Origin of the sequence: Microbacterium sp. SORGH_AS_1204, assembly GCF_030818935.1 — a bacterium.
Taxonomy (GTDB): domain Bacteria; phylum Actinomycetota; class Actinomycetes; order Actinomycetales; family Microbacteriaceae; genus Microbacterium.
In genome coordinates, this window is the sequence record NZ_JAUTBD010000001.1 from 3086348 (window position 1) to 3314820 (window position 228473).

Below are 228473 nucleotides of genomic sequence, written 5' to 3' on the forward strand. Positions count from 1 at the left end.
GAGGGTGGAGGCCAGGTCGAATCGGAAGCCGTCGACGTGCATCTCGAGCACCCAGAACCGCAACGAGTCCATGATCAGCTGCAGCGTGTGGGGGTTGCCCACGTTCATGCTGTTGCCGGTGCCGGTGTAGTCGGTGTAGTACCGCTTGTCGTCGTCTTCGAGGCGGTAGTAGGCCTCGTTGTCGATGCCGCGCATCGACAGGGTGGGCCCCATGTGGTTGCCCTCGGCGGTGTGGTTGTAGACCACGTCGAGGATGACCTCGATGCCGGCGGCGTGCAGCGCCTTGACCATCGCCTTGAACTCCTGCACCTGCTGACCGTGGTCGCCGGTCGAGGAATAGGTGTTCTGCGGGGCGAGGAACGCGATGGTGTTGTAGCCCCAGTAGTTCGACAGGCCCTTCTCGATGAGGGTGGAGTCGTTGACGAACTGGTGCACGGGCATCAGCTCGATGGCGGTAACGCCGAGCTTCTTGAGGTGGTCGATGACGGCCGGGTGCGCAATGCCGGCGTAGGTGCCGCGCAGCTCTTCGGGTACGTCGGGGTGCAGCTGGGTGAGGCCCTTCACGTGGGCTTCGTAGATGAAGGTCTCGGAGTAGGGCGTCTTCGGCTGCCGGTCGCCCGACCAGTCGAAGAACGGGTTCACGACCACGCCCTTCATCATGTGCGGGGCGGAGTCCTCGTCGTTGAACGAGTCGGGGTCGCCGAACTCATAGCTGAAGACGGCCTGGCCCCAATCGACCTGCCCCTCGACCGCTTTCGCGTAAGGGTCGAGCAGGAGCTTGCTCGCGTTGAAGCGCTTGCCGCTCGCGGGGTCGTACTCGCCGTGGACGCGGTACCCGTACCGCTGCCCCGGGAGGATGTTGGGGAGATAGGCGTGCCAGACGAATGCGTCGACGTCGATCAGCTCGTAGCACGTCTCCGTGCCGTCCTCGTCGAAGAGGCAGAGCTCTACCTTTTCCGCTCCTTCACTGAACAGGGCGAAGTTCGTCCCGTTACCGTCGTAAGTGGCCCCGAGGGGATAACTGGATCCTGGCCATACCTGCTGCACGTCGCTCACGATAGACCAGCGTTGTTTCCGTCCCGGGCCGCAGTCATCGCTGTTGACACTCACCACCGCCCCGACTATGCGCGCGGGTCTCTATGCACGCTCCGGGGGGTGGCGCAACAACTCGATGCGCTCGTCGAGGTAGCGCGCGAGGGGCATGTAACCGCCGACCGCGCTCCAGCGCACCAGCGTCTCCCCGGCGCGCACGGCCAACGGGGTCGAGTCCGCACTCAGGGTGTCGACACCGATCGGATGCCACCCGATGTGCACCGTCTCCCCCTCGGGAACGCCGCCGCGCGCGGCCGCCGCCGCGAGTTCGGCGCGACGCCGCTGCGACTCGGCGGCGAAGCCCCGGCGCACCTCGGCCCGGGAGCGCACAATGTCGCCGGTGGCGAGCACCTCGTCGTCGGTGAGCAGCAGCACGCCCAGGTGCCACGCCGTCCCGCGGGGGACGATGCGCGCCGCGCGCGGGATGCCGAGCAGCCGCCGCCCCTCCTGCAGCTCGCCGATCCGCTCGCGCGGTGCCTCCCCGAGGCGCGCGCGAGCGGCTGCCAGCAGCTGCTCCGTGAGGGCACCGTTCATTCGTCGACTCCGTCCCGCTCCGCCTGGGCACGCTCGAGGGCGCGGACGGCCGCGCGCACCGCGTCTGCGGCATCCGTTCGCTCGCCCTCGCGCTGCTGCACCGCCGCGTCGGCCTCGGCGGCGTCGTGCTCGGCCCGGGCGAGGTCGGACCGGAGAGCGTTGACCCGCTCGTGCGCCCGGTCGGCCTTCTCGCGCGCCGCATCGAGCTTCCTCTCGATCGACGCCTGCTCACGCTCGGCGTCGGCGCGCGCCCGCTCGGCCTCGCGAACCGCGCGTTCGGCGGCCTTGCGGGCACGGCGGGCTGCGAGGTCGTCACGCGGCGGGGGCGCGGGGAGCGCGTCGGGAAGCGAACCCGCGACGGCCTGCCCGAGGGTGTCGCCGTCCAGGGCCGCCAGATCGACCGCCGCGACCAGGCGCCCGGTCAGGATGGCCACCGCCGCGGTCTCGTCGACGATCGCGGCGTTGACGCCCTTCTCGACGGCGTCCGCCATCGCCGGGCTCAACGGCGTCCCCGCGTCGGCCGCGAGCTCCGCCGCACGACGGGCGAGCGCCGCGACCAGCTGCCGCCGTTGGCGGCCCAGTCGCGCGAGCTCGGCGGCATCCCGATCGTCCTGCGCCTCGTGCAGCGCGCGGGAGAGCTCGACGGCCTCGCCGAGCTGCCCGTCGCGAACCAGGAGGTTCAGCGCCCACGCGGCAACGGTGGGCTTGCGCAGCTTCGCGACGCGGCGCCCGACGGCACCGCCGAGATCGGCGGCTCGCTCGTTGCGCGCGGCGGTGAAACGCGCGGGCGGCAGGGCGAGCAGCTCGGCGGCGACCTCGTCGAGGCGGGCGTCGTCGTCGCTCATGCGTCCATTGTCGCCGCACGCGCGCAGGGGGGCCACGTCAGAGCGAGACGACCCCCGGACGCGGACCGCGGATCTCACGGTGCAAACGTTCCATCCGCGCGTCCAGCTCCGACGCGGTATCGGCCGCGTTCTTCAGCTCGGCGAGCAGTTCCGCCGGCACGAGACGGTCGTATTTGTAGTAGATCTTGTGCTCGAGGCTCGCCCAGAAGTCCATCGCGATGGTGCGGAACTGCACCTCGACGGGCACGTCGACCCGCCCCGTCGAGAGGTACACCGGCACCTCCACGATGACGTGCAGGCTCTTGTAGCCGTTCGCCTTCGGCTCGGCGATGTAGTCCTTCACGTCGCGTACGGTGATGTCGTCCTGCCGGGTGAGCAGGTCGGACAACCGGTAGGCGTCATCGACGAAGCTGCAGGTGATGCGGATGCCGGCGATGTCGGTGATGGCCGAGCGGATCGAATCGAAATCCGTCTCGATGCCCTTCCTCCGCACCTTGTCGACGAGGCTGTCGGGCGACTTCACCCGGCTGGAGACGTGCTCGATCGGGTTGTACGCGTGCATCTCCTGGAACTCTTCACGCAGGATCGAGATCTTCGTCTCGACCTCGGCGAGCCCGAAGCGGTACTCCATCAGAAACCGCTGGAACTCGTCGCGAAGCGCGCGAAGAGCAGGTCCGGAGACAGTGATCTGCTGTTCGTCCAGCGGGTCCGACATGCCTCGACGGTAGCGATGGTCACTACGAGGGTGCTGAGAGCCTCAGTCTCGCGGCGCGTCGGACGCGCGGGGAACGAGCTCGCCGTCGACGACGTCGATGCCGATCAGGCCACGGAAGACCTCCGGCAGGTCGTCGGGATCGTTCGCGGGCTCAGAGTTCCAGGGATGCGGGGGATGTACCACGGCGCTCTCCTTCCGTAGATCCGTCCACGATGACAGGCGACGTCCCCACCGACGGGTGGTCTTGACATCGCTGGATCGACCACATCCTCGCGGCCCGCACTGGCGTATCGTTGCCGTATGGGGACCATTCACTACGGCGGAAGCGGCACGACCGTCCACATCGAGGACCGGGCGCTCGCCCACCTCAAGGTGGTGATATCGACGAAGCTCCGTCGCGGCGAGAGCTTCACCCTCTCGTGGCGTCACCGAGACGACGAAGAACGCGGCCGCAGCACGCTCTGGCTGCACCCCGCGATCCCGCTGCGTTTCGTCTTCGACGAGGCCGAACCCGCCACTCTCAGCCGAGACTGGATCGAGCGCCTGGCCGAGTCCGCCAACTCGTCGGGCGGCATCATGCTGGTTCCCGAAGACCTGACCCCGGCGGAGCACTCGAACGCGAGCTGACCCGGGCGTCCGTCACACCAGTCGGCCCGGGCGATCGCACGGGCCGAGAGGGCTCAGCCCTCTTCGACGTGCGCGTCTTCGCTGGGCTCCGGCGTGATGGCGAGACCGTTGGGACCCGATGCGGCCAGCATCAGGTCCTCGACCCAGACGCGATTGATGCGCGGCTGACGGCTGCCGTAGAAGTGGAACTGGATGGGCACCGAGGGGTGCATCCAAAAGCTTCGGCGCCCGCTTCCGTCGCCCACCTCGACGTCGAACATGAACGACTCCGAGCGGCGCAGCTTGTTCATCACGACGATACGCAGGTGCGCCAGCGTGCGGTCATCGATGTCGACCGCATTGGCCACGGTGTCGTAGATGAATCTGCCCATGCCGACGAGCCTAGTCGAGGAACGCACAGCGTCATCCGCTTTCCGGGATGCCACGTCGACTCGTCCGAAGCAACCCCTCGAGCACGTCTCACGAGGCGCGACTAACGTGCCGGTGTGGGAACGCTTTACTACGGCGACGTCGCGACGCCGATCGACATCGAAGACCGAGCACTGGCGCACGTCAAGGTCGTCATCGCCACCAAGCTGCGCCGCGGCGAGAGCTTCACCCTGTCGTGGACGCACGGGCCCGGCCAGGAGGTGGGTCGCAGCACGGTGTGGCTGCACCCGTCCATTCCGCTGCGCTTCGTCTTCGACGAGCCCGAACCCGCCCTGCTCAGCCGGGCGTGGATCGAAGCGCTCGCGAACTCGGCCAACTCGTCGGGTGGTCTGCTCCTCGTCGACGAGCCCGCCCCGACGGGGTCGTGACTCAGTCGCCCGATTGATCCAGGATCTCTCGCGCACCCTCTTCGACGGCGGCCGGCACGACGAGCGGGCGTCCGGCCGAGAACGCCTCCCACTCGCGGAGGACGACCCCCTCGACGTGCGTGGGGTCCTCGCCCGGGTACTCGAAGCGTAGACGTGCGACGACGTCGCGGAAGGATGCCACGGGCACACCGTCGACGGCGACGACGACGTCGCGCGCGTGCGCGGACGAATTCATCTCGACCCCGCGCTCGTCCATGTCCTCATGGTTTCACGCCGCGGGACGCGCACCTAATGCTCTCCCGGAAAGTAGTTCGGCGACTTTCTCAGTCGGTTCGCGAGTCGCGCCGCGATCCGTTCGCCGAGACGGCGTCGACGGGGTGCGGATCGACCTGGTCGACGGCATCCTGCAATCGACCCAGGCAGGCGATGACCGCCGAGCTTTCTTCGGGCGTCATGTCGACGACGGCCGCCATCATGCGCGAGTGCATCGATCCCAGCGTTGCGCGCACCTCAGCGTCGCTCTCGGCCGTGGCGACGATGAAGATGCTGCGGCGATCGGTCGGATGCGGCTCGCGCACCACGTGTCCGGTCTTCTCGAGACGGTCGACGATCGCCGTCGTCGAGGCCGTCGAGACGCCGAGGTACCGCGTCAGCTCGCTGGGCGAGACCCGGCGGTTCTGGCCCGCCGCCTTCAACAGGTACCGGAGGACGAGCAACTCGTTCTCGCCCATCGACATCGATTCGCGGGTACGCCGACGCATGGCCACCTCGGCCGCCCGATAGACGCGGAAGGCCTGGAGCACGTCGACAGCGCGTCGGCGGCGATCCTCTGCGCTCGCGCCGTACCAGTAGCGCGACGTCTCCGACCCGGTTTCCACCAGGGCATCTTATGCCAGGGGGGCTCGTCCAGCCCCCTGCCGACGCGCACGGAGGACGGGTACCATCTATTACAACGGTTGGCTACTTGATCGGAACCCAAGACACTCACCTGACGAGACACCTGAGGAGGTGAGATGAGAGACAGCGCGACAGCGGAAGACGTGGTGAAGGCGCTGAACGACCTCACCGACTCGGGCATTGCCTCCGAGCGCGCCGCCTTGCAGTCGCTCGGCATCGGACCCAACGATGCAAGGGTGCTGCGGTTCCTCCTTCAGCGTGGGCCCGGTGAGGAGCACGTCACCCCGCGGATGCTCGCCACGATGCTCGGCATCTCCTCCGCCGCCACGACGGCGCTCATCGACCGTCTCGCCGATGCCGGATGGGTCGCCCGCGAGCCCTACCCGGGCGATCGGCGCTCGATCGTCGTGCGCGAGACGGTCCCCGAGGCCTCGCCCGCCCGCCGTATTCTGGCGGTTCGTCGCGCGTCCGCCGTCGCCGCGGCCGAACGCCTCGGGCCGGAGGAGCGGCGCATCGTCGCCGACTTCCTCGATGACATCGCACGCAGCGAGACCGAAGACATGGGCGAGATGTGCCCGAACGACGAAGCGCCCCGTACCCCCTGAGGGATGCCGGGGCGCCTGCGCCGTGGTCACTCGCTCGAGCGGCCGGTCTCCGATTGCAGACGTTCGATCTGCTCGGATGCCTCGGCCTTCGTCAGATCGGCGGGGATTTCCTCGCCGGCCTGTCGTGCGAGGGTGTCGAGGTAGCTGCGCTGGGGGGCGGTCATGGGCTCGTCGCCGGTGACCCAGTCGGAGGGGTCCTTCTCGGCGGGGTTGTCGCCCTCTCGGACAGCGCCCAGGGTTTCTTCATCACGGGAGGAATCGCTCATGGCCCGAGGCTAGGCGCCACCTGCGACACCGGCCCCGGGATTGACAGGGCGTCCAGGCGCGTACGGCATTCTGGTCGGATGCGCCCAGAGTCCCGCCCGGTCGACGTGCAGGTCGACACCTACCGCCGCGGGTCGGCGCGCACCCGCGTGACGCGTGTGACGACGGGCGCGGACACGGGCCGCTCGTTCGTCCTCGTCGCCGGCATCGGCGTCGCCTCGACGTACTTCGAGTTCCTCGCTCCCCTGCTGGCCGAGGAGGGCGAGGTCTACGCCCTCGACCTGCCCGGCTTCGGCGGCGTCCCGGCATCCGGAGAGCATCCGACGGCCGAGTTCTTCGCCGATCAGGTGGAGGGCATCCTCGACCATTACGGCCTCACCGACCCTGTGCTGATCGGCCACTCGATGGGCACGCAGGTCGTCACCGAAGTGCTGGCCCGCCGCCATGGTCTTTCGCACGCCGTGCTGGTGAGTCCGGTGGTCGACGAGTCCGAGGCGAACGCGCCGCTGCAGGCCGTGCGCTTCGTGCAGTCCACCGTGCGCGAGTCCGTACACATCGCCCTCCTCGCGGTGTCGGCGTACCTCCTGTGCGGCTTCCTCTACTTCTTCGAGACCCTGCCGCACATGCTGCGGTACCGCATCTCCGAGCGCATCGCCCTGGGGCGCGCCACCGTGCTGCTCGTGCGCGGGGAGTTCGATCGCCCCTCACCCCGCCGACTGCACTCGCGCCTCGTCGCCCGCGCGCACGCTGCCCGTCGCTGGGAGATCGAGGGTGCGGCGCACTGCGTCGTGAACAGTCACGCCGTGGGCGTCGCGCGTCTGACGATGCGGCACGTCCGCGACGAGCTCGCACCGAAGGGGCGGATGCAGGCGGACGACGCCGTCGTTCCGCCCGCCGCTCACGCCGACGTGCGCATGGTGCTCGGGGCGATGGCGAGCCGGGCGGCCGAGTGGATCAGCGCCGCAAGGAAGGACGAGTACGGCGTCGAACGAGCGAAGGCACGCCACGCACGGGTGCTGTGGGACGCCTACCGCCCCTCGCGGTGAGGAGTACCCCGGCGGCGCGAGGTGGGCAACCCCCGAGACGGTGGCGCCGCCGTCGCTCACCATGAGAGGGTGCCGACTCGTTCCCGCACTCCTCGCCCATGAAACTGTCCCCGTCACTCGATCCCCGGCGGTGGTGGTCCGACGCGGTGACCGCCGATCGTCTGGTGCTCGCCGCCAAGACCGCCGCGGCCGCCGCCCTCGCCTGGTACCTCGCTCCGCTCGTGCCCTTCGCCCAGAGCGAGTACTCGTACTACGCACCCCTCGGTGTGCTGGTGAGCATGTACCCCACGGTCGCCCGCTCCGCCTCCAGCGGCGCGCAGGCGGTGATCGGGCTCGCGCTCGGCATCGGTCTGGGGCTTGCGAGTCTGGCGGTGGTCGGGCTCGGGATGCCGCGCATCGTCGCGGTGGCCCTCGCCATCCTTCTGGGCGTGCTCCTGGCGGGCGTCCGCGCCCTCGGCGTCGGACGGGACTGGGTCGCGATCGCGGCGCTCTTCGTCCTCCTGCTCGGTGGGGCGGACCCCGACGGCTACTCGTCGTCGTACCTCATCACGATGGCTTTCGGCGTGCTCATGGGCGTCGTCGTCAATCTCGTCGTGGTGCCGCCCCTGCGGGTGCAGCGCGCCGAGAACCGTCTCTCCCGGCTGCGCGACGACCTGGGCGAAGCACTGCACCGCATCGCCGACGCCCTCGCCGGTCGCGCTTTCGACGCGGACGCCGCCGACGCGGCCACGGCGAACCTGATGGGTACGCTGGCCGACGTGCGGGAGGAGGTCGAACTGGCCGAGGAGAGCCGTCGCTACAACCCGCGCGGACGCCGCGTGCACGCCCCCCGTGACCTGAACCGCCGTCGCCTCGACTCCCTCACCGGCACCGCCGACGCGACGCGCGAACTGTCGGCCGCCCTCGCCCGCCTCACCGCCGGACCTGAGGTCGACGCGCGTCTGCCCGACGAGGCGCGACGGGCACTGGCGGAGGCCGTCGAAGCGGTCTCGCATCTCGTGACCACGCCGCCAGAGCCCGACGCGACCGCCGCCCCGCTCCGCGGCGCTGAGCGCGCTCTCGCCCGCTACACCGACCGCCTGCGCGCGCTCGAAGCGCACGAGGAACCGCTCGACGCTTGGGAGGCTGCGGTGAGTCTGCGCCGCGTCATCGCCGCCTGCGGACCGTTCTCTGATCCGGATGCCGGCACCGCGACGCGGTGACCCCGACTCGGCCTCCGGACGCACGTGGGCACGCACGTCCCCCGCGGGTGCGTCCGCGATGCCGTTCACCACGACGCCATTCGCGGTGGCGGAGGGAGGGGAAGGGGGGAGGGGAGGACGCATCGAGCCGTTCGGTCCTCCCCCGCGCCCTCCTCCTCCGCTCAGCACGCCGATGCGCGCCGCTGCCCCACGAGGGAGGATCAGCCCGCCGACACGACCCCGTCGAGTGCTCGCTCCAACGCCGCCGCGGTCGCCGCACGCGACGCGGACGGCACCGCCGCCAGGAATCCGCCCACGAAGGTGTCGCCCAGGCCGATCGTCGTGGGATGGGCGGTGTCGACGACGAATGCGGGCACCCCGGTCGCCCCGAGCCCGCTCTCCGCAGCACGGACGACCGCCTCTCCGCCCGCGTGGCGCGGGAGCCGCGCGGTGTCGTCGACATCGGCGGCGCTGCACGCGTCGCCGAGGCGATAACGGGTTGCGGCCGTCCGGACCGCGCTCTTGAGGGCCTCCCGGTGGCGAGCCGCCGCGGGACCGACCGCGATGGCCCAGTACTTCGTGTGCACCACGAGCGCCCGGGCGGGAATGAGCGCGTGCACTTCGGCCAGCGCCGCAGTGACGTCGTGGGGCGACCGGAGATCGACCTGGCGGGCGAGGTACTCCTGCAGCTCGTCCTCGTTCATCCCGTACACGTCTATGCGGTCGAGCAGACGCGCACGAACGAGAGCGGAGAGCTCCCGCTGATAGAACCCGGCGTCTTCGTAGTAGACGAGTGCGTCGACAGGCAGTCGTCGCATCGCAGCGGCGAGATCGTCGAGCCGACGCTCGAGCAGCGCGGCATCCTGCATGGTGTTGAAACCCGAGACGAGGAAGGCCGCCGCATCGGCGAGGGCGTCGCCGAGATCGTGGGCGATGGCCATCTCGCGGTTGGGGGCGTCGTTGGCGAAGATGAGACGGTTGGATGCCGGCGCGGTCACCGCGCCGTCGGCCAGCGCCACGGTCGCGCCCTCGGGATACTGCACGATGAGATGCGGGTCGAGGGTGTCGTGCGTCGCCGACGACACGATGCGCATCGACGCCGGCAGCAGTCGCCGCACGTTGTCGTCGATGCTGACGAGGTGCTGCACGGTCGGAACGCCGATGCGGTCGAGCGCGATGCCCGCGCGAACCCCGGTTCCGCCGAGCGTGATCTCGGTCTCGAAGTGCGCGGCGAAGCGCTCGACGATCTCCGATGAGAGCACGAAGCGCTCGCCTCCCCCACCCGTGGCGAGGAAGGCGAGCACCGTCACGACGAGCGCGCGTTCGTCGATGATCGGCGTCGTGGTGGTCAGCTCGTCGAGACGGATGCCGTGGCTGTGCGCAAGGGCCGTGAGCACGGCGGCATCCCACCGGGTCTCGTAGTCGACGGTGCCGCCGAGTCCGAGGACGAGGTCTTCTGCCATGGCGCCGATCATCCTCCGTCAGTACAGGTCGGCCTTGCCGGCGGCGCCGAACAGGTCGATCTTCTCGGCCGCCGTGACCTTCATCGAGGCGATGCACTCGGGCTGGATCGCGTTGGGTTCGCGCAGGCGCCGGTCGGTACCGAGCACCTCGCGCATGCGGTCGTGGTAGGCCACCTTGATGTCGCTGGAGATGTTGATCTTGTTGATGCCGAGCGATACGGCACGCGAGAGCTCGGCATCCGGGTTGCTGGATCCGCCGTGCAGCACCAGCGGGATGCCGACGGCAGCCTTGATCTGCTCGAGCAGGTCGTGGCGGAGCTCGGGGTTCTTCTCCGCGGGGTAGAGACCGTGCGAGGTGCCGATGGCGATCGCGAGGCTGTCGACGCCCGTCTGCTCCACGAAGCGCACCGCGTCATCGACGTTCGTGTAGATGATCTCGGCCGCGCCCGACTCGCCGTAGCTGTCGTTCGCCCCGATCGTGCCCAGTTCGCCCTCGACCTGCACACCGACGGCGTGGGCGGCCTCGACCACCTTGCGGGTGAGCGCGACATTCTGCTCGAACGGCTCGAGCGAGGCGTCGATCATGACCGAGGTGAAACCCGCCTGGATCGCGGTGACGATCTGCTCGTACGTTCCGCCGTGGTCCCAGTGGATGGCGACGGGAACGCTCGAGCGGTGCGCGCGGGCGTGCATCGCGGGGATCAAGTCGGTCGTGATGTGCGAGACCTCGTCGGGGTGGATGGCGATGATGACCGGAGCGGACTTCTCTTCGCTGATGTCCATGATCCCGGTGAACATCGCCCAATCGCTGATGTTGAAGGCCGGGATGGCGAAGCTGTGGGCGTTCGCCACGTCGAGGATGGACTTGCCGGTGTAGAGCACGGATTTCTCCTTGTTCGGGGTTGGGTGTGCGGAGGTCAGCTCTTCACCGACCCGGCCGTGAGGCCGCTGATGAAGAAGCGCTGGAAGAAGAGGAAGAGCACGAGGACGGGGATCGAGCCGAGGATGCTCATCGCCATGATCTGGTTCCACTCGTAGGAGTGCTGCCCCATGAGCAACTGGATGCCGATGGGCACGGTGCGCATGTCGATGGTGCGCGTGAGCGTCAGCGCGAAGAGGAACTCGTTCCACGCGATCATGAAGGTGTAGATGCCGACGGAGACGATGCCCGGAATCGAGATCGGCACGAGGACGCGCCAGAGGGCCGTGAAGGATCCGGCGCCGTCGACGCGGACCGCCTCGTCGAGCTCCTTGGGCAGGGTGTTGAAGTACCCGGTCATCATGATGATCGCGTAGGGCAGCGTGAACACCATGTAGGTGAAGATGAGGCCGGGGTAGGTGTTGTAGAGCCCGAGCCCGACCATCAGCCCGAAGTACGGGATGAGCAGCGTGATCGGAGGCACAGCCTGGACGCTGACGATGATGACGTTGACGATGCGCTTGCCACGGAACTCGAACCGGCTGAACGCGTAGGCCGCCTGGATCGCCACCAGCAGCGTCAGGAGCGTGACGGCCCCGGCGACGACGTAGCTGTTGATGAAGAAGCGCACGGTCTCGGGGTTGGTGAAGATCGAGACGTACGCGTCGAACGAGAACGTGTCGGTGATGAGGCGCGGAGGGAGCTCGAAGATCTGCGTGTTCGATTTGAACGAACTCGACAGCATCCACAGCACGGGTCCGGCGGCGAAGACGGCGCCGATCAGCAGGCCGATGAGCACCCCGATCTTGGCGACACGGCGACGCGTGGCGGTGCTCGTGACGCGCGGGCGCGCGGCGGTGGTCAGGGCCATGTCAGTCCCTCGCCTTCTGGTGGCGGACGTAGAGCACCGCGATGATCATCGACATCGCCAAAACCAGCACCGCCGAGGTGGAGGCCATCGAGAAGTCGTAGGTCGCGAATGCGAGTTTGTAGGTGAAGGTGCTGAGCATCTCGGTGACGTCTATGGGGCCGCCGCCGGTGGTCAACCAGATGAGGGCGAACTGCTGCGAGGTCCAGATCAGATCGAGCAGCACGAGACTGACGATGATCGGACGCAGCTGCGGGATCGTCACGTTCCAGAAGCGCTGTGCCGGGCTCGCACCGTCGACGGTCGCCGCCTCGTACAGGTCGCTCGGGATTCCCTGCAGACCCGCGAGCAGGCTCACCATGAAGAACGGGTAGCCGGCCCAGATGTTGATGAACGTCACGGTTCCGAGCGCCAGTTGCGGCGAGGCGAGCCACTCGATGTTCGTGCTGAGCAGGAAGTTGACGATGCCGTTGGGTGCGAGCAGCATGCGCCACAGCACCGCGATGACGGCGACGGTGAACAGCCACGGCAGCACGTACAGCCCGCGGAAGATGGCACGCGGCACGGCGCCGATGAGGCTGCTGTTCAACAGCATCGCGAACGACAGGCCCAGGACGAGGTGAGCGGCGACGCTGGTGAGCGTGAAGAAAAGGGTGTTGCCCGTCGCCTTCCAGAAGCCCGGGTCGGTGAGGATCGCGACGTAATTGTCGAGGCCGACGACCTCGGGGCTCTTGTTGAGGATGACGTTGTCTTGGAAGGAGTACCCGATCACCATGACGATCGGGACGATCATCAGGATGAACAGCAGGATCAGCGTCGGCGACAGGAAGACGTAGGCCTCGCCGGCCTTCCGCAGCTGCCGGGTGCGGCGGGAAGCGGGTCGTCCGGTGACGATCACCTCGGTGTCGGGGGGTGTGAGGGTGCGCATTGTCATGGTGTGCGGCTTTCGATGGGCGGGATGCCGCACCCTCCGCGAAGGTGGTGCGGCATCCCGGATCGGGGTCGGATCAGAACTCCGACGTCCATTCGTCCTGCGTCTTGGACAGGGCGTCGCTCATCGACTGCTGACCGTCCAGAGCCGACTGGAACTGCGTTCCGAACTGGCGCATGAGCTCCTCGGCGACGGGGAGGCCCGTGAACTCGTTCGCGGGGTAGCCGTCCTTATAGATCTCGAAGGCCGTCTTGAACAGCTCGTCGTCCTCGACGAAGGTCGGCACGCTCTCGGTGTTGCCGGGGAACGCCTTGGCCATCGTCGACAGCTCGCTGTTGACGTCGGTACTCATCAGGAACTGCACGAGTTTGAAGGCCGCGTCCTTGTGCTCGGAGTTCTCGGCGACGCCGATGCCCCACGAGGCGTACGGGATGCCGCGTTCGCCCGAGAAGCCGTCTTCGGCGGGGATGGCGGAGATCGAGAACTGCAGATCGGGGTTCGACTCGCGAATGAGGTTGATGTGCGCGAGCGAGTCGATCATCATGCCGACCCGACCGTTGGTGAACTCCTCGACCTTGTCCTGCTCCTTCATCGTGAACGAGCCGGGAGCGATGACCCCGTCCTCCCAGAGCTGCTGGATGTAGTCGGTCGCCGACTCCACGTCGGAGTTGGTCAGGTCGGGCTGCCCGTCGTTCAGCATCGATCCGCCCGAGGCCCAGACCCACGACATCACATCGTTCTGCACACCGTTGGGGGCCTCGAGCGAGAGCGGGAGCACCCACCCGGAGACATCGCCGCCGAGGGCCGAGATCTTCTTGGCCGCGTCGGCGAACTCGGTCCGCGTCGACGGGGGCGCGCTGACGCCCGCCTGCGAGAGGATGCCGTCGTTGGTGAACATCGGGTACACGAAGTTGACCACCGGGATCATGTAGGTGCTGCCGTCGACCTGGATCTGGCTGGCGAGCTGGCTGTCGTCGTAGCCGGCGTCGCTCATCAGCTGCGAGAGGTCGGCGATCACGCCCTGGTTGGCGAAGTCGCTGACCCATGCGCCGTCGAGACCGACGACGTCGGGCATGGTGCCCGACGCGGCTCCCGCGAACAGCTGCTCCTTGGTCGAGGCGTAGGGACCGCTGACCAGGTCGACCTTGATACCGGGGTTCTCCTGCTCGAACTGGTCCATGAGTCCGCGGAACTCGCCGTCGCCGAGCTCGGGCTCCCACCATTGGGCGAACTCGATCGTGACGTCTCCGTCGGTCGCGGTTCCCGTGCTGCTGGACGAGCACCCCGCCATCGCCAGAAGAGTGGTGGTCGCTGCCGCGACACCGACGAGCTTGATGGCGTTCCGACGCCGGCGCCCGCTGTTGTCCATCGTTTCTCCTCGTTGAGATCTGCCGTATTTAGCGCCGTTGTGCGCTTTCTTGCTGCTTTCAGCATGAGTATGCGCCTGCTTGCGGGGAAGCGTCAAGCGTTCGATGCACACTCGTGGCTATTGCTGCACGAAGTGGCGCGAGAAGCGGCAGAATCGACGGCTCAGCTGCAGCCTCATGCCGTTTTTCGGCGAAAACGGCGGAATCATCGGGATCACTGTGCTAGAGATGACCGCATGGACGCACCCGCAGTCACGACGAAGCGTCGTCTCCCCGCCGGACGCAAGGCCGAGCTCGCGGCGTACGTCGCCGAATCCGGGCAGGTGACCGTGGTCGACCTCGCCTCGCATTTCGGCGTCTCGATCGACACCGTGCGACGCGACCTCGACCAGCTCGACCGCGAAGGCATCGTCGTGCGCACGCACGGAGGAGCCGTCAGCGCGATGTCGGTCCCCGGTCGCGACCGCGGCCTCGACGTGCGCCTCCAGATGCAGATCACCGAGAAGGAACGCATCGCCGCCCTCGCCGTCGATCTCGTCGAAGACGGCTCCGTGCTGATGCTCAACGCAGGTACGACGACGCTCGCCGTCGCCCGCGCGCTGCGCAATCACCGGAACCTGACGATCGCGACGAACAACCTCCGCATCCCCGCCGAGATCTCGCCGAGCGTGTTCCGCGACCTCTACATCTTCGGCGGCGCCGTCCGCACCATCACCCAGGCGACGACCGGCCCGGTCACCCTGGCCATCAGCTCCCGCACCACCGAGGTCGACATCCGCTGCGATTACGCCCTCATCGCCGTGGGCGCGGTCGACGCTTCCGGGTACTCGACGAGCAACCTCGGTGACGCCACCATGATGGGCGAGATGATCGAGCGCGCCGATCGCACCGTCATCCTCGCCGACTCGAGCAAGCTCGACCGCCGCCTGTTCGCGCAGGTCACCCCGCTCGACAAGGCCGACTACCTCGTCACCGACGCGCCGCCCTCCCCCGACCTCGCAGCCGCGCTCGGCGAGGCAGGGGTCACCGTTCTCACGCCGTGAGCGCAGCAAGACGTCGTCGCTTGAACCTCGCTTGAATCACACGCTTGTGGTTTCAACTAAATTCGAATTCACTTGAACCCGGGAGCAGATGCCCCTAGTGCGCTTGAAGGGACGATTCATGGACCGGGCACGCTTCGCGCAGAGTCCGCTCGGCGCACTTCTTCCCATCGCCGGGACGGATGGAAGGGGCGATCACTATGAGCATGTTGCCTTCGCCGCCCATCCGCTGAGCGCCCCGCCTACCCTCAGCACCGGCACCTGGAACCGCGTTTCCCGAGCCAATCGGGCACTTGGCCGCCTGCAACAGGGATCACTGCTCGTGATAAACCCCGGCCTTCTTCGTCAGCCGACCCTTCGCCGTGAGGCACAGAGCACGTCCGCGCTCGAGGGAACCTATGCTCCCCTCGAGGACGTGCTAGCGGCCGACGTCATGCAGGGGAGCGAGCGGTCGGCGGCCCTGAACGAGGTGCTCAACTACGTGAGCGCCGCCGAGAATGGCTTCGGCTGGGTCCAGCAAGGGCGTGCGGTGACCGTCGGTCTCCTCTGCGATCTCCACCGCACGCTCGTAAGGGGGACATCCGCGGACACCGATGAGGCCGGTCGCGTCAGACGCATTCAGGTAGTGATCGGTAGTCGCGGCGGTCGCATCACCGATGCTCGCTTCATCCCCATGCCCGGGGGTGCTCAGCTCGAGGCTGGAGTCCAGGACCTCATGAACTGGATGCAGAACGTGGGTGATGACGTCGATCCCATCGTCGCTACGGCGATGACGCACTATCAGTTCGAGACGCTGCACCCCTTCAACGACGGCAATGGCCGTATCGGACGCCTCCTGATCGTTCTTCAGCTCGTCGGGCTCGGAGTGCTGTCCGAGGGTCTCCTGAGCGTTTCACCCTGGTTCGAGAGGCGACGCGAGCGATACCAGGATCTGCTCGCTCACGTGAGCGCATCAGGGGAATGGGATGACTGGGTCGCGTTCTTCGCTGAAGGTATCGAGGCATCAGCGGTCGACTCAGCGGAACGCATCCGACAGCTACTCGAACTGCAGACGAGCTACCACGAACGTCTCCGAGAAGCCGGCGCGAGAGGAGGCGTTCGCGACATCGCCGACCTCCTGATCGGTCGTCCGTACGTGAACATTCCGAACCTCCGCGATGCCACTGGACTCACCTACCAAGCGGTGAGCAACGCGGTAAAGAAGCTGACGGAGCTAGGGATCCTCGAGCAGAGGGCGGTTCCCGGAGTGATGGCGTTCCGCGCCCGGGAAGTGGTGGACATCATTTCGGCGCCTAGTGCGGCCTAGCGGGGTTCAACCGCGCGGCCTCACGCAGTCCACCTCTCCTTCGCTCAGCCCTCTGTGAGCGGAACGCGCAGGATCTCGTCGTCGCTGCCTCCGGCGCGGTCGGTGTCGCTCGTGACGAACCACAGATCACCGTCCGGGGCGACCACGGCGTCGCGCAGACGCCCGTACTCGCCGACGTAGTACTCGCGCGCGCTCGACGGGTCGGCGGTGGGGACGACGCGGAGCCGCTGACCACGCAGGTTCGCGATCACCACCGACCCGTCGATCACCGCGAGGCCGCTGGGACTGGCATCCGCCGGCGCCCACTGCTGAACGGGGTCGACGAACCCCTCGCGTTGGCCGACGCCCTCGACCTCGGGCCACCCGTAGTTCGCACCGGGCTCGATGATGTTGAGTTCGTCCCAGGTGTTCTGGCCGAACTCCGAGGCGAACATCGTGCCCCCGGCATCCCACCCGATCCCCTGGGGGTTGCGGTGACCCAGACTCCATATCGGTGAGCCCGGGAACGGGTTGTCGTCGGGAATCCCGCCGTCCGGGCTGACGCGCAGGATCTTGCCGCCGAGCGACCGCGGGTCTTGGGCGGCGTCGGGGTCGGCCGCATCGCCGGCGGTCACGTAGAGCATGCCGTCGGGGCCGAATGCGATGCGCCCGCCGTTGTGGATGTTCGCCGAGGGGATGCCGTCGATCACCGTCTGCGAGGGACCGAGCGAGAAGGAGCCCGGCTCCCCCTCGAGCAGGAAGCGCAGCACGCGATTGCCCTCCGGGGTGGTCACGTAGGCGTAGAGGAAGCCATCGGCATGGGCGATGCCCAGCAGCCCTCCCTCGCCCCGCGCGGCGAGGTCGGGCACCTCCCCCACGACACGTGTCTGCGCGCCCACGATCTCAAGGATCTCGCCGGTGTCGCGCTGACTCACCAGAGCCGTGTCCATCACGAACGTCACCGACCAGGGCGTGGTGAACCCGGATGCCACGACCTCGGGCGTGCCGGAAGGAGCGACGAAGCCGTCCGTCGGTGCAGCAGACGACGGCGCCGGTGTCGACGAGGGCGGCACGGCTCCCGTCTCCCGCTCGGAGGTGCACCCAGCGAGTGCCGCGATGCCCAGGGCGAGCGCTGTGACGAGAGCGAACCGCCGCGGAAAGGAGATGCTCATGGCATCGGCTTACCTTCTGCACCTGAGAGACACCGGAGGGTTGAGGCCGCGGTAGTCGCGGTCACGAAGGCCGGCACCACGCTCTCACGGGCGATCCGAAGGGTGAACCGCCGATGAGCGCTTTCCCGCCAGCTCCTCACCCCGTCAACCGCAGCGCCCTGCTTTTCGCCTCCTCACCCGCCCCCGACAAGACCGCCACGGGCGTGGGGGCTCGTGCGATACCGCTAGACCGAGAGCGCACCGATCGCACACCCTTCCCTTCCCTTCCCAGAGGAGCAGCCTTGCGCCCCCAGACCCCTACCTCGCCTCGCCGCCGCCGACTCGCCCTGCCCGTCGTCCTGGCGGGCAGCGTCGCCTCCCTCATCCTCGCGCTCGGGCTCTCGCCCACCGTCGCCGCCTTCACCGCGCAGATCCAGAACAGCGTCAATACCGCCGGCAGCGGAACGCTGATCATGCAGGAGACCGTCACCACGAGCGGCGGCACGACCATCACGTGCAAGAGCACCGACAGCACCACGATCGATACCAACAGCGCCACCTGCTCCACCATCAACAAGTACGGCGGCACCCTGACCATGACCCCGGGTCAGACCGTTTCGACCACGATCAACATCACGAACATCGGCACGGCCGCGGCGAGCTCCTTCACGCTGACTCCGAGCGCCTGTACGCAGTCGAACAACGGCACACCCAACGGCTCCGCCACCGACCTGTGCACGAAGATGACCATCGTCGTCAGCTCGGGGTCGTCGACGATCTATTCCGGTACGCTCGCCGGCTTCAACGGCTCTGCGATCAACCTCCTGAGCAATCTCGGAACGTCGTCTGTCACGGCTAACACCACCGTTCCGTTCACGTTCGCCGTCACCCTCCCGTCCGGTCTGGGCAACAGCTACGCCGGCCTTCAGGTCTCACAGCCCCTCACCTGGAACTTCGGTGCGGGCTCCTGACCCGACGTCATCGACGTGACCGACGGTAGCTCTTCACCCCGTCGCCCCGCCGCAGCGCGCGGCATGATCGTCACGGCGATCGCTCTCGGCCTGTTGGCCGTCGCGATCGCCGTGACGTCTGCGGTGACGGGCGTCCGCTTGTTCGCCATCCAGACGCCGAGCATGGGAGAAACCGCGCCCGTCGGCTCCCTCGTCGTGACCCATCCGGGTGCCGTCTACGGCGTCGGCGACATCATCACCTTCTCGGTCGACGGCCGAACGGTCACCCATCGGATCGTGGCTGAGACGGCGGACGCACTGACGACGAAGGGCGATCTGAACGGCTCGCCAGACGGATGGTCGCTCAACCCGGACGCCGTCGTCGGACGCGTCGTCGCCATCGTGCCCGGAGGGGGATTTCTCTTGACCGCCGCGCCGTGGGTGCTTCTCGGTGCCGTGATCACCGAGGCGGTGACCTGGCTACGGCGAGCAGGCGCGGCCTGGCGGGGCAGCGTGCGCCTCATCGGATGGGCGGTCACGATCAACCGCCGTGGCCCTGTGGATCCGGCCGTGGTTCAACGTGCGGCTGCTCGATTACCGTCCCTCGTCCGACGGCGACGGGGTCCTCATGCACGTCGTCAATACGGGCTTGCTGCCGATCCTCGCGGGGTCGACGCGGCTCTTGAGCGGCCAAGCCGCGTCTGTGCTGTCCACCGACCGGCTCGAGAACGGGGCGTACACGCTGGCCCCGGTCGCCGACCCCGACTGGCTCGTGCGGCTGCTCCTCGTGGCGATCTGCCTGCTGCCGTTCCTCTGCGGCCTGCTCGCGCGCCCCAGCGACCCACTGCCTTCGCCCATGGGACTCCGGTCGCGGCCCGACCGGCGTGCGGCACGCATCGTCGTCCCCGCCGGGATCCTGACCGTCGTGGCGGTGGTGGTGCTCGTGACGGTGTCGACATCGACGGCGGCGTTCAACGCGACCATCAGAAACAGCACCGACTCCGCCGGAACGAACCCCTTCTTCACGTGTCGGGGCGCCGAGACGTCGGTCGGCAAAGCGGCGACGTGGGCCGCTTTCGCCCTCTCGCAAGGCCCCTCCCACGAACCCGACCTTTCGGGCAATGGTCGCCACGGAACGTGGGCCTCGCCGAACACGACGTCCAACGACGTCGGTTGCGTCCGTGATGCCCCCGCGGCGTCGGCGGTGTTCTCCGGGTCGCAATGCCTCTACGTGCCGACGTGGCAGAACAACCCGAACGTGTTCGGCCTCGAAGCGTGGTTCTCCACGACGACGGCCCCCAGCGGCAAGATCATCGGTTTCGGCGACGGCTTCCTCACGCCGAACGACCCGTACTACTGGGACCGGCACATCTTCCTGGACGATTCCGGCCGCGTGGTCTTCGGCCTCTTCTCCAACGGATTCGTCCGCCTCACGAGCCCGCCGGGCACGTCGTACGCAGATGGCGAATGGCACTCGGTCATCGCCAACCTCTCCGCCGCGGGGGCGCAATTGTTCGTCGACGGCGTTCTCGTGGACCAGAACCCGTCGGTGACCATCGCGCAGAACTACGGCGGCTACTGGCGGATCGGCTGCGGCCGTCTGACGTACTGGAGTTCCGCACCCGATACCTTCACCGGCCTCATCCAGTACGCCGCGATCTACCGACGGCCGCTCACCGCCCTGGAGGCGCAGCAGCACGCCGCCGCCGGCCGTTGACGGCGCCCGTCACATGTGCGCGTAACGCGCACGGGCGAAGCAGAATACGCCGTAGACGACGAGGCCGGCCCCGACCAGCCACAGCACGACCTGGCCGAACGGGAGCCCGGCGAGCGAGCGCAGCGCCGAGTCGATGCCGCCAGCCGTGTTCGGGTCGTGCGTGACGGCCGCCACGACGAAGAGGATGCCGGCCACACCGACGGCCACACCCTTCGCGACGTACCCGACGGTGCCGAAGGTACGGATGCCGCGACCGGCGGTCCCGCTCGGGATCGACATGTGCTTCTCGAAAGCCCGCCTGACGCCCCGGACCACGAAGGCGGCACCGATGGCGGCGACCCCCAGTCCGACGATCACCAGGATGGCCACACCTCCCGGCATCGCGAGCACCTGTGCCGTGAGCGTCTTGGAGGACTCGGCCGACTCCGACCGTCCACCCACGGCGAGCGTGAGAGCGGTGGCGGTGATGGCGATGTAGGCCACGGCAGTTCCGATGAACTTCGCGCGGTGCGCCCATCGCTTCTTGGCGTCCGAATCGTGCTCGACGATCGCCTCGGCGACCTGCCACACCGCCAGCGCGGCCAGACCCACCACGATCACCCAGAGCAGCGGCAGTCCGAGCGGCGTGTCGCGCACCTGCTGCAGCGCCCCGCTCTGGTCGGCGTTCTCGCCGCCCCCGCCGGTGGCGATCCCGATGGCGATCAGGCCGATCAGCAGGTGCAGCAGGCCGAGCACGACGTAGCCGATGCGGGCGGCTGCCTCGAACGCGCGGGAGTCCTGGACCTTGTCGGCGGCGGCGGATGCAGAAGTCATCCGCGAACGATAGCGCTCACTCGGACATGCGAAGAAGGCGTTGCGCGCGACGCACGCGCCACACCTCGATCAACGCCCAGACGAGGGTGGCGACGGCGATCCCCTCGAGGAAGCCGGCCACGACGTCCGACAGCCAGTGCGCGTGCAGGTAGGTGCGACTCCACATCATCAGCACCACCCACGCCGCCCCCACGACCCACACCCAGCGACGACGGAGGAGGAGGGCGAGGGTGACGGCGATGGTGGTCGCCACGGCCGTGTGCCCCGAGGGGAACGATGTCGCCATCGTCTCGGCGAGGGAGCCGGTGGGCCGGCTGCGCGCGATCACCGCGGCCAGGGGGGCACCGATCAACACGACCAGGGCGATGGATGCCGCGACGTTCAGCGCGTCCCAGGGGCGACGCGCGATGAGGAACACGATGGTCGTCGCGACGCCGATGACGATCATGCCGATCGTTCCGCCGACGATCGCGGGAACCCACGCCACGATGACGCCCACGGGATTCGCGAGCGCCGCCATCGCGTCATCCCACGCCCGATCGATCGGCAGCGGGGCGGAACCGCTCAGCTCGACCGCGAACCGCAGGCCCACGAACAGCACCGTCGCGACGACACCCACCACGAGCGCGACCGGGCGGCGGGGGTCGGTGAGCGGCCGGTCGGGGAGCAGGGCGGTGTCGTCGGCGGTGGCATCCATTCGGGAATCGTCCCAGGTGCGGGCACCCGGGTGCCAGCGCTTGCCGTGCGTCGCTCGGGCACTCCCGGCACCCGGCGTCGACCGCGACATCGCAGCCGGGCGGCCGCGCGCCTACCGGCCGATGACCGGGCCGGTGCGGCGCTCGGCCGCCGGTCACAACCGCGGGTCGAGGGGCTCCGATTCGAGTGCGAGCACCGCGAACACCGCTTCGTGCACGCGCCACAGCGGCTCGCCGGCGGTGACGCGGCGCAGCGCCTCGATGCCGAGGGCGTACTCCCGCATCGCCAGCGAACGCTTGCGTGCCACGTCGCGGTCGCGCAGCCGCGCGATGTTGTCGGGGACGGTGTAGTCGGGGCCGTAGACGATGCGGAGGTACTCGCGACCTCGCACCTTGATCCCCGGCTGCGCGAGACCCTTCGCCGTGCGGGTGAGGTTGGCGAAGGGCTTCACCACCATCCCCTCCCCGCCGGCGTCGGTCAGGCGCTCCCACCACGTCGTCGCGGCCTCTCGCGAGGCGACGTCGTTCAGATCCACGCGCACGCGCCCGGTCGCCATCATCAGGTCGGGCGCCGCCTGCGCCAGCCGATCGGCGATCGCGAGGTGCCAGCCGTGGTCGCGTTCCTCGAACGTCTCGCCTCCCGCCGCCAGCACCTGGAACGGGGCGAATCGCACGGCATCCACGGGTCCGACGTATCGCCGGTAGGCCGCGCGGAAGCGATCGACGTCGTCGGCCCTGATGCGGGTGCGCTCGGCGAGCGCGGTGACGTCGATTCCGGATGCCACCGCCGCATCCAGCACGGTCGTCGCCGCCCGGGTGGCCGCGGTTCCCGCTGCGCCCACCGAGGCGAACAGATCGCGGATCAGCGGCCCGGCCTTGGCCGACCAGGGCACGATCTCGCCGTCGAGCAGGATCCACTCCGCTTCCCGCTCGTCCCACACGCCGGCACGCTCAAGCGCGTCGTCCATGCGGGCGAGCATCGCGGACTCCTCATCCGCTCCGAAGAACGCCCGGCCGGTGCGGGTGTGGATGACACCGCGCCAGCCCTCGGGGGCGTCGAAGCGCGCCGGGTTCCGTGATACCAGCACTACGGCGCGCGAGCCCATGTGCTTCTCTTCGCAGATGACGTCGGTCACGCCGTGGTCGCGGAACGCGGCGAACGCCTCGTCGGGGTGTTCGAGGAAGCCCTCCCGCGCCGACGTCGGCGGCGGCGACATGGTCGGCGGCAGGTAGGTGAGCCATCGGGGGTCGATCGCCCAGCGACTCATCGTCTCGAGCCCGCCCGCCGCCTGCTGCTCCTTGATGCTCACGCGTCCGATCGTGCTCGTCTCGACGATCATCTTGCCGTGCACGTCCACCAGCTGCAGGACCCCGGGAGGGCGCTGCGGCGCATCGGCGATGAGCGGGCGCACGGGTTCGTACCAGACCCGCTCGGCGGGGACCGACACCACCTCGCGCTCGGGATAGCGCATCGCGCTCAGCGCCCCACCGAACACGCACCCCGTGTCGAGGCACGCCGTGTTGTTGATCCACTCGACCGACGGGACCGGGGTGTGGCCGTAGAGCACCACGGCGCGGCCGCGGTAGTCCTCCGCCCAGGGGTAGCGCACGGGCAGGCCGAACTCGTCGGTCTCGCCCGTCGTGTCGCCGTACAGCGCGAAGGAACGCACGCGCCCCGACGCCCGTCCGTGATACTGCTCCTTCAAGCCCGCGTGGGCGACCACGAGGCGACCCTCGTCGAGCACGAGGTGCGAGACGAGCCCGTAACAGAACTCCGCCACCCGTTCCCGGAACTCCTCCGGTTCCGCCGCGAGCTGGGCGAGTGTCTCCGCGAGGCCATGGGTGGGCGTCACGCGTGCTCCCCGCAAGGCGCGGACGAGTTTCGCCTCATGGTTGCCGGGAACGGCCAGAGCGCACCCGGATGCCACCATCCCCATCGCCAGACGCAAAACGCCGACGACGTCGGGACCGCGGTCGACGAGGTCGCCGAGGAAGATCACGCGGCGCCCCTCCGGGTGCGTCGCATCGACGGCGCGGCCCTCGCCGTCGCGCACGATGTCGTACCCCAAGCGCCCGAGCAGGCTCTGCAGTTCGGCGAAGCAGCCGTGCACGTCGCCGATCGCATCGAACGGACCGCGCTCATCGGAACGGTCGTTCAAGAGGCGCGTGCGCTGGATTTCCGCAGCCGCCACCTCGTCGGTCGTCCGCAGGACGTGCACCTTTCGGAAGCCCTCCTTGCCGAGGTGCCGCAGCCCCCGCCGAAGCTGGTCCGACTGGCGCTTGACGACTCCCGGCGGGATGAGTCGGTCGGTGCGTTCGGCGTTGCGCGCGAGGCAGGTCGACTCCGGGAGGTCGAAGACGACGGCCACCGGCAGCAGGTCGTGCGCCTTCGCCAGCTCCACCAGGCGCCGGCGCGATTCGGGCTGCACGCTGGTGGCGTCGATCACCGTCAGCAGCCCTGCATCGAGACGCTTGCCCGCGACGTACTGCAGGGCGTCGAAGGCGGCCGACGTCGCGGACTGGTCCGCCTCGTCACCCGCGACGAGACCGCGGAACACATCGCTCGACAGCGTCTCGTAGGGCCCGAAGTGCGTCCGCGCGAAAGTGGACTTCCCCGAACCCGAGGCCCCCACGAGCACGACGAGGGAACGCTCGGGAATGTCGAGCACGCTCATGCCGCGGCCTCCCGTCTCAGCAGCGCCAGCTGGGTCGGCGCACCGTGCACCGGATGTTCTGGCCCCACCGGGCGGTATTCCGCGGTGTATCCGTGCCGCGCGGCCGCCGCGTCCACCCATTCGCGGAACTCGGCGCGCGTCCATTCGAAGCGGTGGTCGTCATGGCGGAAGGCGCCGGTCGCCAGACCCGGATAGAGGGCGTTGTACTCCGCATTCGGGGTCGTCATGACGACCGACGCGGGAGCCGCGCCCGCGAGCACGGCGTCTTCCAGCGCGGACAGGCGCGATGGCTCGACGTGCTCGATGACCTCCATCAGCACCATCGCGTCGACGCCCCGCAGCCGATCGTCGCGGTAGAGCACCGACCCGTGCAGCAATCGCAGGCGCTCCCGCTCGGCATCCGACGCCTGATCGAGGTGCAGCGCCCGCGCCGCCTGCTCCAGCGAACGCGCGGACACATCGACGCCGATGATCCGCGAGAACGAGCGGTCCTTCGCCAGCCGCGCGAGCAGAGCACCCTGCCCGCACCCCATGTCGACGACGGTGCGCGCCCCGACATCGGCGAGCGCCCGGATGACGGCATCCGCCCGCGCGTGCCGGAGCGGTGTCGCCGGGGCCTCGGCATCCGCGTGCAGGGTCTGGGAGACGAGAGAACCGTGGTGCAGCAGATAGCGACGCGTGATGAGCTCGCGCTCGGGGTGCGCGGGCAGCCACCCGTCGCCCGCACGCTCGAGCTTGGCGACCTCGTCGTCGCCGACCCAGTAGTGCTTCGCGTCGTCGAGCACCGGAAGCAGCACGTAGAGCTGCCGCAGGGCGTCGGCCAGGCGCACCCGGCCCGTGAGCGTGACGGAGCGGAATCGCGAGTCGCCCCACTCGGGGAAAGCCGGGTCGAGCGGGATCTGCGCGGATGCCACGTCCCAGCCGCACGGAGCGAACAGGCGCTCGAGCAGGTCGTCGTCGCCGCGGACCGAGACGACCGGGATCTCGATGCGCAGCGGGATCGGTGACGCGGCGAGGTCGGGGTAGGAGTCGCTTCTTCCGATCATCGCGGTGCGGAAGACGGCGCCGATGGCCACCGCGAGCATGCTCGAGGCGACGTACGGGCGGTCATTGACGTAATGGTCCAGCGCTCCGGCATCGCCGCGGAACCGCTTGTTGCGCACGAGGCCGACCGGGTCCACCTCGAGCATCATCGCGAACGTGCACCGCTCGGCGCGCGCCTCGGGCGCGAACACGTGGATGTCACCGACTGGCGCGGTGAAGGTCTGCGCGCGTGCGGGGTGCTTGTGCAGCAGGTATCCGAGAACGGTCGCGTCGGCATCGGAGCCGCCCGGCTCGTATGTCACGGTCAGCAGCATCGACGGGTCCTTCTTGCACGCATGCGCCCACTGTACGAGGCGGCGCGGGGGCGGCGCGTCGGCGGGTGGCCGAGCACACGTGCAGATGCGGGTGGCCCGTCTGGTGGCCACGTGGTCGTTCCGCATCGACGGCACCGAATCGCTCACGCCGGACAGATGCGACGAAGGCCCCGCATCCGTGAGGAGTCGGGGCCTTCGTGGTGGCGGTGACGGTGGGATTTGAACCCACGGTAGGGGTGAACCTACACAACATTTCGAGTGTTGCACCTTCGGCCGCTCGGACACGTCACCGCCGGAAAGCTTACGACACATCGGCGGATGCCGCGAATCCGCGGCCGCAGCGAGCCTGCGGCATCCATTCGTCCACCGTCGAACGACCACACTGGAGGCCGCTCGCGGCCGCTGCCAGGATCGAGCCATGAGCGTGATCGAGAACTCCAAGCTGACGGTCGTGGGAGCGGGAAGCGTGGGGGCGAGCGTCGCGTACGCCGCGCTCATCCGCGGCTCGGCACGACACGTCGCGCTCTACGACATCGCGACCGACAAAGTCGAGGCCGAGGTGCTCGACCTCGCCCACGGCACGCAGTTCACCGGGTCGAGCGACATCCTCGGCGGCAGCGACGTGTCGGTCGCCGAGGGCTCGCACGTCGTCGTCATCACCGCCGGCGCGAAGCAGAACCCCGGCCAGACCCGCACCGAGCTGGCGTCGACCAATGCCCGCATCATCAGCGACATGATGCCGAAACTGCTCGAGGTCGCCCCGAACGCCGTCTACGTCATCGTCACCAACCCGTGCGACGTGCTGACCGTGCTGGCGCAGGAAGCGACCGGGCTGCCCACCCGTCGCATCTTCGCCTCGGGCACCGTGCTCGACACCTCGCGCCTGCGGTGGAAGATCGCGCAGCGGGCCGGCGTCGCCACCTCCAGCGTGCACGCCTGGATCGTCGGCGAACACGGCGACACCGAATTTCCGCTCTGGTCGACCGCCACGATCGGCTCGGTGCCCATCACGGAGTTCGACCTGCCCGACGGCTCGCGCTTCGACCAGGACGAATTGGATGCCATCGCCGTCGACGTCCGCGACGCGGCGTACAAGGTGATCAAGGGCAAGGGCGCGACGAACTACGCCATCGGCCTGTCGAGCGCCCGCATCGTCGAGGCGATCCTGCGCGACGAGCACGCGATCCTGCCCGTCAGCACCGTGCTGCACGGCTTCCACGGCATCGACGGCATGGCTCTGTCGGTGCCGTCGATCGTGAGCGCGACGGGGGCCGTCCCCGTCGCCGGCACCCCGTTCTCCGACGGCGAGATCACGTCGCTCCGCCGCTCCGCCGACGCGCTCACCCGGGTGGCGGACGCCCTGCGCGACTGACCGACCGCGTTCGGCGGGCTGCGCGGCTGAACCGACGGGCGTCCGACGCGCTGCGCGGCCGCACGGCCTCACGCACCCGGCGGGGGCGGAAGGGCCCCTCGCCGCGCGGCGCGAGCGCAGGGAGCGGCGGTCTGTGCGCGACAAACGCGTCTCGCGTTCGCAAACGCTTCGACGCGGCGTTTGCCCGCGCCGCTGCCGTTTCTCGACGCGGATCGTGGATGCCGGCATCCCGGCGCGGGCGATGTCGGAGGCCCCGCGTAGCCTGAACCCATGGCATCCCGACGTCCCGCTGCGGCCCCCGCTCCCTACCGCTGCACCGAGTGCGGGTGGACGACGCTGAAGTGGGTCGGGCGCTGCGGCGAGTGCCAGTCGTGGGGCACCGTGGTCGAGGCGGCAGAGCAGACCGGCATCGTCCGTTCGATCGTGCCCGTGGCACCGGGAGCTGCTCGGGCAGCCCGTCGCATCACCGAGATCGACACGCAAGACGCCCCGCGTCGCACAAGCGGCGTCGGTGAGTTCGACCGAGTCTTGGGCGGCGGCATCGTGCCGGGTGCGGCGATCCTGCTGAGCGGCGAGCCGGGCGTGGGCAAGTCCACGCTGCTGCTCGAGGTCGCGGCCCAGAGTGCCCGCGCCGGCCGCCGTGTGCTCTACGCCAGCGGCGAGGAGTCCGCGGCCCAGGTGCGCCTGCGCGCCGAGCGCACCGGAGCGCTGCACGACGAGCTCTTCCTCGCGGCCGAAACCGACCTCGCGACGATCCTCGGCCACATCGACCAGGTCGAGCCGGGGCTGCTCATCGTCGACTCGGTGCAGACGGTGTCGTCAGCCCACAGCGATGGCGCGGCGGGGCAGCCCGCGCAGGTACGCGAGGTGGCGTCGGCGCTGATCCGCGTGGCGAAAGAACGCGGCCTGCCCGTCATCATCGTCGGTCACGTCACGAAAGACGGCTCGATCGCCGGGCCTCGCATCCTCGAGCACCTCGTCGACGTGGTCTGCCATTTCGAGGGCGATCGGCAGACGTCGCTGCGCTTCGTGCGCGCGCTCAAGAACCGCTTCGGGCCCACTGACGAGGTCGGGTGCTTCGACATGACCGGCACGGGTATCGCCGAGGTCGCCGACCCCAGTGCCCTGTTCCTCGGCCACGGCGAGCCCGAGCCGGGCACGTGCGTCACCATCGCGATGGAGGGCCGTCGTGCGCTGCCGGTCGAGATCCAGGCGCTCGCGGTGCGGCAGACCGCGCCCAACCCCCGGCGCATCGTGAACGGCGTCGACTCTTCACGGGTCGCGATGGTGCTCGCCGTGCTCGAGAGCCGCATGGGGCTGACGCTCTCCGACCGCGACGTCTACGTCTCGACCGTGGGCGGGGTGCGCCTGGTCGAGCCGGCCGCCGACCTGGCGATCGCGATCGCGGTGGCCAATGCGGTGAAGAACCGCAAGGTGTCGAAGCGACTCGCCGCGATCGGCGAGCTCACGCTCACCGGCGAGATCCGCAACGTCACGCAGGCCGCTCAACGCGCGTCAGAAGCAAAGCGCCTCGGCTACCACACGGTGCTCGACGCCTCATCTCGCAAGCTCGCGCAGGCTTTGAACGAACTACAGGTGCGCGGCGTGCCCCGCGACGACAGCGAGCCCGGGTTCTGAAACGCCCGGAAGCTGTGGTCCGACCATCCGCCGGCCCGCACCCGCGCGATCAGCGGCCGGGAGGAGCCGACCGGCGACGGCGGTGGGGGGATGTCATCCCCAGGACAGCGGGGATGACAAGTCCGGCGGCGCACACAGCACCGGCGATCAGGTACTCCATGCACCCGAGTCTTACACGCGGTTCTCACCCGCGCGACTTTCTTTCTTCACCCGCGAAAGACCTGAACCGCGCAGGCGAGGCCGCGGTCATTCATCAGGGCCGCGCGCGACGCGCGACCCTCCCTCGACTCCCGCCGCGCCCACGGGCCTTCTCAGGCGGCCGGTGAGCGCAACGCAGGGCCGCACGTCAGGCGTCGAGCGCGGCGATCAGATCGGCCGGTGCAGCCTGGATCGGGTGCGGGCCCGCGATGTCGATGAACACCGTGGTGATGGCATCCTGATGCGCCCCGAGGAACGCACGCAGCCACTGCGGTGACTGCAGCGCCACGTGTGGGGGGAGCGTCTCGGGCTTGTGCGCCGCGTCGCTGAATAGCAGGAGAGCGACCTGCCCGTTGTTCGGGTCGCGATAGGTCCAGACCTCGCCGACGCTGAGGGGGTCGTCGGCATCGCCCGGTGTCATCAGGGGAACCACGGTGGGCCCGTGACGCAGAGCGAAGGCGATCGCGGCCATGTCCTGGGTCTGCAGCGCGTCGGTCAGGGCGGTGTTCTTGAAGTCCATGTCGAGCTTCTTCCCCTTGCGCTTCTTGCCTGCGGCCATCTTCTGAGCCTAACCGCGGGGGCGGTCCGGCGCCGCGGGGCTGCGGCGGCCGTCCGGCGTCCAGACCCGCGCGCGCGACGGCGCACCACTGCCGACGGGAGGAGATGCGAGCACGGGAGGACGCCAACGCGTGCGAACGCCCTCCGCCCGCCCCAACTCCTCCCCCGGCCACGGCGCCGCGACAACGCGCCGGCGCCGACGGGAGGAGATGCGAGAACGGGAGGACGGACCGCGGTGCAAACACCCTCCGCCCGCCCAAACTCCTCCCCCGGCCACGGCGCCGCGTCAGCGGCGATGCATCACTGCAGCACGAACGACGCAGTCCCCGCCGACGGGATGCCGCCGATCGACACGCTCAGGTGGTACGTGGCACCGCCGCCCGGGGCGTACGGGCGTTCGCCGTCGCACGTGCTCACCGACGACCGCGTCCGATCCCAGGTGAGGGGCGACGAGCTGGTGACGACCTGTCCCGCGGCGAGGGTCACCTCCATGTCGCTCGGCTCCGACTGGCAGTCGGTCGAGCGCCACCACACGTCCGTACCGCTGGTGACCGTGAACGATTGCGCGCTCGTGCCGACGTTCATCGTGCAGGGGTTCGCCGACGTGTTCGTCAGGCGGATGGACAACTGCGGGTTCTCGCCCTGCGCGTACTCCGCCTTGTTGGAGAGCGCCTCGACGGTGATGCTTCCCGCGGTGCACTCGACAGGTCCCGATGGGACGCTCGGCGTCGGTGTCGCCGTCGGCGCGGCCGACGACGTGGGAGAAGCGGCAGTCGCGGTCGACGAAGTCGAGGGAGCGGGCGAGGATGGCGAGGATGTCGGGGCGGCGGTCGGTGCGACACGCCAGGGCGGAGCCGCGACGAGCCACACGACGAGGCCGATCACGAGCAGGGCGAGCAGCCCTGCCGCAAGACGACGTCGACGATAGACCGCCGGGGACTGCCTCCGCCTACGGGGGGCATCGGTCATGCTTCCAGGGTAGGCGTCCCGGCCGTGACGATTCTCCACGGCACGGGTGCCGCCCGCCGGGGCGGCGCCGCGCTGCCCTCAGAGGACTTTGAGCATGCGCGTATTGCCCAGGGTGTTGGGCTTCACGTGCGCGAGGTCGAGGAACTCCGCGACGCCCTCGTCGGGGCTGCGAACGAGCTGCGAATACACATCCGGCGGCACCACCTGCTCGCCGATCTCCGAGAAGCCCCTGCGGGTGAAGAAGTCGACCTCGAAGGTGAGGCAGAACAGCCGCGACACCCCGAGCTCTCGGGCGCGTTCTTCGAGCGTCTCGACGATCGCCTTCCCGACACCGTGGTGCAGCCAATCGTCGTGCACGATGAGGGTGCGGATCTCGCCCAGGTCTTCCCACATGATGTGCAGCGCACCGCATCCGATGACGACGCCGTCGACTTCCGCCACGACGAACTGCTGCACCGAGCCGTAGAGCACGACGAGGTCTTTGCCGAGAAGGATGCGCTTCTGCACGAACGGCTCGAGGAGCTCGTGGATGCGTCGCACGTCGGCGGTGCCGGCGGAGCGGACGACGAACGGCGCGGGAGAAGTCATCGTCCCAGCGTACGCCGCGGGGCCCCTGCGCCCCGCCGAGATCGCTCGCCGTTGCCGAGATCACGGAGTATCGCCGTGAACCGCCGGTCCGCTCGGCACTGGCCGGTCATCCCAGCCCCGAGCGCACAGAAGGGGCCCGGATGCCATGGCATCCGGGCCCCTGTCTGCACACGTCAGTTGCCGGCGAGGGTGTCGGGGGTGGCGGCGATCTCGCCCGCCGTTCCGACCCCGAGCGCGACCTTCTCACCGCGCGGGGCGGTGTCGAAGGTGAAGCGGCCGTTCTCGACGCCGACCTTCACGTGGTCGCCCGACTCGAGCTCACCGTGCAGGATCTTCTCGCTGAGACGGTCCTCGACCTCGCGCTGCATGGCTCGGCGGAGGGGCCGCGCACCGAGCGTCGGGTCGAAGCCGATCTCGATGAGCTTGTCCTTCGCGTCGTCCGACAGCTCGACCGTCATGTCGCGGTCGAGAAGACGGTCGGCGAGACGCTTGACGAAGAGTCCGACGATCTGGCGGAGCTCGTCCTTGTTCAGCTGCGGGAAGACGATGACGTCGTCGACGCGGTTGAGGAACTCGGGCTTGAAGTGACGCTTGAGCTCTTCGTCGACCTTGCCCTTCATCCGCTCGTACGAGGTCTGCGCGCTGCCCTCGACCTGGAATCCGACCGGACCACCGGCGATCGCGGACGAACCGAGGTTCGTCGTCATGATGATCACGGTGTTCTTGAAGTCGATGACGCGGCCCTGACCGTCGGTCAGGCGACCCTCTTCGAGGATCTGCAGCAGCGAGTTGAAGATGTCGGGGTGCGCCTTCTCGATCTCGTCGAAGAGCACGACCGAGAACGGCTTGCGACGCACCTTCTCGGTGAGCTGGCCGCCCTCTTCGAATCCGACGAACCCGGGAGGGGCACCGAACAGACGCGAGACGGTGTGCTTCTCACCGAACTCCGACATGTCGAGCGAGATCAGCGCGCCCTCGTCGTCGAAGAGGAACTCGGCGAGCGCCTTGGCGAGCTCAGTCTTTCCGACGCCCGTGGGCCCGGCGAAGATGAACGAACCGCTCGGACGCTTCGGGTCCTTCAGGCCCGCACGCTGACGACGGATCGTCCGCGACAGGGCCGCGATCGCCTCTTCCTGGCCGATGACGCGCTGGTGCAGCGCCTTCTCCATGAACATGAGGCGGCTGGACTCTTCCTCGGTGAGCTTGAACACCGGGATGCCGGTCGCCTGGGCGAGCACCTCGGCGATCAGGCCCTCGTCGACGACCGCGTGAGAGGCGACGTCGCCCGAGCGCCACTGCTTCTCGAGGCGCAGACGCTCGGCGAGCAGCGACTTCTCCTCGTCGCGCAGGGCGGCGGCCTTCTCGAAGTCCTGCTCCTCGGAGGCGAGTTCCTTCTGCTCGCGGACCTTGGCGATCTTCTCGTCGAATTCGCGCAGCTCCGGCGGCGACGACAGGATCGACAGGCGCAGGCGAGCGCCGGCCTCGTCGATCAAGTCGATGGCCTTGTCGGGAAGGAAGCGGTCGCTGATGTAGCGGTCGGCGAGGTTGGCCGCGGCCACGATCGCACCGTCGGTGATCTGCACCTTGTGGTGCGCCTCGTAGCGGTCGCGCAGGCCCTTCAGGATGTTGATCGCGTGGGGCAGGCTCGGCTCGGCGACCTGGATCGGCTGGAAGCGGCGTTCGAGCGCGGCATCCTTCTCGAAGTGCTTGCGGTACTCATCCAGCGTCGTGGCACCGATGGTCTGGAGCTCGCCACGGGCGAGGAGGGGCTTGAGGATGGATGCCGCGTCGATCGCACCCTCGGCGGCACCGGCGCCCACGAGCGTGTGGATCTCGTCGATGAAGACGATGATGTCGCCGCGGGTGCGGATCTCCTTGGTGACCTTCTTCAGGCGCTCCTCGAAGTCACCGCGGTAGCGGGAGCCGGCGATGAGCGAGCCGAGGTCGAGCGAGTAGACCTGCTTGTCCTTCAGCGTCTCGGGCACGTCGCCCTTGACGATGGCCTGCGCGAGTCCTTCGACGACCGCCGTCTTTCCGACACCGGGCTCACCGATGAGGACGGGGTTGTTCTTCGAACGGCGCGACAGGATCTGCATGACGCGCTCGATCTCTTTCTCGCGCCCGATGACGGGGTCGAGCTTGTTGTCGCGAGCGGCCTGCGTGAGGTTGCGGCCGAACTGGTCGAGCACGGCCGAGCCGCCCTGCGCACCGGAGGTCTGCTGCTCGCCGGCGCCGGTGGCGACTCCCGCGGGCTCCTTGCCCTGGTAGCCCGAGAGCAGCTGGATGACCTGCTGGCGCACCTTGTTGAGGTCGGCGCCGAGCTTCACGAGCACCTGGGCTGCGACACCCTCGCCCTCACGGATGAGGCCGAGCAGGATGTGCTCGGTGCCGATGTAGTTGTGGCCGAGCTGCAGCGCTTCGCGCAGCGACAGCTCGAGCACCTTCTTCGCGCGCGGCGTGAAGGGGATGTGGCCGGTCGGCTGCTGCTGACCCTGGCCGATGATGTCCTGCACCTGCTCACGGACGGCGTCGAGCGAGATGCCGAGCGACTCAAGCGCCTTGGCAGCGACACCCTCGCCCTCGTGGATCAGGCCGAGCAGGATGTGCTCGGTGCCGATGTAGTTGTGGTTGAGCATCTTCGCCTCTTCTTGGGCGAGGACGACCACACGACGGGCACGGTCGGTGAATCTCTCGAACATCTCAGTCCCTCCAGAAATGGGCTGACAGGCACGCCTCCGCGCGCCGTACATCGAGAGTAACCAGCGGCCGGTGGCCGGGGACGCGTGTTCGCCGTGGGCATACCGACACGGCGCCCGGCCTTGCGAAACCTATCGACAGTCGTTAACTTATCGATAATCAATAACAACGATCATCGATAAGGAGCGATCATGGCATCCCCCCAGTCCCCCTCCCGCGTCCTCTCACGCGGAGACAAAGCAGGCTTCGTGATGTTTCTCGTCGGAGGCGTCGGACTGGCCGTCTCGTCGCTCGTGCAGACCATCATCGGACTCGCTGCCGCGCTGCCCAATCGCGACGTCCGACTCCGCGCACTCTTCGTTCAGACAACCGCGCAGGCCCCTATCGGCCCAGCCGGCGCGTCCGTCCCCGTGCAACTGGACTCCGCCTTCATCACCGCACCCACCCTGCAACCGGCCGCTCTGGGCGCACTCGTGATCAGCCAGGTGCTCTTCGCGGCCGCCGTGGTGACGGTCGTCACGCTGCTGCTCGTGCTGTGTTTCGGCATCCTGCGCGGGCGCATCTTCTGTCGACGCCATACCGTTCTCGTCACGGCCGCCGGTATCGCCACCCTCGCCGGTATGTATCTCGTGCCGTTCTTCTACAACATGGCGGTCAACGGGGCCTTGGCGCTGGTGTCCGACGGCAGCTATGACCGCGCCGTCGTCGGCGCTGTGGACATCGTGCCGATCTTCGCCGTCGCCTTCGTCGCCGCCCTCGCCGGTACGGTCTTCGCCGTCGGCGACCGCCTGCAGCGCGACACCGAGGGGCTCGTGTGACCCCGGCGACCACGGATGACGGGCCCTCCGGCATCCACTGCCGCCTAGACGAGCTGCTCGAGGCGCGGGGCATGACCCTCACCCGCCTCAGCGAACTTGTCGGCGTCTCGGTCGTGAACCTGTCGGTGCTGAAGAACGACCGCGCGCGAGCGATCCGCTACTCGACGCTCGCAGCGATCTGCCGGGCACTGGACTGCCAGGTCGGCGACCTGCTCGTCGTCGAGCACTGAAGCCGACGCTCGCCCCCTGCACGCCCCCGGGAGCTTCCCCCGCAGCGAACTGCCGCACCACCACCACCCCGCGACACTTCAGCGCGGGGGAACCGCCGCCTCACCACGCACGCCGCACTCCCCCGCAGCGAACTGCCGCATCGCCGTCACTGCGCGACACTTCGGCGCGGGGGAACCACCGGAGCCAGGGAACGTTGCGTCAAGCGAGGCGGGAAGCCACCGCCGAGCGCACGCGGGAAACCAGCATCGCGGGATGACGGAACAAGTCGTCGGACGTGACCCGGATGACGATCCATCCCATCCGAGTGAGGTCCTCGTAACGCTGGATGTCACGCCGCCACTGGCGCGCATCGGTCAAGTGATGCCGCCCCTCATACTCCACGGCAACGCGCGCCGCGACATAGGCGGCGTCGAGGCGCGCAATCAGCCTTCCGCCCGCGCGCACCTCGACCTGCATCTCGGGTTCCGGCAGCCCGGCGTCGACGAGTGTCAGCCGCAGCCAGGTCTCCGGTCGCGACGCGGAGCCGTCACGAACACGCGGAAGGGCATCACGCAGAGCCGGCCCGCCCACCCGGCGCGCGGCTGCGACGGCGCGTTCGAGGCGGGCGATGGTCGTGAGCGCGGGTGGGTCGTCGTCATGTCGCGGAGTGAGGACTGCGGCGTCGGCGATCGCGACGAGGTCGTATGGATGCCGGACCACCGCGCCCAGCTGCGCCCACGTCGACGCGGGGGACGAGACGGGCAGGTCGAGCTCGGGATGCCGCTCGACGATGACGCCGGCGCCGAGCACCTCGTGTCCACGCACCCCGCGTGCCACGGGATGCCGACGCGGCGTGAGAACGGAGACGTCGATCCGGTCATCGGCAAGGAGCCGAGCGGGCAGCGGCAGACCCCAGATCACCGCGGCACTGATGTGGCTGAAGAATGCGTGCGGCGGCATCCTTCGGGAGTACGCGTGAATCAGCCCGCGATGCGCTGAGGCGGGGTCACCGGCTGGCAGCACCACAGCCCGAACCCCGTGATACGGCCGCGCGAGATCCCCGGCGCGCAGCCGCCGATCCGTGACCCCGCTGTCGCGGGCCTCACGCACGGAGAAAGAAGCGCCGAGTGCGGGTGGGAGGGGACGGGGGCGCATCACCCGAACATGCCCTCTCACCGCCCGCACCGAGTGACACGGGCGGGCGACGGGGACAAACCCCGCCCTGGGGAGGAGGGTCAGCGGTTTCCGAGAACCGGGATCGGATCCGGCGCTTGCACGTTGCCGCCGGACAAGACCAGCGACACATCACCCTGGCCGGCCTCGGCGCCGATGTCGGCCAGGGTCACGCGCGGGGCGTAGTCCATGGTGCAGATCTGGTCGGCCGGGGGCGTGGCGAACTGCACCGCCACACGGTCGCCCTCGGAGGTCACCGACTCGACGACCGGCACGCAGCTGGAACTGCCGTAGGTGACGATCGCGACCAGCGAAGACGTCACCCACCCCGCGCTGGGGACGAGGTCTCCGGATGCCGATGACACGTCATCCAGCGCTGCGAGCACCGTCTCGCCCTCTGCGGCCCCGGTCACGCGCAGGGTCAGAGCGGCGCCCGCGTCGACGCCGGCGGGGAGCGTCACGAGGGTGGCGCGCGGTGCCATATCGCGCGTGCACGGCTCCTGCGCCGGTTCGGCGAGGTCCACCACGAGCGCCCCGTCGACGACCCGCGGCTCACCGTTCATCGACGGCACGCACGACGAGCTACCGGAGGTGACGACCGCGATGGCGCGGCCCGCGTCGACCCAGGCGGCCTCGACCGCGCCCGCGGGCTCAGGTGACACGGCATCCGCAGACGCCGAAGGGGACGACGACGAAGCGGCGCCGGAAGCGCACCCGGCGAGCGCACCCGCGGCGAGCAGGCCCGCACCGAGCAGGCCGATGAGGGTCAGACGATGACGGGACATGCAAACCTCCGGGGGTGGGTTCCGCCCCATGATGGCGGAAATTCCTGGATGCCGGCGGCGAGCGCCGTGCGAAGTCACTGCAGCGCGGAGGTGAGGCGGGCGAGGTTGTCGAGGATCGTCGAGCGCAGGGGCTGACGCCGCCACTCTTCGATCGTGAGCTGGCGGCTGAGACGCCGGTAGCGGTCTTCGACGGCGCGCATATCGCGGACGAACTCCTCGCCGCGCACGAGCATCGAGACCTCGAGGTTCAGACCGAACGAGCGCATGTCCATGTTGCTCGAACCGATGACGGCGACCTCGTCGTCGATCGTGACGCTCTTGCTGTGCAAGATGAACGGTTTGCGGTACATCCAGATGACGACGCCGGCGCGCAGGAGCGCCTCGTAGTAGCTGCGCTGGGCGTGATAGACCATCGCCTGATCGCCCTCCTCCGACACGAACAGCTCCACATGAACGCCGCGCTGGCACGCGGTGGTGATGGCCAGCAGCAGAGCCTCGTCGGGCACGAAGTACGGACTGACGATGATGATGCGCTCCTGAGCCGCGAAGAGCAGTCCGAGGAAGAGCTTCAGATTGTTCTGGAAATCGAACCCCGGCCCCGAGGGGACGACCTGGCAGTCGAGGTCTCCGGGCCCTGAGGTCACGCTGAAGAGATCGATCTCATCACGGAGCGTCTCGTCGGTCTCGCTGTACCAGTCGGAGAGGAACACCGCGTTGATGCTGGCCACGACGGGACCCTCGAACCGCACCATCAGGTCGACCCAGTGCAGCCCACGTCGGATGTTCTTGCGCAGGTTGTACGACGAGTCGGTCACGTTCTGCGAGCCCATGTAGGCCACGTCGCCGTCGATGACGAGGAGCTTGCGGTGGTTGCGCAGGTCGGGCCGCTGATAGCGGCCGCGCAACGGCTGCACCGGCAGCATCAGATGCCAGTGCGCCCCCATCGCGTCGAGACGGCGCAGCGTCTGGCGGTAGAACGGCTTGCCGCGGTTGGCCCAGTGGTCGAGCAGCACCCGCACCACCACCCCCCGTTCCGACGCCTCTTCGAGCGCGCGGAAGAAGTTGTCGGTGGAGTCGTCGGACTGCAGGATGTAGAACTCGACGTGCACGTAGCGGGTGGCGCGCCGGATCGCCTCGGCCATGGCATCCAGGCTCTGCTGATAGTCGGCGATGAGGGTCGCGGCGTTGTCGCCCGCGATGGGCATGGCGCCGAGGTTGCGGTTGAGCCGCACGAGCGCGCGGAACCACTGCGGGGCGTTCGGCCGGAGCGTGCCGAAATCGAGGGACTCGCTGGTGTCGTGGATGTAGTGGTTGATCGCCGTCTGCTTGCGCCGCCGTTTGCGCGGCAGGCGCGGGTTGCCGATCAACAGGAAGAGGAAGACCCCGACGAACGGGATGAAGTAGATCGCCAGCAGCCACGCCATGGCCGCGGTGGGGCGACGGTTGCGCGGGACGATGATGACCGCCGCGATGCGGACCACCAGGTCGACGACGAACAGCGTGATGACGAGCCAGCTCGCGTCGAAGGTGGCGTTGATCACGGGTCCTCCTGGACGGGTTGTGGACCCAGCGTAGCGATGGCCCCCGACAGAGGTGGGGCGACCCGTCAGTTCGCCGAGGCGTCCCCGGCGGGGGCGACCGGTGGGAGGCCGCGCTTGGCCCGCTCCTCCGCCTCGATACGGGAGTACACCTTGCGCTCGGTGCGGTCCAAGCGGATGGCACCGCGCAGGATGTAGAAGAAGACGACCGAGACGACGAGGGTCGGCAGGATCGCCCACAGCATCGCGGTCCAGGTTGCGTCCATGCTCCGAGAATACCCGCGGCGGCTGGGCGAACGCCCATGCAGGCCTTCTCCCCACCGCACCGATGCACGGAATGATCCACGATCGAGCGATTCCGCCCGGCGCCGCATCGCTCCCGCGCGCCACTCTCGACGCATGACAACAACCGTCGTTCGCGCCGCTTCCTCGCCCGCATTCCTCGCCCTCGTCCCGCACCTCCTCGAATGCACGCCACGCGAGAGCCTCGTCGTCGTCCCGTTCGGCCACGGCCGCTCCCTCGGAGCGATGCGCGTCGACCTCCCCCCGGCGGGTGACACCTCGACCGAAGACGGCGTGGCCTCGACCGTGATCGGAATGGCCTGCAAGGTGGCCCGCACCGACGCCGTCGCGATCGCCGTCTACACCGACGACGTCGTGAGCGGCGGGGCCGATGCTCCCCACGCGCGCCTCGTGGATGCGGTGCGCGCCCGAGCCGACATCTGCGGGCTGCGCGTCGTCGACGCGCTCGCCGTCGGCGCCGACGGATGGACGAGCTACCTCGATCCGTCGGTCGAGTCGCACCCCCTGAGCGAGATCCAGGATGCCGCGCGCCCGGAGCTCGCGGGCGACGTCAGCGGCGATCACCTCGCCGCCGCCGGACTGCCCGTGTCCTCCGCCGACGATGCTGAGCGTGTTGCGCAGCTGCTGGGCGACGTGGAGCACTCGCTGAGACGCTCGCGCGACCGTCGTCGACTCTCCCCCGCCCGGCGGGCAGCCGCCGAGGCGGTCGCGGCCGAGATCGCCGACCCCCCGGCCCTGTTCGAGAACGTCGTCACCCTGCCCGACGAGCACGTGGAGCTACCTCAGCTGGCAGCGCTGGCCTTCTGCCTCGAGCGGCCGGCGCTTCGCGATGTCGCCCTCATGCAGTGGACCGGAGACCTGGCGACCGGCGACGCCGTGTTCCGCGCCCAGACCGCGTTTCGAGGCGGCGACCCCGTGCCGGAGGATCTCGCCCGCCCGATGTGGGGCGAGGGCGCGTGCCCCGATCCGGCGCGGCTGCGCACGGGGCTCGAGCTGTGCCGCCGGGTCGCGTCGCTCGTCACCCGCGAACGGCGACCGGGGGCGCTCTCGGCGTGCGCGTGGCTCGCGTGGGCGACGGGGCGCTCGACGCACGCCGCCGCCTACGCCGATGCCGCCTTGGAGATCGACGGACGGCACGGTCTCAGCGAGATCATGCGCGCCATGACCGATGCCGGACGCCTTCCCGAGTGGGTGTTCGAGCGCCCTACTTCACCAGCGGGAACAGGATCGTCTCGCGGATCCCGAGTCCCGTAATGGCCATGAGCAGCCGGTCGATGCCCATGCCCATTCCGCCGGTGGGCGGCATGCCGTGCTCCAGCGCGCGGAGGAACTCCTCATCGATGGGCATGGCCTCCGCGTCGCCGCGGGCGGCGAGCTTCGCCTGCTCGGTGAAGCGGTGACGTTGGATGACCGGGTCGACGAGTTCGGAATAGCCGGTGGCCAGCTCGAAGCCGCGCACGTACAGGTCCCATTTCTCGACGACCCCGGCGATCGAGCGGTGCTCGCGCACGAGCGGGCTCGTGTCGACGGGGAAGTCCATGACGAAGGTCGGACGGGTGAGGCCGGGCTTGACGAAGTGCTCCCACAGCTCTTCGACCCACTTGCCGTGCGTCTCGTGGGGCGGGGCATCGACCTCGTTCTCGGCACCGAGCGCCCGAAGCTCCTCGAGGGGCGTGTCGGGTGTGATGGGTCGACCCGCGGCCTCCGACAGCGAGTCGTACATCGAGATGCGATCCCACTCGCCCCCGAGGTCATACTCGGTGCCGTCGGCCCACGTCACCGTGGTGGAGCCGGCGACGGCGACGGCCGCGTCTTGGATGAGAGTCTGCGTGAGGTCGGCGATGCCGTTGTAGTCGGTGTACGCCTGGTAAGCCTCGAGCATCGCGAACTCGGGGCTGTGCGTGGTGTCGGCGCCCTCGTTGCGGAAGTTGCGGTTGATCTCGTACACGCGGTCGATGCCGCCGACCACGGCGCGCTTCAGGTAGAGCTCCGGCGCGATGCGCAGGTACAACTCCGTGTCGAAAGCATTGGAGTGCGTCGTGAACGGACGGGCGCTCGCGCCGCCGTGCTGCACCTGCAGCATGGGGGTCTCGACCTCGACGAAGTCGCGCTCGGTGAACGTGCGGCGCAGGCTCTGGTTGACCTTCGCCCGGGCGAGCACCGTCTCACGGGCGCGATCGCGCACGATGAGGTCGAGGAAGCGGCTGCGAACCCGGCTCTCTTCGCTCAGCTCGGTGTGGAGGTTGGGAAGGGGCAGCACGGCCTTCGCCGCGATGCGCCACTCGGCGACCATGATCGACAGCTCACCGCGACGGCTGGAGATCACCTCGCCCGAGACGAAGACGTGGTCGCCCAGGTCGACGAGCTCCTTCCACGCCTGCAGCGACTGCTCGCCGACGTTCGCCAGCGAGACCATGGCCTGGATGCGGCTGCCGTCGCCCGCCTGCAACGAGGCGAAGCACAGCTTGCCGGTGTTGCGGCTGAACACCACGCGGCCCGCGACGCCCGCGGTCTCGCCGGTCTCGTCGCCGGCTTCGAGTGCGCCGAAGCGGGCGCGCAGCTCGGGGATGGTCGCGGTGACGGGCACGGCCACGGGGTACGGCCCACCGGCCGCGTCCGCGCGCTCGGCGAGCAGTCGCTCGCGCTTGGCCAGGCGTACCGCCTTCTGCTCGAAGACCTCGTCTTCGGTGGGTTCGGCGGCGTCGTTCGCGGGCGCGTCGGTCATCGTCAAGCTCCTCGGGGTCTTCCCCAGTCTATTGGCCGCGATCGGGCGGCCCGGGGCGGGCCACGATCGAGCGGCCCTGGGCGACGAGCCGTCCGCACATCATCGCCCGCTCACGGACGGGAACCGCTGTCAGCGCAGCGAGATCTCGGCGTTGTCGATGAAACGGTGCCCGCCCACGGTCGCCGCGATGAGCGCGAGCGCACGGCCACGGTGGCCGTCGTCGACGGGCAGGAAAGTGGCGGGGTCGACCACGCTCAGGTACTCCAGCGCGATGCGCGGCTCCCCCATCAGCGCCGACTGCGCGGCCGCGATGCACGCGTCGACGCCGAGGTCGGAATTGGATGCCGCGGCCTCGAGCGCTCGCGGGAGCTTCGCCGCCGCGCGGCGGTCGGCGGGCTCGAGAAGGCCGATGCGACTCGACACGGGCAGCCCGTCGTCGGTGCGCACCGTGGGCACGGTGCGGATGTCGACCGCGAAATCGAGGTCGCGCACCATGCGCTCGACGAGGAAGACGCGCTGCAGATCGCGCTCGCCGTAGACGGCGACGTCAGGGCGCATCAGGTTGAACAGCTTCGCCTCGACGGTCAGAACGCCGTCGAAGTAGAACGGCCGCACCCGCCCCTCGTAGCGCAGTCCCACATCGCCTGCGGACACACGGGTGGTCGCCGTTCCCGCGGGCAGGAACTCGCCGGCGGCGGGCGCGAACACCACGTCGACGCCGAGATCGTCGAGCACGCGCTCGTCCGCCTCCGGCGAGCGCGGGTAGGCGGCCGTCTCGTCGGCGGTGCGGAAGCGCAGCGGATTCACGAAGGTCGACACCACGACGATGTCGGCGTGCTCGCGCGCTTCGTGGACGAGGTCGACGTGGCCGTCGTGCAGCGCACCGAGGGTCGAGACGAGCGCGACACGGGGGCCGCCGGACGAATGGTCTGCGCCTCGGATCTCGCCGAGTCGGGTGCGCAGATCCTCGATGGTGCGGATCATCCGTCGATCGTAGCGTCGCCGTCGGGCGTACGACGCCCGCTGCCTTCCACGAGGGCGTGGTCGACACTCGACCTGACCAGCGCCGACAGATACCCGCCGGGGTTATCGACCCCCACTCGGGCGAGCAGCTCCGAGGATTGCCGCACGATCGAGCGCGAGAACTCCGTCGCCGTCGCGATCGCCTCGGCGTACGTGGCGCGGTCGTCCTCCGCGATCACCACCGGTTCGCAGCCCAGCTCGACGGCCAAAGCCTGCGCGATGGGCAGCACGGGCGCCGGCGCCGTCACGGCGGCGTACGCCTGTGCGAGCTGCCGCAGGTCGATCGACGACGCGCCGGTGAAGGCGATGGCCGGGTGGATCGCGAGCGGGATGGCTCCTGACCGCGCCGCCGGATCGAGCACGCGCGCGCCGTACGCGGGGTCGGTGTGCAGCACGAGTTGCCCGGGCTGCCAGGCACCGAGCTCGGCGAGACCGGTCACGAGCGCCGGCAGCTGGTCGTGCGGGACGGCGATGACGACGAGCTCGCTGCGCCTCACGACCTCATCCGCGGTGAGGACCGGCAGACCGGGGAGGATGGCCTCGACCCGATCGTCGTCCGAGCCCGAGGTGATCCCCGTCAGGGCGTGCCCGGCACCGGCGAGCGCGGCGGCGATCACCGGTCCCACGCGTCCCGCGCCGATGACCCCGACGCCGAGGCGTCCGTCGCGGCCGCTCATCCGGCCCACCGGTGACTGCGGTCGGTGGAGGCCGCCATGACGCTCGCCCGCGCGGTGCGCTCGAAGACGCGGACGACCTCGTCGCGATCGAGCGCGCCGACGGAGGTCTGCACCGTGCCGGCGATCACGTGACCGGTCAGGGTCGCCGCGCCGAACGCGCGGGCCAGCTGACCCTGCTGCACGCCGACCGACTGCAGGCGCGCCAGCGGCAGGATGCTGAGCGAGCGCCACACCCACCCTCGACGCATGAGCAGGGCCTCGTCGGTGAGCAGCACGCCGTTGCGCCGCCACGAGAACGGCCGCAGCCATCGCGCCCGCGGCGGGGTCGTCATGTAGGGGTCGTCGTCCACGGGACCCAGGATGCCGTCACGGAACACGCCCGTCCACTCGCCGCCGGTCAGGGCGGGCGCGAGGATCGCGAGCACGCGTTCGACGTCGTCGCGGGTACCGATCGGAAGGACGGCGGCGAACTGGTCGGTGCTGGTGTCGGTCGACGAACGGCCCGACAGACGGTTGACCGAGACCGTCCACCATCCGAACGGCCGCCACATCAGGGGCTGCCGCACCTCGATCGCGTGCACGCGCCCGGGCGGCACGATCTCGGAGACCGTGGTGAAGAGCCCGAAAGTCACACGCACCCCGTCGATCGTGGGGGTGATCGAATAGCGCAGACCCCGCGCGATCGACCGCAGGTAGTACGCCCCGAAGGCCAGGAACATCGGAACGACGATGAAGAGCAACCACAGCGTCGACAGAGACGCCGCCACGACGATCCCGACGACCAGTGCGATCAGAAAGAGCGTCGACCCGCTCAGGACGCGGGATGCCACCAGCCGGCCCAGCGGGATGCGCACGATGCTCTGGGGCTCGGCGTCGGAGAGGTCCTCCCCGTCGACGAGTCCCTGCAGACCCGAGCCCACGGCCACCGCGGCCTGGCGCGCGAGCGAGGAGCGCTCCGCCGCGGTTGCCGTGCCCGCGGCCAGACGGCGCCCGGAAGCGAGCCGCAGGATGTCACCGCGGATGGCGTCGGCGTCTTTGCCCGACAGGTACTCGAGCTTGACGTTCGCGTCGAGTCCCGCCCCCACGACCTCGAGCTTCGCGAGACCGAGGAGCCGAGCGATCATCGGTCTCGTGAGGTTCACACCCTGCACGCGGTCGAGCGGTGCCCGCCGGTGGGTGCGGAAGAGCACCCCCGAGCGCACCTCCACGTCGTCGTCGCCGATGCGCAGCATGTGGAACCGCCACGACAGCCGGAACAGCACGAGCAGCACGATGAGCACCGCCAGGGCCGCACCGCCCGCGATGAGGATGAGGTTGTTCGCGAAGAGGAAATCGACGGGGTCCGGGGGGATCGCCCCCGGCGGCAGATCGGTGAAGGCGGGGAAGAGGAACTCCACGAGCCTCTCGCGCAGGTTGGCGACGATGAGGCCGATGATGACGAGCAGGGTCAGACCCCCGCGCAACAGCGGGGTGAGGGGATGCAGCCGGTGCCACTCGCCGTCGCTGTAGGGCGAGCGCACGAGTGCCCGCGCAGACGCGGGGGGCGCGCCCTCCGGGTCGCTCACAGTCCCGTCCGACGTGTCTCGGCCACGGCGACGAGCGTGTCGCGCAGATGCTCGGCCGCCTCCTGCGTGAGCCCCGGGATGGTGACGCCCGTCGACGCCGCGGCAGTGACCAGCTTTAGCTGAGCGATGCCGAAGCCGCGGTCGAGCGGACCGTGCGTGATGTCGACGAGCTGCATACGGCCGTAGGGGACCGCCACCACCCGCTGCCAGAGGATCCCCCGGCGGAAGACGAGATCGTCGCGGCGCAGCTGGTAGCCGAACGAGCGCGCCTGGCGCGGCGTGATGATCAACCCGACCAGCGTCACGAGGAGGATCACCCCCGCGGGGATCCACTGCCAGCGCACCCCGGTGATCACCTGGGCCACGATGGCGGCGGCGAGCACGAGGACGATGACCGCGCCCTGCGTGATCAGCTGCACGCGCACGTAGGCACGGGCGAGCTGGTACCAGGTGCCGTCGCCGAGGGGCAGGCGGCGGCGGGAACGCGGCTCGAGGATGCGTTCGTACGTGCGCTCGCCGAGCACGGCGTCGTCGCCCTGGTCGGGTGCGGCGCTCTCCGACGGGCCGTGGTGCGCCGGCGCGTCGAGGCGCTCTGCGGCAGGCGCGTCCGCGTCGGCCTCAGGCCTGGACGGGTCCGGTCGGGGTGTTTCCGGGGGTTTCGTCATCGTCGTCCTTCCGGATGGTGCACAACTGCTCGGCGACGAGCCCCGCGACGACGAGGACGACAGCGCACACGAGCGTCGCGATGATCGTTCCCATCGAGCCTAGCGACGGAGTCACCGGCCGGGTCGTCAGGAAGACGACGAGCCCCAGCGAGAACCCGAGCGACACCGCGCCCAGCAGCGACGACGCCTTGGCGAGCATCGCGATGCGCAGCGCCTGGAAGGGGTTGATCCGCCGGCCGCCGCGGTTCCGCGCCGCACGGTGCACCGGCACGGCCAGCATGACGATCACCACGCCGAGCAGGGCGAGGATCGTGGGCAGACTCGCGGCGGGCGAGAAGGTCGGTCGTCCCATCGCGGTCAACAGCGTGTCGAGGATGAAGCCGACCGCGGCGCCGATGATGACGGCGATGGTCAGGATGCCGGCACCCGTGCGTTTCATCGTCGGAGCCCTTCCAGCAGGTCGGCGATGCGTCCGCGTCCGGGGATCTCGGCATCCGGGTCCAGCTCCACCCAGGGCCCGAGCACGAACTCGCGCTCGTGAGCCCGCGGGTGCGGCACCACGAGGTCGGAGCGGTCGATGACGTCGTCGCCGTACGCGATGAGGTCGAGGTCGAGGGTGCGGTCGCCCCAACGCTCCCGTCGCACGCGACCGTGCCGCGCTTCGATGCGGTGGAGGGATGCCAGCAGTTCCGCCGGGGCCAGTCGGGTCGTGAGCAGTGCGACGGCGTTCAAGTAGCGCGGGGCGTCTTCGTCTTCGCCGTCGAGGGTCACCGCCACGGTCTCGATCGGCTCCGACACGCGGACGTCGCTGGTGAGGGTCAAGCGTCGCAGTTCGTCGACCGCCGCGGCCAGCGTCTCCGCGCGGTGGCCGAGGTTGGCGCCGAGCGCGACGACCGCCGTGACGGGCGTCGTCCGCGGGGCCTCCCCCATGCCGTGCGCCAGTCGCACGCTCACGGGCGGACCCGCGTGATAGTCACCGCGACGTCGCCGAACGGCACCGGGATCGGCGCCTGCGGCTTGTGCACCGTGATGGTCACGGCATCCACGCGCTCGTCGGTCAGCACGTCGTCGGCGAGGCGCTGCGCGAGGGTCTCGAGCAGATCGACCGGTTCACCCGCGACGACGGCGACGAGGCGCTCGGCCAGTTCGCCGTAGTGCACGGTGTCGGCCACGTCGTCGGTCTCGGCGGCGCGCCGCAGCGACAGGGCCAGCACGGCGTCGACCACGAACTCCTGGCCCTCGCGCCTCTCGTCGGCGTAGACGCCGTGGTACCCGTAGGCGCGCACGCCCGTCAGGGTGATGTGGTCGACGGCATCCATCAGGCCTCCCAGGCGCGGGCGACGGCGAGCGCGTCGCGGGTGGTGGGAACATCGTGCACGCGCACCGCCCACGCACCGGCCTGGGCGGCCAGGGCGCTGGTGACGGCGGTGGCGAGGTCGCGGCGGCCGAGGTCGGCATCGCCCTCGAGCACCTCGGCGAGGAACCGTTTGCGGCTGGTCCCCACGAGCACCCGGTAGCCGAGTGCGGCGAGTTCGGGCAGCGCCCGCAGCGTCCGCCAATTCTGAGCGCCGCGCTTGCCGAAGCCGATGCCGGGGTCGACGACGATGCGCGACGGGTCGATCCCCGCGGCGACCGCGGCGGCGATGCGCTCCTCGAGCTCGGTAGCGACGTCGCGGCCCACGTCGGCGTAGTCGGCGCGCGCGTACATCTCGGCCGACGGGCCGCGCCAATGTCCCAGCGCGATGTCGGCGCCGGTCTGGGCCACGGCGTCGAGCATGCCGGGGTCGGCGAGCCCTCCCGAGACGTCGTTGACCAGCCGCGCACCCGCGTCGACCGCGGCGACCGCGGTCGAGGCGTTCATCGTGTCGATGCTGACGAACAAGCCCTCGGATGCCAGGGCCTCGACGACCGGCAGCACCCGCTGCTGCTCGACCCGGGGCGCCACCCGCTCGGCTCCCGGTCGCGTGGATTCGCCGCCCACGTCGAGGATCTCAGCGCCTTGCTCGACGAGAAGGCGCGCGTGCGCGATGGCGGCGTCGGGGTCGAGATAGCGTCCGCCGTCGCTGAAGGAGTCGGGGGTGACGTTGACGATGCCCATGACGAGGGTCACGCGCGTGCCCCGATCAACGCGACGAGCTCGGCCCGCGCCGCGGGCTCGGTGTAGACGCCGCGAGCGGCGATCGTGACCGTCGACGCATCCGGCTGACGCCCGCCCCGCATGGTGACGCATTCGTGCACGGCGTCGAGCACCACGAGCACGCCGCGGGCGTCCAGCGCCGAGGCGATGGCATCCGCGATCTGCTCCCCGAGCCGTTCCTGCACCTGCGGGCGGGCGGCCAGGATGTCGATGACCCGGGGCAGTGCCCCAAGGCCCACGACCTCTTCGCCGGGCAGATACGCCACGTGGGCGCGGCCGCGGAAGGGCAGCAGGTGATGCTCGCACATCGAGCGGAACGCGATGTCGCGCACCATCACCGCGCCGGAGGGCAGCGTGTCGGGCGCCGGTCCCCGCGACACCGAGATGGTGTGCTGCAGCGGGGCACCGGCATCCTGACCCACACCGCCGAAGAACTCGGCCCAGGAGTCGGCCACGCGCGTCGGCGTCTGCCGGAGGCCGGGGCGATCGGGGTCCTCCCCGATCGCCGCCAGCAGCTCACGCACGAGCGCCGCGATGCGTTCTCGATCGACGGCCACGGCGCCTCAGGCCGTGGCCGGGCGCGTCTGTCCGCTCGGACGCGGCTGCTCCTGGACCTGCGTCTGCGCCTCGGCCTCGGTGGATGCCGCGACGCCCGCCGGCTGCTCACGACGCGGCACGTTCACCGGAGGAAGCGTCGAAACGGGGCGATCGCCCGACGACAGCCACTGCGGACGCGGGTTGAGGCGCTTGACGTCTTTGAAGATGTCGGCCAGCTCGTTGTGGTCGAGCGTCTCCTTCTCGAGCAGCGCCAGCGCGAGCTTGTCGAGGACCTCGCGGTTGTCGTTGATGACCTGGTACGCCTCATTGTGCGCCTGCTCGATGAGCGCGCGCACCTGGGCGTCGACGCGCTCGGCGATGCGCTCCGAGAAGTCACGGCCGTGACCCATGTCGCGGCCCATGAACACCTCGCCTGACGACGAGCCCAGCTTCACCGGGCCCACCTCGTTGGTCATGCCGTACTCGGTGACCATCTTGCGGGCGATGCTCGTCGCCTTCTCGATGTCGTTCGACGCGCCGGTGGTGGGATCGTGGAAGACGATCTCTTCCGCGACGCGGCCGCCCATGGCGTAGGTCAGCTGGTCCTGCAGTTCGTTGCGGGTGACGGAGTACTTGTCGTCGAGCGGCAACACCATCGTGTAGCCCAGAGCCTTGCCGCGCGGCAGGATCGTGACCTTCGTGACGGGGTCGGTGTGGTTCATGGCCGCCGCCGCGAGCGCGTGACCGCCCTCGTGGTACGCCGTGATGAGCTTCTCTTTGTCTTTCATCACACGGGTGCGACGCTGCGGACCGGCGATGACACGGTCGATGGCCTCGTCGAGGGCGCGGTTGTCGATGAGCTGCGCATTCGAGCGCGCGGTCAGCAGAGCCGCCTCGTTGAGGACGTTGGCCAGGTCGGCACCGGTGAAGCCGGGGGTCTTGCGCGCGACGACCTCGAGGTCGACCGAGTCCGACAGCGGCTTGCCGCGGCCGTGCACCTCGAGGATGCGCTGGCGCCCCTTCAGATCGGGCGCGTCGACACCGATCTGGCGGTCGAAGCGGCCCGGGCGCAGCAGGGCGGGGTCGAGGATGTCGGGGCGGTTGGTCGCCGCGATGACGATGACGTTGACCTTCGGGTCGAAGCCGTCCATCTCGACGAGCATCTGGTTGAGCGTCTGCTCGCGCTCGTCGTGACCGCCGCCCATGCCGGCGCCGCGGTGGCGGCCGACGGCGTCGATCTCGTCGATGAAGATGATCGCCGGGGAGCTCTCTTTGGCCTGGTTGAACAGGTCGCGCACGCGGCTGGCACCGACGCCGACGAACATCTCGACGAAGTCCGAACCCGAGATCGAGTAGAACGGCACCCCGGCCTCACCGGCGACGGCGCGGGCGAGCAGGGTCTTGCCCGTTCCGGGAGGGCCGTACAGCAGCACGCCCTTCGGGATGCGGGCGCCGACCTCCTCGAACTTCTTCGGGTCCTTCAGGAACTCCTTGATCTCGTCGAGCTCCTCGATCGCCTCGTCGGAACCCGCGACGTCCTGGAAGGTGACCGTCGGAGTCTCTTTGGTCACGAGCTTGGCTCGCGACTTGCCGAACTGCATGACCTTGCTGCCACCGCCCTGGGCGCTGGAGAGCAGCCACCAGAAGAGCAGGCCGAGGAGCACGAGCGGGAGCATCAGGCCGAGGAAGCTGTCGAACCAGCTGGGCTTGGGCACGACGTCGTTGAAGCCGTCGGAGGGGGCGGCGGCATCGATCGCGTTGGCGACCTCGGCCGCGCGGGCCTGACCGTAGTAGAACTGCACGCTCTCGGCGCCCTCGAAGGGCTCCGACAGTGTCAGATCGACGCGCTGATCGGGGTCGTTCGTCACCACCTTGGTCACGGTGCTGCCCTTGAGCAGCTCGAGACCCTCCTTCGTCGACACCTGACGGGCGCCGGTGAGGTTGGAGATGAGGGAGAAACCGACGATCAGAAGCAGAACGACCAGCAGAACGTAGATGATCGGATTGCGCGTGATCTTCTTGAAATTCATGGTGGGCGAGCCCAGCCCTTTCGTGATCCTCCGCAGAAATGCGGTCGCATCAGGCTAACGTGTGTGGACTATGCCGAGCCTGTGCGTTCGTTTTGGGCGTACAGGGTGCCCGGCGGCCGCGCCGCGGACCTTCAGGCCCGGCGGCCGAGCCGCGGACCTTCAGGAGTACACGTGGGGCGCGAGCACCGCGACGTCGCGCAGGTTGCGGTAGCGCTCGGCGTAGTCGAGGCCGTAGCCGATCACGAAGTCGTTGGGGATGTCGAAGCCGACGTACCGGCAGTCGACCTCGACCTTCATGGCATCCGGCTTGCGCAGCAGCGCCAGCACCTCGACCGAGGCCGCGCCGCGAGACGCGAAGTTCTCGAGCAGCCAGCTGAGGGTGAGACCCGAGTCGATGATGTCTTCGACGATCAGCACGTGCTTGCCGGTGATGTCGGTGTCGAGGTCTTTGCGGATCTGCACGACGCCGCTGGAGCGGGTGCTCGCGCCGTACGACGACACCGCCATCCAGTCCATCGACACGTGCACGGGCAGGTGGCGGGCGAAATCGGCCATCACCATGACCGCGCCCTTCAGGACGCCGACGAGCACGACCTCGCGTCCCTCGTAGTCGGCGACGACCTGTGTCGCCAGTTCGGCGAGCTTGTCGTGGATCTGCTCCTCGGTGAGGAGGACTTCGCTGATGTCGTCGGAGATGTCGGCCGCGCGCATCCGGAAAGTCTATGTCGCGTCGTCTGCGAGACCGCTGGTCAGGATGCCGCGCGCGCGGTGATCTCGATGCGCGCCCCGACCCGACGGGCCACGCATCCGGGCAGGTCGATGGGCCCCTGCCCCCGCCAGTCGACCGCGAGCCGCGCGACCTCGAGCGTCTGCGTGCGCGACAGCGCGGCGCCGAACTCGCTCTCGACGACGTACCGCACGATGCGGTTGCGCAGCGCTGCCGGGTTGGCGGCGAGGGCGGCGACCGAGATCGAGATGCCCGCCTCGGCGTGCTCGACGATGTCTTCGATCGTCTCGTCGATCATGTCCTGGAAAGCCTCGGCGTCTTCGCGCAGCTGCTCCGCGGTGCGTGCGAGCGCCTCGGCGACCCCCGGCCCGAGCTCCGCCTCCAGTACCGGCAGCACGCGTTCGCGCACCCGCACCCGCGCGAACGCGGGGTCGAGATTGTGCGGGTCGGCCCACGGTTCGAGCCCCTCCGCGGCGCACGCGGCCAGGGTCGTTCGTCGATGGATGCCGAGGAGCGGACGCGCCCACCGCGGGCCCGTGGCATCGCGTCTTTCCGCCGGCATACCCGCCAGACTCAGTCCACCCGATCCGCGGGCGAGCCCGAGCAGCACCGTCTCGGCCTGGTCGTCGAGCGTGTGTCCGAGCAGCACCGTGTCGGCGCCGATGTCGGCCGCGGCGCGCGCGAGTCCCGCGTAGCGCGCCTCCCGGGCCGCGGCTTCGGGCCCGTCCGTCGTGCCGACGTCGACGGCGACCACCCGGGCGGCGAGCCCCAGGGCTTCGGCCTTCGCCGCGGCCGCGGCCGCCACGGCATCCGATCCCGCCTGCAGACCGTGGTCGACGACGACCGCCTCGGCCCGGATGCCGCGCCGCCCGGCCTCGAAGGCCGTCGCCGCCGCCAGGGCGAGGGAGTCCGCGCCGCCGGACAGGGCGACGACGACGGGCCCGTCGACCGTGTCGAGCATCGCCCGCACGGCGCGGCGCACCTCGGCGACGGAAGGGTCGAGTCCGGGGCGGTGGTCCATGCCCCCACGGTATCGGCGCGCACCGCAGGGCGCGGCCCGGGCCTCTCGCGCAGAACTCCGGCGAACCGGGCGTTCCCGGCGACCCGGCGCCTCGTCAGGCCGGCTCCGCCGGAGTTGTGCGTCGAGCGTCCCTACCGGTCGCTCTGCCCTCGCCCGGCGGCAGCGCGGTGCGGTGCGCGGTGCAACGCGCGCGGTGCGGTGCAGCGCGCGGTGCGCACAACTCCTGCAATCCGGGCCGCGCCGGCGACCTGGCGCCTCGTCAGGCCGGCTGCGCAGGAGTTGTGCGCCCCACCCCGTCAAGCCGACCCTCCGGCGATCCACCGCGGGCGGAATGAGCGGTGGTCGCAGTCGTGCGGGGTCACGGATCGGAGTCCACCCGGCCTCCCGGCTAGGCTGAGCGGCGAAATCCACAGACTTCAAGGAGCATGAGTATGGGCGCATACGACGCCGTCATCGAGATCCCCCGCGGCAGCCGCGTGAAGTACGAGGTCGACCACGGCACCGGCCGCGTCTACCTCGACCGCATCCTCTACACGGTGTTCGGCTACCCGGCCAACTACGGCTTCTTCGAGAACACCCTCGGCGAAGACGGCGACCCGCTCGACGTGCTCGTGCTGCTCGACCGCGAGCTGCACCCCGGCATTCTCGCGAAGGTGCGCCCCGTCGGCGTGCTGAAGATGAGCGACGAGGCCGGCGGTGACGACAAGGTCGTGGCCGTGCTCGCGAAGGACCCGCGCTGGGACCACATTCAGGACGTCGCCGACATCGACGAGTGGACCAAGAAGGAGATCACGCACTTCTTCGAGCACTACAAGGACCTCGAGCCCAACAAGTGGGTCAAGGTCGACGAGTGGGCGGATGCCGCCGAGGCCGAGCGCCTGGTGAGCGAGGCGTTCACGCGCTTCGACGAGCACGACGCGCAGACCAAGACGCAGGGTTCGGGCGAGGCGCCCAACACGCTCTGACGCTCCGCGTACGACGAAACCCCCGGCCGATCGACCGGGGGTTTTCTCGTGCAGCGACTCAGACGTCGACGCCGCGATCGCGCAGCCAGGGCGCGGGATCGGTCGTGCCGCCCCACGGCGGGTAGACCTCGAAGTGCAGGTGGCAGCCGAACGAGTTGCCCGTCTGCCCGGTCGCCGCGATCTGCTGACCGGCCTCGACGCGCTGACCGTACGAGACGTAGATGCCGCCGTCGACGATGTGGCCATACCCCGTGCCGGAGCCGTCGTCGTGGGCGATGCGGATGTAGTTGCCGAAGCCGCCGTTGTAGCCGGCGTAGGTGACCCGGCCGGCGGATGCCGCATAGATCGGCGACCAGCAGCTGGCCCCGAAGTCGAGCCCGAGGTGCCAGGTGCTGGCGCAGTAGCTGGAGTTGCACTGTCCGGAGCGGGGGCCGTAGCCCGATGACGTGTACGCCGACGACGGACGAGCCCAGCCGCCGCCGCTGACGTTCCCGCCGCCGCCTCCGCCTCCGCCGCCTCCACCGCTGCTGCCTCCGCCGCCGCCACCGGAGTTGCCGCCGCCACTGCTCTGCCGCGCGGCGGCCTCGCGCTCGCGGCGCGCGCGCTCCTCGGCGTCGCGGGCGGCGGCCTCTTCGCGGGCCTTGCGCTCGCGCTCCTCACGGGCCTTGCGTTCGGCTTCGACGCCCGCCTGGTACTCGGCGACGGTCTTGGCCGTGGTGTCTTGCAGGGCGGCGAGCTGCGCCTCGAGCACGGCCTGGTTCGCCTGCTGGGCCGCGAGCGCCTCCTGCGCGGCCTGGGCGGCCTGCTGGGCGGCGGCCATCTTCTCTTCGGCGATCGCCTTCAGACGCTCGCGCTCGGCGGTCGCGTCATCGGCCTGACTGCTGAGGTTTCTCGCGTTGTCGCGCGCGGCCACCGCCGAGGCGTAGACCGAGCGATTGCGCTCCAACAGCTTGTCCATCGTGCCGAGCCTGGCGAGCAGGTCGTCGGCCGAGGCGGCGGAGCCCGAGAAGAACAGGTCGAGCGAGGTGTCGTCACCGCCCGAGCGGTAGAGCTGCGCGGCGACCTTGCCTGCCTTGTTCGCGGCTTCCGCCGCGCGGTTCGCCTCGGCGTCGGCTTGCTGCCGCAGCAGCTGCGCGCGATAGTCGGCGTCTTGATAGGCCTGCTGCGCGGCGAAGTACTCGTCGGAACGGGCCTTGACCTCGGCCTGCGTGCGCTCGACCTCGGACTGCAGGCCCTGGATGAGCCCTTGGATCCGGGTGATCTCCGCGGCCTTCGCGGCCTCATTGGCGCGCGCGGCCTCGACGTCGGCCCACGAGGGGTAGTCGGCGGCGAGCGCCGGAGTGGAGAACCCGGATGCCACCGAGCCGAATGCTCCGAAAGCGATGGCGCCGAGTGCGCCGAACTTCAGGGCGCTGCGGCGGTCGAGCGCCGGCCACAGCCGTCGCTGCTCACTCGCGGTGGGCGCGCAACCGCAGTCGTCGGGGGTTTCGGGGCGCTCGGGCGTCACGGGAATACCTCATCTCACCGGGTCGCAACTCGGCCAACAGTAGCAACACGAGTCACAGACACAACAGGGCGAGTTGGCCGGTCGACTACCGATTCTGCCCTCGCGACACGCGCGGACGTCGCATCGCCACGCCCCCGATTGGCAATCTCCGAGATTGTGAAGTAGGCTCGGTCGTCGGCAAGCGAGGTTGAAATCGCAAGGTTTCAGGCTCATCCGGCCCCATCGTTTAGCGGCCTAGGACGCCGCCCTTTCACGGCGGTAGCACGGGTTCGAATCCCGTTGGGGTCACTTTCCGGTAAGACAACTAAATATGCATGGCCCTGTAGCGCAGTTGGTTAGCGTGCCGCCCTGTCACGGCGGGAGGTCGCGGGTTCAAGTCCCGTCAGGGTCGCTCCATAGCGACGGGCCTTCTTTCGGGAAGGCCCTTCGTCTAGGAAGCGGCAGACATGCCGCTCGGCTCTGTAGCTCAGTTGGTAGAGCGCACGACTGAAAATCGTGAGGTCACGGGATCGACGCCCGTCGGAGCCACAAGGATCGTCATTACAACGGTCCCAGAAACCCTCGCCTAGCTTCTACATGGCGGGGGTTTTGCTTTGCCCGCTGAGCCTTCTCATCATGGGCCTTCTTCGTTTCCGAATGCCACTCCCCCCGGCATCCCCGCTCGCACCCGCACCGGGGCCGGCACTGCGCCGAGATGACCGGCGCTGCCCGGAATGACCGGCGTTGATGGGCGATCGCGCGTGATCTCGGCGAACGCGGGTCATCTCACCGGCGCCCGGGCCGCGCGTCACCCAGCGCACCCGCGGCGTACCGCGGCGCCCGGGCCGCGCGCACCGTCCCACGAACCCCGCCCCACCCCACATCGGGGGATGGTTACGCGACGCCGCCGAGCGGCGCTACTATTTGTTTGACTTTCAGCAAATACCTGGCGCCCGACCGAGCCCCTTGAGCCGTCCGCCAGGCTTCTCACGAAGAGGCCCCGATGTCAGACATCACCCGCAGCCGTCGCGCGCACACGGCATCCACCGACACGGTCATGACGCACCGCATGATCATGTTCGTGATCTTCGGCCTCATGGCCGGCATGTTTCTTTCCGCCCTCGACCAGACCGTGGTCGGCACCGCCATCCGCACCATCGGCGACGACCTGCAGGGCCTCAGCCTGCAGGCGTGGGTCACGACCGCGTACCTGATCGTCTCCACGATCGCGACGCCCATCTACGGCAAGCTCTCCGACATCTTCGGTCGGCGCCCCCTCTTCCTGATCGCCATCGTCATCTTCATCATCGGTTCGATCCTGGCGAGCTTCGCGCAGTCGATGATCGAGCTCGCCGCGTTCCGCGCCATCCAGGGCCTCGGCGCCGGCGGTCTCATGTCGATGCCCCTGGCGATCATGGGCGACATCCTCGCCCCGCGTGAGCGCGCGAAGTACCAGGGCTACTTCCTCGCTGTCTTCGGCATCTCCAGCGTCATCGGCCCGCTCGTCGGCGGTCTGTTCTCCGGCGCCAGCGAGATCCTCTTCCTCACCGGCTGGCGCTGGGTCTTCCTCATCAACGTGCCGATCGGCATCGTGGCCCTGGCGATCGTGTGGCGGTTCCTCCACATCCCCAAGCAGCCGCGCCACTCCGTGCGCATCGACTGGTGGGGCGCCACCACCGTGATCGTCGCGCTCGTTCCGCTGCTCCTCGTCGCCGAGCAGGGCCGAGAGTGGGGCTGGGGCTCCCCCATCGCCCTCGCGTGCTACGTCGTCGGTGCTCTCGGCATCCTGGCCTTCGTCATCGCCGAGACGAAGATGAAAGACGACGCGCTCATTCCGCTCAAGCTCTTCCGCTCGCCGACCTTCTCGATGGCGACCGTGATCGGCGTGCTGGTCGGCTTCGGCATGTTCGGCGCGATGCTGACCCTGCCGCTCTATCTGCAGCTCGTGCTCGGCTCGAACCCCACCCAGAGCGGTTTCGAGATGCTGCCGATGATCCTCGGCCTCATGATCGCCTCGATCGCGAGCGGTCAGATCATCGCGCGCACGGGTCGCTACCGCCTGTTCCCGATCCTCGGCACCGCGCTGATGTCGGTCGGCTTCTTCCTGCTGACGTTCCTGCAGTACGACAGCCCCTACGGGCAGGTCGCCATCGCGATGCTCGTGATCGGCCTCGGACTCGGCCAGCTCATGCAGACCCTCACGATCGCGAGCCAGAACTCGGTGGGCGTGCGCGACATGGGCGTGGCCACCAGCGGCTCGACGTTCTTCCGTCAGATCGGCGGAACGCTCGGCACCGCGGTACTGCTGTCGTTGCTGTTCACCCTCATGCCCTCGAACATCGTCGGCTCGTTCGGCGACCGGGCCACGCTCACCGACGCGCTCGATGCCGCCTTCGATCCGGCCACGGCGTCGGCCCCCGCGAACGAGAAGATCATGTCGTCGATCTACGCCCCGATCGTGGCCCAGACGACGGATGCCGTGACCCAGCAGGTGCAGCAGGGTGTGCAGCAGGCGACGGATGCCGCGACCCAGGCCGTGGCGCAGCAGGTGGCAGCGGGCCAGATCCCCGCCGCCGCGCAGACGCAGGCGACGCAGGCCGCCGTGGCACAGGCGATCTCGGCCGCGTCGGCGCAGATCCGCCAGCAGGTGCCCGTCGCCCGCGTCGGTGGCGACGGCTCCGTCAGCCTGGACTTCTCGGATGCCGCCGACCGCGAGGCCTTCGTCGACGGCGTCGCCGACACCCTGACCGACCGGTTCACCTCGGGCGACCAGGACACCTCGATCGGCGGGTCGACGCTGGATGACACGTCGTTCCTCGTGGGTGCCGACGCGCGGCTGACCAAGCCCTTCCTCGTCGGCTTCAACTCATCGGCGACGAGCGTCTACTGGGTGGCGATGAGCGTCGTGCTGCTCGCGTTCGTGCTGTCGCTGTTCTTCCGCACCCCGCCGCTGCGGTCGAAGTCGGCGCTGCAGGAGGCCGCCGACGAGCGCCGCGGCAAGGACGACGAAGAGAAGCGCGCGGCCGAGGCCGCGACGCAGACCGGCGCGCTGCTCACGCCGTAACGGGAACGAAGGGCGGGGGTGTCTCGACGACACCCTCGCCCTTCGGCGTTCTCACGCGGCCTCGCGCGCCCGCAGGTCCTTCCGCAGGATCTTGCCCGACGCCGACTTCGGCACCGCATCGATGAACTCCACTCGGCGCACCTTCTTGTGCGGCGCCACCTGCCCCGCCACGAACGCCATCACGTCGTCGGCCGACAGGCCGGCATCCGGCGCCGCCACCACGAAAGCCTTGGGGATCTCCTCGCCATCGTCGCCGCGCACGCCGATGACGGCGGCATCCTGGATCTTCGGGTGCGACAGCAGCAGCGCCTCGAGCTCGGCCGGGGCGATCTGATAGCCGTGGTACTTGATGAGCTCCTTCAGCCGGTCGACGATCGTGAAGTACCCGTCGACGTGGTGCACGCCGATGTCTCCGGTGTGCAGGAACCCGTCGGCATCGAGCGTCTCGGCCGTGGCGTCGGGACGGTTCAGGTAGCCGAGCATGACGTTGGGGCCGCGCACCCAGATCTCCCCCGGCGCGGTGAGTCCGTCGTCGCCGTGCTCCTCGAGCTCCTCCCCCGTCTCGGGATCGACGAGCTTGGCGTCACAGTTCGGGATGAGCACGCCGACCGAGCTGACCGGCATCCCACCCTCCGCCGGGATCGCGTGCGACACCGGGCTCAGCTCGCTCATGCCGTAGCCCTGGAAGAACCGGGCGCCGATGCGCCGGCCCGCGGTCTCGGCCGTCTCGCCGTCGAGCGGGGCGGCGCCCGAGAACACGCTGTGCACGCTCGAGAGGTCGAACTTCTCGACGGCCGGGTGCTTCGCGAGCGCGACCGCGATGGGCGGGGCGATGAACAGGAACGTGCAGCGGTGATCCTGGATGACGCGGAGGAACTCCATCAGGTCGAACCGCGGCATCGTGACGAGCGTCGCGCGCTGACGCAGGGCGAGGTTCAGCAGCACCGTCATGCCGTAGATGTGGAAGAACGGCAGCACGGCGAGCACGCGGTCGTCGGCGCCGATCTCGATCACCGGACGGCACTGGTGCACGTTCGCGACGAGGTTGCGGTGCGAGAGCATCACGCCCTTCGGCACCCCCGTCGTCCCCGACGAGTAAGGCAGCACGGCGACGTGCGTGGCGGGGTCGATCGTGACCTCGGGCGGCGTCCGCCCTTCGCCGAGCAGGGCGCGCAGATCCGGGTGCCCCTCGACGCCGTCGAGCACGATCACCCGCTCGTCGGGGATGCCGACCGCGCGCGCCGCCTCGAGGGCCTGCGGCAGCAGCGGCGACACGGTCACGAGCCAGGTGGCCGCGGCATCCCGAAGCTGGTTCTCGATCTCGTGCGCGGTGTAGAGCGAGTTGATCGTGGTGATGGTCGCGCCCAGGCGCAGGATGCCGTGGAACACCGTCGCGAAGGCCGGAACGTTCGGGCAGAGCATCGCGACGACCGTGTCGGTGTCGACGCCGCGAACCGCGAGCGCCCCGGCGAACGCGTCGACCTGCGCGCGGAGCGCGCCGTAGGTGGTTTCGGCACCGCTCGCCGGATCGACGAGGGCGACGCGGTCGAGGTCGCCCTCGTCGAGCGAGCCGAACAGGTAGTCGTAGATGCTCTCATCGGGCACCTCGACGGGCGGGTGGGGGCTGTGGAACACGGTTCTCTCCCTCGAAACACCGGCGGCGTCGTCGCCGTGCGCTCATCCTGGCACCGCTGACACCCGGTGTCACGATTCCCGAAGACGAGTCTCAGGATGCCGCTGGCCCCGAGGGCGCGCCGGGCGGCGCCGCACAGAGCACGAAGACCACCGGCACGGCCGTTCACCGCCTCCGGGATCACGGGGTTCAGCGCGCATCGCGCCGCGCTCGTCGCACCAGGCCCACGCGAGCATGGCCCGCAGCACGACGGCCACAGCGGCCATGTCGCCCGTGCCGGTCGCCCCCCATTCCCCACGATGTGCACGGTGCGAAGCCGCGTCGGCTCACACGAGCGCGAGCACGACACCGCCCGCGGCGCCGACGAGCACGACCGCCCATGCGGGCGTCTTGCACACGGTCAGCAGCACGAAACCCACCGCGGCCAGGACGAGCGGCCCCGGGCCCGTGATGGCCGTGGTGAACACCGGCGCGTAGAGCGCGGCGGCCAGGATGCCGACGACGGCGGCGTTCGCCCCGCGCATCGCGGCCCGCACGAGCGGTCGTGCACGCACGGCATCCCAGAACGGGAGCACGCCGACGAGGATGAGGAAGCCGGGGAGGAAGATCGCCCCGAGGGCGAGGGCAGCGCCCGGGATGCCACCGGGCCCGGCGGGCGAGACGGCCCCCAGGTACGCCGAGAAGGTGAACAGCGGTCCCGGCACCGCTTGCGCCGCCCCGTAGCCAGCGAGGAACGACTCCGGCGACACCCAGCCCGCGTCGACGACACCCGCCTGCAGCAGGGGCAGGACGACGTGCCCGCCGCCGAAGACCAGGGCCCCCGCGCGGAAGAAGGCGTCGACGAGCGACACCGCACCCGACCCCGTCGCGGCGGCCAGAAGGGGTAGCGCGATGAGCCCGCCCGCGAACAGGGCGAGGCACACGAACGCCGCCGGGCGTCGCACGCCGAACGACGGCAGCGACGCGACGGAGGAGTCCTCCACGCCGCGCAACAGGAGCAGGCCCGCGATCACGCCGAGGACGAGCGCGCCGAGCTGCCCCGGCGCGGCGGGGAGCAGCAGGGCGAGAGCCAGGGCCGCCACCGCGATCCCCGCGCGCGGTGCGTCAGGGGTGAGCGATCGGGCCATGCCCCACACGGCGTGCGCGACGATGGCGACGGCGACGATCTTGAGCCCGGCCAGGACCCCCTCGCCGACGGAGCCGCCGAGAGCTGCCGCACCGGCCGCGAACGCCACGAGCAGGACGGCGGATGGCAGGGTGAAGGCGGCGAAGGCGGCGAGCGCGCCGAGAAGCCCGGCGCGCTGCAGCCCCATCGCGAAGCCGACCTGGCTCGATGCGGGACCCGGGAGAAACTGGCAGAGCGCCACCAGATCGGCGTAGGCGCGGTCGTCCATCCACTTCCGCCGCACGACGAGATCGTCGCGGAAGTAGCCCAGGTGCGCGACCGGACCGCCGAACGACGTCAGACCCAGCCGGAGGAACGCCAGGAAGACCTCGCCCGCACGTCCCGCTCGTCGCATCCCGGCATCCTGCCTTCGCGGGGGAAACAACGGGTGAACCCTCAGGCCAGCGGGCCGTCGAGCAGTTCGTCGACGAGCCGCAGGGTCGTCGCGGTGACCCGCTGGTCTTCGTCGATGTCGGCACCGGCGACCGCCTCGACGAAGCGGTTCACCTCGCCGACCATCGGGTTGTCGCCGGCGGGCACGGTGATGACGCGCGGGGCGCCGTCGCGCGGGCTGACGACGAGTCGCCGCGGCGCATCGATCGCGTCGATCAGCAGCGACCCCTCCTCACCCTGAATCTCGCTCGGCAGGCCGGTATCGGTGATCTTCGACCAGGCGACATCGGCCACGAAACCGTCGTAGGTGGCCAGCGCACTGCCGAGACCGTCGGTTCCCGAGGCGATCCCCACGCGCACCCCCTGCACCGCCCGCGGCGCGCCGAACAGACGCACGAGCGCATGGAGGGGATAGACGCCGAGATCGCGCAGTGCGCCCCCGCCCATCTCAGGATCGAGGATGTTCGTCTGCCGGCCCGCAAGCACCTCGTCGTACCTGGCCGACCGCTTCTCGTACCGCAGCGAGACCCGCCGCACGGGTCCGAGCTCGGCCAGTGCCGCTCTCACAGCGGCCAGTCCCGGGTCGTACGCCGTGCGCATCGCCTCGAGCAGCACCACGCCGTGGTCGCGAGCGTGCGCGACCGCGGCATCCCACTCCGCCGCCGTCAGCACCGCCGGCTTCTCCACGAGCACCGGGATGCCGGCATCCACCGCCGACGCGATCTGCGCGGCGTGCGCGGAGTTGGGGCTGGCCAGGTACACGGCATCGACGTCGGGGGCGACGAGCAGCTCGTCGAGGCCCACCGCGACACCGGGCGCACCGATGCGGTCGGCGAACGATCGGGCGCGTCGTGCATCGCGCGACGAGACGCGGGTCACGTCCACGCCCGCGACCTGCGCCACCGCCCCCGCGAAGCGCTCGGAAATGGAACTGGTGCCGACGATGCCGAAGCGGATCATCCCCTCATCCTGCCGCGCCCCTCGCGCCGCGGCGCGATCCGTCCCGGTCTTTCGTCATACGTCCCGGTAGGATCGCGCCGACCCGTCCGTCGACCACGAGGCCTCATGACCGTCAGCCGCGCCGAGCACCGCCGCCGTACCTCCCGACGCGTGCGTCTGCGCCGCACGATCGTCGCCACCGCCGCCGTCGTGCTGATCACCGGCGGGGTCGCCGCCTTCGCCCTGACCCGCCCCGCATCGCCCGCCCCGGTCGCCGACCCGGACACCTCGATCGAGCCGGTCGCCAGCCCGACGCCGACCCCCACGCCCTCGAGCCCCGCCGAGAAGCTGCTGGCGACGACGACCGACCCGAAAGCCTGCGCGGTGTCGTTCACGGGCGACGGCATCACCCTCGACCCGCAGCTGCAGACGCAGGACGTGCGGTACGACAAGCTGCCCCTCCCCCGCGCCGACGGTCGCGTCTTCGCCGGGTGGTACCCGACGGCCGCCGATGCCGCCTCCCTCAACGCGGTCGAGCGGATCAACGGGGCCGACCTCGTCACGTGCACCGATCGCGAGCGCACGCTCCACGCCGCGTGGACGACTCCCGACGCGAACGAGGCGGAGGACACCGCTCTGCCGATCCTGATGTACCACCAGTTCACGCGGAACCCCGACGGAGAAGACAACTGGCTGCGCGGCAACTACGCCTACATCGGCGATTTCGACGCGCAGATGGCCCACATCCAGGACGGGAAGTTCTACCTGCCCACCTGGGACGAAGTCAGTGCGTTCATCGACGGTGCACTGTTCCTGCCGAAGCGGTCGGTCGTGATCACCGATGACGACGCCGACAGCACCTGGCTCGAGATGGCCGCCCCGATCGTCGACGGACGGAATCTGCTCACGACCTCGTTCGTCATCACCTCGGCGCGCACCGAACCCACCCCGAACCGCTTCGTGCTGCAGCGCTCGCACACCCACGACATGCACCGCGCGGGCGCCAACGGCAAGGGCCGCATGGTCAACGACGACGCCGACACGATCGCGGCCGACCTCGAGCAGTCGGCGCAGATCCTCGGCGCGAAGGAAGTCGTCGCCTACCCGTTCGGTCACTACAACGACACGACGAAAGAAGGCGTACGGCGGGCGGGCTTCGAGCTCGGCCGCGGAATCGAACCCGGGTACGTCCGGATCGGGACCGATAAGCTGGCACTGCCGGTGGTCCGCATCGACTACGGCATGACCGTCGACGACCTCGAAGCGAAGATCGGCTGACAACCGCCCCCCGGCACCTCGCGCCACAGCCGCGCACACGATGCGGGGGCTGGCAACCGCTAGCTCACAGGTACGTCCGCCACAATCCTGTAGAGGCACGCGTCGGTCTCATTACGCTGTGTCCCCCAGACTTTTCACGAAAACGCGAGTACCCATGGATCTTTCCGTCATCGTTCCGACCTTCAACGAGGGTCCGAACGTCGCCGAACTCGTGCGCCGCACGACGGATGCCATGGCGGGCCGCGTCGTCGAGGTCATCTTCGTCGACGACTCCACCGACGACACCCCCGACGTCATCCGCGCGGTCGCCCAGACGGCGGACATCCCCGTGCGCCTGATCCACCGCGACGACCCGGTCGGCGGTCTCGGCGGTGCCGTGGTCGAAGGCATCAAGGCCGCGGCATCCGACCGATGCGTCGTGATGGACGGCGACCTGCAGCACCCGCCGGAGGTCATCGCCCGGCTGCTCGCCCGCGCCGAGCAGGGCGACGTCGACGTCGTCGTGGCATCCCGCTACATCGCCGGGGGCACCTCCGACGGCCTCGCCAACGCGGTGCGCACCGCCGTGTCGCGCGCATCGACGCTCCTGACCAAAGCGATGTTCCCGAAGAAGCTGCACAATTGCTCCGACCCGATGACCGGCTTCTTCCTGGTGGACCGCCGCGCCCTCGAGGTCGAGACGCTGCAGCCGCGCGGGTTCAAGATCCTGCTCGAGATCCTCGCCCGCAAGCAGATGCGCATCGCCGAGGTGCCGTTCTCGTTCGCCCCCCGCTTCGCCGGCGAGTCGAAGGCGTCGTTCAGCCAGGGCATGCGGTTCCTGCTGCAGCTGACGATGCTGCGGTTCGGTCGTATGTCGGCGTTCGCCCTCGTGGGCGGCCTCGGCGCGCTCGCCAACCTGGCGATCATGTGGGCGCTGCAGATGGTGGGCGTGCAGTACATCGTCGCCGCGGTGATCGCGAGCGTCGTGACGATCGTGGCGAACTTCCTCGCCCTCGAGTACCTCGTCTTCGCCGACATGCGCGCGGAGTCCGGTCTCATGCGACACCGCTTCATCAAGTCGTTCACCTTCAACGGCATCGAGGCGATCGTGCGCATCCCGGTGATCTGGGTGCTGGTGAGCCAGGCGCACATCCAGAGCGTCCTCGCCGCCGCGCTCACGCTCATCGCCGCCTTCGTGGTGCGCTTCGTCTTCCACGCGCTCGTGGTCTACGCGCCCAAGAAGAGCCGGGTCGGCAAGGCCGTGCGCGCCATCGAGCCCCTCGAAGACGAAGTCACCGCCTGACGTCTCAGGCGGCGTTGCGCGCCGTCGCCCGGGCCGGTGTCGGCGCATCCGCGTACGCTGGAGGCATGACCTCTGACGCACCCATCCGTATGTTCGGCGCCGACTGGTGCCGCGATTGCATCCGCACGAAGAAGCAGCTCGACGAACTGGGGATCGACTACGAATACGTCGACCTGGTCGCCGACCCCGCCGCCGCCGACGTGGCGAAAGAGATCTCGGGGCGCACCAGCATCCCCGTCGTGGTCTACCCCGACTCCAGCCACCACGTCGAGCCCTCCAACGCCGACGTCGAGGCCAAGCTGCGCGAGCTGTCGCTGATCTGATCGGGTCGGCATGACCCTGTCCGCCGCCCGGCCCGTCCGGCGCGCACTGACGACGGAGGCCGGCACCGCGCTGCCGGCCTTCGTCGATCACCATGTGCACCTGCACCTGATCGATCCCGCCGCACTCGCTGCCCGCGGAATCGCCGGGGTCGTCGACCTCGGGGGCGATCCCGTCGCCCTCGCCCGCCGACCGGCCGGTCTCCCCCGGGTCGCGTACGCCGGCGCCTTCCTCACCGCACCCGGCGGATATCCGCAGGGTCGCTCCTGGGCGCCGGATGCCATCGTGCGCACGGTCACCGACGCCTCTCGGCATCCCGGAGTCGACGATGGCGCACAGACGGCCGTCGATGCGCAGGCGGATGCCGGAGCGACGGTCATCAAAGTGGCGCTGCATGCCGACGCCGGACCGGTGATGTCCGACGAGGTGCTCGGCGCGATCGTCGCGGCAGCCGGTGATCGCGGGCTGTCCGTCGTCGCCCACGCCCAGGGCTCCGGCCAGGTGGACCGGGCGATCGCCTTCGGTGTCGCGGCGCTCGCGCACACCCCCTTCGACGCACCGGTCTCGCGCCGGACGCTCTCGCGGGCCGTCGCGGCGGGGCAGGTCTGGATCTCCACCCTCGACATCCACCGCGGCGCCGCCCGCGCCCGGGCGATCGCGAACCTGCGCGCGTTCGCGGCGCGCGGCGGACGAGTGCTCTACGGCACCGACCTCGGCAACGGTCCCCTGCCCGTCGGGGTGAACCGCCGCGAACTGATCGCCCTGCACGACGCCGGTGTGCGCGGCGACGCGCTCGTCGCGGCCCTCACCGACCCGTGGCCGCACGTCGCGCCGGACGCCGCGGTCTCGACCTTCGTACCGGGCCCCGCGCCCATCGACCCCGACGAGGTGCCCGGCTGGCTCAGCCGCGGCACCGTCGTCGTCACCGAGGAACTGACGCATGTCGACTGACCCCACCCCCGACTTCGGCTCCGTCGACGCCCTCGAGGTGCCCCCTGCGTCGCTCGAGGCGGAGGCGTCGGCTCTCGACGCCGATGACCCCCTGAAGCATCACCGGGCCGCCTTCGTCGGCGCCGAGACTCCCCTGGTCTACTTCGACGGCAATTCCCTCGGGCGCCCGCCGCGTGCGACGGTCGACCGTCTGTCGCGCTTCGTCACCGACGAGTGGGGCGGTCGCCTCATCCGCGGGTGGGATGAGGCGTGGATGCAGCTGCCCTTCACCATCGGCGACCGCATCGGCGCGCTCGCGCTCGGCGCGGCATCCGGTCAGACCGTCATCGGCGACTCCACGACCGTGCTGCTCTACAAGCTGCTGCGCGCGGCCCTCGACGCGCAGATGACCGTCGATCCGCAGCGCGTGGAGATCGTCGTGGGCCGTGACGACTTCCCGACCGACCGGTACCTCGTCGAGGGGATCGCCGCCGAGCGGGGTGCCCGGGTGGTGTGGGTCGACGTCGACACCTCACGCGGGGTGGATGCCGAACTGCTCGGCGCCGCGGTGACCGACCGCACCGCCGTCGTGTTGCTGAGTCACGTGTCGTACCGCTCCGGATACCTCGCCGACGGCGCCGCTCTCACGCGCATCGCGCACGACGCCGGCGCGCTCGTGCTGTGGGACCTCTGCCACTCGGCCGGTTCCGTACCGGTCGAGCTCGACGCATGGGGTGCCGACCTCGCCGTCGGCTGCACGTACAAGTACCTCAACGGCGGACCGGGTTCACCCGCCTTCGCCTACGTCGCCGAGCGGCACCAGCGCGCGCTGACGCAGCCCGTGCAAGGCTGGATGGGCGCGGCCGACGTCTTCTCCATGGGCCCGGTCTATCGCCCGGCCGACGGGATGCGGCGCTTCCTCTCCGGCACGCCGCCGGTGCTGGCCATGATCGCGATGCAGGACACCCTCGATCTGATCGAGGAGGCGGGTATCGGCGCGGTGCGCGCGAAGTCCGTCGCACTGACCGAGTTCGCGGTGCGGGTGGCAGACGGCATCCTGAGTCCGCTCGGGGTGCGCCTCGCCTCGCCGCGCGACAGCGCCGAGCGCGGCGGCCACGTCACGCTGTCGCACCCCGCGATGCGGGCCGTGACCGCCCACCTGTGGGAAGGCGACGTGATCCCCGACTACCGGGATCCGCACGGCCTGCGGATCGGCCTGTCGCCGCTGTCGACGAGCTTCGCCGAGACGCTCACGGGGCTCCGCGCCGTCGCCGACGCGGTACGCGCGGAGGGCTGAGCCGGGGCCGCGCCTCGACGCGGCCGACGGTGGGCGGTCGCGGCGTGCGTGTGCCGCGGTGTCGTGGGTTTCGTCAGAGGGCATCTCGCCGACTCGTGGGAAGACGGCACCGAAGTGCCCGCGGCCGGCTCGGCGGGGAGGCCTCAGGGATCGCATGAAGACCTGAACGGCGCGACGGCTAGCCTCGGAGCATGATCGATCCCCTCCTCGTCGTCATCGCCGGCGTCGTGGTGGTCGCCCTCGCCACCGTGATCGGGCCGCGCTTCAACGTCGCCGGCCCGCTCGTGCTGCTCGCCGTCGGCGCGGGAGTGAGTCTGCTGCCGTTCGTGCCGCCGGTCGCGGTGAACCCCGAGATCATCCTCGTCGGCGTGCTGCCGCCGCTGCTGTACTCCGCGGCCGTGCAGCTGCCCGCCATCGAGTTCCGACGCGATTTCGCCCCCATCGCGGGTCTGTCGGTCGTGCTGGTCGTCATCAGTTCGGTACTGCTGGGGCTGTTCTTCTGGGCCGTGATCCCCGGGTTGGGCCTGGCGCTCGCGATCGCGCTCGGGGCGATCCTGAGCCCCACGGATGCCGTGGCCACCTCGATCGCGAAACGCCTGGGTATCTCTGCGCGCGTGGTCACGATGCTCGAGGGCGAGAGTCTTCTCAACGACGCCACCGCGCTCGTGCTGCTGCGCACGGCGGTCGCCGCCGTGGCATCCGGATTCGCGTTCGGCGACGCGGTGGCAGATTTCGCCTGGGCGGTCGCCCTCGCCCTCGTGCTCGGCGCCATCGTGGGCTGGGTGAACCTGCGCGTGCGCGAACGCGTGGCGAACCCCGCCGCCAACACCGCCCTCAGCTTCACGATCCCCTTCATCGCCTACCTGCCCACCGAGCACCTCGGCGGGTCGGGGCTGGTGGCTGCCGTCGTCGCCGGGATCGTCACCGGGCAAGGAGCTGCGCGTCGGTTCACGCCCGAGCAACGCATCAGCGATCGCCTCAATTGGCGCACGGTCGAACTCGTGCTCGAAGGCGGGGTGTTCCTCGTCTTCGGGCTCGAGCTCAAAGACATCGTCGGCGCCAACCTGCGCGAGCACGAGGGCCTCTGGCACGGCACGTGGCTCGCCCTCAGCGCGCTCGGCATCGTGCTGATCGTTCGTGGCCTGTGGGTGTCGGGCCTGATCTGGGTGCAGGGGCTCCGCGGTCGTCGACACGTGCGGAGTCAGGGCCGGATCGAGGGCGCCCAAGAACGCCTCGACCGTTTCGAGGAGGCCTATCGCGAGAAGCCCGAGCAGTTCGGGGGCCGGGTCGCGGATCCGGCCCGTACCGAGCGCCGGATCGGCTGGATGCGCACACGCATCCGCCGCACGATGGCCGACCTCGACTACTACCGCGACACGCCCCTGGGCGCGCGGCACGCCACGGTCATCGTGTGGGCGGGAATGCGGGGAGTCGTCACCCTGGCCGCCGCGCAGACACTGCCGCAAGACACCCCGCAGCGTCCCCTGCTGATCTTCGTCGCGTTTCTCGTCGCCCTCTTCAGCCTGGTTCTTCAGGGGCTCACCCTCGGCGCCGTGGTGCGCACGGTCGGCCTCACCGGCGACGGCGGGGAGGGCCCGTCGCGCGACGAGCAGCGCGCCCTCGACGCTGAGATGCGGGAGGCCGCTGGTGCGGCGCTGCGCGCCGGCACCCTTCGGCGGCGCGACGGCGAGCCCTTCCCGGCCGAACTCCTGCAGCGCGCCGGTGCACGCATCGTGCAACCGCCCGACGAAGACGCGTCGACGCGGGTGCGCGACTTTCTCGAGCTACGGCTGGCGTCGATCGAGGCCATGCGCCGCCGGCTTCACGACGCCGGCCGCGACGGTCGCTACAGCACCGCCGCACTCCGCCACGCCCTCGCCGAGCTGGATGCCGATCAGTTGAGCCTCGAATTGCGCATCGACGACGGCGAGGAAGACTGACGGCCGGAGGTCACGGCGGTCGCACGCCCCCGCGGACGCGCCGTTCACGGGGGCGTGAGGCAGAATGGAAGCGGAGGTCTGCATGAGCGATTCGATCCCGACGATGCCGTCATCTTCGGATGCCGCCGGGACCGGCACCGTGCCCCACGCGCACGCTGCGGCCGAGTGCCCCGAATGCTTCACTGAGCTGCAGAGCGACCGGGATTGGTGGCGTGCCCGCCCCGCCGGCTCGCGGCTGGTCGGACTCGTCGTCTCGCGGCCGGACATGCCGACCGTGGTGCAGCAACGCGACGACCTCACCCGGTTCGGCGTGCCGATCGAGGGCTTCCGTCACCCGGCCCCCGAGACGCTCGAGGGCTGGGCGAACCGCCTTGACCGCTTCTTCGGAACGCTGACCCGCGGCGACGTACTGGTCGTCGCGAGCGTGCACGCGCTCGGCGCGACCCGCGAAGACGAGACCCGTGCGATCGCCGGCCTGCGCCGCCGCGGCGTCATGGTGAAGGTGCTGCCGCACGGCGACCGGCACCTTCACGACGCGACGCTGAGCACACACGGCTGACGCGGCCCGGGGGCTCGGCGTCATCGCCGGTGCAGCGCCGCGTTCGCTGTCGCTGCCGGCGCCGCTGCGCGTTCTCCGGCACCGTCGATGCCGCTGCGTTCTCCGACGCCACCCGCGCCGCGTTCTCGGAGACCGCCCGCGCCGCCTTCTCCGACGTCACCCGCGCCGCGTTCTCCAAGACCGCCCGCGCCGCCTTCTCCGACGTCACCCGTGCCGCGCTCTCCGGCACCGCCCGCGCCGCGCCCTCCGTCACTGCCGGCGCCATGCCGTCGCCGTCAGGCGCCTACGTAGCGGGCGAGGTGCTCGGCGGTGAGCGTCGACCGTGCCGCCACGAGATCGGCCGGCATGCCCTCGAACACGACGACACCCCCGTCGTGGCCCGCACCGGGGCCCAGGTCGATGATCCAGTCGGCGTGCGCCATCACGGCCTGGTGGTGCTCGATGACAACGACGGTGTTGCCGGCATCCACCAACTGATCGAGCAGGCGCAGAAGCGTGTCGACATCGGCGAGATGCAGACCCGTCGTCGGCTCGTCGAGCACGTAGACCGCACCCGTCTTGGCCATCGAGATCGCCAGCTTCAGACGTTGGCGTTCACCGCCGGACAGGGTGTTGAGCGACTGCCCGAGGGTCAGGTAACCGAGCCCGACGTCGCGCAGGCGACCGAGCACGGCCACGGCTGGTCCTTTCAGAAGGAACTCCGCCGCCTCGGTCACCGACATCGCCAGCACCTGGGCGATGTTCTTGCCGTCGAGGGTGTACTCGAGCACGTCATCGGAGAAACCGGTGCCCTCGCAGAGCTCGCAGACCGTCTCGACGGTCGACTGGAAGCCCAGCTGGGTGACGATCACGCCGAGTCCCTTGCACGCGGGGCAGGCGCCCTCACTGTTCGCGCTGAACAGGGCGGGCTTCACACCGTTCGCCTTGGCGAACGCTGCGCGCACCGCGTCGAGGATGCCGGTGTAGGTGGCGGGGCTGCTGCGCCGCGAGCCCTTGATCGCCATCTGATCGACGACGACCACGTCGTCGAACGCGGGAAGATTGCCGTGAATCAGCGACGACTTGCCGGAGCCGGCGACGCCCGTCACCACCGTCAGCACGCCCCGCGGCACGTCGACGTCGACGTTACGGAGGTTGTGCTGTGACGCACCACGGATCTGCATGACACCGGTCGCGTGTCTGACCGCCCCCTTGAGCTCGGCCCGATGGTCGAGGAACCGGCCGGTGAGCGTGTCGGAGGCGCGAAGCCCCGCGACATCTCCCTCGTACTGCACGGTGCCGCCGTCTCGCCCGGCGCGGGGTCCGAGGTCGACGACGTGGTCGGCGATCTCGATCACCTCGGGCTTGTGTTCGACGACGAGCACCGTGTTGCCCTTGTCGCGCAGCTGCAGAAGCGTCTCGTTCATGCGCTGGATGTCGTGGGGGTGCAGGCCCGCGGTGGGTTCGTCGAAGACGTAGGTGATGTCGCTGAGACTGGAGCCGAGGTGGCGGATCATCTTCGTGCGCTGCGCTTCGCCCCCCGACAGCGTGCCGCTCGACCGATCGAGGGAGAGGTAACCGAGCCCGATGTGTACGAACGCCTCGAGCGTCTCGCGGAGTCCCTGGGTGAGCGGCGAGACCGTCGGGTCGTCGATCGTGCGCACCCAGGCGGCGAGGTCGGTGATCTGCATGGCCGCAGCGTCGGCGATGTTGACTCCGCCGATGCGCGACGACCGTGCGCCCTCGTTGAGACGCGTGCCGCCGCACGCGGGGCAGGCGACGAACGTCACTGCTCGGTCGACGAACGCGCGGATGTGCGGTTGAAGCGCGTCGCGGTCTTTCTGCAGCATGCTCTTCGTGATCTTCGGCACGAGGCCCTCGTAGGTCATGTTGGTGTTCGCGACGCGAACCTTGGTCTGCTCTTTGTAGAGGAAGTCCTGTCGTTCCTGCGCGGTGAAGTCCTGCACGGGCTTGTCGGGATCGAGGAAGCCCGACTCACCGTAGATGCGCACCAGCCAGCCGTCGGCCGTATAGCCGGGAACGAGGATCGCTCCGGCGTTGAGCGAGAGGGTCTTGTCGACGAGCTGGTCGAGATCGATGTCGCTCACCTGGCCGAGCCCCTCGCAGTCGGGACACATGCCGCCGGTGATCTCGAACGACCGACGTTCTTTCTGGCCCTTCTTCGTCCCGGTCGCGATCGTCACGGCACCGGCTCCCGAGATGGAGGGCACGTTGAACGAGAACGCCTGCGATGACCCGACGTGCGGCTGCCCGATGCGGCTGAAAAGCACCCGCAGCATGGCGTGCACATCGGTGGCGGTGCCGACGGTGGAGCGGGCGTTCGCCGCCATGCGCTCCTGATCGACGCGGATGGTGGCGCTGAGATTCTCGAGCGCGTCGACATCGGGCCGCGACAGCTCGCCCATGAACTGCTGCACGAACGTGGGGTACGTCTCATTGATGAGCCGCTGCGACTCCGCCGCGATCGTGCCGAACACCAGTGACGACTTGCCCGACCCGCTGACGCCGGTGAACACCGTCAATCGCCGCTTCGGCACGTCGAGATCGACGCCCGTGAGGTTGTTCTCACGCGCCCCGCGTACACGGATGACGTCGTGGGCATCGGGATCGGTCACGGGTGCCTCCTCGGGATCGTCCCCAGTGTGGCGGAGACCTCCGACATCCGCGAGACACCGTGGCATCCGTGTGCACAATGGCGGGACTCTCGCCGCAGACGCCGCTGCAGCACCCGCAGGAACGGCGTGTCGGGCACACTTCCCGCCGTTGTGCACGCCCACGGCGAGGGGAATGCGATCGACCACGCCCCTGCACGCGTGCACAACGGCAGGGATCGTCTGCAACACGCCGCGGGGGTCCCCCGCGGCGCGGCGTGTCGGGCACGCGTACCGCCGTTGTGTCCGCCGGGGCGTCCGCCCGCCCTCACCCCCCGCCCGGCGAACGACGAGTGCCCCCGCAGACGCATCTGCGGGGGCACTCGAACGACGTGTTCAGCCCTGGGCGCGGCGGTTCGTGCGGGGATTGCGCGCGCCCACGACCATGCCCGTCGTGGGAGCACCGGATGCCGAGCGGCCCGCGCCCTGGGCCCGGCCGGCGCCGGCACCGGTGCGCTGCGCGCCGCCGCCACCCTGACCGCGACCGGCACCGGAACGCTGGCCCTGCCCCCGGCCGCCCTGGGGTGCGTGACCGGCGGCCGCCTCGGCGCCCTGGCCGTTGCCACCGCGGCCGCGACGACGGCGACCGCCGCCGGCGGCCGGGGCTGCGGCATCCTGACCGCCCTGCGCGCGCTCGGCGCGCTTGCGCTGCGCGTTGGCACCCTGCGAGCGTCCGCCGCCCTGGGGCTGGGCGACGACGGGCTCGGGCTTGACGTACGGCGCGACCTCGCCGACGAGGGCGACGACCTCGGGAGAGGACGGCGTGACCGGCTGCGGCGTCGCCGAGATCTTGGCCTTGCGGAGGATGTCGAGGGTGTCGCGGCGCTGCTCGGGGAGCATGATCGTCACGACGTCACCGGCCGAACCCGCGCGGGCCGTGCGGCCCGAGCGGTGCAGGTACGCCTTGTGCTCGACGGGCGGATCGACGTGCACGACCAGCTCGACGCCGTCGACGTGCACACCGCGGGCGGCGACGTCGGTGGCGACGAGCACCTTCGCGCGGCCGTCGCCGAACGCTGCGAGGTTGCGGTCGCGGGCGGGCTGCGAAAGGTTGCCGTGCAGGTCGACCGCGGGGATGCCCGATGCCGTCAGCTGCTTCGCGAGCTTCTTCGCCTGGTGCTTGGTGCGCATGAACAGGATGCGACGGGCCGTGCCCGAGGCGAGGGTCTGCACGAGGTCCTTCTTGGCGTCGGCGTCGGCGGGAGCGAAGACGTGGTGTGTCATCGCGGCGACGTGCGAGTGCGCCTCGTCGACCGAGTGCAGCACCTCGTTGCGCAGGAACCGCTTCACGAGCTTGTCGACGCCGTTGTCGAGCGTCGCCGAGAACAGCAGGCGCTGGCCGTCGGCCGGCGTCCGGCCGAGCAGGCGGGTGACGCCGGGGAGGAAGCCGAGGTCGGCCATGTGGTCGGCCTCGTCGAGCACGGTGATCTCGATGTCGCTGAGGTTGGCGAAGCCCTGACCGATGAGGTCTTCGAGGCGACCGGGGCACGCCACGAGGATGTCGACGCCGGCGTTCAACGCGTCGACCTGGCGCTTCTGATTCACCCCGCCGTAGACCGTGGTGGTGACCAGACCGTATGCCTGGGCGAGGGGCTTGATGACCTCGTCGATCTGGTTCGCCAGCTCGCGGGTCGGGGCGAGCACCAGCGCGCGGGGCTTGCGTCCGCGGCGGCGGTCGGTCGTGGTCGCGAGGCGCGCGACCAGCGGCAGCGAGAAGGCGAGGGTCTTGCCCGAGCCGGTCTTGCCGCGGCCGAGCACATCGCGCCCGGCGAGCGTGTCGGGCAGGGTGTCGGCCTGGATCGGGAAGGGCTCGTTCTTGCCTTGCGCGGCGAGAACGTCGATGAGGGGGGCGGGCACGCCGAGGTCGGCGAAGGTCTGAGACGTCATGAAGTAACTCCTGCCGCGGCGCGGAAGCACACGGCGGTTCGGGATGCCGCGATGCTGCGGCCGCATGGGCGAAGGCGCCGGGTGGCGCATCCGTTCGCCGTGAAGGTCAAAGGCCCGAGAGGAAGGGGCCGGTGCGTTCGACGACGCTGGGAGCGAGAGCTCCGTGGATCAGTCTACCGGGTGAGACGCCGATCTCCCTCGCGCGGGGGATCCGTCGCCGCGCGGCCCGGCGTAGCGTCGGGATCATGGACACCTCATCGATGATCATGGGCGCCTCCATCGCGTCAGTCGCCTGGATCGCGTTCTACCCCTGGGCGAAGCTGCGCCGCCTTCGCGAGATCGAGGCGCAGAGCGCCTCGGACACCCCCGACGCGTAGCCGACGGCGGCACGGATGTCGTCACGCGGCGGCGCGCCAGCACTCCGCGACGTCGACGAGAGCCGCGCTGGACGGATCGCAGGAGTGCCGTCAGCATGGCTCTCATGTCTCGACCCGACTCGGCGCTGATCTCCGCCATCACTCGGATTGCGCGCACGACTCCCGTCGACGGGGTGCGGATCGTGGGCATCGATGGTCCCGCCGGCTCCGGGAAGAGCACGCTGGCCGAACCTGTGGCGCGAACACTGGATGCCCCGCTCATCCAGGTCGATGACTTCCTTTCCTGGGGCGATTTCGCTGGATGGTGGCCGCGTTTCGATCGAGAAGTCATCATGCCCCTCGTGCAGGGACGCGACGCCACGTATCAGCAACGCGACTGGTCGGACTGGCGCGGCGACAGCCTCGGTCCCTGGCGCACCGTGACCTGGAGCCCGTTCGTCGTGATCGAGGGGGTGACCTGCACACGCGCCGCCGTCGCCGGTGTGCTCGCCTGCCGCGTCTGGGTGAACGCCCCGCCGCAGGAGCGTCTCGCCCGGGGGTTGACGCGGGACGGCGCCGAGCACCGCGGCCTCTGGGAGCAGTGGATGCGCGAGGAAGACGCGTTCTTCGCGGCGGATGCCACGCCATCACGCGCGGACGTGCACGTCTGGACGGGGACACCCGAGGACTGATCGACCTCCTGGGCTCAGGCGGCGGCGCGCCAGCACCCCGCGACGTGGTCGTCGACCATGCCGGACGACTGCATGAGCGCGTACATCGTCGTGGGGCCGACGAAGCGGAAGCCACGGCGACGCAGCTCTTTGCTCAGCGCCGTCGACTCCGGCGTCACAGCCGGCACGTCGGCGAAGGTCGCGGGCGACGTGTGAGACGCGGGGGCGAACGACCACATCAGAGCGTCGAACTCGCCCTCGGCCATCGCGGCGACGATCGAGGCGTTGCCGATCGCGGCCTCGATCTTGCCGCGGTGGCGGATGATGCCGGCATCCTGGAGCAGGCGTTCGACGTCGTCGGGGCCGAATCGCGCGACGACCGCCGGCTCGAAGCCGTGGAAGACCTCGCGGAAGCGGGGTCGCTTGCGCAGGATCGTGATCCAGGCGAGCCCGGCCTGGAAGCCCTCGAGGCTGAGCTTCTCGAACAGCGGACGGTCGCCGCGCAGCGTCGTGCCCCACTCCTCGTCGTGATACCGCCGATACTCGGGATCGGTGCCCGCCCACGCGCAGCGCACGACGCCGTCGGAACCGGTCAGGAGATCACTCATGCCCCCAGGGTAGGGGCGGCCTCCGACATCGGCCGCCGCGCAGACCGGCACGGCGGGCGCGGCGACGAGACCTGGGGCGGCACGAGACGCGTCCCCTGTTCTCGTTAGTGGGATGCCGTCACTTCGCGGGCTTCTTCTCGGGCACCGGCGCGGCACCCGACGCCTTGAGCGCCTCGTAGTACGCCGCGGCCTCGTTCTGCCGGTCGTCTTCGACGCCCGTCGCGATCGACGCGCGGATGTGCTCGGGGCTGTAGCCGAAGGCATCCACCAGATCTTGCGCGTGCGGGCGGAGCCGCGCGCAGAGCCGGTCGATGTAGCTCGACACGGCCGCACCGCGCTGGGCCGAGAGGCGCCCGTTGATGAGGTACCAGGCGAGGTGCTTCTCGATCAGCTGCAGACCGAACAGGTCGCGCAACCAGGTGAGCACCCGCAGGGTGTCGGTGTCGTCGATGCGGTTGATGGCGTCGGTGAACGCCTCCCACTGCAGCAGCTCGCCGTGTGCGCGGGCGGCCTCGATGAGCTCGGACTGGTTCTCGTTGAACAGCGCCGCCGCGTCCTCGCGAGAGAGCTTGGATGCCGGGCGCAGCCGTCCCGCGATGTCGGCGATCATCTGCTGCACGCGGCCGGCCAGCAGTTCGTGCTGCTGTCCGGCCCGGAGCCCCTTCTCCACAGAACGGGCGGTGGAGCCGAAGTCGCTGACGGCCTGGCCGAGTTGGCGCATGCCGGCGCCGTGGAAGAGCTTGCCCGCGGTCTGCCCCACGGCGAAGGCGGCGAGCTGCTTGGCATCCTTGCCCGTGAACTGCCGGGCGTAGTCGGCGAGCAGGCGCTTGCCGACGAGTTGCAGCAGGATGTTGTTGTCGCCCTCGAAGGTGACGTAGATGTCGAGGTCGGCGCGCAGGCCCACCAGGGCGGTTCTCGAAAAGGAAGCCCTGACCGCCGCACGCTTCGCGCGACTCCTGCAGCGTGTCGAGCGCGTGCCAGGTCGAGAGGGGCTTGAGGGCCGCGGCGAGGGTCTCGAGATCTTCACGATCGGCGTCGGTGTCGAGCGCGCCGCTGAAGACGCCGTCGAACTTCTGCAGGAACTCGTCGTGCGCAAAGATCTCGGCGTAGGTGGTCGCCAGGCGCGGCAGCAGGCGGCGCTGGTGCTTGCCGTAGTCGAGCAGGGTGACCTCGGGGGTGCCGCTGCCGGAGTCGAACTGGCGGCGCTGGTTGCCGTAGGTGATCGCGATGATGAGGCCGATGGCCGACGCCCACGCTGCGGCCCCGTCGAGTGAGACCCGCCCCTGTACGAGCGTGCCGAGCATCGTGAAGAACCGGCGGCCGGGGCTGGCGATGTCGCTGGAGTACGTGCCGTCGGCGGCGACGTCGCCGTAACGGTTGAGCAGGTTCGTGCGGGGCACGCGCACGTGGTCGAAATGCAGGCGGCCGTTGTCGATGCCGTTCAGGCCGCCCTTGAGACCGTCGTCCTCGCCGCCGATTCCGGGGAGGAAGGCCCCGTTCTCGTCGCGCAGCGGAACGTAGAAGCAGTGCACACCGTGATTGACGCCGTTCGTGATGAGTTGCGCGAACACCGTCGCCGCCTTGCCGTGCAGGGCGGCGTTGCCGAGGTAGTCCTTCCACGCGCCGCGGAAGGGGGTGTGGATGACGAACTCTTCTGTCTCGGGGTCGTACGTGGCCGTGGTGCCGATCGCCGAGACGTCGGATCCGTGACCGGTCTCGGTCATCGCGAAGGCGCCGGGGACCTCGAGGCTCATGATGCCGGGCAGCCACTTGTCGTGGTGCTCGGCGGTGCCCAGCTGCAGGACGGCCGAGCCGAAGAGCCCCCACTGCACGCCCGATTTGATCTGCAGGCTGGGGTCGGCGGCGACGAGCTCTTCGAATCCGGCGATGTTGGCGCCGTTGTTCTCTTCCCCGCCGAAACGCTTCGGGAAGGCGCGGTGCACGGCCTTGTTCTGCACGAGCAAGTGCAGCTGGCTGAGGGTGCGCTCGCGGTGCGCGTCCATACCGAGGCTGTCGTCGCGCCACAGCGCCGGATCCTTGATCATCTCGCGCGCCTCGCGGCGGGTGTCGGCCCACGTGCCCAGCAGCAGGTCGGTGACCCGCTCGGTGTCGATGCGGGCTTCCGCGGCCTCGGCGGCGGTGTGCGCCGCGGTGGGCGCACCCCCCACGGGTGTACGCGTGCTCGTGGCGGGCGTGGTGGGACGGACGGCGGCGTCGGTCATTCTCGGCACCTCTCGACGGGGCAAAGGGATGCCATTCACGGTAGGTGTCCCACAACAGCCCGGCAATCATTGTGTGAGGTCGGCACAACGGCGGCGGGCGACGTGCGGCCGGGTCGTTGTGGACGGTCAACATTCCCGGCGCGGGTCGCGCGGGTCGCGCGGGTCGCGCGGGTCGCGCGGGAGGCGGGGCGCGCGGTGGCGCGGGTCGCGCGGCGCGCGCGGGTGGGGCGGCGCGCGGTGGCGCGGGTGGGGCGCTGGGGCGGGTGGCGCATTGTGGCGGGGCGGGGCGAGACGCGCCGCTCAGCCGCTAGATCGCGTTTCGCCGAGGGTTCGGTTGCACGCGGCAACCGCCCCGTCATTGAGATGCAGCCTCGAGCGCTGACCGTGGCGCACGGCGGGCCCAAGCGCGCAGGGGCGCCCAGCCCCATCGACGGGGGCGAGCTCAGGACGCCGATCGGCACGTGAGCGACGCCCGAGCGTCGGGTGAGCTGAACGTCGCGTGGGCTGAGCGTCGAGGGGCGATGTCCGATCAGTTCGCGGCGACCACGGTCAGGATGCCGTCGCCGTACGCCTCGCGCTTCTTGGCGCCGATGCCGGTGATGCCGTCGAGATCGCCGACCGACGCGGGGCGGGCGGCCGCGATGGCGCGGAGCGTGGCGTCGCCGAAGACGATGTAGGCCGGCACGCCCTGCTCGCGGGCCTTCTCGGCGCGCCAAGCGCGGAGCGCCTCGAAGAGGTCGCGGTCGCCGGGGGCGACGTCGTCGGCGCTGGACTTGCGCTGACGAGTTCCGCCCCCGCTGCCCCCACCGCCCGTGCGGCCGAGCACGTCGCGGCGGAGCGGCACTGCCGCTTCGCCCCGCAGCACCGGGGCGGATGCCTCACTGAGGGCGAGCGTGCCGTACTCGCCCTGCGCGACGATGATGCCGCGAGCGAGAAGCTGCCGGATGACACTGCGCCAGTCTTGATCGCTCAGGTCGGCGCCGAGACCGTACGTGCTGAGGCGGTCGTGACCCTGCTGCGCGATGCGCTCGGTCTTCGCCCCGCGCAGGATGTCGATCAGGTGGCCGGCGCCGAACGCCTGTCCGCGCTCGCGCTGCAGGCGCACGATCGTCGAGAGGAGCTTCTGCGCCGCGATCAGGCCGTCCCACGTGTCGGGAGGTGTGAGGCATGTATCGCAGTTGCCACACGGTTCGGAGCGCTGCCCGAAATAGTCGAGAAGGTTCTGCCGACGGCATCCGACCGTCTCGCACAGGGCCAGCATGGCGTCGAGATGCTGGCCGAGGCGCAGCTTGTAGGAGCGGTCGCCGGGCGACTGGTCGATCATGCGGCGCTGCTGCACGACATCGCCGAGACCGTACGCCATCCACACCACCGACGGGTCGCCGTCGCGCCCGGCGCGGCCTGTCTCTTGGTAGTAGCCCTCGACCGACTTGGGCAGGTCGATGTGGGCGACGAAGCGCACATCGGGCTTGTCGATGCCCATGCCGAAGGCGATCGTCGCCACCATGATCACACCGTCTTCGCGGAGGAACCGGGACTGATTCGCCGCCCGCACGGACGCGTCGAGACCGGCGTGGTACGGCAGCGCGTCGAGCCCCTGCGTGCAGAGGTAGGCCGCCATCTGCTCGACGCTCTTGCGGCTGAGCGCGTAGACGATGCCGGCCGCGCCCTCGGGCTGGCTCTTGATGAACTGCACGAGCTGGCGCCGCGGGTCGACCTTGGCGTCGATGCGGTACTGAATGTTGGGCCGGTCGAAGCTCGCGACGAAGCCGCGGGCGTCGCGCAGACGCAGGCGCTCCACGATCTCTTGCGCGGTGGCCGGGGTGGCGGTGGCGGTGAGCGCCATGCGCGGCACCCCGGGGAAGCGATCGGCGAGGTCGCCCAGCGCGAGATAGTCGGGGCGGAAGTCGTGGCCCCACTGCGACACGCAGTGCGCCTCGTCGATGGCGATCACGCTCAGTCGCCCGCGGGCGAGGAACGCCAGCGTCTGGGCGCCGTTCAGCCGCTCGGGAGCGACGTACAGCAGATCGAGCTCGCCCGCGAGGTACGCCTGCTCGACGGCCTGACGCTCGCCCGGGGACTGCGTGGAGTTCAGGTAGCCCGCCCGCACACCGTTGGCGATGAGCGCCTCGACCTGGTCGTGCATGAGCGCGATGAGTGGGCTGACGACGAGTCCGGTGCCGGGCCGCACGAGTGCGGGCACCTGATAGGTGACGCTCTTGCCGCCGCCGGTGGGCATGAGCACGACGGCGTCGCCGCCGTCGACGACATGCTGGACGATGTCGGCCTGGTCGCCGCGGAACGCGTCGTAGCCGTAGACCTCGTGCAGCACCTCGCGGGGATCACGGCCCGTGAAATCGCGGACGGCGGGCAGCTTACGCGCGGTCCCGGTCGCGGCGACCGCACGGGCGAAGGGCGACGAGGGGTCGACGGGCGGCGGCGGCGCGTCGAAGTCTTCGGGCGGGGCGAACTGGTCGGGGGCCCAGTCGGCGCCGGCGTACGGGTCGTCGTAGTCGCCGTACGGCTCGGGCGGCGCGTCGGCATACGGCTCGGGGGCGGCGCCGGGATAAGTCACCTCCCCACGGTAACCCGGGCCACCGACACGAACCCCTCCGTCGGAACCACCGGCCGGATCAGCCCACTGGGGAGGAGGGGCGCGCTCCGCCGATCTCGCGCGAAAGGGCGGATGCCGGGGCGATCGCCGGCGGGTCGAGGTCGACGCGTCGCGCGACGCAGGTGACGCAGCGCACGTAGCGGATGCGACCCTCGCTCGTCGCGTGCACCGACTCGGTGACCCACGCGTGTTCGTGGACGGGGGCGGGCGCTGCGGTGGGGAGGAGGCGGGAGACGGTCATGACCCCACAGTGATGTAATGCCGTTATGCATCTCAACCCTTACGGTGAGTACGCGGTCCTCCTCGCCGCATCCCTCGCCAACGACTGGCCCGACGACCGGGCGGGAATCGAGGAACGCACGAGAGAGCACGGCATGACGATGCGCTTCCCCGTGGCATCCGGAGACCACATCGCCACGCGACAGGTCATCGACGAGTGGCTGCGCGTCGTGGATGCCGACGACCCCGACGAACGTGCCGGCCTGCTGAATGCGCAGATGGCGGCGGTGACGGCGTATCCGCGCCTCACCGACCACGACGGTGAAGGGTGGCACCTTCACTACCGCGACAGTGACGACACGCTTCCGCGCGTCCTCGCGGCGGTCATCTCGGTCGGCACATCGCTGCACCTGGTCACCCGCGGGATGAACCGCCTCAGCCGCTGCGCCGCCGACCCCTGCGACAACGTGGTCGTCGACGTCACGCGCAACGGCCGACAGCGCTACTGCTCGGTGCGGTGCGCGAACCGCGCCGCCGTACGCCGGCACCGCGCTCGCGCGTGACGTCCCGGCCTCGGGGCTCGCGCCGCACCGGCGGCGAGAAACGGCATCCGCAACGAAACATGCCACGTCGACGCGTTTATCGCTGTGGATAGCGTTTATCGCGAAGGCACGCAGCGCGAGGCTGCCGCCGACACAGCGCTGCAGCGACACCACGGCCGTGCGCCTGCGCTGCAGGCCCGCGCCGTACCGCACCGCACCGGTGTCGGCGGCAGCGGCGTCGCTGTCGCTGTCGCCGTCGCCGTCGCCGTCGCCGTCGCCGTCGCCGTCGCCGAGAAACGGCATCCACAGGAGGGAAACGCCGCGCCAACGCGTTCCTCCCCGCAGATCGCGTTTATCGGCGAGCACCCCACGCGCTCTGAGCGCGCCCGCCGACGCAGCGCATTCCGCGAGAAACGGCATCCGCAGAAAGAAACGCCGCGCCAACGCGTTCCTCCCCGCAGATCGCGTTTATCAGCGAGCACCCCACGCAACGTGAGCCCGCCGCCGACGCAGCGCTGCGCCAACACCACCGACGCGGCGAGCCCTGCACCGCCCGCACCGCACCGGTGTCGGCGGTGGCGGCGGCGGCGGCGGCGGCGAGAAACGGCATCCACAGGAAGAAACGCCGCGCCAACACGTTCCTCCCCGCAGATCGCGTTTATCAGCGAGCACCCCTCGCGCCGTGAGCCCGCCGCCGACGCGGCACAATCCGCGAGAAACGGCATCCGCAGGAAGAAACGCCCCTACGCCGCGTTCCTCCCCGCAGATCGCGTTTATCGGCGAGCACCCCACGCGCCGTGAGCCCGCCCACCGACGCAGCGCATTCCGCGAGAAACGGCATTCACAGGAAGAAACGCCCCTACGCCGCGTTCCTCCCCGCAGATCGCATTTATCAGCGAGCACCCCACGCAACGTGAGCGCGCCCGCCGACGCAGCGCCGCGCCAACACCACCGACGCGGCGAGCACTGCACCGCCCGCGCCGCACCGCACCGCACCGCACCGCACCGCACCGGCGGCGGTGTCGGCGGCGGCGGCGGCGGCGAGAAACGGCATCCACAGGAAGAAACGCCGCAACGCCGCGTTCCTCCCCGCAGATCGCGTTTATCGCCCGACTACGGCGCGAACGACACGCCCCGCCGCCGACGCGACATCGCCCAGCTCAGGCCCCACGCCACGAGCAGCACGGCGACGATGACGAAGCCGAACACGTCGAGGTCGGTTGCGGCGACCGCCTGCACCGGGGCCCAGCCCACGCCTGCCGTGTCGACGAGCACGCCGCACATGCCGACCACCCCGACGACGAGCGCGACGCTGATCGAGATCGACATGAGCGCGATGTTGTACCGGCGCCGTCGCCCAGGGCTATCGACCGACCAGCGGTAGATCTGCGCCGTGACGATGCTGTTGAGACCGTCGCACGTCGCCATGCCGGCGGCGAACAGCAGCGGTACGACCATCGCCGCCTGCCAGGGCAGCGCCGCCCCGGCGCCGCCCGCGAGCACGAGGATCGCGATGGTCGACGCCGTGTCGAAGCCGAGCCCGAACAGCAGCCCGACGATGAAGAGCTTCCACGGCGCATCAAGCGTCGCCGACAGACGACTGATGAGCAGAGACACCGGCCCGCCTCCGCGCGCGCGATCCCCGTGCGCCCCGCGGCCGCGCACCAGTCCCACCAGGATCCACAGGTTCACGGCGGCCATCGCCAGCAGGAACAAGCTCGATACCGTGGGTCCCCACACGCCCGTGGCGACCGCGAGCGGGGAGTCTTCCGACCCGAGCTGCGCGGTGAGCGCCCCCACGCCCGCCGTGACGAGCCCCACCGCCACCACGACCACCGTCGAGTGCCCGAGCGCGAACCACAGCCCCACGCCGGAGGGGTCTTTTCCGTCGTCGGTGAGCTTGCGACTGGTGTTGTCGATCGCGGCGATGTGGTCGGCGTCGAAGGCGTGGCGCACCCCGAGCAGAAATGCCGTGACGGCCATGCCGACCCCCGTCGCGGCCGTTCCCAGCGATGCCTCGCTCGGCACGAGCACCAGCGCCATCAGGGTCCAGCTGATGACGAGCATCAGCCCGATCGTCAACAGCACGCCGCGCGCGGCCGGGGTCAGCCGGCGCACGCCAGCACCTCCGTCTCGCGGTGCGCGACGACCGCGGCGCGCCACAGCTCCCCCAACGGGCTATGGTGCGCCGCGTCGCCGAGGTGGCGCAGCGTGGTGCCCTCGCCGGCGAGATCGAGCCGCGCGATCCCCGTCTCGTCCACCGGGCCGAGTCGCTCGCCGAGCACCACGATGCTGTCCATCACGCGGGCTCGACCGAGCACGCCGGGCTCCGGCCGATCGCCGCGCACCTCGAGGGTCTCGCGCAGCAGCGGTCCCGTGGCATCCGTCGCATCCAGGTCGGAGCGCAGCCGGCCGCCTGCCTCGCCCGCGCGCCCCAGCACGAGGGTCTCGCGCAGGGCGACGGAGGATCCGGATGCCAGGCGCAGCACCGTTGAGCGCAGGAGCTCCCCGTCGGCGGTGACCACCGTGGGCAGCCCCTCCCAGGTGAGGCGCGCCCCGGGCGCGAGGGTGATGACCGCGTGCCAGCCCGAGGGCTCGTCGCCGAGGTCGGGCCGGCCGTAGACGACGAGTCCGCCGATGTCGACCAGGTCGAGCGTGCACCCTTCCCCCACGCGGATGTCGAGGTGCACGTGATCGCCGGGGAGCAGCATCGCGCGCCCGGCGACGAGGGCGACCTCGACCCGGCGGCCGCGCCGCGCGACCAGGCGCGGGACGATGAGCTCGCCCGCGAGGGAGTACGCCGCGTCCGTACCGCGCGGCGCGACCTCGACGACCGTCGTGCTCACCCGCGCGCCCCGGCGGGCGCGTGATCGTGCGGGTGCGCGTGGTCATCGTGAGCGTGTGAGTGGGCGTGGTCGCCGCCCTCGTGGTCGTGCACGTGAAGGTATCCCTCGCCGTCTTCGTCGGCGTGGAAGTGCGGCGCCATCGGGCCCGGGTCCTGCGGCACGTGCGAACCGCTCACGTGTGCGGCGATCATCGACAGCACCCAGCTCTTCAGCGTCGCCACCGAGTCGGCATCCGTTCGCGAGAGCGCGAGCACCGGGCGCCCGTCGCGAGCCTCGGTGGCGTCGGCGACCATGCGCGGCACGTCGACACCGACGTAGGGCGCGAGGTCGGTCTTGTTGACCACGAGGAGGTCGGCGCGGGCGATACCGGGACCGCCCTTGCGCGCCACGTCTCCGCCGCCGGCGACATCGAGCACGAAGATCTGCGCATCGACGAGCGCGGGCGAGAAGGTGGCCGTGAGGTTGTCGCCGCCCGACTCGATGACGACGAGGTCGAGCGGCGCGAAGGCGCGCTCGAGGTCTTCGGCGGCGAGCAGGTTCGCGGTGGGATCGTCGCGGATCGCCGTATGCGGGCACGCCCCGGTCTCGACCGCGACGATGCGCTCGGGATCGAGCACCCCCGCCGAGCGCAGGAACCGTGCGTCTTCGTCGGTGTAGATGTCGTTGGTGATGACGCCGATGCGGATCTCGTTCGCGAGGGCGCGGCAGAGCGTCGCGATCAGTGACGACTTGCCGGTGCCGACGGGACCGGCGACGCCGAGGCGCAGGGCGCGGGTGGGGGTGTTCTCAGGCACGGAAGAGCCTCCTACGTGATCGGGCATGGGCTTCGGCCCACGCTTCGGACTGCGGCGCGGATGCCGCGGGGATATCGGACGGATCGCTGAGGGATGCCACGCTGTCGAGGTGGCCGTCGACCTCGGCGCACAGGGCGGCCACGAGAGAGACCAACGCGAGCGGGTCTCGGGGTTCGAGCTTGAGGATGGCCGCCGTCGCCGCCTGGAGGTCTTCGTAGACGACGAGTCGGGCGAGCTCGCCCGCCCCGATAGCGAGACCGGACGCCAGAACGCCGAGAACGCAGGGCCGGGGTGGTGGCGTGCGACGCTCGCGCCACTCCAGGAGCACCCGGTCGCCGGGCAGCAACTCGGTCCCCACCCGCAGATAGCCCCGCGCGAGGAGCCGCGACGCGTCGCGTTGCGCCGCACTCGGGGTGCGGGCCTCCCACGCCTTCTCGACCGCGCCCAGGTCGCCGCCCGCGCGGTACTGCGCGAGCGTGACCACCGCCGTGCCCGCCTCCACCAGCGTCGTCGTGCGCACGCGGGCCCGCAGCAGCGCCGGCAGCTCCGCGGGGTCGAGACCCGCCAGGAGCGCCGGCTCGACGCCCGCGGACTGCGCGTGCGCGCCCGACGGCAGGCGCGAGTCGGCCAGCAGCAGCGTGGCGAACAGGGGGGCGACGGATGCCATCAGAACAGCTGATAGAGCTGGGCGAGCGGGAGCAAGGAGGCCGGGGCCGCCTCGACCTGCTCGCCGTCGATGCTGATGTCGAACGTGTCGGGGCGGATGTCGATCCGCGGCAGCGCGTCGTTGTTGCGCATGTCGGCCTTGCCGACCTCGCGCGTGGATTTCAGCGGCAGCAGGCGGCGCGACAGCCCGAGCCGCTCTTCGAGGCCGGCGGCGAGCGCGTGCGGCGACACGAACGACACCGAGAGCGTCGCGCCGATGGCATCCGCGAACGAGGGCCGCATGAGCACGGGCTGCGGGGTCGGGATTGACGCGTTGGGGTCGCCCAGCGCCCCCCAGACGAGCCCGCCGCCCTTCATGACGACCGCGGGGCGGAAGCCGAAGAAGCGCGGGTCCCACAGCACCAGGTCGGCGAGACGCCCGACCTCGATGGAGCCGACCTCGTGGTCGATGCCGTGCGCGATGGCCGGGTTGACCGTGTACTTCGCCACGTACCGACGCGCGCGCTCGTTGTCGGCGGGCAGGGTCGTTCCGAGGCTCCCGCGGCGGGCCTTCATGACGTGGGCCACCTGCCAGGTGCGCGTGACGACCTCGCCGATGCGGCCCATCGCCTGGGCGTCCGACGACGTGATGGAGATGGCCCCCATGTCGTGCAGGATGTCCTCGGCCGCGATCGTGGTGGCTCGGATGCGCGACTCCGCGAACGCGAGGTCCTCCGGCACCCCTGGGTTGAGGTGGTGGCAGACCATCAGCATGTCGAGGTGCTCGGCCACCGTGTTCACGGTGTGCGGCAGCGTCGGGTTCGTGGACCCGGGGATGACGTACGGCAGGCTCGCGATCGAGAGGATGTCGGGCGCGTGTCCGCCGCCGGCGCCCTCGACGTGGAAGGCGTGGATGCTGCGCCCCGCCATCGCGTCGATGGTGGACTCGACGAACCCCGCCTCGTTGAGCGAGTCGCTGTGCAGGGCGACCTGCAGCCCCCAGTCCTCCGCCGCCTGCAGGCTCGCGTCGATCGCGGCGGGGGTCGAGCCCCAGTCCTCGTGCACCTTGTAGCCGGCGGCCCCGGCGAGCGCCTGCTCCTCGAACGCGGCGCGCGAGACGGTGTTGCCCTTGCCCAGCAGCAGCACGTTCACCGGCAGCCGGTCGAGGGAGCGGTGCATCTGCTCCAGGTGCCAGGCGCCGGGCGTCACCGTGGTGGCCTTGGAGCCTTCGGAGGGCCCCGTGCCTCCGCCGACGATCGTGGTGATGCCCGTCGCGAGCGCCTCGTGGATCTGCGACGGCGAGAGCAGGTGCACGTGGGAGTCGATGCCGCCCGCGGTGAGGATGCGTCCCTCCCCGGAGATGACGTCGGTCGACGGCCCGATCACCAGGCGCGGGTCGACGCCGTCGGCGATGTCGGGGTTGCCGGCGCGGCCGATGCCGACGATCCGCCCGTCGCGGATGCCCACGTCGGCGCGGACGATGCCCCACCAGTCCAGGATGATCGCGTTCGTGATGACGGTGTCGAGCGCCCCGTCGGCCCGCGACCACGTGCTCTGCGCCATCGACTCGCGGATGGACTTGCCGCCGCCGAACACGGCCTCCTCGCCGCCGACGGTGAGGTCCTGCTCGATCTCGATCCAGAGGTCCGTGTCGCCGAGGCGAATCTGATCGCCGGCGGTCGGTCCGTAGATGCGCGCGTAGCGCTCCCTGTCGATGTGCACCATCAGCGCGTCCCCTCGGTATCGATCTGGATGCCGGGAACCCGGCGTGCGCCGCGGAGGGCCACCGCGTCGACGCGCTTGGACACCCCCGGTTCGAAACGTTCGGACGTGCCCGAGGGGATGTCGAGGCGGAACCCCTCGGCATCCGCCCGGTCGAACTCAAGCGCTGTGTTGACCTGCGCGAGATGGATGTGCGAGCCGATCTGCACGGGACGGTCGCCCGTGTTGACGATGACGAACTCGCGCCGCTCGTCGGGGCCCCGATCGGCGTTCAGCTCGATCGACCCCGGACGTACGCGGACCGCGCCCGGCCCCTCTGACGTACCTGATGCCATGACGACTCCTCAGTCGATCGGGTGGTGAAGGGTCACGAGCTTGCGCCCGTCGGGAAAGGTCGCCTCGACCTGCACGTCGGTGAGCATGTCGGCGACGCCGTCCATGACGTCGGCGCGGCCCAGCACCGTGCGGCCCTCGGTCATGAGCTGGGCGACCTCGGCCCCCTCGCGGGCCCGCTCGATGACCCAGGTCGACAGCAGCGCGACAGCCTCCGGGTGGTTGAGGCGGACGCCTCTCTCGCGGCGGTCGCGCGCGACCATACCGGCCACGGCGAGCAGCAGCTTCTCGGTGTCTGCGGGTGACAGATGCATGCGCCCTCTCCGACTTCAGCACGCGGCATCCGAAGGTCGCCACGTGTGTCTCATCACTGACATCTCCCCGACATCGACCGTCGTTTCGGTCAGGTCCGGGGACTGTCACGAGTCTGTCATTCACCCGGCCGACCCTTGCGCCGACATCAGGCCTTGAAGCGCGAGAAGACGCGGTTTTCCCCGTATTTACGCGGAAATCAGCCCGCATGTTTTACATGCTGGACATGATCGAGAAATGGCAGTGCAATGCCGCGGTCCCACTGTGAGACCACCCGACACCGGCGGCGAAGTTCTGTCGCCACCGGATGCGGAGCGAGAAGCGAGCAGCACCTGCGGGGGCGGCACTGCCGCGTCGTCGCCCTCTCCTTCGCCTCGCATGTCGGCGAGAACCGCTCGCACGCACCATCTGCACCTCCCTCACACCGAAACGGAGCACAGCATGACCACGACCCGACGACCGCGCCTCCGGGCGCTGATGACCCTCGGAGCCGTCACCGCGACAGCCGCCCTCGTGCTGTCGGGCTGCGGCGCCAAGGCCGGCGACGCCACCGCCGGAGCCTCGGCGGAGGCCTCCGCCAGCTGCGTCGACACCTCCGGCGACACCATCAAGCTCGGCTTCCTCAACTCCCTCACCGGCGGCATGGCCATCTCGGAGAAGACCGTCTCGAACGTGCTGCACATGGCCGCCGACGAGATCAACGCCGACGGCGGCATCCTCGGCAAGCAGATCGAGTACGTGCAGGAAGACGGCGCGACCGACTGGCCGACCTTCGCCGAGAAGACCGAGAAGCTCCTCACCCAGGACTGCGTCGCCGCGATCTTCGGCGGCTGGACCTCGTCGTCGCGCAAGGCTGTGAAGCCCGTCGTCGAGAAGCACAACGGCCTGTTCTTCTACCCCGTGCAGTACGAGGGCCTGGAGTCGTCGCCGAACATCTACTACACCGGCGCAACGACCAACCAGCAGATCATCCCCGCCATGGACTTCCTGGCCTCCCAGGGCGTGAAGAAGCTGTTCCTCGCGGGGTCGGACTACGTGTTCCCCCGCACCGCGAACGCGATCATCAAGCTGTACGCGGCCAAGCTCGGCATCGAGATCGTCGGCGAGGAGTACGTGCCGCTCGACAAGGACGACTGGACCACGCAGGTCGCCAAGATCGTCGCGGCCAAGCCCGACTACGTCTTCAACACCATCAACGGCTCCTCGAACGTCGGCTTCGTGAAGGCCTACTACGACGCCGGTCTCTCGCCCGAGACGACGCCGATCATCTCGGTGTCCATCGCCGAAGAGGAAGCGCCCGCGATGGGCCACTCGGTCACCGGCAACTACGCGTCGTGGAACTACTTCCAGTCGCTCGACACCCCGAACAACCCGAAGTTCATCGCGGACTGGAAGGCCTACCCGGGCAGCAGCGGCGTGACCAGCGACCCGATGGAAGCCGCGTACATCTCGATGTACCTCTACAAGGCGCTCGCCGAGAAGGCCGGCTCGTTCGACGTGGATGCCATCAACGCGGCGGCCAAGGCCGGCGGCATCACCGTCGACGCTCCCGAGGGCGTCGTGACGCTCGACGGTGACAACCACCACATCTCCAAGCCCGGCCACATCGGCCGCATCAACGATCAGAACCAGTTCGACATCGTCTGGGCGTCCGACGGCTTCATCGAGCCCGACCCGTACCTCGAGGGCTACGACTGGTTCCCCGCCGACGTGCGCGACGCGCTCGTGAAGGCCGCGGGCTGACCTTCCTCCCCCGGGCTCCGGGTCGGCGACGACCCGGAGCCCCTCCCCCTCGCGTCGCCCCGGGCGGCGCCCACGCACGCTTCAGAAAGAAGGGAGGCACCGCATGGAAGCTCTCATTCCACCCCTACTGAACGGCACGGCGCTGGGCGCTCTGCTGCTCCTGGCTGCCCTCGGCCTCACGCTCACGTTCGGGCAGATGGGGGTGATCAACATGGCGCACGGCGAGTTCATCATGGCCGGCGCCTTCGTCGCGTACCTCACTCAGCTCGTCGTACCCGACAGCAACATCTCGATCCCCCTGGCCCTGCCCGTCGCCTTCGTCATCGCCGGGCTGCTCGGCCTGCTGCTCGAGGCCTCGATCATCCGCTGGATGTACCGCCGCCCGCTCGACACGCTCCTCGTCACCGTCGGTGTCTCTCTCGTGCTGCAGCAGATCGCGCTGCAGATCTTCCCCGCCCAGGGCGTTCCCGTCGAGAACCCCGAGTGGCTGCAGGGACAGGTCGACGTCCTCGGCTACGCCTGGCCGCTGCGTCAGGTGTTCACCATCGTCCTCGCCGCGGTGTGCGTCGCCGCCCTCGCCGCCTGGCTGAAGTACAGCCCGTTCGGGCGCCGCATCCGCGCCACCGTGCAGAACCGCGACCTCGCCGAGACCGTCGGCGTGCGTACCCGTTCGGTCGACCGCCTGACGTTCTTCATCGGCTCCGGACTCGCCGGGGTCGCGGGCGTTGCGGCATCCCTCATCGGTGGCACGAACTCGCAGATGGGCGCGCAGTACATCATCCCGGCCTTCCTCGTGGTCGTCGCCGGGGGCATCGGCCAGATCGCCGGCACGGTGATCGCGGCCTGGGCCGTCGGTGTGGCGATGTCGCTGTTCGCCGACTGGACCACCGGCAGCCTCGCGCAGGTCATCGCCTTCGCCCTGGTGGTCGTCTTCCTTCAGATCCGCCCGCAGGGGCTGTTCTCCGTTCGCACCAGGGGGCTCGCATGAGCGTCGTCAAGAGACTCGCCCCGTGGGGCTCGCTCATCGGCATCGCCGTCTTCGCGGTTCTGCTGCTCGTCGTCGCGCCACTGCTGCTCTCGCCGCACTGGATCAACAACCTCGGCAAGTACTGCACGTGGGCCATTGTCGCCGTCGGGATCGGACTGGTCTGGGGCCGCGGCGGCATGCTCGTGATGGGCCAGGGCGTCTTCTTCGGCCTCGGTGCCTACGCCATGGCGATGCACCTGACCCTCGAGACCGCGGGGCCCGACGCCACGCCGACCTTCATGATCCTGTACGACCCCCTGGCATCCATCCCCGCCTTCTGGGAGCCGTTCCGAAGCGACGCCTTCACCCTGGTCGCCATCGTGCTGCTCCCGGTGGTGGTGGCCGGCGTCCTGGGCTTCGCGCTGTTCAAGCGACGCGTGAAGGGCGCCTACCTCGCGATCCTCACCCAGGCGCTCGCGGTGGCGCTGGCCGTGCTCATCAGCTCGACGATCCGCGAGACCGGGGGCGACACGGGCCTGAGCGGCTTCAAGTACTTCTTCGGGTACGTGCTCGACGACGACGCCAACAAGCTCATGCTGTTCCTCATCGCCGCGGGCCTGCTCATCGCGTGCATGCTCGTGTCGTGGCAGCTGCGGCGCAGCCGCTTCGGCGAGGTGCTGCTGGCGACGCGGGATGCCGAGGAGCGCGTGCGTTTCCTCGGGTACGACCCGGCCAACATCAAGCTCGTCGCCTTCGTCATCGCCGCGGTCATGGCGAGCATCGGCGGGGCCCTGTTCGTGCCGATCGTCGGCATCATCACCCCGCAGGAGATCGGCGCCTCGGCATCCATCCTCATGATCGCCGGCGTCGCCCTCGGCGGGCGCGCGTCGCTCTTCGGGCCCGTTCTCGGGGCGATGGCGATCGGGTGGGGGCAGTCGAGCCTGGCCTCCGGCTGGCCCGAGGGCTGGATCTACCTGCTGGGCCTTGTCTTCATCCTCGTGACCCTGTTCCTGCCGGGCGGCCTCGCGTCGCTGATCAGCACCGGGGTGGCGTCGCTGCGCGGGCGCCGGGGCGCTCCGACGCCCCGCGAACAGGCCTCCGTCCCCCAGAAGGAGCTGGCATGAGCCGCGACATCCGCGACGCGTCGGTGCAGGTGTCCGACCTCACCGTGTCCTTCGACGGCTTCGTGGCCGTCGACCACGTCGACCTGACCCTGCGTCCCGGCGAGGTCCACTTCCTCATCGGCCCCAACGGTGCCGGCAAGACCACCCTCGTCGACGCACTGACGGGGCTCGTTCCCGCCACCGGCACCGCGATATTCGAGGGCCGCGACCTCGTGGCGATGAAGACCAACCGCATCGTGCGCGCAGGCGTCGGCCGCACCTTCCAGACGGCCACGGTGTTCGACGAACTGTCGGTGCTGCAGAACCTCGACATCGCGGGGGGCCTGCATCGCAAGGCCTGGCAGCTGGCGTTCGCGCGCAAGGCGGTGCCCGAGTACGTCGAGCGGGCACTGGAGACCATCGGCCTGCAGGATCTGCGCGACCGCCCCGCCGGCATCCTCGCCCACGGGCAGAAGCAGTGGCTCGAGATCGGGATGCTGCTCGTGCAAGACGCCCGGGTGATGTTCCTCGACGAGCCCGTCGCGGGCATGAACGGCGACGAGCGCGACGAGACCGGCGAGTTGCTGCGGCGCATCGGCGCCGACCGCACCGTCGTGGTGATCGAGCACGACATGGACTTCGTCCGCACCTACGCCGACTGGGTGAGCGTGCTGCACGCGGGTGCACTGCTCACCGAGGGCACCGTGGAACAGGTGCAGGCCGACCCGCGGGTGCAGACGGTCTACCTGGGGTCCGCCGCCGACGCGGCGGTCGAGAGCGAAGGGAACCACTGATGCTGGAGATCATCGGCGTCACCGCCGGTTACGGCCGCACCGAGGTGCTGCACGACGTCTCGATCGAGGTGCCCACCGGTGGGGCGATATCGGTCATGGGCCACAACGGCGCCGGCAAGACGACGCTCCTGCGGGTGGCGACGGGTCTGCTGCCCGTCATGCGCGGCCGCGTGCTGCTCGACGGCGAGGACGTCACCCGGATGCCGCCGTCGAAGCGCGTCGAGCGGGGCCTGGGATACGTGCCCCAGGGGCAGCAGTGCTTCCCGCAGCTCACCACGCGCGAAAACCTGCAGCTGACGATGAAGAAGCAGTCCGACCTCGACGAGGTGCTGAGCCTGTTCCCCGTGCTCGGCGAGCTCTCCACCCGCCGCGCCGGTCTGCTGTCGGGCGGGCAGCGGCAGCAGTTGGCGATCGCACGGACGCTGCTGACCAAGCCGCGCCTGCTCGTGCTCGACGAGCCCACCGAGGGCATCCAGCCCAACGTCGTGGCCGACATCGAACGCGTGATCATCGACCTCACCCGCCGCGGCGACCTGTCGGTGCTGCTCGTCGAGCAGCACGTCGGCTTCGCGCTGCGCTCGACCGACCGCTTCTACGTGGTGAAATCCGGTCGGGTCGCGGTCAGCGGCGAGGGCGGAGCGGATGCCGTGGGGGCCGTCCGCGAGGCCATGGCCATCTGACGCGTTTCGTCTCGCTGCGGCAACGCGCGGGAAACGCGGGGCGGCGAGGATTTCTGCGCAGGGAACGAGCGAGGTGAGCGTGCGCGAACGGGCGGCTGGAGGCAGACCCCTCCGCGGTGACGCACGCGCCGCCGCGGAGGACAGTCTCGAGGACTACGCCTTCCGCTACGTCCCTCGCTCGTTCCGCCGGTGGAGCGCCGTATCGGTGGGCGCCACCGCGCTCGGGTCGATCGCGTTCCTCGCCGACTTCTCCATCGGCGCGAGCATCGGGCTCGAGCACGGCGCCCAGAACGCCGCTCTCGGTGTCGTCGTGGCATCCGTCATCATCTTCGCCGTGGGGTTCCCGGTCGCGTTCTACGGCGCCCGGTACAACATCGACCTCGACCTCATCGCGCGCGGTTCGGGGTTCGGCTACTACGGCTCGATCATCACCACGATCATCTTCGCGGGCTTCACCTGCATCTTCTTCGCGCTCGAGGGCGCGATCATGGCGCAGGGGCTGGAGGTGGCCGCGGGAGTCCCCCTGCCGATCGGGTACGCCATCTCCACCGTGGTCGTCGTCCCCATCGTGATCTTCGGGATGCGAGCGCTGGAGCGCCTGCACTTCTGGACGACGCCGCTGTGGCTCGTGCTGGCGCTCGTGCCGTTGGCGTGGGTGCTCATCTCGCAACCGAGCACCGTGGCGGGCTTCTGGTCGTTCGCCGGGGAATCCGACGGCACGGTCTCGCTCGGAGCCGTCGCCTCCAGCGCCGCGGTCTGCTTCGCCCTGACCCCGCAGCTGGCGGAGCAGATCGACTACATCCGCGTCATGCCGCCCCTGACCCGCGCCAACCGCCGCTCGTGGTGGACGGCGTTCGTGTTCAGCGGACCGGGCTGGGTCATCTTCAGCGGCACGAAGCAGATCATCGGCATCTTCTTGGCCGTCTACCTGGTGACCAAGATCGACCCGTCGATCGACGACGACGCCGTCGAGCCGGTCAAGCAATTCCTGGGGCTCTACGAGTCGCTGCTGCCCGAATGGCTGGCGCTCGTTCTCGTGCTGCTGCTCATCGTCGTCGCGCAGGTCAAGATCAACGTCACCAACGCCTACTCCGGATCGCTGGCCTGGTCGAACGTGTTCACCCGGACGACCAAGCGCTACCCCGGCCGCACGGTGTTCGTCGTGTTCAACCTCGTCATCGCCCTCTCTCTCATGCTGATGGACGTGTTCAGCCTCATCTCGTTCGTGCTGAGCCTCTACGCCAACGTCGTGATGGCCTGGCTGGTGACGATCTCGGTCGACATCGTCGTCAACAAGCACGTTCTGCGTCTGTCTCCCCGGTTCCCGGAGTTCCGCCGCGGCATGCTGCACGACTGGAACCCCGTCGGGCCGGTCTCGGTCGGCCTGGCATCGGTCGCCTCCCTGCTGTGCTTCGCCGGCGTGTTCGGCCCCGGGATGCAACCGCTGTCGGTACTCGTCGCCATCGGTGTGGCAGCGGTCGTCACGCCCGCGATGGCGGTCGTCACGCGCGGGCGGTACTACCTGCGACGCCGCTCGGACGGCATCCCGCTCCCCCTTCTCGACGAGGACGGCAACCCGTCGGGCGAGCGCCTGCGTTGCCACGTCACGGGCTACGTCTTCGAACGGCCGGATATGCTGGTTTCGGCAGAACCGGGCCCGGGGGGAGAGGTGCAGTTCGTGTCGTCGCTGGCGTTGACGCTCGACGATTCAGATCGCTACGTGCTTCCCCCCGAGCCCGTCGACGCCGCCCGCGACGACGGCCTGGAGGCGAGATGAACGACGAAGCGACGGGGTCGACGCCGTCTCTGCTCGCGGGTGCCGCCGTGCTGCTGCGTCACCGCACATTCGAAGACATCTCGTACGCCGACATCGCCGAGCTCGCCGATGTGTCGGAACGCACGGTCTATCGCCGGTTCCCCACGCGGTCGCATCTTCTCGAGGCGCTCGCCGCCTGGATCGATGACGAGCACCTGCCGCTGAGCGCCTTCCACACACTGGCCGAGTTCCGTTCTGCCGTTCACGGGCGTTTCCGCGCGTACGACGCCCAGCCGGCGCTGGCCTTCGTCGCCGCCCGCGGCGCCGCCCTCTCTCCCACGGGGCAGCGCTCGGCATCCGTTCTCACCGAGGCCATCGTCGCGATGCTCGCCGAGACGGCCCCCCATCTGAACCGTCGCGACGCCCACCGCGCCGCCGCCACCCTGCGCACCTTCGCCTCGGCCATGTACTGGGCACGGCTTCGCACCTCGTTCGACGCCGACGCCGAGACCACCTCGCGGCTGTTCGACCGCGCCGTCGACCGCGTGCTGCCCGCCGCGACCGGGGCCGCGCGGGCCGCGTGATGGCCGCGCGCAAGACGCAGGACAACGCCCCCGGCACCGAGACCGCGATCCTCGTCGCCTACGCCGAGCTCATCGAAGAGGTCGGCACGGATGACGTGTCGTTCCGCATCATCGCCTCTCGCGCCGGCGTCGGCGAGCGCACGGTCTTCCGCTACTACCCCGCCCGTGCCGACCTGCTGCTCGCCACGGCGGCGTGGATCGAAGCGACGATCTTCTCGCGCCCGGCGTCGGAGTCGATCTTCGACGTGCCCCTCGCCATCCGCGAGACGATGGCCGCCTACGAGCGCCGGCCCGAGCTCGCGCACGTCGTGGCCGAGACCGCGATGCGCGGCGTCAACGGCGCCGATCCCGCACCGCACCGGGCGGAGTTCGAGCGGCTGCTCGACCGCGAGATCACCGGCCTCGACGCCGACGAGCGCCTCACCATCGTCACGGCGCTGAGCCACCTCGACTCCTCCACCACCTGGGTCACGATGCGGCACGAGCTCGGCCTGCGCGGGCGCGACATCGCGGATGCCGCGGCCTGGGCGGCGGAGGCGGTGCTGGACCCGCTGCGGGCGCGGGCGCGGCACGGCTGACGCCCGCTTCTCACGTCGGCCCGGCGCGCGGGAGTGTTCTCGCGCGGTGAGAAACGCGATTCCGTGGCAGAAACGCCTCGACACCGCGTTTCTCACTGCGGATGGCGTTTCTCGGCGCATGCGGGGGCACACGGGAACGCCCCCGCGCCACTCGCGCATTCTCATGCGGAGCGGGGGTACGGCGTGTATTTCCGGCGAGAAACGCGATTCCGTGGCAGAAACGCCTCGACACCGCGTTTCCCCCCGCGGATGCCGTTTCTCGGCGCAGGCGTTATCGCTGCACGCCCGAACGGAACGCGCTCACCGCCGCCCGGCGAAGCCCCGCCGCCGACGCCGCACGTGCCCGCCTCACGCGTCCGGCGTGTGCAGACGCGCCAGGTACCGCTCCACGCGCACGGGCGCTCCACCGCGGTCGAGCAGCGACACCGTGACGATGACCGCCGTGGTCAACGGGATCGTCCAAGCCGCCGGCTGCGTCACCAGCACCGCCAATCCACTGGTGCCGCGCAGTGCCCCACCCGCCAGCAGCGCCGCCCCGCACGACAGGGCACCGACCACCATGCCCGCCACCGCCCCGCGCGCGGTGAGGCGCGGCCACCACACGCCCAGCAGCAGCACGGGCGACAGGGTCGACGCCGCGAAGACGAACACCAGGCCGACGCTGGCCACGAGCCCGGCCGGCTGCGTCAGCAACGCCACCCCCAACGGCACTGCCGTGCACAGCACCGCTGAGAGACGGAACGACCGCACTCCCCCGCCGAAGACGTCTTGGCTGACGACGCCGGCGAGCGAGACGACGAGCCCCGACGACGTCGCCAGGAAGGCGGCAAACGCCCCGGCGACCAGGAGCGAGGTCAGCAGTTCGCCCAGCAGCCCCGGGAAAATCCGCGACGGCAGCGCGAGCACGACCGTGTCGGCGACGCCCGGCGCCGCCAGATCGGGGGCGACCACCCGCGCGATCAGGCCCATGGTCGACGACACCGCGTAGAACGCGCCGATCAGCACGATGACGACCACCGTGGTGCGCCGGGCCGAGGCGCCGTTCGGACTGGTGTAGAACCGCACGAGCACGTGGGGCAGACCGATGGTGCCGAGCAGCAGAGCGAGCAGCAGCGAGACGGTCGCATATACGTCGAGGGCACCCGGGCCGCTCTCGGCCGGGAACACGCGCGCGGGATCGATGTCGAAGCCGCCGCCCGAGAGCGCCGCGAGCAGGAACACCGCGGGCACCAGCAGCGCCGTGAGCTTGAGCCAGTACTGGAAGGCCTGCACCGCCGTGATCGCCCGCATCCCGCCGGCCGCGACGATACCCGCCACCAGCACGGCGACGAGCACCCCGCCCGTCCACGGCGGCACGTCGGCGACGACCCCGAGCGCGAGCGATGCGCCGTGCAGCTGCGGCACGATGTACAGCCACCCGATCACGAGCACGACGACACTGGTGACCCGGCGCACCGCGCGCGACTCCAGCCGCGCCTCGACGAAGTCGGGGATCGTGTACGCCCCGCTCCGACGCAGGGGCGCTGCGACGAACAGCAGCACGAGCAGATACCCCGCCGCGTAGCCGATCGGGAACCAGAACCCCTCCGCTCCCGAGAGCAGCACGAGGCCCGCCAGGCCGAGGAACGTGCCGGCCGAGAGGTACTCGCCGCTGATGGCCGAGGCATTCCAGACGCTTCCCACGCTGCGGGATGCCACGAAGAAGTCGCTACGCGTGCGGGACGACCGGATGCCGGCGAAGCCGAGCGCCGCGGTCATCATCACGAGCAGTCCCACCGCGGCGAGGTCGAACACCGGATTCACGCGGCATCCTCGGGTTCGGTGAGCTGCCGGTATCGACGTTCGTTTCGCGCTGCGGCCCGGGCGTAGATCAGGGCGAAGACCAGGATCAGGGGGTAGAAGCCGTACGCGTGCAGGACCCACGACAGGGGCACCGCGAACACCGTCGGGTCGCCGAGCGACGGCAGGGCGGCGATGACGCCGGTCAGTGCCGCCGCCACGACCAGGAACGCCGTGACGCACCCGAGCGCGAGACGCAGCTGTGCACGCACCAGACCTCGCGAGAACACCTCGTCGGCGTCGTCGGCCACACGTCCCGGCAAGGCGAACCCGCGCGTCGCGGGCCGCGACACCCGCCCCGCGGTGGATGCCGTGACCCGCACGCGCGGCAGGGGACGCTCGTCGTCGGTCATGGCATCCCATCGTGACACCCGCTCTCGTCTGCGTCGATGCGCAAGCCGACCCGATGGGTGCCACTGACTCGCGCCGTATGCACGCCGACGCGCTCATCCGGCGGGCATTTCCCGCAAGTCAACAGAGAGGGCGGCGCGGCGACGCCAGCAGCGCGGCGGCGCCGGCAGCGCGGCGACATCGGCAGCGCACCGACGCCGGCAGCGCAGCGGCCCTAGCAGCGCAGCGGGTGCGGAGTCAGCGCAGCAGCGCGTCGCGCACGGAGGGCAGGAGCCGCCGGCTCACCGGCAACTCCACGTCGGCGAGCACCACGGTGGGCGCCGCGCCCGCCAAACGCACCTCGGTGACGGCGTCGCGGTGCACGAGGGAGGAGCGGTGCACGCGCACGAAGCCGGCATCGGCCCACCGTTCGGCGAGCTCCGACAGGGGCACGCGCACCAGGTGATCGGATGCCGCGGTGTACAGCCGCGAGTAGTCGCCGTTCGCCTGCACCCAGCGCACCTCCGCCCGCCGCACGAGGCGGGTGGTCGCGCCGACCGTCACGGCGATGGTCTCGTCGTCCACAGTGTCGGCGCCGGGGGAGGAGGCGAGCGCGCGCCCGAGCGCACGGTACAACCGTTCGACGCGCACGGGCTTCAGCACGTAGTCGACCGCCTCGAGGTCGAACGCCCGCACCGCGCCGGAGTCATCGGCCGTCACGAAGACGACGGCGGGGCGAGAGCGGAGCCCCGCAAGCGCCTTCGCGAGATCGAAGCCGGTGATGCCGGGCATGTGGATGTCGAGGAACGCCACCGCGATCCCGCCCCCTTCGAGCAGCCGCAGCGCCTCGGCTCCCCCGCTCGCGGTGTGCACGACCGTCACCCGGGGGTCGGCGGCGAGCAGCGTCGCCAGCTCATGAAGCGCGGGCGCCTCGTCGTCGGCCACGAGCACCTCGACGCTCATGCGCGCGCCGTCTCGTGCTGCGGCTGCGACTTGGGCACCCGCAGGCGCACCGATGTTCCCGAGCCGACGTTGGTCTCGATCACGAGCCCCCCACCCGGGCCGTAGAGCTGGCGCAGCCGCGCGTCGACGTTGCGGAGTCCCACGTGCGACGCCGGGGCGTCGAGGTCGAGCAGGGTGGCGAGCTCATCGGGGTCCATCCCCACGCCGTCGTCGTCGACGATGACCTCGGTATGCGTGCCGTCGTCGATCGACGTCACGGTGAGCACGCCCCCGCGTTCGCGTCGCTCCAGCCCATGGCGCACCGCATTCTCGACCAGGGGTTGCACCGACAGGAACGGGATGACGGTCGCCAGCGTCTCGGGGGCGATGCGCAGCCGCACGGTCAGGCGGTCGCCGAAGCGCGCGCGCTCCAGTTCGAGGTAGGAGTGGATGCTGCGGAGCTCTTCCGACAGCGTCGTGAACTCGCCCTGCCGGCGAAAGGAGTACCGCGTGAAATCGGCGAACTCGAGCACGAGATCACGCGCCCGGGGCGGGTCGGTCGAGATGAACGACGCGATGGCGGTGAGGGCGTTGTAGATGAAGTGGGGGCTGATCTGCGCCCGCAGCGCCCTGAGCTCCGCCTCGGCGAGGGCCGCGCGAGACGCGTCGAGCCCCGCGAGCTCGATCTGGGCCGCGCACCAGTCGGCGACATCGCCCGTGGCACGCACGAGCGGAGCGCGCACGTCGGCGGCGAAGGCGACGACCGCGCCCCACACCCGCCCGTCGACGACGATCGGCGCGCCGACCGCGGCTTCGCGGGCCTCGCTGAAGACCTGCCGACGTCCCGACTCGTACACGCGGGCGGCGATCCGCCGGGCGGGTCCGGCGAGCGCCTCGGGGCCGTCGACGGCCACCCGATCGGTCCCCGACTCCACGATCGCCACCGCGTCGGCGGCCAGCAGCACGCGCAGGTGCTTCGCCGCGCGGGCGGCATCCGGTTCGTCGCGTCCGCCGCGCAGCGCCGCCGCCGCGGCCGCCGCGACGTGCAGCGTGCGATGGGTGGCCCGTTCGGCGTCGCTGCCGAGGTCGCGCGGGGCGAGCGCGAAGCGGCGAGCGTAGACGAGGACCAGGGTCAGTGCGACGCCGACGACCACGCCCGCCGCACCGGCGAGCAGCGGGGCATCGAGCATTGTCGAAGCCTACTCAGCAGCAGCGCGCGCCCGGATTGCGGTCCTGCTCGGCGGTGCGCTGCCGCCAGAACTGCCGCTCGCTGAGCGGCGTCGCGTCGGGGTGCTGGGCCTTCAGATGCGCGACGTACACGTCGTAGGCCCGGTCGCCCATCAGTGTCGTGACGTACCACCGGATGCCACGACCCGCCCGCACCACCCGTGCGCCGACGCGCTGCAGGGGGCCGGGGGCCGTGGCATCCATGTTCGTCATCTCCCGCGGACTCAGTGGTGCGACGAGACGGACGGGCGGCCGGGGTGGTCGGCGGGGAGGGCCTCCCACTCCTTCTCGATCTCGCGCTCCTCCTTCGTGGCGAGGAAGCCCGCGGCGGCGAAGCGACGGGAGGGCACGGGCGCATCCTCGAGGTTCTCTCCGCCGCCGGCCCGCAGCGCCTTGACCGTCACGATCACCGCCATGACGATCACGATGATCGCGAGCGTGACGAAGATCACCGACAGCACGCCCTGCACGAAGGTGTTGCGCACGACGGCCTCCATCGCAGCGACGCTCTTGGCCGTGCCGAACTCGGTCTTGCCCTCGGCGAGCGCCCCGCGGAAGGCGAAGTGGTTGGCCCAGTATCCGACCGCCGGCACCGGCGAGAAGATCTTGTACATGGATGCCGTGATCGTCACGACCGCGGCGAAGGCCAGCGGCACGGCGACGATCCACAGCCACCGGAAGTACGACCGGCCCCGTTTGGCGACGATCGCGAGCACCACGGCAAGCGCGATCGCGGCGAGCAGCTGGTTGGCGATACCGAAGAGCGGGAAGAAGGTGTTGATGCCGCCGAGCGGGTCGGTCACACCGAGGATGAGGATCGAGCCCCAGCCCGCGACCATGATCGCCGTGCAGATCCAGGCACCGGGCCGCCACGACAGGTCCTTGAACTTCGGGATGACGGTGCCGATCGAGTCCTGGAGCATGAAGCGGGCCACGCGGGTTCCGGCATCCACTGCCGTGAGGATGAACAGCGCTTCGAACATGATCGCGAAGTGGTACCAGAACGCCATCATCGCCTGACCGCCGAGGGCCTGCTGCATGATGTGCGCGAGACCCAACGCGAGGGTCGGGGCACCACCGGTGCGCGAGACGATCGAGCTCTCGCCGACCGCCGCGGCTGTGGAGGTGAGCATGTCGGGCGTGAGGTCGACGCCCGCGAGGCCGAGGCCGTTCACGAACGCGACGGCCCCCTCGACGGTGCCGAGGGTCGCGGCGGGCGAGGAGTTCATCGCGAAGTAGATGCCCCGGTCGATCGACAGGGCGGCGACGAGCGCCATGATCGCCACGAACGACTCCATCAGCATGCCGCCGTAGCCGATGAAGCGCGTCTGGCGCTCCTTCTCGACGAGCTTGGGCGTCGTGCCCGAGGCGATGAGGGCGTGGAACCCGCTCAAGGCACCGCAGGCGATCGTGACGAAGAGGAACGGGAAGATGGGGCCGCTGAACACGGGGCCCGTCTGGCCGCCGGCGAACTCGCTGAACGCGGGCACCGAGATCTCGGGCCGCACGAGCACGATCGCGCCGGCGAGCATGACGATCACGCCGACCTTCATGAAGGTCGACAGGTAGTCGCGCGGGGCGAGCAGCAGCCACACCGGCAGCACCGCCGCGACGAAGCCGTAGATGATGATGCCCCAGGCGATGACCGTGCGGTCGAGGTGGAAGGCCGCGTAGCCCCACTCGGTCGAGGCGACCCAGCCGCCGGCGACGATCGCGCCGATCAGCAGCACGAAGCCGATGATCGAGATCTCGGTGATGCGTCCCGGGCGGATGTAGCGCAGGTACAGGCCCATGAAGAGAGCGATCGGAATCGTCATCGAGACGCTGAAGACGCCCCACGGGCTCTCGCCGAGCGCGTTCACCACGACGAGCGCGAGGATCGCGACGATGATCAGCATGATGAGCAGGCTGGCGAGGATCGCCGCGGTGCCACCGATCCTGCCCAGCTCGTCACGAGCCATCTGGCCGATCGTGCGGCCGCCGCGACGCATCGAGAAGAACAGCACGAGGTAGTCCTGCACCGCGCCGGCGAGGATGACGCCGACGATGATCCAGATCGTTCCCGGCAGGTAGCCCATCTGGGCGGCGAGGACCGGACCGACGAGCGGGCCGGCACCGGCGATGGCGGCGAAGTGGTGGCCGTAGAGCACGCGGCGGTCGGTGGGGACGTAGTCCTTACCGTCCTGCTTGCGCTCGGCGGGGGTCGCCCGGCGGTCGTCGGGGCGCGCGATGTAGCGCTCGATGACCTTCGAGTAGAAGCGATACCCGATCAGATACGTGCACACGGCCGCGAACACGAACCAGATCGCGTTGACGGTCTCTCCGCGCACGATCGCGAGCATCGTCCAGCCGAGACCACCCAGCAGGGCGATCCCGATCCAGAGCGCGATCTTCGCGGGGGTCCATCTGCTGCGGAGCTTGTCGGGCTCCACGGCGACGGGGGGAAGGGTCGGATCGGTGACGATGTCGTCGTCGACGGAAGCGCTCATGGGATCTCCTGCTCGCGGCACTGCGGACTCGCCGACGGTAAGGGATGCCGCGGCGGCGGGCCAGCGGCATCCGTCGATCGTGCGGTGAGCGGCGCGAACGGTGCGACGAGCGGCGTGCGCAGACGGGGGCTTCGAGCCGCTGAGCCTGCTGAAGGAAGCGGACCCCCTGTGGGTCGCTACGCCGGCAGATCCGACGCGCGAACGTCCTCTTTCCACGGCAGGTCCGCGCCGGCGCGGCTCACCGTCTGTGACGCCAGGCCCGCGGCGAAGGCCCCGAGGGCGGTGAGCGCCGCGCCGTCGAGCGAGTCGTCGTGGAGGTACCTGTCGATGAGCCCCACCATGAACGTGTCTCCCGCACCGATCGTGTCGACCACGTCGACGCGGACGGCGGGAACGGTCACGCGCGCGCGAGCGGAGGCGAGGATGGCCCCTTCCCCGCCGCGGGTGATGGCGGCAAGTCGGACTCCGCGCGACAGCAGCAGGTCGAGTACCGCGTCGTGGGGAACGCAGGGGTAGAGGAAATCCGCGTCCTCGTCGCTGAGCTTGACGAGGTGCGCGATGCCGCTGAGCTCCGCAAACCGGTGGACGGCTGTTTCGGGGTCACCGGTGAGGGCCGGACGGATGTTCGGGTCCAGGCTGATGATGGTGTCGTCCGGCTGGTTCGCAAGCGTGTGGAGGACGGAGTCGGCGCCGGGTTGCAGGAAGGCGGCGATGGAGCCGGTGTGTACGAGGCGAGCCTGGATGTCGGTGGGGGGCGCGAAGGCGTCCCACGCGATGTCGAAGTCGTAGGTGGCGTGACCACCCGGGCGGATGGTGGCGGTGGCGGTCGAGGTTCGAGCCGCGCGGGGACCGATGACACGCACCCGGGAATGCTCGAGGTGGCCGCGGGTCTGCGCACCGTGCGGGTCGTCGCCGAGCTGGGTGAGAAGCGCGACGGAACGACCGAGTCGGCCGAGACCGAGCGCGACGTTGGCGGGGCTTCCGCCGACGTGTTCGGCGACGGTTCCCTCGACGCCGTGCGTGATGTCGATGAGTGCTTCGCCGATGACGAGGGCGTCACAGGTGGTCATGCGGTGTGCTCCTGACCGGTGAGGTCTGCGATGCGCAGGCGCGCGAGTTTCGGGGATGCCGTCGGCGGCGGTCGCGGTGAGCGTCCATGGATCAGCCATGATGACCTGATCGGTGAGTGTCGTGGCGCCGACGCCCCAGAATATCTCGACGGATGCGGTGTCGAGGATCAGCTGAAGGCGCAGTCGTCCGTTCACGATGGGGGCGGCGATGGCCTGTCGGCAGAGAAGGTCGGGTCGACGGCGTCGGCGTCGGTCCGATCGACATCGCATCGTCCGGTGGTGGCGTCCATGAGGATTCGCGTCGCGTTGCCGTCTGCGACCGTGTCGAGGGGGTGCGGAACATCGCGGCGGCCACGTACGTTGCTGTGGACACCGACGACAGGAGACGCCGATGGCCGATGACGTGACCGTGACCCGCAACGACGAGGCGCGCCGCTACGAGATCCACGTGGGCGACGAGCTGGGCGGGTTCCTCGACTTCCGCCCCGCGGGCGACGACCGCCTGAACCTGCCCCACACCGAGGTAGACCCCGCGTTCAAGGGCCGGGGTCTCGGCAAGACCCTCGCCAGCGAAGCGCTGGGCGACCTCGCGCGCCGCGGCGGCAGCGTCATCCCCTCGTGCCCCTTCGTCGCGCACTACCTGCGTGAGAACGAGGTGCCCGGCCTCGTGGTCGAGTGGACCGACGACGACGACGCAGCCGATTCGGCGGGACCCGGCGAGCCCTCGTGACCCGCCTCGACGTCGCTCCCCCGGCATCCGAGGGCCCGGTCGAGTGCGACGGGCCGCGCGCGCTCGTCATCGAGGCACGCGAGGTGCCGCTCGGCGGCGTGCGCGGCATGGAGGTGCACCGCACGCTCCCCCACCGGGCGCTGCCGATGGTCGGCGCGTGGTGCTTCCTCGACCGGTTCGGACCGCAGGACACCCTGATGCGCGTCGAACCGCACCCGCACATCGGCCTGCAGACGGTGACGTGGCCGATCATCGGCGAGGTGCGACACCGGGATGCCGTGGGCAGCGACGTCGTGGTGCGCCCCGGCGCTCTCAACCTGATGACGAGCGGTGCGGGGATCGCGCACTCCGAGTACTCGGTGGGCGACGAACCCATCCCGCTCGATGCGCTGCAGCTGTGGGTGGCCCTGCCGGAGTCTCGTCGGCACGGCGGTCCCGCCTTCGAGCGGCACGACGATCTGCCGGTGCTCGACCTGGGCGACGGCGCCGACGCCGTCGTCGTCATGGGCTCGCTGGGTGCGGTGGACTCCCCCGCGACGGTGCACACCCCCATCGTCGGCGCCGAGCTGCGCCTGCCGGCCGGCGTCGACGTGCGCGTTCCGCTCCGCCCCGAGTGGGAGTACGCCGTCTACGGAATGACCGGCACCGCCGAGGCCGTGACGGGAATGGATGCCGTCGACGCCGATGCCGCGCGACGCCCCTCCACCGCCGGGGAGCCGGGCACCGCGGCATCCGTCGATCACACTCGGTTGGTCTACCTCGGCAAGGGTCGCGAGTCGCTGGAGCTGCGCAGCGAGGAGGGCGCCCGGGTCTTCCTGCTGGGCGGGGAGCCGTTCGAGGCCGACATCGTGATGTGGTGGAACTTCGTCGGCCGCTCGCACGACGAGATCGTCGAGGCGCGCGAGGCGTGGGAAGCGCAGGCCGATCGCTTCGGCGCGGTCGTGGATCACGGGCCGGAGCGCATCCCGGCGCCGCCGCTGCCCGCGGTGCGGCTGACGCCCAGGAGGCGGCGGGCCTGACGTCGCGGAGGCGGCGGGCCTGACGTACAGCGGCACAATCGACGCCTCTCGGCGGTGCCTCGTCGGGATGCCGAGACGGATGCGTTCTTCGACGGCGCCGGTCAGTACCTTCTCGCCGGGCTGCTGCTGGCGGCCGCCGTCGGCGGGCGCCCGATCGCAGAGGTGCTCTCGCAGCAGCCGCCTGCTCGCTGATCGACGGCATGACGTGACCTCTGCTTCTCGGGCTGGTGATTAGGTGTCGCTCGCTGTCGCCAGGTGTCCGCGTGCGGCCGCTTCGAGGTGGACGAGGTCGCTGGCGATGGTGGTGCCGGGTGAAGCCCTCGTTGAGGCGTGTGCGGGCCGTAGCTCCGTCGGGGGTGTGGATGATGGCGGCGATCCCGTTGCTCTCGGCGGCGAGACGGACGCGCTGGAGGGCGGCGGCGAACTCGTCGGCGATCTCGGGGTCTCCGGGCCAGCGGGCGCCAAGGGCGAGCGCGAGGTCGGAGGGGCCGATGTAGAGACCGGCGAGGCCCGGGGTCGTCGCGATGTCTTCGACGTGGGCGAGTCCCTCGGCCGTTTCGATCATGGCGAGAACGACGACGCTGGCGTCGGCTTCCGCCGGGGTGGGCCCGACGCGCAGTTGCGAGCGCATCGGCCCGTAGGAGCGGATACCGTTCGGTGCATAGCGGGCGGCGGCGACCGCCTCGGCGGCATCGTCGGCGCTGTTCACGAGGGGAACGATGACGCCCAGTGCGCCGGCATCGAGCGCCTGGCCGATGGCGGTGGCGTCGTTGCTCTGCACTCGGACGAGCCCGACCGTCGCGGTGCCGCCGGCGGCGGCACCGGCGTCGATGGCCATGAGGCCGGAAAGGATGCCGTTGTAGCCGAGGAGTCCGTGTTGGGCGTCGATGGCGACATAGTCGAAGCCCACCCGCCCGAGGCGCTCGAGAACGACGGGTGCATCGAGGACCGACCAGTATCCGATGATGGGTCCGCGGCTGCGCAGGAGGTCGGCGAAGTGGGTGCTGGGCATGGTGGTGGTCCTCATCGGTTGTATGCGGGTACGGGACCGTTCAACCAGTCGCCGATCTCGTCGATGCATGCAGTCAGGTCGGGGTCGAGGGGGCCGCGGCTCAGGGTGTCCAGGTTGGACCGGACCTGCTCGGGGCGCGAGCCGCCGACGAGGACGCCGGCGACGCCGGGACGGTCGACGAGCCAGCGCAGGGCGATCTCTCGCATGTCCAGACCGGCCTGCTCCGCGACACCGCGTAGACGGTCGATGGCGTCGAACATCCGGGGGTCCCAGTACCGGTCGGTGTACATCCTGCCCAGTCGTTCGCCGCCGAACCGACCTCCTGTGGGGGGAGCATGGAAGCTGTGTTTGCCGGTGAGCAGACCGCCAGCCAGGGGGTTGTAGGCGATGACGGGTGCACCGAATCGATCAGCGGCCTCGATGTACTCGCTCTCGATGCGCCGACAGACCGCGTTGTACAGCTGCTGGCTGATGACGGGCGACTGGATGCCCCGCGCGCGCGCCTCGAACACGAGTTCGGCGAGCTGCCAGGAGGCGAAGTTGGAGATGCCCCAGGCCCGGACTCTGCCGTCGGCGAGGAGGGCGCCAAGGGTGTCGAGAGTCTCACCCACGCTCGTGGTGCGGTCGGGCTGGTGAAGGTAGTAGAGATCGAGGTGATCGGTGCGAAGTCGACGCAGCGACCCGTCGATGCAGCGTGTGATCCCCGCCGAGGACAGAGGGGCGGCGCCCTCCGCATCCGGGTGGGGCATTCCCACCTTGCTGGCGAGGCGCACGTCATCGCGGCGCCCGGTGAGGGCGCGCCCGATGATCTCTTCGCTGACGCCGCCGGCGTAGCCGTTGGCGGTGTCGATGTCGACGATGCCGGAGTCGAGAGCGGTCTTGAGGACGAGCGCGGAGGCCGTCTCGTCGAGGCCGTCTCCAAAGGTCATGGTGCCCAGCACCGCAGTCGTGCGCGTCATTCGGCGGCCTCGATCACTTCTCGTGCGACGATCACGTGCTTGATTGCGAGGCGGCAGTACGAGTAGCTGATGTGGGCGTCACCCTCGGAGTCGAGCACCACCGTCGGGTAGGACATCTCGAAAGCACGGTCCCCGGCACGCTCGGTCACCTCGGCGGGCACCGTCTCGCGCGTTTCGAGGTCGAGGACCCGGCGCCAGGTGTGGCCGCGATCGTCTGAGCGGATCAGGGAGAGGGGGATGCGATCGACACCCCACACCGAGTGTCGTTCGAGCGGGATCGGGGTGCCGGGTGCCGTGACCTTGGTGTCATCAAGGGGCTGCTCGACGTCCCCGTCTGCGGGTGCCGGGGGCTGCGGCCACGGGGTTCAGCACAGCGAGCACAGCGTCGGCGCCGAGGTGCGGGGCGCGGCGCATGTGGATGGAGGAGTTGTTGTTGGGCACCTCGAGGGCGGCAGGTGCCGACCAGGAGAGGCCGCCATCGGCAGAGACGCTGCGGTGGATCGCGTCGGCCCAGCGGCTGCGGAAGAACGCGACCAGCTCACCATCTTCGAACGGCACGATGTCCATGTGCACCGCGCCCAGGCTCGCGGGTACCGGGATCTGGGTCCAGGTGGATCCGCCGTCCGTGCTCCGCAGGACGAAGCTCGTATCGGTGTCGCCATGCCACTGACGGCCAGGCGGCAGTTCGCAGCGGAACATGGGAAGGAGCAACGTGTCGTCGTCGAGCACTACGAGGTCCTGCCGGATGAAAACGCCGCGGTCCGGGAGGAGAGGCATCGGCTCATCCCACGTGCGGCCGCCGTCCGCGGACGTCCGCTTCATGACGATCGCGGTGTCCTGCGCTCCCAGGTCTTGCGTCGTGTAGAGAAGCCAGACCGTCCCATCGGGCAAGGTGGCCAGCACGGGGTTCTGGTGGGACTGATCCGAAGACGGGGACACGAACTCCGCCGGACCCCAGGTCTCGTCCTGCGCGTCGAAGCGGGACATCTGGATGCGGACGTCCGGCATCCCCTCCCGGACGCCGGCGAACCAGACGGCGGCAAGTGTGCCATCGGGCAAGTGATGCAGGAAGGACGCGTGGTTCTCGGGACGCTGGGTCGGGATGAGCCCTTGGGGTGACCGCTTCCCTTCCACCAGAGTGGCGTCGGCGAGGGGGACGTCGTTGACCATGGGTGGCACTCCTCAGCTCTGAAAGATTGCGCCTTTCGCGCAATAACGTTAGCACGAACCGCGCAGAACGGTGTAGAATGCGGGGAGAGTCCTGTTCTCTCACACCAACGGAGGTGACACGGTGAAACAACGGCGCACTCGCGAACGACGTGAGGAGATCCTCAGTTTGGCCGCCGATGTCGGGCTGGCCAACGTCGAGGACCTGGCGCAACGTTTCGGCGTCACTGCCTCGACGATTCGCCGCGATCTCGCACATCTCAGCGACGATGGACGACTTGCCCGCACCTACGGTGGCGCCATCTCCACGTCGCACCTTCCGGAGGCGTCTCTGCTGCAGCGCAGGTCGGAGGCACTCGACGCCAAGCGCGCCATCACTGCGTGGGCAGCCAATGAGGTGCAACGCGGTGAGTCGATCTTCCTCGATGGCGGTTCGACCACCGCTCTCATGGCGCGCGAGCTCTCCACCCGCACCTTCCCCGCCACGGTGACGACATCGAGCTTGCCCGTGGTCACTCAGCTGTCGACGACGACGTCCATGACAGTGCAGTGTCTGGGGGGCCGCCTGCGCCCCCTGAGTGGCGCGTTCGTCGGGCCGCTGGCCGAGACCTCTCTCGACCGTATGAGCTTCGACCGCGCCTTCATCAGCGCCGACGGGGTGACCGTCGATCGGGGGCTGTGCGAGGCGGAACTGGAGCAAACCAGGTTCAAAGAAGTCGTCGCGCGACGCACCCGTTCTCTCTACGTCCTCGCCCACGCAGAAAAACTCGGGCACGCCCCGTTTGACGCCTGGGCCCGGCTCGATCTGCCGTGGACGCTCGTCACCGACGAGTCGGCACCCGCCGCGACGCTCGCAGAGTTTCACGCCGCGGGCATCAACGTAGTTGTGGCGCCGGCGCTGACGACATGAGGGTCCGCGCGCGGGTGATGCGGGTAGTGGCCGACGATCTGTCAGGTGCCGCGGAAGCTGCCGGCGTCCTCTACCGGCACGGCCTGCGCGCCACCGTTTCCCTCGACACGCGAAGCGATTCCGGCTCGGCCACCGTTTTCGACCTGCACGTGCGGAACGCCGGACCTGGAGCAGCGGCCAAGATCAACACCGAGCTTTCCGCACTGGGAACCGTCGACTACATCAAAATCGATTCGCAGATGCGCGGCCCTCTGGCCGAGCTCGTCGATGCCGCGGCGCAGCACTCTCCCGTCGTCTTGGCGCCCGCTCTTCCACAGCTGAATCGGAGCGTCTCAGGCGGCGTCCTTCTGCTCGATGGAGTTTCTCTGCGTCATTCAGAGCACTCCGCTTGGCGCACCGAAGCGGGGCCACCCCCGGACACCCTCGCCGCCGTCTGCGGATCCCACACGCCGTACCCCTTCACGCTCGAGGATGTGCGATCGGGAGCATTCGCACAACGAGTGGCAGCCGGACGCATCGGTGACGTGTTCATCCCCGATTCCACGACCGAGGAGGATCTCCGCATCATCGCGGAGGCCATTCGTACAGCACCGGCCCTGGTCATGCCCATCGGGAGTGCAGGTCTGCTGCAAGCCCTCGTGGCGGATCACTCTTCCTCCGCGAAGACCGAAGAGACGACGCCGGATGCGTCCGAAAAGGCTGTCCTCGTGCTCGGAAGCCTCGAACCCATCCTGACCCAGCAGCACGCTGCCCTGGAGTATCACGCCACCACGGTGTTCGCCCGTCCCGATGTCGCCACGGCAACACTGTCGGCCCTCATTCGTGAAGCGCTCACTCGGTCGCCGCGAACGATCGTCGTGAAGACGCAAGCGAAACACGGTGTGCACGATGTCAACGTCGCCCAGCGCGTCGGCCACGCGACCGCCGATGCGGTCCGGCACGACCCCACCATCGGGCTCGGCCTGATCGGCGGGGAGACCGCTCGAGCCGTGCTCCACGCGCTGGGCGAGCGATCGCTTTCCATCCGGGGAGAGGTGCACCCAGGAGCAGCTCTGTCCGTGACCGCCTACGGACGCCGGGTAGTGACCCGGCCCGGCAGTTTCGGGGGCATCGATTCCCTCACCCAGATCACAACCACCCTCCTCGGGGACGCCCCCGGGGATCGCCAGGAAGAAGGAATCCAGTGACCGACGACAACGCTGCGACGAGTACGCCCGTCATCGCCGTGACGATGGGGGATGCCGCAGGAATCGGCCCCGAGATCATCGTTCGCGCCTTCCTCGACCGCACCGTGACGAGCACGTGCCGTCCGTTCGTGGTGGGCGACGCCGCGCGCCTGCGCACAGCTGCTGACATCCTCGGCGAAAGCGTCGAGATCCGATCCATCGAAGCCCCGGAGGAAGCCGAATACGCGCCCGGCGTCATCAACGTCATCGACCTCGACCTCATCCCGCATGACCTTCCCTGGGGCGAGCTGAGCGCGGTCGCGGGCGACGCCGCATACCACTACATCGCCGTGGCCGCGAAGCTGGCCACGGCCGAACGCGTCGACGCCATCTGCACGGCACCGTTGAATAAGAAGGCCCTGCATGCCGGTGGTCACATCTACCCCGGCCACACGGAGATGCTCGCATCGCTGTGCGGCGTCGAGGAGGTCTCGATGATGTTGACGACCCCGCAGATTCGCGTCATCCATGTCACCACACACATCGGTCTGATCGATGCCGTCCATCTCATCGAGCCGGGCCTGGTGGAGCGCACGGTACGTCGTGGACTCAGGGCGATGGCCGACGCGGGCATCGAATCTCCCCGCATCGGCGTGTGCGCGATCAACCCGCACGCCGGCGAGAACGGGCTTTTCGGCTATGGCGAAGAAGCGGAGAAGATCACTCCCGCCATCGAGCGCGTCGCAGCCGAAGGGCACGCGGTGCACGGGCCACTGCCTGCAGATACGGCATTCTTCCTCGCCTCGCGCGGCGACTACGACCTGATTGTGGCGATGTACCACGACCAGGGCCACGGGCCGGTGAAGGTGCTCGGCATCGAAGCGGGCGTGAACGTCACCGTCGGACTCCCCGTGATTCGCACCTCCGTCGACCACGGCACCGCCTTCGATATCGCGGGCACCGGCACGGCATCGCACGAGAGCATGGTCGTTGCCATGCTGCAAGCGGCTGAGATGAGCCGGGGCCACGCTCTCACCCGCGTCCCCTGAGCACAGAAGCGTTGCACCACCACCTCACCCATCGACCCCCGGGGACGAGCTGAGAAATCAGCCCTACCTCCCGGGGGTCGCTCCTTCACCTCAACAGCCGTTGTTGCAGACTGCACGCCGCAGAAGGTGAGCGCGAGCGACGGAACCACATATGCCTGAGCCCGGCGCGTCCGGCACGTTCGTCATCCGTTCGACCCCGTGCACGAGTCACCGATGCGGGCGATCACAGCGTCGAACGGACGCGAGGAAGGCCCGGGTGAATTGAGCGTCACCGCCCTGCGCGGGTGGGTTCAGCCATCGCCGGCAAGGAGCACTACGGGCACTGGTCAGCGATCAGGTCGCGACGGTGAGAGCGTGGCGCTGCTCGATACGCCGGAATCCGCGCACGTCGAGAATTGCCGTGAGCAGTGCAATGGGGGTGAAGGAGAAGAACAACGCCGCGGCCGGGAAGGCCCCCAGGGCGAAGCAGAGACCGGTCCACGCAGCGCAGATGATGAGTGTGCTCCCGGGATGCGCGAGGGCGTAAAGCCATGACGAACGCACCAGAGACCGCGCCGGGGCATCCATGTGGGCGACGAGGAACGGCAGATGCACAAGGCCGCCGAGAAACGCTACGGACGCGATGACAGCACCCCCGACGAGGGGAACCTGCCAGGCCGCGCCGGTTGCTGCCCAGCCCAGTCGGAGAGCGGTGAACAACAGCACCCCGATCGCGACCGCGACTCCGCCGGCGACGTTTGCTCGAATCAGGTTCGCTCGGAAGAGTGCGGCGAACCGGCGGAACAGGGGCTCCTCCTGCGTCCGTGGGTTGTGTACCCAGTCGCGGGTGATCTGGTATCCCGCGGCGGTGGCCGGGAAGAAGCCGAGGACGATCAGCCCTGCGAGGACGAAAAGCAACCAGATGAGGTTGAGGTACGCCAGGCGTGCGATCCAGACGCAGCTGGTCTGGATGCCCTGGGTCACGACCTTCATGTGCTCATCCCTTCACAGCGCCCACCAGAATGCCCTTGCTGAAGTATCGCTGAGCGTACGGGTAGAACAAGAGCACGGGGACGATGGCGAACAGCATCGTGGCGGCTCGGATGTTCTCGGGGATGACCAGGTAGCCGTTGCTGATGGTCTGTTGGAAGTTCAGCGCCTGATCCGCGTTGCCGAGGAGAAGGCGGTAAAGCACGACCTGGATGGGCTGAAGTGACGCATCGCGCAGGTAGATCAGCGGCCACAGGAATGAGTTCCAGGTCTGGACGGCGTAGAAGATCGCGATGGTGGCGATGACGGGTTTCGACAGCGGCAGGTAGATCCGGCCGAGAATCTGGAAGTCGTTTGCGCCGTCGATGGAGGCGGATTCTTCGAGCTCTTCGGGGATGGCCTCGATGAACGCCTTCGTCACGATGAGAAGGAACGTGCTGATCGCCAGAGGGAGGACCATGATCAGCGGGTTGTTGACCAGGCCGAGACCGCTGTTGACGATGTAGGCGGGCACGATGCCGGCGTCGAAGATCCAGGTGACGATGAACAGCAGCATGATGACGCGGCGCCCGGGAAGGCGCTTTTTCGACAGCGCGTACGCGGTCAGATATGTCAGGCCCACGGCGACGATGGTGCCGGCGAGGGTGTACACGATGGAGTTCAGCAGGGAGCGGACGACGCCGAGACGCTCGTTGGTGAGGATGTAGCGGAAGGTCTCGATGTTGACGTCAACCGGCCACAGCACGACCTGGTTGTTCAGCACCGCGTGCCCGTCGGAGAGCGAGACCCCCAGGATGTAGAGGAACGGGTAGATGCAGACGATGGCGATCAGGCCGAGCACGGCCCCATTGAAGATGTCGAACAACTCGATGGGGCGGCGACGACGCCAACGAGCGCGCGGGGGGCGAGTGACCGCTTCGGTCTCGGTCCGGGGAGAGGTGCGGAGGTCGGTCATGGTCAGAAAACTCTCGAGTCGGAGAAACGCTGGGAGGCCCTGTTGGTCACAACGACCAGCACGAAGGCGATGACGCCCTGAACGAGTCCCACGGCAGCGGCGTAGCTGTAGTCGGGGAATCCTTCGGATGCGAAGGCGAGGCGGTACACGTACGTCTGGATGACATCGGCGGTCTCATAGACGCTCGGGTTGTACATCAGGAGGATCTTGTCGAGATCGACCGTGAGGATCTGCCCGACGTTGAGGATGAGCAGCACCGAAATCATGGTGGAGATCCCCGGCAGGGTCACGCTGAACATTTTGCGCCAGCGGCCGGCGCCGTCCAGTTCCGCGGCCTCGTAGAGCGCGGGGTCGATGCTGGCCATGGCGGCGACGTAGATGATCACCGAGTACCCGAAGTTCTGCCACACCTGCATGGTCGTGTAGAGCGGGCGGAACCAGGCGGGTTCGGTGAAGAACGAGATGGCCGTTCCACCGAGGCTCTCGATGATGCCGTTGACGACTCCTCCGCTGGGCGAGAGGAGCGTGTACATGATGCTCACGAGCACGGCCGAGGAGACGAAGTAGGGCACGAAGCTGAGGGTCTGCACGCTCTTGCGGAACCAGCGCAGCCGGACCTCGTTGAGAAACAGGGCAAAGATGATGGGGATCGGGAAGCTCACGAAAAGCACGAGCGCCGCGAGGATGACGGTATTCGCGACGAGGCGACCGATGTTGGGGTCGTTGAAGAAGTTGATGAAGTTCTGGAACCCGACCCAGGGGCTACCGCTGATTCCCAGGAACGTTGAGAAGTCCTGGAAGGCGATGACGAGAGCGGAGACGGGTGCCAGTTTGAACAGCACGAGGTGGATCAGCCCGGGGATGAGCATGACGTACAGCCAGCGGGCTGCCACCATTCGCCGCCAGAGCGGTTTGCGGGGTTTGACCGTGGGGGCGCTGCTGCTCTTTTCGAGCTGCGCCTCGGTGGCGAGCTCCTGCGCGGGATCGGCGGTGATGTGGCTCATGGGGTTTCCTCACCTGGGGCACGGGGCCCACGGCGTTCGTGCCGCGGGCCCCGCAGCGCCCGTTACTTCATTGCGTCGGCGGCGGCCTGGTCGATTTCGGTGATCTGGGCGTACCCCTGAGCGTCGGCATCGCTGAGGAAGCTGTCCCACTCGGAGAGGGGGCGGGCACCGGTGACGAACTTCACGATCTCGGCGTCCACGAAGGGCTGCACCGAGGCGAGCAGCTTGCTGCGTTCCTCCTGCTGCTCGGCGGTGTACTTCAGAACGGGGCTGGTCTTCAGGTCGTTGGAGAAGTAGTCGGCAGCGAACGACTTGGTGAAATCGCCCTGCCACTTGTAGAAGGCGTCGTCGTCGACGGGCGCCGGGTACGTGAGGCGGTCCTGGGCGAAGTTCCACACGGGCGTGCCCACCTCCTGGTCGGCGTTCTCGGCGTACGAGACCGTGTACTCCTTCTCGCCGTTGACGACGTCGTATGACTCGCCTTCGACGCCGTAGTGGTATATGTCCTGTCCCTCGTCGCTGTAGAGGTAGTCGAGGAACTCGATGATGGCCTTGGAGTTCTGCGTCTTGGCGTTGACGACGAACACGCGATCGGTGTTGTACTTCTCGTTGGCGGGGACCTTCATCTGCTCGCCGCCGTTGCTCAGCGCCGGCATGGTGCCGATGCTGTAGTCGGGGTAGGTGGCCTCGTCGGCGTTGGCCAGGAAGTACTGGGGGCGGGTGAAGAAGTCGTTGGAGATCGAGATCTTCCCGGTGAGCATCTTCGTCTGCCAGTCCTCTTCGGACACAGCGCCCTTGACCCACTCGGGGTCGATCAGGCCCTGGTTGTACAGCGTCGAGTACCACTCGATCATGTCGCGCGCACCGTCGGAGTGGATGTCCGTTCCGCGACCGGCCTGGTAGATGCCGTGCACGGTGCCGGAATCGTCGATGCCGTCGTTCGCGGCGAACGCGTACTGGTAGTTGAGGAACGAATCGCGGCCGCCGAGCGGGTAGTAGCTGGAATCGGTGGCGCCGTACTTCGCCTTGAGGGTTTCGAGGGCCGCTGTGTACTCCTCGACGCTCGCGGGAGGGGTGGTGATGCCGGCCGCGGCGAACATGTCGTCCCGATAGAAGGTGACGGGGCCGATCGTGGGGTACTCGTTGATCAGGCCGTAGATACTGCCGTCGTCGTTGGTGATGAGCGACTTGAAGTCGGGGTGCTCGTCGATGTACGCCTTGAGGTTCGGGGCGTCGGATTCGATGAGCGGTGCGAGGTTGAGGAACGCCCCCTGGGTGCCGTACACCTGTGCTTGGGAGATGGTGGCGACGGTCGCGTCCTCGAGGTCGCCGGATGACAGCAGCAGGTCCAGTTGCTGGTAGTGCTGCTTCTCGGGGCCGCCGTCGACGACGTTCACCTGCACACCGGCGCCGTCCTGCAGCGGCTGGTTCCACTTGTTGTCCGCGAGCCAGTTCTTGAATCGGTCGGGGATGCGGTAGCTGAAGGCGGTTCCGTCGCCCGTGGCGGTGGCGCCCCCTCCGGCGGTGCAACCCGCCAAACTCACGGCCGCAGCCGTGACGCCGATGATGCCCATCAGGGCACGTGATGACCGCATGAATACTCCTTTGTACTTCGGGCGGCGCACTCTGGCGACCCGGCTGTGGTGTGAGCGAGCATCACTCGCTCCGAGGGGCAAGAACCTCTCGGTTCGCGCACCAGTAGGAGGAAGTATTGCATACTGCGCGCAAATTTAGGGAACTAAGAGGTAATGTCAGCGGTTTTTACGCGCGAACCGCGCAGTAACCTGCCGCGGTGGGAGACGAAGGCGCAGCCAGGCGCAGAACCCCCTGTGCGCGACACCGCGCGGTGAGAAGCGACCATCCCATCCGGTCGGCGCGTGCGTATCTTCCCCATCGGCGGCTACTTCGGCCACGCCAGAACGATCTCTCATGAGGTGGAGCAGGGCAGAAGCTGTGGCCGGCTGCAGCAGAGCCAGGGCGCGTGTGCGCCTGAAACCCCCACCGCAGACCGTTCACCCGAAACGACACCGCGGCGCCCGAGCCGAAGCCCGGACGCCGCAGGGATCGAACGGTGACTACCGCAGCACGATGAACGCGCTGCTCGCGGTCGACGGCTGCACGGTGGTGCTGCCGCCGTAGGTGACCTTCACCACCTTGGCGCCGCGCGTCTGCGGGTCGAGGGTGACCGACGCACTGCCGCCCTGCAGGGTGGCGGGGTAGTCCTTGCCCGCCACCGTGACGACGATGTCGCCCGTCGCGGCAGGGCCGCCCGCCGGTCGCACCTTGACGGTGACGGTGTAGGTGTCGGTGGTGCGCCCGACCCACGGGCTCACGGTCACCTCGGTGCGCGAGGTGACGACGGATGCCACACCCTCACTGTCGGCCGTGCCCGACAGGCCCGTGACCGCAGACGTCGCGGTCACCCGCACGCTGATGATGCGACCGAGGTCGGCACGCTGCACGCGGTAGCTCTGCGAGGTCGCGCCCTGGATGGGTTCGCCGTCGCGCAGCCACTGGTACGTCGTGGTCACGTCGGCGGGGTCCCACGTGCCGGGGGTGGCACGCAGGGTGCGGTTGATGGCCACGGTGCCCGACACGGTCGGCGCCTCCACGGCCACCGGGGCCGCTTCTCCGGCCTCGACCGTGAGCACGGTCTGCACCTCGGAGTCGCCGTACTGCACCACGCCGAGGTAGCGGGTGTCGGGCGTGAGGCCCTGCCACGACAGCTCGTACGACACCGGCGTGCCCTGCTCCGCCGTCAGCGGGTTGGGCGAGGCCGTGAGCTGGCCCTCCCCCTCGGGTGCGACGTTGGCGTAGGTCATGTCCCACGTGAACGGCGCGGTGAACGAGTACACGTTCGCCTCGACGAGGTAGGTACCCGGGGTGGGGTTCGGCAGCGACACCCGCTCGTCGGCCGAGGCCGTCGCCGAGGTGAACCGCTCGTAGTACCGCAGGTCGTCGGGGCTCACGACGCGCGAGACGAACAGGTCGAGGTCGCTGCCGTCGTCGTCGGAGGAGTCGAGGTCGAAGCGCGAGAGCGTGGTGCCCTCGGGCACGTCGACGACCCATCGGACGTAACCGTCTTCGTCACCGGAGGCCTGATTTCCGCTGTGCCCCTCGACGGGGTTGTCGGGGTCGGTCAGCAGGGTCTCGGCGGTCAGGCCCGACAGGTTCAGCGGCAGCTCGCCGGTGATCCCGGGGAGGATCTCCACGCTCGTCGCGCCCGACAGACCGGTTCCCGAGACCTCGGCCGGCGCCTCGGCCGTCGCGGGACGGATGGCGATCGGCGAACGCACCTGGGTGTCACCGCTCGTCCACGTGAGGAAGCCGGTCGACCACTGCTCGGCGGCGGCCGTCGTGCGGGTGAAGGTGACCGTGAAGGTCTTCTTCTGGTCGGCGTCGGTGAACTCCAGCGTCGACGGCTCCACCACGGCATCCACTCCGGGAACGTCGATGGATGCCGAGAACGTGCCGGCCTGCGTCGAGGTCACCGTGCGGGTGATCGTCTGGGGCTTGGCCAGCGAACCGATCGAGATCGACGCGAGGTTGAGGTCGCTGCCGTCGATCGGCTCGACACCGAAGTCGTAGAGGCCCTTGCCCTGCAGGAACGCCGCCCAGTCGGCGGAGCCGTTCAGGTACAGCAGACCCGGGTCGAAGTACTTCGTGGGGTCGACGTGACCGGCGCCCTGCGCGAACGGGTCCTGGGCGGGCGCGTTCTCGGCGTCGACGGTGTCGTACGCGGTGGTCATCATCGCCGACTTCACCTCGGCGGGCGTGGCTTGCGGCCGCTCCCCGAGGTACAGCGCGGCCAGGCCGGCGACGTGCGGCGACGACATCGACGTGCCCGAGAGGAACTCGAACGCCGGGTCGGCACCGGGCGCGTTGGCAGCCGCGGCGAGGATCGCGACACCGGGCGCCGAGACGTCGGGCTTGAGGATGTCGCTGCCGTCGGCCAGCATCGGTCCGCGGCTCGAGAAGCCCGCGACCTGCGGCGTCGGAGTCACGTCGTCGGTGATGTTCTCGCCGATGAGGGTGGCCGTGGCATCCGGGGTCTCGCGCACGTACGACAGCAGCGCCTCGCGGTACTGCGCGTCGAGGTGCACGGTCGGCACGGAGTGGAAGTCGTTGTCGACCGAGGCGGGGGTGACGTTGACGAGGATCATGCCCACGCCACCGGCCTCCTTCACGGCCTGCGACTTCTCGACACGGGCGTTCTGCCCGCGGTCGCACACGACGATCTTGCCCGCGGCCTGTGCGGGGTCGAGCGAGCCCAACAGGCAGAGGGCCGCGTTCGCGGCGTCGGTTCCGGATGCCGCGATGTCACCGGCGTAGACCACGGGAGCCGTGACGTTCTGGTCGGCGGGCACCGAGATGGACGCGCCGGCGGCTTCGAAGCCGTTCGGCAGCGTCACCGTGCCCTCGTACGTCGGGATCGTGGATGCCGCGACCGTGGTGTACCAGGGCGAGGCGTGGTCGGCCGTCGACGCGTCGGGACCGGAGTTGCCGGCCGAGACCGCGACGAAGACGCCGGCCGCCGCGGCGTTGAAGAACGCCTGGTCCTCGAGGGCGAAGGTGGAGCTGGCCGCCCCGCCGCCGATGGAGTAGTTGATGACGTCGACGTTGTCTTGGACCGCCGCGTTGATCGCGCCGAGCAGGTCGCTCAGGGCGCAGACGTCGTCGGTCGTCACGAGCGGATCGGGGCCCGCCCAGCACGCCTTGTACGCGGCCACCTTGGCGGCCGGGGCGACGCCCGAGATCGCGCCGAAGTCGAGGCCTTCGACATCGGCCTCGACGCCGAGGTTGCCGGCGGCGGTGCTCGCCGTGTGCGACCCGTGCGTGTCGCCGTCGCGGGGCGAGACGTAGTCGGCTTCGAAGGTGAAGCCGGACGCTGCGGCGCCGGTGTCGAAGTAGCGGGCGCCGACGAGCTTGGTGGAGTAGTCCGACAGCGACCAGCCGTTGCCCTCGGCCACGCGGGGCGAGCGGAAGTCGGATCCGTCGCCCTTGCGGAACACGACGTCGTTGCCGTCGAGGTACGGCTCGTCACCGGCGGTGGTGCCCAGCGGCTCGCCCGCGAAGGCCGGGTTCTCGGGCGCGATCCCGGTGTCGATCACACCGACGACGACGCCCTCGCCCGCGGCATCCGTGCCGCCGACCCGCTGCCAGACGCCGTCGTCGCCCTCGAGGCCGAGGAACTCGGTCGAGGGGACCGCGTGCGGGTGCCGGATCTCGTCGGGGACGACCTTCTGCACGCCCTCGGTCGCGGCGAGCTTGGCCGCCTGGTTCGGGTCCATCGAGGCGCTGAAGCCGTTGACCGCGACGGTGTAGGTCGTCTCGGGGCGCACGCCCGCCCCGTCGGCGACGTCCTGCTGGCGCTGCTCGAGGAACGCCGAGTACTCGCGCGCGGCGGGCGAGTCGGGATCGAGCTTCGCGTCGTCGGACTTCGTGGCATCCAGGCCCGGCTCTCCGCCGCCGTAGGTGGCGACGGGAGCCTCGTCGAGCACGACGATGTAGCGGCCCGTGGCGGATTCGATGGGTGTGGGGGGCGTCACCGCCTCGCCCACGTCGGCGGCCTGGACGGCCGTTGCTCCGGTGGCGGTGAGCAGTCCGGCCAGGGAAATGGCCGCGACTGAACGCAGGGTTCGACCCATAGTGCGCTCCAAACGGGGGGATGAATGAGCGATTTGCGCGTCAACAGCGACACGCGTTGCACAAACATAACTCAGGGTGGATTCATCACCTACGGGAAATGTCGCGCACATAGGCAAACGTCACAGCCCCGAAACGAACCACGAGTCCATTCGCTCGCGCTTTCGTCGCGCTTTCCGACCGGGGCGGGGCGCGCGGCGCGTCTTCCGACCGCACGGCGGGGCGCAGGTCACCAGACCCCTAGACTGCGACGAAACACGAGGAGGAGCTGCCATGCCCCGGCGCCGTCGTACCGTCGCGCAGCACGCGCACCTGCGTTCGCCGCATCCCCTCGGCCAGCTGGCCACCCTCATCGCCGTTGCGGCAGTCGTCGCCCTGGTGTCGGTGTTCGGGGTCGTGTCGTACACCGCCTACGACCTCACGGCGGAGTTCGTGGCAGAAGCCGTCGAAGTGCAGAACCAACCGCCCGTGCCACCCGACCTCGGCCAGCTCGAGGGCGGCGTCAACATGATGGTGGTCGGTATCGACGCGTGCGAAGAAAACCTCATCGCCCTCTTCGGCGAGCGCTGCGAGGGTCCGGACTCCGAGGGGCGGCTCAACGACGTCAACATCCTCGTGCACATCTCGGACGCGCCTCGCAAGGTCACCGTGGTGTCGTTCCCCCGCGACCTCGTGTTCGACGCCCCGGCGTGCGACACCTCCGAGGGCGGCCGCTTCGACGGCGGGTACCTGCAGATCAACGAGCTGTACACGTACGGCGGGCTGTCGTGCGTGATCACGGCGATCTCCGACATGAGCGGACAGCAGATCCAGTTCGGGGCGATGGTGACCTTCGGCGGGGTGATCGAGATCACCAACGCGATCGGCGGCGTCGAGATCTGCCTCGCCAGCGACATGCGCGACGACAACACCGGGATCGACTGGGAGGCGGGTCCGCGCACCATCCAGGGCATCGAGGCCCTGCAGTTCCTGCGCACGCGATACGGCGTAGGCGGCAGCGACCTGGCCCGCGTGAGTAACCAGCAGCAGTACATGTCGCGCCTGGCCCGCAAACTCGTCAGCGAGGAGGTGCTGTCGAACCCCGCGACCGTGCTCCGCCTGGCATCCACGGGACTGCGCAACGTCACGCCCACCCAGAGTCTGACGAACCCCCTGACGCTCGTTCAGGTGGCGCAAGCCGTCAAGGACGTGCCGTTCGAAGACATCGTGTTCGTGCAGTACCCGACGGTGGAGGCACCGTCGGACCGCAACCGCGTGGCTCCGAACTATTCGGCCGCGGAGGTGCTCTGGGATGCCCTCGCCGCGAACCAGGCCATCGAGGTCACCGGCGACGTCGCCGTCAACGGCGGCACGGTCGTCGCGGACCCGACACCCGCACCCGACGCGTCGCCGACGGAAGAGGCCCCACCCGCCGACGAGGTCGAGCCGGGCGAGGTCGACCCCTCCACGGGAGCCGTCGCGCTTCCGCCCTCGATCAGCGGTTCGAGCGCGGCGCAGCAGACCTGCAGCGCCGGCGTCGTGAACTGAGACCGCGGCCACGCCGCGTTCGACGCCGCGGTGAGGTGCGGCTCGTGCCCGCTTCTCGGGGCTCTGCACGTGCAGACGGCGCGAGTCAGCAGGTTCGAGACGGGTCGACGACTCGGCGAGAGCGTGCAGAGCGCGGGTCGAAACGGATGCCGAAGACCCCGGCATCCATCGCTCAGTACGTCGGCGCCGCCGGGAGCCCGAAGAACTCCTCGAGCGTCGTGTACCCGCCCTCGTGGTACGCGCGGGCGAGCTCGGGCCCGATGTAGCGCAGGTGCCAGGCCTCGGGCTCGTAGCCGCTGACGCTCTCGCGCCCCTCGGCGTAACGCGTGATGAAGCCGAACTCCCAGGCGTGGTCGCGCACCCACGCCCCCTGAGGCGAACCGGCGACGTCGTCGAGGGTGGCGCATGAGCCGCGGCACGGCACGATGTCGACGGCCAGCCCCGTCTGGTGTTCGCTGTAGCCGGCACGCGCGCTCTCACGGTCCGCTTCTTCGACCCCACCCACCGAGACACGGCCGGCGTACGTCGACTGCTGCGTCGAGTAGGAGCGGAAGGCGCTGAGGTATGCGATCTCGCCCGCACCGGCGTCGGAGGCGGCACGCACCATCTCGGTCAACGCACCCGCCGCCCGTGCCCGCAGCGCCGACTGCTCGAGGGCGCGCACGTTCTCGGGCATGACGAGGTCGCCGGCGCGGTAGTCGACCGGGTCGAGGGGGCGTTGCTTGTTGACGACGACCCACTCACGGTTCGGGTCCGACAATGACACGCACGGCGCGATCCCGGATGCCACCGCTGCGCGGAAGGCGCTTCCGCCACCGGCGGCCGCGATGACGGCCGCGTCGTCGCCCGACGCCAGAGCCGCGGTGAACGCCGGGTCGTCGCACGGAGTGGCGGTCGCGGCGATGGCCGCGAGCTGCGGAACGGGAAGACCTTCGGCGGGGACGGCGGGTGGGCCCTGGACAACGGTCGTCGTCGCCTCCCCTGGCGCAGCCTCGCCGTCGTCGCGCCCGCCCGCGGTCGCGGCGGCGCCGATGGCGACGGCCCCCGCCACCGCGACCACGACGGCGGCCGCCAGCACGCTCGCGCGGCGACGTCGGGCGGCGAGGGGCAGCCCGCGCGTGGCGACGAGCGACCGGATGCCGCTGGGTGCCGACGCGCCCGCCCTCCGCTCGCGACGGGTCGGGCCGCCGGCCGCGGCGACCTCGGCGGGTGAGACCTCGGCGGGTGAGGCGGACTGCACCGGCAACGCCGCCGTCGCGAGTCGCTCTGCCTCCGCGCGCGCGGCGCGGCGGGGCGAGAGCTCGGGATCGGGGGGTATCACTCGACCCATTCTCCCGTGGTGGGCCCGGCGGGTCGAGCCCACCACTGCGACGCGGTCGCACGGCGCTTGCTCGAGGGCCCGGTTGTCGGCAGTCTGAGAACGCCGAGACCGAACCGGGGGGACCATGCTCGACGACGACGACCGACGCCTCATGCACGCCGTCCACGCGTATCTGCAAGACATGCATCGCATCGTCCAGTCCGACTCCGCCGGCCATCTTTCGCCCCTGGGCGACGAACTGAGCGCCCACCTCGGGGTCGACGCCCTCACCCTCCCCGTCACGACCGAGTCGCTGCCCGCGCACCGTTACGTCGACGCCGACATCGCCCTCGACGAGCTCATGGCGCGGTGCGGCGGACGCCTGATCGGTGTGACAGGAGGCGAGCAGCGGCTGCACGTCTCGGCATCCGATCTCCTCTCCGGCGGGTACGCGCACTTCGCGCCGGGGCCGGTCTCGTACGAGGTGCGCGACGTCGACGCCGATTCGCAGCGCCGGGTCGTGGCGTTCGGTGTGCGACTGCTCGTGTTCGACGGACATCCCGTGGCGATCGTCCAGCGGGCGGCGAACCCGCGGTCGATGCCGTCCCAGCCCCAGCTCGAGCTGATCGGGGCCGACGCGGATGCCACGGCGGCCGCACTCGCCGAGATCCGCCGCCTCATGGTGGAGCGGAGCGTGCTGCGTGGACAGGTGCTGTCTTTCGCACCGACCGAATACGGACACGAAGCCGGGGCAACCTTCCTCGCCCGCCCCGAGGTCGCGGCCGACGACATCGTGCTGGGCGAGGGCGTCCTGCAGCGCATCGTCGACCACGTCGTCGGCATCGGCGACCACCGCGACGCACTCCGTGCCGCCGGACAGCATCTCAAGCGCGGCGTGCTCCTGTACGGCCCGCCTGGGACGGGGAAGACGCTCACCGTCCGCCACCTGCTCTCACGCACGCCCGGCACGACCGCGGTCGTGCTGACCGGCTCGAGCATCCGCTTCGTCAAGGCCGCCGCCGAGATCGCGCGCACATTCGCCCCCGCACTGGTCGTGCTCGAAGACATCGATCTGGTGGCGGCCGACCGCGGCTTCTCGCCCGAGCCGGTGCTCTTCGACGTGCTCGACGCGCTCGACGGGTTGGAACCGGATGCCGACATCGCTTTCGTCATGACGACCAACCACGTGCAGGTGCTCGAGGAGGCCCTCGCCGCCCGTCCGGGCCGCGTCGACCTCGGTGTCGAGATCCCACTGCCCGACGACACCGACCGCAGACGCCTGTTCCGGCGGTACGCGCAGGGGCTGCCGCTGTCTCCGGATGCCGTGGATGCGGCCGCCGACCGCGCCTCCGGAACGACGGGATCGTTCGCGAAGGAGCTGCTTCGCGGCACGGTGCTGCGCGCGGCAGTCCGTGGGGCGGAGGCGCCCGACGACGACGACCTCGCGGCGACGCTCGACGGGCTGCTCGACTCGGGCGCGGCACTGACCCGCGTGCTGCTGGGGTCGCCGCCGCAGCTCGTGCAGCGCGTCACGGCCCCGTTCGAGGAGACACCGTTCGCCCAGCCGGGGGCCATGCTCGGCGGCATCCAGGCTCCCTTCTCGGTGGTGGACGAGCAGGTCGATCCTGTGGAGTTCCACGACGGGGCGCCCGTCGACGCGACACCGCCGACGCACGAGCTCGCCATCCCGATGCCCGTATGGCACACGGTCTACGCCACCCTCGGCAACACCGGTGCGGTCGAGCGGGCCGGGGGCGACCCGGACGTCGCCGCCCGCTCCGATCGCATCCAGGATGCCGGGGGCGCGGCCGCACGACGACACCCCGGCCCTCTCACCGCTCACGGCTGGCCGCACGACGATGACGCCCTGACGGTGCCCCTCGCCGACGGCGACGAAGAGTTCCTGGTGGAGATCCTCGCGAGATGGCGCCGGGTGGGCGTGCTCCAGGTCGCGGACGACGACGTCGAGGGGACGACGCGGCGCGAGCAGGAGGAAGGGCTCGACGCAGACGCCCGCGCCTTACGGTTCTTCATGGAACGGCTGCGGCACTGCCGGACGGAGGGGCACCACCTCGGCCCGGTGCCCGGGGCGCGCTCGTCCCGCCGTCCATGTCGAACGGAGCAGTTCTCGTCCCGCCCGTGTACGAATCTGGCAGCTGACCACTTGCACTTGCTTAGAACATGTGTTCGACTGATGCGATGAGGTGGCAGGGTCAGCAGCTGGGCGTCGACGACACGGCGGCGCTCCCCGGCATGGAGCGCATGGACGGTCTCGTACGCTCGGTGACGACGCCCGAGTTCGCCGGGATGACGTTCCACGAAGTGATGGCGAAGAGCGCTCTCAACCGCGTGCCCGGAGCGTCGGCGATGCCGTTCGACTGGACGGTGAATCCGTACCGGGGCTGCACTCATCAATGTGTCTATTGCTTCGCTCGGAAGACGCACGAATACCTCGACCTCGATTACGGCGCGGATTTCGATTCGCAGATCGTCGTCAAGGTCAATGTCGCCGACGTCTTGCGGACCGAGCTGCGGCGCGGCTCCTGGGCGCGCGAACCCGTCATGCTCGGCACGAACACCGACCCGTACCAGCGCGCCGAGGGCCGCTACCGGCTCATGCCCGACATCATCGGGGCGCTCACCGACAACGGCACGCCATTTTCGATCCTCACCAAGGGCACACTGCTGCGACGCGATCTTCCGCTCCTGACCGACGCCGCCCGCGAGGTCAAGATCACTCTCGCGATGTCGATCGCGGTCTTCGACGACACCTTGCAGCACTCGATCGAGCCCGGCACGCCCAGTGCCGACGCGCGCCTCGACACGGTGCGGGCCGCCGCTGCGGCGGGCTTTCGGGTGACCGTGTTCCTCATGCCGATCCTGCCGCACCTCACCGACTCCATCGCCGCGCTCGACGACGCTCTGGCACGGATCCGCGCGGCGGGCGCCGCCCGCGTGGTCTACGGCGCCCTGCACCTGCGCCCCGGAGCCAAGCAGTGGTTCTGGCAGTGGCTGGAGCGCGAGCACCCGCATCTCGTGTCGTCGTACCGCGGGCTCTATCCCGGTGTCTCGGTCTCGGCGCCCAAGGCGTACCGCACGTGGCTGGGCAAGCGCATGCGCCCCCTGCTGCGCCTGCATGGTCTCGACGGCTGGGACGAAGACGACCACCCGCGCGGGCGGGCGCAGCCTGGCCTTGCGGCGCGGACGCCGGCGACGAGCGGGCCCCAGCCTGGCCTTGCGGCGCGCACGCCGATGACGAGCGGCCTCGGGCCGGTCCGGAGCACGGGAGCTCTGGCATCCTCTCGCCCCCGCGTGGCACCGGCGAGCGAGCCGACACTGTTCTGAGCCTCCTGCGCGAAGCGACCGGACCCCCGGTCGTGCCCGCGAGCGCGCCGACGCGGTTCCGAGCGCATGAGACGCGGCGAGCGAGCCAGCGCTGTTCCGGACGCGAAAAGGCCCCCGCCGCGCGAAGCGACGAGGGCCTTTCCAGGAGGTGATTACGCGGTGACGTCGGCGAGCTGACGACCCGACAGCTCTTCGAGCAGATCGTCGCCCAGCTGCGCCGGCTCGAAGGGCGCCTCGATCTCCGCGCGGTCGAGCAGCTCGGTCATGCGACGCTGACGCTGACGCGTGATGAGCGTCACGACCGTGCCGCTGCGGCCCGCGCGGCCGGTGCGGCCCGAACGGTGCAGGTACGTCTTGTATTCGTCGGGGGCGTCGGCCTGGATGACCAGGTCGATGTCGTCGACGTGGATGCCGCGGGCGGCGACGTCGGTGGCGACGAGCACGTTGACGCGGCCCGAGGTGAGCTTCTCGAGGTTGCGCGTGCGCTTCTGCTGGTTCAGATCGCCGTGCAGGGCGACGGCGGCGATGCCGGCCTCGTCGAACTGCTCGGCGAGCATCTCGGCGTAGGCGCGGGTGCGGGCGAAGACGAGCGTCTTGCCGTCGCGGTCGACGAGCGACCCGAGGATTTCGGCCTTGTCGCGGTGGTCGATCACGAGCACGCGGTGGTCGATCGTGCCCGAATCCTGGTCTTCACCGGCCACCTCGTAGACGGCGGGCTCCACGAGGAATTCGTCGACGAGCGCCGCGACCTCGCGGTCGAGGGTCGCCGAGAACAGCAGCTTCTGGCTGCCGTCGGCGGTCGCGCGGAGGATGCGCTGCACGGGCTCGAGGAAGCCGAGCTCGCACATGTGGTCGGCCTCGTCGAGCACGGCCACCTGCACGTCGGACAGGTCGAGCTTGCCCTGGTTCAGCAGGTCTTCGATACGACCGGGGGTGCCGATGACGATGTCGACGCCCTTCTTCAGCGCGCCCACCTGGCGAGCCTGCGGCACGCCGCCGTAGACCTGGGTGGTGAACAGGCCGACGCTCCGCGCGATCACCTGAACCGTGCGGTCGATCTGCAGCGCCAGCTCGCGGGTGGGGGCGAGGATCAGCGCCTTGGGGGCACGACCGAACTCGCGGCGCTTGCCGGCCTGCGCGCGCAGGATGCTCTCGACGAGCGGGGCGCCGAACGCGATGGTCTTGCCCGAGCCGGTGCGGCCGCGGGCGAGCACGTCACGACCCTCCAGGATTGGCTTCACCGTCGCGGCCTGGATCGGGAACGGGCTCGCCGCCCCCAGACCCGCGAGCGCGCGGACGATGTTGTCACCGAGTCCCAGCTCGGCGAAGCCGACGCCGGTCTCGGTCGTCGCATCGACGGCCTCGGCCTGCAGGCGCTCGTGGACGACGTCGACGCGCTGCTCGTGCTCGGCGGAGCGCTTCGGGGTGGCCGACCAGTCGCTACGGCTCGGGCCGTCGGCGCGGCGCGGGCGGTCATCGAACGAGCGCTGCGGGCGGTCGGTGCGATCGAACGATCGTGCGGGGCGGTCGCTGCGGTCGAACGAACGGGCGGGGCGGTCGCCGAACGAGCGCGCCGGGCGCTCGTTGCGGTCGAACGAACGGGCGGGGCGGTCGCCGGCGTCGCGACGAGGACGCTCGTCACGATCGAACGAACGCGCCGGGCGCTCATCGAACGAACGCGCGGGCCGGTCACCGCGGTCGAACGACCGCGCCGGACGCTCGCCGGCGTCGCGACGAGGACGCTCGTCACGATCGAACGAACGCGCCGGGCGCTCATCGAACGAACGCGCGGGACGGTCGTCGCGACGCGGACGGTCGTCGAACGAGCGCGCGGGACGGTCGCTCCGATCGAACGAACGCGCGGGACGCTCGCCGGCGTCACGACGGGGGCGCTCGTCGCGATCGAACGAACGAGCCGGACGGTCGTCGCGGGCAGGACGCTCGTCACGGCGGTCGAACGACCGGGCCGGACGCTCGTCGAACGAACGACGCGGACGCTCGTCGCGGAACGACGGGCGCGCATCGCCGAACGAGCGGCGAGTGTCGCGGTCGACACGCTCGCCGCGCGGGGCACGGTCGTCACGCGCCGGGCGGTCGCTGCGGTCGAACGAACGCGCGGGGCGATCGGCGAACGAACGCGCCGGCCGGTCGTCGCGGCGGCCGGTCGTGGCATCCCGATCCGAACGGCCGAAACGGTCGTCGCGCGCGGAGGTGCGGATGCTGCGGGCCTCGTCGCGACCGGCGCGATCCGACGCGCTCCAGCGGCGCTTCTCGGGCGCGACCTCGGCCTCGGGGCGGTAGCCGCGGTGGCTCGGGCTCTTGCTGCCGGGCTTGGCGGGCGCCTCGCCGCCGGGGCGACGCTTGCGGTCCTGGAACGAGGTCTTCGCGCCGTAGCGGGGCTCGAAGTTCTTGGCGGCGCGGCCGCCGGCGGGCTTCTTGTTCTTGGGCATGGGTGACTTCCTGGGTTCTGTTCGCGCGAAACAGCGACACCGCTCGAGGCGGTGCGATACCCGGACTACCGTCGGCCGGGGGCCATTCACTGATGATGGTCGAGGCCGCGATCGCGTCCTGTCCATCGGCCCCTTGGACTCACAAACCCATCCGCGCATCACACGCGGTGTCCAGAGCCGACTGCACAACGTTACAGGCATCGCCTGTGAATGGCATCCATGTCCCCATTCGTGCGAATTCGACGCCCTTTCCTCGCACGAAGCGGGACACGCCCTCACCGACGCCCACCCGACCGACGCTCATGTCCCGATTTGTGCAGTCTGAGGGCCTCAAGATCGCACAGAGTGGGACATGCCTTCCCTGGCCCCGGCACAGGCGGGCCCTGGACCAAGATGGACGCATGGCAGACACCGACGCCCACCCCATCACGGTGGCGATCGAGCGGCGCATCGACCCGACGCGCACCGCCGAAGCGACCTCCTGGATGCAGGCCGGCACCGACCTCGCGACCGCTTTCCCGGGCTTCCTCGGCTCCGGGTGGGTGCGCGCGGGCGAGGAGAGCGACCTCTGGTACATGCTGTACCGCTTTCGCGACATGACGACGTTGGAGGGGTGGGAGACGTCGTCGCAACGACAGTGGTGGCTCGACTCCGGCCGCCCGTTCGCGCGCGAGGAGCGGGTCGAACGGCGCACCGGCATCGAGGGATGGTTCGACGCGTCGTTCGGGTCGGTTCTGCAGGCGACGGATGCCACCACCTCGCCGGTGCAACAGCCGGTGCCGGCCGCACCCCCGCGGTGGAAGCAGGCCGTGACGATCTGGGTCGGCTTCTTCCCGACCAATCTGCTCGCCTCCTGGCTGCTGGGTTTCCTACCGGGCTTCGCCGAGGTGCCGCTGGTGCTGCGCGTCCTCGCCACCACCCTGCTGCTCACCCCCGTGATGACCTATGCGGTGCTCCCGTGGGTCACCCGCCTGCTGCGGCCGTGGCTGCAGCGCCCACCCCGTTCGAGAAAGGCCCCGTCATGACCGCCGATCCCACCGGCCAGCGCTTCCACCTGCGCGGACCCCGTAGCTCCGCCGAGATCACCCAGGTGGGCGCGGCGCTGCGCGCACTCACCGTCGACGGCGTCGACCTCGTGCCGCCGTATCCCGATGACGCGCCCACTCCGGCGGCATCCGGGGTCGTGCTCGTGCCGTGGCCGAATCGCATCCGCGACGGCAAGTACACCTTCGACGGCGAAGACCTGCAGCTGGCGATCAGCGAGCCGAAGTTCGGCAACGCCAGCCACGGCCTGCTGCGCTTCGGCACCTACCAGCCCCTCGACCACAGCGACGAGCGGCTGGTGCTCGGCGCCGACGTCGTCCCGCAGACGGGGTACCCCTTCCACCTGCGCACGCGCGTGACCTACACGCTTCGACCCGACGGGCTGCACGTCGAGCACCATGTCGAGAACGTCGGCGCGAAGCCCGCCCCGGTCGCCCTCGGCGTGCACCCGTATCTGCAGATCGGCGGGGTGGCGACCGAGGATCTCGTCGTGCGTTCGACCGGCACGACCACACTCGTGCTCGACGAGCGCAACATCCCCATCGACGAGGTGCCGGTCGCCGACGCGAACGACCTGCGCGGCGGTCGCCGGCTGGGTGATGCGACGCTCGACAACGGCTATCGAGGCCTGGAGCGGGATGCCGAGGGCCGCGCGCACCACACGCTCACGGCGCCCGACGGTCGCCGTCTCGATCTCTGGCAGGGCGAGGGTTTCCGGTGGGTCCAGGTCTTCACCACCGACCGGTACCCGGGTCAGCCGCTCGCCGTCGCGATCGAGCCCATGACGGCGCCGGCGAACGCCTTCGTCACGGGGACCGATCTCGACACTCTCCCGGCGGGCGACGTCCTCGTCCGTGAATGGGGTCTCCACTTTTCATGAATGCAATCCCCTTGTCCCCCATATGGGGGACAAGGGGATTTTGCATATGACCTGGGGGAAAGAAAGAACAGGCCTCTCCCTTTCGTGCGGGCGAAAGCTACCATTTGCTTCAGACGGTATTCCGTCGTGGCCGGGGCGGCCGAGAACCACGGCTCTCTCGGCGAATGTCCGTATGAAGCCGACGGGGGCCGAGGATCCCACGCGCTGAGGGTCCCGTTCCGTCCCGAGGAAAGACTCCCCCATCATGAGCACCGCGCTCCGTTCCGTCGACCCCGGAAACATCTCACTGCCGCGTCTCAGCGGCCTGAATCGCCGCCTGGCAGGGATCCCCTCCCTGCACGTCGGTGCGGCCGTGCTGTCGGTACTTCTCGGCGGCCTGCTGCTCTCCATCTCCACCACGCGCGATCCGCTCTGGTGGCACCTCCACTTCAGCCAGCTTGGCATCTTCGGCGACTTTTCGAGCGCATTGTTCAATACGACACTCAAAGTGAGCGGCGCGATGGTCATCGTGCTCGCGCATTTCGTTCGACGCGACATTCTGCGCCTGGGTCGGGGGGCTGTCCGCCGCGGGTCGGCCACCCTCGCGTGCGTCTGCCTGCACGTCGTCGGCATCGACCTGGCCCTGGTCGGCTTCGTTCCCCTGAACACCGACAAGGACCTTCACGACCGGGTCGCGGCGCTGATGGTGCTCGGTTTCCTCGTGCTGTTGGCCAGCGCGCCCGTCATGCTGCATCGGCTCGGTCGCCGCATGGCGGTCAGCACCGGGGTCGCCCTGATCTGGCTCACGCTCTCGATCACCCTCTTCGTCACGGCCACGATCAACCTCGCCCTCTTCGAGACCATCTCGTGCGGGGCGATGTTCGCCTGGACCGGCATGCTGACCCACACGCTCGGCCGGCCCGCCGCATCCGCCGGTCGACGAACGGATGTCACCGACGACCGCGGCGCATGCCTCGGCCGTCGGCGGCTGGTCGTCGGACGCCGTCGGCCCCCCGTCGCGCGTGCGACGAGCCGCCCGCGCCTGGCGCCCGTCCGGCCGATCGCACCTCTCGCGACAACCCGGCCTGGTGCTGCGTACAAACCCGCGACGCGCGCCGCGTACCGAGCCCGATCCGATACGTCCGCCCCGGCCCCGTCCACCGTCTCGCGGGCGAGGGGACGCGGCAGCTCCGGCACCTCGTCCGCGGCCACGGGAAGCGCCGGCATCCGGCCGCCCGCCCCGCCGCGACGGATAGCCGCCGACCTGCAGCCGCCCGCGCTGCCGCGGCGGATGACGGTGATCGCCGCGGCATCTCGGCGCGGGCGTGGGCGCCGCCTGCCCACGCCACGGCCGGCATCGTGCCCGGCGGGGGCGGTCAGTGCTGCGCGCGATACTCGCGTCGGGTCACCGGGTGCTCGTCGTCGGCGAACTGGTCGTGCGCGTCGGCGTCGCGCGCGGCTCGCCGCTCTCGACGCCGCTCGCCGGCTCCTTCGATGAGGTTGTAGAGCGTCGGCAGCACGAGCAGGGTCAGCACCGTCGATGACACGAGCCCGCCGATCACGACGACAGCGAGTGGCTGCGAGATGAAGCCGCCGTGCCCGGTGATGCCGAGCGCCATCGGCACCAGCGCGAAGATCGCGGCGAGCGCGGTCATCAGAATGGGCCGCAGACGCCTCGCCCCGCCCACGATCGTCGCATCGCGCACGCTGAGACCGCGTGCCCGGTACTGGTTGACGAGGTCGATCAGCACGATGGCATTCGTCACGACGATGCCCACGAGCATGAGCGCGCCGATCATGCCGGCGACACCCAGCGGCACGCCCGTGATGAGCAGCATCACGATCGCCCCGGTCGCGGCGAACGGCACCGAGACGAGAAGTTCGAGCGGCTGCCGCAGCGACTTGAAGGTCGCCACCATCACGACGTAGACGATGAGGATGGCCGCCAGCAGCGCGAGCCCGAGCTGCGTGAATGCGTCCTGCTGGTCGGTCACGACGCCGCCGATCTTCGCGGTGGCCCCGTCGGGCAGCGTCACCCCGGCGAGGGCGTCGGCGACGGTCCCCGAGGAGCTGCCGAGGTCGTCGGAGGTGGGGGTGACGGTGATGGATGCCGTGCGCAGCCCGCGTGCGGTCGTGATCGACGGCGGCGTCTGGCTCTGTTCGACCGTGGCGATCTCATCGAGGCGCACCGCTCCGCGCGCGCTCGGGATCTCGATCGCGCGAAGGTCGTCGATGGTCTGCGGCGGGTTCGCCGTGGCGAGGTAGACCGTGACCCCTCGGCCGTCGATCTCGACGGTGCCCGCCTGTCGGGGCTGCTGCGCTCCCGAGACGAGGGCGCCCACGGCCCGCTCCGACAGCCCGCGCTCCGCGGCGGCGTCACGGTCGACGCGCACGGAGACGAACGGGAGCGATGCCGAGAGGCTGCTGGTGACCTGGCCGATGCCGTCCTGGCCCTGGAGTCCGGCCACGACCGCGTCGTTCGCCTCCTGCAGCGCCTGTGCGTCGGGGGCGGTGACATCGACGGTGATGTCGGTGGAGCCGAAACCACCCCCGGCGGCGCGGACCTCGATCTCCCCGGCATCCGTCAGCGCCTCGAGCTCGGTGCGCACGCGTTCGCGCAGCTCGACCTGGTCGGCGCCGGACTCGGAGGTGATCGAGTACGTGATGCCCGTTCCCCCGCCCGAGAACGCGTCGCGCAGCGCGGAGCCGCTCGACCCGATCGAGGTCTGCACCGTCTGCACGCCGGGGGTGTCGAGCAGCACGGCCTCGACCTTCTGGGCCGCCGCGTCTTCGGCATCCAGGCTCGGCGCCGACCCGATCTTCTGGGTGACGGTGAACGTGTTCTGGCCGGAGTCGCCGAGGAAGTCGGTCTTCAGCAGCGGCACCGACGCCAACGTGCCGCCGAGCACGAGCACGGCGAGGGTCAGGGTCACCCACGAGTGCCGCAGCGTCCAGCTCAGCACCGGCACGTAGGCCTTCTGCAGGCGCGTGGGCGGGGCGTCGGCGGCTTCGGGGTCGATGGGGTTGCCCTCGGCATCCCGGATCACCTTTCCGGGCCGGAGGAACCACGACGCCAGCACCGGCACGATCGTCAACGACACCAGCAGCGACGCCGCCATCGCGATCGTCACCGTCAACGAGAACGGCCGGAAGAGCTCGCCGGTCACGTCTCCCACGAATGCGATCGGCAGGAACACCGCGACGGAGGTGATCGTGGATGCCGTGATGGCGGCCGCCACCTCGCGCACGGCGCGGATGATCGTGGGGATCTTCTCGGCATCGCCGACGTAGTGCCGCTTGATGTTCTCGATCACGACGATGGAGTCGTCGACGACGCGTCCGATCGCGATCGTGAGTGCACCGAGGGTGAGGATGTTGAGCGAGTAGCCGAAGGCCTGGAGCCCGACGAAGGTGATCAGCACGCTGGTCGGGATCGAGATGGCCGTCACCAGCGTCGAGCGCACCGACATCAGGAACACCAGGATGACGACGACCGCGAAGACGAGACCGAGCAGTCCCTCCTGCGCGAGGGCGTCGATCGACTGCTGCACGAACGGCGCCTGATCGAAGACGACCGTGAAGGTCGCGCCCTGTCCGAGCGCCGTCTCGAGGTCGGGGAGCACCGCGAGCACGCCGCGTGAGACGTCGACCGTATTGGCGGCGGGCAGCTTGGTGACGGCGATCGTCAGGGCCGGCTCCCCGTCGACGCGAGAGAGGGTCGTGACCGGGTCGGACTGCAGCTCGACGGCGGCCACGTCGCCGATCGTCGTCTGACCGGCCTGGAACTGCGCGGCGTCGGTGGGCACGAGCGGCAGCGCCGCGATCTCGTCGACGCTGGTGAGCTTCGCGCCCGTCTGCACGGTGAGGGTCTGGTCGCCCTCGGTCAGCGAGCCGCCCGGGAACAGGATGCCGTTGGCATCCAGGGCATCGGTGATCGCCTGCTGACCGAAGCCGCGTTCGCCGAGCTTCGTGGAGTCGGGGGTGATGGTGACGCGCTGCCCGGCGCCGCCGACGATCTGGGCGCCGTTGACGCCGTCGACGTCTTCGAGGTCGGGGATGACGCTGGTCTGCAGCACCGCCTGGGTGGCCTGGGCGTCGGTGAAGCCGGTGACGGCGAGCTGGATGACGGGGAAGTCGTCGATGCTCGCCGAGGCGACGGTGGTGTCGGCCGATTCGGGCAGTTGGTCGTCGATGCGCGCGATCGCGGCGAGGATCTTCTGCTGCGCCGCGGCGAGGTCGGTGCCGTAGGTGAACGACGCCGAGACGATCGAGGAGTTCGTCGTGCTGGTGGCCGTGGTCGATTCGAGCCCTTCGACGCCGCGGATGGCGCTCTCGATGGGCGTGGAGACGTCGGCCTCGACGACCTCGGGCGACGCGCCCGGGTAGGTCGTGACCACGGCGAGCTGCGGGAACTCGATCGACGGGATCAGCTCCTGCTTGAGGCTGGTGAGCGCGAGTCCGCCGAAGATCGCCGCCACGATGGTGACCAGGGCGATGAGGGCACGGTTCTTCAGGCTCAGAACGGCCAGGTACGACACGAAGCACCCTTCGGGGGTCGAGATTGGATACAGAGATGTATCGAGCCCAGTATCCCACGCGCGTCGGGGAGCGGGCCGGGAGCACCGGAGGCGTCGAACGGCTCAGCCCTCGCCGTTCAATGCCCTCAGAACAGCGATCCCAGCGCGATTCCCCCCGCCGCCGCGACCACCGATCCGACGAACGAGACCATCGCGTAGGCCGTCGCCGCGCGACTGCGCCCCTCCTCGGCCAGCAGCACCGTCGTCACCGCGACCGCGCTGAAGGTGGTGTACCCGCCCAGCAGGCCCGTGCCGACGATCCACCGCCACGCCTCTACCGCCGGGAGCATGCTCAGGATGCCGAGCGCGAACGCCCCCGTGAGGTTGACGACGAGAATGCCCCACGGAAACCGCTCGCCGGTCGCCCGCCGGACGGCCGTGTCGAGCACGAACCGCAGGGCCGCACCGACGCCGCCCGCGAGGGCCACGGCCGCGAACACCAGAGGCGTCACCGCTGCCGCCGTCCGCCTCGGCCGAGCATCAGCCCACCCCACGCCGCCCCGGTGCCGAGCACCACCGAACCGATGCCCCACCACAACAGCCCCGGACCCGCCGCCTCGACGGCGAGCGCGCTGTACGTGGTGAAGCCGCCGAGCACGCCGGTGCCGAGGAACAGCTGCACACGCTGCGCGCGCGAGGACGCCGGCATCCGGGATCTCCACCCGAACAGGATGCCGATGAGGAACGCGCCCGCGATGTTGATGAGCGGCACGAGGGCGGAACCGAGCCCATCGCCGAACCCCAGAGTGAGGCCGGCGCGCAGTGCGGTGCCGATGGCGCCGCCGACCCCGACGAGGCCGACGTCACGCCACATGCTCACCGCGCCACCCTACGCCCGGTGCCCACGGCTTCACGATCGCCTCGTCGTAGTGGTCGGGGTCTGGTGCGACAGCCCTTTCGCCTGCCTCGCAACGGGACTCGACTGGACCTTCTCCGAGCCCACAACCGTTCTCGAGGACTCCCCGCAATGGGATACCGAGCGGCTGTGGCACGTGCGATTCGAAGAGTCGGGTAGACGCGCTCAGCATCGCTCTCCGCGAGGAGCGCCACGACCTCGTCCACGGACCGGGTAAGACCTTTTTCGGGAGGGTGGCGACGAGCTAGCTCGTCGCCGTATCGGGCCGTCTGGGCGCCGACGGTGCAGGAGCCTGTTGGCGCAGAAGTGCGCGGAGCCAGCGCAGACGGGCGTCGTGAGACCTCCGGCGACTCCACAGGACCGAAACGGTGTACTCGGCCATCGGGATGGGCGGGGCGCTGACGGTGAGGCCGGTGACGTCGGCGAAGGCGTGCGCAGCGTGGGTGGGGATGGTGGCGATCGCATCCACCGCTTTCAACATGACCATGAGGGATGAGAAGTGGGTGCTGGAGGCGATCACGGTTCGGGCGAGTCCTTGCGGTTCGAGTGCGTCATCGACCGCGCCGCGAGTTCCGCTGTAGGAGACGAGCAGGTGTGGGGTGCTGATGAAGTCGTCGAGGGTCAGGGGTGAGGAGAGACCGAGGCGGGCTCCGTCATAGAGGCAGGAGTACGACGACGCGAAGAGGATCTCACCCTCGTGCTCGGGTGCTGTCCGTGGGGTGGCGACGATGGCGAGGTCGATCTCGTCGCGCTCCAACTGTTCACCGACGACGTGTTGGTTCGTCTGGCGCGTGACGATGCTGACGTTCGGGTGGTCGCGGCGCAGTCGTCTGATCACGCCGGGGAGCACCGCGGCTTCGATGTCGTCGGACACGCCGAGGATGAAGCGCGGACGACCCTCGGCGGGGTCGAACGAGTCCAGCCCGACGATGGTGCTGTGCATGATCGCAAGAGCGGGCGAGAGGTCGCGTTCGAGCTGCAGCGCCCTCGGCGTTGGGCGCATCTGCCCGGCGGCGCGGATGAGCAACGGGTCATCGAACAGTGTCCGAAGACGGCCGAGCGCCGCGCTGACGGCTGCCTGACTCAGGAGCAACTTGTGTGCCGCGCGGGTGACGCTGCGTTCCTCCATCAGCGCGAAGAACGTCACGATCAAGTTGAGGTCCGCCCGACGGAATTCGGTTTCATAGATGTTAGGCATCACGACAATCAGTTTCCGTTGTTCTCGGCCCGTGTCCTAGCGTCGAATCATGACCTCCATCACCGTCGCCGTCGTCCAAGCCGGGTCGCTGCTGTTCGACACTCCGGCATCTCTCATGAAGGCCGAGACCTTCATCCGTGATGCCGCGGCCCAGGGTGCCGCGCTTGTCGTTCTGCCCGAGGCGTTCCTCGGCGGCTACCCGAAGGGGGTGGATTTCGGCATCACGGTGGGATCGCGCAGCCCCGAGGGACGCGACATGTTCAAGCGATACGCCGACTCCGCGATCACCCTGCCTGGTCAGGAGGTGACACATCTCGCCGAGCTCAGTGCGGAACTGGGCATCGACATCGTCGCCGGAGTCATCGAACGCGAGGGTGGCACCCTCTACTGCGCCACCGTCTTCATCACCGCGACGGGCGGCCATGTCGCGACGCACCGCAAGCTCATGCCGACAGCAGCGGAACGCTACCTCTGGGGCCAGGGCGACGGCTCGACCCTCGCCACGATAGAGACCAGTTACGGCCGGGTGGGCTCGGCCATCTGCTGGGAGAACTACATGCCCCTGTTCCGCACCGCGATGTATCAGCAAGGGGTGCAACTCTGGTGCGCCCCCACTGTCGACGACCGCGACGCCTGGTCCGCCACCATGCGCCACATCGCCCTCGAAGGACGCTGCTTCGTCCTCTCTGCGAACCAATACCTCCTCCGATCCGACCTCCCCGAAGACGTACACCCCGTCCAGGGAGAGGATCCCGACACCCTGCTCATCGGAGGCGGCAGCATGATCGTCTCCCCCCTGGGCGACGTCCTCGCCGGCCCCTTGCGCGGACGTGAGGGCATCCTCGTGGCCGAGGTCGACCTCGACGACATCACCCGCGCCCAGTTCGACCTGGACGTCACCGGACACTACTCCCGCCCCGACATCTTCACCCTCACCACGGACACCACCCGCCGCCAAGGCTGACGCCCCCCACCATGGACCGCGACTCTGTCCGCGTCGACCTCTCGGGAGCTCCTCGCTGATACGGCCCGCAGACCACCGCCGCAACCCCCGCGACGGCCCGCGTCGTCCCCCTTCACAATGACGACGTCCGAGTCGATGTGGAGGAGCGTCGTGGCCAGATCGAGACGCGCGGCGACCGTTGCGGCCGCCCTCGGCATCCTGATGCTGAGCGGGTGCGGCATCCACATTCCCTCCGACCCCGACGGAACACTCGAGCACGTCGAGGGGGGCGTGCTGCGCGCGGGGGTATCGCCGAACGACGGGTGGATCGAGATCGGCGATGGCGAGCCCACCGGCGCCGAGGCGGAGGCGCTCACCGGCTTCGCGGAGTCGCTCGACGCCGACGTCGAGTGGACGATCGGTTCGGAGGAGTCGCTCGTGCGCGGTCTCGAGGAGGGCGACCTCGACGTCGTCGCCGGGGGCCTCACCGACAAGACGCCCTGGACCAACAAAGCCGGAACGACGCGCCCGTGGGCCGAGACCACCCTCGACGACGGCAAGAAGGTCAAGCTGGTGATGCTGGTGCCGCTGGGCGAGAATGCTTTTCTCTCGCGGCTTGAGAGCTTCCTCACCGAGGAAGCGCAGCGGAAGGGGATCGCCCCGTGAGCGGCGAGGTCGTGCGCTTCGGCCGTACCGAACTGCCGCCGAAGCAGGTCGAGGCCCTGCGCCGGGCGGTGCGCCTGGAGTGGGTCACGATCGGCGTGCTCGTCATCACTGCCACGCTCGTGTTCATCGTGCTCGGCAGCTCACAGGCGATGAAGGCGGCCTGGTCGGAAGACCTGCTGTCGTTCATCCCGCCCATCGCATTCCTCATCGCCGTGCGGCTCGCGCGGCGCCCGCCGACGACGCAGCATCCGTACGGCTTCCACCGATCCGTCGCGGTCGGCCACCTCGTGGCCGCGGTCGCCCTGACCGGCATGGGCACGTTCCTCCTCGTGGACTCCGCGATCAACCTCCTCCGCGGCGAACACCCCACGATCGGCACCGTCAACCTCTTCGGCGTCACGATCTGGCTCGGCTGGCTGATGATCGCGGTGATGGCCGTCACCGGCATCCCTCCCGTGATCCTCGGCCGCATCAAGATCGGCCTCGCGCGCGAGCTGCACAACAAGGTGCTCTACGCCGACGCCGACATGAACAAGGCCGATTGGCAAACGTCGCTCGGCACGATCATCGGCGTGCTCGGCATCGGGGTGGGTCTGTGGTGGATGGATGCCGCGGCGGCGATCTTCATCTCGGGCAGCATCCTGCACGACGGCGTCAGCAACCTGCGCGCGGCGGTCGTTGACCTGATGGACGCCCGCGCGACCACCTTCGACGACAACCATCCGCACCCGCTCGCGGGCCGCGTCGACCAGTACCTCGCGGGGCTGCCCTGGGTCGCCCGAGCCGGCAGCCGCGTGCGCGACGAGGGCCACGTCTTCCACATCGAGGCGTTCGTCGTCCCGCGTCGCAGAAAGGTGGCGCTCGCCGACATCGAGCGGGCACGTCAGGGGTGCGTGGGCCTGGACTGGAAGGTGCAGGACGTCGTCATCGTGCCCGTTCCCCGCTTGCCCGACGTCGTCGACGCGGTCACTCCCCCAGGATCAGACGCCTGATCGCGGCATCCTTCGATCCGCCGAGCTCCATCGTCCGCCCCCGGCGATACAGCGAGAACACACGGGGGTCGATGTAGCTCGACCGCGCGACGGCGGGGGTGTTGCCGAGCGCCTCGGCCGTCGCCCGGACGGCTGCGACCTCCGCCTTCTTCCGCTCGTTCTTGCCCCCGGTCGTGCCGGCCTTCGCCAGCGACTCGGCGGCGAGGATCGTGCCGCGCAGTGTCCGGAAGTCTTTGGCGCTGAAGGGCCCGCCGGTCAGCGATCGCACGTATGCGTTGACGTCGCCCGTGGTGAGCGGCACGCGCCGACGCCCTTTCCTGTAGCTGAGCAGTGCCGCGCGAGAGCGCCCGAGGGCGAGCTCTTCGACGATGGATGCCAGCTCCGCATCGCGCACCGACAGCTCGGCGCGTTTGCCGCTCTTGGCGGGGAACGACAGACGGATCAGATCGCCCTCGACGGTGGCATCCCGTCTTTGCAGAGTCGTGAGGCCCCGACTGCCATTGGTCACGAAGTAGCGGGCGTTGCCCACGCGCGGGGCGACGAGGTCGAGGAAGCGGAACGACACCGCGAGCACCCGTTCACGGTCCGCCTCGGGTCGACGCAGCGACTGGGTCACCCGGGCGCGCGCCCGCGGGAGCGCCTCGGCCAGCTGTAACGCACGGGCGAACTTGCCTTTGTCCTGCCGCTTCGACCAGTCGGCGTGATAGGTGTACTGACGCCGACCCGCCTCGTCGGTCCCGACGGCCTGGATGTGCGCGTTCGGCTCCTTCGCGATCCACACCTCTCGCCACGCGGGCGGGATGACCAGGCCCCGCGCGCGCTCCGCCTCGCGATCCGCGACGGGCGTCCCGGTGTGATCCACGAACCGGAACCCCGACCCCGATCGCACGCGACGAAACCCCGGGTCCTCGTAAGGACGGACGCGGATGAGGCGTGGCATGGGCGTCAGTGATTGCGGAGGAGGTCGATCAACTCCGCCTTCTTCTTGCCCGAGTAGCCGGTGATGCCGAGTTCCTTGGCGCGCTTTTTGAGCTCGTCGACGGTGCGGTCCTCGTAGTTCTCAGCGTGCCCGCCCTTCTCGCCGACCTTGTCGCGCCCCTGGGCGGCGGCGGCGTTCGAGATGCGGGCCGCCTTCTCTTTCGAGTCGCCCTGCTTGCGCAGCTCCTCGTACAGGTCGGGGTCTTTCAGACTGTTGGATCCTCGCCCCTGGGGCATGGCCGTCTCCTTCCGTCGGGCTCCCGACGCTACGGGCGGGACCGCCCGCGACGGCGCGGGGTTGACAACGCTCCCGGCTGTGAAGGGTTTCACCGCCGCCGACCCCGCGCGGCGCCCTCCCGCGGGGCCGGCGCGGAGGGGTTGACGCGAACGCGATATATCGCGATACTCGACCCAACGCGATATATCGCGAGTGAGGAGCCAGCCATGGAGAAATGGATCATCCACCCCGGCGAGACGCGCGTCATCGACCTCGATGCCGTGCGCGAACTCAAGATCGGCCTCGTCGGCGGCCAGGTCGACGTGGTCGCCCACGACGAGACCGACACGCGCATCGAAGTGCACGGCGTCACCGTGAAGGATCTGCGCATCGAGGTCGTCGACGGTCGCCTCGAGATCGACCACCCGCAGCTGCGGTGGGACAACTTCCTCGAAGTGTTCCGCAACTTCGGCGCCGGCGGCCCCAAGGCCGAGGTGAGCGTGGCGGTCCCCCGCACCGTCGGCCTGACCCTCGGCGTCGTCAGCGCGAGCGCCCTCGTGACGGGATTGCGCTCCGACGTGCGTCTCAACACCGTCTCGGGCGACATCATGGTCGACGGCCTCGTCGGCGACGTCAACCTCAACGCCGTCTCGGGCGACGTGCAGGTGCGCGAGCTCGACGGCGCGCTGAGCGCCAACAGCGTCTCGGGCGATGTCGCAGCCACGGGCCGCATCACCAAGGCGTCCATCGACACCGTCTCGGGCGCGATGCTCGTCGATTCCAGCGGCGCGACGCAGGCGATCAGCCTCAACTCCGTCAGCGGCACGGCGACGATCCGTCTCGACCGCTCGCTCCCCGCGAACTACGTGTCGCGTTCGGTCAGCGGCCGCGTGCAGATCGACGGCCAGGTGCGCTCGGGGTCCGGCCCCACGAATTACGCGGGCTCGACCGGCGCCCTCGCGGGCTCGTTCGTCGACGTGCGCACCAACACCGTCTCGGGCGAGATCACGGTGCTGCGCCGCGGCATCTCCGGCCTGCGCCCCGAAGAACTCGCCGGAGAGGAGGAGTGGTGATGAGCCCCGTCTTCTCGCACGGCGATCTGCGCCTGTACATCCTGAGCCTGCTCGACGAAGCACCCCGCCACGGCTACGACCTCATGCAGGCCCTCACCGAGCGCACGGGCGGCACGTACTCCCCCTCCTCCGGCACGATCTACCCGCGCCTGTCGAAGCTCGAAGAAGAGGGCCTGGTCACCAAGACCGTCGACGGACGCAAGACCGTCTACGAGATCACGGATGCCGGCCGTGCCGAGGTCGCGAACCGCACGGGCGACCTGCAGGGCATTCAGGCGGGGCTGGCCGACAGCGTCCGCCTCATCGCCGACGAAGTGCGCGGGAGCGTGCGGGATGCCATGCGGAGCCTGCGCGCCGATCTCGCGGCCGCCTCACGCGAGGAACGGGAACAGGCGCACACCGCCCCGGTCGACGACGCCCGCTCCCGCAGCCGCGAGCAGTTGTCGCGTGCGGACGCGGCGATCACCGAGTTCCGTGGCCGCGTGCGCTCGGAGCTGCGGGCGCATGTCGCCCGCGGCGGCGAGCTCACAGCATCCGGAGTCGACGAGATCGAGGCGGCGCTGCGCCAGGCCTCCGAGGCCGTCGCTCACGCCATGCGCGGCTGACCCGTCACTCCCACGGCAGCTGATCGTCGGCGCCGACCGGATCGTGCTGCGGGACGACGAGCACCGGTCGGCGCTGGCGGTGGCTGAGGCGCGCGGCGACCGAGCCGGTGAGAAACTCCCGCAGCGACTCGCCGAGGCCGCGTTTGCGCGTGCCGACCACGAGTACCGAGGCGTGCACGGTGTCGGCGAGCCGGATGAGCGCGAGGGCCGGGTCACCGATCTCCTGCCGCACGGACCAGGTCACCGACTCGCCCTCGAGCGCCTCGGCAGCGGCGCGGCGGACATCGTCGAGGGCCGCCTTCGCCGCCGCTCCGGCCACGTCGACGGTCGAGGAGTGCACGTAGCCGTCGGGGTCTTCGAAGGCCACGAATCGCGTGGTGTCGACGTGCACGACGATGAGCTCGACGTGCGCCAGGGCCGCCTGCCGGGCCGCTTCGCGCACGACCCGCGTCGACTGCCCCGGCACGACGCCCGCGATCACCGGTCCCGCGGCGGCGCGAGGGAGTTGGTCGGTCATGGTCACTCCTCTCGAACGGCCCGCGGTGCGGGCGGACACCCCGCGACGGCTGGGCCGGAATGCGCCGTGATATCCTGGGTGTTACTCTTACCGGCTCGGTCCGGAACCGCAATACGCAGGGCCCATCGTCGGCCCTCGACGTCGATCGTGAGGGGGTCTCGCATGGGGCGTGGCCGTCAGAAGGCGAAGAACACCAAGATCGCCCGTGAGCTGAAGTACGACACCTATTCGGTGAACTACTCGGCTCTCGAGCGCGAACTGGGCGCACCCGAAGCGGGTGAAGACGCGTACGTCGACAAGTGGGCCGACCAGTACAGCGATGAGTACGAAGACGAGAAGGCCTGACGCCTTCCCGTCGGTCGCGATGAGGCATCCCTGCCTCGATGACGCGACCCCTCTCCGCAGATGCGCGATGTGGCGGTGACGTGATCGTCACCGCCATTCCCGTGTCGCTCGGCTGAGCACGCGTCGGTCTCGGGACTCCGGTTGTGAAGCCGACGGTCACCAGGTCGAGCCGGTGCGCCGTTCCCATGCCTCTTCGACCGTCTCCCGGCGCGCCACGATGATCGCCGCCGGAACGACCAGGAGCAGCGCGCCGCCGAGCACCAGAAGCCCCGCGCTCCACCCGCCAGTCAGCTCGTGCGTCACGCCGATCGCAAGCGGCATCAACGCGGCGAAGCCGTAGCCCGCGCTCTGCACGAACCCGCTGACGGCGACGGCCGTCTCATGCGAGCGCGTGCGCAGCCCGAACAGCACGAGCGCGAGCGGGAACATCAGCGGAGGGATGCCGACCAGCACGACCCACAGCGCCGTCGCCGCCGCGGGCGCCACCAGCAGGCCCGCCACGCCCGTCAGTCCGCCGACCAGGGCGACCGCGTAGAACGGAGTTGTGCGACCGAGTCGCGCGACCAGGACGGGGACCAGCAGCGACACCGGAAGCCCCATGAACGAGAAGAGGGCCAGCAGGCCGCCCGCCTCGGCGGCATCCACCCCGGCGATGTCGGTCAGCATCAGGGGCAGCCAGGCGAACAGGCCGTAGGCCACCGCGGAGTTCACCCCGAACGTGATCACGAGCGCCCACGTCTGCGGCACGCGCACGATCCGCGACAGCACCGACGTACGGGCTTCGGCGAGCGCATCGGCACGCGAGACGCGCGAGCGCACGGTCATCGCGAACCAGGGCACCACCGCCGCGACCGCCACCGACGCCCAGAGGGCGAACGACCCGCGCCACCCGACCGCGTCGGCCAGAGGCACGGCCACGAGCGGCGGGGTGAAGGTCGCCACCGCCATCGTGGTCGAGTACACCGTGGTCATGAGTCCGATGCGCGCGGGGAAGTATTTCTTCACCACCGTCGGCAGGAGTACGTTCGCCACCCCGACGGCGGCGAAGACACCGGCGGTCGCCCCCAGCAGCGTCCAGGCGTCGACGGCGGCGGCGCGCAGCGAGAGCATGACGGCACCGACGACCGCGGCGACGAGCACCGTGCGCTCCAGTCCCAGCCGGCGCTCGATCGCCGGGGTCACCATGCCCGACAGCGCGAAGGCGACCGGCGGGGCCATGCCGATGAGTCCGACGACGGCGGCCGGAACCTCGAAGTCGCGGCCGATGACCGTCAGCAGGGGCGAGAGCGACGCCACCGCGATGCGCAGCGTCAACGCCAGCAGCACGACGGCCGCCGCGGCGAGCGCGACGTGCCCCGCCGCGCGGCGGGTCAAGACTCCTGGCTGCCCTCGACCCAGGCGAGGTACTCCTCCGACACGGTGCCCGTGACGTAGCGGCCGTCGAAGCAGCTCATGTCGAGATCGACCAGGTCGGTGCCCTCCATGATCGCCGCCTTGAGGTCGTCGACCTCCTGATAGACCAGGTAGTCGCAGCCGAGCTCCTCGGCGATCTCGGGGATCGTGCGTCCGTGGGCGACGAGCTCGTGACGCGAGGGCATGTTGATGCCGTACACGTGCGGAAAGCGCACCGGCGGCGCGGCCGATGCGAACGTCACGCTCTTCGCCCCGGCATCCCGAGCCATCTGGATGATCTCGCGGCTGGTGGTGCCACGCACGATCGAGTCGTCGACGAGCAGGACGTTCTTGCCCTGGAACTCGGTCGACATCGCGTTGAGCTTCTGGCGCACGCTCTTTTTGCGCACCGCCTGCCCCGGCATGATGAAGGTGCGGCCGACGTAGCGGTTCTTGTAGAAGCCCTCGCGGTACTCGATGCCGAGCTTGCGGGCGACCTGCATGGCCGCGGGACGCGCCGAGTCGGGGATGGGCATGACCACGTCGATGGAGCCGGCGGGCGTGTACTTCGCAACGGTGTCGGCGAGCCGCTCGCCCATGCGCAGGCGCGTCTCGTACACCGAGACGCCGTTCATCACCGAGTCGGGACGCGCGAGGTAGACGTACTCGAACGAGCACGGCGCGAGCGTCGGATTCGCCGCGCACTGCTGCGCGTGCATGGTGCCGTCGAGGGCGATGAAGACCGCCTCGCCGGGCTCGATGTCGCGAACGACCTCGAAACCGGCGTTCTCGAGCACGAGCGACTCGGATGCCACGATCCATTCGTCGCGCGGCTCACCGCCGGGCACCTCGGGTGCCGGACGCTTGCCGAGGATGAGGGGACGGATGCCGAACGGGTCGCGGAACGCGAGCAGACCGTAGCCCGCGATGAGGGCGATGGAGGCGTAGGACCCCTCGACGCGCTCGTGCACGCGACCGACCGCGCGGAAGACCTGGGCGGGGTCGAGGTCGGGGCCCGTGATCTCGGACTGCAGCTCGGAGCCCAGGATGTTCACGAGTAGCTCGGTGTCGCTGCTGGTGTTGAGATGACGGCGGTCCTTGCTAAACAGCTCGCTGGTCAGCTCGCGCGTGTTGGTGAGGTTGCCGTTGTGCACGAGCACGATGCCGTAAGGGGCGTTGACGTAGAAGGGCTGCGCCTCTTCTTCGTTCGACGCGGTGCCCTTGGTGGCGTAGCGCACGTGGCCGAGGCCGATGTCGCCGAGAAGGGCACGCATGTCGCGGGTGCGGAACGCCTCGCGCACCTGACCGCGGGCCTTGTGGATGTGGAAGACGCCGCTGGACTCTGCCGTGGCCATGCCCGTGGAATCCTGTCCCCGGTGCTGGAGGAGGAGAAGCGCGTCGTAGATCTCCTGGTTGACCGGACCCTGCCCGGCCATGCCGACGATGCCGCACATGGGGTGTTAGTTCGCTCCGTTCGCCGGGGTCCCGGCATCCGCGTACGTGCCGACCAGGCGCACGGCGCCCCCGTCGACTCCCTTCGCGCCCTGTTCGTACTCGCCCTCGGGGCGCGCGTCGTCGCGGACGACGCCGACCTGCCACGTGGCGATGCCCTCGGCCGTCAGCGCCGCGATCGCGGCATCCGCGATCTCGGGGGCGACGACGGCGAGGAAGCCGATGCCGAGGTTCCACGTGCCCTCGGTCGCGGTGAGCTCGAGTCCGCCGATGTCGGCGAGCACGCGGAAGACCGGCGACGGGCTCCACGTCGAGCGATCGACGTCGACCCACGTGTTCTGCGGCAGCACGCGCGCGAGGTTGGCCGCGATGCCGCCCCCGGTGACGTGGCTGAGCGAATGGATGCCGGAGCCGACGGCCGCATCGTCGAGCAGACGCAGCAACGGCGAGGTGTACAGGCGCGTGGGCTCGAGCAGCGCCTCGCCCCACGTGCCACCGAGCTCGGCGGAGACGGCGCCGTACGCGATGCCGGCGCCGGTGATGATGTGACGCACGAGGGAGTAGCCGTTGGAGTGCAGGCCACTGGAGGCCAGCGCCAGCACGACGTCACCGCCGCGCACGCGGTCGGCGCCGAGGACGCGGTCGGCCTCGACCACGCCGGTCGCCGCTCCCGCGACGTCGTAGTCGTCGATGCCGAGAAGGCCCGGGTGCTCCGCCGTCTCGCCGCCGACGAGTGCCGTGCCGGTCAGGGAGCAGCCGCGCGCGATACCCGCGACGATGTCGGCGATGCGCTGCGGCACCACCTTGCCGCACGCGATGTAGTCGGTCATGAAGAGCGGGCGGGCACCGACCACGACGATGTCGTCGACGACCATGCCGACGAGGTCTTCGCCGATCGTGTCGTGCTTGTCGATCGCCTGCGCGATGGCGACCTTCGTGCCCACGCCGTCGGTGCTCGTCGCGAGCAGCGGTTTGGCGTAGTCGCGCAACGCCGAGGCGTCGAAGAGGCCGGCGAAACCACCCACGCCCCCGAGCACTTCGGGGCCGTGGGTGCGCTTGACGGCCGACTTCATCAGTTCGACGGCGAGGTCTCCGGCGGCGGTGTCGACGCCTGCGGCGGAGTACGGGTTTTCGTGGGGAGCTGAGGCCACCGCAACAGACTACCCGGGGTGGGCCCGCGCGCGTCGCGCGGGGTCGTCGACCGGGCGCGCGGGGGGGGCGGGGCGGGGGCGGGGCGGGGGCGCGGGGGCGCGGGGGGCGCGGGGCGCGGGGGGCGCGGGGGGCGCGGGGGGCGCGGGGCGCGGTGGGCGCGGGGCGCGGGGCGGGGGCCCGGGGCGCGCGGGGCGGGGCGCGTCGCGGCGCGCGGGGCCCGGGGCGCGGCGGGATGAGCGGAGGATCAGGGACGCGGGGAGGAGCATCTCGCGCGAAGCATCCTCCGCCCGTCCCTCAGCCTCCGCTCGTCACGCCGCGCGCCGGCGGCGGCAATTCACGGCAGGGCGGCAAGGCGGGGCGCGGCGGCAAGGCGGGGCGCGGCGGCAAGGCGGGGCGCGGCGGCAACGCGGGGCGAGGCGGCAACGCGGGGCGCGGCGGCAGCAGCCCGGGGCGGGGCAGGCTCAGGTGTCGCCGGCGCAGCGGGACGAGCGGAGGATCAGGGATGAGGGGAGGACTGATTCGCTCGGAGCATCCTCCGCTCGCCCCTCGGACTCCGCTCGTCACATCGCTCGCGACATCCCTCTTCCGGTCATCGCTTACGCGCGAGGTGCAGGCCCTGCGCGACGGCGCGCGAGATCAGATACTGCACGCTCGGCCAGTCGTCGACGATCTGGCGATAGCCGACGCGGATCACGTGATACCCGTTGAGCGTGAGGAGGGCGTCGTGACGGATGTCTTCGGCCCGTTGCTCGCCCACGTGATGCGCGCCGTCGATCTGGAGAACGAGTTTTTCGCCGATCAACAGGTCGACGCGGTGACCGTGAAGGAAGGCCTGAGGAAGAAGACGCAGCTTCATCCACCGAAGACGGAAGATCACGATGCTCTCCAGGCCGGAATCGGCGAAGGGCTGCACCTCGTCGAGGAGCGACCGGGCACGGCCGGGCAGGGCCAGTCGGGAGAGCGACTCCGCGGATGCCATCTGCTTGTTGAGTGCCGATTCCCAGACGATCACGGCCTCTTCGCGGGGTATGCACGTGGCAACGAGGACGAGCACGTTCTCCACCGAGTCCACCAGCGCATCCGGATGCCGCGGCACGACGGGATGCGCTCGGTGAACGCGCGTACCGGCCGCCACCTCCACGCGACCGGCGTGCGGCGACGCCGCGACGTGCGCCCCGCGGGGCCGGGCGACCCAGAGGCCGAGATGCTCGGCAGCGCTCAGACAGGAGACCACGACGCCCCCGCGAGCGGCCGCGCGCAGCGACGCATCGGCATCCGGTAAGGCGAGCCACGACCGGCGGATACGGAGAAGCCGTCCCGCAGCGACGGCGTCCGCAACCGCTCGCCAGGACAGCCCCCCGTCCTTCAACCGCACGCTGCGGACGACCCCGCCTCCGGCTCGAACGAACTCGACCGGGTCAGACGGGAGGGATGCCATGAGCACAGCGTCGCGGAGAGTCGGCCTCTCTCGGGCGGGCCGTCGAGTGAATGGGGAGAACGACTCCGAAGCAGACGTTGTGCAGGAGGGGCAGCCCCTCGGTCGGCCGGTGACGGGCGGAGGATGAGGGACGAACGGAGGACGGCACGACCGGACAGACCCTCCGCTCGTCCCTCGGCCTCCCCTCATCACGGCCGCGCCGCCGAGCAACCCGCACACCCGGTGTCACACACGCGGCGCAAGGCCCATCGCCCGGCCCGCGCCCCGTCTTTACAATGACGCCATGACGGGCGGCCAGCCGGAGTGGGTGATCCGCGAGGACGCGGCGAAGTCGGTGCTGGTCGCGCTGTATCTGCGGCAGGTGCTCGGCATCCGCTCACCGGAGGAGCTCCCCGCTCTGCGCCGCGTGCCGCCGCCGGTCGTCCGAGACGAGACGGATGCCGCGCACGCGCAACTCGAACGCGAGTGGCGCGTCTTCTGGGCGATGACCGTCGAGCCTCAGGCGCATCCCTCGCCGGTGCCGCTGGAGCTCGTCGACGGTTTCGAGGGCCTCGTCGCACTGCCGGTGGACGGCGCGGACGCACTGCGGCGCGCCATCTCCTCGCATGCCGACGACGCGGTCGACTTCGCGCGTCTCGCGCATGACCGCTATGCGCGGGAATCAGCCGCGCGGCCGGGGGTGTCGTACCGCGCGTACGCCAGCGCCATCGCGGCCCACGAGCGAGCGGTGGGCCGGCGGGCGCACTCGTTCGAGCTCAACGTGCAGGTGCTGCCGCTCACGCAGCGCGGGGTGTGGTGGATCGGATCGCTGACGGTGGCGGTGACCGATGGCCTGCGCAGCGACGTCGTTGCCTTCGACACCGCGATCCACCCGATCATCGCGGAGCTGGCCTGAGGATCAAACCTCGTACTGCTCGTGATCGACGGTGACCTGGCGGGTGCGGCGGCCGAGCACCCGCTCGAACACCAGCGCGACGATCGCGCCGAGAGCCACACCGGCGACGACGCAGATGAGTGCGGTGAAGCCGAACACCTGCAGCTCGGAGTACACGACCTGCGTGTAGGGGCTGATGTCGGATCCGTCGATCACGACCGTGAGCAGTAGCGCGACCAGGATGCCGAGGAACGCCCCCGCGGCAAGGAACACGCCGTACTTCGGCGCGCGGCGGACGGTCGCGGTCTCGATGTCATCGCGGACGTACACCGGTCGTTCGGGGGCGGGCTGCTCGGCCATATGCCCATTCTCCCACCGCAGGGGTCGAAACGGGTCGTGACCTTTCGGCGTCGAACGGCCGCGGCGGGGCAGGCGCCGCGACGAAGCAGGACCGCCGCGGCAGGAGTTTTCGACGTCGGCCACCGCTCGATCCTCGCGGCACCCGTCGACGCCGGAGCGATCCTGCGCGAGATCGCCGAGTGCTTGACGCTGGTGTTCGGCGGGGTGGAGGAGCTCGACCTGATATCCCCGGATGCCGTGGAGCACCTCCTCGCTCTGAGCATCGCCCAGATGGTCGCTACGCGCGGCCCCGACGGCGCGGCCGTCTTCATGTCGTCACGTCCACCGCGAAGACGTAGTCGTTCACCGAGACCGTATCCGTTCGGCCTCGATCCGGTGCGGTCTCAGAACCGGCAGCTACTCGACCCCCTTCAGTGCGCCCAGCATGTCGAGTCGACGAAGACGGCGCGCCAGGAGCAGTGACGCGCTCAAACCGCATGCCACGACGATCACTACGCACAGACCGGTGGCGATCGCCGAAGGCGCGGGAGAGTAGCCCACACGGTCGGTGCTGAAGACGGCGAGGTAGGCCGAGAGGAAGCCCATCCCCGCCGGAATGCCGAGGAGCGCACCGGCCAGGGTGGTGGCCACGTTCTCGCGAAGGAGCAAGGCGCGGATCTCGCGCGACCGCACCCCCAGCACGATGAGCGTCGCGTAATCGCGCGTGCGTTCGGCAAAGGCCAAGGACCCGAGGTTCAGCAGCACGACGATGGTCAGCATGAGCCCGAACCCCTTGATGAGCGCGAACACGTCGCCGAGACCATCGATCACCTGCTCGGCGTTCGCGCGCCGGGCGTCGCGGGAAAGCACACTCGCGATTCCGGGGCGGCTCATCAACGTCTCTGCCGCGGCGGGCCCGCCGGCCAGCAGTGTGCTCGGCGAGAAGACACCGCCCGAGCGCTCCCAGGCGGACTGCGATAAAAAGAGCCCCTGCGGCTCGCCCACATCGACGATTCGTCGCACCGTCGTCGCTATGCGCGTCGCCGAGCCGGGCGGGAGCACCGTCACGCGGTCACCGACGCTGATTCCGCGTGCCTCGGCGTAAGCGACGCTCACGAGCGCGCCGTCGGTAGGCAGCGGAACGCCGCCGTCACCGTCGCTCAGCCTGTAGAGGTCGCCGTCTGAGAGCACGGTGACGGCTGCCCACCCCGTGTCCGCCTCATCCGGCGACAAAAATGACATCTGCCACTGCACCTCCTCAATCCCGGATGCCAGATGCTCGCCGTCTCGAGCCCACGCGCCCGGAATGAGTCGGGCTTGTGCGTCGAAGACGTACTGCTGCTTGAAAGAGCGATCGACCTGATGATGTAGTGAGTCCGGCATCCCGAATCCTGCGATGAGGAGAGTGGTGCCCCCGACCGTGGCGGCGAGCGCGGTGAGCAGCCGCGCGCGAGCCGTCGCGAGCTCGCGGAGACCCCATGCGTTCAGGGGCGACTTACGCCCGAACCGAGGAGGGACTCGCCGTTGCGTCGCCAGACCTCCGCGCATCGCCGCGGCCGGCTCGGTGTACCGCATGGATCGGGTGGCGACGACCGACACGAGCGACGCCCCCACGACCAGGGCGATTGCCAGGACCGCGGGAGCCGGCGTGTAAGCCGGGACCCAGGCGACCAGCTCGAAGCTCGGTCGCTGCGACTGCAGGACGAAGAGCGAGAGCACGGGTGCCACCACCGAGCCGACGAGAGCACCGACGGCGACCACGACGGCGTACCGGGAATAATGCCTGCGCAGGTGCGCGTCGGAGACACCCAGCACCTTCAGCGTGGCGATGTCCCGCTGCTGTATGTCGACCAGGCGTCGCATCGAGGTGAACATCGCCAACATCGCGACCGTGAGGAAGAGGCTGAGGAAAAGCACCGAGAGGCTTCGGATCTGATGGATGCGATCGGTGAGCCCGACCACTCCGGGCAGCGACTCCTCATCGAACATCGCCAGCCGTGCCGCGCCCAGCACACGGGGCGCCTCGGACAGGATGCGCTCCGTCGGACCGGCGAGGGCGATCGACATCCGGGTCGGTCTAAGAGAATCCATCTGCGCAGGCGAGACGTACGCGTACCCGTACGCCGAGGGATCGGGGGCGTACAGACCGTCGGGGCCGTTGTCCGAGACCCGGTCAGCGGCGCGCACCAGTGACGCGACGGTGAAGCGACGCTCTTCTCCCGCGATCTGCAGCGACACGATGTCGCCGGTGTGCAGCGCGTGTGCTTCCGCGAAGGCCGCGTCCAGAGCGATCTCGTCATCGGCGAGCCCGTCGACCACTCCCGCAACCGGCTCCGGAAGATTCATGCGCTCCGGCAGCGCACTCACCACGAGCGAACCTCGACCGTCCTCTTCCGCCGCATCGACGAGGCCTGACGCTTCGACATCCGACACCCCGGGGATGTCCCGCAATGCGTCGAGCTGCTCCGGCGACACAGATGAGGCGGTGATCCAGACATCCGCGAGGTGGGCCGCGGCATCCATACGCTCCTGCTCGACCTGCATCCCCCGCCAGCCACCCTCGAGTCCGCCGTAGACGGCGAGGCAGAGGAGGCTCACGACGAAGACCGCGGCGAATTGGGGAGCGTGCCGTCGCAGGTCGCGACGCAGTTTGCGCCGGAGGAGGGCGGAGACGCTCATGAAACCGGGGGGTGCGAATCGGCCACGACGCGGCCGTCGCGCATCTCGACGACGTGGTCGGCGACATCGCGGATCGTCGGATCGTGCGTGACCACCGCCACCACGGCGAGTCCCTCGCGAGCGATGTCGGTCAGCAAAGTCATCACCTCGACCCCGGATGCCGAGTCGAGAGCCCCCGTGGGTTCGTCGCACAACAGCAGACCAGGGCGCTTCGCCACAGCGCGCGCGATCGAGACCCTCTGCATCTGCCCGCCTGACAACTGTTGGGGGAAATGGTCTGCACGTTCACCCAGACCGACGCGATCGAGCAACTCCGCCGACGTCGGCACATCGACCCCGTGATGAGAGGGCAGGCGCCGCGCCAACTCGACGTTCTCGAGCGCTGTGAGTTGCGGCAGGAGGTTGTAGAACTGGAAGACGAAACCGACATGGTCGCGTCGGAACTCGGCGAGCTTGCGGAACCCCATCCCGGTGAAGACAGCACCGTTCAGTGCGGCGCGACCGGCGTCGGGCGTGTCCATCCCTCCGAGCACGTTGAGCAGCGTGCTCTTGCCCGATCCGGAGGGGCCCACGATGGCCGCGAGCCGACCCGTGCGCAGGTGCACGGTTACGTCATCGAGAGCAGCTACCCGCGCCGCGCCCGCACCGTAGCTGCGGGAGAGGCCGGTGGCGCGCAGGCCAGTTTCGAGCGGCATCGGATGCGCCTCCATCAGTGCTGGTAGATGAGGCCGCCGTAAAGGGTGCCCGCTCCCGTGCCCACGAGCAGCAGACGCTCACCTTCGGCGATCCGCGCTCGGTGAAGTGCGGCGGGGATGCTCGCAGCGATGGTGTTCCCGAGCTCCGCGCGCCTGACGGCGACCTCGTCGACAGCGCCACGGACGCGACGCCTGCGACCGACAGTGCACGCGTCGGGATCCCGCAGCCGTCCGTGTGGTCCGCGCCTCAGACGGGGTGAAGTGCAGCACCGCCCGGAATTCCTACCCGGAAACCCTGGGCGGATGGCAGCCGCGCGCGACGACGAGCACGTCAGAACACTTCGCCCGTCGACTCGCCCCGTCTCGTGCGTCTGGTCGACGAAACCCCGGTCACGCGCCAGACGAGACCACTGGCCGGGACGAGCCAGCGCCCTCGCGCTCTCGTCGAGCGGCCAGCGCGTGTGCATCGTCAGGGGCCCGCGGCCCGGCGGTCGCCGCCGAAGCTACGGCCGAAGCGGGAGCAGCGCGCTCAGGTCGGCGCGCACGCCGGATGCCACGATCCGGCCCGCGGTCACGGCATCCGCCCAATGCTCCTGGCCTGTAGCGACGGCGATCCAGGTGGCGGCGTCTGTCTCGACGACGTTGGGCGGGGTGCCACGTGTGTGGCGCGGCCCCTCGATCACCTGAACCGCGCCAAAGGGCGGCACGCGCATCTCGACGGAATTGCCCGGCGCCTTCTCGACGAGCAACTGCAGCAGGTAGCGCACGGCGGTGGCGGTCACCGGCCGCGGCGCGTCACCCGCGGCGACGGCGGCGAGGGCGGCGCGACCGTCTCCGGTCTCGATGCGGCGGGGAGGCATGGCATCCACGCTACCGGGGGGGGCTCCGGCGGCGGGCCGTGCGTAACTCCGGAGGTTCAGGGCCAGGCGCCGTCGATGTGCCCACCGCGGACCCTTCGCGGCGCGGACTCCGGAGTCGGGCACGGGTGGGCTAGCGGCCCGTCGCTGGACAGCAGGTTGTTCACAGCCGCCGCCGACCATGCGGGTGTTCGGCGGCGCGGGGCGTGTCGGTGGCTGTCGATAGGCTGGCCGCGTGAGAATCCTCGTCCTCGGTTCGGGCGCGCGCGAGCACGCCATCATCCTCGCCCTCCGCAGCGAAGCGGAGACGCACGCGATCTTCGCCGCCCCCGGCAACGCCGGCATTGCCCGCGAGGCCCACCTGGTCGACCTCGACCCGCTCGACCCGACCGCCGTGCTCGAATTCGCCAAGGCCGAGGCCGTCGACCTGGTCGTCGTCGGCCCCGAAGCCCCGCTGGTCGCCGGCGTCGCCGACCCGCTGCGCGCCCACGGCATCCCCGTGTTCGGTCCGGGCAAGGCGGCGGCCCAGCTCGAAGGCTCCAAGACGTACGCAAAACGGATCATGGATGCCGCGGGCGTCCCCACCGGACGCTCCGCGCGCGCGCACGACGTGGCATCCGTCGAGGAGGCGCTCGACGCCTACGGCGCCCCCTATGTGGTGAAGGCCGACGGCCTGGCGGCGGGCAAGGGCGTCATCGTCACCTCCGACCGCGCCGCCGCGATCGCGCACGCCGAGACCTATCTGCCGACCGGCGCCGTACTGATCGAGGAGTTCCTCTCGGGCCCCGAGGTGTCACTGTTCTTCCTCAGCGACGGCGACCACGTCGCTCCGCTGAGCCCCGCGCAGGACTTCAAGCGCCTCCGCGACGGCGACGACGGCCCGAACACCGGCGGCATGGGCGCCTACTCGCCGCTGCCCTGGCTCAGCGAGCGCTTCGGCGGCGAAGACGAGTTCGTCGCGCAGGTCACGCGCGAGATCGCGGAACCCGTGATCAAGCAGATGGATGCCGAGGGCACCCCGTTCATCGGACTTCTCTACGCCGGGCTCATCCTCACCGAGCAGGGCGTCAAGGTCATCGAGTTCAACGCCCGTTTCGGCGACCCCGAGACGCAGGTCGTGCTCCCCCGTCTCGTCGACCCGCTGTCGCGTCTGCTGCTGGCGGCGGCATCCGGCACCCTCGAGGACGAGCCGCGTCCGGCCTTCGCCGACGCCACGGCCGTCACCGTCGTGCTCGCGAGCGAGGGCTACCCCGAAGCCCCGGTCACCGGCCGCGTTCTCACGGGCATCGACGAGGCCGAAGAGGTCGACGGCGTGCACGTCGCCCACGCCGCGACGGCGCTGCGCGACGGCCAGCTCGTCGCGACCGGCGGCCGCGTGCTGAGCGTCGTCGCCACCGGCACCACCTTCGCCGAGGCGCGAACCGCCGCGTACGCGGGGCTCGATCGCATCGGCCTGGACGGCGGGCAATTCCGCACCGACATCGCCGCCCGGGTAGCGCTGAGCTAGTCGCTGCGTCGCCCCGGGCTCGCGCGGTGGTGGACCCGGCCTCGTCCTCGGAGCGGCCTCCCGCGGCCCCGGCAACCACGCCCCCGCACCGCGCACCCCGCGAAGCCCCGGCTCCCCCGGCATCCCCGCCCCTGGCCCCACCCCCGCTCGCGCCGCTAACGTGGCGGCCATGGTCGACAGGGATGCCATGGCACGCGGCCGCGAGGTGTTCGACTCGACCGCGGCGCGTGCGTGCGCGCTGCCCGGCGTCGACATCGGCCGGATGTTCGGGACCGAAGGCCTGCGGATCCGCGGGAAGGTCTTCGCGTTCGTGGTGCACAACGGGTCCCTCGTGGTGAAGCTGCATGAGCGACGGGTCGGCGAGCTGATCGGCGAGGGCGTCGGCGCCCCCATGGTCATGCGCGGCAGGCCGATGCGCGAGTGGGCGGAGATCCCGCTCGACGCCGGGGCGGACCGCTGGATGCAGCTCATCGACGAGGCGCGCCTCTTCGTCGACTCGATCACGCCGTAGCCTCGACCGGTGCCGACCGCCACCGCTGCGTACGACGCGCGAGCCGCCGAGTACATCGACCTGCTCGGGTCGATGGATGCCGTCCACCCCTCCGATCGCCAGCTCGTCGACACGTGGGCGTCGACCCTCACCGGGCCGGTCCTCGACGCGGGATGCGGACCGGGCCACTGGACCGCTCACCTGGCCGCTCGGGGCCTCGACGCGCGCGGCGTCGACCTCGTGCCGCGGTTCATCGCGCATGCGACGGCGGCGTATCCCGGCATCCCCTTCCGCCTCGGCAGCATCGACGATCTCGAGGAGACACCCGCATCACTCGGCGGCATCCTGTCGTGGTTCTCGACCATCCATCACGACCCGGCCTCGATCGAGACACCGCTCCGCGAGTTCGCCCGCGTTGTCCGGCCGGGCGGCGCTCTGCTGGTCGGCTTCTTCACGGGGTCGGAGGTGGAGGCGTTCGACCACGCCGTCACCGAGGCCTATCGGTGGCCGGTCGCGGACCTGCGACGGCGAGTGGATGCCGCGGGCTTCGACGTCGTCGAGACGCATACGCGCGAGACGCGCGGCGCGCGACCCGTCGGCGCACTGGTGTGCGTGCGCCGGGAGTGACGGCGGCAGGGACCCCCGTCCGGAATGGAGGCCTCCAAGCCCGGATGTCAGCCAGAAACCGCCAGCACCGCCTCGATGTCGTCGACCAGGCCGGCGGCCCCCGGCGCGGCGGCGATGGCGTCGCCGATGCGTCGCGCCCTGGTGCGGTAACCCGGATCGGCGAGGATGCGCTGGACGGCCGAGCGCACGGCATCCGGAGTCGGGCGTCCGGTGCGCAGGTTCACCCCGACGCGGGCGTGCTGCACGCGGGCGGAGGTCTCGACCTTGTCCTCCGAGTCGCCGGCGATGACGATCGGCACCCCGTGGCGCATCGCGTGATGCAACCCGCCGTAGCCGCCGTTGGTCACGAGCACGCTGGTGCGGGCCAGGAGGTCGTCGTACGGCAGGTAGGCGGCGGCGAACGCGTTCGCGGGGAGGATCGGCAGCGTGTCGACGGGACGCCCGCCCGTCGTCACCGCGACCTGCACGGGCAGGTCGGCCAGGGCGATGAGAGTCGGTTCGATCACCTCGCTGTAGTCGGTGTTGGCGACCGTGCCTTGCGTGACGTGAACGAGAGGGAGGGCGGGGTCGAGGTCGTCGAACCAGGCCGGCGCGGGGGTGGGGTGCGCAGCGGCGGTGGCCATCGGCCCGTAGAAGCGCAGGTGGGCGGGTGCGTCGCTGCGGCGGTACTCGAACTCCGCGACCGTAAACTGCGCGAGCAGGTCGCTGCGTGACAGGGCATCCATGAAGAACGCGCCGTCGAGCGGTGGCGCCCCCACCCCGATGAGGAACTCGTCGAGCGAGCGGTGCACCGGCCGCAGCACGGCTTTCGCCGTGACGCCCAGGATGCGGTTGCGCAGCCGGTTGAGCACGGGTGTGGCGAGCGGGGTGATGCCGAGCCCGTAGGGTGCCGTGTCGCGGCTGGAGAACCCGGCGGGGCCGATGCCGCACAGGACCGTCAGCGGACGTTCGGCCCGGTGGCGCGCGAACAGCGTCTGCACGCCGAGGAAGGTCATGTCATGCAGAACGACGTCGGCGGGCTCGTGACGCAGGATCTCGTCGAGCGCGATCGCCGCCGGCGCGGCGGGGTCGACGAACGCCCGTTCGACCCCACGGTTGATGGTGGCCAGGCCGCGGTCGCGCTCGTCGTCGCCCGCGCCGATCCCGTCGAGCGTGTCGGCCTCGGGCGGAAGCGGAAGGAAAGGGATGCCGGCATCCTGAACCATCCGTCGATAGCGGGCGCCGGTGAGCATCCGCACCCGCCATCCGCGTCGCTGGAGCTCTGTCGCGACGACGAGGAGAGGGCCGACGTGGCCGACGGCGGGCATGCTGCAGAGCAGGGCGGATCGGGTCATGTCTTCTGTCTTTCGGGGAGGAGGCCCTCCGCCGGGCGACGGAGGACGACTACGCGAGATTGTCGGAGAGGCGGATCAGCTGGGCCGTGAGCCACGACCGGTAGGCGTCGACGGGCCACCCGCGGGCGACGGTGAAGTGCGTCCAGGGGTCGGGTCCGGTGATGAGCCCCAGGACATCGGCCGCGAGAGCGACCTGGTCGACGCGGATGCGGTCGCGCTGCAGGAACCAGCCGGCCGCGATGGTCATGTCGCGGTGGCGGCGCTGCTCGAGATCTTCGTAAGCCGCGCGCACCTCCTCGTCACTGTCGGCGGCGGCGAGCATGGCCCGCACGATGGCGGCGGAGCGGTGATTCGCGTCGATGAGGAACTCGACGTATCGCGCGATGGCCGTGTCGGTGTCGGACTCGCCCATGATCGCGACGAGTTCGGGCCGCTCCGCGAGGGAATGCCGTCCCTCATCGCCCGCGAACGTGCGCTCGAAAGCGGCGATCAGCAGCGAGTGCTTGGGGCCGTTGAGGTGCACCGTCGGAACCGACACCCCCGCCTCGGCGGCGATCGCCTTGATCGAGGTGGCCACGTATCCGTCGCGGATGAACAGACGGGCCGCCGCATCGACGATGTTCGCGCGGGTGGCGGCGGCATCCGCCTGCCGCCGGGGGGAGTGATAGCTGCGGGGCACGTCGCAAACGCTACTTCGCGGCGCTGAGGGTCGCCCGCGCGATGAGGATGCCCGCGACGATCTGCGCCCCGGTCGAAACGAAGTACATGACGTCGGTCAGCACCCCGTTCGAGGGATCGGAGACGACGGCGCCGAGGGCGAAGCCGACGAGCGAGAGGACGAGGATCGCCCAGCGCGCAGCGCCGCGAAGCACCCCCGCCCGGGCGATGACGACGCCGCCGAACACGAGCAGCATGCCCTGCACGGCACTCACGCCGAGCACGAAGGCCATCGCGCCGACGCCGGGCGTCGCGGTCGGCATGAGGTAGGTCACGACGAGGTAGAGGCTGTGGTTGGCGAGCAGGAACGCGCCGAAACCGAGCAGCGCGAGCTTGCCGACGAGCGACGAGCCGACGGCGCCATGGCCATCACCGCGCCCGAGGGCGAGGGGGAACATCGCGGCGATCTGGGCGAGCACGCTGCCGAGGAACAGCACCCAGAAGGCGGTCGCCGGCCCCGGATCGGTCGCCACGTCGGCGCCGACCTCGAGGGCGGTGGCGCCGGTGAGCATGACCCCTCCGGCGAGGATCAGGATGCCGGCGGTGCGGGGCCAGGACGCGGCGGCGGGGTGCGCGGCGATCGGGGCGGAACGGCGCGGGGCGGTAGCGGTGGCGGTCAAGGTCGGCTCCTTCTGTCGTCGGGCGGGAGTGGACGACCGTGTCGCGGCATCCGTTCTCTATTTTGACTATAGCGCCGTATAAGTCAATAGTTTGGCCCCGCGCCTGCGGGGAACGACGAACGCCGCCGCCCCTCGACGGGACGACGGCGTTCTCGAGTCGTTGCTACTCGCCCGCCGCTGCCGGCGCGGCCTGCGCCTGCGCCGGAGCCGCGTCACGCGGAGACCCGTGGGGGCGGATCACCGAGGGGCGCCGCATGAACAGCACGGCCACGAGACCCACGACGATCACGGCCACCGGGAGCAGCAGCGACTGCCCCATCGCCTGCGAGAAGCCCTGCACCACCTGCGGCGGCAGCGAACCCCCGCCGAAGCTCGCCGACGCGTCGGCGGCACCCGGCAGGTTCGCCTCGAGCCGGGCCTGCATGAACGCGGCGATGGATGCCGAGCCGATGACCGAGCCGACGGTGCGGGTCGTGTTGTAGATGCCCGCACCGGCGCCGGCCTGGCGCGGCGGCAGGTTGCGCGTCGCGGTGGTGGCCAGCGGCCCCCACATGCCGGCGTTTCCGACACCCATGAGCGCCGAGGGGATGAGGAACGCCCAGATGGGCGCGTCGTTGAGGATCAGGGCGACGTAGATGCCCAGGGAGCCCGCGACCAGCAGCAGCCCCGGCACGAGGAGGAAACGCGGATCGGTGCGGTCGAGCAGCTTACCGGCGAAGGGCGCGAGCACACCCGACAGGATGGCGAGCGGCACGAGCAGCAGCGCCGCCTCAGTGGGCGTGAGGCCGCGCGCGAGCTGCAGGTAGAACATCTGCGGCAACGCCATGCTCGTCACGGTGAAGCCGACCGCGGCGATCGCGAGGTTCGCGACCGAGAAGTTGCGATCACGGAACAGCTCGAGCGGCACCAGCGGTTCGCCCGTGCGGCGCTGGGTCCAGATGAACACGCCCATCACCACGACACCGGCGGCGACCATGAGCCAGATCCACGCCGCCCAGGCGTAGTGCTCGCCCTCCTGCAGGCCGAACACGATGAGGAACAGGCCGATGGCGCTCAACACGACACCGAGGATGTCGAACTTGTGCGCGGTGCGGGGCAGCTGCGGCACGAGGATGAGCGCCGCGATGAATCCGATGACACCCACGGGGATGTTGATGAAGAAGATCCACTCCCAGCCGAGGCCGTCGACGAGCAGGCCGCCCGCGAGGGGCCCCACCAGCACGGCCACGCCGGCGGTCGCTCCCCAGAGGCCCATTGCAGCCCCTCGGCGCTGCGGCGGGAACGTGCGGGTGATGACGGCCATGGTCTGCGGGGTGACCAGAGCGGCACCCAGGCCCTGCACGGCGCGGGCGACGATGAGCATCTCGAGCGACGACGACAGGCCGCACGCGAGGGAGGCGAGGGTGAAGAGCGCCAGACCCGCGAGGTAGACGTTCTTCGGGCCGAAGCGGTCGCCGAGCCGGCCGGTGATGAGCAGGGGCACGGCGTACGTCAGCAGGTAGGCGCTGGTGACCCACACGACGTTGTCGAGGTTGTTGGTGTTCGGGTCGAGCGCGGCCTTGATGGCGGGGTTGGCGACCGAGACGATCGTGGTGTCGACCAGGATCATGAAGAACCCGATGACCAGCGCCCAGAGGGCGGGCCAGGGGCTCTTGGCGGGGGTCGTGAACGATCCGGTGCGGATCGACCCGGAGGACGGGGATGCCGCGGAGGCGGCGCGGGAATCGGTCATGGGGTGGTCTCCTTTGAGACGCGATGCTTCTTCTGGATGTGTTCGGGAATCTCGGCGATGCCCCAGGGCAGCGACCGATCGACGAGACGCGCGCGCAGGGAGTCCTGGCACGCGAGTTCGGCGTCGAGCAGCGCGGCTTGGCGTTGCAGCTCGACGAGGAATTGCTCGGGGGTTCCGCGCGCGGTCGCGACTTCGAGCCCCGTGCGGTGCTCGTCGATCGACGCGGTGAGGAGCGCGCGGCGCTGGTCGAGCAGGGCGACGACCTCGTCGCGCTCGAGGTTGTGAGCCTCGGAGAGGGCGACGCGGAACTCGCTCGCCCGGTCGATCCGGGGAAGCTCGGCGCGTACCCACTTCTCGACGGCCCGGTCGCCGGCAGGCAGCACGGTGTACGTGGTCCGCTCGGGGCGGTTGCCCTCCCGGTCGACACCGACCTCGGCGAGCAGACCGTGGCGTTCCAGCCGGGCCACCGTGTGGTAGATCGTGCCCTTCTGCAGGGGGACGAGGCGATCGTCGCGCCGCTCTTTGAGCAGGCGCATGAGCTCATAGGGGTGCATGTCGCCCTCGCGGAGGGTGGCGAGAATCATGACGGCGAGCGGAGTGAGGCGCGTGCGTTCCGGCATTCGTCCTCCTCATGGTCCGTTTCGACTAGTCCACCTGGACTATACGCCCTTCTCGACACGCACCCACCCCGCGCGCGTGGCCGATGCCGTTCGCCGACACGGGAATCGTCAGGACGATCGACGCCCGAGCGTCGACGGCGAGGCGGTGCGAACACCACGACGCCCCGCGCCGCAATGGCACGGGGCGTCTGTGTGGCGACGATCAATCGCCGACGAGCACCTCGCCCGTCGTACCCGACACGATCAGGTCGGCGCGTGAGCGAGTGGCCTCGATCACGACCGCATTGACCCCGTCGACCTCGCGCGCCCAGGCGGCCGCCGCTTCGGGCGTACGCCCGCCCCGGATATGGCGGTCGATCAGTCGCGTCTCGCGTTCCGTCGACGGTGTCTCGCAGAACCAGACCTCGTCGAGCGCCCCCCGGACTCGCCCCCACGGCTCGTCCTCGACGAGCAGATAGTTCCCCTCCACGACGACGATGCGCGCCGCCGGTTCGATCGCGATCTCTCCCGCGACCCCCTCGTCGACCTCGCGCCGGAAGCTCGGCGCGTAGACCGTGTGATCCGTCTCGTCTCGCACACGACGCAGGAGAGCGAGGAACCCCCATCCGTCGAAGGTGTCCAGCGCTCCCTTGCGCTCACGACGATCGAGCCGATCGAGCGAGGCGTTCGCGAGATGGAAACCGTCCATCGGAAGCGCCGCGGCCCCACCGCCGCGGCGCTCGTTCAGAGGCCGGCCTCCCTGGTGACACCCTCGGCCGGCGTCGCCCCGCGGGTCCGGCCCCACGGCATCGGGATGCCGAAGATCCCGCGCTGGTTGGGCTCCTCGACCTCGAGGCCGTAGTGCTCGCCGATGGAGTCGCGCAACTGCGCGCGCTCGGCCTTGTCGTAGGCCCGCAGCTCGCGGCGGAACGCCACGACCGTCGCCCCGCAGATGGCGAGCAGCACGACGCTGAACGGCAGCGCGATGCTGATCGCGGCGGTCTGCAGGGCGGTGAGGCCACCCGCCAGCAGCAGGGCGAAGGCGATGAGCGAGGTCGCGAGGGTGAAGAAGATGCGCACCCACCGCTTGGGCTCCTCCTCGCCGCCCGTGGCGATCATGCCCATCACCAGCGCGCCGGAGTCGGCCGAGGTGACGAAGAAGATCCCGATCAAGATGAGGAACCCGACCGACAGCACGACCGGCCCGGGCACACCCTGGAGCATTTGGAACAGCGCCGTCGACACGTTGACCGAGCCGTCGGCGCCGACCAAGGACACCGTGCCGGTCAGCTCGCCGTAGATCGCGGTGCCGCCCAGCACCGTGAACCACAGGATGCCGACGAGCGTGGGCACCAGGATCACTCCGGTGACGAACTCGCGCACCGTGCGTCCGCGCGAGATGCGCGCGATGAAGATGCCGACGAAGGGTGCCCACGAGATCCACCAGCCCCAGTAGAACGCGGTCCACGCTCCCTGCCAGGCCACCCCCTCTTCGCCCGAGTACGCGCTCGTGGTGAACGAGAGGCCGACGAAGTTCTGGACGTAATTGCCGATCGACTGCACGACGTCGCGCAGGAGGAACTCGGTGGGACCGGTGAACAGCAGGTAGAGCATCAGCACACCGGCGAGCACGAGGTTGATGTTCGACAGCCACTTCATGCCCTTGCCGACGCCCGAGAGCACCGAGAACAACACGAAGCCCGTGATGATCCCGACGATGATCGCCTCGCTGATCACCGACGGCGACACCACGCCGAGGTAGTCGAGCCCGGCGCTGATCTGGATGACGCCGAGGCCGAGCGAGGTGGCGACACCGAAGAGCGTCCCCACCAGCGCGGCGACATCGACGGCGTTGCCCCAGGCTCCCTGCACGAGGCGGGCGCCGAGGATCGGTTCCAGCGCCCACCGGATCGTGCGGGGACGCTTGCGGCGGTGGAACGCATACGCGAGGGCGAGGCCGATGACGACGTAGATCGACCAGGCGTGCACGCCCCAGTGCAGGAACGTCTGCGACATGGCCTGCTGCGCCAGCTGGTTCGGCGTCCCCTCGACACCGGGCCGCGGATCGATGAAGTGGCTCAGCGGCTCGCTCACGCCGTAGAAGACGAGACCGATGCCCATGCCGGCGGCGAACAGCAGCGAGAACCACGACATCGTCGAGAATTCGGGCTCGTCGTCGTCCTTGCCGAGTTTGATGCCGCCGAACCGGCTGAAGCCCATGGTCAGTGCGAAGACCACGAAGAACGCAGCGATCAGCACGTAATACCAGTTGAAGGCGGAGACGATCGTGGTCTGCACCGCCCCGAACGTCGCCTCGGCGGCATCCGGGAACACCATCGCGAATGCGATGAAGGCCAGGGCGATGCCGGCCGCGGGCCAGAACACCCACCCGCGGATCGTCTTGTGACGACTCCCGAGGTGCGGATCGATGGATGCCGTGGAGTCGCTCGATGCCTCGGTCATTCCATCGAGGCTACTCAGGGCCGTCGAGCCGCCCCAGGGGCGGGCGCCCGGCCGGGGCGTGTGACACAATCCGCGCCGGTGCGCGCCCGCCGCACCCGCGATAATGAGCGGGTGACCTCCGCTCCCCCGCTCGAGCTTCCCGGCTGGCGCCACACCTATTCCGGCAAGGTGCGCGACCTGTACGTCCCCGCTGACACGGCCGAGGGCGCGCCCCCCGCGCACCTGCTCGTCGTCGCCAGCGACCGTGTCAGCGCCTTCGACCACGTGCTCTCTCCGGGCATCCCCGACAAGGGCGTGCTGCTGACGACGCTGAGCCTGTGGTGGTTCGATCAGCTCGCCGGCGGCGACGGCGGTCGCTCGATCCCGAACCACCTCGTGCCCGACCACGCCCTCGCCGGCGACGACGCCGTCACGCTGATCCCGGATGCCGTGCAGGGGCGCGCCATGCTCGTGCGCTCGCTCGACATGCAGCCGATCGAGTGCGTGGTGCGCGGCTACCTCACCGGCTCGGGCTGGGCCGAGTATCGCGCCGAGGGAACGGTGTGCGGCATCCCCCTCCCCGAGGGCCTGCACGACGGCGACCGCCTGCCGGAGCCCCTGTATACGCCCGCGTTCAAGGCCCCGATGGGCGAGCACGACGAGAACATCACGTTCGAGCGGTCGGTCGAGATCGTCGGCGCCGAGACCGCCGCGGCGCTGCGCGACCTCTCGCTCGCGATCTACCGTCGGGCGTCGGCGACCGCCGAGGCGCACGGACTGATCCTGGCCGACACGAAGTTCGAGTTCGGCTTCGACGCCGACGGCGTGCTGACGCTGGCCGACGAGGTGCTCACCTCGGACTCGTCGAGGTACTGGGATGCCGACGCCTGGCGCACCGGAACCACCCCCGCTGAACGCATGGCGAGCTTCGACAAGCAGATCGTGCGCAACTGGCTCGCCGAGAACTGGGACAAGCAGGGCGAGCCCCCCGCGCTCCCCGATGAGATCGTCGAGCGCACCCGCGACCGCTACGCCGAGCTGTTGCGCCTGCTCACGGCCTGACCCCGCACCGGCGGAGGCTTCGACAGGCTCAGCCACCGGCCCTCCGCAATCGGTCCCTGAGCCTGTCGAAGGGACCCCCGGCCTGAGGCTTCGAAGCGCTCAGCCACCGGCGGAGGCTTCGACAGGCTCAGCCACCGGCCCTCCGCAATCGGTCCCTGAGCCTGTCGAAGGGACCCCCGACCCAAGGAGACACATGTTCCGCTGGAAGCTGCACGGCAACGGGCGCACCGTCGAACCCGGGGCCGTCGTCGCCCCCGGCGAGCGCCTCACCTGGGGTGCCACGGTCGCGATCGGACTCCAGCACGTCATCGCGATGTTCGGCGCGACGTTCCTCGTGCCGGTGCTCACCGACTTCCCCGTGTCGACGACGCTGCTGTTCTCGGGCGTCGGCACCCTGCTGTTCCTGCTGATCACCCAGAACCGCCTCCCCAGCTACCTGGGCTCGTCGTTCGCGTTCATCGCGCCGATCACCGCCGCCACGACCATGGCCGGCACGGGCTCGGCGCTCGCGGGCATCGTCGCCGTCGGCGTGCTGCTGGCGGCGGTCGGGTTCATCGTGCAGTTCGCCGGCCTCGGCTGGGTCGACAAGGTCATGCCGCCCGTCGTCGCCGGTGCGATCGTGGCGCTGATCGGTTTCAACCTGGCACCCGTGGCCTGGGCGAGCTTCCAGCTGCAGCCCCTGCCCGCAACGATCACGCTGATCGCCGTCATCCTGTTCAGCGTGCTGTTCCGCGGCTTCCTCGGACGCATCTCGATCTTCCTCGGCGTCATCGTCGGCTACATCGCAACCGTGCTCATCCAGGCCGCGACCGGTGAGACGCTCATCGACTTCGCCGCGGTCGGGGCCGCCCCCTGGCTCGGTCTGCCCGAGTTGCACTTCCCCGACTTCGCGTCGGCGGGCACGTGGTCGGTCATCGCGATGTTCCTGCCCGTGGTGCTGGTGCTCGTGGCCGAGAACGTCGGTCACGTGCGCGGAGTCGCCGCGATGACGGATGCCACCGCCAACCGCTCCACCGGTCGCGCCCTCATCGCCGACGGCGTGGCCACGACGCTCGCGGGCTCGTTCGGCGGCTCGGGCACCACCACGTACGGCGAGAACATCGGCGTCATGGCGGCCACGCGCGTGTACTCGACCGCCGTGTACTGGGTCGCCGGTCTCACCGCGATCCTGCTCAGCCTCTCGCCCAAGGTCGGCGCGGTGTTCAACACCATCCCGCCCGGGGTTCTCGGTGGCGTGACGACGGCGCTGTACGGCCTGATCGGCATCATCGGCATCAAGATCTGGGTCGACAACCGCGTGGACTTCTCACGCCCGGTCAACCAGTACACCGGCGCCGTATCGCTGGTGATGGCGATCGCCGGCTTCTCGATGCAGTTCGGGCAGTTCCAGCTCGGCGCCATCGTGCTCGGCTCGGTCGCTGCCCTGGTGATCTACCACCTCGGCAACGCCATCGCCCGCGCCCGCAAGACCGGCGCCGACGACGGCGGCCCGATCCCGGCGGTGGGGCCGCTCGGCGGCGACCCCGCCTGACGCCGGGCGCGCCCTCGCGGGGCGCGCCCGTCACCGCGCGCACCTCGCCGAGGTCGCATCCGTTTGCCGAAGCCGCACGTGATTGCCGCCGAACGGCTGCGGTCTGGATAATCGGATACGGTCTCGGCGAAGAAAACCGGCGCCGGTCCTTCACGGCATGTCCAGGCCCGACTCCGCGTGACGGCGCTCCGCGGGCCCCACCGCCGCCGGGAATCGGGATGCCGCGGACCGACGCCGCGAACACCGTTGCCGTTCCGTTACTTGACACCGTGGCATCCCAGACCCCACACTGATCTCGGTCGCTGATAAATCGTTTTATCGGCAAGGTAAATCGATTATCCAACGGAGGGTGGAGCGATGACTCGAGTGCGTCTCGCCGACGTCGCGAAAGCGGCCGGAGTCTCCCCCGCGACCGTGTCTCTCGTGCTGAACGACGCCGAGTCCCGCATCTCCGACGAGACCAAAGAGCGGGTCCGCCGCGTCGCCGACGAGGTCGGCTACTCGCCCAACCCGATCGCCCGGAGCCTGCGCACCCGCGTCACCGGCACCATCGGCCTCGTCTCCGACCGCATCGCCACGACCCCCTTCGCCGGACGCATGCTCGCCGGGGCCCAGGAGGTCGCCCGCGAGAACGGCCGGCTCGTCATCCTCGTCGACACCGACGGCCATCCCGAGATCGAGTCCGACGCGATCTCCACCCTCGTCAACCACCGCGTCGACGGCATGGTCTACGCCTCGATGTACCACCGGGTCATGCCGGCACCCGCCGGACTCCCCCGCGGCACGGTCTTCCTCGACTGCCGCCCCGAGGGCGGCGGCTACCCGGCCGTCGTACCCGACGACTACGCCGGTGGCCGCGCCGCCACGCAGGAGCTCGTCGACGCCGGCCACACCCGCATCGCCTACATCGACGACGGCGACGCCGACCGCCCGGTCGCCGCCCAGCTGCGCCTGCAGGGCTACATCGACGTGCTCGCCGAGGCCGGCGTCGAACCCGACGCCTCGCTGCACGTGTTCGCCGAGACCTCCGCCGCGGGCGGTCAGGGCGCGATCGCCGAACTCATGGCCCTCCCCGAAGACGAGCGCCCCACCGGCATCTTCGCCTTCAACGACCGCATCGCGGCCGGCGTCGTGATGTGGGCGCACCGCCACGGCATCCGCATTCCCGAAGACCTGTCCATCGTCGGCTATGACGACCAGCAGCTGGTCGCGGCAGAGCTCGATCCGCCCCTGACCACCGTCTCGCTCCCCCACGCGGCCATGGGCCGCTGGGCCATGGAGGTCGCCCTCGGCCTCCGCGAGGCGGACACTGATTCCCCCCACCTCATGGACTGCCCGATCGTCCGTCGGGCTTCCGTCGGCCCTCCCGCGCCCCTCGGCAGCGCGCGGGAACCCCGGGTCACGGACTGACGCCGCACCCCGCGGCCCCCCTCTATGGCGACAGCGATGTCGCCGCCCACTCGAAAGGAACCCGATGAAGAAGTCCTTCATCCCGCTCGCCGCGACCGGTGTCGTCGCAGCGCTCGCGCTGACCGGCTGCGGCCAGGCAGGGCAAGGTGGCGCGACGACCGAAGACGGTCGGACCGTGCTCACCATGTGGACCCACTCGGCCGGCAACCCCGCCGAGCTCGCGGTCTACGAGCAGATCATCGAAGACTTCAACGCCTCGCAGGAGAAGTACGAGGTCAAGACCGAGTCGTTCCCGCAGGGCGCGTACAACGACGCGATCGTCGCGGCGGCGGCCTCGGGCGACCTGCCGTGCCTGCTCGACCTCGACGGCCCGATCATGCCCAACTGGGCGTGGGCCAACTACCTGCAGCCGCTGAACATCTCCAGCGACATCACCGACAAGCTCCTCCCCACCGCAGTCGGAAAGTACAACGACGAGATCTACTCGGCCGGCTACTGGGATGCCGCGCTCGGCATCTTCGCCCGCAAGTCGGTGCTCGACGCCAACGGCATCCGCATCCCCACCATCGAGCAGCCCTGGACCGCCGCCGAATTCGACACGGCGCTGGCGACCCTGAAGGCCGCCGGCTACGACACCCCCATCGACCTCGGCGCCGAGGACAAGGGCGAGTGGTGGCCCTACGCCTACTCGCCGTTCCTGCAGAGCTTCGGCGGCGACCTCATCGACCGCGACACCATGCTGTCGGCCGACGGCGCGCTGAACGGCCCGGATGCCGTGAAGTGGGGCACCTGGTTCCAGGACCTGTTCAAGAAGGGCTACGCCAACAGCGGCGGCACCGTGGGCAACCAGGAGTTCGTCGACGGTGAGGTCGCGCTCAGCTACACCGGTGTGTGGAACGGTCTCGCGTCGGTGGATGCCGTCGGCGACGACCTGCTGATCCTCCCGCCGCCGGACCTCGGCAACGGCCCCAAGATCGGTGGCGGTTCGTGGCAGTGGGGCATCTCGGCCTCGTGCAGCGACCCCGAGGGCGCGCGCGAGTACCTGGAGTTCAGCTTCGACGACAAGTACATCACCCAGTTCGCCGACGAGCAGCTCGTAATCCCCGCCACCGAGGCGGCCACCGAGGCGTCGAAGTACTTCAACTCCACCGACGGCGCCCTGCGTGCGTTCGCGGAGTTCTCGAAGGAATACGCGGTGCTTCGTCCCGAGACCCCCGCCTACGCGGTGATCTCGACCACGTTCGAGACGGCGGCCAAAGACATCATGAACGGCGCCGACGTGCAGTCGGCTCTGGATGCCGCGGTCACCGAGATCGACACCAACATCGAGTCCAACGACGGCTACGGCGCGAAGTAACGCCGCGCCCAGCGGTGGGGGCCCCTCCCGGGCCCCCACCGCGACCCGCGAAAGAAGAACCTGATGACCGTGTCTCCTCCGGTCGCCGCGGCGAAGCAGCCGCGCCGATCCCTCAGCCGCTTCCGCTCCTCCCGCGGACGCGAGACGTGGGCGGGCCTGGCGATGATGGCCCCCGCAGCCCTCCTGCTCCTGCTCTTCCTGATCGTCCCGGTGCTGCTGGCCTTCACGCTGTCGTTCACCAACGCCCGCCTGATCTCGCCGAACCCGCCGCGCTTCGTCGGACTCGACAACTTCTTCCGGGCCTTCACCGCCGACCCGGTGTTCCTGCAGTCTGCGCTGAACACCTTCCTGTTCGCGCTGGTCGTGGTCCCCGTCCAGGCGGGCCTCGGTCTGCTGCTCGCGGTGCTGGTGAACCAGCGACTGCGGGGAACCACGTTCTTCCGCGTCGTCTTCTTCATCCCCGTCGTCACCTCGATCGTCGTCGTGTCGATCCTGTGGCGCTTCATGTACCAGAGCGACGGCCTCATCAACTCGATGATCGACACGCTCACCTTCGGCGCGCTGCAGGGCGCCGACTGGCTGAACGACCCGAGCACGGCGCTGCCCGCCATCATCGTGCTCTCGATCTGGCAGGCCGTCGGCTTCCACATGATCATCTGGCTCGCGGGCCTCCAGACCATCCCCGAAGAGCTCTACGAGGCCGCCCGCATGGACGGCGCGAGCCGCTGGCGTCAGTTCACCAACGTCACGTGGCCGGGCCTGCGCCCCACCATGGTGTTCGTCCTCGTCACGATCACCATCGCCGCCCTCGGCCTGTTCGTGCAGGTCGACGTGATGACCCAGGGCGGTCCCCTGAACTCGACGTCGACCGTCGTGTTCCACGCCGTGCGCAAGGGCTACGAGCAGCAGGAGATCGGCTACGCCGCCTCCATCTCGCTGCTGTTCTTCGTCGCCGTGCTCATCATCGCGCTCATCCAGCGCTGGTTGACCCGAGAGAAGAACTGACATGACCAGCACCCTCGAGCGCCCCGGAGGCGCCTCCCGCGTCGCGCGCCCCGCACGTCAGACCTCGTCCGGCCGCACGCGCACCCGCTCGTCGGAGGGCCGCAACGGCCGCATCCTCACGTACGTGTCGATGTCGATCCTCGCGGTGTTCTTCCTCTTCCCGCTGGTGTTCATGTTCGTCTCGAGCCTCAAGCCCGACGCGCAGATCCTCCGCGACATCAACTCGCCCGCGGCGTTCCTGCCCACCGGCGAGATCAGCCTCGACAACTACTTCGGCGTCTTCGACCGCGTGCCGGTGGCGCAGTTCCTGTTCAACTCGATCCTCGTCACGGTGCTCACCGTGGGGCTCGGTCTGATCGTGAACTCGCTCGCCGGTTTCGCCCTCTCCCGCCTGCGGTGGAAGGGTCGGGTCGTCGTGCTCGCCCTCATCATCGCGACCCTCATCGTGCCGTTCGAGACGATCGCCGTACCCATGGTCTACTGGGTCAACCAGCTGCCGACCCTCGTCATGGAGGGCGGCGTGCTGAAGTACGACTTCGGTTGGCTGAACACATACGAGGTGCAGATCGTGCCGTTCATCGCGAACGCCTTCTCGATCTTCCTGTTCGCGCAGTACTTCTCCACCATCCCGCAGTCCCTCGACGAGGCGGCGCGCATCGACGGGGCGAGCTGGTTCACGATCTACCGCCGCATCATCGTGCCCCTGTCGGGCCCCGCCTTCGCGACGGTGGCGATCCTGACCTTCCTGCCCGCGTGGAACCAGTACCTCTGGCCCCTCATGGTCGTGCAGAAGGAGGAGCTGCGACCCGTCATGGTCGGCATGCAGTACTTCTTCCAGCTCAACACCGCGTGGGGTGAGGTCATGGCCTACACCTCGCTCATCACCCTGCCCGTGCTGATCGTGTTCCTGGTGTTCCAGCGCGCATTCGTCAGCAGCATCGCCGCATCGGGGGTCAAGGGATGAGCCGTCAACTCGATGTCGTCGTGCTCGGCGAAGCACTCATCGACATCGTCACCACTTCCGCCGGGGCGGCCGAGCGCCCCGGCGGAAGCCCCGCCAACGTCACCGTCGCACTGGGACGGCTGGGTCGCGACACCGCCCTGGTGGCCCGCGTCGCCGACGACGAGCGCGGCCGGGCGCTGAACGACTGGCTCTCGGCATCCGCAGTCGCGCTCCACTCGGCCGGTTCGCCTGAGCGCACGGCCACCGCCAACGCGGTGATCGACGCCCTCGGCAACGCGACCTACGACTTCGACATCGACTGGGTGCTCCCCGAGCCCGTCGAGGTGCCCGCCGCGCGCATCTTCCACACCGGATCGGTCGCGGCGACCCTCGCACCGGGCGCCGACGAGGTGCGCGCGGCCGCTGAGCGCGCCCGCGCCACCGCGCTGGTCAGTTACGACCCCAACATCCGACCCGCCCTCACCGGCGGTGTCGCCGACGCCCGCGCGCGCGTCGAGGCGCTCGTCGCGCTGAGCGATGTCGTCAAGGCGAGCGCCGAAGACGCCGCGTGGCTGTATCCCGGTGTCGCCCCCCTCGAGGTGGCGCGCGAGTGGGTCGCGCTGGGCACAGGTCTCGCCGTCATCACCGACGGGGATGCCGGTTCTCTCGGCGTCACCGCCCACGCCACGGTCGAGATCCCCGCCGTCGCGACCCGCGTGGTCGACACCGTCGGCGCCGGCGACACCTTCATGGGGACGCTGCTCGACGGCATCCTGAACATCGCCGGCGACACCGCCGAGCTGCGCGCCGCGGTGCACGCGCTCGACGACGCCACCCTGCCTCCCCTCCTCCGACGTGCCGCGGCGGCCGCCGCGATCACGGTCGGGCGCGAGGGCATGGACCCCCCGACCCGAGAAGACCTGCAGCGATCCGCTGCATCGAAAGAGAGTGCCTGACGTGTTCGACCTCGCCGATTCCTACGTGTGGGATTTCTGGTTCGCCGACGACGGTGACACCTACCACCTGTTCTTCCTGTACGCCTCGCGCGCACTGCACGACCCTGAAGACCGCCACTACCGCGCCTCGGTGGGCCACGCCGTCTCGACCGACCTGATGTCGTGGGAGCGCGTCGCCGACGCCCTCGTGCGCGGCGGCGCCGACGACTTCGACGCGCTCGCCACCTGGACGGGCTCGACCGTTCGCCGCGAAGACGGCACCTGGTTCCTCTTCTACACGGGCTCTCGACTGGGCGACGACGGACGCAACGTGCAGCGCATCGGCTACGCCACCAGCGACGACCTGTTCACCTGGCACAAGAACCCGGCGAACCCGGTGCTCGAGGCCGACGGCGAGGTCTACGAGCGCCTCGCCACCACCGCCTGGCACGACGAGGCCTTCCGCGACCCGTGGGTGTTCGCCGACCCCGCCGGTGACGGGTGGCACATGTACGTCACCGCCCGCACGCCGCGCGGTCCGCTGAACGGCAGCGGCGTCGTCGCTCACGCGACCTCGCCCGACCTCGAGACGTGGACGCTCCAGGCTCCCGTCAGCGACCCTTCCGACGAGGGCTTCGGTCAGCTCGAGGTGACGCAGGTCGAGGTGGTCGACGGCCGCGCCGTGCTGCTGTTCTCGTGCATGACCGCCCAGGCGATGGATGCCGTGCGCGCACGCCACCCACGCGGTGCGGTGTGGGCGGTGGCCGCCGACAGCGTGCTCGGCCCGTTCGACATCGGGGCCGCCACCCCGATCACCGACGACGACCTCTACGTCGGTCGCCTGATCCAGGACCGCGCGGGCGCGTGGCAGCTGCTCGCGTTCCGCAACGTCGGCCCCGATGGCGGCTTCGTCGGCGGCATCACCGACCCGATGCCCGTGGGCTGGGACGGCGACCGCCTCGTCGTGAAGCAGCCGGCTCTCTCGGCCTGACCCGGCCGGCTCGAACGCGCACGTCCCCGCGGGGGCGTGCGCGTTCCGCGTCCGTGCGACCGCGCACGCACGAGGGCATCACGCGGGGGCGTGTGCGTTCCGCGTCCGCGCGGCCGCGCACGCACGAGCGAGTCACGCGGCCGATGCCGTGGCGTGACGTCGCCGGGTCGGCAGACTCTCAACGACGATTCGCTGTGTCGTACGATTCTCAGGGCGGGATGCCGCTGGCCGAATAACGAGAGGGTGCGAGGGTGCCGTTTCGCAGTAAAGACACGTTGCAGGCGTGGCTCGCAGAGTTCGATGCGAGTGGCGCTGCCGGCGGGGGAGTCGCGTTCGTCGCCGATCAGGATCCGGTCGACGGCGTCGACAGTGGGCTCGTCATCTTCCCGCTGGCCAACGCCACCACGTCGGTCTACCTGGCGCCGATGGCCGTCGGCGCTCCCGACTGGCGGGTCACGTTCGAGGCGCAACCCGAGGTGACCGCATTGTCGCCGGACGCCGTCTACGACCTCTGCCGTGAGTTGATGCACGCCGCCGACCTGTGCGCCTTCCTCCAGCGCAAATCAGTGGCGCACATGGCACAACTCGAAGCCGACGCCCCGAACTGATCACACGGCGGGGACGCCGGTGACCGCGGCACGGTCGACACTGGCCGCTCGCTCCTTCGCCGCGAGGGTCGCGTGCCGTAAGAACGCCGCGAAATCTCGTTCGACCTGGGGGTCGAGCTGTTCGACGACCCCGCGGAACGTGTTCTGGAAGTGGGCGAGCTGAGACCAGGGCTCTTTCTCGAGGTCGACCGCAAGGTGGATGTGGCTGACGCGCCGGTCGTTCTCGTCGGCTTCACGGCGCATGATGCCGCGACGCACGAGACGCTCGACCAACGTGGTGATCCCCGCAGAGGTCACGCCCAGGTGGCCGGCGAGCTCTGAGGGCCGCACCCCCGGGTTGAGACTGATGTACGCCAGGGCTTTGGCGTCGAGCTCGTTGACCCCGAGCTGCTTACGCGCTCGCGCAGCGGCGTCGTCGCGTTCCCAGCTGTACAGCGCCAGCGCTGTCATCAGGGGGGACGTCTCACCCTTTTCTGCGTTCATCATCTCGCTCCCTAGGTTTCGTACGCTGTCGCCAACTATACCTAGCTCCGTAAGGTTCTGAGGCTGACCTTCATCCATCGTGACATTAAAGGTCGGTGACACTCAACCGGGTTACCTAAGCGTGTTGACTATCTGCTAGCTTGATCACCAGCGGGCCGAGAGTGTCCGGGCAGAGTCGGAAGGACAATCGAGATGACCAGCAACGTGTTCACCTGGGCGCAGCCCACTCCCCTTCGCCGCACCACGTTCGTCGCGACACCGGCCGATGCCACCGCGCGGCGGCTCTACGTGGGCGTCACCGCCGCAGCCGCGGCCGTCTCAGTACTGGCCGTCAGCGCCATCGCCTCCCTCGTTTTCTGAATCGCTCGCATTCCACCCCTCCAGGAGTCACCATGGGACACCTCTACTACGGTTCCGACCCTCAGCCGATCGACATCGACGACCGCCTGCTGCAGTACCTGCAGGTCGTGCTCGCGACGAAGCTGCGCCGCGGCGAGTCGTTCACGATCACCTGGACCGACACCGAGGCCGCGCACAGCCGAACCACCCTGTGGATCCAGCCGGCGATCTCGCTGCGGTTCCAGTACTCGTCTCCCGAGTCCGCACGCCTCTCCGGCGGTTATCTCCGCCAACTCGCCGACCAGGCCGCGATGTCGTCAGGCCTGCTGCTCAATGCCGCGACGTGGCAGCAGCAGGAGGATTCGCACCGCGCGCAGCTCGCCGCGGCAGCCTGACCCGTCCTCGGCCCTCGCCCTCGCCCTCGCCCGACGGACCGTCACAGGAGGACCCGATGCCCTTCCACAACAAGAAGACACTCGAACATTGGGTGGCCGACTTCGTCGAGGCCCGCGGCGGCGCCGAGACGGTCCGCGTGGTCGTGCACGACGCCGAGAACAACCAGGATCTGGGTTTGGTCGTCGTGCCGCTGGAAAACGCTCCCAACACCGTCTGGATCGAACCGCGACCGGTCGGCGACGAGCTCAACTGGCACGTCGTCATCGAACAGGCCGATGGGGTGCTTGATCTCACCAGCTTCGAGCTGAACGCCCTCACCCACGAGCTCCAGATCGCGGCAGAACTCTGTGCGTTCCTGCAGGAGCAGTCGCTCGGCTACTTCGACGCCGAAGCCGAACCCACCACGGGAGCGGAGTCGTCGACGGCGGAGTGATCGTTCGTCGACCACTCCCCCGGTCGTTGACGAACAGACGGGGTGCGCCGCATCGGGGGCGGCGCACTCCGTCGTTGCGTGACTCGGACGCCCAGCAGCACACCCCGCATCGCCGCCGCAAGAGGGGATGCCGAGTCCCGGCCGCTCGGTAATGTCGGGCTTCCGGCGGGCACCGACCGGTCCCCCGCCACCGACGACGAGAGGCACGCTCATGGCATCCGACATCTCCGACCCTTCGCAGGCCGCCGCCGACGAGGACGCGTACGAAGGCGCCGACGTCGAGGTCTCGCCCGACGAGGACGCACCCGCCGCCGCGTCGGATGACTCCGACGGCGAGGCCAAGCCCGGCGGGCTCGGCGCCGACGGCACCATCCCGAACGACCCCGACGGCGTCGCCGCCGGCCACTCCGACACCGCGTCGCACTTCAACCCCGAAGAGGACTGAGCGCCGACGCGCCCCCTCCGACGGGCTCGGTGATCTCGCACGCCACGCGGGCCGAACCCGCGGGGGCCCCGCCGTTCGCGGTTGCTTCGACGGGCTGCCTACCTCATGCAGCACGGGGCGAGAAGCCCGTCGAAGCCGCCAGGCCTCGGCGATATGATCGTCTCCGGTGCGTCGGGAAGTCTGGTCGACATTCTGTCGATCGACCCCTCAGGAGTCCCATGAGCCACGACACCGTCCGCGCGCCCGGCTGGCCCGGCTACGCCGAGGTGCACCGCGTCACCACTCTGCTGCGTCGCGAGTCCGTCGGCGGCATGCTGCTGGTGGTCGCCGCGATCGCCGCCATCATCTGGGCGAACTCGCCCGCATCCGATGCGTACTTCGCCCTGCGCGATCTTCGGTTCGGTTACGAGCCGTGGCACCTCGAACTCAGCGTCGGCTCCTGGGCGGCCGACGGCCTGCTCGCGGTCTTCTTCTTCCTGGTCGGCCTCGAACTCAAGCGAGAGATCGTCGTGGGGAGTCTCCGGAGACTGAACACGGCGGTCGTGCCCGTGACGGCGGCCTTCGCCGGTGTCGCGATGCCCGCGCTGATCTACGTCGCCATCGTGCACACGCAGCCGAGCCTGCTGGCAGGGTGGGCGATCCCCACCGCCACCGACATCGCGTTCGCCGTCGCCGTGCTGGCACTCGTCGGCTCGCACCTGCCCGGGCCGCTGCGCATCTTCCTGCTGACCCTGGCCGTGGTCGACGACCTCATCGCCATCGCGATCATCGCGATCTTCTACACCAGCGACATCTCGCTGCTTCCCCTCGCGCTGTTCGCGGTGCTCGTCGTCGTCTACGGCGTCGTCGCCCACCGCGGGCGCGCGTGGTTCGCCCGCGCGTCGTGGGGGGCCTGGGTCGTGCTGCTCCCGATCGGTTTCGCCGCGTGGGCCTTCCTGCACGCATCGGGGGTTCACGCCACGATCGCCGGTGTCGCCCTTGCCTTCACGGTTCCCGTGGCCGCATCCCGTCGCCGACCCGAGATCCGAGGCATGGATCTCGCCGAGCAGTTCGAGCACCGCTTCCGGCCGTTGTCCGCGGGTATCGCCGTGCCGCTGTTCGCCTTCTTCGCCGCCGGCGTATCGGTCGGCGGGGGCGAGGGGCTCCTGCGCGCCGTGATGGATCCGGTGACGATCGGCGTCGTCGCCGGTCTCGTTTTGGGCAAGCCCATCGGCATCCTGCTCGGCGTGCGCCTGCTCACTCTCGTGACGAAGGTGCGCCTCGATCCGGCGCTGAAGTGGATCGACCTGACGGGCGTGGGCCTGCTCGCCGGCATCGGCTTCACCGTCTCGTTGCTGATCGCCGAGCTGAGCTTCCCCGCGGGCTCGCCGCACACCGACGACGCGAAGATCGCCATCATGGTGGCCTCGCTGTTGGCATCCGTATTCGCATCGGCGGTGCTGCTCGTGCGCAACCGCCGTTACAAGCAGCTCGCCCTCGCCGAAGAAGTGGATGCCGACGGCGACGACGTCCCCGACGTGTACCAGCAGCCGCGTCCCGGGGTTCGCTGATCCGCCGACCGTGACGAGAACAGGCGATGCGCCCGCCACAGGAGGATCCGAGCGCTGAGGGCCTGTTCTGGGGCATCCGCTGTTCTCGGGGCGGCCCGCCCGACGCGGCAGCGTGCGGAACTCCCCGCCGCCCGGGCTCCGGGTCAGGCCGACGCGCGCTCGACGATCTCGGTCGGCAGGATCGTCGCGTGCACCGCCGGTCGCCCGGCGAGGATGTCGAGGAGCACGGATGCCATGTGCCGCCCCTGCGTGAGCGAGGGCTGGCGCACGGTGGTCAGCGCGGGTGCGAGCGCGGTGGATACCGACGAGTCGTCGAATCCGACGACCGCGACGTCGCGCCCCGGCTCGATGCCCTTCTCGCGCAGGGCGGCGTAGGCGCCGCGGGCCATCAGGTCGCTCGCGACGAAGAGAGCGTCGATCTCGGCGCCCGCCGAGAGGATGCGGTTCATGGCGAGCGCCCCGCCCATCTCGGTGAAGTCGCCGTTCTCGACGGCGACGGGTTCCAGCCCCGCCGCTGCCATCTCGTCACGGAAACCCTGCAAGCGGTCGATACCGGCGGGCATGTCGGGGGGCCCCGAGACGGTGGCGATACGGCGATGCCCGCGGGCGATCAGGTACGCGGTCGCCGCTCGACCGCCCGCCACGTTGTCGACATCGACGTAGTAGTCCTCGGCGCGCACGCGCGCCGGTCGCCCGCCGTAGACGACCGGCACCACATCGGCGATGCGCTCCAGGAAGGTGTCGCTCGTGTGATGTGACGCGACGATCGCGCCGTCGACGCTGCCACCGCGCAGGTAGGCGAGCGCCTTCGCGCTGGCGTCGTCGCTGGCGATCAGCATGTTCATGACGTAGTCGCTCTCGCCGATCACCTCGCCGATGCCCGCGACGATCGACGCGAAGAACGGGTCGCCGAAGAACCGGTCGGTCTGCTCGGGGATGACGAGTGCGATGGCGCGCGTCTGCCGGCTGGCGAGGGAGCGCGCCGCGCGGTTGGGAACGTACTGCAGTTCATCGATCGCGCGGCGCACGGCCTCGAGGGCCGCGGGAGAGACCGCGGTGGAACCGTTGACCACGCGCGAGACCGTCGATCTCGAGACGCCGGCGCGCGCCGCCACCTCTTCGATCGTTGCGGTACCTCGAACGGGTGCGAGTTCCATCGCGGTGCCTCCTCGGGTCCCTCGCGCGAAGGTCACACCGCGGGTTCGGTGGCCAGTGCGCGCTCGGCGATGATGCGAGCGTACTGCCGGCCGGAGTCCTTGATGGTGCGCTCCTGCGTCTGGTAATCGACGGCGATGATGCCGAACCGCTTGGCGTAGCCCCAGGCCCACTCGAAGTTGTCCAGCAGCGACCAGTAGAAGTAGCCGCGCACGTCGACGCCCTTCTCCACGGCATCCAGGACCGCCGCCAGGTGCGCCTCGACGAATTCGACGCGCTCGGTGTCGTGCACGCGCTTCTCGCCGTCATCGGTCACGACCTCGTCGTCGTACGACGCGCCGTTCTCGGTGACGTACAGCGCGGTGCCGACGGGGGCCGCGTACTCCTCGCTCACCCGCTCGAGCAGGCGGGTCAGCCCCTCGGGCTGCACCTCCCAGCCCATGTTCGTGCGCGACAGGCCCCGGTCGTGCCAGTACAGGTTCTGGTGTGCGGGGAAGGGCTTGCCGATCGGGCGCGGGGTGGGGGCGTCGCCGGCCGGCGGGTCGACCTCCGGCGGCGTTCCGCCGACGAGCTCACCGTGGTAGTAATTCACCCCGAGCGAATCGATGGGCGTCGAGATGATGTCGAGGTCGCCAGGCTGGACGGCCTCCTGCCAGCGCGCGACGGCCTCGGCGTCGGTGTCGCGGAAGTCCTTGATGATGTCGGCCGGATACTGTCCACGGAACACCGGATCGAGGAACCAGCGGTTGAACTGCCCGTCGATGCGTCGCGCAGCGTCGAGGTCGGCGGGGTTGGCCGGGTTCACGGCATCCGCCACCGTGAGGTTCAGCGTCAGCCCCAGGTTGAGCGAGGCGTCACGGGCGCGCAGCTCCCGCACGGTCTGGCCGTGACCCAGCAGCAGGTGGTGCGCGGCGAGCATGCCCTCGGCCTGCGAGTAGTGCCCCGGGGCGTGGGCACCGGCGGTGTAACTGAGGAACGACGAGCACCACGGCTCATTCAGCGTCGTCCACACGTCGACGCGGTCGCCGAGGGCGTCGTGCATGTCGAGCGCGTACTCGGTGAAGAGATCGCTCGTCTCGCGGACGGTCCAGCCGCCCTTCTCCTGCAGCGCCTGCGGGAGGTCCCAGTGGTAGAGCGTCAGCCAGGGCAGGATGCCGGCACCGAGCAGCTCGTCGACGAGGCGCTTGTAGAAATCGACGCCCTTCGGATTGAGGGCGCCGCCGTCGGGACGCACCCGCGACCACGACGTCGAGAAGCGGTACGTCTGCAGGCCGAGCTGCTTCATCAGCTGCACGTCGTCGGCGTAGCGGTGGTAGTGGTCGCACGCGACGTCGCCGTTGTCGGCGTTGATCACGGCATCGGGCACGCGACTGAACGCGTCCCAGATGGATGCCGTTCGGCCGTCCTCGAAGGCGGCGCCCTCGATCTGGTAGGCGGCGGTGGCAGCGCCGAAGAGGAAGCGTTCGGGGAACGAACGGGACTGGGACATGGTTCGGGTTCCTTCCGTGGGCGCGAGGGTCATCCCTTGACCGCCCCTTGCATGATGCCACTGACGAGTTGCCTGCCCGCGAACACGAACAGCAGCAGCAGCGGGATCGTCGACAGCAGCACGCCCGCGAGGACGATCGAGTAGTCGACGAAGTAGTTGGACTGCAGCAGCGACAGGGCCACCGGCAGCGTCGGGTTCTGGCGGTCGAGCACGATGAACGGCCAGAAGAAGTTGTTCCAGGCGCTGACGAAGGTGAACAGGCCGAGCATCGCGGCGGCGGGGCGCGCGGCCGGAACCCCCACGGTGAGGAACGTGCGGAACGAGCTCGCCCCGTCGACGCGCGCGGCCTCGATCAGCTCGTCGGGCACCGATTGGCGCAGGTACTGCGTCATCCAGAACACCCCGAACGCGCTCGTGAGCGCGGGGACGATGATCGCGCCGAGCTGGCCGGTCCACCCGAGCTCGCTGAACAGGATGTACAGCGGCACGACGCCCAGCTGGGTCGGGACCGCCATCGTGCCCACGACGAAGACGAGCAGCCAGGGTCCCCCGCGGAACCGCAGTTTGGCGAACGCCCAGCCGGCGAGGGTCGAGAAGAAGACGACGGATGCCGCGATGAGTCCGGAACTGATGATGGAGTTCAGCAGCGCCGGCCAGAAGTTGACGGCCGGGTCGCCGATCACCGACGCGGCGTTGGCGAAGAAGTTGCCGCCGGGGATCCAGGAGCGCTCGGCGTCGCGGATGGTGGACGAGTCGCCCGAACCGATCAGCAGCGACCAGTAGAAGGGGAACAGGCTGGCCAGCAGCACCGCGCCGAGGGTGGCGTAGACGATCCACCCGGGACGGGCGCCGCGCACGGGGCGCGGGCGACGGGGGCGGCCGGCGGGGTCGCGGTCGGCGATGGGCACGGGTGCGGCGTTGACGGCGGTCATCGGCCCGCCTCCTCTCGGGCGATGGATGCGGACGTCGACGGCGAGGACTCGGCATCCATCGCCAGCCGCTTCTTCGCGGCACGCGCCTGCGAACGGATCTCGCGGCGAGAGCGGGCGTCGCCCCGGCCGCCCTCGTCGCGCACGAGCGAGCGCGTGATGAACAGGTTGATCGCGCCGATCGCGAGGATCAGCAGGAACAGGATCCAGGCGAGCGCCGCAGCCCGCCCGAAGTTCCACTCGCCCCAGCCGACGTTGTAGAGCCACAGAGTGACCGTCAGCCACTGGTTGTCGGCGCCGCCGGTGCCGTACTGGTCGTACATGCGTGGCTCGTCGAAGATCTGCAGGCCGCCGATGGTGGCGGTGATGATGACGAAGACGAGGGTGGGCTTCAGGCTCGGCAGCGTGATGGAGAAGAACTGACGGATCTTTCCTGCTCCATCGACGGTCGCGGCCTCGTAGTACTCGCGGGGAATGGCCTGCATCGCCGCGAGCAGGATGAGGGTGTTGTAGCCGGTCCAGCGGAAATTGACCATCGTCGCGATGGCGATGTGACTGGCGAAGGCGTCGGAGTGCCACGGCACGGCCGGCAGGCCCAGGTTCTGCAGCGTGGTGTTCACGACGCCGTATTGGTCGCCGAACATGTTGCTGAAGATGAGGGCGACGGCGACGGGGGCCATCACGTAGGGCACCAGCACGCTCATGCGCCAGAACGTCTTGGCGCGGATGTTCTGATCGAGCATTGCGGCGATCAAGACGGCGATGATCAGCTGCGGCACGCTCGAGAGCAGGAAGATGCTGAAGGTATTGCGCAGCGCGATCCAGAACTTGGGCTGCGAGAGCACCCAGGCGTACTGGTCGAAGCCGATGAACTCGCCGGAGTTTCGCACGAGGTCCCAGTCCATGAACGAGATCACGGCGGTGTAGGCGATCGGGAAGAGCCCCGTGATCGCGAACAGGATGAAGAACGGCGAGATGTAGAGGTAGGGCGAGAGCTTCAGGTCCCACGCGCTGCGGCGCCGGCCGAAGCCGAGGCGGCGGGGCGTGCGCTCCCCCGTCGACGGCGTCGTCGTGGCGGCGGCCCGCTCGAGTGTGCTGGTCACGGTGTCTCCTTTTCCGAGCGCGTGAGGGGTCAGAATCTGTCGCTTCAGCCTCTGCTGGGCGACGTTTCTCGACCCCTCACGCGAGAGGACGGTGGTCAGGACAGGGCGTCGACCTCGGATGCCCACTGCTGCCACGACGTCGCGGCATCCTGGGTTCCGTCTTCGACGCGCGTCAGGGCCTTCTGCATAGCGTCGTTGATCTGGAAGTAGAACTGGCCCTTGTAGGGCGACACCTTCACGGCCTGCGCGCGCTCGGAGAGCATCTCCCCGACGGGGGCGTCGTTGAAGTACGCGTTGGTGCTGCCGGTGAGGGCCGCGGCGCTCAGGGCGTCGGTCTGACTCGGGAAGGTGCCGGCGTTCTCGAACGCCTTGACCTGGGTCTCGGGGTCGGTCAGCCAGTCGGCGAGCTCCTGCGCGGCCTCGACGTTGGCGCCGTTGCCGGGGACGGTCAGGTACGACCCGCCCCAGTTGCCCGCGCCGCCGGGGAAGACGTTCGCGATGTCCCAGCCGGTGACCTCGGGCGCGTTGCCCTCGATGACGCCGAGCATCCAACCGGGGCAGAGCATGGTGGCGAAGGCGCCGTTCGAGAGCCCCGCGAACCAGTCGTCGGACCACTGCCCGAGGTGCGCCGACTGCGTGGCGCTGGCCTTCAGCACCTCGTCGTAGATGGCTTTGACCTCGGGGTTCTTCGTGGCGGTGATGCTGCCGTCGTCGGGGTTCTCGTAGGCCGCTTCGACCTGGTTGATCGCGCCCTGGTAGGTGCCGCCGGCGGAGTCGAAGAACGCCTTGCCGGTCGCGGCGACGTACTGGTCGCCGACCGAGAAGTACGTCGACCAGTCGCCCTCGAGCAGTTTCGCGACCTCTGCGCGGTCGGTGGGCAGGCCGGCCGCGGCGAACAGGTCGGAGCGGTAGCAGACACCCTCGGGGCCGATGTCGGTGCCGTAGCCGACGAGCTGACCCTCGGGGCTGGTGGCGGCCTCGACCTTGTAGTCGAGCCATCGGCTCTTGAGGTCGTCGGGCACCGGGGCGAGCAGGTCGGCGTACTCCATGACCTCGGGCAGCCAGTCGACCTCGATGGCCTCGATATCGGCGAGGCCGGTCTTGCCGAGCTTCTGGAAGTAGTTCTCCCGCGCCTCGTTGCTGGTCGCGGCCTTGTTGTGCACGATCTTCACGTTCGGGTGGGCGTCCATGTACTCCTGCAGGAGCGCATCGGTGTACCCGAAGTCGTTGAAGGTGGCGATGGTCAGGGTGACCTCGCCGTCGGAACCGCCCGAGGCGGACCCCCCGGCGCCCGAGCAGCCGGCGAGCACGAGGGCGGAGGTGGAGGCGACGGCGGCGACGAGCGCGGTCCGACGCAGGGCACGAGAATTCACGGTTCACTCCTTTGTGGTGGCTGTGGACCGGCGCGGCGGAGCCTCAGGCTTGGCTCCCATGGGAGCGCTCCCAGCCGGTCGGGACCGACTGTATGGGATCGCTCCCACGACGTCAAGAGAGCGCTCCCACGAGATTCGCCCACCTTTGGTCTGAGCGATAAACGCTTCTCGCGGGAGAAAACGCGGCGACGAGGCGTTTCTCCCCGTGGATCGCGTTTATCGCGGGGTTCCGGCAGACGCGAGCGCCTGGACCGGCGCGCGGGTGCGGTTTCTGCGATAAACGCTTCTCGCGGGAGCAAACGCGGGGATGGGGTGTTTCTCCTCGTGGATCGCGTTTATCGCGAGGTTTGCGGCAGACGCGAGGGCCCGGCCGGCACGGGGGCGCGGCCGGCACAAGGGCGCGGCCGGCACGAGGGCGTGGTCGGCACGGGGGCACGGCCGGCATGGGCGTGCGGTCTCTGCGATAAACGCTTCTCGCGGGAGCAAACGCGGGGACCGGGCGTTTCTCCCCGCGGATCGCGTTCATCGCGAGATCTGCGGCAGACGCGAGGGCACGGCGGGCACCAGGGTGCGGCCCGTACGGGGCGCGACCTCCGCGATAAACGCCTTTTGCGGGGGCAAACGCAGGGACGGGGCGTTTCTTCCTGCGAATCGCGTTTATCGCGGGGATGCGGCACACGCGGGCGCGGGCGGCGCGAGGCCCGGCCAGCGCGAGGGCGCGGCCGGCCCGGGCCGCGGTCGGCGGGGGCGGGGGCGGGGGCGCGGCCGCGGCCGCGGCCGGCGGGGGCGCGGGAGGGAGCGCGCGGGAGGCGCGCCCGCGGCGACGGTGGGCGAAGGCCCGCTCCCGTAGACTGGAGCCCACAACGCCACCCGACTCCCTGGAGCTGCAGTGCCCACCATCGTCGTCGACGTCATGCCCAAGGCCGAGCTTCTCGACCCGCAGGGAAAGGCCGTGGCCGGCGCCCTGTCGCGTCTCGGTGAGCACCGCTTCTCCGATGTCCGCATCGGCAAGCGCTTCGAGCTCACCGTCGACGGCGAGGTCGACGACGCGACCCTCGCCCGCGCGCGCGAGCTCGCCGATGAGATGCTCTCGAACGCCGTCATCGAAGACGTGGTGAACATCGAGGTCGTGGAGTGACCGCCCGCATCGGCGTCATCACCTTCCCGGGATCGCTCGACGACCGCGACGCACAGCGAGCGATCCGTCTCGCGGGCGGCGAGCCCGTCGCGCTCTGGCACGGCGAGCACGACCTCCGGGGCGTCGACGCCCTCGTGCTCCCCGGCGGGTTCAGCTACGGCGACTACCTGCGCGCGGGTGCCATCGCCGCATTCGCCCCGATCATGGCCGAGGTCAAAGACGCCGCCGCCAAGGGCATGCCCGTGCTCGGCATCTGCAACGGTTTCCAGATGCTCGTCGAGGCGCACCTGCTGCCCGGCGGTCTCATCCGCAACGCGCACCAGCAGTTCATCCGCCGCGACCAGCGCCTGCGCGTCGAAAACGCCTCGACCGCGTGGACGAGCGACTTCACCGAGGGCGACGAGATCGTCATCCCGCTGAAGAACGCCGACGGCGGCTACATCGCCGATGCCGAGACCCTGGCCCGCGTGAACGGCGAGGGCCTGGTGACCTTCCGCTACCTGGGCGTGAACCCCAACGGCTCGCTCGACGACATCGCGGGCCTGACCAACGAGCGCGGCAACGTCGTGGGCCTCATGCCCCACCCCGAGCACGCGGTCGAGCCCGGCTTCGGCCCCGGCACGAGCGCCGCGATGCGCTCGGGCGTCGACGGCCTGGGCTTCTTCACGTCGGCGATCGCCGCCGTGGTGGGCGCCGCGGCCTGACCCGTCGGGAGCATCGCCGCAGCCGGGTGCCGCATCCGCGAGCACCCGCTCTCCGGTGACGAGCGGAGGATCAGGGACCAGCGGAGGACCCTCGACGATCAAGCGCCCTCCCCTCACCCCTCGCCCTCCCCTCGACACCGAGGCCCGACGCCCGACGCCCGACGCCCGACGTCCGATGCGGCGGGCGCGCGGTAGCGTGAGACCGTGTCCGACAAGCGCGCCCCCGACCAGGACGCGCTCATCGACCGCATCCTGCAGCTCTGGCGGGCGGATGCCGAGACCCTCCCGTCCGAGCCGCGCCTGGCCGAGCTCACCGGCGCGAGCCGCAACTCGGTGCGCGAGGCGCTGATCCGCCTCGAGGAGCGCGGGTACGTGCACCGCACGCAGGGCGCGCGCACCTCGCCCAACCGGCGTCTGCCGGGGGTCGGCCGCCGCATCGACGAGCAGTTCGACCACTCCCTGTCGATCCGCGCCGCCGGCTACGAGCCCACCCTCGATGTCGTCGCGGCCGATCACGTGACCCTCCGCCCCGGCGGCGACCGCTACGACGACCTGCCCGACGGCACCGCGGTGCTGCGCACGCGCAAGATGTGGCGTGTCGACGGCGCCCCCTACGCCCTCGCCGAAGACCTCGTGCCCCTCGCCCGCGATGTCGAGCTCGACCCGCGCCGGCCGGTGTTCGATCTCGCCGAAGCCGCCAACGGCATCCGGGTCGCCTGGGAGACGATGTGGATCGACGCGATCGTCCTCGACGCGGAGCGCGCGGGAATCCTGGATGCCGAGACCGGCACGCCCGTGATCGAGATGACCTACTGCGGATACGGCGCCGACGACCGCATCGGGTACTGGTCGCGCGAGGTGCAGCTGGCCGCGCCTGCGGGGCTGCGCAATGCGCTGATCCGCCGCGTCCGCTCGTGACGCGTTTCGTCGGTGTAACCGCGTCGTGAACGTGTCGGACACGGTGTGGATCAACTTGTTGGACAAGCGTACGCTCGTGGCACCCGACGAAAGCGAGCCGCCGTGTCCGACACCCTCACCGTCCACGCCCTGACCTCCGAGGTCGTCACCCCCGCGGGCTTCGAGCCCTACGGTGTCGTGCTGACACCGATGGAGGACGGCACCCCGTTCACCGCCGAAGAGGCGGTGCTCGACGTGTCCAACGGCATCCCGCGCTTCTACCTCATGCACCTCGAAGACAAGCCGGCCGCGTTCGTGCGCGTCACGCGCCACCTCGAGACGACGCAGACGCTGATGGCGGTCGGCGATGTCGAGTGGACGATCGCCGTGGCTGCCCCCGGCATCGACGAGCCCGGTCTCGACGACCTGCGCGCCTTCCGCATCCCGCCGCGCACCGCCATCACGATGCGCAAGGGCACCTGGCACGCGGGACCCTTCTTCGCCGAGCCGAGCATGGACTTCGTCAACCTCGAACTCGACGACACCAACGTCGCCGACCACCACAACCACCGTCTCGACGACGCCCACGGTGTGCGTGTCGTGATCGACGCGGAGTGAGCATGCTCACCGTCCTTCCCGACGCGTCCGCCCGCCTCGCCGCGCTCGAACGCGAGGCGGCGCACCAGAGCGCCCTCAGCGCCGGCGACGGACGCCCGTGGGTCGCCGCGCGCGACGGCGTGCGGCCCGTCGTCATCGTCGGGGCCGGGCAGGCCGGTCTCGTCCTCGCCCGGGGTCTGCGCCGTCGCGGCATCGACGACGTGGTCGTGCTCGACGCCGCCCCCGCGGGCGCTGCGGGACCCTGGACCACCTACGCGCGCATGCACACGCTCCGCACGCCGAAAGACATCGCGTGGCCCACCTGGGGCACCCCCGCGGTCAGCCCCCGCGCCTGGTTCGAGGCCGTCTACGGCCCGGCGGCGTGGGACGACATCGACTACTTCCCCACCACCGCCTGGCAGGGCTTCCTGCAGTGGTACCGCGAGGTGTCCGACATCACCGTCGTCCCCTCCACCCGCGTCACGCGGCTGCTGACCACGACCGACGACGGGCCCCTGGAGCTGCACCTCGACGGCCCCGACGGACAGTGGCTGCTCCCCGCCCGTCACGTCGTGCTGGCCACCGGCATCGAGGGTGCCGGTGGTCGTCACATTCCGGCCCTCCTCGACGGGCTCCCCGCCGACCGCGTGCACCATACGCACGACGACATCGACTTCGCCGCTCTCGCGGGTCTGCGCATCGGCATCCTGGGCGCGGGAACCGGCGCGTTCGACAACGCCGCGACGGCTCTCGAGCACGGGGCGGCGGGCGTCGACGTGCACATGCGGCGCGCGGCGATGCCGCAGGTCAGCCCGTACCGCTGGATGGAGTTCGCCGGACTCATCGAGAACTACGGCTCGTTCACCGACGCGCAGAAATGGGCGTTCAACGTGCACCTCTCGGCCGTCGACCAGCCCGCCACGCAGAACGCCCTGTGGCGCGCCCACGCCTTCGACGGTTTCCGCTTCCTCACCTCGTCACCGTGGCAGCACGTCGAATGGACGGGCAGCGAGATCGCCGTGACGACGCCGCACGGCATCCACCGCTACGACGTCGTGCTCGCCGCGACGGGGATCGTCGCCGACCTCGCCCGCCGCCCCGAGCTGGCGACGGTGGCTCAGGATGCCGTGCTCTGGAGCGACCGCCTCTCCCCGGCCGATGCCGCGCAGAACCCCGGGCTGGCCGCTTTCCCGTACCTCGACGACGACTTCGGGCTCGTCGACCACCGGGGCGGGGAGGCGATGTCACGCATCCACATGTTCAACCACGGCGCGCGCATCAGCCAGGGCATGCTGAGCCACCAGATCCCCGGCCTCGTCGGGGGTGCGACGAAACTCGCCGCCGCGTTGTCGCGACGGCTGTTCCAGCGCGACTCCGCCGATCTGCTGGCGGAGTACCTGGCGTACGACGTGCCGGTGGGGGTGCACATCGGCCGGCGCGAGCCCGCCGCCGTTCCCCTCGGCTGAGACGCGCGCCCGCGGCATCCGCGGTCCGCCCCGGACGCGACGCGAGAGCCTGCCCATCGCACACGGCTCAGGCCGCGCGCGGAACACAGGGTCCGTTACCCGGTCCTCGCGGCGGGGACGCGGGTAGCGTGAAGCGGGTGACCACCGAGACCCCCCTCATCGTGTCCGTGCCCACCGCTCAGCTCCAGAGCGACCTGCAGCCCCTTCCCGAGGGCGTCGACGTGGTCGTCTGGGACATGAAGGATGCCGCCCCGCGCGAGCGTTTCGACATGGTCGTGCCGCCGTACATGTCGATGGACGGCGTGATCCAGGCTCTGTCGACGGTCGAGATCGGCCTGGTGCAGAGCCAGTCGATCGGCTACGACAACGTCGCGGGACGCCTGCCGGACGGCCTCGTCTTCGCGAACGCGTCGGGCGTGCACGAGACGGCGACGGCGGAGCTGGCCGTGACGCTCGCCCTCGCGGCGCAGCGCCGCCTGCCCGATCTCGTGCGCGCGCAGGACCGGGGCGAATGGATCGGCGGCAGCGCGACGGGTCTCGCCGACCAGCGGGTCACCCTGCTCGGCTTCGGCGGCGTCGGCCGGGCGATCGCCGCGCGTCTGAAGCCCTTCGAGGTGCAGCTGCGCGCGGTCGCCTCGCACGGTCGCCTGCAGGATGACGTCGAGGTCCTCCCTCTCGGCAGGCTCCACGACGTTCTCGCCGAGACCGACATCGTCATCGCCTCACTGCCGGGCGGCGACGCGACGCGCCATGTCATCGACGATGCGGCCCTGTCGGCACTGCCCGACGGCGCCCTCGTCGTCAACGTCGGTCGCGGGCCGCTCGTCGACACCGATGCGCTCGTGGCGCACGTGCGGCGCGGGCGCATCCGGGCGGCGCTGGACGTGACCGACCCCGAGCCCCTTCCCGCGGACCATCCGCTCTGGAGCCTCGAGGGCGTGCTCATCTCCCCGCACGTCGGAGGGGCGACGGATGCCATGCGTCCCCGCATCGCCCGCTTGCTCCGCCGTCAGATCGACCGCCTCCTTGCCGGCGAGGAGCCGCTGAACGTCGTGCTCGGGGGCTGACAGCAGGGGCGGTCCCCGTGCGGATCGTCGCCGCACGTCGGACGGGGGCCTCTCGTACACCCGGCGGATGGCGCGCTGTTCGCGCGGCCTCGACGGCTCGCGGCGGGAGGTGCGGTAATCGAGGCGTCGGTCAGCGCTCGTCGCGGTCGGCCCCCGACCACAGGTCCCCGCACTCGACGGCATCCGCCCCCGCCGCCACCAGGTAGGGCCGTGCACCGACGTCGCCGCGCGCCGACGCTGCGACGGCGCTCCAGTGATCACGCCCGATGAGCACCGGATGCCCCGGCGAGCCGTCGTAGACGGCGTAGGCCAGGGCGTCGGGCCCCGCACGGCGGGCGAGGCGTGCAACGGCTGAGGACGGGGCATCCGGGGTGTCGACGGGAAGCACCACGACCGCGGAAGCGGACCCGGACGCCGCCGCAGCGAGGCCCGCTCGCACGGAGGCTGCGATGCCCGTGCGCCAGTCGGCGACACGGACGACCGTCACTCCTGCGGGAAGGAGGGGCAGCGCCTCGTCGACCGCTGCGCCGAGCGTCACGAGGACCTCGCCGCACCCGCCTTCGTGAAGCGCGCGCACCGCGAGGGCGAGCCACGGCGTGCCGGCGGGTGTGCGCGCCAAGGCCTTCGGGCCGCCGAACCGGCGCCCGGCACCCGCGGCGAGCACCAGTCCGCAGGGGGCGTCGGAGGGGATGGCCGGCATGGTGACGACAGCGTAGCGCGCGCGAAACACGCCCCGACTACGGTCGTGGGCATGCTCGATCTGGCCGCCGACCTGGTGCCGCTGCTCGAGGCGGGCGAGCCCGTCGCGGCGGTGACGGTGACCCGTGTGGTGCGCAGCGCCCCGCGCGGGGTCGGAGCCACCCTCGCCGTCACGCGCGAGGCCCGGGTGATCGGCTCCATCTCGGGCGGCTGCGTCGAGCACGACGCCGTCATGCTGGGCCTCGACGCCCTGCGCACCGGCTCGGTGCGGCGCGCACGGTTCGGCTTCACCGACGACGGCGTCGTGACCCCGATCGCCGCGGGGCTCGCCTGTGGAGGAGCGGTCGATGTCGTGGCCTATCCCGTCGACCCGGCGCGGGTGCTGCCGGCGCTCACCGACGCCCGCGCAGGTCGGGAGGCGGCGGTGCACCTTGTTCTGGACGGCGGCGATCTGCACCTGCACCGCCCGTCGGCGCCCCGCCTCGTCATCCTGGGCGCCGGCGAGCACGCGGCCGCCCTCTGCCGGCTGGGAGCCGCGGCAGGCTTCGCGGTCACCGTCTGTGACGACTGGGCGCTGCTGGTCACCCCGGAACGCTTTCCCGATGCTTCCGAGCTCGTCGTCGGCGCTCCGCACGAGTACCTCGCCCGCCTGCGCGCGCCCGATGCCCGCACGGCCGTCTGCGTGCTGACCCACGACGAACGTCTCGACGTGCCCGCGCTCCGCGCCGCCCTGCGACTGCCCGTCGGCTTCGTCGGTGCGATGGGCGCGCGAGCCACCGTCGCCCGCCGCGCGCAGCTGCTGCGGGCGGCGGGAGTGACGGATGCCGAGCTCTCACGCCTGCACTCACCCCTCGGCCTCGATCTGGGCGGGGCGACACCGGAGGAGACTGCTCTGTCGGTGATCGCCGAGATCGTGGCGACCCGCAACGCCGCCGACGCGCGCCCCCTGCGCGAGTCCCGGCGCCCCGGCCTGCACCACGCCGCGGGCGCGTGCGCGGTGAGGACCGCGTGAGCGTTCTCGTGGTGCGCGGCGCGGTGGCCGTGGTCGACGGCGACGGACGCGTGCACACCGACGACGTCGTGAGCGTGGACGGGGTGATCGCCGAGACCGCCGATCTCACCGGCGCCATCGAGGTGGATGCCACGGGGTGCGTCGTCACCGCCGGACTCGTCAATGCTCACCACCACCTGCTGCAGACGGCGTTCCGGACGCTGCCGGGCACTCGCGGCATCCCGATGCGCGACTGGCTGCCGGCGATGGCCTCCGCCTATGCGGCCGCCGGCGTCGACGCGGAGCTGACCGGCCTCGCCGCGCGCGCCGGGCTCGCCGAGGCCCTGCTCAGCGGCGTCACCACGGTCGCCGACCACCACCTCACCTGGCCGAGCGGCGCCGACACGGTCGGCATGGCCCGGGCCGCGGCCGATGCCGCCGCGACGCTCGGCGCGCGCCTGGTGTTCGTGCGGGGCGCCGCGCGCGACGACCCGCAGGAGGCCGCCGCGTCGGCCGACGCCATCGTGCGGGCACTGCTCCCCGGCATCCACGGGGGCGTCTCGGACGACGGCATGCTGCAGATCGCCGTGGGGCCCGCGGGCGTGCACAGCGACCCGCGTGCGACGTTCGAGCTGCTGGGCGAGGTCGCGCAGCGACACGGCCTGCGCCGGCGGACGCAGGCGAACGAGGTCGTCGACGTCGAGATCGCCCTCGCGCGCTACGGCGCACGGCCCCTCGACCTGCTCGAGGAGTGGGGCTGGCTCGCGCCCGACGTCACCCTCGCCCACCTCTGCGATGTCACCGACGACGAGATCGCCCGCCTCGCGGCATCCGGCGTCTCCGCCACCCACGCCCCCGGCTGCGACGTGCCGATGGGGTGGGGGGTCGCGCCGGTGCGGCGGCTGCGCGACGCCGGCCTGGCCGTAGGCCTGGGAACCAGCGGCGGCGGCAGCAACGACGCGGGGCACCTGCTGGCCGACGCGCGCCTGGCGATGCAGGTCTCAGCGCTCGTGGGGCCGCAGCTGCCGGCATCCGAGGTCCTCCACATGGCCACCGCCGGGTCCGCCGACGGACTGGGCCGCCCCGAGCTCGGACGCCTCACCCCCGGGTCGGCCGCCGACCTGTGCCTGTGGGACGTCTCCGGCGTCGCCGATGCCGGTGTCGCCGATCCGGTCGCCGGTCTTCTCTGGGCCGCCCCCGGCCGCCGGCCGCGCACCGTCGTCGTCGGCGGACGCGTCGTCGTCGACGAGGGCCGACTGATCACCGCCGACGAGGGCGAGATCGTCGCCCATTTGTACGAGAGAGTGCGACGATGACCACCATGGCCCCCGCGATCGATGTCGACGACGTCCCCTCCGGCGACGAACTGCTCGGCGCCCACCTGCGGGGCCTGCGCAAGGCCCGCGGACTGACGCTCACCCAGCTCGCCGAAGCGGCGACGCTGTCGCATCCCTTCCTCAGCCAGCTCGAGCGCGGCCTCGCCCGTCCCAGCATGGCGAGCCTGGAACGCCTCGCCCGGGCGCTCGGCACCAGCCGTGTGGAGCTCATCGCGGCCTCGGAACCCCCGCGCACCGACCAGGACGCGCGCCCGTCGTTCGTCGCCGCCGACGGCGGTGTGATCGGTCCCTACGCCGAGGGCACCGCTCGGCTGCTCGCCACCGGTCCGCGACGGTTCGAGCCGCTGGAGTTCACCGGTTCGAACGCCGAACCGGGCGACCACTACGTGCACGAGGAAGACGAGTTCCTCACCGTGCTCGAGGGCTCGATCGTCATCTCGTTCGGGGTCTACGGCGAGCGCACCCTGCACGTCGGCGACTCCGTCTATTGCCGCTCGGGCACGCCGCACCGCTGGCATTCCCCCGACGGCACGACCTACCGCCTGCTCATCGTGAAAGACATCGTGCACGGCACCGGCGACCACGACGGGGCCGGCGCATGAGCGGGGGTGTCACGTTCGAGACCGTCGTGCGCGCGCGTCGCGACGCCGCGGAGGGAATCGTGCTGCTCGACCTCGAGCGCACGACGGGCACGCTGCCGCACTGGTCGCCCGGGGCGCACATCGACGTCGTGCTGCCGGGCGGCCTCGAGCGGCAGTACTCGCTCTGCGGCTCGGTCTCCGATCGCGGCACGTGGCGCATCGGCGTGCTGCGTGAGCGCGAGGGATCGGTCTGGCTGCACGACAACGCCGTCGAGGGCGCGACGCTGCGCGTGCGGGGGCCGGCGAACCACTTCCTCTTCGCGCCCACCGCCGGGCGGTCGTACGTGTTCGTGGCCGGGGGCATCGGCATCACTCCGATCGTGCCGATGATCGACGCCGCCGAAGCCGCGGGCGCGACCTGGACGCTGCTGTACGCCGGGCGTTCGCGGGCGACGATGGCCTTCGTCGATGATCTGGTCGCGCGGTACGGCGAGCGGGTCGAGGTGTATGCCGCCGACGAGGGGCGACGCCTCGACCTCCCCACGCGCTTCGCCACCCCGGTCGCTCGCACCGTCGTCTACTCGTGCGGTCCCGCGCGCCTGATCGAAGGGCTCGAGGATGCCATGGCCGCCTGGCCCGCGGGGAGCCTGCACCTCGAGCGGTTCGAGGCGAAAGTACTGGGCCCGCCGGTGTGGGCGGAGCCGTTCGAGGTCGACCTCATGCTGTCGGGCGTGACCGTGACCGTGCCGCCTGAGCGTTCGGTGCTCGACGCGGTCGAGGAGGCCGGCGCCATCGTGCCCTCGAGCTGCCGCGTCGGCACGTGCGGCACCTGCGAGGTCGCCATCGTCGACGGCGAGGTCGAGCACCGCGACTCGGTGCTGTCGCCGGAGGAGCAGGCCGCGAACCGCACCATGATGGTGTGCGTGTCGCGGGCCGCGTGCGAGCGGATCACGCTGGAGCTGTAGGTCCCTTCCGTCCGGCGGATGCCGCGAGGGGCGGTGCCAGGATCGCGGCGACGACGAGCGGGGCGGCGAGGAAGAGCCACGCGGCCGCCGGGGCGGCGGGCCAGCCGAGCAGAGCCCCGACGACGATGTTGCCGACGAGCACGGCGACGCCGCCGCAGGTCGACAGCAGACCGAAGAACGACCCGGTGGGACATGCACCCGCGAACCGCGGGACGAGGCCCTGCGCGGTGGGGTTCGTCGTGAGATGCCCGAGGATCACGAGCCCGGCGGCGACGAACACCGCCACGATCTGCGCGGCGGCGACGAGCGGGAGCACCGCGGACGCGGCGATCACGGCGAAGCCGGCGGCCGAGACCCCGTATCCGGCCCGCAGCGCACGCGCGGCGCCGATTCGGAGGCACCACCGCGACACCGGCAGCTGCAGCACGAGTGTCAGGGCCGACACCCATGCGAACATCAGCGCCACCAGGCCCGCGCCCCCGTCAGCGCGACTGAGCTGCAGCGGCAACGCCAGATAGAGCTGATTGAAGGCGAGCAGGTCGGCGGCGTGCACGGCCGAGAAGCCGACGAATCGGCGATCGCGCAGCGACCACCACCGGCCATGGATGCCGAGTGTCGGTGCGGAAGCCGCTCGCCGAGGGAGCGCGACGGCGAGGAACACGCCGATGAGCACGAAGAACGCGGCACCCGCGAAGGCCACCACCACGAAGCCCCACCCCAGCAGCGCCGCCCCGGCGAGCGGACCGATGACCGCCCCGAGCTCGCCGGCCACGCTCAGCCATGCGAATAGCGAGGCGCGGGAGCCGGATCGGGCGGGGGCGCGGCGCTGCTCGGCATCCGCCACGAGCACGTTGATGCCCGGCGAGAACAGTGCCCCGCCCAGTCCCGTCAGCACCGTTCCGGCGACGAACGCCGCGAGCTGCGGCGTCGGCGCGAGCAACGACAGGGCCAGGGTGGCGAAGCCGAGCACGCGCACCGCGCAGCCGGTGAGGATCGTGCGTCGCGCGCCGAAGCGATCGACGAGCACCCCGCCCACGAGGAACATGCCCTGCTGCGCGAACGTGCGTACCCCCAGCACCAGACCGACCGCGGCCGCGGCGAGTGCGAAGTCGTCGCTGAGCACGAGCGCGAGGAAGGGGACGACGGCGAAGAAACCGACGTTGAACAGCAACTGCGTGGCGAGCAGCACCGGCGTGGGTGCGCCGGCGCCGGACGCGATGTCAGCCGGGCGCGACACGGACAGGGGGTCTCCGGAAGGGCGGGGGCGGGCGGGGGAGGGCGACGAAGAGCCCCCGACGATCCTCGCACCCCCGCCCCGTCGCGCCGCGACGGGTCGCGTCCAGAATTCACTCGTCAGATCGTCAGAATGCTGCGTGCCTTCACCCCGAGAGCTCGACGCGTCGACCCAGCCGCCCCGCCCACGCGTCCGCCGCCGCACGTCCCAGCACCCTCAGCTTCTGCGGCCGCCGCGTCACCGCCAGGCATACGAGGCACAGCGTCCAGAAGAGTGCCGCATTCGTCCACCGCGCGAGAGAGTGGCGTCGACCCGTCTGCAGTTCCCGGTGGATGCGATTGCGGATCGAGTAGTACAGCAGGGCGTCATCGGTGGAGCGGAACATCGCGAGCACCTCGAAGCCCGGCGGCATCCACCGTTCTCCCCGGGGGTCCACCACGACCGCTTCAGCAGACAGGCGGATGCAGCCCCCGGCGCGCACGATCCGCGACGTGTACTCGAGGTCGTCGCCGTAGAGGACGAGGTCGGCGTCGGGCAGGCCGATCCGCCGCAGCACGTCGAGACGGACGAGCAGTCCGCCGTACGGTGCATACGTCATCGCAGCCGCCTCGCGCGGCGCCCGCGGGCGCCGCAGCCCGAGGCGCTCGAGCGCGCGGCGAGCGAACAACGCGACCTCCACGCCGGCGAAGGATCGGTCTTCGCGGGGCTGCTCCCGTGCCTGTTCCGCCCGGCGCGCTTCAGCGATCTCGCGGGGATCGTCGCTGGGCGCCCGGGTCGGCGCGACGGCGCACAGATCGTTTCCGTCGGCGCGCAGCGCGCGCTCCTCCCGGAGCAGGACCGCCAGCGCGTCACCGTGCGGCACATTGTCGTCGTCGAGCAGCCAGAGATAGTCGGCATCCGACTCCAGCGCACGCTGGATCGCGAACCCGAAGGCCGGCGCGGAACCCTCGTTGCGCGCCAGACGGTGGTAGCGCACCACGGGTTCGTGTGTGCGCGCATACGCCTCGAGGTCACCCCGCGCGTCGTCGACCGACCCGTTATCGACCACGACGACGGCGACGACCCCGGCGGCGCGCATCGCGCCGACCGTGGCAAGACAGGATGCCGCACGAGAGCCGTAGGTGACCGTGGCGCCGATGACGCGGGGAGGAGAGGAGACTGACATGGCTCACCTTTCGACAAGAGCATTCGCGGGGCCGTAGATGTCCGCCAGGGTGCGCAGAAATCGGTCGGCGGAGAATTCCTCGACGGCGACGCGTCGGACGGCGGCGGCCTGACGCCGGGCAGCGGACGGGTCGTCTAGGACGACGCAGACCGCATCCGCCAGGGAGTCCGCCTCGTCGGCGACCGCGAACACCGACAGGGAGTCGTCCACGATTCCCTCGACCCCGATCGACGTCGACACCACGGGCACACCGCGCACCATGGCATCCACCGTCTTGAACTTCACCCCCGCCCCCGCCCGGAGTGGGACCAGCGCCAGGGCCGCACCGGCGTAGAACGGCTCGAGCGACTCGACACGGCCGGTCACCTTCAGGGCCTCGGGCCGGCGCGAGCTCTCACGCACCATCTCGGAGGTGGGATGGGCTCCGGCGAAGACGAAGACCGCGTCGGGATGCCGGCGACGCACACGCGGAGCGATCTCGCGCATGATCCACAGCGCCGCGTCGGCATTGACGGAACGATCGAAGGCGCCGACGAACAGCACCGAGCCACCGGGAGAAGCCGAGGCCGACGGCGACGGCGTCGCGAGCGGATCGGCCAGGGGCGGTCGCACGACGCGGACCCTCGCGGAACGCGACGCGCGCCGGACGATCGTGGCATCCTTCTCGCTGAACACCAGTACCGCGTCGGCGTCGGCGTAGACCCGGCGCTCATCACGGCGCACGGTCAGCAGCCGGCAGCGGGCCACCAGCGCACGAGGATGCCAGCGCGCGCCACCGGCGGCGACCGAGCGCTCCGCCGTCTGCAGCAGGACGTCGTGGGCGAAGACGATCCGGCGCGCCCGCGTCGTGATCCCGCGGCCGAGCCATCCCGTCTCCGTCCACTGGAACTCGATCACGTCGGCCGTGAAGAAGCGGGCGTGCACCTCGGCGGACGAGGCGAACGCCCGCCGCAGCCGGCCCACGGGCCGAACGGGGAAGAACCTCTGCTGCTGACGCTCGACGATCGCACCCATGCGACGCAGCCCGCGGGCCGGCTCGGGAACGTCGACGAGGACGCAGGCGAACTCCCCCTCCATGCTGGTCGCGGCCGCGCGGTTCTCGACCGTGGCGGGGGCGACGACGGTGACCTCGTTCCCCAGCGCTCGCAGCGCTCGGACGTGACGGAGGAAGTACTGCCCTCCGGCGTGCGGGATCCCATCGAACGGCACGACGGGGGCGATGCTGACGATCTGCACGTGCTTCCTCCCCGTCGACGTGAGCGGACGACGACGCACCCCCACTCTCCGGGTGACGATCGTTCACGCCGCATCCCGACCTCTTCACCCCGACACGGGTGAAAAAGGCGCCGTCCGGTTCTCCACCGCGAGGTGAGCCTTTCGACCGAGGACGCGGAGGGGACCGGGGCGTCGTAGGGCGACCTCACGAGCGCACGTAATGTTCGGCCGGGTCGAATGCCCGCGCGAGAAGGGACCCTCGATGGAGATCACCCACGTGCAGAGCAGCTTCGTCGCCCCCCTCGGCGGCGCCGAATCGTACATCCTGGCCCTCGCGACCGAGCAGGTGCGCCGAGGTGACGATGTCGAGATCGTCACGGGATGGACAGACCCCCGCACGGTCGAGCGGGCGCGCCGCGCCGGCATCCGCGTGCGCACGGTGCAGGTGCATCGGCCCTACCGCCCCGACCAGCACGGCGGCGGCGCCGTCGCCAAGGTCGTGTTCCACGCGCTCGACCTCATGGGCGCCGTGACACCGGCCCCGCTCGACCTCGATGTCCAGGAGCCGGGTCGGATTACCCACGTTCACCGGTTCCAGGGCCTGGGTGCCCAGGTCTTACGCGCACGACGCTCGCCGGTGGTCCACACGGCGCACGATTACTGTCTCGTCGACACGACCTCGACGACCATCCGCGACGGCCGCGAGCCCGACGGCCTCGGGCCGGTGCAACGGCTCCGCGCGCGGACGATCTGGTCGGCCGCTCGGCGCGCGAGCATCCTCGTCTTCCCGAGCGAGCGCACACTGGCGCGCCATCGTGCTCTCGGGATGCCGAACGACGGGGTCGCGCAGCGCGTGCTCCCGCACGGGTGGCCGGCCCCTGCCCCTGTGGCCCCAGCGGCCGAGGGGTCAGCCCGCCCGCGGTTCGTCTTCCTCGGGAAGCTGCAGGCCGCCAAGGGCGTCGCGCTCCTGCTGGAGGCATGGCCGCTCATCGGCGTGGATGCCGAACTCGTCGTCGCCGGCGACGGCCCGGAACGGCCGGCGGTGGAGCGCGCCGCCGCAGCCGGTCATCTCACCTACGTCGGCTGGCTCGACGGCCCCGCCAAGGCCGCCCTCATCGCCTCGGCGACGGCTCTCGTCTTCCCGTCGCTCTGGCCGGAGACCTTCGGCCTCGTCATCGCCGAGAGTCTCCTCTCGGGGCGCCCGGTGGTCGCGACCCCGCAGGCGGCGGGCTCGTTCGTGCGCGATGGCGAGAACGGACTCGTGACGTCGGGAGCGAGCCCGGCGGCCCTCGCCGAGACGTTGCGGCGTCTCGCCCTCGACGAGGCGCTGCGCGATCGGCTGGCACGAGGGGCCGCGGACAGCGCGCTCGCTCTCGATTTCGGAACGCACGTCGACCGGATCGCCGAGGTCTACGCCGACGCCCGGGAGATCTTCGCGCGCAGGCGCTGAGCGCGTGGGAGGGCGGCGACAGCGCCGGATCGAGCGCTCGCCGACCGTGGCTCGGCGCACGGCCGCCGAATGTCCGCTGTGTCGGCACCTGCGCGGGCGCCGCGCCGGCGGCTCAGGGTGCGGACGGGACGTCCGCGCGCATCTCGGCAACTTTGTCACGAGGGTCACGCCGAGGAAATACAGCGGAAACGCGCGATTCCTAGCATCGGAGCATCGCCGGATGTTGGTCACACCAACACTGACGCAGCCGCCCCCGGCGGCTCGCCCCGCAGTCGTGGTTCCCGTCTCGACGCCTGTCTTCTCGCCCTCGGAGGCCCTCGTGTCCGCCGCTCCACCCGTCTCGATCGCCGCGCTGCGTGGCGTGCGCCTCGCCTCCGGCGCGGTCGTCGACATCGCACTCGACGGCGACGAGGTGCTGGCGGTGGTCCCCTCGGGCAGCCCCCTCCCCGACACCGACGGCGACGTGCTCGAGCTCGACGGGTACCTCGTCACCGCGGCCGGCGCGGAACCCCATGCCCACCTCGACAAGTCGCAGTCGTGGGATGCCATCCAGCCCCCGTTCGGCGACCTCGAGCGCGCGATCGAGAGCTGGCACGCCTTCGCCCTGACGCTCGACGAGGACGACACTCTCAACCGGGCGCGCTCCACGACGCTGCGGATGCTGGCATCCGGAATCACCGCGGTCCGAACCCACGTCGACCTGCTCCGCGGCGACGACGCCCTGACCGGCGTGCGCACCCTCGTCCGCCTGCGCGACGAGTTCGCCGGCCTCATGGACATCGAACTCGTCGCGCTCGGCGGCCCCACGATCGCCGACGACGTGTTCGAGGCGGCCCTCGACGCCGGCGTCGATCTCGTCGGCGGCGCCCCGCACCTCGCCGACGATCCGATCGCCGATCTCGAGCGTCTCCTCGCCCTCGCCCGCCGGCGCGACGTCGGCCTCGACCTGCACACCGACGAGAGCCTCGCCGGCGCAGACACCCTCGCCGCCTACGCCCGCGCTGTCACGGGCTGGCACCGTCCCCGGACCGCGGGGCACTGCGTGCGCCTGAGCATGATGGCCGAGGCCGACCTGGCCGGGCTCGCCGACGGCATCCGCGCCGCAGACATCGGGATCATCGCCCTACCCATCACGAACCTGTACCTGCAGGGATGGGACCTCGACCGGGCCGTCCCCCGCGGCATCGCGCCGATCGGGCGCCTCAAGGCCGCCGGCGTGCGCGTCGCGGCCGGCGCCGACAACGTGCGCGACCCGTTCAACCCCGTCGGGCGCTGCGACCACCTCGAGACCGCGTCCCTCCTCGTCAGCGCCGGCCATCTGCCGCCGGACGACGCGATGGATGCCGTGACCGTCGGCGCCCGCGATGTCATGGGCCTGCCGTTCGCCGGTCCCGTCGCCGGCGCCCGCGCCGACCTCGTCGCGGTGAAAGCCGCCTCGCTGGGGGACGCCGTCGCGTTCGCCAGCGCCGACCGCATCGTGATCCACCGCGGACGCCTCGTCAGCCGCACCACCGTCTCGACCGAGACCGCGGCATCCGCCTCCCTCCGCCCCGCCGCACCCGCGACGGCGTCGTAGCCCGCCCCCAACGGAAAGTGAGCGCCCCCGTGACCTTGGCCTCTCCCGCCCCGGCATCCGTCGCGGATCCCACCGCGCCGATCCTGGACTTCCGCAACGTCGCCATGACGTTCCCCAACGGCACCACCGCCCTCTCCGGCGTCGACCTCACCGTCTCGCGCGGCGAATTCGTCAGCGTCGTCGGCCCCTCCGGCTGCGGAAAGTCGACCCTGCTGCGCATCGCGTCGGGACTCGAGACCGCGAGCGAGGGCACAGCCGTCGTCAACACCGATCGCATCGGCTACGTCTTCCAGGACGCGACGCTCCTTCCCTGGCGCGACGTGCAGTCGAACGTCGAGCTGCTGGCCGAACTGAACTGGCAGCCCAAGCGCGTACGCACGCCGAAGGCGCAGTGGGCGATCGATCTCGTCGGGCTCAACGGCTTCGAGAAGCACCTGCCCAAGCAGATGTCGGGCGGCATGAAGATGCGCGCCTCGCTCGCCCGCTCCCTCACCCTCGACCCCGAGCTCTTCCTCTTCGACGAGCCGTTCGGCGCCCTCGACGAGATCACCCGCGAACGTCTGAACGACGAGCTCATCAAGATCTTCGTCGCGCAGAAGTTCGGCGGCCTGTTCATCACCCACTCGGTCTCCGAAGCCATCTACCTCTCCACCAAGGTCGTCGTGATGTCGGGACGCCCCGGCCACCTCGTCGACACCTTCGAGGTCCCCTTCGACATGCCCCGCGACCCCGAGATCCGCTACACCGCGGAGTACGCGAAGCTCGTCGGCGAGGTCTCCCACGCCCTTCGGGAAGGACACTCATGAGCACCACGTCTGCAGAGCCGGTGACCGTCTCGTCGCCCGCGCCCACGGCATCCACTCCTCCGCCCACGCCCCCGCGGACCCGCACGAACCCCGCCCGGCGCGGCTTCGGCGCCCGGGCCGCCGTCGTCGGACCGCCGCTCGCGGTGCTCGTCGTGCTGCTCGGCGTCTGGTACGCCGTCTCGATCGGACTGGCCGCGTCGGGCAAGGGCTTCCTCATGCCCATGCCGCACGAGATGTTCACCCTCGGCTTCTTCGATCCGCAGGTCGGCGCCGACATCTGGATCGCGCTCTTCCGCACGACCGGCGTCGCCCTCACGGGACTGTTCGTGGCCATGGTGCTTGGCATCGGATGGGCCATCGCGATGTCGCTGGCCCGCTGGGTCGAACGCTCCACCTACGCCTACGCGGTGATGCTCCAGTGCATCCCGATCCTCGCCCTCGTGCCGCTCGTCGGGTTCTGGTTCGGCTACGAATTCCTCGCCCGCGTGATCGTCTGCGTGCTCATCGCCCTGTTCCCGATGGTGTCGAACACGCTGTTCGGCCTGCAGTCGGTCGACAAGTCGCAGCGCGAGCTGTTCCGCCTGCAGAAGGCCAACAAGTGGACGGTGCTCACCAAGCTCACCCTGCCTGCCGCACTCCCGTCGATCTTCGTCGGCATGCGCACCTCCGCGGGGCTCTCGGTCATCGGCGCCATCGTCGGCGACTACTTCTTCCGCCGCGGCGAACCCGGCATCGGATCCCTCATCGCCAACTACCAGTCACGCCTGCAGAGCGCCGAGCTGTTCGCCGCCATCCTCGCTGCCTGCCTGCTGGGCGTCGCCATCTTCGCCTTCTTCGGCTGGCTGTCGAAGGTCGCCGTCGGGCGCTGGTACGACAGCACCCTCTGACCCGCACCCCTCCCCTCCGGATGCCGCGACCGCACACCGCGGCATCCGGACCGCCCCCTCCGGACGCCGCGCCCGTACGCGGCGGTGTCCGGCGTACCCGAAACACCCGCACCCGAGAGCTCCACCCCGTCACAGAAAGCGAACCAGCATGCAGCGCTCCACCCTCGTCCGCGGCACCGCCGTCACCGGCGCCGTCGCGATCGCCCTCACCCTCACCTCCTGCGCGCCGGCAGCGCCGCGGAGACCGCCCCCACGGCCGCCGACATGGAGATCGGCTCCGTCGACCTCTCGGCCGACTGCCCCTCGACCATCGTCATCCAGACCGACTGGAACCCCGAAGCCGAGCACGGTCACCTCTACGAGCTGCTCAAGGACGACTACACGATCGACGCCAACACCAAGGCGGTCAGCGGCCCCCTGATGTCGGACGGCGAGTACACCGGCGTCAACGTCGAGATCCGCGCGGGCGGCCCCGCGATCGGCTTCCAGACAGTCTCGGCGCAGATGTACCAGGACGACGCGATCACCCTGGGCTACGTCAGCACCGACGAGGCGATCCAGCTCTCGGGCACCACGCCGACCAAGGCCGTCTTCGCCCCGCTCGACATCAGCCCCACCATGGTCATGTGGGACCCCGCGACCTACCCCGACGTCAAGACGGTGGATGACGTCAAGAGCGCGCTCTCCGCCAACGGCGGCGTGTGGCGCTACTTCGACGGCTCGGCCTACATCGAGTACCTCAAGAGCGCCGGGCTCGCCGACGCGTCGATCCTCGACGGCTCGTACGACGGCACCCCGTCGAACTTCGTCGCCGCCGGCGGCAAGGACATGCAGCAGGGCTTCGCCTCGGCCGAGCCGTACGTGTACCAGAACGAGGTGTCGGCTTGGGGCAAGCCCGTCGACTTCGCGCTCATCCACGACGCCGGATGGCAGACGTACCAGTCGTCGATGTCGGTCAAGGCCGACAAGTTCGACGAGCTGTCGCCCTGCCTCACCAAGCTCGTGCCCGTGCTGCAGAAGGCCGGCGTCGCGTACTACGAGGACCCGTCCGCGGCCAACGCGCTCATCCTCGAGCTGGTCGACCAGTACGCCACCGGCTGGACCTACACCCAGGGCGTCGCCGACTACTCCGTCAAGACGCAGGTCGACCTGGGCCTCGTCGGCAACGGCACCGACTCCACCTACGGCAACTTCGACGAGAGCCGCTTCGACGACTTCTTCACCAAGGCGAGCAAGGTCTACACCGACCTCGGCACCCCGCCGGCGGCCGGTTACACCCCCGCCGACCTGTACACGAACGAGTTCATCGACACGTCGATCTCGTTCTGACCCGCTCGGCCCGGTCCGCATCCCGCGGGCCGGGCCGCCCGGCGTCACCCCGGCGGAGGCTTCGACAGGCTCAGCCACCCCGCGCCCAGGTCCCTGAGCCCGTCGAAGGGACCGGTACGACAACACCACCCCGGTCGCCTCGACAGGCTCAGCCGCCTCCGCCCCCGGCATCCACCCCCACACGTTCCACCGGAGAAACACCCATGAGCGACACCGCCACCCGCGTCCTCTCCCTCGAGGACGAGCTCCTCGACCTGCTCGGTCCCGCCGCCGTCAGCACCGAACCGCGCGTGCGCGAGCGCGCCAGCGTCGACGGGTCGCCCATGTCGCCGATCATCGCCGCCCAGCTGCCGCTGGGTCTCGCCGACCTCGTCGTCTTCGCCGCGAGCGCCGAGCAGATCGCCACAGCCGTGGCCGCGGCATCCCGTCACGGCGTTCCCGTCACCGTGCGCGGCAAGGGCACCGGCAACTACGGCCAGGCGATCCCGATGCAGGGCGGCCTCGTCATCGACACCACGCGCGCGAAGGCCATCATCGAGGTCGGCGACGGCTACATCACCGCCGAGGCCGGCACCCCGATGGTGCTGCTCGAGCAGGCCGCGTGGGCCGCGGGCCAGGCGTTGTGGATGTACCCCTCCACGGCGCAATCCACCATCGGCGGGTTCCTCTCGGGCGGCTCCGGGGGCACCGGCTCGATCGCCTACGGCTCCAACGACCGCGGCTTCGTCGCCGCGCTCGACGTCGTGCACGCCGACGGCAGCGACGAGATCCACCACGTCGAGGGCGACGAGGCCCAGAAGTACGTGCACAACTACGGCACCGCGGGCGTCATCGTGCGCGCGACCGTGCGCCTCGAGCCGCTTCGCGAGTGGCGCGGGCTGTGGGCGAGCTTCCCCGACTTCGCCGGCACGCTCTCCGTCGTGCAGACCATCGGCAACCTCGACCCCTCCCCGCGCCTGGTGTCGGGCGACGGGCCCGAGATCTCGGCATCCCTCCCCGCCGACGAGGCGATCCCCGAGGGCCGGTCGAGCCTGCGGGTGATCCTGGATGCCACCCAGATCGACGCCGTGACCGAGATCATCGAGGGCGCCGGCGGCCGCGTCGAGGCCGTGCGCGAGGGGCCGCAGGCCAGCATCCGGCTGTCGATGCTCAGCTACAACCACCCGATCGAGTGGTACCAGAAGAGCCAGCCGCACGAGGTGTTCCACCTCGAGGTCGCGGGCGCTCCTCTGGCCGAAGACATCGAGGCCGTCGAGGGCGTCTTCGCCGGCGGAAAGCTGCACATCGAGTCGACGAAGGCGTTCCCGATCGGCATGCTCGCCGCGCCATACGTCAGCGAGGAAGACGTGTACCGCGGCATCGCGGAGCTCAACGCGATCGGCGTCGGCGTGCACAACCCGCACCAGTGGAACGTCGACTTCAACGTGGAGCAGACCATCGAGACGGCCCGCGTCACCGACCCCCACGGCCTGCTGAACCCCGGCAAGCTCAACCCCGACTACACCGGCGCGCGCAAGGGCGCGATCATCTCATGACCCGCCTCCTCGCCGAGCTCAGCGGCCCCGCCGCGGCCGACGTCCTCACCGAGGACTCGATCCTCGTGCTCCCCACCGGCGCGATCGAGCACCACGGTCCGCACCTGCCCCTGGCGACGGATGCCATCGTGGCCGAGGCCTCGGCGACGGCCGCCGTCGCGCGGGCCGCAGCGCAAGGCCTCGACGTCTGGCAGCTGCCGACCCTGTCGATCACGAAGTCGGACGAGCACTCGTGGGCACCGGGGACGCTGTGGCTGACGCCCGAGACGATGCTGCAGACGGTCGTCGACATCGGCCGCTCGATCCTCACGACCCGGGCGCGCACGCTGGTGTTCCTCAACGGCCACGGCGGCAACGTCGCCCTGCTGAACGTCGCGAACCGCGAGCTCCGGCGCCGCTTCGGCCTGCGCACGTTCTTCATGCCCGCCGCCCGCGTGCCCTCGTTCGACGGCACCGACGGCACGCCCGACGAGCACGGCACCGGCATCCACGCCGGCTACGGCGAGACGAGCATGATCATGCACCTGCGCCCCGAGCTCGTCGATCCGGCGAAGTTCCACGCCACGGTGCCCGCGCACATCGGCGACTTCCGCCACATCGGCTTCAACTCCAAGCCGGTGACGTTCGGGTGGCTGTCGAACGACTTCGGCCCCACCGGTGTGCTCGGCGACCCGACCGGGGCGAACGCCGAGGCCGGCGCGCGCATGTTCGAGGAGAGCGTGTCGTTCGTCGTCGAGGCGCTCGAGGAGATCAGCCGATTCGACTACACCGCGTGATCCCCGCGCGGCGGGGTGCACGACTCCTGCGGATGCAGCCCGTGGGCTCGTCCGCCCGGGCCGACACGAGGTCGTGCAGGAGTTGTGCGCCGCGTGGCGCCCGCGCGGCCGCGCGGGCGCCCCGCTCCGCCCTCGCGGCCGCGAGGGCGGAGCGTCGGGGTCTCCCGGCACAACTCCTGCACGACCGGTGTGCCGCCACCGGGCGGCGGCCTGAACGACGTCTCCGCAGGAGTTGTGCACGCAGGGGAGCGGGCTCATGACCGCTCCGGCCGAGACCGGGCAAGGCGTCCGGGCGTACGGGCAGGTGCTGCGCCTGCCCGGAGCGCGGTGGTTCGTCGCCGCCGGGATCCTCGCGCGCTTCCCCCGCGCGACCCTCTCGCTCGGCATCATCCTGCTCGTGTCGGCCACGACCGGCAGCTTCGCGTCGGCGGGCGTCGTGGTGGCGCCCCTCGTCGTCGGCATGGCCGTCGCCGCGCCGCTGTGGTCGTCGCGCATGGACCGGTTCGGCCAGGGCCGCGTGATCCTGGTGTCCCTCGGATGCCTCGTGCTCGCGGCATCCGTTCTGCTCGCCCTCGTGCTGGCGGGGGCGCCGTTCTGGACGTGGCTCATCGCCGCGTTCGTCACCGGCGCGGCCACCCCCGACCTCACCTCGGCCGTGCGCGCCCGCTGGACGGTGCTCGCGCCCGAGTCGCAGCGCGGGGCGGCCCTGGCGCTGGAGACCATCGCCGATCAGGTCGTCTTCATCAGCGGCCCGCCCGTGATCACCGCCGTCGCGGCCGCGCTCGACCCGGCGGTCGCGATGCTCGGCTCGCTCGCGCTGGGCGTGATCGGCGGGGTGTGGCTCGCGTCGCAGCGGCGCACGGAGCCCGCGCCGAGCCCCGGCCCCGCACGGCGCCGCCTGGTACTCCCGCCCCTCGGGGTGGTGCCCATCGCCCTGGCCTGCATCGCGCTCGGCGGGGTGTTCGGCGCGTTCGACGTGGGAATGGTCGGGTGGGCCGAGCTGAGCGAGCGACCGTGGCTCGCGGGACCGGCGTTCAGCGCGCTGGCCGGTGCCATCGCCGTGGGCTCGATCATCACGGGCGCGCGGGCGTGGCGGATGTCGCCGTCCGCGCGCTTCATCGGCTTCGCGGGGCTCGCCGCGGCGGTGGCGCTCCTGCTTCCCCTCGCCGAGGGGACGGCACCGCTGCTGTTCGTCGCGATCCTCGCGCTCGGGCTCGCGGTGTCGCCGGTGATGGTGTCGGGGATCCTCGTGGCATCCGCCCGCGCCCCCGAAGGCCGCGTGACCGAGACCCTCGCCTACCCGACCGCGGCCATGTCGCTCGGCGTGCCCATCGGCGGCGTGATCGCCGGGGCGGCCCTGGATGCCACGGGCCCCGCCGCCGCGCTCATCACCATCGCGGTGTCATTGGCGTGCGCCACGGCCATCGCCGCGGTCGGCGAGGCGCTGCTGCGGGCGGCGCGGCGCTGAGGACGCCGCCCGTCCGTCGGGTGTCCATGGCGCGCGGCATCCGCGCGCCGCTCTGCCCCGCGTGCCCGCACCGCGGAGCCCGCGGCGGGCACAACGGCGGAAGTCGTCGCCGACACGCCGTGTCGGGCCGGCCGACGGCGGCGTGTCGGGCACGAACTCCGCCGTTGTGCTCGCGAGACGAGCCGGTCTCGGCCACGGCGAGTCGAGGAGGGCGTGCGAGAGGGCGGGTCAGAGGATGACGCCGAACTCCTCGGCCAGGGCCGGCAGCTCCTCGTGCAGCACGCGCGAGGCCTCGACCGCCAGCGGGTTCGTGGAGATGCCGCGGTCGTTGACGAGCTCGCCGCCGACGTAGACCTGCTGCAGGTTGCGCAGCCCGCAGGCGAGGACGTAGCTGCGCACGGGGTTCCAGAGCGGTCCGACGTCGGGCAGCCGCGGGTCGACGACCACGAAGTCGGCGAACTTGCCCACCTCGAGGCTGCCGACGCGGTCGTCGACGCCCATGATCTCCGCACCCCCGAGGGTGTGCAGGCGCAGCACGCGCTCGGGCATCATCGACAGCGGGTCGTGGGTGCGGGCGCGCTGCATGAACATCCCCATGCGCATGTTCTGCCACGGGTCGGCGACATCGGTGCAGGCCTGGTCGTCGAGGCCCATGCCGACCTTCATGCCGAGGTCGAGCATCTCGGGCACGTGGGCGATGCCCGACGCCAGACGTCCGTTCGAAGCGGGCTGCCACGACATGCTGGCACCGCCGGCGGCGGCATCCTGAATGATCTCGGGCGTCGTCTGGATGAAGTGGCCGAACATCATGCCGGGGCGGAGGGCCCCGGCGTTCTTGTACAGCTGGAACTTCGTCTGCTGGTGCTCGATCGCCTCGTACGTCTCGAGGAAGTGCGCCTGGTTGGTGACGCCGAAGCGGTCCATGACGGCGACCTCGATCTCGGCGGCGTCGGGCCGCGTCGACCACTGCACCTGGCCCATGATCGACGCGCCGAGGGCGATGTCGGGGTCCATCGCGAGCACGTGGTCGAGGGATGCCTCGAAGCGGGCGAAGATCTCGTCGTCGGTGCCGACGGTGGCATCCAGGGCGATCGAGTCGACGAAGCGCAGACCGGCGTCGTAGCATCCGTCGGCCTGGCGGGTGTGCCAGGCGTGGTCGCGCAGGACGCCGCCGCCGTCGGCGCGCTTGCCGTCGACCATCGGCTCCCAGGGCAGCAGTGGGTCGGTGAAGTTGTAGGCCGTGGTCACGCCGTTGGCGAGGAAGTCGAGCGAGCCGTGCAGCGTGGCCCAGTAGATCTGGTCGGGCGAGGCGTTGTTGAGCACGCTGAACATCGAGGTGCACCAGCCGTAGAGCGTCTGGTCGACGCCGAGTCCGCGCGAGCCGCTCGTGAACAGGTGGCTGTGCGACGACACGAAGCCGGGGGCCACGAACTTGCCGTCGACGTCGAGGATCTCGTCGGCGGTGACGCCGGGGTCGGGGTCGCCGGCGCCGATCGCCGCGATGCGTCCGTCTTGCACGAGCATGTACCCGCGCTCGATGTAGCCGGGGTCGTCGGTGCCGGCGGGGACGGTGATCAGACGGGCGTTGGTGACCAGGAGCGACATGTTGATGACGGTAACAATGGCGTGTTTCCGCGGTGTTCCGGGCATGGGGCGGGTTGTTTGCGGCGCGCCTCGTCCCACTTCTGCCGGTGCATGTCCCAGATATGGCCGGTCAGCAGCCCCGCAACCCACCACGAGTGGGACGAGGGCGCGCGCCGCAGCGCCACGACTGGGACGAGGGTGCGGGCCCAGAGCAACAAGTGGGACGAGGGTGCGCGCCGCTCAGGCGAACGCCGACCGCACGGCCGGGGCGATCTGCGCCAGCACCTCGTCGCGCGCCGGCGTCGATGGGAACACGAGGAACAGGTGCGGCACGCCCTCGCGCCGCACGAACTCGGCGGGGACTCCGGATGCCGTGAGCCGGCCGGCGTACTCCTCGGCCTCGTCCGAGAGCGGGTCGACGCTCGCCGCCACGATCACCGCGGGCGCGGAGCCGCCCAGTTCCGCGGCGCGCAGCGGGGCGGCCTCGACGGGGGCCGTGCCGTCCGGCACGTACAGCCCCCAGTACCACTGCATCCCCTTCGCCGTCAGCGGGAGGTTCTCGGTGTGCGCGCGATAGCTCGGCCGGTCGGGCTCGGGCGCATCGAGCACCGGACACAGCAGCACCTGGCACCGGATGCCGGGAGCCCGACCCTCGCGCGAGCGCAGCGCCAGCGCGGCGGCGAGGTTGCCACCGGCGCTGTGCCCGGCGACGCCGAGGAGCGCGGGGTCGACCAGCCCACCCGCCCCGTCGGCGGCGAAGCGCAGCGCGCGGTCGAGGTCGTCGAGCCCGGCCGGGAAAGGGTGCTCGGGCGCCAGACGGTAGTCGACGCTGAGCACCTGCGTGCCGGTCGCGGCGGCGAGCGCGCGGCACAGGGCGTCGTTGTTGTCGAGGGTGCCGGCGACCCACCCGCCGCCGTGGGCGAACACGAGCGTCCCGCGGTGACCGGCGCGCGGACGGTACAGGCGCAGCGCGAGGCCGTCGGCATCCACGTCGATCGACTCGATGATCTCGTCGTCGGCGAGGCGCACCCACGACGGGTTCGCGCGCAGCTCCGCGACGCGCGCGGTGTCGTCGCCCTCGGCATCCGTGGCTCCGGAGGGGATCGTGCCCGCCTGTGCGGCGAGACGCGCGAGATGCGCGCGCACGGCGGGGTCGGTGATGGCGGGGTGCACGACGTCGGTCACGCGGGTCTCTCTCGCGTCGGGGGTCGGGGATCCGCCGCGTCGCATCGGGCAGACGGACGACGGATGACCCCGAGCGTACGAGACCGCACGCCTCCGAGTCGGCGCGGGCGCACATCCGTTACGCCGCGGAAACACCGGTGTCGCGCGCGCGATCGCCCGCGGCCGTAGCGTGCGGCGGAAGGCGTACCCGACGCCTGTGGAGAAGGGATGCCATGTCTCAGCGCGTCATCGTGACCGGCGGATCGGGCGGTATCGGCGCCGCCATCGTCGAACGCTTCCTCGCCGACGGCGCCCGGGTCGTGACGCTGGACCGGCAGGAGCCGAAGGCGTCGGCATCCACCTTCGTCGCCGTCGACCTCGGCGACCCGCTCGACACGCGCCGCGCGGTCGGCGAGGCCGTCGGCATCCTCGGCGGCGTCGACGTGCTGGTCAACTGCGCGGGGATCTTCCAGCACATCCCCCTGCTCGACATCACGGTCGAGGACTGGGATCGCGTGCTCGACGTCAACGCCCGCGCCACTCTGGTCACCATGCAGGCGGTCGCGCCGGTCATGCTCGAGGCGCGCGGCGGCGCGATCGTCAACATCGCGAGCATGGCCGCCAAGCTCGGCGGCGGCGGCGAGGCCCACTACGCCGCCTCGAAGGCCGCGGTCGTCGCCCTCACCCGCGCCGGGGCGCAGGAATGGGGATGCCACGGCGTCACCGTGAACGCCGTCTGCCCCGGGTACGTACTCACCGACATGGGTGCCGACACGCGGTCGGAGGCCGATATCGCGGCGTGGAGCGCGAAGTCACCGTTGGGACGACTCGGGGTACCGGAGGACGTCGCCGGGGTGACCCACTTTCTGGCGTCGCCGGCCGGCGGCTACCTCACCGGTCAGGCGATCAACGTCACCGGCGGGATGCTGATGCACTGAGCCCCGCGGGACCGCCGGGTCGGACGCGTCGGCGGCGAAGAGGCGGATGGCGGGGGATCGTTCGCGAGGGACGGTCGTTTCGCCGACGTTTCGGCACGTAAATTCCGGGCGACGACTCCCCGATCCGGTGTCGTCGAAGTGAAGTCGGGACTTACCGTCGAGGCGAGGGGCAAGCCGGGAGACGCCCGGCGCGGAAGCTGGTGTGCCATGACGACGACGGACGACAAAGCGGCGAAGACCGCCGCGCGGAAGCTGCGCGCGCGGGAGAACGGGGTCGACACGATCCCCCCGCTCGCCAAGCTCTTCCCCCTGGGGCTGCAGCACGTGCTGGCCCTCTACGCGGGGGCTGTCGCCGTGCCGCTCATCGTCGGCGGCGCGCTGGGTTACAGCGCCCAGGACCTCGCCTTCCTGATCAGCGCCGACCTGTTCATCGCGGGCATCGCGACCATCGTGCAGTCCGTCGGATTCTGGCGCTTCGGCGTGCGCCTGCCGCTCATGCAGGGCGTCACCTTCGCCGCGGTCGGCCCGATGATCGCCATCGGAACGCAGCACGGCATCCAGACGATCTTCGGATCGGTCATCGCCTGCGGCCTCTTCATGATCCTCGTGGCGCCGTTCTTCGCCCAGCTGCTGCGTTTCTTCCCCCCGATCGTCACGGGCACCGTCATCCTCATCATCGGCCTGTCGCTCATGCGCGTCGCCGCGGGCTGGATCACGACCGGATCGACCACCGAAGAACCGGGTGCGCCGCCGCTGAACATCGCCTTCGCCGCCGGCACCCTGCTGATCATCGTGCTGATCGAGCGCTTCGCTCCCGCGGCGATCGCACGGGTATCGGTGCTCCTGGGGTTGGCGATCGGAACCATCGCCGCGCTCTTCGTTCCCGGCATGGTCGACTGGTCGAACGTCGGCGAAGCCGGATGGTTCGCGATCGTGACGCCGTTCCACTTCGGACTGCCGGTGTTCGAGTTCGCCTCGATCCTGTCGATGGTGATCGTGGGCATCGTCATCATGACCGAGACGACCGGCGACATGATCGCCGTCGGCGAGATCGTCGACAAACCCGTCACACGGCGGCAGGTCGCCGACGGCCTGCGCGCCGACGGGCTCGGCACCGTCCTGGGCGGCATGTTCAACACGTTCCCGTACACCGCCTTCGCGCAGAACGTGGGACTCGTCTCGCTGACGGGGGTGCGTTCGCGGTACGTCGCCACCATGGCCGGCGTCATCCTGGTCGTCCTCGGTGTGGTGCCCAAGGTCTCCGCGCTCGTCGAGGGCGTGCCCCGCGCCGTCCTGGGCGGCGCCGGCATCGCCCTGTTCGGGATGGTCGCCGCCAGCGGCATCCGGACCCTCGCGAAGGTGAAGTTCAACAACAAGAACGTGCTCGTGGTCGCCCTGTCGGTCGGCGTCGCGCTGCTCCCGACGGTCTCGCCCACCATCTACGACCGCTTCCCGACCTGGTTCCAGCTCATCTTCGACTCGGGCATCTCGGCGGGCGCCATCGTGGCGATCCTGCTCAACGTGCTCCTGAACTCGTCGGAGGTGCGCGCCCAGGCCGCGACCGACCCGGCCCTCGGCGCCCACGACGCGGTGCGCGGCCCGGCGGCGGCGGCTCTCGTGCACCCCGAGGCCGAGGGAACCGGCCTGATCCGTACCGCGGCGCTGGAGGAGCACGACGAGAAGAGAGACGCACCGCCGGCCTGACGGGCTGCCGGGCACCGGCCCTCCGGCTGCTCGATCGGCCCCGTCTCGGCGCCCACCCGCGCTCCTCGATCGCGGCCCGAAAGCGAGCGGAAGAGAGTGCGCGCGGCCCACGCCGCCCGCAACCTCATCGGCGGCTGCGTCGCATCGCACCTACCGTCGCGGGCATGAACCCCCCGAAGAGCAACGACGACGACACCCCTCGGGGCGACCGGCCCGAGCCGAGCACCGCGCGGGTCGACGGCTCGGCCGCTCGCGCCACGGACCCCGACCACACGCTGCGTCACGACGTGGTCGCCCGCGAGAAAGAGGAGTTCGGCGGCTTCAAATTCGGCTCCGCCTTCTTCGGCTGGCTGACGGCCACGGGTCTCACCGTCCTCCTGACCGCCCTCGCCGCCGCGATCGGGGCGGCGATCGGGCTGAGTCAGACGGGTTCCGTCGACGACGCGGCGGACGCGGCGACCCGGAACGCCGACGGCGTCGGAATCGCGGGGGCGATCGTCATCGCCCTGGTGCTGCTGGTCGCGTACTACGCCGGCGGATACGTCGCCGGCCGCATGGCGCGCTTCAGCGGCGTCAAGCAGGGTCTCGCCGTATGGATCTGGGCCGTCGTGATCGCGGTGGTCATCGCCATCATCACCGCCATCGCCGGAAGCCAGTGGGACATCCTCGGCACCCTGAACAGCTTCCCCCGCATCCCCGTCACCCCCGAGACCGCGACGACGACCGGCATCCTGACCGCGCTCGGCGCCGCCGTCATCACCCTTCTCGGCGCCGTCCTCGGCGGTCTTGCGGGTATGCGCTACCACCGCCGGGTCGACCGCGTCGGTCTGGGTCGCTGATCCATCCCGCCGGACGACGATCCTCCGTGCGCGTCCGCGCGCGCGGAGCCATCGACGTCACCGGCGGGATGCCGGTTGCCGAAGGCGGTCGGACGACGACGGGTGCGGCCCACGAGACGATCGTGGGCCGCACCCGTGCCGAGCGCGTCGCTGTCGTTACACCCGGGCCTTCACGGGAAGCGTGCGGGCGGGAGCCGTCTTCGCGTGGGTGGCGTAGATGACGAGGCCGACGAAGGTGAGACCCCCGACGAGGTTGCCGAGGACGGTCGGGATCTCGTTCCAGACCAGGTAGTCGCCGATGGTGAAGTCGCCGCCGAGCATCAGGCCGATCGGGAACAGGAACATGTTGACGACCGAGTGCTCGAAGCCCATGTAGAAGAAGAGCATGATCGGCATCCACATCGCGATGACCTTGCCGGGGAGGCTGGTCGACATCATCGCGCCGACGACGCCGGTCGAGACCATCCAGTTGCAGAGCACGCCGCGCACGAACAGGGTCAGCATGCCGGCGAAGCCGTGCTCGGCGTACCCGACGGTGCGCCCCTCGCCGATGTGTCCGATCGCCTTACCGACCTCGCTGACGTCGGACGAGAAGCCGAACGTGAAGACGATCGCCATGAGCAGCGCGACGGTGATCGCCCCGCCGAAGTTGCCGAGGAAGACCAGTCCCCAGTTGCGCAGGACGCTGCCGAGCGTCACGCCCGGGCGCTTGTCGATCCACGCGAGGGGGACGAGCGTGAAGACGCCCGTCAGCAGGTCGAAGCCGAGCAGGTACAGCATGACGAATCCGACGGGGAACAGCAGGGCGCCGATCAGCGGCGACCCGGTCTGCACGCTGATCGTCACGGCGAACACGGCGGCGAGGGCGAGGATCGCCCCGGCCATGTAGGCGCGGATGAGGGTGTCACGGGCCGACAGCGAGACCTTCGCCTGGCCGGCGTCGATCATTTTGACGGCGAAGTCCTTGGGGGCTACGTAGCTCATGGCTGTGTCCTCTCCCCCTCACCACTGGTACTTCAGGAACTTGCCGTCGATGACGATCCGCACGCGGTCGCCGTCGGGGTCGGCGCGGCGGTCGATCTCGACGTTGCAGTTGATCGCGCTCATGATGCCGTCGCCGAACTCCTCGTGGATGGCTTCCTTCAGGGCCGGGCCGTAGACCCCGAGCAGCTCGTAGAAGCGGTAGATCGTCGGGTCGGCGCGCAGCTCGTCGCCGCGAACGCGGTAGGGCTGCTCCTGCAGCGTCGCGACGGTCTCGTCGTCGAGCGCGAGCAGCTCACCGGCCTGTGCGGCGAGGTCGGCCGGGAGCGCGTGCGAGCCGAGAAGCGCCGCGATGGTCCACAGCAGCGGGCGGTCGAGCGCTGCTGCGAGGTCTGCCCACGAGTGCTCGGACCGTGCGACGGCCCTGCGGACGGTGTCGGTCGCGTGGTCGCGACGTGCATTCCAGTCGGTCATATCCATCTCCGTGAAGTCGTGCGATCGGGCGGGTCACCGATCGGGGGTGAAGCCCACTGTCGGGGGGAGGGCGCCCGTGCTCACAGGCTTTCCGCGCACGTCACCCGACGATCCGCGCACGGTGAGGGAGGGTTCACACGCGCGAAACGAGGGCGCAACAGAGGCGCGTCGACAGGGCGCTTACCGTGATGGCCATGGACGCGCTCACCGACGGGATGCCGCACGACGCGGCGTTCCTGTCGACCGTGCTGCGCGACGCCCCGCTTCCGCTCTGGGTGATCGACGAGCACGGTCGCGTCGAGCTCGCGAACGATGCCGCCGTCCGCTTCCTCGGCCACCGACCGGGAACCGACCTGCGCGGCGGCAAGAGCCATGACCTGTTGCACCGGCACCGCCCCGACGGGACGCCCTACCCGACGCACGAGTGCCCCATCGTCCACGCGAAGCAGCCGTTCGCCGCGTCGGAGTGGTTCGTCACGCAAGCCGGCGACGTGCGCCCGGTCCGCTGGTCGACGCGCCCCCTGGCCGGAACCGACAGCGTGCTGCTGAGCTTCGCGGCACTGAGCGGGACGCCGGACGGCGCGGCCGGTCTCGCACCCGCACCGCGCGAGACCCGGGCGCAGACCCGCGCCCGGCTCCTCGCCGAGATGAAGCGGTCCATCGCGGCCCGGATGACCGACCCGATGTTCTGCACCAGCACGCTCGCCGCCGACACGCACCTGTCGGTCCGCTCCGTGCAGGCGATCTTCGCCGAAGCAGGGACCTCGCCGGCCGCCGAGATCCGTCGCCGTCGTCTCGAGCACGCGCGCGTGCTGCTCGAGCAGGGCGAGAGCGTGCAGTGGGCGTGCCACTCGTCGGGGTTCCACGACGCCGACAGCTTCGCGCGCGCCTACCGCCAGCACTTCGGCTTCGCGCCGAGTCGCACGCGGGAGCCGTAGCGCACCGAGCGCATGCGCGAGACTCGTGCGTGCGAGTCGCACGCGGGAGCCCTGGCGCACCGAGCGCATGCGCAAGACTCGTGCGTGCGCGTCGCGCCGCGCGGGAGGGCGCGCCGTGCTCCGCACGCTCGCCACCCCGCGCGCTGCGCGGAGGCGCCGGTCACCGCAGCCGCCGCGACACCTCCGCGAGCGCCTCGGCGAACGACTCCTCGCCGCCGTCGCGACCGCCCGAGAGGTTGACGCCGACGACACCCGGAAGCGCCAGCATCCGCTCGGCGAGCGCGACGGCCAGGGCGATGCCCTCTGCGCGCGGGTCGCGGGCTCCGCGCACGCGGGCGAGGAACCCGCCGGGCAGTACGAGCGTCGTGAACGACTCGAGCAGGTCGGCGGAGGCGTGGTCGACGACGACCGGCACGCACGGGATGTACCGGATACCGTCACCCACCTCGTCGATGAATCGGCGCACCGCCCCCGCTCCCCCCGCGTGATTGACGAAGCAGACGTCGGCACCCGCCCGCTGCTTCTCGCGCAGGCGCGCCGCCCGTCGGTCGACGGGAGGGGCCGCGGGAGATGCAGCGACCGACACCACGTGCCCCGCGGCCCGAGCCAGGGCGGTCGCCTCGGTCGAGTCGAGGTCGAACACGGGCGCCGCATCGGGGCGGTGCCCGGTGCGGGTGTGGTCGCCGGTGACGCAGTGCACCCCGGCGACCCCCTCGACGGCGAGGGCGGCGAGCTCGCCCTCGAGGGCCACGCGGTTGCGGTCGCGCATGTTCAGTCCGGTCCACACCCGCAGCCCCCGTCGCTGCAACAGATGTGCACGGTAGGACGGCGGGAACTGCACGCGCGCGCTTCCCGCGTCGCCGGCGAGCACGGCATCCACCTCGCCGACGAGCACCGACGAGCACGCATCGATGGATGCCACGCTGAGCGCGCGCGCAGGCAGGTCGGCCACGATCCAGGGACGCGTGCCGAGGGCGCTCAGAGTCTGGGTCGCCGCGGCCGTGCGGGGCGCGGGCGACGGCACGGCGGAGCGGTCGATGCCGGTCCACGCGACGGTCGGTCGGTCGAGGAACGCGCAGCGGTGCGCGGCGTCGATCTCGCACGATCCGTCGAAGCCGACCCCGCCGCAGGGGCCGTACTCCATGCGCTTCGGGCAGGCGTCGATGAGGGGCAGCAGGGTCATGGCGGGAGTGTAAGAACCCCGTGTTTCGACGAATGTTCATGGCGGCAACATCGCGGAAACGCGCGCTCCGTACTCTCGGTGATACCCGCAGCCTCCCGGAGGTACCCATGATCACGGCCGGCACGTCATTCGGTTCCGACGTCGACGACGTCGACGCGCTCGTCGCCGACCCGCTCGCCCTGCTCGTGCGGTGGCTCCCCCCGCACGACAGTGAGCTGCGCCCGCTCGCGGCGCTCTCGACGATCGGCCGCGACGGCATCCCCTCGCTCCGGCACGTGCTGGTGAGCGATCGGGATGCCACGGGCTTGTACTTCCACACCGACTCCGGCAGCGAGAAGGTCGCCGAGATGGCCGCGAACCCCGTGGCCGCCATGTCGGTGGCGTGGCCCGAACTGGGCCGCCAGGTGACGGCGCGCGGGATCGTGGAGCGCACGAGCCGCACCTCCGCCGCCGAGGCCTATCGCCAGCGCTCGCGCTACCTGCAGCTGTTGGCCTGGCTGAACACCCACGACAACGCCCGCCTCCCCGCCTACGACCGACGGCACCTGTGGGCCGAGTTCGACGAGGCGCACCCCGTTCTCGACCCGCCCGAGCGGTGGGCCGGCTTTCGCCTGCGCCCCCTGACGGTGACGTTCTGGCGCGGTGACATGCTCGGCCAGAGCGTTCGTCAGCACTACACGCTCACCGACGGTCGGTGGTCGGGCAGGATCCTGGCGGGCTGAGCATGGACATCACCACGGTCACCTCCTTCCGCCCCGCCCGAACCCGCCCCGACCTCGCACTCTCGCCCGGCGAGGTCGTCATCGCCGGCGGCACGTGGCTGATGAGCGAGCCGCAGCCCCGGACCACCGGGTTCGTCGACCTGACCACCCTCGGTTGGCCCGACATCGAGATCACCGACGAAGGCCTGCGCATCGGCGCGACCTGCACCATCGCTCGCCTGCTGTCGTGGGTCGAGCACGAGGCTCCGACCGAGTGGACATCGCTCGCCCTGGCACGACCGGCCGCCGATGCCCTGCTGGCATCGTTCAAGATCTGGAACACCGCCACCGTCGGCGGCAACGTCTGCCAGGCCTTCGCCGCGGGCGCGATGATCGCGATGCTCTCGACCCTGGATGCCACGGCCCTGGTGTGGACCCCCGACGGCGGCGAGCGCCGGATCGCCGTCGCCGACCTCGTCATCGACAACCAGGCGACCTCGCTAGCGCCGGGCGAGGTGCTGCGAGCTCTCGACGTGCCGATGCGCGCCCTCACCGGCCGGGTCGCCCTGCAGAAGATCGCGCTGGCCGAGCTCGGCCGCTCCGGAGCCGTCGTCACAGCCCGTGTCGACGCCGACGGCGCCGCCGTGTTCGTGGTGACAGCGGCGGTGCGCCGGCCCCGCGTCATCCGGTTCGGGCGTCTGCCCGGCGCGGGCGAGCTGCGGGATGCCGTGGCCGGCGCCCCCGGCTTCTACACCGACCCGCTGGGCAGCGCCGACTGGCGGCGCGGCGTGAGCGTCGTGCTCGCGGAGCGCGTGCGCCAGGGCTTGGCGCGCGAGCCGCAGGCGGGCGCCGCGTGAGCGGCGCGCCCGTGCGCCCCGTGCCGGCGGGCGGAGGGGGTGCGGCGGTGAGCGTCCACCGCACGCCGGGCCCCGACGACACCACGACCGCCCGCCGCACGACACCCCTTCGCGGCACGATTCCCGCAGAACGGCGCGCCCGCCGTCGACGAAGCCCCCGGCGAGGAGCCAGCGCGTGAGATTCCAGGTCAACGGCATCCCCATCGACGCGGAGCCGCGGCCCGGGCAGAGCGCCCGCACGCTGCTGCGCGAGACGGGCCACGTCGAGGTGAAGAAAGGCTGCGACGCGGGCGACTGCGGAGCATGCTCGGTGCTGCTCGACGGCACGCCCACCCACTCGTGCATCGTCCCGGCGATGCGTCTCGACGGCCGCGCCATCACGACCGCGGCGGGCCTCGCCCCGGGCGACGCCCTGCACCCGGTGCAGGAGGCGCTCGCGAACGGCTTCGGTTTCCAGTGCGGGTTCTGCACGCCCGGTATGAGCGTCACGGCATCCACCCTCACCGCCGACGACCTCGACGACCTCGACCGCCGCATGAAGGGCAACCTGTGCCGGTGCACCGGGTACCGGCCGATCCGCGAGGCGATCCGGGAGTCGGTGCTGGGGCCGGTGCGAGAGACGGGACCCCGCCCGACCGCTGCGGCGTGCGCAGGCCACCCGGGCGGCACCGCCGACGGAGGATGCACGACTCCTGCAGACCGCGACGGCGGCCTCCCGACGACGCACGAAGATGACGTCGTGCAGGAGGTGTGCCCGCCGAGCGGGTCGCCCACCTCCGCGCAGGACGTCGAGGCCGTGGCATCCGGGACGTGCTCCCCGGCGGGGCGCGTGGGCACCTCGACCGTCCCCGAAGCCGCCCGGCGCATCGTGCAGGGCCGTGAACCGTTCACCTTCGACGACCCCGTGCCCGGCGGCCCGCCGCTCGTGCTGCGGGTCGTGACCTCGCCCCACGCCCACGCGCGGATCGTGTCGATCGATACCGCTGCGGCCCTCGCCGTCCCCGGCGTCGTCGCCGTCTTCACCCACGAAGACGTGCCCGATGTGCGGTACTCCACGGGCCGCCACGAGCACCGCACCGACGACCCCGACGACACGCGCATGCTCGACGACGTCGTGCGCCACATCGGCCAGCGCGTCGCCGCGGTCGTCGGCGAGACGGCGGAGGCAGCGGAGGCCGGATGCCGCGCGGTCGTGGTCGCCTACGACGTACTGCCCGCCGTCTTCGACGCCGAAGAGGCGCGCTCGCCCGGCGCTCCGCTGCTGCACCCCGACCGCACCCCCGAGGAGAGGGTGATGGAGGCGGGCCGTAACGTCGTCGCCGGCTTCCACACCGGCCACGGCGGCGACATCGACGCGGCCCTCGCCGCCAGCCACACGACCGTGACGGGCGAATGGCGTTCGTCGCGCGTGACGCATGCGGCGCTCGAGACGCACGGCGCCGTCGGGTGGCTCGACGATGACGGGCGGCTCGTCATCCGCTCCTCCACCCAGGTGCCCTTCCTCGCCCGCGATGAGCTCGCCCACGTCTTCGGGCTGGAGCGCGACCGGGTGCGCGTCTTCGCGACCCGCGTCGGCGGCGGCTTCGGCGGCAAGCAGGAGATCTTCACCGAAGACCTCACAGCTCTTGCGGTACTGAAGCTCGGCCGGCCGGTCGCCTACGAGTTCTCGCGCACCGACCAGTTCGTGCGGGCGTCGCTGCGGCATCCGATGCGCGTGCGCGTGACCCTCGGATCGGATGCCGGGGGCACCCTCACCGCGATGAAGGTCGACGTGCTCAGCGACACCGGCGCCTACGGCAACCACGCGATCGGTGTGCTGTTCCACTCGTGCGCGGAGTCGACGACGCTCTACCGGGTGCCGGTGAAGTGGATCGACGCCGAAGCGGTGTACACGAACAACCCGCCGTCGGGCGCGTTCCGCGGCTACGGGCTCGGGCAGGTGGTGTTCGCGGTCGAGTCGGCGCTCGACGCCCTGGCCGTCGAGCTGGGCATCGACCCGTTCGACCTGCGCCGCATCAACGCGGTGCGAGAGGGCGACCCGCTGCACCCCGACGACGACGAGAAGTACGAGGAAGACCTGATCTGGGGCAGTTACGGCCTCGACCAGTGCCTCGACCTCGCGCAGAACGCCCTCGAGCGCGGCAACGGCGTCGACGCCCCCGAGGGGTGGCTCGTCGGCGAGGGGATGGCCGCGGCGATGATCGCGACCATGGCTCCACGCGGGCACATCGCGCACACGACCGCCACCCTTCGCGCCGACGGCACCTACCTGCTGCGGGTCGGCACGGCCGAATTCGGCAACGGCACCTCGACCGTGCACCGGCAGATCGCCGCCACCGTGCTCGACGCCCCCCTCGACCGGCTCGAGCTGTGGGCCGCCGACACCGACGCCGTGCGGCACGACACCGGCGCCTTCGCCTCGGCCGGGACGGTCGTCGCCGGCAAGGCGCTGTTCGGTGCGTGCACGGTGCTGCGGCGGCGGATGGTCGAGATCGCGTCGGAGCTGGCGGGAGGGGATGCCGCGGGCGCCGAGTTCGCGGCATCCGGGGTGCGTGTGGGCGGCGAGGTCGTGACGTGGGAGCGGATCATCGCGGCCGCTCCGGCCGGGTATGCGACGGCCGAGGGTCTCACCGCCGACGGGGCGGAGTTCGGCGACGTCCGCTCGCTCGCTTTCAACGTGCACGCGGCGCGGGTCGCGGTCGATCCCGAGACCGGCACGGTGAGGGTGCTGCAGTCGATCCAGGCGGCCGACGCCGGCGTGGTCATCAACCCCGCGCAGTGCCGCGGGCAGGTCGAGGGCGGCGCGGCGCAGGGCCTCGGCGGGGCGCTGTACGAAGAGGTCTACGTCGAGGACGGCGTCGTGCAGAACCCGGTGTTCCGCACCTACCGGGTGCCGCAGTTCGCCGACGTGCCCGACACCGAGGTGTATTTCGCCGCGACCGACGACAGCCTGGGCCCGTTCGGTGCGAAGTCGATGAGCGAGTCGCCTTACAACCCCGTGGGGGCCGCTGTCGGCAATGCGGTGTCGCGCGCGCTCGGGCGGCGCGGGTACGAGCTGCCGTTCTCACGGGACCGGGTGTGGCGGTTGGCGGGAGGCGCGTGATGCGGGTCGAGGCGAACCGCCGGTGAGAGCGCGACGGTCATCGGCCGGCGAGCCCGCGAGCCGGACCGGTCCGCTCCCGAGCAGGAGGTGTGCCGAGGCGGTTTCCGCGGACGGCCCCGTGACCGCACGGGAGTGAAGACGTCGAACGCGGGGTCAGAGCGTCGTCGCGCCGCCCCGGACGTGGATGCCGCCGACCGGCGGAACCTCGACATCGAGCACGCTCGGCCGGCCGATGTGCCGCCCCTGACGGACGGTGAAGCGGAACGGGGCGGCCAGGCCGACGCGGTCGCGCAGGTACGCGCCGAGCGAGGCGGCGGCGGAGCCTGTCGCGGGATCCTCGGTGATGTCGGCGACCGGGAAGAGGTTGCGCGCCTCGGCGACGAGGCCGTCGGCGATGTCGCCGGCGACGTGCACGACGATGACCGTGCCCTTCCACCCGCGCTCGTCGAGCAGGGCGCGCATCGGCGCGGGTTCGAAGGTGAAGGCGTCGAAGGTGTCCCGGTCGCGCACCGCGACCACCGGATGCAGGTTGCCGGCGAAGGACTGCGCCAACGGCATCCGCTCGTCGAGGTCGTCGGGAGACAGGCCCAGCAGGGCGAGGAGGCGCTCGGCGACCTCGGGTTCGAGATCGACGACGTGGGGCTCGACGCTGGTGAAGCCGGCGATGATGCGCCCGTCCTCGCCCTGTTCCGTCGTCACGTCGACGCGCCCGGCGGCGGTGTCGAAGACGAACGCGCCCGGCCCGTCGGCTTCGGCGAGCGCGACGGCCGTGGCGATCGTCGCGTGTCCGCAGAACGGCACCTCGGCGTCGGGCGAGAAGTACCGCACCTGCGCTCGGCGGCCGTCGCGTGCGGTCACGAATGCCGTCTCGGGGTGCCCGAGGTCGGTCGCGATGCGCTGCATGTGCGCGTCGTCGAGCGCCGTGGCATCGAGCACGACCCCCGCGGGGTTGCCGCCACCGGGCTCGGCGGCGAAGGCGAGCAGATGCAGGATGCCGGGAACGTCGGTCATGAACTCATCCTCGTCGAGTCTGGCTGGGGGCGGTGAGGGCCAGTTCGTGGTCGGTGGCCCTGGCCGACGAGTCATCCGCGGGTCAGCGCGGCTCCGCACCCAGGTGCAGCACCGCCTCGGCGAAGGCGCGCAGGCCCGCCGCGACATCGGCGGTGGTGACGGCCTCGTCGGGGTGGTGGCTGATGCCGTCGGGGTTGCGCAGGAACAGCATGCCCACCTCCGTGATCGCGCCGATCGACATCGCGTCGTGACCGGCACGACTGAAGAGGGTGGGGGCTTCGGCGCCGATTCCGGCGCGCACGACGTCTTGCAGCAGCGGGGCGCAGAAGACCGCCGGCGCGCTGTGCACCTCGCGGGCCTGCCAGCGCAGGCCGCGGCGCCCCATGATGGCATCCAGTTCGTGCGAGATCTCGTCCCACGTGTGATCGCGGGTGGTGTCGAACTCGCCGCGCAGATCGAGCGAGAAGTGCGCCTCGCCGGGTACGACGTTCACCGCGCCCGGGAACGCCTCGAGCTGCCCGACCGTGCCGATGATGTGGTGCTCGCCGCGGCAGATCCGCTCGACGGCGAGCGCCGCTTCACTCGCGCCGAGCAGCGCGTCGCGCCGCATGTCGTAGGGCGTGCCGCCGGCGTGACGGGCCTCGCCCTCGACGATCAGCTGGAAACGCCGGGCGGACGCGATCGACGACACCGCGGCGAGCGCCTGACCGCTGCGGTGCAGCTCGGGGCCCTGCTCGATGTGCGCTTCGAGGTAGCCGACGAGCTGTTCGGGGCGGCGCGCCGCCTCGCCGATGCGGCCGGGGTCGAGACCGAACTCGCGGAACGCCTCGCGCAGCGTGTAACCGTCGGCGTCGGTCAGATCCCACCACGACGCGTCCCACTGCCCCGCGACGGCCGACGACCCGAGCAGCGCCTTGCCGAAGCGCGTGCCCTCCTCGTCGCTGAAGGCGATCACCTCGAGGGCGAAGGGGAAGGGACTGGATGCCGCGCCCTCGTCGTCGACGCGACGCACGAGCCGTACGACCTCGAGCGCCATCAGCACCCCCACGATGCCGTCGAAGCGCCCGGCGTCGGGGACGGTGTCGAGGTGCGAGCCGAGGAGCAGGGCGGGGGCATCGGGGGCGCCCGCCGGCGCGAGGCGTCCGACCTGGTTGCCGGCGGCATCCTGCCGCGTGCTCATGCCGAGCTCGCGCATCCACTCGGCGGCGAGGCGGTTCACGCGCGCGTGCTCAGGCGAGAGGTAGACGCGCGTGATGCTGCCGGGAGTCGCCGTCACGCGGGCGAGCTCTTCGCAGCGGCCCATGACGCGCCGCGCGGCCGAGGCGATGAGTTCGGGCTCGACCTGCAGGCGGGTGGCGGTGGTCATGCGCGCGCTCCCGCGGCGGAGGGGAGGACCACCGAAGTCACGACCGCGCCGCCGCGTATACGCCCTGCGCCGCTTCGACACCGCCGCCCGCCGGCACCGCCGCGCCGTGACGGCGCAGCACCGCCTCGAGCGCGGCGAGCGTGGTGAGCACCGCGTCGGTGCGGGCGTTGTAGCCCATGGTGCCGATGCGCCAGACCCGGCCGTGCAGCGGCCCGAACGACGTTCCGATCTCGATGCCGAAGTCGCTCAGCAGCTCGGCGCGCACCGCGTCGCCGGTCACGCCGTCGGGGATCTCGACCGCGACGACGTTCGTCATCTTGTGGGCGACGTCGCCGAAGACGGTGAGCCCGAGGCCCTGCACACCGGCGAGCATCGCGTCGCCGTGCAGCTGGTGGCGCGCGATCACGGCGTCCCGTCCCTCGAGCAGCAGCACGCGCGCGCACTCGCGGGCGCCGTAGAGCATGGTCGTCGCCTCGGTGTGGTGGTTCAGGCGGCGGGGTCCCCAGTAGTCGAGGATCATCGCGAGGTCGAAGTAGTTCGAGCGGATGAAATCGGATGCCACGGCGTCGCCGTCTTCACGGATGCCGGCCTCCACGCGGGCCCGCGAGCGCACCACCTCCACCGCGTGCTCGGAGAGGCTGATCGGCGCCGAGCCCGACGGGCCGCCGAGGCACTTCTGCAGCCCCGCCGTCGCGGCATCCAGCCCCCAGGCGTCCATCTCGAACGGGTTGCCGCCGAGGGAGGCCGTGGCATCGGTGTAGAACAGGGCGCCGTGCGCGCGGCAGATGTCGCCGATCTCGTCGAGCGGCTGAAGCATGGTCGTCGAGGTGTCGCCCTGCACGCACGCGACGAGGTGCGGTTTCACGCGCTCGACGGCCTCGCGGATCGCGGACACCGGGAACACCTGGCCCCACGGCACCTCGATCGTGTGCACCTCGGCGAGCGCGCGCTCGGCGATCTCGGCCAGCAGGTGACCGAAGCGCCCGAACACGGGGACGAGCACGCGGTCGCCGGGGCGCACCAACGAGAGGATCGCCGCTTCGATGCCCGCGCGACTGGTGCCGTCGATGAGCAGAGTGGCGTCGTTGTCGGTCGCCCACACCTGCCGGTACAGGTCTTGCGTCTCGTTCATCGTGGCCGTCATGAACGGGTCGTACTGGCCGACGAGCGGCGCTCCCATCGCGCGCAGCACACTCGGGTACGCCGAGATCGGGCCGGGACCCATGAGCAGGCGGGCGGGCGGGTCGATCGGGCCGGGGAGGGTGATGGTCACGGGGTCTCCATGGTGCGGGCGGGGGTGGACGAGCGAGAGGACGCCGCGAGCTCGGCGAGGCGGCGGGCGAGTCGCACGAGGGCGATGTCGGTGCCGGCGCGCGAGACGAGGCACACGCCGACGGGGGCGCCGTCGACCGTGAGCAGCGGGACGGAGATGGCCGGAAGGCCTGCGATGGCAGCGGGCGCGGTCATGCGGAGGGTCGCCGCGCGGACGGCGTCGACATCGGCGGTGCGCTGCGGCGCGGGTCCGGGCACGGTGGGGAAGATGAGCACCGCCCCGTCGACGAGCTCCGCCAGGTGCGCCGCGATCGGTTCGAGCTCGCTGCGGGCCTCGCGTTCGTCGGCCGGCGTGATCTGCGCGGCGGCGCGGAATCGCTCGGCGACCGCGGGCCCCACGGCCCCGGGGTGCGCGCGCATCCATTCGCCGTCGTTGCGCCATGCCTCGGCGCCCTGCACCGTGCGGAACGCCGTGAAACCGGCGTCGAGGTCGCCGGTGTGCACCGCACGGAGGGAGGGCGGATCATCGGACGCCGCGAGCCCGGCGAGCAGCCTCGAGAACGCCTCACGGGTGCCGGCATCGGCACAGTCGAGGATCTCCTCGGGCACGAGGAAGCGCCACGGCAGGTCACCGCCGGCGGCGCCGTAGACGTTCTCGGTCGAGGCGGAGCCGTCGTAGCTCAAGCACCACTCGGCGACCCGCTGCAGGGTCTCGCCGTCGCGGGTGAGCCAGCCGATGGTGTCGAACGACTGCGCGAGCGGCAGCATGCCCTGGCGCGGAACGAGGTCATGGGTCGTGCGCAGCCCCCAGAGTCCCTGGTACGACGCGGGCACGCGGATGGAACCCGCGGTGTCGGTCGCGAGGCCGATGTCGGCGTGGCCGAGGGCGACGGCGGATGCCGGTCCGCTCGACGAGCCGCCGGGCAGGGCGCCGACGACGGCGCCGTTGGGCGGAGTGCCGTAGTGGGCGTTGTCGCCGGCGATGGAGTAGGCGAACTCGTCGGTGCGGGCGATGCCGCGCAGCGACGCACCGGCGCGCAGCAGGTCGGCGACCGCCGGGGCGGTGGCCTTCTCGGGCCGGGCCTGCTCGAGATAGGTCGGGTTGCCTGCGCCGATGCGGAAGCCGGCGATGGCGAAGAGGTCTTTGACGGCGACGGTGAGCCCCTCGAGCGGCCCCTCCCACGCGCCCTGCAGGAAGGGATCGCCGACGCTCCGCCAGATCGTGCGGTCGAGCGGCGGCGTGCGCGGGGTCACGTGGGCGGCGGTGATGAGCCACTGCCCGTCGATGCGCTGCCACACCTGGGTCTGCAGGCCGCGCCCGCCGCCGCGGAACTGCGACACCGACATGAGCAGAGCGGTGTCGGGCCCGAGCGGTCGGTAGTGGAGGTCGGCGATCACGCGCGGGGGGACGCCGCCGCGCAACGACCGGAACCCGCTGATGGCGTCGTGGCCGACGAGCAGGCCGGCATTGTCACCGCGGAGCGTCTCGGATCCGGGCGCGAAGAACGCGTCGAGCGCGTCGAGGTCGTTCGTGACGATCGCGCGCTCGTACGCGTCGAACGCCTCGCGCAGGTCGGTGGGGACCGCGGGGGCCGCGGCCGTGGCATCCGTCATCGCTCGTCGTCCCTCCGGGGCCGGAGCCCGTCGAATGCCGAGAACACACCGAACCGGTGGCTCACCGCGCGGCGCGTCGTCGACACGCGGAGGGGATGCGCGCTCGATGGAGCCTCGGCGCGAGCGAGCGCGACCGCCAGGGCGGGGGTCATTCGGTGCCTCCGTCGGGTGTGGGAGCGGACGTCAGGGCCACCGGCTCCACCGACGCCACGGCCTCGAAATCGGCCTCGCGGATGCGCGCGTGCACCCCCGAGACGATATCGACGACCTGCGAGATGTCGAAGTCGGTCGCCGCGCTCAGGTAGGCGTAGCCGAGGTGCTCGTCGACGCCCCATCGCCCGTGCAGCAGTGCGAGCGACGAGCGCACGCACGCGCGCATCGCGGCATCGAGGTCGGGGTCCATGCCGGTGGGCACGAGGTAGTCGGGGGTGCGCACCAGCGGGCCGGTGACCTCGCCGAACGCGGCGCGCGCGGCATCCGCGGGGATGACCTCGAACCGCAGCGTCGCCCGCAGCGACGCTTCGAGCGCGGTGAGCGCGACCTCGCCGTCGCCCTGCGCGAAGTGCGGGTCGCCGACGTAGGCCAGTGCCCCCTCGACCTGCACGGGCAGGAAGAGCGTCGTGCCCTCGACGAGGAGGTTGATGTCGATGTTGCCGCCGTGGGTGCCCGGGGGCACCGAGTGCGGGCGTTCGGCGCCGTCGACCGCGACGCCCATCGTGCCGAGGAACGGTGCCA

211 protein-coding genes, 4 tRNA genes and 6 pseudogenes (2 of these 221 running past the window's edge) are annotated in these 228473 nt (G+C 70.3%); 101 read left to right on the top strand and 120 right to left on the bottom strand.

Annotated elements, in window-relative coordinates; all coding sequences use genetic code 11:
• The 5 genes from glgX to QE410_RS14215 all read right to left on the bottom strand — a co-directional run.
• A protein-coding gene (glgX, locus tag QE410_RS14195) for a glycogen debranching protein GlgX (protein WP_307333204.1) crosses the window boundary here: on the bottom strand, window positions 1–1056 show its 5' end (the start). The gene continues 1167 nt to the left of window position 1, outside the view; the window shows 1056 of its 2223 coding nt (coding positions 1–1056); its start codon is at window positions 1054–1056; its stop codon lies beyond the left edge, outside the window.
• Between the two features lie 81 nt (window positions 1057–1137).
• Complete coding sequence (locus QE410_RS14200; RefSeq protein WP_307333206.1) at window positions 1138–1626, bottom strand: glutaminase; 489 nt, start codon at window positions 1624–1626, stop codon at window positions 1138–1140.
• Complete coding sequence (locus QE410_RS14205; protein ID WP_307333208.1) at window positions 1623–2471, bottom strand: transposase; 849 nt, start codon at window positions 2469–2471, stop codon at window positions 1623–1625. Before QE410_RS14205 ends, QE410_RS14200 begins: the two co-directional genes overlap by 4 nt.
• Window positions 2472–2508: 37 nt before the next feature.
• Window positions 2509–3186: a GTP pyrophosphokinase family protein gene (locus QE410_RS14210; RefSeq protein WP_307333210.1), complete on the bottom strand. Its 678-nt coding sequence runs from the start codon at window positions 3184–3186 to the stop codon at window positions 2509–2511.
• A gap of 42 nt (window positions 3187–3228) precedes the next feature.
• The gene (locus QE410_RS14215) at window positions 3229–3369 is read right to left on the bottom strand and encodes a hypothetical protein (protein ID WP_307333211.1); all 141 of its coding nucleotides are present in this window, start codon (window positions 3367–3369) and stop codon (window positions 3229–3231) included.
• Window positions 3370–3486: 117 nt separating this feature from the next.
• Here QE410_RS14215 and QE410_RS14220 point away from each other — a divergent pair, with 117 nt between their 5' ends.
• Window positions 3487–3813 carry a hypothetical protein gene (locus tag QE410_RS14220; protein ID WP_307333213.1) on the top strand — a complete coding sequence of 109 codons (327 nt, stop codon included), beginning with the start codon at window positions 3487–3489 and terminating at the stop codon, window positions 3811–3813.
• Between the two features lie 53 nt (window positions 3814–3866).
• Here the strand turns inward: QE410_RS14220 and QE410_RS14225 are convergent, their stop codons facing one another.
• Window positions 3867–4184: a hypothetical protein gene (locus tag QE410_RS14225; protein WP_055959437.1), complete on the bottom strand. Its 318-nt coding sequence runs from the start codon at window positions 4182–4184 to the stop codon at window positions 3867–3869.
• Between the two features lie 114 nt (window positions 4185–4298).
• On the opposite strand from QE410_RS14225, the gene QE410_RS14230 reads away from it, so the two are divergent.
• Complete coding sequence (locus QE410_RS14230) at window positions 4299–4610, top strand: hypothetical protein (protein WP_307333220.1); 312 nt, start codon at window positions 4299–4301, stop codon at window positions 4608–4610.
• Between the two features lies 1 nt (window position 4611).
• Here QE410_RS14230 and QE410_RS14235 read toward each other — a convergent pair whose 3' ends face one another.
• Together QE410_RS14235 and QE410_RS14240 are read right to left on the bottom strand one after the other, a co-directional pair.
• Window positions 4612–4866 (bottom strand): three-helix bundle dimerization domain-containing protein, encoded by a 255-nt coding sequence (locus QE410_RS14235; RefSeq protein ID WP_307333222.1) that lies wholly within the window; start codon window positions 4864–4866, stop codon window positions 4612–4614.
• Between the two features lie 67 nt (window positions 4867–4933).
• Window positions 4934–5488, bottom strand: coding sequence for a MarR family winged helix-turn-helix transcriptional regulator (locus QE410_RS14240; RefSeq protein WP_307333224.1), 555 nt, complete (start codon window positions 5486–5488; stop codon window positions 4934–4936).
• A gap of 135 nt (window positions 5489–5623) precedes the next feature.
• On the opposite strand from QE410_RS14240, the gene QE410_RS14245 reads away from it, so the two are divergent.
• Complete coding sequence (locus QE410_RS14245; RefSeq protein ID WP_307333226.1) at window positions 5624–6112, top strand: MarR family winged helix-turn-helix transcriptional regulator; 489 nt, start codon at window positions 5624–5626, stop codon at window positions 6110–6112.
• A 26-nt stretch (window positions 6113–6138) separates the two neighbouring features.
• Here the strand turns inward: QE410_RS14245 and QE410_RS14250 are convergent, their stop codons facing one another.
• Entirely contained in the window at window positions 6139–6378 is a 240-nt protein-coding gene (locus QE410_RS14250) for a DUF3072 domain-containing protein (RefSeq protein ID WP_307333228.1), read from the bottom strand.
• A 78-nt stretch (window positions 6379–6456) separates the two neighbouring features.
• Here QE410_RS14250 and QE410_RS14255 point away from each other — a divergent pair, with 78 nt between their 5' ends.
• Both QE410_RS14255 and QE410_RS14260 read left to right on the top strand, forming a co-directional pair.
• A complete protein-coding gene (locus QE410_RS14255) occupies window positions 6457–7422 on the top strand; it encodes an alpha/beta fold hydrolase (protein ID WP_307333231.1) in 966 nt (321 codons plus the stop codon).
• A 98-nt stretch (window positions 7423–7520) separates the two neighbouring features.
• The gene (locus tag QE410_RS14260) at window positions 7521–8624 is read left to right on the top strand and encodes an FUSC family protein (protein WP_307333233.1); all 1104 of its coding nucleotides are present in this window, start codon (window positions 7521–7523) and stop codon (window positions 8622–8624) included.
• A 200-nt stretch (window positions 8625–8824) separates the two neighbouring features.
• On the opposite strand, the gene QE410_RS14265 is transcribed toward QE410_RS14260, so the two are convergent.
• The 5 genes from QE410_RS14265 to QE410_RS14285 all read right to left on the bottom strand — a co-directional run bounded on the left by QE410_RS14265 (window position 8825) and on the right by QE410_RS14285 (window position 14153).
• Window positions 8825–10066 (bottom strand): ADP-dependent glucokinase/phosphofructokinase, encoded by a 1242-nt coding sequence (locus QE410_RS14265; protein WP_307333235.1) that lies wholly within the window; start codon window positions 10064–10066, stop codon window positions 8825–8827.
• Between the two features lie 18 nt (window positions 10067–10084).
• The gene (locus tag QE410_RS14270) at window positions 10085–10948 is read right to left on the bottom strand and encodes a ketose-bisphosphate aldolase (protein ID WP_307333237.1); all 864 of its coding nucleotides are present in this window, start codon (window positions 10946–10948) and stop codon (window positions 10085–10087) included.
• A 35-nt stretch (window positions 10949–10983) separates the two neighbouring features.
• Window positions 10984–11856: a carbohydrate ABC transporter permease gene (locus tag QE410_RS14275; protein WP_307333239.1), complete on the bottom strand. Its 873-nt coding sequence runs from the start codon at window positions 11854–11856 to the stop codon at window positions 10984–10986.
• Window position 11857: 1 nt separating this feature from the next.
• On the bottom strand, window positions 11858–12787 hold the full coding sequence (locus QE410_RS14280) for a carbohydrate ABC transporter permease (protein ID WP_307333241.1): 930 nt from the start codon (window positions 12785–12787) through the stop codon (window positions 11858–11860).
• Between the two features lie 73 nt (window positions 12788–12860).
• On the bottom strand, window positions 12861–14153 hold the full coding sequence (locus QE410_RS14285; protein WP_307333243.1) for a sugar ABC transporter substrate-binding protein: 1293 nt from the start codon (window positions 14151–14153) through the stop codon (window positions 12861–12863).
• Between the two features lie 234 nt (window positions 14154–14387).
• Here QE410_RS14285 and QE410_RS14290 point away from each other — a divergent pair, with 234 nt between their 5' ends.
• Together QE410_RS14290 and QE410_RS14295 are read left to right on the top strand one after the other, a co-directional pair.
• Window positions 14388–15194, top strand: a complete 807-nt coding sequence (locus tag QE410_RS14290) for a DeoR/GlpR family DNA-binding transcription regulator (RefSeq protein WP_307333245.1) — start codon at window positions 14388–14390, stop codon at window positions 15192–15194.
• 118 nt (window positions 15195–15312) lie between these two features.
• The gene (locus tag QE410_RS14295) at window positions 15313–16497 is read left to right on the top strand and encodes a Fic family protein (RefSeq protein WP_307333247.1); all 1185 of its coding nucleotides are present in this window, start codon (window positions 15313–15315) and stop codon (window positions 16495–16497) included.
• 44 nt (window positions 16498–16541) lie between these two features.
• Here QE410_RS14295 and QE410_RS14300 read toward each other — a convergent pair whose 3' ends face one another.
• Window positions 16542–17648, bottom strand: coding sequence for a sorbosone dehydrogenase family protein (locus tag QE410_RS14300; RefSeq protein ID WP_307333249.1), 1107 nt, complete (start codon window positions 17646–17648; stop codon window positions 16542–16544).
• 281 nt (window positions 17649–17929) lie between these two features.
• Here QE410_RS14300 and QE410_RS14305 point away from each other — a divergent pair, with 281 nt between their 5' ends.
• On the top strand, window positions 17930–18598 hold the full coding sequence (locus tag QE410_RS14305; protein ID WP_307333251.1) for a hypothetical protein: 669 nt from the start codon (window positions 17930–17932) through the stop codon (window positions 18596–18598).
• A gap of 529 nt (window positions 18599–19127) precedes the next feature.
• Window positions 19128–20294, top strand: coding sequence for a LamG domain-containing protein (locus tag QE410_RS14310; protein WP_307333253.1), 1167 nt, complete (start codon window positions 19128–19130; stop codon window positions 20292–20294).
• 9 nt (window positions 20295–20303) lie between these two features.
• Here the strand turns inward: QE410_RS14310 and QE410_RS14315 are convergent, their stop codons facing one another.
• From QE410_RS14315 to QE410_RS14335, 5 genes are all read right to left on the bottom strand, one after another.
• Window positions 20304–21107 (bottom strand): DUF1206 domain-containing protein, encoded by an 804-nt coding sequence (locus tag QE410_RS14315; RefSeq protein WP_307333255.1) that lies wholly within the window; start codon window positions 21105–21107, stop codon window positions 20304–20306.
• A gap of 16 nt (window positions 21108–21123) precedes the next feature.
• Window positions 21124–21804 (bottom strand): phosphatase PAP2 family protein, encoded by a 681-nt coding sequence (locus QE410_RS14320; protein ID WP_307333257.1) that lies wholly within the window; start codon window positions 21802–21804, stop codon window positions 21124–21126.
• Window positions 21805–21957: 153 nt separating this feature from the next.
• Window positions 21958–24477: a polynucleotide kinase-phosphatase gene (locus QE410_RS14325; protein WP_307333259.1), complete on the bottom strand. Its 2520-nt coding sequence runs from the start codon at window positions 24475–24477 to the stop codon at window positions 21958–21960.
• Complete coding sequence (locus tag QE410_RS14330) at window positions 24474–25835, bottom strand: 3' terminal RNA ribose 2'-O-methyltransferase Hen1 (RefSeq protein WP_307333260.1); 1362 nt, start codon at window positions 25833–25835, stop codon at window positions 24474–24476. Before QE410_RS14330 ends, QE410_RS14325 begins: the two co-directional genes overlap by 4 nt.
• 201 nt (window positions 25836–26036) lie before the next feature.
• Window positions 26037–26126 (bottom strand) — tRNA-Ser (locus tag QE410_RS14335).
• A gap of 127 nt (window positions 26127–26253) precedes the next feature.
• Here QE410_RS14335 and QE410_RS14340 point away from each other — a divergent pair.
• Complete coding sequence (locus QE410_RS14340; RefSeq protein WP_307333262.1) at window positions 26254–27207, top strand: L-lactate dehydrogenase; 954 nt, start codon at window positions 26254–26256, stop codon at window positions 27205–27207.
• Window positions 27208–27477: 270 nt separating this feature from the next.
• A complete protein-coding gene (gene radA, locus QE410_RS14345; protein WP_251536366.1) occupies window positions 27478–28845 on the top strand; it encodes a DNA repair protein RadA in 1368 nt (455 codons plus the stop codon).
• A gap of 346 nt (window positions 28846–29191) precedes the next feature.
• Here radA and QE410_RS14350 read toward each other — a convergent pair whose 3' ends face one another.
• From QE410_RS14350 to QE410_RS14365, 4 genes are all read right to left on the bottom strand, one after another.
• Window positions 29192–29602, bottom strand: a complete 411-nt coding sequence (locus QE410_RS14350) for a dehydrogenase (RefSeq protein WP_307333264.1) — start codon at window positions 29600–29602, stop codon at window positions 29192–29194.
• Between the two features lie 299 nt (window positions 29603–29901).
• Entirely contained in the window at window positions 29902–30570 is a 669-nt protein-coding gene (locus QE410_RS14355; RefSeq protein ID WP_307333267.1) for a hypothetical protein, read from the bottom strand.
• 78 nt (window positions 30571–30648) lie between these two features.
• Window positions 30649–31158, bottom strand: a complete 510-nt coding sequence (locus tag QE410_RS14360) for an amino-acid N-acetyltransferase (RefSeq protein ID WP_307333271.1) — start codon at window positions 31156–31158, stop codon at window positions 30649–30651.
• Window positions 31159–31331: 173 nt separating this feature from the next.
• A complete protein-coding gene (locus QE410_RS14365; protein ID WP_058230817.1) occupies window positions 31332–33857 on the bottom strand; it encodes an ATP-dependent Clp protease ATP-binding subunit in 2526 nt (841 codons plus the stop codon).
• 189 nt (window positions 33858–34046) lie between these two features.
• Here QE410_RS14365 and QE410_RS14370 point away from each other — a divergent pair, with 189 nt between their 5' ends.
• Together QE410_RS14370 and QE410_RS14375 are read left to right on the top strand one after the other, a co-directional pair.
• Window positions 34047–34673, top strand: coding sequence for a hypothetical protein (locus QE410_RS14370; protein WP_307333273.1), 627 nt, complete (start codon window positions 34047–34049; stop codon window positions 34671–34673).
• Window positions 34670–34903 carry a helix-turn-helix transcriptional regulator gene (locus QE410_RS14375; RefSeq protein ID WP_307333275.1) on the top strand — a complete coding sequence of 78 codons (234 nt, stop codon included), beginning with the start codon at window positions 34670–34672 and terminating at the stop codon, window positions 34901–34903. Before QE410_RS14370 ends, QE410_RS14375 begins: the two co-directional genes overlap by 4 nt.
• Window positions 34904–35102: 199 nt before the next feature.
• On the opposite strand, the gene QE410_RS14380 is transcribed toward QE410_RS14375, so the two are convergent.
• The 4 genes from QE410_RS14380 to QE410_RS14395 form a co-directional block, all read right to left on the bottom strand.
• Entirely contained in the window at window positions 35103–35993 is an 891-nt protein-coding gene (locus QE410_RS14380; protein WP_307333277.1) for a hypothetical protein, read from the bottom strand.
• A 125-nt stretch (window positions 35994–36118) separates the two neighbouring features.
• Complete coding sequence (locus QE410_RS14385; protein ID WP_307333279.1) at window positions 36119–36841, bottom strand: hypothetical protein; 723 nt, start codon at window positions 36839–36841, stop codon at window positions 36119–36121.
• Between the two features lie 74 nt (window positions 36842–36915).
• The gene (gene cls, locus QE410_RS14390; RefSeq protein WP_307333281.1) at window positions 36916–38382 is read right to left on the bottom strand and encodes a cardiolipin synthase; all 1467 of its coding nucleotides are present in this window, start codon (window positions 38380–38382) and stop codon (window positions 36916–36918) included.
• A 65-nt stretch (window positions 38383–38447) separates the two neighbouring features.
• Window positions 38448–38645 (bottom strand): hypothetical protein, encoded by a 198-nt coding sequence (locus QE410_RS14395; RefSeq protein ID WP_307333283.1) that lies wholly within the window; start codon window positions 38643–38645, stop codon window positions 38448–38450.
• A 133-nt stretch (window positions 38646–38778) separates the two neighbouring features.
• On the opposite strand from QE410_RS14395, the gene QE410_RS14400 reads away from it, so the two are divergent.
• Complete coding sequence (locus tag QE410_RS14400) at window positions 38779–39936, top strand: DUF4192 family protein (protein ID WP_307333286.1); 1158 nt, start codon at window positions 38779–38781, stop codon at window positions 39934–39936.
• On the opposite strand, the gene lysS is transcribed toward QE410_RS14400, so the two are convergent.
• The 13 genes from lysS to tilS all read right to left on the bottom strand — a co-directional run bounded on the left by lysS (window position 39887) and on the right by tilS (window position 51789).
• The gene (gene lysS / locus QE410_RS14405) at window positions 39887–41407 is read right to left on the bottom strand and encodes a lysine--tRNA ligase (RefSeq protein WP_307333287.1); all 1521 of its coding nucleotides are present in this window, start codon (window positions 41405–41407) and stop codon (window positions 39887–39889) included. The two genes, QE410_RS14400 and lysS, sit on opposite strands and share 50 nt — an antisense overlap.
• A gap of 129 nt (window positions 41408–41536) precedes the next feature.
• Window positions 41537–42391: a pantoate--beta-alanine ligase gene (gene panC, locus QE410_RS14410; RefSeq protein WP_307333289.1), complete on the bottom strand. Its 855-nt coding sequence runs from the start codon at window positions 42389–42391 to the stop codon at window positions 41537–41539.
• Window positions 42388–43107 (bottom strand): Rossmann-like and DUF2520 domain-containing protein, encoded by a 720-nt coding sequence (locus QE410_RS14415; RefSeq protein WP_307333291.1) that lies wholly within the window; start codon window positions 43105–43107, stop codon window positions 42388–42390. Before QE410_RS14415 ends, panC begins: the two co-directional genes overlap by 4 nt.
• On the bottom strand, window positions 43104–44672 hold the full coding sequence (locus QE410_RS14420; RefSeq protein WP_307333293.1) for a PH domain-containing protein: 1569 nt from the start codon (window positions 44670–44672) through the stop codon (window positions 43104–43106). The genes QE410_RS14415 and QE410_RS14420 overlap by 4 nt, the downstream gene beginning before the upstream one ends.
• Window positions 44669–45337 (bottom strand): PH domain-containing protein, encoded by a 669-nt coding sequence (locus QE410_RS14425; protein WP_307333295.1) that lies wholly within the window; start codon window positions 45335–45337, stop codon window positions 44669–44671. Before QE410_RS14425 ends, QE410_RS14420 begins: the two co-directional genes overlap by 4 nt.
• On the bottom strand, window positions 45291–45776 hold the full coding sequence (locus tag QE410_RS14430) for a DUF3180 domain-containing protein (protein WP_307333296.1): 486 nt from the start codon (window positions 45774–45776) through the stop codon (window positions 45291–45293). Before QE410_RS14430 ends, QE410_RS14425 begins: the two co-directional genes overlap by 47 nt.
• Window positions 45773–46291, bottom strand: coding sequence for a 2-amino-4-hydroxy-6-hydroxymethyldihydropteridine diphosphokinase (gene folK / locus QE410_RS14435; protein ID WP_307333298.1), 519 nt, complete (start codon window positions 46289–46291; stop codon window positions 45773–45775). The genes QE410_RS14430 and folK overlap by 4 nt, the downstream gene beginning before the upstream one ends.
• A complete protein-coding gene (folB, locus tag QE410_RS14440) occupies window positions 46288–46656 on the bottom strand; it encodes a dihydroneopterin aldolase (protein WP_307333299.1) in 369 nt (122 codons plus the stop codon). Before folB ends, folK begins: the two co-directional genes overlap by 4 nt.
• Window positions 46656–47447: a dihydropteroate synthase gene (gene folP, locus QE410_RS14445; protein ID WP_307333302.1), complete on the bottom strand. Its 792-nt coding sequence runs from the start codon at window positions 47445–47447 to the stop codon at window positions 46656–46658. The genes folB and folP overlap by 1 nt, the downstream gene beginning before the upstream one ends.
• On the bottom strand, window positions 47444–48031 hold the full coding sequence (folE, locus tag QE410_RS14450) for a GTP cyclohydrolase I (RefSeq protein ID WP_307333304.1): 588 nt from the start codon (window positions 48029–48031) through the stop codon (window positions 47444–47446). The genes folP and folE overlap by 4 nt, the downstream gene beginning before the upstream one ends.
• Before the next feature lie 6 nt (window positions 48032–48037).
• On the bottom strand, window positions 48038–50041 hold the full coding sequence (gene ftsH, locus QE410_RS14455) for an ATP-dependent zinc metalloprotease FtsH (RefSeq protein WP_307333306.1): 2004 nt from the start codon (window positions 50039–50041) through the stop codon (window positions 48038–48040).
• 159 nt (window positions 50042–50200) lie between these two features.
• Window positions 50201–50752 (bottom strand): hypoxanthine phosphoribosyltransferase, encoded by a 552-nt coding sequence (gene hpt / locus QE410_RS14460; RefSeq protein WP_307333307.1) that lies wholly within the window; start codon window positions 50750–50752, stop codon window positions 50201–50203.
• A 38-nt stretch (window positions 50753–50790) separates the two neighbouring features.
• Window positions 50791–51789: a tRNA lysidine(34) synthetase TilS gene (gene tilS / locus QE410_RS14465; protein WP_307333310.1), complete on the bottom strand. Its 999-nt coding sequence runs from the start codon at window positions 51787–51789 to the stop codon at window positions 50791–50793.
• Between the two features lie 431 nt (window positions 51790–52220).
• On the opposite strand from tilS, the gene QE410_RS14470 reads away from it, so the two are divergent.
• Window positions 52221–52754, top strand: a complete 534-nt coding sequence (locus QE410_RS14470) for an inorganic diphosphatase (RefSeq protein WP_058595763.1) — start codon at window positions 52221–52223, stop codon at window positions 52752–52754.
• Between the two features lie 58 nt (window positions 52755–52812).
• Here the strand turns inward: QE410_RS14470 and QE410_RS14475 are convergent, their stop codons facing one another.
• Entirely contained in the window at window positions 52813–54261 is a 1449-nt protein-coding gene (locus tag QE410_RS14475; protein WP_307333312.1) for a M23 family metallopeptidase, read from the bottom strand.
• Between the two features lie 215 nt (window positions 54262–54476).
• On the opposite strand from QE410_RS14475, the gene QE410_RS14480 reads away from it, so the two are divergent.
• From QE410_RS14480 to QE410_RS14495, 4 genes are all read left to right on the top strand, one after another.
• Window positions 54477–54549 (top strand) — tRNA-Glu (locus QE410_RS14480).
• A gap of 28 nt (window positions 54550–54577) precedes the next feature.
• A tRNA-Asp gene (locus tag QE410_RS14485) sits at window positions 54578–54652 on the top strand.
• Window positions 54653–54716: 64 nt separating this feature from the next.
• A tRNA-Phe gene (locus QE410_RS14490) sits at window positions 54717–54789 on the top strand.
• 454 nt (window positions 54790–55243) lie between these two features.
• Window positions 55244–57304 carry an MDR family MFS transporter gene (locus QE410_RS14495; RefSeq protein ID WP_307333314.1) on the top strand — a complete coding sequence of 687 codons (2061 nt, stop codon included), beginning with the start codon at window positions 55244–55246 and terminating at the stop codon, window positions 57302–57304.
• A gap of 51 nt (window positions 57305–57355) precedes the next feature.
• Here QE410_RS14495 and QE410_RS14500 read toward each other — a convergent pair whose 3' ends face one another.
• From QE410_RS14500 to QE410_RS14510, 3 genes are all read right to left on the bottom strand, one after another.
• The gene (locus QE410_RS14500) at window positions 57356–58939 is read right to left on the bottom strand and encodes an AMP-binding protein (RefSeq protein ID WP_307333316.1); all 1584 of its coding nucleotides are present in this window, start codon (window positions 58937–58939) and stop codon (window positions 57356–57358) included.
• A 324-nt stretch (window positions 58940–59263) separates the two neighbouring features.
• Window positions 59264–60457 carry a chromate efflux transporter gene (gene chrA, locus QE410_RS14505; protein WP_307333318.1) on the bottom strand — a complete coding sequence of 398 codons (1194 nt, stop codon included), beginning with the start codon at window positions 60455–60457 and terminating at the stop codon, window positions 59264–59266.
• A 41-nt stretch (window positions 60458–60498) separates the two neighbouring features.
• A complete protein-coding gene (locus QE410_RS14510) occupies window positions 60499–61455 on the bottom strand; it encodes a Gfo/Idh/MocA family protein (RefSeq protein WP_307333320.1) in 957 nt (318 codons plus the stop codon).
• Window positions 61456–61560: 105 nt separating this feature from the next.
• Here QE410_RS14510 and QE410_RS14515 point away from each other — a divergent pair, with 105 nt between their 5' ends.
• From QE410_RS14515 to QE410_RS14545, 7 genes are all read left to right on the top strand, one after another.
• Window positions 61561–62712, top strand: a complete 1152-nt coding sequence (locus QE410_RS14515) for a polysaccharide deacetylase family protein (protein WP_307333322.1) — start codon at window positions 61561–61563, stop codon at window positions 62710–62712.
• A 154-nt stretch (window positions 62713–62866) separates the two neighbouring features.
• Window positions 62867–63994 carry a glycosyltransferase family 2 protein gene (locus QE410_RS14520; protein ID WP_307333324.1) on the top strand — a complete coding sequence of 376 codons (1128 nt, stop codon included), beginning with the start codon at window positions 62867–62869 and terminating at the stop codon, window positions 63992–63994.
• A gap of 65 nt (window positions 63995–64059) precedes the next feature.
• Window positions 64060–64317 carry a glutaredoxin domain-containing protein gene (locus QE410_RS14525; RefSeq protein WP_307333326.1) on the top strand — a complete coding sequence of 86 codons (258 nt, stop codon included), beginning with the start codon at window positions 64060–64062 and terminating at the stop codon, window positions 64315–64317.
• Window positions 64318–64327: 10 nt separating this feature from the next.
• Entirely contained in the window at window positions 64328–65266 is a 939-nt protein-coding gene (locus tag QE410_RS14530; RefSeq protein WP_307333328.1) for a hypothetical protein, read from the top strand.
• Window positions 65256–66542: a kynureninase gene (locus QE410_RS14535; RefSeq protein WP_307333330.1), complete on the top strand. Its 1287-nt coding sequence runs from the start codon at window positions 65256–65258 to the stop codon at window positions 66540–66542. The genes QE410_RS14530 and QE410_RS14535 overlap by 11 nt, the downstream gene beginning before the upstream one ends.
• Window positions 66543–66733: 191 nt before the next feature.
• Window positions 66734–68482 carry a sodium:proton antiporter gene (locus QE410_RS14540; RefSeq protein ID WP_307333332.1) on the top strand — a complete coding sequence of 583 codons (1749 nt, stop codon included), beginning with the start codon at window positions 66734–66736 and terminating at the stop codon, window positions 68480–68482.
• An 82-nt stretch (window positions 68483–68564) separates the two neighbouring features.
• Entirely contained in the window at window positions 68565–69041 is a 477-nt protein-coding gene (locus QE410_RS14545) for a dehydrogenase (protein ID WP_307333334.1), read from the top strand.
• 275 nt (window positions 69042–69316) lie between these two features.
• Here QE410_RS14545 and QE410_RS14550 read toward each other — a convergent pair whose 3' ends face one another.
• Together QE410_RS14550 and QE410_RS14555 are read right to left on the bottom strand one after the other, a co-directional pair.
• A complete protein-coding gene (locus QE410_RS14550; protein WP_307333336.1) occupies window positions 69317–71656 on the bottom strand; it encodes an excinuclease ABC subunit UvrA in 2340 nt (779 codons plus the stop codon).
• A 372-nt stretch (window positions 71657–72028) separates the two neighbouring features.
• Window positions 72029–73579 carry a DEAD/DEAH box helicase gene (locus QE410_RS14555; RefSeq protein ID WP_307333338.1) on the bottom strand — a complete coding sequence of 517 codons (1551 nt, stop codon included), beginning with the start codon at window positions 73577–73579 and terminating at the stop codon, window positions 72029–72031.
• 245 nt (window positions 73580–73824) lie between these two features.
• Between QE410_RS14555 and QE410_RS14560 the strand changes: the two genes are divergently transcribed.
• Both QE410_RS14560 and QE410_RS14565 read left to right on the top strand, forming a co-directional pair.
• Entirely contained in the window at window positions 73825–73956 is a 132-nt protein-coding gene (locus tag QE410_RS14560) for a hypothetical protein (protein WP_307333340.1), read from the top strand.
• A 104-nt stretch (window positions 73957–74060) separates the two neighbouring features.
• The gene (locus QE410_RS14565; RefSeq protein WP_307333342.1) at window positions 74061–74627 is read left to right on the top strand and encodes a uridine kinase; all 567 of its coding nucleotides are present in this window, start codon (window positions 74061–74063) and stop codon (window positions 74625–74627) included.
• A 14-nt stretch (window positions 74628–74641) separates the two neighbouring features.
• On the opposite strand, the gene QE410_RS14570 is transcribed toward QE410_RS14565, so the two are convergent.
• The 4 genes and pseudogenes from QE410_RS14570 to QE410_RS14585 all read right to left on the bottom strand — a co-directional run bounded on the left by QE410_RS14570 (window position 74642) and on the right by QE410_RS14585 (window position 80291).
• Window positions 74642–75214, bottom strand: a complete 573-nt coding sequence (locus tag QE410_RS14570; RefSeq protein ID WP_307333344.1) for a DNA-3-methyladenine glycosylase I — start codon at window positions 75212–75214, stop codon at window positions 74642–74644.
• Window positions 75215–75332: 118 nt separating this feature from the next.
• A pseudogene (locus QE410_RS14575) lies at window positions 75333–77436 on the bottom strand (acyl-CoA dehydrogenase).
• Window positions 77437–77965: 529 nt separating this feature from the next.
• Entirely contained in the window at window positions 77966–80011 is a 2046-nt protein-coding gene (recQ, locus tag QE410_RS14580; protein ID WP_307333345.1) for a DNA helicase RecQ, read from the bottom strand.
• Between the two features lie 58 nt (window positions 80012–80069).
• The gene (locus QE410_RS14585; RefSeq protein ID WP_307333347.1) at window positions 80070–80291 is read right to left on the bottom strand and encodes a hypothetical protein; all 222 of its coding nucleotides are present in this window, start codon (window positions 80289–80291) and stop codon (window positions 80070–80072) included.
• A 25-nt stretch (window positions 80292–80316) separates the two neighbouring features.
• Between QE410_RS14585 and QE410_RS14590 the strand changes: the two genes are divergently transcribed.
• Window positions 80317–80832, top strand: coding sequence for a CGNR zinc finger domain-containing protein (locus QE410_RS14590; protein ID WP_307333348.1), 516 nt, complete (start codon window positions 80317–80319; stop codon window positions 80830–80832).
• A gap of 1092 nt (window positions 80833–81924) precedes the next feature.
• On the opposite strand, the gene QE410_RS14595 is transcribed toward QE410_RS14590, so the two are convergent.
• Genes QE410_RS14595 through QE410_RS14625 form a run of 7 tightly spaced genes read right to left on the bottom strand, consistent with a single transcriptional unit; the run spans window position 81925 to window position 87465 of the window.
• Complete coding sequence (locus QE410_RS14595) at window positions 81925–82929, bottom strand: HoxN/HupN/NixA family nickel/cobalt transporter (RefSeq protein WP_307333350.1); 1005 nt, start codon at window positions 82927–82929, stop codon at window positions 81925–81927.
• Window positions 82917–83657, bottom strand: coding sequence for an urease accessory protein UreD (locus QE410_RS14600; protein ID WP_307333352.1), 741 nt, complete (start codon window positions 83655–83657; stop codon window positions 82917–82919). Before QE410_RS14600 ends, QE410_RS14595 begins: the two co-directional genes overlap by 13 nt.
• A complete protein-coding gene (gene ureG / locus QE410_RS14605; RefSeq protein WP_373459349.1) occupies window positions 83654–84478 on the bottom strand; it encodes an urease accessory protein UreG in 825 nt (274 codons plus the stop codon). Before ureG ends, QE410_RS14600 begins: the two co-directional genes overlap by 4 nt.
• Window positions 84444–85118 carry an urease accessory protein UreF gene (locus tag QE410_RS14610; RefSeq protein ID WP_307333355.1) on the bottom strand — a complete coding sequence of 225 codons (675 nt, stop codon included), beginning with the start codon at window positions 85116–85118 and terminating at the stop codon, window positions 84444–84446. The genes ureG and QE410_RS14610 overlap by 35 nt, the downstream gene beginning before the upstream one ends.
• On the bottom strand, window positions 85118–86821 hold the full coding sequence (locus QE410_RS14615; RefSeq protein ID WP_307333356.1) for an urease subunit alpha: 1704 nt from the start codon (window positions 86819–86821) through the stop codon (window positions 85118–85120). Before QE410_RS14615 ends, QE410_RS14610 begins: the two co-directional genes overlap by 1 nt.
• Window positions 86821–87153 carry an urease subunit beta gene (gene ureB / locus QE410_RS14620; protein WP_307333357.1) on the bottom strand — a complete coding sequence of 111 codons (333 nt, stop codon included), beginning with the start codon at window positions 87151–87153 and terminating at the stop codon, window positions 86821–86823. The genes QE410_RS14615 and ureB overlap by 1 nt, the downstream gene beginning before the upstream one ends.
• A gap of 9 nt (window positions 87154–87162) precedes the next feature.
• Entirely contained in the window at window positions 87163–87465 is a 303-nt protein-coding gene (locus tag QE410_RS14625) for an urease subunit gamma (RefSeq protein WP_307333358.1), read from the bottom strand.
• 439 nt (window positions 87466–87904) lie between these two features.
• Between QE410_RS14625 and urtA the strand changes: the two genes are divergently transcribed.
• From urtA to QE410_RS14665, 8 genes are all read left to right on the top strand, one after another.
• Entirely contained in the window at window positions 87905–89206 is a 1302-nt protein-coding gene (gene urtA / locus QE410_RS14630) for an urea ABC transporter substrate-binding protein (protein ID WP_307333359.1), read from the top strand.
• 103 nt (window positions 89207–89309) lie between these two features.
• Entirely contained in the window at window positions 89310–90194 is an 885-nt protein-coding gene (gene urtB, locus QE410_RS14635) for an urea ABC transporter permease subunit UrtB (protein WP_307333360.1), read from the top strand.
• Window positions 90191–91297 (top strand): urea ABC transporter permease subunit UrtC, encoded by a 1107-nt coding sequence (urtC, locus tag QE410_RS14640; protein ID WP_307333361.1) that lies wholly within the window; start codon window positions 90191–90193, stop codon window positions 91295–91297. The genes urtB and urtC overlap by 4 nt, the downstream gene beginning before the upstream one ends.
• A complete protein-coding gene (gene urtD, locus QE410_RS14645; protein WP_307333362.1) occupies window positions 91294–92070 on the top strand; it encodes an urea ABC transporter ATP-binding protein UrtD in 777 nt (258 codons plus the stop codon). Before urtC ends, urtD begins: the two co-directional genes overlap by 4 nt.
• Window positions 92070–92750 (top strand): urea ABC transporter ATP-binding subunit UrtE, encoded by a 681-nt coding sequence (gene urtE / locus QE410_RS14650; RefSeq protein WP_307333363.1) that lies wholly within the window; start codon window positions 92070–92072, stop codon window positions 92748–92750. The genes urtD and urtE overlap by 1 nt, the downstream gene beginning before the upstream one ends.
• A 73-nt stretch (window positions 92751–92823) precedes the next feature.
• Window positions 92824–94527, top strand: a complete 1704-nt coding sequence (locus QE410_RS14655; protein WP_307333365.1) for a cytosine permease — start codon at window positions 92824–92826, stop codon at window positions 94525–94527.
• Window positions 94524–95090, top strand: coding sequence for a TetR/AcrR family transcriptional regulator (locus QE410_RS14660; protein WP_307333366.1), 567 nt, complete (start codon window positions 94524–94526; stop codon window positions 95088–95090). The genes QE410_RS14655 and QE410_RS14660 overlap by 4 nt, the downstream gene beginning before the upstream one ends.
• The gene (locus tag QE410_RS14665; protein ID WP_307333368.1) at window positions 95090–95668 is read left to right on the top strand and encodes a TetR/AcrR family transcriptional regulator; all 579 of its coding nucleotides are present in this window, start codon (window positions 95090–95092) and stop codon (window positions 95666–95668) included. The genes QE410_RS14660 and QE410_RS14665 overlap by 1 nt, the downstream gene beginning before the upstream one ends.
• A 348-nt stretch (window positions 95669–96016) precedes the next feature.
• On the opposite strand, the gene QE410_RS14670 is transcribed toward QE410_RS14665, so the two are convergent.
• The 8 genes and pseudogenes from QE410_RS14670 to QE410_RS17155 form a co-directional block, all read right to left on the bottom strand.
• Complete coding sequence (locus QE410_RS14670) at window positions 96017–97471, bottom strand: cation acetate symporter (protein ID WP_307333370.1); 1455 nt, start codon at window positions 97469–97471, stop codon at window positions 96017–96019.
• Entirely contained in the window at window positions 97468–97860 is a 393-nt protein-coding gene (locus tag QE410_RS14675; RefSeq protein WP_307333371.1) for a heavy metal transporter, read from the bottom strand. The genes QE410_RS14670 and QE410_RS14675 overlap by 4 nt, the downstream gene beginning before the upstream one ends.
• Window positions 97861–98095: 235 nt before the next feature.
• Window positions 98096–98800, bottom strand: a complete 705-nt coding sequence (locus tag QE410_RS14680) for a LytTR family DNA-binding domain-containing protein (protein ID WP_307333372.1) — start codon at window positions 98798–98800, stop codon at window positions 98096–98098.
• Entirely contained in the window at window positions 98797–99969 is a 1173-nt protein-coding gene (locus QE410_RS14685; protein WP_307333373.1) for a sensor histidine kinase, read from the bottom strand. The genes QE410_RS14680 and QE410_RS14685 overlap by 4 nt, the downstream gene beginning before the upstream one ends.
• Window positions 99970–99982: 13 nt before the next feature.
• Entirely contained in the window at window positions 99983–100210 is a 228-nt protein-coding gene (locus tag QE410_RS14690; RefSeq protein WP_307333375.1) for a YbdD/YjiX family protein, read from the bottom strand.
• 20 nt (window positions 100211–100230) lie between these two features.
• A complete protein-coding gene (locus QE410_RS14695; protein WP_307333377.1) occupies window positions 100231–102495 on the bottom strand; it encodes a carbon starvation CstA family protein in 2265 nt (754 codons plus the stop codon).
• Window positions 102496–102671: 176 nt separating this feature from the next.
• Window positions 102672–103565: a PfkB family carbohydrate kinase gene (locus QE410_RS14700; RefSeq protein WP_307333378.1), complete on the bottom strand. Its 894-nt coding sequence runs from the start codon at window positions 103563–103565 to the stop codon at window positions 102672–102674.
• Window positions 103566–103676: 111 nt separating this feature from the next.
• Window positions 103677–103835 (bottom strand): annotated as a pseudogene (locus tag QE410_RS17155) (GH32 C-terminal domain-containing protein); the annotation flags it as partial.
• Between the two features lie 121 nt (window positions 103836–103956).
• On the opposite strand from QE410_RS17155, the gene QE410_RS14705 reads away from it, so the two are divergent.
• Genes QE410_RS14705 through QE410_RS14715 form a run of 3 tightly spaced genes read left to right on the top strand, consistent with a single transcriptional unit; the run spans window position 103957 to window position 105506 of the window.
• Entirely contained in the window at window positions 103957–104295 is a 339-nt protein-coding gene (locus QE410_RS14705) for a GNAT family N-acetyltransferase (protein WP_307333380.1), read from the top strand.
• A complete protein-coding gene (locus tag QE410_RS14710; protein ID WP_307333381.1) occupies window positions 104292–105314 on the top strand; it encodes a pirin family protein in 1023 nt (340 codons plus the stop codon). Before QE410_RS14705 ends, QE410_RS14710 begins: the two co-directional genes overlap by 4 nt.
• A gap of 54 nt (window positions 105315–105368) precedes the next feature.
• On the top strand, window positions 105369–105506 hold the full coding sequence (locus QE410_RS14715; RefSeq protein ID WP_307333383.1) for a hypothetical protein: 138 nt from the start codon (window positions 105369–105371) through the stop codon (window positions 105504–105506).
• A 232-nt stretch (window positions 105507–105738) separates the two neighbouring features.
• Here QE410_RS14715 and QE410_RS14720 read toward each other — a convergent pair.
• From QE410_RS14720 to QE410_RS14735, 4 genes and pseudogenes are all read right to left on the bottom strand, one after another.
• Window positions 105739–106395 (bottom strand): annotated as a pseudogene (locus QE410_RS14720) (HpcH/HpaI aldolase/citrate lyase family protein); the annotation flags it as partial.
• Entirely contained in the window at window positions 106338–107285 is a 948-nt protein-coding gene (locus QE410_RS14725) for an aldo/keto reductase (RefSeq protein WP_307333385.1), read from the bottom strand. The pseudogene QE410_RS14720 and the gene QE410_RS14725, both read right to left, overlap by 58 nt.
• On the bottom strand, window positions 107282–107542 hold the full coding sequence (locus QE410_RS14730) for an exo-alpha-sialidase (protein ID WP_307333387.1): 261 nt from the start codon (window positions 107540–107542) through the stop codon (window positions 107282–107284). Before QE410_RS14730 ends, QE410_RS14725 begins: the two co-directional genes overlap by 4 nt.
• A 52-nt stretch (window positions 107543–107594) precedes the next feature.
• Window positions 107595–108455: a sialidase family protein gene (locus tag QE410_RS14735; protein WP_307333390.1), complete on the bottom strand. Its 861-nt coding sequence runs from the start codon at window positions 108453–108455 to the stop codon at window positions 107595–107597.
• A gap of 121 nt (window positions 108456–108576) precedes the next feature.
• Here QE410_RS14735 and QE410_RS14740 point away from each other — a divergent pair, with 121 nt between their 5' ends.
• Genes QE410_RS14740 through pdxA form a run of 3 tightly spaced genes read left to right on the top strand, consistent with a single transcriptional unit; the run spans window position 108577 to window position 111577 of the window.
• On the top strand, window positions 108577–109362 hold the full coding sequence (locus tag QE410_RS14740; RefSeq protein WP_307333391.1) for a DeoR/GlpR family DNA-binding transcription regulator: 786 nt from the start codon (window positions 108577–108579) through the stop codon (window positions 109360–109362).
• A gap of 26 nt (window positions 109363–109388) precedes the next feature.
• Window positions 109389–110549: a four-carbon acid sugar kinase family protein gene (locus QE410_RS14745; protein WP_307333393.1), complete on the top strand. Its 1161-nt coding sequence runs from the start codon at window positions 109389–109391 to the stop codon at window positions 110547–110549.
• A gap of 44 nt (window positions 110550–110593) precedes the next feature.
• Window positions 110594–111577, top strand: coding sequence for a 4-hydroxythreonine-4-phosphate dehydrogenase PdxA (gene pdxA, locus QE410_RS14750; protein WP_307334565.1), 984 nt, complete (start codon window positions 110594–110596; stop codon window positions 111575–111577).
• Window positions 111578–111910: 333 nt separating this feature from the next.
• Here pdxA and QE410_RS14755 read toward each other — a convergent pair whose 3' ends face one another.
• The 5 genes from QE410_RS14755 to QE410_RS14775 all read right to left on the bottom strand — a co-directional run bounded on the left by QE410_RS14755 (window position 111911) and on the right by QE410_RS14775 (window position 120153).
• The gene (locus tag QE410_RS14755; RefSeq protein ID WP_307333395.1) at window positions 111911–112549 is read right to left on the bottom strand and encodes a YesL family protein; all 639 of its coding nucleotides are present in this window, start codon (window positions 112547–112549) and stop codon (window positions 111911–111913) included.
• 4 nt (window positions 112550–112553) lie between these two features.
• Window positions 112554–113501, bottom strand: coding sequence for a carbohydrate ABC transporter permease (locus QE410_RS14760; protein ID WP_307333397.1), 948 nt, complete (start codon window positions 113499–113501; stop codon window positions 112554–112556).
• 2 nt (window positions 113502–113503) lie between these two features.
• Entirely contained in the window at window positions 113504–114505 is a 1002-nt protein-coding gene (locus QE410_RS14765) for a sugar ABC transporter permease (protein ID WP_307333399.1), read from the bottom strand.
• Between the two features lie 62 nt (window positions 114506–114567).
• Complete coding sequence (locus QE410_RS14770) at window positions 114568–116100, bottom strand: extracellular solute-binding protein (protein ID WP_307333402.1); 1533 nt, start codon at window positions 116098–116100, stop codon at window positions 114568–114570.
• A 480-nt stretch (window positions 116101–116580) separates the two neighbouring features.
• Window positions 116581–120153, bottom strand: a complete 3573-nt coding sequence (locus QE410_RS14775; RefSeq protein WP_307333404.1) for a S8 family serine peptidase — start codon at window positions 120151–120153, stop codon at window positions 116581–116583.
• Window positions 120154–120424: 271 nt separating this feature from the next.
• On the opposite strand from QE410_RS14775, the gene QE410_RS14780 reads away from it, so the two are divergent.
• Window positions 120425–121678 carry an LCP family protein gene (locus QE410_RS14780; RefSeq protein ID WP_307333406.1) on the top strand — a complete coding sequence of 418 codons (1254 nt, stop codon included), beginning with the start codon at window positions 120425–120427 and terminating at the stop codon, window positions 121676–121678.
• A 172-nt stretch (window positions 121679–121850) separates the two neighbouring features.
• On the opposite strand, the gene QE410_RS14785 is transcribed toward QE410_RS14780, so the two are convergent.
• A complete protein-coding gene (locus tag QE410_RS14785) occupies window positions 121851–122999 on the bottom strand; it encodes a M15 family metallopeptidase (RefSeq protein ID WP_307333408.1) in 1149 nt (382 codons plus the stop codon).
• 124 nt (window positions 123000–123123) lie between these two features.
• Between QE410_RS14785 and QE410_RS14790 the strand changes: the two genes are divergently transcribed.
• Entirely contained in the window at window positions 123124–125181 is a 2058-nt protein-coding gene (locus tag QE410_RS14790; protein WP_307333410.1) for an ATP-binding protein, read from the top strand.
• Window positions 125178–126323: an Rv2578c family radical SAM protein gene (locus tag QE410_RS14795; protein WP_307333412.1), complete on the top strand. Its 1146-nt coding sequence runs from the start codon at window positions 125178–125180 to the stop codon at window positions 126321–126323. The genes QE410_RS14790 and QE410_RS14795 overlap by 4 nt, the downstream gene beginning before the upstream one ends.
• Window positions 126324–126475: 152 nt before the next feature.
• On the opposite strand, the gene QE410_RS14800 is transcribed toward QE410_RS14795, so the two are convergent.
• Window positions 126476–128773 (bottom strand): DEAD/DEAH box helicase, encoded by a 2298-nt coding sequence (locus QE410_RS14800; RefSeq protein WP_307333414.1) that lies wholly within the window; start codon window positions 128771–128773, stop codon window positions 126476–126478.
• A 401-nt stretch (window positions 128774–129174) separates the two neighbouring features.
• Between QE410_RS14800 and QE410_RS14805 the strand changes: the two genes are divergently transcribed.
• From QE410_RS14805 to QE410_RS14815, 3 genes and pseudogenes are all read left to right on the top strand, one after another.
• A complete protein-coding gene (locus tag QE410_RS14805; protein ID WP_307333416.1) occupies window positions 129175–129798 on the top strand; it encodes an antibiotic biosynthesis monooxygenase in 624 nt (207 codons plus the stop codon).
• Window positions 129795–130697 (top strand): aldose 1-epimerase family protein, encoded by a 903-nt coding sequence (locus tag QE410_RS14810; protein ID WP_307333417.1) that lies wholly within the window; start codon window positions 129795–129797, stop codon window positions 130695–130697. The genes QE410_RS14805 and QE410_RS14810 overlap by 4 nt, the downstream gene beginning before the upstream one ends.
• 244 nt (window positions 130698–130941) lie before the next feature.
• Window positions 130942–131520: pseudogene (locus tag QE410_RS14815) on the top strand (hypothetical protein); the annotation flags it as partial.
• 532 nt (window positions 131521–132052) lie between these two features.
• Here the strand turns inward: QE410_RS14815 and QE410_RS14820 are convergent.
• The 4 genes from QE410_RS14820 to QE410_RS14835 all read right to left on the bottom strand — a co-directional run bounded on the left by QE410_RS14820 (window position 132053) and on the right by QE410_RS14835 (window position 137307).
• Window positions 132053–135214 (bottom strand): efflux RND transporter permease subunit, encoded by a 3162-nt coding sequence (locus QE410_RS14820; protein WP_307333419.1) that lies wholly within the window; start codon window positions 135212–135214, stop codon window positions 132053–132055.
• Window positions 135215–135339: 125 nt separating this feature from the next.
• A complete protein-coding gene (locus QE410_RS14825; protein WP_307333421.1) occupies window positions 135340–135705 on the bottom strand; it encodes a CrcB family protein in 366 nt (121 codons plus the stop codon).
• On the bottom strand, window positions 135702–136067 hold the full coding sequence (locus tag QE410_RS14830) for a CrcB family protein (RefSeq protein WP_307334567.1): 366 nt from the start codon (window positions 136065–136067) through the stop codon (window positions 135702–135704). Before QE410_RS14830 ends, QE410_RS14825 begins: the two co-directional genes overlap by 4 nt.
• Before the next feature lie 286 nt (window positions 136068–136353).
• Window positions 136354–137307, bottom strand: coding sequence for a LysR family transcriptional regulator (locus QE410_RS14835; protein ID WP_307333422.1), 954 nt, complete (start codon window positions 137305–137307; stop codon window positions 136354–136356).
• A 49-nt stretch (window positions 137308–137356) separates the two neighbouring features.
• Between QE410_RS14835 and QE410_RS14840 the strand changes: the two genes are divergently transcribed.
• From QE410_RS14840 to QE410_RS14850, 3 genes are all read left to right on the top strand, one after another.
• Window positions 137357–138271: a carbon-nitrogen hydrolase family protein gene (locus QE410_RS14840; protein WP_307333424.1), complete on the top strand. Its 915-nt coding sequence runs from the start codon at window positions 137357–137359 to the stop codon at window positions 138269–138271.
• Between the two features lie 150 nt (window positions 138272–138421).
• Window positions 138422–138916, top strand: a complete 495-nt coding sequence (locus QE410_RS14845; RefSeq protein WP_307333426.1) for a hypothetical protein — start codon at window positions 138422–138424, stop codon at window positions 138914–138916.
• Complete coding sequence (locus QE410_RS14850; protein ID WP_307333429.1) at window positions 138913–139908, top strand: cation diffusion facilitator family transporter; 996 nt, start codon at window positions 138913–138915, stop codon at window positions 139906–139908. Before QE410_RS14845 ends, QE410_RS14850 begins: the two co-directional genes overlap by 4 nt.
• Here QE410_RS14850 and QE410_RS14855 read toward each other — a convergent pair.
• Window positions 139883–140848 carry a DNA topoisomerase IB gene (locus QE410_RS14855; protein ID WP_307333431.1) on the bottom strand — a complete coding sequence of 322 codons (966 nt, stop codon included), beginning with the start codon at window positions 140846–140848 and terminating at the stop codon, window positions 139883–139885. The genes QE410_RS14850 and QE410_RS14855 overlap by 26 nt on opposite strands.
• Before the next feature lie 5 nt (window positions 140849–140853).
• On the bottom strand, window positions 140854–141123 hold the full coding sequence (locus QE410_RS14860; protein ID WP_295839393.1) for a Rho termination factor N-terminal domain-containing protein: 270 nt from the start codon (window positions 141121–141123) through the stop codon (window positions 140854–140856).
• A 207-nt stretch (window positions 141124–141330) separates the two neighbouring features.
• Here QE410_RS14860 and QE410_RS14865 point away from each other — a divergent pair, with 207 nt between their 5' ends.
• Both QE410_RS14865 and QE410_RS14870 read left to right on the top strand, forming a co-directional pair.
• Window positions 141331–142176 (top strand): DUF4097 family beta strand repeat-containing protein, encoded by an 846-nt coding sequence (locus QE410_RS14865; RefSeq protein ID WP_307333433.1) that lies wholly within the window; start codon window positions 141331–141333, stop codon window positions 142174–142176.
• Window positions 142176–142781 (top strand): PadR family transcriptional regulator, encoded by a 606-nt coding sequence (locus QE410_RS14870; RefSeq protein ID WP_307333434.1) that lies wholly within the window; start codon window positions 142176–142178, stop codon window positions 142779–142781. The genes QE410_RS14865 and QE410_RS14870 overlap by 1 nt, the downstream gene beginning before the upstream one ends.
• A 4-nt stretch (window positions 142782–142785) precedes the next feature.
• Here QE410_RS14870 and QE410_RS14875 read toward each other — a convergent pair whose 3' ends face one another.
• Window positions 142786–143298, bottom strand: coding sequence for a universal stress protein (locus QE410_RS14875; protein WP_307333435.1), 513 nt, complete (start codon window positions 143296–143298; stop codon window positions 142786–142788).
• A 162-nt stretch (window positions 143299–143460) separates the two neighbouring features.
• Here QE410_RS14875 and QE410_RS14880 point away from each other — a divergent pair, with 162 nt between their 5' ends.
• The gene (locus QE410_RS14880) at window positions 143461–143643 is read left to right on the top strand and encodes a DUF3073 family protein (protein WP_058230714.1); all 183 of its coding nucleotides are present in this window, start codon (window positions 143461–143463) and stop codon (window positions 143641–143643) included.
• A gap of 156 nt (window positions 143644–143799) precedes the next feature.
• Here QE410_RS14880 and QE410_RS14885 read toward each other — a convergent pair whose 3' ends face one another.
• The 4 genes from QE410_RS14885 to QE410_RS14900 form a co-directional block, all read right to left on the bottom strand.
• Window positions 143800–145017: a CynX/NimT family MFS transporter gene (locus tag QE410_RS14885; protein WP_307333436.1), complete on the bottom strand. Its 1218-nt coding sequence runs from the start codon at window positions 145015–145017 to the stop codon at window positions 143800–143802.
• Entirely contained in the window at window positions 145014–146489 is a 1476-nt protein-coding gene (purF, locus tag QE410_RS14890; protein WP_307333437.1) for an amidophosphoribosyltransferase, read from the bottom strand. The genes QE410_RS14885 and purF overlap by 4 nt, the downstream gene beginning before the upstream one ends.
• Window positions 146490–146495: 6 nt before the next feature.
• Complete coding sequence (purM, locus tag QE410_RS14895) at window positions 146496–147638, bottom strand: phosphoribosylformylglycinamidine cyclo-ligase (protein WP_307333438.1); 1143 nt, start codon at window positions 147636–147638, stop codon at window positions 146496–146498.
• A 590-nt stretch (window positions 147639–148228) separates the two neighbouring features.
• Window positions 148229–149077: a DUF559 domain-containing protein gene (locus QE410_RS14900; protein WP_307333439.1), complete on the bottom strand. Its 849-nt coding sequence runs from the start codon at window positions 149075–149077 to the stop codon at window positions 148229–148231.
• 283 nt (window positions 149078–149360) lie between these two features.
• Here QE410_RS14900 and QE410_RS14905 point away from each other — a divergent pair, with 283 nt between their 5' ends.
• Complete coding sequence (locus QE410_RS14905; RefSeq protein ID WP_307333440.1) at window positions 149361–149972, top strand: zinc-binding alcohol dehydrogenase; 612 nt, start codon at window positions 149361–149363, stop codon at window positions 149970–149972.
• Between the two features lie 3 nt (window positions 149973–149975).
• Here the strand turns inward: QE410_RS14905 and QE410_RS14910 are convergent, their stop codons facing one another.
• Window positions 149976–150311 carry a potassium transporter Trk gene (locus QE410_RS14910; protein ID WP_307333441.1) on the bottom strand — a complete coding sequence of 112 codons (336 nt, stop codon included), beginning with the start codon at window positions 150309–150311 and terminating at the stop codon, window positions 149976–149978.
• Between the two features lie 36 nt (window positions 150312–150347).
• Here QE410_RS14910 and QE410_RS14915 point away from each other — a divergent pair, with 36 nt between their 5' ends.
• Window positions 150348–150773: a hypothetical protein gene (locus QE410_RS14915; protein WP_307333442.1), complete on the top strand. Its 426-nt coding sequence runs from the start codon at window positions 150348–150350 to the stop codon at window positions 150771–150773.
• Here the strand turns inward: QE410_RS14915 and QE410_RS14920 are convergent.
• From QE410_RS14920 to QE410_RS14930, 4 genes are read right to left on the bottom strand one after another with little or no spacing between them, the layout of a single operon-like run.
• Window positions 150708–152969, bottom strand: a complete 2262-nt coding sequence (locus QE410_RS14920; RefSeq protein ID WP_307333443.1) for an ABC transporter permease — start codon at window positions 152967–152969, stop codon at window positions 150708–150710. The genes QE410_RS14915 and QE410_RS14920 overlap by 66 nt on opposite strands.
• A complete protein-coding gene (locus tag QE410_RS14925) occupies window positions 152966–153664 on the bottom strand; it encodes an ABC transporter ATP-binding protein (protein WP_307333446.1) in 699 nt (232 codons plus the stop codon). Before QE410_RS14925 ends, QE410_RS14920 begins: the two co-directional genes overlap by 4 nt.
• A 14-nt stretch (window positions 153665–153678) precedes the next feature.
• A complete protein-coding gene (locus tag QE410_RS17160; protein ID WP_373459350.1) occupies window positions 153679–154131 on the bottom strand; it encodes a 3-oxoacyl-[acyl-carrier-protein] synthase III C-terminal domain-containing protein in 453 nt (150 codons plus the stop codon).
• A gap of 36 nt (window positions 154132–154167) precedes the next feature.
• Window positions 154168–154524 carry a sterol carrier family protein gene (locus QE410_RS14930; RefSeq protein ID WP_307333448.1) on the bottom strand — a complete coding sequence of 119 codons (357 nt, stop codon included), beginning with the start codon at window positions 154522–154524 and terminating at the stop codon, window positions 154168–154170.
• Window positions 154525–154756: 232 nt separating this feature from the next.
• Here QE410_RS14930 and purD point away from each other — a divergent pair, with 232 nt between their 5' ends.
• The 3 genes from purD (at window position 154757) to QE410_RS14945 (ending at window position 157145) form a co-directional block, all read left to right on the top strand.
• Entirely contained in the window at window positions 154757–156028 is a 1272-nt protein-coding gene (purD, locus tag QE410_RS14935) for a phosphoribosylamine--glycine ligase (protein ID WP_307333450.1), read from the top strand.
• A gap of 169 nt (window positions 156029–156197) precedes the next feature.
• On the top strand, window positions 156198–156539 hold the full coding sequence (locus tag QE410_RS14940) for a hypothetical protein (RefSeq protein ID WP_307333452.1): 342 nt from the start codon (window positions 156198–156200) through the stop codon (window positions 156537–156539).
• Between the two features lie 9 nt (window positions 156540–156548).
• A complete protein-coding gene (locus QE410_RS14945; RefSeq protein WP_307333454.1) occupies window positions 156549–157145 on the top strand; it encodes a class I SAM-dependent methyltransferase in 597 nt (198 codons plus the stop codon).
• A 47-nt stretch (window positions 157146–157192) separates the two neighbouring features.
• Here the strand turns inward: QE410_RS14945 and QE410_RS14950 are convergent, their stop codons facing one another.
• From QE410_RS14950 to QE410_RS14980, 7 genes are all read right to left on the bottom strand, one after another.
• Entirely contained in the window at window positions 157193–158479 is a 1287-nt protein-coding gene (locus tag QE410_RS14950; protein WP_307333455.1) for a glycosyltransferase, read from the bottom strand.
• A gap of 49 nt (window positions 158480–158528) precedes the next feature.
• Window positions 158529–159158 carry a TetR/AcrR family transcriptional regulator gene (locus QE410_RS14955; RefSeq protein ID WP_307333457.1) on the bottom strand — a complete coding sequence of 210 codons (630 nt, stop codon included), beginning with the start codon at window positions 159156–159158 and terminating at the stop codon, window positions 158529–158531.
• A gap of 10 nt (window positions 159159–159168) precedes the next feature.
• Window positions 159169–159816, bottom strand: a complete 648-nt coding sequence (locus tag QE410_RS14960; protein WP_307333459.1) for a hypothetical protein — start codon at window positions 159814–159816, stop codon at window positions 159169–159171.
• 163 nt (window positions 159817–159979) lie between these two features.
• Window positions 159980–161548 (bottom strand): MFS transporter, encoded by a 1569-nt coding sequence (locus QE410_RS14965; protein ID WP_307333461.1) that lies wholly within the window; start codon window positions 161546–161548, stop codon window positions 159980–159982.
• Window positions 161545–162168, bottom strand: a complete 624-nt coding sequence (locus QE410_RS14970; protein WP_307333463.1) for a PadR family transcriptional regulator — start codon at window positions 162166–162168, stop codon at window positions 161545–161547. The genes QE410_RS14965 and QE410_RS14970 overlap by 4 nt, the downstream gene beginning before the upstream one ends.
• Window positions 162169–162370: 202 nt before the next feature.
• Window positions 162371–162856: a nucleoside/nucleotide kinase family protein gene (locus tag QE410_RS14975; RefSeq protein WP_307333465.1), complete on the bottom strand. Its 486-nt coding sequence runs from the start codon at window positions 162854–162856 to the stop codon at window positions 162371–162373.
• Between the two features lie 35 nt (window positions 162857–162891).
• Entirely contained in the window at window positions 162892–164610 is a 1719-nt protein-coding gene (locus QE410_RS14980) for a BCCT family transporter (protein ID WP_307333466.1), read from the bottom strand.
• A gap of 111 nt (window positions 164611–164721) precedes the next feature.
• On the opposite strand from QE410_RS14980, the gene QE410_RS14985 reads away from it, so the two are divergent.
• From QE410_RS14985 to QE410_RS15025, 9 genes are all read left to right on the top strand, one after another.
• A complete protein-coding gene (locus QE410_RS14985) occupies window positions 164722–165651 on the top strand; it encodes a phosphoribosylaminoimidazolesuccinocarboxamide synthase (RefSeq protein ID WP_307333468.1) in 930 nt (309 codons plus the stop codon).
• A 193-nt stretch (window positions 165652–165844) separates the two neighbouring features.
• A complete protein-coding gene (locus QE410_RS14990) occupies window positions 165845–167182 on the top strand; it encodes a uracil-xanthine permease family protein (protein ID WP_307333470.1) in 1338 nt (445 codons plus the stop codon).
• A gap of 357 nt (window positions 167183–167539) precedes the next feature.
• Entirely contained in the window at window positions 167540–168592 is a 1053-nt protein-coding gene (locus tag QE410_RS14995) for a LacI family DNA-binding transcriptional regulator (RefSeq protein WP_307333472.1), read from the top strand.
• 64 nt (window positions 168593–168656) lie between these two features.
• Entirely contained in the window at window positions 168657–169949 is a 1293-nt protein-coding gene (locus QE410_RS15000) for an extracellular solute-binding protein (protein ID WP_307333473.1), read from the top strand.
• Between the two features lie 63 nt (window positions 169950–170012).
• Entirely contained in the window at window positions 170013–170954 is a 942-nt protein-coding gene (locus QE410_RS15005; protein WP_307333475.1) for a carbohydrate ABC transporter permease, read from the top strand.
• A 1-nt stretch (window position 170955) separates the two neighbouring features.
• Complete coding sequence (locus tag QE410_RS15010) at window positions 170956–171918, top strand: carbohydrate ABC transporter permease (protein ID WP_307333477.1); 963 nt, start codon at window positions 170956–170958, stop codon at window positions 171916–171918.
• A complete protein-coding gene (locus QE410_RS15015; RefSeq protein WP_307333479.1) occupies window positions 171915–172853 on the top strand; it encodes a PfkB family carbohydrate kinase in 939 nt (312 codons plus the stop codon). The genes QE410_RS15010 and QE410_RS15015 overlap by 4 nt, the downstream gene beginning before the upstream one ends.
• 1 nt (window position 172854) lies before the next feature.
• Window positions 172855–173823, top strand: coding sequence for a glycosyl hydrolase family 32 (locus QE410_RS15020; protein WP_307334570.1), 969 nt, complete (start codon window positions 172855–172857; stop codon window positions 173821–173823).
• Window positions 173824–174074: 251 nt separating this feature from the next.
• Window positions 174075–174431: a hypothetical protein gene (locus tag QE410_RS15025; protein ID WP_307333481.1), complete on the top strand. Its 357-nt coding sequence runs from the start codon at window positions 174075–174077 to the stop codon at window positions 174429–174431.
• Here QE410_RS15025 and QE410_RS15030 read toward each other — a convergent pair whose 3' ends face one another.
• Window positions 174432–174917 (bottom strand): MarR family winged helix-turn-helix transcriptional regulator, encoded by a 486-nt coding sequence (locus QE410_RS15030; protein ID WP_307333483.1) that lies wholly within the window; start codon window positions 174915–174917, stop codon window positions 174432–174434.
• Between the two features lie 189 nt (window positions 174918–175106).
• Between QE410_RS15030 and QE410_RS15035 the strand changes: the two genes are divergently transcribed.
• The 5 genes from QE410_RS15035 (at window position 175107) to nhaA (ending at window position 178077) form a co-directional block, all read left to right on the top strand.
• Window positions 175107–175274, top strand: a complete 168-nt coding sequence (locus QE410_RS15035; RefSeq protein WP_307333485.1) for a hypothetical protein — start codon at window positions 175107–175109, stop codon at window positions 175272–175274.
• Between the two features lie 32 nt (window positions 175275–175306).
• Window positions 175307–175648 carry a hypothetical protein gene (locus QE410_RS15040; RefSeq protein ID WP_307333487.1) on the top strand — a complete coding sequence of 114 codons (342 nt, stop codon included), beginning with the start codon at window positions 175307–175309 and terminating at the stop codon, window positions 175646–175648.
• Between the two features lie 56 nt (window positions 175649–175704).
• Window positions 175705–176082 carry a hypothetical protein gene (locus QE410_RS15045; protein ID WP_307333488.1) on the top strand — a complete coding sequence of 126 codons (378 nt, stop codon included), beginning with the start codon at window positions 175705–175707 and terminating at the stop codon, window positions 176080–176082.
• A 211-nt stretch (window positions 176083–176293) separates the two neighbouring features.
• Window positions 176294–176527 carry a hypothetical protein gene (locus QE410_RS15050; RefSeq protein WP_307333490.1) on the top strand — a complete coding sequence of 78 codons (234 nt, stop codon included), beginning with the start codon at window positions 176294–176296 and terminating at the stop codon, window positions 176525–176527.
• 218 nt (window positions 176528–176745) lie between these two features.
• Window positions 176746–178077 (top strand): Na+/H+ antiporter NhaA, encoded by a 1332-nt coding sequence (gene nhaA, locus QE410_RS15055; RefSeq protein WP_307333492.1) that lies wholly within the window; start codon window positions 176746–176748, stop codon window positions 178075–178077.
• Between the two features lie 143 nt (window positions 178078–178220).
• Here the strand turns inward: nhaA and QE410_RS15060 are convergent, their stop codons facing one another.
• The 5 genes from QE410_RS15060 to QE410_RS15080 form a co-directional block, all read right to left on the bottom strand.
• On the bottom strand, window positions 178221–179234 hold the full coding sequence (locus QE410_RS15060) for a LacI family DNA-binding transcriptional regulator (protein ID WP_307333494.1): 1014 nt from the start codon (window positions 179232–179234) through the stop codon (window positions 178221–178223).
• Between the two features lie 32 nt (window positions 179235–179266).
• Window positions 179267–180721 carry a glycoside hydrolase family 1 protein gene (locus tag QE410_RS15065; RefSeq protein ID WP_307333497.1) on the bottom strand — a complete coding sequence of 485 codons (1455 nt, stop codon included), beginning with the start codon at window positions 180719–180721 and terminating at the stop codon, window positions 179267–179269.
• A gap of 29 nt (window positions 180722–180750) precedes the next feature.
• Window positions 180751–181653, bottom strand: coding sequence for a carbohydrate ABC transporter permease (locus QE410_RS15070; RefSeq protein ID WP_307333499.1), 903 nt, complete (start codon window positions 181651–181653; stop codon window positions 180751–180753).
• Complete coding sequence (locus QE410_RS15075; RefSeq protein WP_307333500.1) at window positions 181650–182753, bottom strand: carbohydrate ABC transporter permease; 1104 nt, start codon at window positions 182751–182753, stop codon at window positions 181650–181652. The genes QE410_RS15070 and QE410_RS15075 overlap by 4 nt, the downstream gene beginning before the upstream one ends.
• 95 nt (window positions 182754–182848) lie before the next feature.
• Window positions 182849–184126: an ABC transporter substrate-binding protein gene (locus QE410_RS15080; RefSeq protein ID WP_307333503.1), complete on the bottom strand. Its 1278-nt coding sequence runs from the start codon at window positions 184124–184126 to the stop codon at window positions 182849–182851.
• Between the two features lie 889 nt (window positions 184127–185015).
• Between QE410_RS15080 and purS the strand changes: the two genes are divergently transcribed.
• From purS to QE410_RS15110, 6 genes are all read left to right on the top strand, one after another.
• Window positions 185016–185264 (top strand): phosphoribosylformylglycinamidine synthase subunit PurS, encoded by a 249-nt coding sequence (gene purS, locus QE410_RS15085; RefSeq protein ID WP_307333504.1) that lies wholly within the window; start codon window positions 185016–185018, stop codon window positions 185262–185264.
• Window positions 185261–185968 carry a phosphoribosylformylglycinamidine synthase subunit PurQ gene (purQ, locus tag QE410_RS15090; RefSeq protein WP_307333505.1) on the top strand — a complete coding sequence of 236 codons (708 nt, stop codon included), beginning with the start codon at window positions 185261–185263 and terminating at the stop codon, window positions 185966–185968. The genes purS and purQ overlap by 4 nt, the downstream gene beginning before the upstream one ends.
• Window positions 185969–186172: 204 nt before the next feature.
• Window positions 186173–186886 carry a GntR family transcriptional regulator gene (locus tag QE410_RS15095; protein WP_307333507.1) on the top strand — a complete coding sequence of 238 codons (714 nt, stop codon included), beginning with the start codon at window positions 186173–186175 and terminating at the stop codon, window positions 186884–186886.
• 102 nt (window positions 186887–186988) lie between these two features.
• Entirely contained in the window at window positions 186989–187483 is a 495-nt protein-coding gene (locus QE410_RS15100) for an ureidoglycolate lyase (protein ID WP_307333510.1), read from the top strand.
• 2 nt (window positions 187484–187485) lie between these two features.
• On the top strand, window positions 187486–188928 hold the full coding sequence (locus tag QE410_RS15105; protein WP_307333511.1) for an FAD-dependent oxidoreductase: 1443 nt from the start codon (window positions 187486–187488) through the stop codon (window positions 188926–188928).
• 137 nt (window positions 188929–189065) lie between these two features.
• Window positions 189066–189995: a 2-hydroxyacid dehydrogenase gene (locus tag QE410_RS15110; RefSeq protein ID WP_307333512.1), complete on the top strand. Its 930-nt coding sequence runs from the start codon at window positions 189066–189068 to the stop codon at window positions 189993–189995.
• Between the two features lie 130 nt (window positions 189996–190125).
• Here QE410_RS15110 and QE410_RS15115 read toward each other — a convergent pair whose 3' ends face one another.
• Window positions 190126–190695 carry an NTP transferase domain-containing protein gene (locus tag QE410_RS15115; RefSeq protein WP_307333513.1) on the bottom strand — a complete coding sequence of 190 codons (570 nt, stop codon included), beginning with the start codon at window positions 190693–190695 and terminating at the stop codon, window positions 190126–190128.
• A gap of 51 nt (window positions 190696–190746) precedes the next feature.
• Between QE410_RS15115 and QE410_RS15120 the strand changes: the two genes are divergently transcribed.
• The 4 genes from QE410_RS15120 to QE410_RS15135 are packed head-to-tail and all read left to right on the top strand — an operon-like array spanning window position 190747 to window position 194568.
• Complete coding sequence (locus tag QE410_RS15120; RefSeq protein ID WP_307333515.1) at window positions 190747–191706, top strand: XdhC family protein; 960 nt, start codon at window positions 190747–190749, stop codon at window positions 191704–191706.
• Window positions 191703–193001: an amidohydrolase family protein gene (locus QE410_RS15125; RefSeq protein ID WP_307333517.1), complete on the top strand. Its 1299-nt coding sequence runs from the start codon at window positions 191703–191705 to the stop codon at window positions 192999–193001. Before QE410_RS15120 ends, QE410_RS15125 begins: the two co-directional genes overlap by 4 nt.
• Window positions 192998–193624 (top strand): helix-turn-helix domain-containing protein, encoded by a 627-nt coding sequence (locus QE410_RS15130; protein ID WP_307333519.1) that lies wholly within the window; start codon window positions 192998–193000, stop codon window positions 193622–193624. The genes QE410_RS15125 and QE410_RS15130 overlap by 4 nt, the downstream gene beginning before the upstream one ends.
• The gene (locus QE410_RS15135) at window positions 193621–194568 is read left to right on the top strand and encodes a PDR/VanB family oxidoreductase (protein ID WP_307333520.1); all 948 of its coding nucleotides are present in this window, start codon (window positions 193621–193623) and stop codon (window positions 194566–194568) included. Before QE410_RS15130 ends, QE410_RS15135 begins: the two co-directional genes overlap by 4 nt.
• Here the strand turns inward: QE410_RS15135 and QE410_RS15140 are convergent.
• The 3 genes from QE410_RS15140 to QE410_RS15150 form a co-directional block, all read right to left on the bottom strand.
• Window positions 194552–195805: an MFS transporter gene (locus QE410_RS15140; RefSeq protein WP_307333522.1), complete on the bottom strand. Its 1254-nt coding sequence runs from the start codon at window positions 195803–195805 to the stop codon at window positions 194552–194554. The two genes, QE410_RS15135 and QE410_RS15140, sit on opposite strands and share 17 nt — an antisense overlap.
• 142 nt (window positions 195806–195947) lie before the next feature.
• Window positions 195948–196967 (bottom strand): glycosyltransferase, encoded by a 1020-nt coding sequence (locus tag QE410_RS15145; protein WP_307333524.1) that lies wholly within the window; start codon window positions 196965–196967, stop codon window positions 195948–195950.
• 3 nt (window positions 196968–196970) lie between these two features.
• Window positions 196971–198203, bottom strand: coding sequence for a glycosyltransferase (locus tag QE410_RS15150; protein WP_307333526.1), 1233 nt, complete (start codon window positions 198201–198203; stop codon window positions 196971–196973).
• Window positions 198204–198444: 241 nt separating this feature from the next.
• Here QE410_RS15150 and QE410_RS15155 point away from each other — a divergent pair, with 241 nt between their 5' ends.
• From QE410_RS15155 to QE410_RS15190, 8 genes are all read left to right on the top strand, one after another.
• On the top strand, window positions 198445–199632 hold the full coding sequence (locus QE410_RS15155) for a glycosyltransferase (RefSeq protein ID WP_307333528.1): 1188 nt from the start codon (window positions 198445–198447) through the stop codon (window positions 199630–199632).
• Between the two features lie 319 nt (window positions 199633–199951).
• The gene (locus QE410_RS15160; protein ID WP_307333530.1) at window positions 199952–201208 is read left to right on the top strand and encodes an amidohydrolase family protein; all 1257 of its coding nucleotides are present in this window, start codon (window positions 199952–199954) and stop codon (window positions 201206–201208) included.
• Window positions 201209–201237: 29 nt separating this feature from the next.
• Window positions 201238–202014 carry an ABC transporter ATP-binding protein gene (locus QE410_RS15165; protein WP_307333531.1) on the top strand — a complete coding sequence of 259 codons (777 nt, stop codon included), beginning with the start codon at window positions 201238–201240 and terminating at the stop codon, window positions 202012–202014.
• A complete protein-coding gene (locus tag QE410_RS15170) occupies window positions 202011–202901 on the top strand; it encodes an ABC transporter permease (RefSeq protein WP_307333533.1) in 891 nt (296 codons plus the stop codon). Before QE410_RS15165 ends, QE410_RS15170 begins: the two co-directional genes overlap by 4 nt.
• Before the next feature lie 264 nt (window positions 202902–203165).
• Window positions 203166–204230, top strand: coding sequence for an ABC transporter substrate-binding protein (locus tag QE410_RS15175; RefSeq protein ID WP_307333536.1), 1065 nt, complete (start codon window positions 203166–203168; stop codon window positions 204228–204230).
• A gap of 203 nt (window positions 204231–204433) precedes the next feature.
• On the top strand, window positions 204434–205765 hold the full coding sequence (locus QE410_RS15180) for an FAD-binding oxidoreductase (protein WP_307333537.1): 1332 nt from the start codon (window positions 204434–204436) through the stop codon (window positions 205763–205765).
• Entirely contained in the window at window positions 205762–206541 is a 780-nt protein-coding gene (locus QE410_RS15185) for a creatininase family protein (RefSeq protein WP_307333539.1), read from the top strand. Before QE410_RS15180 ends, QE410_RS15185 begins: the two co-directional genes overlap by 4 nt.
• A gap of 256 nt (window positions 206542–206797) precedes the next feature.
• A complete protein-coding gene (locus QE410_RS15190) occupies window positions 206798–208009 on the top strand; it encodes an MFS transporter (RefSeq protein ID WP_307333540.1) in 1212 nt (403 codons plus the stop codon).
• Between the two features lie 228 nt (window positions 208010–208237).
• On the opposite strand, the gene QE410_RS15195 is transcribed toward QE410_RS15190, so the two are convergent.
• Window positions 208238–209614 (bottom strand): amidohydrolase family protein, encoded by a 1377-nt coding sequence (locus QE410_RS15195; protein WP_307333541.1) that lies wholly within the window; start codon window positions 209612–209614, stop codon window positions 208238–208240.
• Between the two features lie 219 nt (window positions 209615–209833).
• Window positions 209834–210778: an alpha/beta hydrolase gene (locus tag QE410_RS15200; protein ID WP_307333543.1), complete on the bottom strand. Its 945-nt coding sequence runs from the start codon at window positions 210776–210778 to the stop codon at window positions 209834–209836.
• A gap of 212 nt (window positions 210779–210990) precedes the next feature.
• Here QE410_RS15200 and QE410_RS15205 point away from each other — a divergent pair, with 212 nt between their 5' ends.
• From QE410_RS15205 to QE410_RS15215, 3 genes are all read left to right on the top strand, one after another.
• Window positions 210991–211695 carry an SDR family NAD(P)-dependent oxidoreductase gene (locus QE410_RS15205; RefSeq protein ID WP_307333544.1) on the top strand — a complete coding sequence of 235 codons (705 nt, stop codon included), beginning with the start codon at window positions 210991–210993 and terminating at the stop codon, window positions 211693–211695.
• A 207-nt stretch (window positions 211696–211902) separates the two neighbouring features.
• Complete coding sequence (locus QE410_RS15210) at window positions 211903–213399, top strand: nucleobase:cation symporter-2 family protein (protein WP_307333546.1); 1497 nt, start codon at window positions 211903–211905, stop codon at window positions 213397–213399.
• A 164-nt stretch (window positions 213400–213563) separates the two neighbouring features.
• Window positions 213564–214238 carry a hypothetical protein gene (locus QE410_RS15215; protein ID WP_307333548.1) on the top strand — a complete coding sequence of 225 codons (675 nt, stop codon included), beginning with the start codon at window positions 213564–213566 and terminating at the stop codon, window positions 214236–214238.
• A 156-nt stretch (window positions 214239–214394) separates the two neighbouring features.
• Here QE410_RS15215 and QE410_RS15220 read toward each other — a convergent pair whose 3' ends face one another.
• Window positions 214395–215222, bottom strand: a complete 828-nt coding sequence (locus tag QE410_RS15220; RefSeq protein WP_307333550.1) for a formate/nitrite transporter family protein — start codon at window positions 215220–215222, stop codon at window positions 214395–214397.
• A gap of 18 nt (window positions 215223–215240) precedes the next feature.
• Window positions 215241–215693 (bottom strand): cyanase, encoded by a 453-nt coding sequence (gene cynS / locus QE410_RS15225; protein WP_307333552.1) that lies wholly within the window; start codon window positions 215691–215693, stop codon window positions 215241–215243.
• A gap of 194 nt (window positions 215694–215887) precedes the next feature.
• Here cynS and QE410_RS15230 point away from each other — a divergent pair, with 194 nt between their 5' ends.
• Window positions 215888–216631 (top strand): AraC family transcriptional regulator, encoded by a 744-nt coding sequence (locus tag QE410_RS15230; RefSeq protein ID WP_307333554.1) that lies wholly within the window; start codon window positions 215888–215890, stop codon window positions 216629–216631.
• Between the two features lie 160 nt (window positions 216632–216791).
• Here the strand turns inward: QE410_RS15230 and QE410_RS15235 are convergent, their stop codons facing one another.
• On the bottom strand, window positions 216792–217814 hold the full coding sequence (locus QE410_RS15235; protein ID WP_307333556.1) for a methylenetetrahydrofolate reductase C-terminal domain-containing protein: 1023 nt from the start codon (window positions 217812–217814) through the stop codon (window positions 216792–216794).
• Between the two features lie 107 nt (window positions 217815–217921).
• Between QE410_RS15235 and QE410_RS15240 the strand changes: the two genes are divergently transcribed.
• The 5 genes and pseudogenes from QE410_RS15240 to QE410_RS15250 all read left to right on the top strand — a co-directional run bounded on the left by QE410_RS15240 (window position 217922) and on the right by QE410_RS15250 (window position 222475).
• Entirely contained in the window at window positions 217922–218536 is a 615-nt protein-coding gene (locus QE410_RS15240) for a pyridoxal 5'-phosphate synthase (RefSeq protein WP_307333558.1), read from the top strand.
• Window positions 218537–218538: 2 nt separating this feature from the next.
• Window positions 218539–219372: an FAD binding domain-containing protein gene (locus tag QE410_RS15245; protein WP_307333560.1), complete on the top strand. Its 834-nt coding sequence runs from the start codon at window positions 218539–218541 to the stop codon at window positions 219370–219372.
• A gap of 175 nt (window positions 219373–219547) precedes the next feature.
• Window positions 219548–219727 (top strand): annotated as a pseudogene (locus QE410_RS17165) (2Fe-2S iron-sulfur cluster-binding protein); the annotation flags it as partial.
• Between the two features lie 6 nt (window positions 219728–219733).
• A pseudogene (locus QE410_RS17170) lies at window positions 219734–219952 on the top strand (2Fe-2S iron-sulfur cluster-binding protein); the annotation flags it as partial.
• Between the two features lie 324 nt (window positions 219953–220276).
• Window positions 220277–222475 carry a xanthine dehydrogenase family protein molybdopterin-binding subunit gene (locus tag QE410_RS15250; protein ID WP_373459381.1) on the top strand — a complete coding sequence of 733 codons (2199 nt, stop codon included), beginning with the start codon at window positions 220277–220279 and terminating at the stop codon, window positions 222473–222475.
• A gap of 153 nt (window positions 222476–222628) precedes the next feature.
• Here the strand turns inward: QE410_RS15250 and QE410_RS15255 are convergent, their stop codons facing one another.
• The 5 genes from QE410_RS15255 to QE410_RS15275 form a co-directional block, all read right to left on the bottom strand.
• Window positions 222629–223486 carry a PhzF family phenazine biosynthesis protein gene (locus QE410_RS15255; RefSeq protein WP_307333564.1) on the bottom strand — a complete coding sequence of 286 codons (858 nt, stop codon included), beginning with the start codon at window positions 223484–223486 and terminating at the stop codon, window positions 222629–222631.
• Between the two features lie 82 nt (window positions 223487–223568).
• The gene (locus QE410_RS15260) at window positions 223569–224852 is read right to left on the bottom strand and encodes an allantoate amidohydrolase (protein ID WP_307333566.1); all 1284 of its coding nucleotides are present in this window, start codon (window positions 224850–224852) and stop codon (window positions 223569–223571) included.
• 37 nt (window positions 224853–224889) lie between these two features.
• Entirely contained in the window at window positions 224890–226077 is a 1188-nt protein-coding gene (locus QE410_RS15265) for an alanine--glyoxylate aminotransferase family protein (RefSeq protein ID WP_307334574.1), read from the bottom strand.
• A 44-nt stretch (window positions 226078–226121) separates the two neighbouring features.
• Window positions 226122–227738 carry an AtzH-like domain-containing protein gene (locus tag QE410_RS15270; RefSeq protein WP_307333568.1) on the bottom strand — a complete coding sequence of 539 codons (1617 nt, stop codon included), beginning with the start codon at window positions 227736–227738 and terminating at the stop codon, window positions 226122–226124.
• Window positions 227739–227886: 148 nt separating this feature from the next.
• Window positions 227887–228473, bottom strand: partial view of an acetamidase/formamidase family protein gene (locus QE410_RS15275; RefSeq protein WP_307334576.1) — the 3' portion only. The gene runs 541 nt beyond the window's last position; the window shows 587 of its 1128 coding nt (coding positions 542–1128); its start codon lies off the right edge, out of view — the gene reads right to left on this strand; its stop codon occupies window positions 227887–227889.

Bases quoted from the DNA above. Each gene is read 5' to 3' on its own strand.
- QE410_RS14200 (WP_307333206.1), bottom strand. From the start codon at position 1,626: ATGAACGGTGCCCTCACGGAGCAGCTGCTGGCAGCCGCTCGCGCGCGC.
- QE410_RS14205 (WP_307333208.1), bottom strand. From the start codon at position 2,471: ATGAGCGACGACGACGCCCGCCTCGACGAGGTCGCCGCCGAGCTGCTC.
- QE410_RS14210 (WP_307333210.1), bottom strand. From the start codon at position 3,186: ATGTCGGACCCGCTGGACGAACAGCAGATCACTGTCTCCGGACCTGCT.
- QE410_RS14220 (WP_307333213.1), top strand. From the start codon at position 3,487: ATGGGGACCATTCACTACGGCGGAAGCGGCACGACCGTCCACATCGAG.
- QE410_RS14225 (WP_055959437.1), bottom strand. From the start codon at position 4,184: ATGGGCAGATTCATCTACGACACCGTGGCCAATGCGGTCGACATCGAT.
- QE410_RS14235 (WP_307333222.1), bottom strand. From the start codon at position 4,866: ATGGACGAGCGCGGGGTCGAGATGAATTCGTCCGCGCACGCGCGCGAC.
- QE410_RS14245 (WP_307333226.1), top strand. From the start codon at position 5,624: ATGAGAGACAGCGCGACAGCGGAAGACGTGGTGAAGGCGCTGAACGAC.
- QE410_RS14250 (WP_307333228.1), bottom strand. From the start codon at position 6,378: ATGAGCGATTCCTCCCGTGATGAAGAAACCCTGGGCGCTGTCCGAGAG.
- QE410_RS14255 (WP_307333231.1), top strand. From the start codon at position 6,457: ATGCGCCCAGAGTCCCGCCCGGTCGACGTGCAGGTCGACACCTACCGC.
- QE410_RS14260 (WP_307333233.1), top strand. From the start codon at position 7,521: ATGAAACTGTCCCCGTCACTCGATCCCCGGCGGTGGTGGTCCGACGCG.
- QE410_RS14265 (WP_307333235.1), bottom strand. From the start codon at position 10,066: ATGGCAGAAGACCTCGTCCTCGGACTCGGCGGCACCGTCGACTACGAG.
- QE410_RS14275 (WP_307333239.1), bottom strand. From the start codon at position 11,856: ATGGCCCTGACCACCGCCGCGCGCCCGCGCGTCACGAGCACCGCCACG.
- QE410_RS14280 (WP_307333241.1), bottom strand. From the start codon at position 12,787: ATGACAATGCGCACCCTCACACCCCCCGACACCGAGGTGATCGTCACC.
- QE410_RS14285 (WP_307333243.1), bottom strand. From the start codon at position 14,153: ATGGACAACAGCGGGCGCCGGCGTCGGAACGCCATCAAGCTCGTCGGT.
- QE410_RS14290 (WP_307333245.1), top strand. From the start codon at position 14,388: ATGGACGCACCCGCAGTCACGACGAAGCGTCGTCTCCCCGCCGGACGC.
- QE410_RS14295 (WP_307333247.1), top strand. From the start codon at position 15,313: ATGGACCGGGCACGCTTCGCGCAGAGTCCGCTCGGCGCACTTCTTCCC.
- QE410_RS14300 (WP_307333249.1), bottom strand. From the start codon at position 17,648: ATGAGCATCTCCTTTCCGCGGCGGTTCGCTCTCGTCACAGCGCTCGCC.
- QE410_RS14315 (WP_307333255.1), bottom strand. From the start codon at position 21,107: ATGACTTCTGCATCCGCCGCCGCCGACAAGGTCCAGGACTCCCGCGCG.
- QE410_RS14320 (WP_307333257.1), bottom strand. From the start codon at position 21,804: ATGGATGCCACCGCCGACGACACCGCCCTGCTCCCCGACCGGCCGCTC.
- QE410_RS14325 (WP_307333259.1), bottom strand. From the start codon at position 24,477: ATGAGCGTGCTCGACATTCCCGAGCGTTCCCTCGTCGTGCTCGTGGGG.
- QE410_RS14330 (WP_307333260.1), bottom strand. From the start codon at position 25,835: ATGCTGCTGACCGTGACATACGAGCCGGGCGGCTCCGATGCCGACGCG.
- QE410_RS14340 (WP_307333262.1), top strand. From the start codon at position 26,254: ATGAGCGTGATCGAGAACTCCAAGCTGACGGTCGTGGGAGCGGGAAGC.
- radA (WP_251536366.1), top strand. From the start codon at position 27,478: ATGGCATCCCGACGTCCCGCTGCGGCCCCCGCTCCCTACCGCTGCACC.
- QE410_RS14350 (WP_307333264.1), bottom strand. From the start codon at position 29,602: ATGGCCGCAGGCAAGAAGCGCAAGGGGAAGAAGCTCGACATGGACTTC.
- QE410_RS14355 (WP_307333267.1), bottom strand. From the start codon at position 30,570: ATGACCGATGCCCCCCGTAGGCGGAGGCAGTCCCCGGCGGTCTATCGT.
- QE410_RS14360 (WP_307333271.1), bottom strand. From the start codon at position 31,158: ATGACTTCTCCCGCGCCGTTCGTCGTCCGCTCCGCCGGCACCGCCGAC.
- QE410_RS14365 (WP_058230817.1), bottom strand. From the start codon at position 33,857: ATGTTCGAGAGATTCACCGACCGTGCCCGTCGTGTGGTCGTCCTCGCC.
- QE410_RS14370 (WP_307333273.1), top strand. From the start codon at position 34,047: ATGGCATCCCCCCAGTCCCCCTCCCGCGTCCTCTCACGCGGAGACAAA.
- QE410_RS14385 (WP_307333279.1), bottom strand. From the start codon at position 36,841: ATGTCCCGTCATCGTCTGACCCTCATCGGCCTGCTCGGTGCGGGCCTG.
- QE410_RS14395 (WP_307333283.1), bottom strand. From the start codon at position 38,645: ATGGACGCAACCTGGACCGCGATGCTGTGGGCGATCCTGCCGACCCTC.
- QE410_RS14400 (WP_307333286.1), top strand. From the start codon at position 38,779: ATGACAACAACCGTCGTTCGCGCCGCTTCCTCGCCCGCATTCCTCGCC.
- lysS (WP_307333287.1), bottom strand. From the start codon at position 41,407: ATGACCGACGCGCCCGCGAACGACGCCGCCGAACCCACCGAAGACGAG.
- panC (WP_307333289.1), bottom strand. From the start codon at position 42,391: ATGATCCGCACCATCGAGGATCTGCGCACCCGACTCGGCGAGATCCGA.
- QE410_RS14415 (WP_307333291.1), bottom strand. From the start codon at position 43,107: ATGAGCGGCCGCGACGGACGCCTCGGCGTCGGGGTCATCGGCGCGGGA.
- QE410_RS14425 (WP_307333295.1), bottom strand. From the start codon at position 45,337: ATGACGAAACCCCCGGAAACACCCCGACCGGACCCGTCCAGGCCTGAG.
- QE410_RS14430 (WP_307333296.1), bottom strand. From the start codon at position 45,776: ATGAAACGCACGGGTGCCGGCATCCTGACCATCGCCGTCATCATCGGC.
- folB (WP_307333299.1), bottom strand. From the start codon at position 46,656: ATGGATGCCGTCGACCACATCACCCTGACGGGCGTGCGCGCCTACGGG.
- ftsH (WP_307333306.1), bottom strand. From the start codon at position 50,041: ATGAATTTCAAGAAGATCACGCGCAATCCGATCATCTACGTTCTGCTG.
- hpt (WP_307333307.1), bottom strand. From the start codon at position 50,752: ATGCGCGCGGCCGACATCTCCGACGACATCAGCGAAGTCCTCCTCACC.
- tilS (WP_307333310.1), bottom strand. From the start codon at position 51,789: ATGGACCACCGCCCCGGACTCGACCCTTCCGTCGCCGAGGTGCGCCGC.
- QE410_RS14470 (WP_058595763.1), top strand. From the start codon at position 52,221: ATGGGCGCATACGACGCCGTCATCGAGATCCCCCGCGGCAGCCGCGTG.
- QE410_RS14495 (WP_307333314.1), top strand. From the start codon at position 55,244: ATGTCAGACATCACCCGCAGCCGTCGCGCGCACACGGCATCCACCGAC.
- chrA (WP_307333318.1), bottom strand. From the start codon at position 60,457: ATGCGACGAGCGGGACGTGCGGGCGAGGTCTTCCTGGCGTTCCTCCGG.
- QE410_RS14510 (WP_307333320.1), bottom strand. From the start codon at position 61,455: ATGATCCGCTTCGGCATCGTCGGCACCAGTTCCATTTCCGAGCGCTTC.
- QE410_RS14515 (WP_307333322.1), top strand. From the start codon at position 61,561: ATGACCGTCAGCCGCGCCGAGCACCGCCGCCGTACCTCCCGACGCGTG.
- QE410_RS14520 (WP_307333324.1), top strand. From the start codon at position 62,867: ATGGATCTTTCCGTCATCGTTCCGACCTTCAACGAGGGTCCGAACGTC.
- QE410_RS14525 (WP_307333326.1), top strand. From the start codon at position 64,060: ATGACCTCTGACGCACCCATCCGTATGTTCGGCGCCGACTGGTGCCGC.
- QE410_RS14530 (WP_307333328.1), top strand. From the start codon at position 64,328: ATGACCCTGTCCGCCGCCCGGCCCGTCCGGCGCGCACTGACGACGGAG.
- QE410_RS14535 (WP_307333330.1), top strand. From the start codon at position 65,256: ATGTCGACTGACCCCACCCCCGACTTCGGCTCCGTCGACGCCCTCGAG.
- QE410_RS14540 (WP_307333332.1), top strand. From the start codon at position 66,734: ATGATCGATCCCCTCCTCGTCGTCATCGCCGGCGTCGTGGTGGTCGCC.
- QE410_RS14545 (WP_307333334.1), top strand. From the start codon at position 68,565: ATGAGCGATTCGATCCCGACGATGCCGTCATCTTCGGATGCCGCCGGG.
- QE410_RS14555 (WP_307333338.1), bottom strand. From the start codon at position 73,579: ATGACGTCTCAGACCTTCGCCGACCTCGGCGTGCCCGCCCCCCTCATC.
- QE410_RS14560 (WP_307333340.1), top strand. From the start codon at position 73,825: ATGGACACCTCATCGATGATCATGGGCGCCTCCATCGCGTCAGTCGCC.
- QE410_RS14565 (WP_307333342.1), top strand. From the start codon at position 74,061: ATGTCTCGACCCGACTCGGCGCTGATCTCCGCCATCACTCGGATTGCG.
- QE410_RS14570 (WP_307333344.1), bottom strand. From the start codon at position 75,214: ATGAGTGATCTCCTGACCGGTTCCGACGGCGTCGTGCGCTGCGCGTGG.
- QE410_RS14585 (WP_307333347.1), bottom strand. From the start codon at position 80,291: ATGACCGTCTCCCGCCTCCTCCCCACCGCAGCGCCCGCCCCCGTCCAC.
- QE410_RS14590 (WP_307333348.1), top strand. From the start codon at position 80,317: ATGCATCTCAACCCTTACGGTGAGTACGCGGTCCTCCTCGCCGCATCC.
- ureG (WP_373459349.1), bottom strand. From the start codon at position 84,478: ATGCCCGATCACGTAGGAGGCTCTTCCGTGCCTGAGAACACCCCCACC.
- QE410_RS14610 (WP_307333355.1), bottom strand. From the start codon at position 85,118: ATGGCATCCGTCGCCCCCCTGTTCGCCACGCTGCTGCTGGCCGACTCG.
- QE410_RS14615 (WP_307333356.1), bottom strand. From the start codon at position 86,821: ATGGTGCACATCGACAGGGAGCGCTACGCGCGCATCTACGGACCGACC.
- ureB (WP_307333357.1), bottom strand. From the start codon at position 87,153: ATGGCATCAGGTACGTCAGAGGGGCCGGGCGCGGTCCGCGTACGTCCG.
- QE410_RS14625 (WP_307333358.1), bottom strand. From the start codon at position 87,465: ATGCATCTGTCACCCGCAGACACCGAGAAGCTGCTGCTCGCCGTGGCC.
- urtA (WP_307333359.1), top strand. From the start codon at position 87,905: ATGACCACGACCCGACGACCGCGCCTCCGGGCGCTGATGACCCTCGGA.
- urtB (WP_307333360.1), top strand. From the start codon at position 89,310: ATGGAAGCTCTCATTCCACCCCTACTGAACGGCACGGCGCTGGGCGCT.
- urtC (WP_307333361.1), top strand. From the start codon at position 90,191: ATGAGCGTCGTCAAGAGACTCGCCCCGTGGGGCTCGCTCATCGGCATC.
- urtD (WP_307333362.1), top strand. From the start codon at position 91,294: ATGAGCCGCGACATCCGCGACGCGTCGGTGCAGGTGTCCGACCTCACC.
- urtE (WP_307333363.1), top strand. From the start codon at position 92,070: ATGCTGGAGATCATCGGCGTCACCGCCGGTTACGGCCGCACCGAGGTG.
- QE410_RS14660 (WP_307333366.1), top strand. From the start codon at position 94,524: ATGAACGACGAAGCGACGGGGTCGACGCCGTCTCTGCTCGCGGGTGCC.
- QE410_RS14665 (WP_307333368.1), top strand. From the start codon at position 95,090: ATGGCCGCGCGCAAGACGCAGGACAACGCCCCCGGCACCGAGACCGCG.
- QE410_RS14675 (WP_307333371.1), bottom strand. From the start codon at position 97,860: ATGACCGACGACGAGCGTCCCCTGCCGCGCGTGCGGGTCACGGCATCC.
- QE410_RS14680 (WP_307333372.1), bottom strand. From the start codon at position 98,800: ATGAGCGTCGAGGTGCTCGTGGCCGACGACGAGGCGCCCGCGCTTCAT.
- QE410_RS14685 (WP_307333373.1), bottom strand. From the start codon at position 99,969: ATGCTCGATGCCCCGCTGCTCGCCGGTGCGGCGGGCGTGGTCGTCGGC.
- QE410_RS14690 (WP_307333375.1), bottom strand. From the start codon at position 100,210: ATGGATGCCACGGCCCCCGGCCCCCTGCAGCGCGTCGGCGCACGGGTG.
- QE410_RS14695 (WP_307333377.1), bottom strand. From the start codon at position 102,495: ATGAGCGCTTCCGTCGACGACGACATCGTCACCGATCCGACCCTTCCC.
- QE410_RS14700 (WP_307333378.1), bottom strand. From the start codon at position 103,565: ATGACCACCTGTGACGCCCTCGTCATCGGCGAAGCACTCATCGACATC.
- QE410_RS14705 (WP_307333380.1), top strand. From the start codon at position 103,957: ATGGCCGATGACGTGACCGTGACCCGCAACGACGAGGCGCGCCGCTAC.
- QE410_RS14725 (WP_307333385.1), bottom strand. From the start codon at position 107,285: ATGACGCGCACGACTGCGGTGCTGGGCACCATGACCTTTGGAGACGGC.
- QE410_RS14735 (WP_307333390.1), bottom strand. From the start codon at position 108,455: ATGGTCAACGACGTCCCCCTCGCCGACGCCACTCTGGTGGAAGGGAAG.
- pdxA (WP_307334565.1), top strand. From the start codon at position 110,594: ATGGGGGATGCCGCAGGAATCGGCCCCGAGATCATCGTTCGCGCCTTC.
- QE410_RS14755 (WP_307333395.1), bottom strand. From the start codon at position 112,549: ATGAAGGTCGTGACCCAGGGCATCCAGACCAGCTGCGTCTGGATCGCA.
- QE410_RS14760 (WP_307333397.1), bottom strand. From the start codon at position 113,501: ATGACCGACCTCCGCACCTCTCCCCGGACCGAGACCGAAGCGGTCACT.
- QE410_RS14765 (WP_307333399.1), bottom strand. From the start codon at position 114,505: ATGAGCCACATCACCGCCGATCCCGCGCAGGAGCTCGCCACCGAGGCG.
- QE410_RS14770 (WP_307333402.1), bottom strand. From the start codon at position 116,100: ATGCGGTCATCACGTGCCCTGATGGGCATCATCGGCGTCACGGCTGCG.
- QE410_RS14775 (WP_307333404.1), bottom strand. From the start codon at position 120,153: ATGGGTCGAACCCTGCGTTCAGTCGCGGCCATTTCCCTGGCCGGACTG.
- QE410_RS14780 (WP_307333406.1), top strand. From the start codon at position 120,425: ATGCCCCGGCGCCGTCGTACCGTCGCGCAGCACGCGCACCTGCGTTCG.
- QE410_RS14790 (WP_307333410.1), top strand. From the start codon at position 123,124: ATGCTCGACGACGACGACCGACGCCTCATGCACGCCGTCCACGCGTAT.
- QE410_RS14795 (WP_307333412.1), top strand. From the start codon at position 125,178: ATGAGGTGGCAGGGTCAGCAGCTGGGCGTCGACGACACGGCGGCGCTC.
- QE410_RS14800 (WP_307333414.1), bottom strand. From the start codon at position 128,773: ATGCCCAAGAACAAGAAGCCCGCCGGCGGCCGCGCCGCCAAGAACTTC.
- QE410_RS14805 (WP_307333416.1), top strand. From the start codon at position 129,175: ATGGCAGACACCGACGCCCACCCCATCACGGTGGCGATCGAGCGGCGC.
- QE410_RS14810 (WP_307333417.1), top strand. From the start codon at position 129,795: ATGACCGCCGATCCCACCGGCCAGCGCTTCCACCTGCGCGGACCCCGT.
- QE410_RS14830 (WP_307334567.1), bottom strand. From the start codon at position 136,067: ATGTGGCGTGACGTCGGCCTCGTCGGGGTCGGCGGCGCCATCGGCACC.
- QE410_RS14835 (WP_307333422.1), bottom strand. From the start codon at position 137,307: ATGCCTAACATCTATGAAACCGAATTCCGTCGGGCGGACCTCAACTTG.
- QE410_RS14840 (WP_307333424.1), top strand. From the start codon at position 137,357: ATGACCTCCATCACCGTCGCCGTCGTCCAAGCCGGGTCGCTGCTGTTC.
- QE410_RS14855 (WP_307333431.1), bottom strand. From the start codon at position 140,848: ATGCCACGCCTCATCCGCGTCCGTCCTTACGAGGACCCGGGGTTTCGT.
- QE410_RS14860 (WP_295839393.1), bottom strand. From the start codon at position 141,123: ATGCCCCAGGGGCGAGGATCCAACAGTCTGAAAGACCCCGACCTGTAC.
- QE410_RS14865 (WP_307333433.1), top strand. From the start codon at position 141,331: ATGGAGAAATGGATCATCCACCCCGGCGAGACGCGCGTCATCGACCTC.
- QE410_RS14870 (WP_307333434.1), top strand. From the start codon at position 142,176: ATGAGCCCCGTCTTCTCGCACGGCGATCTGCGCCTGTACATCCTGAGC.
- QE410_RS14875 (WP_307333435.1), bottom strand. From the start codon at position 143,298: ATGACCGACCAACTCCCTCGCGCCGCCGCGGGACCGGTGATCGCGGGC.
- QE410_RS14880 (WP_058230714.1), top strand. From the start codon at position 143,461: ATGGGGCGTGGCCGTCAGAAGGCGAAGAACACCAAGATCGCCCGTGAG.
- purF (WP_307333437.1), bottom strand. From the start codon at position 146,489: ATGTGCGGCATCGTCGGCATGGCCGGGCAGGGTCCGGTCAACCAGGAG.
- QE410_RS14900 (WP_307333439.1), bottom strand. From the start codon at position 149,077: ATGGCATCCCTCCCGTCTGACCCGGTCGAGTTCGTTCGAGCCGGAGGC.
- QE410_RS14905 (WP_307333440.1), top strand. From the start codon at position 149,361: ATGACGGGCGGCCAGCCGGAGTGGGTGATCCGCGAGGACGCGGCGAAG.
- QE410_RS14910 (WP_307333441.1), bottom strand. From the start codon at position 150,311: ATGGCCGAGCAGCCCGCCCCCGAACGACCGGTGTACGTCCGCGATGAC.
- QE410_RS14920 (WP_307333443.1), bottom strand. From the start codon at position 152,969: ATGAGCGTCTCCGCCCTCCTCCGGCGCAAACTGCGTCGCGACCTGCGA.
- QE410_RS14925 (WP_307333446.1), bottom strand. From the start codon at position 153,664: ATGCCGCTCGAAACTGGCCTGCGCGCCACCGGCCTCTCCCGCAGCTAC.
- QE410_RS17160 (WP_373459350.1), bottom strand. From the start codon at position 154,131: ATGCACACGCGCTGGCCGCTCGACGAGAGCGCGAGGGCGCTGGCTCGT.
- QE410_RS14930 (WP_307333448.1), bottom strand. From the start codon at position 154,524: ATGCCTCCCCGCCGCATCGAGACCGGAGACGGTCGCGCCGCCCTCGCC.
- QE410_RS14940 (WP_307333452.1), top strand. From the start codon at position 156,198: ATGGTCGACAGGGATGCCATGGCACGCGGCCGCGAGGTGTTCGACTCG.
- QE410_RS14950 (WP_307333455.1), bottom strand. From the start codon at position 158,479: ATGACCCGATCCGCCCTGCTCTGCAGCATGCCCGCCGTCGGCCACGTC.
- QE410_RS14965 (WP_307333461.1), bottom strand. From the start codon at position 161,548: ATGACCGATTCCCGCGCCGCCTCCGCGGCATCCCCGTCCTCCGGGTCG.
- QE410_RS14970 (WP_307333463.1), bottom strand. From the start codon at position 162,168: ATGCCGGAACGCACGCGCCTCACTCCGCTCGCCGTCATGATTCTCGCC.
- QE410_RS14975 (WP_307333465.1), bottom strand. From the start codon at position 162,856: ATGGACGGTTTCCATCTCGCGAACGCCTCGCTCGATCGGCTCGATCGT.
- QE410_RS14980 (WP_307333466.1), bottom strand. From the start codon at position 164,610: ATGACCGAGGCATCGAGCGACTCCACGGCATCCATCGATCCGCACCTC.
- QE410_RS14990 (WP_307333470.1), top strand. From the start codon at position 165,845: ATGTTCCGCTGGAAGCTGCACGGCAACGGGCGCACCGTCGAACCCGGG.
- QE410_RS14995 (WP_307333472.1), top strand. From the start codon at position 167,540: ATGACTCGAGTGCGTCTCGCCGACGTCGCGAAAGCGGCCGGAGTCTCC.
- QE410_RS15000 (WP_307333473.1), top strand. From the start codon at position 168,657: ATGAAGAAGTCCTTCATCCCGCTCGCCGCGACCGGTGTCGTCGCAGCG.
- QE410_RS15005 (WP_307333475.1), top strand. From the start codon at position 170,013: ATGACCGTGTCTCCTCCGGTCGCCGCGGCGAAGCAGCCGCGCCGATCC.
- QE410_RS15010 (WP_307333477.1), top strand. From the start codon at position 170,956: ATGACCAGCACCCTCGAGCGCCCCGGAGGCGCCTCCCGCGTCGCGCGC.
- QE410_RS15015 (WP_307333479.1), top strand. From the start codon at position 171,915: ATGAGCCGTCAACTCGATGTCGTCGTGCTCGGCGAAGCACTCATCGAC.
- QE410_RS15030 (WP_307333483.1), bottom strand. From the start codon at position 174,917: ATGATGAACGCAGAAAAGGGTGAGACGTCCCCCCTGATGACAGCGCTG.
- QE410_RS15035 (WP_307333485.1), top strand. From the start codon at position 175,107: ATGACCAGCAACGTGTTCACCTGGGCGCAGCCCACTCCCCTTCGCCGC.
- QE410_RS15040 (WP_307333487.1), top strand. From the start codon at position 175,307: ATGGGACACCTCTACTACGGTTCCGACCCTCAGCCGATCGACATCGAC.
- QE410_RS15045 (WP_307333488.1), top strand. From the start codon at position 175,705: ATGCCCTTCCACAACAAGAAGACACTCGAACATTGGGTGGCCGACTTC.
- QE410_RS15050 (WP_307333490.1), top strand. From the start codon at position 176,294: ATGGCATCCGACATCTCCGACCCTTCGCAGGCCGCCGCCGACGAGGAC.
- nhaA (WP_307333492.1), top strand. From the start codon at position 176,746: ATGAGCCACGACACCGTCCGCGCGCCCGGCTGGCCCGGCTACGCCGAG.
- QE410_RS15060 (WP_307333494.1), bottom strand. From the start codon at position 179,234: ATGGAACTCGCACCCGTTCGAGGTACCGCAACGATCGAAGAGGTGGCG.
- QE410_RS15065 (WP_307333497.1), bottom strand. From the start codon at position 180,721: ATGTCCCAGTCCCGTTCGTTCCCCGAACGCTTCCTCTTCGGCGCTGCC.
- QE410_RS15070 (WP_307333499.1), bottom strand. From the start codon at position 181,653: ATGACCGCCGTCAACGCCGCACCCGTGCCCATCGCCGACCGCGACCCC.
- QE410_RS15105 (WP_307333511.1), top strand. From the start codon at position 187,486: ATGCTCACCGTCCTTCCCGACGCGTCCGCCCGCCTCGCCGCGCTCGAA.
- QE410_RS15115 (WP_307333513.1), bottom strand. From the start codon at position 190,695: ATGCCGGCCATCCCCTCCGACGCCCCCTGCGGACTGGTGCTCGCCGCG.
- QE410_RS15120 (WP_307333515.1), top strand. From the start codon at position 190,747: ATGCTCGATCTGGCCGCCGACCTGGTGCCGCTGCTCGAGGCGGGCGAG.
- QE410_RS15130 (WP_307333519.1), top strand. From the start codon at position 192,998: ATGACCACCATGGCCCCCGCGATCGATGTCGACGACGTCCCCTCCGGC.
- QE410_RS15135 (WP_307333520.1), top strand. From the start codon at position 193,621: ATGAGCGGGGGTGTCACGTTCGAGACCGTCGTGCGCGCGCGTCGCGAC.
- QE410_RS15145 (WP_307333524.1), bottom strand. From the start codon at position 196,967: ATGTCAGTCTCCTCTCCTCCCCGCGTCATCGGCGCCACGGTCACCTAC.
- QE410_RS15155 (WP_307333528.1), top strand. From the start codon at position 198,445: ATGGAGATCACCCACGTGCAGAGCAGCTTCGTCGCCCCCCTCGGCGGC.
- QE410_RS15170 (WP_307333533.1), top strand. From the start codon at position 202,011: ATGAGCACCACGTCTGCAGAGCCGGTGACCGTCTCGTCGCCCGCGCCC.
- QE410_RS15175 (WP_307333536.1), top strand. From the start codon at position 203,166: ATGGAGATCGGCTCCGTCGACCTCTCGGCCGACTGCCCCTCGACCATC.
- QE410_RS15180 (WP_307333537.1), top strand. From the start codon at position 204,434: ATGAGCGACACCGCCACCCGCGTCCTCTCCCTCGAGGACGAGCTCCTC.
- QE410_RS15185 (WP_307333539.1), top strand. From the start codon at position 205,762: ATGACCCGCCTCCTCGCCGAGCTCAGCGGCCCCGCCGCGGCCGACGTC.
- QE410_RS15190 (WP_307333540.1), top strand. From the start codon at position 206,798: ATGACCGCTCCGGCCGAGACCGGGCAAGGCGTCCGGGCGTACGGGCAG.
- QE410_RS15195 (WP_307333541.1), bottom strand. From the start codon at position 209,614: ATGTCGCTCCTGGTCACCAACGCCCGTCTGATCACCGTCCCCGCCGGC.
- QE410_RS15205 (WP_307333544.1), top strand. From the start codon at position 210,991: ATGTCTCAGCGCGTCATCGTGACCGGCGGATCGGGCGGTATCGGCGCC.
- QE410_RS15210 (WP_307333546.1), top strand. From the start codon at position 211,903: ATGACGACGACGGACGACAAAGCGGCGAAGACCGCCGCGCGGAAGCTG.
- QE410_RS15215 (WP_307333548.1), top strand. From the start codon at position 213,564: ATGAACCCCCCGAAGAGCAACGACGACGACACCCCTCGGGGCGACCGG.
- QE410_RS15220 (WP_307333550.1), bottom strand. From the start codon at position 215,222: ATGAGCTACGTAGCCCCCAAGGACTTCGCCGTCAAAATGATCGACGCC.
- cynS (WP_307333552.1), bottom strand. From the start codon at position 215,693: ATGACCGACTGGAATGCACGTCGCGACCACGCGACCGACACCGTCCGC.
- QE410_RS15230 (WP_307333554.1), top strand. From the start codon at position 215,888: ATGGACGCGCTCACCGACGGGATGCCGCACGACGCGGCGTTCCTGTCG.
- QE410_RS15235 (WP_307333556.1), bottom strand. From the start codon at position 217,814: ATGACCCTGCTGCCCCTCATCGACGCCTGCCCGAAGCGCATGGAGTAC.
- QE410_RS15240 (WP_307333558.1), top strand. From the start codon at position 217,922: ATGATCACGGCCGGCACGTCATTCGGTTCCGACGTCGACGACGTCGAC.
- QE410_RS15245 (WP_307333560.1), top strand. From the start codon at position 218,539: ATGGACATCACCACGGTCACCTCCTTCCGCCCCGCCCGAACCCGCCCC.
- QE410_RS15255 (WP_307333564.1), bottom strand. From the start codon at position 223,486: ATGACCGACGTTCCCGGCATCCTGCATCTGCTCGCCTTCGCCGCCGAG.
- QE410_RS15260 (WP_307333566.1), bottom strand. From the start codon at position 224,852: ATGACCACCGCCACCCGCCTGCAGGTCGAGCCCGAACTCATCGCCTCG.
- QE410_RS15265 (WP_307334574.1), bottom strand. From the start codon at position 226,077: ATGGGTCCCGGCCCGATCTCGGCGTACCCGAGTGTGCTGCGCGCGATG.
- QE410_RS15270 (WP_307333568.1), bottom strand. From the start codon at position 227,738: ATGACGGATGCCACGGCCGCGGCCCCCGCGGTCCCCACCGACCTGCGC.